The following is a 227,528-nucleotide window of genomic DNA, read 5'->3' as shown; positions in this document are numbered from 1 at the left end:
CTGCTCTCACCCAACGAGGGTTTCTCCGTAGCCGAGCGCGCCGTGCGCGAATTCGAGGTGGGCTCCAACCCACGCCACCTGGCAGATATCGTGCTGGCTGTCCTGCGCAATAACGAGCTGCACCGCGTGGATACCGCGGATGCCTCCGCGTTGAAGCCGGGCGACCGCCTGCTCTACATCAAGCATGAGATGGAGCAACCCATTGAGGTCATGGACGATGATGACGAGGATTAAATGTTCCTCCCGGTAACCCCTCATGGCCAGGTACCGGTTACGGCAGCGGGGGAGCCGGTGCTGGTGGAGAAGGTTCCCGGGGGCGTCGGCAAGCATGCAGTAGTGGACCTAGGTACCCTGCAGGCGTGCGCATATCCGGAGGACGGTGCTAGCGAGCTGGGCCGGCTGGAAAGCGCGACGTTCTTTGCGGACCAGCCGGTGATTTTGCAAGCCATTGCGCTGATCCGCAATCGGCGCGAGCAGCGCTTTGATCCGCGGACCGGCCACAAGTTGGACTACCCAGCACCGGGAATCGTGGGGCGCGATCCTGTGGACGAGCGCCGGATGGTTTTCCCACGCCTGGATCCTGCCGTCATCGGGCTTATTCGCCTCAGCGGAACCGACCGGATTTTGCTGGCGCGCAATCGCCGCCGTACTAGCTTCTTTTCTCTGATCGCCGGCTACGTGGAGCCGGGCGAGACCGCGGAGGCTGCTTTTGCACGCGAGGCCTTAGAAGAAACCGGGCGCAGGGTGGACGATATTCGCTATTGGGGCTCGCAGGCGTGGCCGCCGAGTGGCTCCCTTATGCTGGGCTTTTGTGCGCGCACGGCTGATGTCCACCCCACCTGCCATACTGATGGGGAATTGGAAGAAATCCGGTGGGTGGAGCGCGCCGAGCTGCCTGAGCTGACGCTTCCTCGTCCGGGTTCAATTGCACACACGATGATTATGGAGTGGTATCACGGTGACTAAGCCGGATTTGTCCCTGCTGGATGAAGATCAGCTGCGCGCGGCCACGGCGCCGCGCGGGCCCGTGTGCATCTTGGCCGGCGCGGGTACGGGCAAGACCCGCACTATTACCTATCGCATTGCCAACTTGGTCGACCAAGGTTTTGTCAGCCCGCAGCGCGTGCTTGCGGTGACCTTTACGGCGCGAGCGGCCGGAGAAATGCGCGATCGCCTGCGCACCATGGGCGTGGCCGGAGTGCAGGCGCAGACCTTCCACGCGGCGGCGCGCCGCCAGTTGAAGTATTTCTGGCCGCAGGTAGCAGGAGACCTTCCGTGGCAGCTGTTGGATAATAAATTCCCGTTGGTTGCCCGCGCGGTGCGCTCGGTGGGGCTGGATAATTCCAAGGACATGATTCGAGATGTCCTAGCGGAGATCGAGTGGGCTAAGTCCGCGCTGGTCAGCGCCGAGGATTATGAGTCCGTGATCGCCAATACGGACCGCAGTGCGCCGGCAGATCCGGCCAAGGTGGCAGAGGCCTTCCGCCGCTATGAGCAGTCCAAGGCCACGCCGGACATGATGCACTTGGATTTCGATGACCTGCTCATGCACATCGCAGGTGCCATCGAGAATGTGCCGGCGATTGCGGAGACCTTCCGCGAGCAGTACCGCACCTTTGTCGTCGATGAGTACCAAGACGTTACCCCGCTGCAGCAGCGGGTGCTCAACGCCTGGTTGGGCGAGCGCGATGACCTTACCGTGGTGGGCGATGCTAACCAGACCATCTATTCCTTCAACGGCGCTTCCCCGGACTACCTGCTTAATTTCTCCCGCACGTACCCGGACGGCACTGTGGTCAAGCTGCAGCGCGACTACCGCTCTACGCCGCAGGTAACGGACCTGGCCAACCGGGTCATTGGCAAGGCCACCGGCCGCGCGGCGGGCACGCGCCTGGAGCTGCAGGGCATGCGCGAGCCCGGCCCAGAGCCCACCTTCAAGGCCTATGAGTCCGAAGAAATTGAGGCCCAAGAGGTGGCCGGCCAGGTCCTTACCCTGCTGGATCAGGGCGTGCCGGCCTCCGAGATTGCCATCCTTTACCGCATCAATGCCCAGTCGGAGCAGTTTGAGCAGGCGCTTGCCGACGCCGGAGTGGTCTACCAAGTCCGCGGCGGCGAGGGCTTTTTCCGCCGCCCGGAAATCCTGGAGGCTATCCGCGTGCTTATCGCCGCGACCCGCCGCGAGGACCTGCCGGATGACCCAGTGGCGATTGCCCGGGCTGCGTTTGTCGAGCTGGGCTTGAGCTCCACCGAGCCGCAGGGTGCCCAGGCCCGCGAGCGCTGGCAGTCCCTTAATGCACTGGTTGGGCTCATTGAAAAGATTGTGGAATCAACTCCTGGCATCGATCTCAACGGGGTGCTGGGGGAGTTGCGCCGGCGCTCTACCGATAAGCAGGCCCCAGCCATGGAAGGCGTGACGCTGGCTACCGTGCACGCCGCCAAGGGCTTGGAATGGGATGCGGTATTCCTCGTGGGGCTGACGGAAAAGCTCATGCCCATCAACCACGCCATCAAGGCCGGCGACGAGCAGGTAGAAGAGGAGCGCCGCCTTTTCTACGTCGGTATTACCCGCGCCCGTGAGCACCTCGCGCTGTCGTGGGCGTTGGCGAAGACTACCGGCTCGCGGGCTTCGCGCGAGCGCACCCGCTTCCTCGATGGCATCGTCCCGGCGGCCGAAGATGCCTCCGGCAGTGGATCTCGCTCGCGCCGCCCGAAGCGGTGCCGTGTGTGCTCTGGCCCGTTGGGAACACCGGCGGAAAAGGTCATTGGCCGCCATGAAGATTGTGAAGGCGGCGGCGATGAAGAGGTCTTTGCCGCCTTGCGTTCGTGGCGGTCCCAGATTGCGCGCCAGGAAAAGGTTCCGGCTTATGTCATCTTTTCCGATGCCACCCTGCAAGCGATTTCGGAGGAATTGCCCTCCGATGAGGCAGAGATGTTGTCCATTTCTGGCGTAGGCCCTAGCAAGCTGGAGCGCTACGGTGCCCAGGTGCTAGAGGTTATTCGTACGGTTCGTAGCTAGCCAGGTTGGTCTTGCCGCCGAAGCACACGGGGCAGCGTGGATGCGCTATGACAGTGCGCTGCTGGTGGTGTCCGTAGACATCGACTTCCCATTGCTGCCCGGGGCGCGGCTTAGCGGTTGGCGCGCCCGGCGGCAGCGGCCGCCCCATCAGCCGCCGGATAATCACTTGCGTATGCGCCGCAACCGCATCGAGCACCACGGCTTCTGGGGTGCGGCGCACGCGGGTGAGCTGGGTGCTGATGATATTCCACAGCGGGTCCATATCCACGCGCGCCAAGTGCGCACACAATGGGCATGGGCCTTGACCGCGGATACGTACCGGCCCGATGACGCCACGATTGTCCAGCAAAGACACCGGAATCCACGTGGTTGCTGTGCCCGCAAGAGCATTCGCGCAATCCAGCGGGCAGTGCAGCTGGTCCACGGCGAGGACCGGATACATGCCGTCGAGGTCGTGGATATAGGAAAAGGCATTGTCCTCCTCCAGCGGGATGCGCACCTGGAAGCCATCCTCCTCAAGGCGCGCGCGAAGGCTGTGTGCCAAGGTGGTTTCTCCCATGAGGACAATGGTGTCCGTCTTTTCGGCGGCATCCCTGTGCGGCCAGAGGATGCCATAGTCCAGTGCGTCTTCAATGAGGCTCAGCGCCGCCGCTTCCTCAAGCCCTGCGGCACGCAGCCGGTCAGACAGTTCTTCTGGGGACACTGGTTCGCGAGCGGTGTTGAAAGCCGTCGCGACGGCGAGCGCGCTTCCTGTTTCCGCAACCCCGACGCGGGTGGCATCCATGCCAAATTGGATTACCGTTTCCTCGCGGCAAAACACTGCGCTGCCGGGTGCTAAGACCACCTGGGTGGCAGAAATCCCCACGCTTTAACCCCTTCCCCCGAAGTATGTGGTCTCCATTGCACCACAGGTACAATCACCTGTCATGTCGAGCACGCAACCTACCGCACCGCAGTCCCCAGAGGTCAAAGTCATTCGCTCTGCCAAGCGGAAGAAAACCGTGCAGGCGCGCATGGTATCCGGGGTGCTCGAGGTGCGCATTCCCGCGTGGATGTCCGCGCGCGATGAGCGCGATGCAGTCGCGGACATGTTGGCGCGGGTGGAAAAGAAACAGGGCAGCGGGCGCCGCACGGACGCCCAGCTCGAGGAACGTGCGCGGCGGCTCAACGCGGCGTATTTAGATGGCCGCGCGACCATCGGTTCTATTCGGTGGGTGAGCAATCAAAATACGCGGTGGGGTAGCTGTACTACCTCCACCGCGGATATTCGGCTGAGCGACCGGCTGCAACACGTGCCGGACTATGTGCTGGATTCAGTAATCATTCACGAGCTCACCCACACCTTCATCCCACGCCACGGGCGGGATTTTTGGCAGTGGGCGGACAGGGCACCCCACGCTGAGCGGGCGAAGGGCTATCTTGAGGCCTATCAGCGCTGGGGCTGCTAGTTCTCCTCGTCCTCGTTGCCCTTCTCCTTCTTGTCGTCTTGGTCTTCCGGCTTCTCGGACTCCTTGGACTCGTCGCCCTGCGCCGCAGAAGTATCCTCGCCGTTCTTCAGCATTTCCTCCAGCTTGGCAAACTCTTCTTCAAAGCCCTCATCCGGGCCTTCGTCCAGCAGGGAGTCGATAAAGGCGGCCGGGTTATCAAGGTGCTCCGCAGTGGGCAGGAAGTCTGGGTGATCCCAGGCCTTATCGCGCTTTTCCGCGCCCACGGCGACGGTGGCGCGGCGCCATAGCTCAGCGGCCTCAGAGACCTTCGGGGCATTAAGCTCGATGCCGACCACCTTGCTAAAAGCGTTCTCGGCGGAACCGCCGGTGCTGCGGCGGTGAGCCCATGCCTGGGTCAGCTTCGAGGTCGACGGGATGCGCTCGCCCAGTGCCTCAGTAACGACGTGCTCGGCCCAGCCTTCCACCAGTGCCAGCAGGGTCTCGAGGCGGGATGCGGCCGCAGTGTTCTTGGAGGTAATGCGCGGGGAGAGGTCCATGCCCTGCAACTTGCTCATTGCATCCTGGATTGCCTGTGGATCGCCGGACTCGAGGTTGAGCTCGCGGGTGACTTCCTCCAGATGGGAGGTATCAATAACCAGGCCGATGGCATATTCCTCCACGGAGGAGACGATGCGCTCTACCAGCCAGGGCACGTGCTTGAACAGGCGCTGGCGGGCAGCCTCGCGGGCGGCAATATAAACCAGCACCTCCTGGCCAGGAACATTTAGCTCGCGGGCGACCTTCTGGATGGTCTGTGGCAACAGTGCCACGGTATTGGCTGGGGCGATGGGCAGGCCGAAGTCGGAGCCGGTCAGCGCCTGGGAGGCCAAATCGCCCAAGGCGTGGCCGAGCTGCATGCCAAAGTTCATGCCAGACATCTGGTTCATCATCTTGGTCATGGGGCCCATCATCTCGCGGGCCTCTTCCGGCATGGATTCCAGCTGAGCATCATTCATGTGCTCTGCCACCGGGGTGACCATGCGCTGCCACGCCGGCATGGTCTCCTCCAACCACTGCTTGGAATCCCAAGCCTTGGCCGTGCCGGAGGCGGTGGGCAAATAGGTGGCGTCATCAAGCCAGAGCTCCGCCAAGCGGACGGATTCCTCTACGGCCTTGGTATCGTCCGCGCTTACCGCCTTGGACTGTGAGATCTGCTGCAGGGCGATGCGCTTGGCCATGTCGTAATTGACTGGGCCGGAGTTTTCCGGCGAGTTCATGGAAGAGCCCATGCCGGACAGCATCTGACCGAACTGGTTCAGCATGTCACCCAGGCCGCCACCATTAGCGCCGCCGAATGCGCCGAACGGGTTCTGGTCACGACGTCCGTCATTATCGTCGTCATCGTTATTGGGGAAAGAAAAACCGAATCCGTTGCTCATGCGTACTAATCTACCGGCACCATCCGGCTACTTTCCATGATCCCCGCTACGCTGACAGCGAACACTACGGCAAAGGTTGTAGGGTATTGATCCGTGAATTCTCCTGCTAGCCGTCGCGTCCGCACCATCGCATGGGGTGCCATCCCCGTCGTCCTCACCGGTGCGTTGGTATCGCTTGACCATATCCCCGGCACCGATGTGTCTTTGACCGTGCCTTATGCCGCTGAGGGCCCAGGACCCACGGTGGACACATTGGGGGAGGTCGACGGAACCCAGGTCGTCGATGTTCAGGCGCCGCACACCTATGACACCGACGGCCACCTCAACATGACCACGGTCTCCGTGCGCACCAATATGACCCTCGCGCAGGCGCTGGGCCGCTGGATAATGACCGATGACACCATCGTGCCCATCGATACCGTCATTCCGCAGAACATGAGCGATAAAGAGGTAGAAGAGTCCAATAAGCAGGCCTTTACCCAGTCCGAGTCTGCAGCCACCGTGGCGGCCATGGATTACCTGCACCTGCCGGTAAAGATCACCATCGCGGAAGTCATGGATGAGGGCGCGGCGCAGGGCACGCTGAAGAAGGACGATGTCATTACCGCAGTAGACGGCAAGGAGGTCTCGGAGCCGGGCGAGGTCCAAGACGTCATCAAGCAGAAAAGCCCTGGCGATAAGGTCACGCTGACAGTCAAGCGGGGCGGCAAGGAGCAAGAAGAAGAAATAGAGCTAGGGGAGAACCCTCACAAAAAGGGACAGGCAATGCTGGGCATCGCCATGCTCTCGGTCCCGCAAGACGATATAAAGGTCAAATACAACCTGCAGGATATTGGCGGTCCCTCCGCCGGCATGATGTTCACCCTGGCGGTCATCGATAAGCTCAACGAGGAAGATCTCACCGGCGGCAAGTTCGTGGCCGGTACGGGCACAATTCAGGAAGATGGCAAAGTAGGCCCCATTGGCGGCATCCAACATAAAATCGCTGCGGCGCACGAGGCCGGAGCGGAGCTCTTCCTCGCGCCGAAGGATAATTGCTCCGAGGCCGCCGCGAGCGACCACGGCGATATGCCCATCGCGGAAGTTTCCACCTTGGATGAGGCAGTGTCCACGATGAAGGACTTCGCGGACGGCAAGGATATTAAAACCTGCCAGTAGTCGGCCTACTTAGCTAGGCCCAGCTCCTTGATCTTCTCTTCTGGGTCTTCCTGGTCGGAGGAGATCATCTGCTGCATAACCATGCCTTCTTTATTGTCCACTACGGTGATGACCGCGGTGGTTCCCAAGGTGGACCAGCCTACGACGCGGTCGCCGTCATCTTCGATGACCTGCGAGCTGCGCAGCTCGGTGAGCACTTGCGTGGTTTGCTTGGCCTTGGAGTGCGAGCGGAAGAACTGGAACTGGCCTACCTCCGGCCCAGAGCAGTTATAGGAATCGTCCCCGCCCGTGGAATCGCAGCGGTCGAAGTGCGCGAAGAGCTCCTTGGGCGCTACCGGAGCAAAGATGTCATAGGCCTTGGCCACCGACTTTTCCAATTTTTCGTTGCCGGGCTCCTTGCTTGCCGACGCCCCCTCAGACACCCCCGAGCTTTCCGCCGCGCTCGATTCAGCGCTGGACGCAACGGTGGAAGAGGAGCTAGAGGCGGTGCTGGTTTCCTCAGCGGTATCCGCCGCAGGGGCGGTGGACTCGGCGCCGGCAGGGGCGGTCTCCACGGGGGCGTCGGCAGGCGCGGCATCGTCCGAGGAACAAGCGGCAGTGCTCACGCCTACACCCAGCAGAAGCGCTGCTGCGGTGGCGCGGGTGGCGGTCAGGCGAGTGAGAGTAATGCGTCGCACGGTAGGAAAATGCTCCTTAGTCGCAGGCGAGAATTGTCACTTCAGTCTAATCTAGCTCATCCGGGTCTTGGTTCAGCCCATAGCGCAAGGCCGCAATGACCCCCGGAGCTACCTGGGGGCCGCCGCGCAGCTGGATGTCATCTTCCGCGAACGGTCCGGCTGCTTCCAACTCCTCCTCGGTGGGGCGCAGCTGCAGCAACGTGGTTTCGATGCCTTCCTCGCGCAGCGCACCGGAATAAAGGCGCGCCGGGCGAGGGGAGGGGTCCTCGCTGGAGGTATCGCGGAACTTAATCTCTTGGGCCAAGATGACGCCGGCAACCTCTCGCGGCCAGGCCAGGCGGGAGACATAATCGGCCAGCTGCTCTGAACCGGGCTCGATGTTTTCGGGCACATTATCTTGCACGATGAGGGTAAGCGGTGCGGCGTCCTCTTCATCGAGTGCGGCAAGCTGATCGGCTACCAAGTGGGTGGGAACCAGCGCGAAGATGGTGGGGCGGGCGTCCCAGCCTTCGGCGTGGACGAATTCCACGGCTTCGGTCATCGCGCGGTTTAAAGCTGGCTGTGATAATTCGGGGGAACTCATGAACATCCTTATTCGTTATCTGTGTATTGCTTCCTTAAGCTGGAAGAAGTCTACAGGTTTTAAATTCGCACTAGTTGATTGGAGCTGGCGTTGTCCTTAGGGTCATCCACACCAGCCGCCCCGTTGAAGCGGCCCCCGCGGGTCGCGACAATCATTGCGGCCATCATTGCCGTCCTCTTGTTCTTCGGCCCCATGCTCGTGGGCATGTACACGGATTGGAGGTGGTTTGGTGCGATTGAATACCGGAACGTCTTCACCACCGCGATTATTGCGCGGATAGTCCTCTTTATCATCTTCGGTCTTGTGGCCGCTGCAGTGGTGTGGGCCGCCGGCTATTTTGCCTGGCGCGGGCGCCCGGATTCGCTCGACTTGGGAGACCTGAACTCGCCGGTGTATCAGTACCGCAAGTCCATTGAGAAGTCCATGGGTGTCTTCTTCAAGGTCATCCCCGCCATCGTGGGCATCATCGCCGGTTTCATCGGCCAGTCCAATTGGCGCACGGTACTGCTCTTCCTCAACGGCCAGGAATTCGGCGAACAAGACGCCCAGTTCCACCACGACCTAGGTTTTTATGCCTTCACGTTGCCGGTACTAAAGATGGTGGTCAGCACCCTGTCCATCTTGTTGATCCTGGCCTTCCTCATCGCACTTTTCGGCCACTACGTGCTGGGCGGCATCCGCATTGGCAATAAAGCCGCCGGTGTGCGCGGCTCTATCTCCCGCCCAGCTCGCCTGCAGCTGGCGATTACCGCCGGCCTGTGGATGGTAGTCCAGGTCATCGGCTACTGGTTGGAGCGCTATGAGCTGCTTAATACCCAGCACGACCTCTTTACCGGTGGTTCTTATACCGATATTCACGCCTACCTGCCGGCGAAGATCATCTTGATGATCATTGGCGTCTTTGTGGCAGTGGCCCTGTTTATGGCCGTTGTCATCAAGGACCTGCGCATCCCCGGCCTGGCCGTGGTGCTGATGCTGCTGTCCTCGCTGGTCATTGGCCAGGCATGGCCGCTGCTGATGGAACGCTTTTCCGTACAGCCTAACCGCCAGGCGAAGGAAGAAGAATCCATCGCCCGCAATATCGAGGCCACGCGCTATGCCTATGGGCTCACGGATGATCACGTCACCTATGAAGACAACTGGGGCGGGGAGGAAGTCTCCGATGACAAGGTGGCCTCTGATAACGCCACCATCAATAACCTCCGCCTGCTGGATCCGGAGATCCTTTCTCCTACCTTTACCCAGATGCAGCAGCTGAAGAACTTCTATGGCTTCCCAGAGACGCTGTCGATGGACCGCTACGAGATCGACGGCAAGAAGCGTGACTTCGTCGTCGCCGCCCGAGAGCTGGATCCGAACGAACTGCGAGAGAATCAGTCGGACTGGATTAACCGCCACACCGTCTACACCCACGGCAATGGCTTCGTGGCAGCGCAGGCCAATAAGGTCGATGAGGTGGCCCGCGATGCAGGTTCTGCCCGCGGTGGCTTCCCCATCTTTACCGTGTCTGACCTGCAGACCCAGGCCGGCGAGTCCGAGGGCGAAGGCGAGACCCAGGATGCAGAGAAGTCCCTTGGCATTAAGGTTGATCAGCCGCGCATCTACTACGGCCCGGTCATTGCCGACGCGGCCGACGGCATGGATTATGCGATTACCGGCAAGACTGGAGATAACCCGGTCGAGTACGACACCGATAGCTCCACCTACACCTATGACGGCAAGGGCGGCGTTGGCATTGGCAACATCTTTGACCGCACCATGTACGCCGCCAAGTATCGCGAGCTGAACTTCCTGCTCTCGGATCGCGTCGGCAGCGAATCGAAGCTGCTATATGACCGCGATCCGCGCGAGCGCGTGGAGAAGGTTGCTCCGTGGCTGACCACCGATTCCGCTACCTACCCAGCCGTGGTTGATGGCCGCCTGAAGTGGATTGTGGATGGCTATACCACCTTGGAGTCCCTGCCTTATTCCCAGCGTGCCTCGCTTTCCGACGCCACCCAGGACACCCTCAATCCCGATGGCACCACCCAGCGCTTGGTCAATGACAAGGTCGGCTATATCCGCAACTCGGTCAAGGCCACCGTCGATGCCTATGACGGCACTGTGGACCTCTACGAGTTCGACAAGAATGACCCGGTGCTCAAGGCCTGGCAGGGCGTCTTCCCGGACGTCGTCAAGCCTGAGGCAGAGATCTCCGATGAGCTGCGCGAGCACTTCCGCTATCCGGAGGATATGTTCAAGGTGCAGCGTGACCTGTTGGCTCGCTACCACGTGGATGATCCGAATGTATTCTTCAATAACGATGCCTTCTGGTCCGTGCCGAATGACCCCACCGCGGAGGAATCCCGCCAGCTCAATCAGCCGCCGTACTACGTGATGGCCGCTGACCCGGAGACCGGCAAGCCGACCTTCCAGCTGACCACCTCTTACCGTGGTCTTAACCGCGAGTTCCTGTCTGCGCACATGGCCGTATCCTCCGAACCGGAAAACTACGGCGATATCACCGTGCGCGTACTGCCCACCAATACGCAGACCCAGGGCCCGAAGCAGGCACAGGATGCGATGATGTCCTCCGACCAGGTCGCCCGCGACCGGACCCTGTGGGAGGGCACCAACGACCTGCACAACGGCAACCTGCTAGCCCTGCCGGTAGGCGGCGGCGAAATCCTGTACCTCGAGCCGATCTACTCGCAGCGCAAGGACCAGGCTTCTGCCTTCCCGAAGCTGTTGCGCGTGCTCGTGTCCTATAAAGGCCGCGTGGGCTACGCCCCGACCATCGGCGATGCCCTCGAGCAGGTGGGAATCGACGCCAAGTCTGCCCAGAACATCGAGGAAGTTGACGGCGATTCCGAGGACAAGGATGGCGCCAAGGATGAGGAGAAGAAGGACGAGTCCAAGGATGATAAGCCTTCGGCTCCAGCTTCCGCTCCGTCTTCTTCCGACGAGGCGGGCGCCATCGATGACATCAATAAGGCCCTGAAGGGGCTTGAAGATGCGCGCGATGGCTCCTTCGAAGAATACGGACGCGCCCTAGATAAGCTCGATAAGGCTGTGGAGTCTTATCAGAAGGCGGACAAGTAGTTTCGGCTTATAATCGCGATGGATTAGGCACCTGCCCAGCGGATTTGGGTAGGTGCCTTTCCCTATGTATAGTTACATGAGTCGCCAGGACAGAGCGAATACACTTTGTGTTAACGCACTGTTCAAGCGCAGATGATGGAAGTCATCTCGACGCGGGGTGGAGCAGCTCGGTAGCTCGCTGGGCTCATAACCCAGAGGTCGTAGGTTCGAATCCTGCCCCCGCTACCAACTTCCAAGCCCCTACCAGTGGAAACGCCGGTAGGGGCTTTAGTTATTTCTCTTAAGGCGCACGTCTTGGGACTCAAATTGGGACTTTAGCGATGGCATTTTGTCACTTAAGTCGGTGTGGAAGTGATGCCGCCCGACACGCCCCTAAGCGTTACCCTTCGCGCGGTTGTGGGACATAAAAGGCACTGCTACCCTCAGCCTAGGTATACAAATTCTGGAGCTTTCACTGTAGACGGTGATCCGATTTAATATGTTGGGCGAAACTCTTCTTTTTACAACTTACTTCCTCGCTCGAGAGTCTGACCTTGAACAATTCCATAAACAGTATTTAAAAAGGGTGGATAAGGCTCGAGAGATCACACAGATACTCTATGTAACTGACGAAATTACACATGGGGGAGACGAAGTAATTCGCGAAGTCATGATGCAAGATTTCCGTAGGGATATGCGAGACTTCGGCACTTACCCATTTGATGAATCTGAATGGGGTTTGTATAGCCTTTCATGTGTAGCTAAAGACGTTGACGAACCCGCCAGTGAAGGGTCTAACATGTCTAGGCTATGGTATGACCTAGCTTTGGGCGAAGAGACAGTCCCTAGGGAATTTACCAGTCAAGTAGAAGCCGTTAATCTGTCGAGCGATGGCAGAGGGCTCCCTCTGGGATCTATTTCTGCTTGATTGTGATCCAGAAATTCAACGGAATATTTATACGATAAGTGCCGTCACCTCTTGATTCAGGCGTCAGCGTGTAGTCTCGGCGATTAGGCTAATCACTGGTGCACATATCCGGTGGCTTCATTTCTGGTACTAAATCGCTTCGGTGCTGTTGCAAAGTTGGGCGGAGAGCCGAGACGACCCAGTTTCTCATTTCCTGATGGCCGCTGCGTGTCGGCGTTCTCAGGCCGTCTCGAAGACCCGGTTGACGATCACCGCGTCCGGATTGGGGTGCCCATAAGCAAACATCGTGCCCTGACCTTTCCGCAATGAATGCATCGCTTCCATCCCTTTCAACGTCCGGTAGGCGGAAATTCGGTTTTTGAACGCCCCCTTCGGTCCCAGGATTCGTTTCAACCGGCCATGATCTCCCTCGAAAACGTTGTTCAGGTATTTCACCTGACGGTGCTCCACCGTCTGAGGGCAGATTCCCTCCGCCTTCAGCTCGGAGATCGCCTTGGCCAGGGAGGGTGCCTTATCTGTATTAATTACCCGCGGGGACCCGGCTGTCGTATTCGATCGCAGCGCCTTGGCCAGGAAACGCTTGGCCGCCGCGACATTGCGCTTCGGAGAGAGATAAAAGTCCAGGGTCTGCCCACCGGCGGTAATAGCCCGGTAGAGATAGCACCACGTGCCGCCGACCCGAATATAGGTCTCATCCACCCGCCAGGACCGGGCCTGCCAGTCGGGTACCAGCCGGTACCACCGAGTGTGCTTATCCAACTCAGGGGCGTATTTCTGCACCCAGCGGTAGATCGTGGTGTGATCGACTGGCACACCCCGCTCGGTCATCATCTCTTCGAGATCGCGGTAGCTCACCCCGTAGCGGCAATACCACCTACTGCCCACAGGATGATGTCACGGGGGAAATGACAACCGGAGAAGACACCCATGGCTGTGTCTATTTCACGTCGCCCTTCCTACTGCCCCAACTTTGCAACAGCACCAGAGAGAGCATAAAAGAAACGTAGCGGTTAACCGCTACGCTGTGTTGTGGGGCTTTTTACTTTTTACGGTGCACTAGTGGTTCGTTTCTTTCCTCGGGTGATTGCGACGATATTCCTCGACCAAGTGAGCAATACCCGGCGCAGCCTGGGACAGCATCCAGGTCATAAGCGCTATAAGAACCCCTATGACGATAAGTGTTAACGCCAACCAGCCCAGTGTTGGGCCGATGCCGTTGGCCTCCTGGACGTGACCCCACAAGGCAGACACGCCGTCGGGTATGCCGAGCATACTTAGCAGCCCCTTCCCCAAGGCTCCGACAGCAACGAGTGCGATAGCAACGAAGAGAACACTGGCTGCAATCCACGAGGCAGACTGGCAAGCCTTAATAAAGTTCGTGTTCGACTTTTCCATATCGTCGTTATACTGCTTGCGTTCTGCGCGTATCTCCTCCAGCAGTTTTTCGTTGGACTCCTTCTCATGGAGCAAGGCACTGCGAGCCTTCTTAGATGCTTCTGCTGCCTCGTGCAGGCTCTTAGACTCTTTCGACATTGCCTCAGATACAGCTACTTCTACCAGCGGTTCCAGGCTAGAAGTCAGGCTGGAAGTCATCTGAGCGTTCAGGCTCTGGGCTACTGCTTGGCTGGAATCCTTGTCGAGATGGATGGGGCTTTCGGCTGCTTTGAGTACCAGCTGTTGCATCCTTGTCAGACGCGACATCTGCTCGCTTATCTCGATTAGGTACCCTTTTACCCCCTCCAGGCCGTTGGGCAGATCCTCGATGTTCTTTATCAGACCCAGGATCATCTGCTGCACGTCCACCATCGCTATCTGGAAGTGACTGCTGCTCACGTAGTTCTTGTTTGCGGCGAGATTGCCTTTTACGTTCCTTAATTCGCTTTCCGCTTGCGTCAACCTCGTCGAGAAGTCGCTGGGCAGAGAACTGAGAATATCCCCTGTATTCTCCGGCAGACTCTTCAGTTTCTCCTGCAGCGTCTTGATAGACTTCTCCGCCTTGTTCAGGCGCGGGCTGAGAACCTTCAAGACGTTTTCCATCTTGCCTTTCGCCGCTGCTTGGGCTAGCTCCGTCATCTCGGTCACTGAGACCATGATTTAATACCTCCTGGGTGTAATAGTTTTCTTCCTCCTCGTCATCGAGAAGGCTGGAGCCGTATTTCGCCTCCAGGTCGTCATCATCGGTTGCATTAGCTTGAAGTGCTGCAAGCTGCCGCGCAATATGGGCTGATTGAGCCTCGTTAACGCGCTCGGTCACGCCCTCTAGCGAGTAGCTGCGGCCCAATTTTGAGCCAGCTTTAGCTGCCTTACGCTTTCGAGTACGCCCGGCCTTCGTGGTGTTCGTGAAGTAGGCATCCTCTCCGTCATCGTCGACCAGGGCCACGGTTAGCGACTCACCCTCGGTTTTTGACTTGGGCTGCACTTTTAGAGACAGGTTGTATTCGCCAGCAACCTCTACTGCCTTCACCAGTGGGTCGTCAGCATCGGCCACCCGTTCATCCGCGCACAGCTCATCCATGCGCTTGCGGGCGAAATCCGCCCACGTGGCTGCGGTCAGCTCATCCACGCCCAGGCCCGTCGAGTCTGTGGACTTGCCCTCCTTGCGTGCCCTGCGCTCAGCAGGAAGCAGCGATATTTCCGGCTCCCGCTCCAAGACACGCATCCCCAAATCGCGCATCAGCTCATCGTTGATATTGCGCAGCTTGTACCAGTTGCGCATATCCCGAGGCGCAGCCTTCTTCGTCTGCGTATCGTGGTTGGCAAAGACGATATGGTTATGGACACAGCCGCTTTTACTGTCGGTGTGCGTAGCTACGGTAAACGGAACTCCCGTGCCCTGCGTCAGCCGCATCGCCAGCTCTGAGCCAGTCGCATTAGCCCGAGCTACATCAGCCGGGTCATCCTTATCCAGCTCGTCTTTAGCCCACGATTGGATATAAATAATTGCTTCGTCAGTGCGCTGAGCCGGAGCATAACGCTCCATTTCTTCCACACTGGCTTCCATGAAGTCCACACCCGACCAACGGCCAGCTGTAGCCTGTGGCGAAAAAGATTCAGCGTTAGGTTGAACCGTGCATAAAGCATCAGCTCGCACCTCACCCTTGCGGGCATTGTCTGCCGTTCCATAGACGGCATAGACCGTTGCCGCGCGGATGTCCTGGCTGTAGTTAATCTTGATTGTGGACAAAGTCCTTCACCTCTTTACGAAGAGAAGAAACCTCGGAGCCAATCGTCTCTACAGCCTCAGACACGGGGGCCACGCCGTCGATATTCGCGCGGCGAGCCAACTGGTTTAGATTGACGCCAATCCGCCGCAGTTGGTCGTTCATCTCGTCAAGGCGGCGCAGCGTGTCCGGGGCCAAGCGCTTTTGCGTCAGCACACTCTCCTCCTCTGCGAGGACATAGAGAGCTTCCCGGAACACGACGGCCTTTTGCACCCCTACGACCCGTGCGACCTCCTCGACAAATCGGTCTAAATCCTTATCGAGGCGCACGGTGGTGCGCGAATATGTCGAGAACTTGTCTCGCATATCCACCTCCTACTTATCAGGCTTACTGTGGCAGGGTGGCCCCAACTGCTTGTCGCAGCCGGGGCCACAGCCTGTTTGTAAGGGTCACGCTTCTCCGGTGTCGGCCCCCTGAATCTGCTGCGCAGATTCAGGCGTACTCGCCACCGTCAAAGACGGCCCTCACAAACAGGCGGCCAGCAAGCCACTCGGGCACCTCCGGTGCCTCGTGGCGCTGGCGAGGGAGATTCTCTCCCTCGACCCTCTGGCCCTACGCTTGCGGGCCATTCTGGCCCGCGTGCTCCGGGCCTGCGGCGGGATTCTGCTGACTCTGTGGAGTCCTCGGAATCGACTGCGGAGCCTTTATCGGCTCCTGCGTTCCGCCGCGAGGTGCGCCCTCGTGTCCCTCGGACGCTTCACGGGAGGGGGCCTCCCGTATACCGATTTCTGCGAACAGTTCCCTTACGGAACCGCCGCGAAATTTGGACCACTTGCTTGAAGGCTCATAAGCGCAGGCGTAGAGAACTTCGCCTAATTGACGCTTAAACTCCTCAACCTTCTTGGCTTCTTCGGCTTCTTTTTGCTCCCGCTCCTGGCGGAGAGCTTCAATCTTTTTTACCGACGAAGCGGTCTGAGACTTCGTAATCATAGTTCTGGTTCCCATCCTTTACTGGTGTCTTTTTCTTCTGGTTCATTCTGGAAAAGTGGGGTGAATCGCGGGTTTTTGACCCGAGGGACACGAGGCTTCTTTTCCCGCGGCGGCTGCGGTGGGTAGCCACCTTGATTCTGCTTTTTCCGCCGCGACTGAGCGCGCTCATCGAGGGTTTGCTCTAGCTGATCAAGCTCAGCGTCAACCTTTTCTCCCTCCGCTTTAAGCTGCTCCAAAGACACTTCTTCTTTTGGGGCGTGCTGGGCAAAATCGTCCAGAATCTCCTGGACTCGGTTGGAACGACGGATAATATCGGCGCGGTCTAGACCAACCAAACCGGCGATAAGCCCCTTCGCAGACTCCTCCGCTGCGTACCTGCTCTCCTCCATTTCCGCGCCTGTTTTAGCTCCACTGCGCGGCGCTCGTGGGGCGCTCGGCATCCGTGGTGCTCGGGGCGATTGTGGCTCCATATGTTCCTCCTTATCTTGGGTTGCGGTGTATTGGTGCCATCGGGAACTCGGTCTAAGCACCCGATGGTTCAAGACTTAGCTGGGGTGCTGTTGCTTGCATGGTTAGCGTCTCTGTGACGATAAAAGTGCCTATAGGAGGGCCGCGAGAAAGCTTCATACCAAACCGACCAGGGGGAGGGGTGCTAGACATAGCCATCACCGCGATTCAGCTCATCGGCAAAGGCACGAACAGCATCCATATCGGCATCGCGTAGCACCGTCGAACGCCGATCCTTCTTGCTCATGTGATCCCACTGCGCTCGGGTAAACTCACCCATCCCCAGAGAGGACAACCAATCCACCTTCTGAGCCACGGAAACACGAACAGCCAAACGGTCAACGACGACGAGACCGGCCTTATGCGCGGCAACGAGTTCAGTGAGTAGGGCACCGTCAGCAGTACGGATACGACGACCCCGAGCAGACTCAAATCGCCTAAACCATGTATCCCAATCGCGACCCGTGCGCAGACATCCGGTAGGCCGGTCATCACCGGTTGTCCCATACCGAACCAACTGCATGTGACCAGCAATCCCACGAGCACGCTTGTAGTCATCAATCGAATCCCAGGCACGAGTTTCAAACCCAGCCATCTCGTTACCGTCAATGATGTCCACCCGAAGCGAGTCCCGTAACGGTTCCCGCTTGAGGTCGAAGTCCAAGGCGGACACCGCAGGCGTGAGGTCCACGGGGTGGAAGTCCACCCGATTCACAGACCTCGACAATTCACGGAAGGGAGGGAAAGACGTGTACGGGTTCGGTATTTTGCCCTCGCGCGTCAGAGCCACGTCACGGAACCAACGACGCTCATCGATAGTCCCTCGTTCAATCCCCTCTGGCACCTTCAACCCGGCCTTAGCTAAAACTCCGTGGTCATGTAGGGAGACATTGCCGCGCGTAGAAAGATTCACGAGGTCATCTTGGTGGTGCTTGATTTCCCAGACAGTCGGATCACCGACAAGAGCCTGGCGCGCGTCCCGAAACACGTCGGCGATGCCAAAGCAATCGAAGTGCTCGATCTCCTCAACCGAGGTGATGAAGCCGTCGGTCGTGACCGACAAGATCGGAATCGTGTTGGCCATCGCCAGAAGAAGCGCGCGGACAAGCGATGTCGTCATAGACGCGTGATAGGGAGAAGTCACAGATGACCCACCGATGGACTCCATCTGCTCGGCCCATGCGTCCCAGCCGTTGCGCTCCGAGACGTCCTGAGCCAACTTTCCGTACACGGAATTCGTGGCAACCTTCACCATCAACTCCTCAGGAGACCCTTTGCCGAACGCCTTCTTCGCAGTCGCACGATCAGCAACCATCTGCTTAAGGGCGAAGCGCAGTGACATCGACGGAGAACCGTCAGCATTATTGAGCAACCTCATGCGATAACCGATTTGCACTCGCACCGCCGCCCCCAACATCAATGCGAGATACAGCTCAGGCCCAGCACACCAAGCACCGTGAAAGCCCGCGTACTCACCAACATCGTCACCCTGCGCGGCACCTGCACCGTGCGATGTACGTGGATACAACACGCAATCACCCTCAACCGTTGGCAGACAAGGGACTTTCACATCGGGTGGAAAGTCCCAACTGACATAGGCGACGACAGGTGTAATAGGCCCAAGGGGGAAATCATCGAGCGTGAGTTCCCGGTCTTTCAAGACCTCCTCGATGCAGCCGGTCTCGTAATCAACATCGATCACCGATGCCATTGCGGACGGGTACGCAGACTGGATGTCATGGTCGAACGTTGGATATGGGTGATAACCCGGTGACAAGCAGCTGTTCCAACCGCCGTGGAACGACATCTTGAACGCAGTGTGAGACTGGTTGGCATCTCCATCGACAGGCACAAGCTCGCGACTGGCGTAGTACGACAGGTCGTCATGCTCCTCGGATGCACTCGGATCAGTCTTAGCCACCAATCCACGGAACTGTATGAGGAAGTCTCTCTTAGAGGAAGCACCCATGTACTGCATGATGCCGTCACGAACAGCGCTCGCACCGGCACCAGACAGAGTGACAGGAGGCACAACGTTAAGACCCCACAACATTGCCAGATACTCGACCACGATGACAGCGTCGTTTACCCCATATTCGAGGAACGTCAGCAGATCGTCACCGCGCATAGCGGTCATGTCCTCGATGGCAACGCCCACATCGAGCTTCGGCACACCACATACGTCACCGAGGACTTCAAGACTCTTCTGCCCCGGAGCCGACTGACACATCGTGTCACGCACCAGCAACGAAAACGGCAGCCAACGGTAGCTATTAGAACCCTTACCAGATTTGCGCATGAACCGGGCAGGCTGCAAAGAAACCAAACCGCCCGAAGCCGATGTCACACGGTGCAGCACGTCGTTGTACTTCCCACCACCACTACGTTGAACCGGGGGCCTGCGAAATGCGGTCAAATCGGCGTTCGCAAAATGGCACGCCAACACCAGAGGGATCGACCTCTTGAACACTGCATCGCGGGTGGCGATATAATCAAACCGGTCATCAGCGTCATCACAACGCACATCACGAACTAGAACGCCGCGAGGATCAATCTGCGGACCCTTGCCACGCGCCAACACATGTAGACCCGCAGCAAGGGTAACCACATACAGCGCATCCTCCAAATAGATGCGATCACCTGCCAGCGGCAACACGACAACCTCCACAAGAACGTCATCGTTGAGTGGATCGGTGCACGCGAACTGGTAACTATCGATGGTGCGCTTAGTGACGTCGCCTTCGGCGTAGGTGAACTCGGTATCAAAGCCGACCACATGCGCCATGCGACCAGTACCCATAGACCGCACCGTCGGAAGCGCTCCAAACTCCACAGGACCGTCACCGGCACGAGACGGGTCAGCGACACACTCTGAGTCGCCATCATTAACCCCTGCAACCGCATCGGCATCCACCGCTGCTGCGGAGCCACGACGACCGGGCGCTCCGGCCCGGCCATTCTGTCTCTCCCCTAGGGGATTTTGGCCTGAAACGACTTTAGGGTCTTGACCAGCAGGAACGTCCGTAGAACTGCCTGAAATCGTGGCCAAGGTCTCCGAGACCTTAGCCACAGATCGAGGTTCACGACGTACCAAAACGGTGAAGTACGACGGGTCAGAACGCCCAGGAACGTCGACGGCAGTGTCGACGAGGCGTGATTGCCACTCGGTGCCATTCACGTCAAGCTCGATGAGTTCATGCTCATGACGCACCGTGTCGGGCGCGTCCTTGGGGGAGATCTCTATGCTCCACGACTCGTTCGCTGTCGTCATGGCCTCTCACCACCGACAACACGCCCATCTAGCCACGCCTCAATATCGGCGATTCTGTAGACGACGAGGTTGGCACCCACGCTGGCGTATCTGGGCCCTTTGCCCTGAACACGCCAGTTGTTGAGAGTTTGAGGGGCAATCCCGATCAGGGATGCCGCTACCGAACTTTTAACCGCAATAGGCTCGGCATGATCGACCAGTTTTAAATTAGAAACACCTTTCAAGGTTTGCTCCAGACATGCTGAAAGGGCCCCGGCCTAGCGGTTATCCGCTTTGGGGGCCTGCATATCCGAGTTGCAAACCTTGGGCTTTTATTCTGCCCGGTGCCTCGGTGGCCAACCGTCTCAAGTACGGCTGATTACATTTTACCCTACTTGTGAGGACAAATCAAAGATCGGCGGAAACATCGTAGCCACGACACTGTCCGGTACAGGGTCGATAAGATCCATCGTCAGTCCTTCACCTGCGGCGAAGCGTCGTCCGGTGCTAGGCCGGTAAAAGGTGAACGGCAACGTTTGATCGGCTTCGTTCTCCAGGAGCTCGAGTCGTGCCAGGAGGTGTTTGCGCGCATCGTGCAGACGCGGGTGTCGCTTCTGACGGCCTTTCGTATCGTTCTTCACAATGGCGTCCAGATACCTTAGTTCACGAGCTACGGCGCGGATTTCACCGTAAGTTTCAAGGGCGGTAAGCAAGAGCTGTGTCACCTCCTCGCGGGAAAGTGGGGGAGTGAACAAATCGAGAGCGTCAACATAAAGCGTGTGGTTATCGTCAACCAACGTGCGTAGCACTTCCTGGCGTCTACGCGCGACGTCGTCGGTAGACCATTTTGCAGGACGTTCTGAAGGATCCATACCAGCAATGATAACAAATTCGTACCTATTACAAAAGTGGGTCTATAGTGGTGTGTATGTCCAAGCAAATACGTGCCGCCAGAACGAAACTAAGCCCTGGGGAAGATTCCATCGATCGCGTCGTTGATGCTTTGCCGCCGCGTGGTCCATACGAAGCGAAAATCACCGTCCGACTATGGGACGGAACGACTTACCGCCCGACAATCCGGGCAAGGACAAAGGGGGAATTCCGGCGAATTGCCGGCGAGAAGCGGGACAGCAAGCTCAACTCGACGTCGACCAATTGGGATAAGAGTAAGAACTTCTCGGCGTTCATTACCGACGTTTCTAAGCCGGCCATCCAGGCGGCACGGCTGCGGCCGAACACGCGCGCCCGGTATGAGCTCGCATTGAAACAGGCCGAAGCACAGCTTGGAAAACATGCCATTGGCGAGGCTGTGAAATTCCGAACTCTCGAACGCGCATTGCAGGCCATCGCCACCGCAAACGGGTCGGAATCCGCACGGCAGGCCCGTACTGTCGTGAGCAAGTATATTCTGGATCAACTCATCCGCGAGGGCGTTATCGACCACAACCCGTTACGCGGAATCAGTATCGACCTCGGCGAGGTCAAGAAGGGCAATAAACCGCAAGGTGGTCACGCCCTGACGAACGCACAATACGACGCCGTTGTAGACCATCTCATTGCACGCGATACGGCCAGACCGTTACCACCGGGTACGGACAGACGAGCAAGCTCCATCGCAAAACATGGCAACGTGGTTGCGCTGGCACTACTACAAGCGGGGACGGGACTTCGCATCTCAGAGGCGCTGGCGGCGACGAGACAATCTGTAAAAGTCGCTAATGGGCAAATCGCGATCAGCATTACATCTGATCAATCCAAAACGCACAGAGGCCGTTCTATCCCGTTCCTGGACAAGCGTGTCGAAAAGTTTTGGTTAAACCGGCTCGACGGACTAGGAACGACCGACCCACTGATCCCTTCGCCAGGAGACAAGCAGGCGCACTGGCGCACCGACAACGCCGTGAAAGCGTCAGCGGCTCTGTTTAAAGATGTCGGCGCGCAGGTCCAGGACGACCACATCGCTTTAATGAGATCCCATGACTGGCGCACGGTGCTCAATAACCGGGCCATCGCGCGAGGGGTGCCCGCCCAGGTGCGTGCAGCCTACTTCGGGCATGACGTCGACGTGAACACGCGCAACTACACGGATTGGACTGATGTCGACGCTATGCGGGGAGCCTTGAATCTCGGTGAAGAAAGTGGGACTCAAAACGGGACTTAAGAGTCGGTAATCTGCGGTAAGGCGCAGTAAGGCCCAGTATGCTTATACCTCTCTAATCAGCAGGTAAAAGGGTAATAACTGCAGGTGGCTCGAACTTGAGGGTGAGAACCCAGAGGTCGTAGGTTCGAATCCTGCCCCCGCTACCAACTTCCAGGCCCTCATCGGTTCGCCGGTGAGGGCCATTTTTTCGTTTTCATCCTCCCGTCTTCAGTCGGCGTGGCCGCACTTATGCACAACAAGCACGTTTCTCTCTTTTGGTTCCCAGAAATTGGCAGAACGTGGCTGTAATGCATTTTTTATTAAGTCGCATTGGGGGTGTGGCCCAGTAAAAAATCCGTGCACGCTCCCGAACTTTCTGGAACCCTAGAGGGGAGAAGATAAATCTATTTAAAGGAGTACGAAGCAATGGCGAATAACCTAGGCCACGAAGTCGACCTGGACCGCAACAAATACAAGTACCTGGCATCTGAAGACTCCGTGTCTTCGGCAGCTAAGTCTGGCGCCTCCGCTCAGTCCGGTGCGGCTGCAGCGGGTGCAGGCGTTGCAGCGGCAGGCGCCGCGGGCGCTGCCGGCCTATCCACGCCGGTAGGCAAGCAGGCTGCAGATAATGCAGAGTCGACCGCCAGCAAGTACGAGCCGCAGAATCACGTCGTCGCTGGCGCCGACGAAGAGCATGTAGGCTCTGCCTCCGAGCAGCCGGACCTGCAGGAGAAGCTAGACGAGGATAACTCTGACTACGCGCCAAGCCAGCACATCGTGGGTGGCGCGAAGGAAGAACACATTGGTTCCGCCCCGCAGCAGCCAGATTTGCAGGAGAAGCTGGACGAGGATAACTCTGACTACGCACCGAGCCAGCACATCGTGGGTGGCGCGAAGGAAGAGCACATTGGTTCCGCCCCGCAGCAGCCAGATCTGCAAGAAAAGCTGGACGAGGATAACTCTGACTACGCACCGAGCCAGCACATCGTGGGCGAAGCAAACGAAGAGCGTGTTGCTACTGCGCCGAACCAGGATAACGTCAATGGGCAGCAGTCCTCTGAGCGCCTGGATCAGCTAAAGGGCAAGGCATCCGAGGCTGGTAGCGCCGTCGGGGATGCTTTCCAGCGCGCTAAGGGCTTCGTGGAGGACAAGGCACACGAGTACCAAGAGGAGTCCACGAAGAAGGGTGGCTTCTTTGACCGCGTCAAGGGCGCTGTGCGCGATGCACGCGAGTCCATCGAGGACAAGCGCAAGAACTAACCAGCGCTGAGTCTAAGCCGCTTTCCCGGGGTCGGGGAGGCGGCTTTTGTCGTATATACAATCCTGCTAATCGTCCAAGGCGTGAAGGTAGAGCCGGCTAATCAGTAGGCGCCTTGGCACGTCCACGAGGGGGCGCAGGAAGGGGAGGAAGGGCTCGGAGGCGGCGTCGATAAGCAGCAGGGTGCGGCCATCGCGCAGGCGCTCAAGGGTGAAGGTTTCTTCGCCGCGCTCGAGGTGTCCGGGGAGGGTGCCGTAAGTGAACCCGCAGCGGCCGTCTTCGTGGAAGACATCGACTACGCGACAGCGAAAATCCCATGGGCCGAGGCCCATGGTGACCTCCGCGCCGAGCTCTACCACCTCATGGGTGGGGCGAACGCGGAAAAGGCCGCTGCGTTGGATTGACCAGCGGAATAGCCGGTGTGTGGCGGTATCAAAATCAGCGTCGATTACTCGTGACATGTGCAGCTGCGGGAAGCCAGAAGTATCGGAATAAGACAGCGGTGTGACCATGCGCCCAATGATAGGGGAGGGGTGATTACCCCCGAATTCTGGAAGAAATATAACGGCTTGGACACAGTCACAGGAGTTTGCTGATTCCACAATTTTTTCGTGCCAGTATCGAGCTTGCACGATGTTGACAACTGAAAGTAGGTACCTTGATGTTTCGCATTCCGCACCTTAAGAAAGTCCTGGTGGGCTCGGCTTTCGCTGGTGCGTTTTTCCTGGGATCCCCGGCCGCAGGCGCCCAGGAATTGCCCCAACCGGATTTCGATTCCGCAGGGATTATTGACCAAGTCCGAGATGGCCTGGCTGGGGTAGGCATCCAAACCCCGCAGGTGGATAAGAACGTCACCGACGCCGTGGATTCCTCTGTGCGCAACGCGCAGCAAGCCGTGCAGCACACGGTGCAGGAGGCGCAGTACGCGGAGCCGATGACCAACCCGAATCCCATCGGCCTAGCGGAGCAGGCCACCCAGCCGGAGTTTAAACCGCAGGGAACCAATCCAAACTATAAGTGGAAAAATGATGGATTTTCCAAGGTAGCTGCGGGCAAGCCACAGGCTGACTACGTGCTGCACCGCGTGCCGGGCTCGTTCTTTGATGCCCCACGCATTCCAGAAGAATCTGTTGCGGCTATGAATGAGGGCGAGTCGCTTTATGGCCCCGGCACCCCGGTTTATGTCGATGAGAAGATGATGTGCACCCTGACTGTGGCGGGCAACGATAATGCTGGCCGCAAGGTTGGGCTTACCGCTGCGCACTGCGGCAACGTGGGGGATTCGGTCACCTCCGCCGATTCGGAGCAGATTGGCCCGACAGGCACCGTGGTGTCCAAGAATGAGGACCTGGATTACGCCGTCATTGAGTTCGGCTCTAAGGCCAAGGTCTCCCGCTCCTACAATGGCGTAACCGTCAATGAGTTGGGCGGCGGCGTTAAGCCGGGCCAGCAGGTGTGCAAGCAGGGCGTTGCCACCGGAAAGACCTGCGGTGTGACCTATCAGCAGGCGAAGAAGATTCAGGTTAACCAGGTATGCGCCATGATGGGCGATTCCGGTGCACCGCTGTTGGCCAACGGCCGCCTCATTGGCTCGATTACCGGCGGTTTCCTGCCGGTGAATTTCCCGTGCCGCACCCCGCTGCAGGGGCCGGTTCATAACCCAACCGCCGCAAACACCATGGATGCAGTCTTGGCGGATATGAACCGTCGCGGTGGCGTAGGTGCTGGCTTTACATTGCCTGAGGACTAGCCTCGCCAAACCTTTGCCCGCTTTCCCAGCCTGGGGGGAGCGGGCTTTGTGCATCTTTGGCTGGTGCTAAAACCACAGCCAATCGGGTATAGCGTGAACTACTTGCGAGCCATCACCAGAAGCTACTTAGGCGTGGTTATTGACACCGGCAGGAGCCGGTCAGAGATGCAGCCGTCCTTATTGGCACGCACCCGCCGCCGACCCGGATGCGAAAAATCCGAGTGCATGCGTACAGATCGGCCGCAGGGTGGCGGGTGCGTGTTACTTCAGCTGCGCAGAAATTCCTAGCCCTGTAGTGCGGCTAGGGCGTGCTTGTGGAGCAGGCCGTTGGAGGCGACGCCGGATCCGCCGTGGGGGCCAGGGTTTCCGTCCAGATCCGTGAATGTGCCGCCGGCCTCGGTCACGATGAGGGAGGGCGCGGCGAGGTCCCACAAGGACACCTCGGGTTCGGCGGCGATGTCTACCGCACCTTCGGCCACGAGGCAGTAGGACCAGAAATCGCCATAGCCGCGCAGGCGCCAGGTCTTGTCCGTGAGTGCGAGGAACTGATCGCGCAGGCCGCGTTCGGCCCATCCGGTCAGCGAGCTCATGGCCAGCGAAGAATCGGCGAGCTTTTCCACGTGGGATACGCTCAAGCGCTTCGGCTCGCCGCCGAAAACGCGGAAGGCACCAGCGCCCTTGGCTGCGTACCAACGGCGGCGCAGGGCGGGTGCGGAAACCACCGAAACTACCGGTTCGCCATCTTCCAAAAGGGAGATGAGCGTGGCCCATACGGGGACGCCACGCACGAAGTTCTTGGTGCCGTCGATGGGATCGATGACCCACTGGCGGCCCTTATAGCAGGCCTCGCCGCCGTATTCCTCACCCAGCACTTCATCGCGCGGGCGGGAGCGCTTAAGGGATTCGCGGATATGCTTCTCACAGGTGAGATCCGCATCCGATACGGGAGACATATCCGGCTTTTCCTTGACGGAAAGATCCGAGGCCTCGAAACGATGCATGGTCACTACATCGGCATGGCCCGCCAGCTCGAGCGCGAGGCCCAAGTCTTCTTTGAACTTACCCACGGAGCCAATCCTCCATCTGATCCACTACCTGTTTATTGCCGGCCAAGCACCATTCGACGCCGCCGGCCTCTACCTTGCGGGCAGCACCGCCGGCCGCCTCCACGAGGGCTTTGCCGGGGAACCAATCCCAATCCGCCACCGAATGCTGCATCCATGCGCCCCATGTGCCATCGGCCACGGAGGACAGATCAACAGAACCGGCACCGAGCATACGGACTGTAGCAAAGTTTTCCGCCACGCGCTGCCATGCCCCGCGGATATCCGCATCCACCAGCGAGGTTGGGTGCAGATACGTGGATAGCGAAATCTGCTCGGCCGGCTTTTCCTCCAGACGTGCCACTTCTTTCCCGTCGAGGGAAGTGGGGTAGTCCCGGCCGCCGAACCAGGTATAGCCCATGGCGGGGCGGTGGACGGCGCCGAGGGTGATCCCGGTGGCGTCGGTAAGCGCGAGCGCAGAGCACCAATAATCGGAGCCAGAAGAAAAGTTGTAGGTGCCATCGACCGGGTCAATGACCCAGGTCCGGCCGGACTCGGACTCGCGTGCCGCACCCTCTTCGCCGAGGATGCCGTCTTCCGGACGCACGGCCTCGAGCACGCCCGCAACGAAGCGCTCGGCCGCCCTGTCCGCATCCGTAACAACATCCGAGATAGAAGTCTTTTGCTCTACGTCGACGCCCATCTCGCGCAAGCGCCAGGCCAGGCGGCCGGCGTTATAGACAAGGGCCTGCGCAAGGTGCGCATCCCCGTCATCCGCGTGCGCGACAATGAAGGTCTTGATGACCGCGTCGATCATCTCCTGCAAGCTCGGCTTTTGATCCATGCCCACCATTGTCACCCTAAACGCGGCCGATGGCTAATTATGCCGGCCGGGTGGGTAGGATTGGGGCCTATGCGTCCCGAAGTAACAGCACGGCTCAAGCAATTGGAAACCACCCTGACCACCATCGAGAAGGTCATGGACCCGGAGGCTTTGGCTGCCCGCATTCGGGAACTAGAGGCCCAAGCCGGCGACCCATCCCTGTGGGATGACCCCGCCCACGCGCAACAGATCACCTCCGAGCTTTCCGCAGCGCAGGCCAAGGTCCGCAAGTTGGAATCGCTGCGCGGGCGCTTAGAGGACATGCCCGTGATGTACGAACTCGCGGAAGAAGAGGGCGATACCTCCCTGGCGGATGATGAGCTTGATTCCCTGGAATCTGCCATCGAATCGCTGGAGGTCACCACCATGCTTTCCGGTGAGTATGACCCGCGTGAGGCGGTTATCAATATCCGCTCCGGCGCCGGCGGTGTGGACGCGGCCGACTGGGCCGAAATGCTCATGCGCATGTACACGCGCTGGGCGGAAAAGCACGGCCACAAGGTTGATGTCTATGACATCTCCTATGCGGAGGAGGCCGGTATCAAGTCCGCCACCTTCGTCGTCCACGGTGAATACATGTACGGCCAGCTCTCCGTGGAGCAGGGTGCGCACCGCCTGGTGCGCATCTCGCCCTTTGATAACCAAGGGCGGCGCCAGACCTCCTTCGCAGAGGTAGAGGTGCTTCCGGTGGTGGAGCAGACTGACTCGATTGAGGTGCCAGATTCAGAGGTGCGCGTCGATGTCTATCGTTCTTCTGGTCCGGGCGGCCAGTCTGTCAATACCACCGACTCCGCGGTGCGCTTGACCCACATTCCCACCGGCATTGTGGTGACCTGCCAGAACGAAAAGTCGCAGATTCAAAATAAGGCCTCGGCCATGCGCGTGCTGCAGGCAAAGCTGCTGGAGCGCAAGCGCCAAGAGGAACAAGCTGAGCTCGATGCGTTGGGCGCCGGTGGCAACGCCTCTTGGGGCAATCAGATGCGCTCCTACGTGCTGCACCCGTATCAGATGGTCAAAGACTTACGCACCAATTTTGAGGTGGGCGATCCCTCCAAGGTGCTCGATGGCGATATCGATGGCTTCCTTGAATCCGGTATCCGCTGGCGCATGCAGCAACAAGAAGATCAAGCTTAGGTCCATACTGATCGGGCTGAATTGAACGTGAAAAGGCCGAACTGAGGGGAGAAAATCCTCAGTTCGGCCTGATCTCTATGGACTTAACCCGCGTAGTCCATCGGCGCGCCCGGTCCCAGCGGGATGCCGATGAGGTACCAGATGACGAAGAAGGCGAACCAACCCACGATCATGCAGAGGGAATAGGGCAGCGCCAGCGACATCAAAGTACCCACACCCGCGTGCTTGTAGTAGCGCTGCAGGAAGGTCAACGCCAGCGCGAAGTAGGGCGACATTGGGGTGATGATATTCGTCGGAGAGTCACCGATACGGAAGAGCACCTGGGAAACCTCAGGCGAGACGCCCACATACATCATCATCGGCACGATGACCGGGGCCATCAGCGCCCACTGGGCGGAACCGGAGGTGATGAAGAGGTTAAGCAGTGCGACCATGGCCACCAGTGCGGCGAACATGACCAGCGGCGGCAGGGACCAGTGCTGGAGCAGCTCGGAGCCCTTGATGGCGGTCCATACGCCGAGGTTGGACCACTCGAACCAGGCGAGGAACTGAGCGACGGCGAAGAAGAGGACCAGCATGGGAACGAGGGTCTCGATGCCCTTGGCCATAAACTCCGGTACATCAGCAAAAGACTTCACGGTGCCTGCTGCCAGGCCGTAGACGATGCCGCATACCAAAAATGCCAAGGCGATCGGCACCGCGATGGCGCTAATGAGTGGCGACTCCATGAAGCTATCCCCTTGGCTTGCCAGCGGGGAGCCGGGGATAAAGAGCAAGGCAAAGAAGGCGGCAAGGAAGAGCACGAGCGCGATGCCGGAAGCAATCAGACCGCGCTGCTCGTTGGGCTTGATGCGCATCGCCTCTTCATCATCGGTGAAGTCGTACTCCTCATCCTCCTCTGAATTTGCGCCGGCCCCACCGGCGGCCTTGGAGAAGGACACCTCTTCGTAATTAATGTGGTCGTGGTCCACGAGCTCGCGGGCTTTTTTGACCATGAGGCATTCCGTGACCGCGGTAATGATGAGGGAGAGCACCACGGCAGAAGGGATGACAAAGAAGATATTGGCCAGTGGGCTGACCTCATATTCTGGGGCCACAAACTGCGCGGCCGGGGTGGAAATACCCGCGAGCAGGAGGTCGGTGATATTGAGAATCAGCGAGGCATTAAAGCCGGCAGACGATGCCGCAAAGGCCACCATCGCGCCCACGATGGGGGAACGGCCCACGGCGTGGAAGGCCATTGCGCCCAGCGGGATCAGGATGACGTAAATGGCATCAGAGGCCACGGAGCCGGTCACGCCGGCCAGTGCCACCACGAAGGTCAGCATCTTGGCGCTGACCTTGGTCACCATCGCGCGCACCAACGCGGAAAGCAGGCCAGACTGCTCCGCCACGGCCACGCCGAGCATCACGGCAAGGATGACGCCGAGCGGCGGGAAGCTGGTGAAGTTCTCCACTGCATCAGTAACCATGCGTGAGATATTCTCGGTGGTCAGCAGGGATTCTACTTCGATGGTTTCGCCGGTCTTGGGGTCCTCGGCGGTCATGCCAACTAGGTGTCCAAGCCAAGAGGTCACAGCGACTATGGCTGCGAGGATGACGAAGAGCCAGAATGGATCCGGCAGTTTATTGCCAATCTTTTCTACAGTGCCCAGGAAGCCGCTTGCAGAACGTGGTTTTTCTTTAGTTTCGGTTTCGGCCATTGTATCGGCACTTTCTGTCGATTGGGTCGGAACAAATTAGTGTCTTAGACCACATTACTTAAATACAGTTCACAGCGTGGTGTCAACTTTAGTTGCTACAGTGATTCGCGTGATTAGATTCGACAACGTGACTAAGGCCTACTCCGCCGAGTCTCGCCCAGCGCTCGATGGGGTGTCTTTCGAGATCGCGGATGGTGAATTCGCCTTTCTCATCGGCCCGTCCGGCTCCGGTAAGTCCACTTTCCTGGAGCTCATGGTGCGCTATAGCAATGTGACCAAGGGCGATATTTATTTTGATGACTTCCACGTCAACAAGCTTTCCGGCAAGCAGATTAACGTGCTGCGCCAGTCCATTGGCTATGTTTTCCAGGACTTCCGCCTGCTGCCCAAGCTGACGGTGTACCAAAACGTGGCCTTTGCGTTGGAGGTTATTGGCAAGAGCAAGTACCGCATCTCCACCTCGGTCCCGCAGGTCTTGGATCTGGTTGGCCTAGAGGATCGCCGCGATGCGTATCCGCACGAGCTTTCCGGTGGCGAGCAGCAGCGCGTGGCCATTGCCCGCGCGGTGGTCAATCGGCCGAAGCTTTTGCTTGCCGACGAACCCACGGGCAACCTCGATCCCTCCACCGCCGACGAGATCATGGACTTGCTGCTGGGCATCAACCGCCGTGGCACCACAGTGGTGATGTCCACCCACAATGCCCGCGCCGTCAATGGGGCACGCAAGCGCGTGCTGGAGCTGCGCAATGGAGTCCTCGTGCGCGATGAGCACGAGGCGACGTACGAGGGGGAAGCATGAAGCTAGGTTTTATTTTCCGCGAGGCCACCAAGGGCCTTGGCCGCAACCTGACCATGACCATCGCCATGATCATCACCACCGCTATTGCGGTAGGCCTCGTTGTTGCCGGCATCATGGTGACCAACCTGACCAAGGACACCAAGGAGATCTACCTCGACCGCGTTGAGGTTATGGTCCAGCTTAACGAGGATATTTCCGCTGGTGACCAGGATTGCGTGACCCCGGCCTGCGCGGATCTCCAGGGACAGCTCGACGCGGATGATTCCGTCGAGTCCGTGGAATACCGCAACCGCGCGGAATCCTATGAGCGATTCAAGGAACTCTTCCAAGACACCGACCCCGTCATGGTGGAACAAACCTCGCCCGATGCGCTGCCGGCAGCGTTCCACGTGCGCCTGAAGGATCCAGAAGACGCTTCTGCGATCGATGCGATTAGGGATAACCCGGCGGTAGAGGATGTCGTCGACCAGCAGCAAGAAGTGCGCGATGCCGCAAGCAACCTGGACTCTATCCGCAATGCCACCTTTGTGCTGGCTATTGTGATGTCCGTGGCGGCCATCTTCTTGGTGGCCAATATGGTGCAGATCGCCGCGTTCCACCGCACCCGCGAAACGGAAATCATGCGCATGGTGGGCGCGAGCCGGTGGATGACGCAGGCGCCGTTCGTACTGGAAGCAGTGCTGGCCTCGCTCATCGGCGTGGTCTTGGGTGGCGCCGGGATTTTTCTGGGCAAATCCCAAGTGGTGGACCCATCCCTGCAAGGGCTGTATGAATCCCAGCTGCTCGCCCCCATGAAGTCTGGCGACCTCTGGATTGCCCTGCCTCTCGTGGGCTTGCTGGCGCTGGTGGTCACCGCCGTCACAGCACATATGGCCCTGCGGTCCTATGTGCGCAAATAGCCCGTTTGCTGGGCCGGCTAAAAGGGCACTACACTGCCATAATTATGGCTAAGAAGGGCAAGAAGAATAAGAAGGCGGCGTCCGGCGAAGCAACGCTCGCTACTAACCGCCGGGCCCGGCATGACTACAAGATCCTCGAGGAATACGAGTGCGGCATCGTCCTGCTCGGCACCGAGATCAAATCCCTGCGGGAGGGAAAAATCTCGCTTAATGATGCCTTCGCTACCATCGATGATGGCGAGGTGTACCTGCGCAACCTGCACATCCCGGAATATTCCATGGGCTCGTGGACGAACCACAGCCCGCGGCGCACTCGCAAGCTTTTGCTGCACCGCCGCGAGATCGACAAGCTTTACGGGCAGGTGCGCAACGGTAATAAGACCTTGGTCCCGCTCAAGGTCTACCTCAAGAATGGCTACGCGAAGCTTTCGCTCGCGCTGGCTCAAGGTAAGCAGGACTATGACAAGCGAGAGGATATTAAGCGTCGCGACCAAGACCGCGAAATTTCCCGCGAGCTCGGCCGCCGCGTGAAGGGCATCAATGTTTAAGACGGCGAAGGTTCACGATGTAGTCAAGGGCGAGGACACTATCGAAGGCACTGGGGTGCTGGTGGATCGGATGTGGCCCCGGGGCGTCGCCAAGAGCGACCTGGTCTACGACGAGTGGTTCAAGGACGTCGCGCCGAGCCCCGAGCTGCGCAAGTGGTGGAACCACGACGAGGATCGCTTCGACGAGTTTGCCCGCCGTTACAAGGCCGAGCTCGATGACAATGACTCCGAGGAGCTCGCCCAATTGCGTGCGCTTGCCGACGCCACCCTCCTCTTCGCCGCCGCCAACCGCACGGTCAACCATGCGGTAGTCCTCAAGGAATGGTTAGAGGAGCACTTGAGGAAATAAAAGCGGGTGGGGTAGTGTTGAACGAACCGTAGGGAAGATGCACTATCCCGTCCCTACAGCATGGGGTTGATTTGGTTTCGACTTCGTGCACTGCGCCAGGGGAAGCGTGCCGGTGCAGGCTAACGACCACCGTATAAGCGTCGTAGCAACCAATAAACGCAGAGAAGAACTCTCAGCGTGACTACGCCCTCGCTGCCTAAATACAGCGACGCGTGTCTGTCAGCCTAGGTTTCGTTCCTGACCTAGATCCTGGCATCGACTAAGGAACTAGCCGGCTGGCCGGGTCATCAGGACCAGTCGGGACTCTTACTGGTGACTGGGCCCATCATCCGGACGTGTTCGCCCGATCCGGAGGGCCGAGCAGAGATTCTGTGCGGACTGCGCACGGAGAAGCCCTGGCAAGGTGACGAAGGACCCGGGTTCAATTCCCGGCAGCTCCACCGATAGGCCCCCGAGAAATCGGGGGCCTTTTTCCATGCAATGGCTTTTAGATCTGCGAACCCTCTCCTGCGGCATTGGAGGAAGGCAATCTCGCAGTGGACTTGGGGCCTTCTATATGGCTTAGGCCGCTCACCGAATCCTGCCTTCTGGCGCGGAGTTGCTCTGGCATGTGGTGCGGGAAATCCAGACTGTGCTGGGGATTTGTCATTGTTGGAGGGGTTGGACTACATTTATCCAAGTCGCCGCGAGGTAGCCGGGAGGTTACTTTTGAGCGAATTTCGTGCGGACTTGGTTCAAGGATTTGACAGGGTTCATTGAGTTGAGTAAGTTTGTACGAGCCGCCAACGAGAGGTTAACGGTAGGTTAATTTTTGTGGTGTGCGGATGATGTTTGAGAACTCAATAGTGTGCCAATGTACTTTTTATTTTTTGTGTGCATGGTTGTGTGTTGATTGGTTTGTCTGCCAATAGGCCTAGTGGTTTGTTGGTTGGTGTGTGCCGGTTGGGTATGTGGAACGCGTACTTATTTGAATGCTGTTTGGTGTTTCGGCTGCATTGAGATGGATTGGTTGGCATGTGATTGTGTTCAACTTTTTTGGTTTCCTTATTTTTGACCCCGTCGGGTTGAGGGAACTTATTTTTTCTTTGTAGTAATTTTTGGACGCCAGCACAGGCTTTTGTGGTTTGTGGTGGTTTGTTCTTTTGTTGGGTTTCGGGCTTTTCACGGCCTGTTTCGGATGTTGTTCTGAAATTTTTTTGTGGAGAGTTTGATCCTGGCTCAGGACGAACGCTGGCGGCGTGCTTAACACATGCAAGTCGAACGGAAAGGCCCTGCTTGCAGGGTACTCGAGTGGCGAACGGGTGAGTAACACGTGGGTGATCTGCCCTGCACTTCGGGATAAGCCTGGGAAACTGGGTCTAATACCGGATAGGAGCCATTTTTAGTGTGATGGTTGGAAAGTTTTTTCGGTGTAGGATGAGCTCGCGGCCTATCAGCTTGTTGGTGGGGTAATGGCCTACCAAGGCGGCGACGGGTAGCCGGCCTGAGAGGGTGGACGGCCACATTGGGACTGAGATACGGCCCAGACTCCTACGGGAGGCAGCAGTGGGGAATATTGCACAATGGGCGCAAGCCTGATGCAGCGACGCCGCGTGGGGGATGACGGCCTTCGGGTTGTAAACTCCTTTCGCTAGGGACGAAGCTTTTTGTGACGGTACCTAGATAAGAAGCACCGGCTAACTACGTGCCAGCAGCCGCGGTAATACGTAGGGTGCGAGCGTTGTCCGGAATTACTGGGCGTAAAGGGCTCGTAGGTGGTTTGTCGCGTCGTCTGTGAAATTCCGGGGCTTAACTCCGGGCGTGCAGGCGATACGGGCATAACTTGAGTACTGTAGGGGTAACTGGAATTCCTGGTGTAGCGGTGAAATGCGCAGATATCAGGAGGAACACCGATGGCGAAGGCAGGTTACTGGGCAGTTACTGACGCTGAGGAGCGAAAGCATGGGTAGCGAACAGGATTAGATACCCTGGTAGTCCATGCCGTAAACGGTGGGCGCTAGGTGTGAGGGTCTTTTCACGACTTTCGTGCCGTAGCTAACGCATTAAGCGCCCCGCCTGGGGAGTACGGCCGCAAGGCTAAAACTCAAAGGAATTGACGGGGGCCCGCACAAGCGGCGGAGCATGTGGATTAATTCGATGCAACGCGAAGAACCTTACCTGGGCTTGACATACACCGGATTGGGCTAGAGATAGTCTTTCCCTTTGTGGCTGGTGTACAGGTGGTGCATGGTTGTCGTCAGCTCGTGTCGTGAGATGTTGGGTTAAGTCCCGCAACGAGCGCAACCCTTGTCTTATGTTGCCAGCATTTGGTTGGGGACTCATGAGAGACTGCCGGGGTCAACTCGGAGGAAGGTGGGGATGACGTCAAATCATCATGCCCCTTATGTCCAGGGCTTCACACATGCTACAATGGTCGGTACAACGCGCAGCGACACTGTGAGGTGGAGCGAATCGCTGAAAGCCGGCCTTAGTTCGGATTGGGGTCTGCAACTCGACCCCATGAAGTCGGAGTCGCTAGTAATCGCAGATCAGCAATGCTGCGGTGAATACGTTCCCGGGCCTTGTACACACCGCCCGTCACGTCATGAAAGTTGGTAACACCCGAAGCCGGTGGCCCAAACTTGTTAGGGAGCCGTCGAAGGTGGGATCGGCGATTGGGACGAAGTCGTAACAAGGTACCCGTACCGGAAGGTGCGGGTGGATCACCTCCTTTCTAAGGAGCTTTTATTATTCGGGTGCAGTTGCACCCTGTGGTTGGTTGAGTATGCGAGTGTCATGCTGCCAGCGTTTATTATTGAAAAATTGTCCGGGTGAAACACACACCTGATGAGGCAAGACCAAGTGTTTGAATGGCGCTTTGTGACACACGTTGTCCGTGCACAGTGAAAAATAATGTTGTTTGTATGTTGGTGCATTGTTGGGTGTCTGGGGCATTATCCCCCTTTTTTGTGCCTGACCATAAGGCTTGCTGACACTGTGTGTGTTGGTGAGGTGTGGTTGGGGTGTTGTGTGAGAACTGTATAGTGGACGCGAGCATTAAACACGCACGGATGGATTGCTTTTGTGGTTTGTTTGTGTGTGTTTGTGTGATTTCTTTTTTCTTTAATCAATTTTTTGTCAAGTTCACTTGTGTGGCCATCTGCGCTTTTTGGTGTGGGTGGTTTGTGTGTTCGTTATTAAGGGCGCATGGTGGATGCCTTGGCATGCTGAGCCGATGAAGGACGTGAAAGGCTGCGTTAAGCCTCGGGGAGTTGTCAATTAAGCGTTGATCCGAGGATGTCCGAATGGGGAAACCTGGCCCTGGTTATGTGGGGTTACCCTTCAGTGAATTCATAGCTGTTGTGGGGGTTTACGCGGGGAAGTGAAACATCTCAGTACCCGTAGGAGGAGAAAATAATAATGATTCTGCTAGTAGTGGCGAACGAACGTGGATGAGGCTAAACCGTGTGCATGTGATACCTGGTAGGGGTTGTGTGTGCGGTGTTGTGGGCCCCAATGGGCGGTGACTACCATCATCGTGCTCGTGTGTTGTTGTTAGGTGAAGTGGTTTGGAATGGCCTGCCGGAGAAGGTGAGAGTCCTGTAGTTGAAGACAATGGCATGTGGGTTGTTGGGTTGCCCGAGTAGCAGCGGGCTCGTGGAATCTGTTGTGAATCTGCCGGGACCACCCGGTAAGCCTAAATACTCAGTGTGACCGATAGTGTATGAGTACCATGAGGGAATGGTGAAAAGTACCCCGGGAGGGGAGTGAAATAGTTCCTGAAACCATGTGCTTACAATCCGTCAGAGCACCGTTTGTGTGTGATGGCGTGCCTTTTGAAGAATGAGCCTGCGAGTCAGCGGCATGTCGCGAGGTTAACCCGTGTGGGGTAGCCGTAGGGAAACCGAATCCTAATGGGGTGTAAAGTGGCATGTCCTGGACCCGAAGCGGGGTGATCTACCCATGGCCAGTGTGAAGCAGCTGTAAGAGGTTGTGGAGGCGCGAACCCACGTAGGTTGAAAACTGCGGGGATGAGCTGTGGGTAGGGGTGAAAGGCCAATCAAACTCCGTGATAGCTGGTTCTCCCCGAAATGCATTTAGGTGCAGCGTCGTATTATAGCTTGGTGGAGGTAGAGCGACTGGTTGGTTGAGCGGGACTACAATCTTAGCAATGTCAGCCAAACTCCGAATGCCACTAATTGTGTTGTACGGCAGTGAGACTGTGGGGGATAAGCTTCATAGTCGAGAGGGAAACAGCCCAGATCGCCGGTTAAGGCCCCTAAGGGTGTACTAAGTGGAAAAGGATGTGGGATCGCGAAGACAGCCAGGAGGTTGGCTTAGAAGCAGCCATCCTTGAAAGAGTGCGTAATAGCTCACTGGTCGAGTGGTTCTGCGCCGACAATTCAGTGGGGCTCAAGTACACCGCCGAAGCCGCGGCAAACATTTTTTGTTTGGGTAGGGGAGCGTCGTGCATGGGTTGAAGCGTTACCGTAAGGAGGCGTGGACTGTGTGCGAGTGAGAATGCAGGCATGAGTAACGAATTGATAGGTGAGAATCCTATCCGCCGGATGACTAAGGGTTCCTGGGTCAAGTTCGTCTTCCCAGGGTGAGTCGGGACCTAAGGCGAGGCCGACAGGCGTAGTCGATGGATAACCAGTTGATATTCTGGTACCCGTACATGCGCGCCCATGATAAAGCACTGATACTAACCACCGCGGATGCACTGCTAGTCTTCTTTGAAGATTGGTGGTGTTGATGTCGTGGGGCCTGATGTGTGGTTCAAGTGATGGGGTGACGCAGTGAGGTAGCCACGCCACTTATTGGATTGGTGGTGTAAGCGTGCAGATCGTGTGGTAGGCAAATCCGCCACACATTTGGTTGAGACGTGATGCGTAGACCCAATGGGGTTGATGGTGGTGATCCTGTACTGTCGAGAAAAGCCTCTAGCGATGTGTGTGTATGGCCCGTACCCTAAACCGACACAGGTAGTCAGGTTGAAAATACTAAGGCGTTCGGGTGAACTGTGGTTAAGGAATTCGGCAAAATGCCCCCGTAACTTCGGGAGAAGGGGGGCCCCACGGTGTGAAGGCCCAAGCGGCTGGAAGCGTTGTGGGGTCGCAGAGAATAGAGGGAAGCGACTGTTTATCAAAAACACAGGTCCATGCGAAGACGTTAAGTTGATGTATATGGACTGACGCCTGCCCGGTGCTGGAAGGTTAAGAGGACCGGTTAGTAGTCTTTGACTGCGAAGCTGAGAATTTAAGCCCCAGTAAACGGCGGTGGTAACTATAACCATCCTAAGGTAGCGAAATTCCTTGTCGGGTAAGTTCCGACCTGCACGAATGGCGTAACGACTTCTCTGCTGTCTCAACCACAGGCCCGGTGAAATTGCACTACGAGTAAAGATGCTCGTTACGCGCGGCAGGACGAAAAGACCCCGGGACCTTCACTATAGCTTGGTATTGGTGTTTGGTTCGGTTTGTGTAGGATAGGTGGGAGACAAAGAAGCTATCACGCTAGTGGTGGTGGAGTCGTTGTTGAAATACCACTCTGATCGGATTGAGCATCTAACCTTGGCCCATGATCTGGGTTGGGGACAGTGCCTGGTGGGTAGTTTAACTGGGGCGGTTGCCTCCCAAAATGTAACGGAGGCGCCCAAAGGTTCCCTCAGCCTGGTTGGCAATCAGGTGGTGAGTGTAAGTGCACAAGGGAGCTTGACTGTGAGACAGACATGTCGAGCAGGGACGAAAGTCGGGACTAGTGATCCGGCACCTACTTGTGGATGTGGTGTCGCTCAACGGATAAAAGGTACCCCGGGGATAACAGGCTGATCTTCCCCAAGAGTCCATATCGACGGGATGGTTTGGCACCTCGATGTCGGCTCGTCGCATCCTGGGGCTGGAGTAGGTCCCAAGGGTTGGGCTGTTCGCCCATTAAAGCGGCACGCGAGCTGGGTTCAGAACGTCGTGAGACAGTTCGGTCTCTATCCGCCGCGCGCGTTGAAACTTGAAGAAAGCTGTCCCTAGTACGAGAGGACCGGGACGGACGTACCTCTAGTGTGCCAGTTATCCCGCCAGGGGTATCGCTGGTTGGCTACGTACGGAAGGGATAACCGCTGAAAGCATCTAAGCGGGAAGCCTGTTTTAAGATGAGGTTTCGTTAAGGTCCCCTAAAGACGATAGGGTAGATAGGCCAGACCTGGAAGCACTGTAAGGTGTGAAGGCTACTGGTACTAATTGACCACAACAAACACCAACACACTCCGTGTATTGGCAAAACAAGAGAAGAAGAAACAGTCACTGTCGTGACCGCGTCCACTATGCAGTATCTGACACAACACCCGAAAGCACACCTAAGGGCCTGAATGCTTCGTATGTTTGTCGGTGGTCAATAGCTGCAGGGAAACGCCCGGTCCCATTCCGAACCCGGAAGCTAAGCCTGCACACGCTGATGGTACTGCAACCGGGAGGTTGTGGGAGAGTAAGTCACCGCCGACACCAAACAACAAAAACACAACAAAATACAGAAACAATAAGAAGGAGACGGCAAACCACCGTCTCCTTCTTTTTATGTTTTGCTATTCTCCTCACCATGGACCAAAAGCAAATTTCTTATGTGGCGGACCAGGTCGAGCAAGGAATTCTTGGCCTCGAAGGCGTCGATAAGCTGCTGGCTTACTTGGACAGCCTGCATCCGGATGATTTGGCCGGCGTGGATTTCCTGGTTGACCGCATGTTTGAGGAGGAGCGTAACCAAATATGGGAGCTCACGGAAACGCTGAAGGAGTTTCTCGCGGATCTAAAGGAATGCCAGAAGTAGTGCAGACGCTTGACGAAGCAACCAACACCCTTGTAAACCCCTCCGGTTTGAATCTGACTGACCCCGACGATTCACGGGCGTACGCCGACCAGGTGTGGCAGGCGGGTGTGCTTTTGAATGTGGCAATTGATGAGCCTCAACACCTGACCATCCAAGGCGTCAAGTCAATAGAGCCTTACGATATCTTCCCGGTTGCACAACGGGCGCTAGAAGAGGTTCTGCTACAGTTGCCGCTGGTTAATGATCCAGTTAGGTCCGTGATCTGGTGCGCGGGGCGCTTGGCCCAGGAACTACCTCAGGCCGCCCAATTGGCCCAGGTTGACGGTCTGCGCTTGGCCGAGTGGCTTTTGGGCGTTCTCGAGTCGCCGTATGCGGAGCAGGTTTATATCGACCCCGTACAGTACGCGCAGGCTTTAGGGTCTGAAGGCTTCAAAGAGCTGCGCGAGCGTGCGCAGGGTGAGTATGTCGGTCGTCGGTTAGCGGTGCTTTCCGGTTCTGTCGAGGAGGTATTTCGTACCCACACGGACGGATATGAGCAGCTCATTAGCGGGCTTTCGGAGATCGGCCGGTTCGACCTTGCTTACACGTACTCGGAAGAAGCGATGCGAATCCTTCCCGCTAAGGAAACGTTCAACATTGCTGGTGGTTGGGCCGCGATTACCGACGTCCATTTTCCTCACCGCAGCTCTTACGTCAATGAGCGAGTTTTCGACGCGTTTCCACGGCTTTCGACAGCGAAAGGTCTTTTTGCGGCGGTGGGGGATAGCGCAGTGGAGCACATCGAGGCTCGGCTGCGCGATAAGCCCTGGGATCTTGCAATGTTTCAGTATCAGTGCCTACGCGATCCGCAACGAGCATGGGCGACAGCCGAGCGTGTCAAGTTGTTTGTGTGTGGGGCTGGGTTTATAGGTATTTGTCGAAGCGGTCGGGGTAGGCCACGGCCATTTGGTTGATGGCTTGTTTCCAGCCGGATACTCGGGCTCCTTCCATGAGTCTGCCGGCTGTTCTTGAGACTCGTTTACCTTGCTTTGCTCTCTTGGCGGCTCGCTTGTCTTCAATATTGCAGATCATCAACCACAGCGTCTTTAGGGCTGATTCATCGTTGGTGAACTGCACCCTGTTGCGAGTAGCTTTACGCAGCTCATTGTTAAAAGATTCAATGGAGTTCGTCGTATAGATCACCTTCCTAGCTGCTGGTGGGAACTGCAGAAACGGGACAAACCGCGCCCACGCGTCCTGCCAGACCTTGACTGAGCGGGGATACTTCTCACCCAGCTCGGAAGCCTCGAATTCGGCTAAAGCAGCCCTAGCTGTGGACTCGTCTGTGGCGGTGTAGACCTTCTTCAACGCGGCTGATACAGCCCGGCGATCCCCGTAGGCTACCCACCGGTTCGCGGCACGTATCAGGTGCACGATACAGGTTTGCACCATAGAGTTCGGCCAGGTTGCCTCGACTGCTTCTGGTAGGCCTTTCAGCCCGTCACAGCAGACGATAAAGACGTCTTTGACACCACGGTTAGAAAGATTGGCGCATACCTGCGCCCAAAATGAAGCGCCTTCTTCTTTGGCAATCCACAATCCTAAAATGTGTTTGATGCCGTCAAGGTCCACACCGATTGCCATGTACGCACTCTTGTTGACTACCCGGCCGCCATCGCGGACTTTAATGCGCAGCGCGTCCAGGAAAATGACCGGGTAGAACTCATCTAGCTGGCGGTTTTGCCAGACCATAACCTCATCCAAGACGGCGTCAGTAACCGCTGAAATCGTCTCATGGGAGATATCAACCCGCATCGCCGTTGCCATGTGGTGCTGGATATCCCTGATTGTCATCCCACCGGCGTACAAGCTGACAATCATGTCATCGACATCAGTTAAACGTCTCGAGCCTTTAGGGACCATAGTTGGGATAAACGTCCCAGTCCTGTCTCTGGGGATATCCACGGTGACCGGCCCGTAGTTAGAATCCACGGTCTTTGTGTACGACCCGTTGCGGTGATTGTCTGTCCCAGCTGCAGCTTTGCCGCTCCTATCACCAGACTCGTAGCCGAGGTGGGCATCCATCTCGGCATTCAAACCCCTAGTAATCGAGGCTTGCAGCATGCCGCGAACCAGGTCATTGGCATCCGTTGTGGACGTGCCTAGGTCGTCAATCAGTTTCGCGATTTCAGGGTTAGCAAGAAGCTTCTTTTCAATCGCATCAATCTTGGCCTTATCGGCCGGATCTCGTCTCGCCACAGTAGTCATTCTGGCTTATCTCCTTATGCGGGATCGGTTCCCACACACAAACCATCAGACACTCTCCGACAGCCTCGGACGCCGGGCTCCAACGCAATGTGGCAGAACTACTTCTTCCGCACCTGCCGGACCAGACCGTTCCCGTTCTCATGCACCTCATTGAGGACAAGCTGGAAACACAAGATGCCTATGGTCGCGACCAAGCGTATGGGTTGCTCGGGAAAGTTCAGAAGGCAGCTGACCCGGCTTCATTTGAGGACCTCTTAGGTCGCCTACAGCGAAAGTTTGCTGACTGCCCTGAAATTCGCAACCAGCTTGCCGACGCCGCCCAACCCTAAACCTTTGCTTTTACCCCCGTTGCTGGTCGTGGCGCGACTCTGGGGTTCCCTGCGGATTTAGGACACCTTATTCGAACATAAACACCCCCACAAAAGGCACATGTCCACCAGTCGGGATACTATAAAGGCACTCGTTAGAAAATACATACGAACCCTGTTCTTCTCTGCTGGAGTGTCCTGCTTATGACTGCCACACTTGCCCCGCCCGAACCAGATACCACCCTCGACTACCCAGACACCCTCCTCATCGGCGACCACCCCGACACCGATCCCCTAGACGATGGTGATGTACCGGAAGCGTTCTACACCACCAACGCACCCGGCAACCACATCGGCAAAGCCGGCACCTACACACGCAAAACCACCTGGTTCCTCTACCGCGCCATCCTCCCCCAACTAGACGACGACGTCGACCAGAGCCTCACCAGCCTCGCCAAAGACCTCGGCATCTCCTACCACAAACTCCTAGGCTTCCTGCGCGCCCACTTCCGCATGCGCCAACTACCCCTCGTCACCGAAGTCCAAGGACAGCACTGGATACTCGACCTGACCAAACTGCGCATCATCGACCGCGAACTCACCCGCCTAGACAAAAACCCAGACCACCTCGAAGCCATCGACGCCGCACTCGCAGACTTCCTCACCCCCACCACACCCAACCAAACCGTCCCCACCGATGGGGTTGCCCGCAAATTGTGGACACGTAGTGGAGCTACCTAGTGGTTAGGCGGCTATTTCTTTTCTGCTGGTGGTTAGACCGATGCGGTTCTCGAAGTCGGCGGGGCTTATCATCCCGAGTGCGGAGTGCCGACGTCGGCGGTTGTAGACGACTTCAATCCAGTAGGCAACGGCCTTGCGTGCAGCATCACGGGTCGCCCAGCGCTTACGGTCGTAGAATTCGGTTTTAAGCGTCGACCAGAATGACTCGGCCATCGCGTTATCGAAGCACACGCCGGTACGCCCTACGGACTGAGCAATGCCCAGGTTGCGGCAAACTTCCCAAAGCTTCTCGCTGGTAAATTGGGTTCCGCGGTCAGCGTGAAACACTAGCCCGTCAGGCACGTCACCGCGTAGTGTATGCGCCATCCGCAGGGCCCGTTCGACCAGGTATGTATCTTGAACGCTATCCATAGCCCAGCCCAGTACCCTGCGGGAATGACCATCGCGGACTGCGCACAAGTACAACCAGCCTTCACCGGTGCGCAGGTAGGTAATATCCGACATCCATACTCGGTTGAGCTCACCAGTATCAAACATGCGCTTGACCAAGTCAGGAAGCGTGGACTTACGCTTGGCTTGAATCGTTGTCACTGGGACAAAGGCCCGCGGGGAAATCCCTTCAATGCCCATCATGCGCATCCGTTTAGCCACAGTCTTACGATTAAGCGAAATGTGGTACCGCTCGATAAGTTCTGCGGTGATCCGCGGAGCACCATAAACCTCGTCGGAGTCCGACCAAATCTGATGAATCTTACGGTCAACGTCATCGTAAAAAGCTGCACGATTATCTTCGCCGGATAGCCGCTTCTGCTGCGTATGAGACCATTTGTAGTATCCAGACCGAGACACTTTTAATAGCCGTGCCATACGTTTGATGCTGTAGTTCGCCTTCTCTCGCTGCATTAATTCGAACTTTTCTGTTCGCGTTGCTTGGCGGCGAAGAAGGCTGTCGCTTTTGACAAAAACTCGTTATCCATCTTGGCTTCCGCCAGCTCACGGCGCAGACGAGCATTCTCAGCACGAAGATCCGCCTCGCTTAGCCCGTCGGATGCTCCTCGGCGCTCACGCTCGAGTTTGACCCACCTGCCTAAAATTGTGGCTGATACGCCAATTTCCTTAGCCACATGAGCGATTGGGCGCTGCGACTCGATTACCAGGTTTGCGGCTTCACGCCGGTACTCCGGCGTGTACTTCTTGCGCTGTTGATTCAGAGCGTGTCAAGTTGTTTGTGTGTGGGGCTAGGTTTATAGGTATTTGTCGAAGCGGTCGGGGTAGGCCACGGCCATTTGGTTAATGGCTTGTTTCCAGCCGGAAACTCGGGCTCCTTCCATGAGTCTGCCGGCTGTTCTTGAGACTCGTTTGCCCTGCTTCGCCCTCTTGGCGGCTCGCTTGTCTTCAATATTGCAGATCATCAACCACAGCGTCTTCAGCGCTGATTCATCGTTGGTGAACTGCACCCTGTTACGGGTAGCTTTACGCAGTTCATTGTTGAATGATTCAATGGAGTTCGTCGTATAGATCACCTTCCTAGCTGCTGGTGGGAACTGCAAAAACGGTACGAAACGCTGCCATGCACCTCGCCAGACCTTGACTGAGCGTGGATACTTTTCTCCCAATTCAGAGGCTTCAAATTCGTCTAAGGCCGCCTTAGCTGTGGACTCGTCCGTGGCGGTGTAAATCTTTTTCAACGCGGCCGATACACCCCGGCGATCCCCATAGGCTACCCACCGGTTCGCTGCGCGAATCAGGTGCACGATACAGGTTTGCACCATAGAGTTCGGCCAGGTTGCCTCAACTGCTTCTGGTAGGCCTTTCAGCCCGTCACAGCAGACGATAAAGACGTCCTTGACACCACGGTTAGAAAGATTCGCGCATACCTGCGCCCAAAATGAAGCGCCTTCTTCTTTGGCAATCCACAATCCTAAAATGTGCTTGATACCGTCGAGATCCACGCCGATTGCCATGTACGCGGACTTGTTGACTACTCGGCCACCGTCGCGGACTTTAATGCGCAGCGCGTCCAGGAAAATGACCGGGTAGAACTCATCTAGCTGGCGGTTTTGCCAGACCATAACCTCATCCAAGACGGCGTCAGTAACCGCAGAAATCGTCTCATGGGAAACGTCAACACGCATCGCAGTTGCCATATGATGCTGGATATCCCTAATTGTCATCCCACCGGCATACAAGCTGACGATCATGTCATCGACATCAGTCAAGCGCCTAGAACCTTTAGGGACCATAGTCGGCAAGAATGTGCCAGCCCGATCCCTCGGGACATCAACGGTAACTGGCCCGTAGTTAGAATCCACGGTCTTTGGATACGACCCGTTGCGGTGATTGTCTGTCCCAGCAGCAGCTTTAGCGCTCCTGTCGCCAGACTCGTAGCCCAAATGGGCATCCATTTCAGCGTTGAGTCCCCTGGTAATCGAGGCCTGCAACATACCGCGAACCAGGTCATTGGCATCCGTTGTGGACGTGCCTAGGTCATCAATCAGTTTCGCGATTTCAGGGTTAGCAAGCAGCTTCTTTTCAATCGCATCAATCTTGGCTTTATCAGCCGGATCTCGTCGTGCCACAGTAGTCATTCTGGTCCATCTCCTCATGCAGGTTGGGAACCCACACACAAACCATCAGACACTCTCTTGATTCACAATGAACATCCTCTCCTACGGACACAAGATCCGTACAAATAGGGTGTCCACTACTTGAGGGTAACCTCACCGACGCGGACCTACGCCGCTTCATCCGCACCTTCATCGACACCCACCTGCGCCCCGAAGACAAAGAACAACAACCCGAACCACGCCTGCGCATCAACTACAACCCCGATAACACCACCACACTAACGCTAACCTGCGATAGCGCCACCGCCACCATCATCGCCCGCCACATCGACGCCTACACCAACCAGGCCACCACCACCGCCGCACAAGCACTCATCGACCTCATACTCGAAGACACCCACACCAGCGTTGCCATCAACACGTTTACCACCAACCCCGAGACCAACCTGGTCTTCCACCCCGGAGCCGGATGGATAAACCTCAACCACGCCCCCACAGACAACACCTTCATCCGCCGACTCAACGCCGACGAGACAGACTCTTATACCCCTACCACCGACATCCGCGCCTACACCCAAGGCAGAGACGCTACCTGCCGCTGGCCCGGCTGCACCGTCCCCGCCACCCGGTGCCAACTTGACCACCGCATCGAATACCACCTTGGCGGGCCAACCAGCCCAGATAATTTAGTAAACCTCTGCCAACACCACCACAACATCAAAACCGACCGCAGAGTCCATTACATCCTCGACCCCATTACCGGAACCATCGCCTGGCTACACCGCGATGGCACCTACCAACTAGACCACCCCACGGGACCATTAGCCACACACCAAACCCACTGGAACCACACCTGGGCCCAATACCTCACACACCAACAACAACGAACAAAAAGTAATGAAGGTGAAGTGTCCCAGGTTTTGTTCCGTTTGAGTAGATGGGAAAATCTGGAATATGCCAAGAAAATTTGACCAGGATGCGAAGGATCGTGTGGTCCGTCTTGTAGAGGACCGCATCTTGGCGGAAAATATGTCGATGCAAGCCGCGTGCCAGGCAGTAGCCCCAAAGCTGGGGGTGTCATGGCACACAGCCCGTCAATGGACCCAACAGGCCCGCCGTGCGGGAAACATCCCAGAACCCGTGCCTGAAGATCTGGCCGCCGAAAACGCGAGGCTTCGCCGTGAAAATCAAGAGCTACGCGACACCAATGAACTTTTAAAGGCTGCCTCAGCTTTTTTCGCGTCGGAACTCGACCCAAAACGTCGGAAATGATCCGGTTCATCGATGAATACCGGAATCGTTTCTCTGTCGAGTTCATCTGTAAGACGTTGAAGAAAAACCGCGCTGGTGGGTTCATCACCTCGCGTGGGTATCGTCAGTCCAAGGCCCGTGGGGTAAGTGCTCGCCGCCTTCGTGATGCTGTGCTGGTTGAACGCATTAGTGCTATCCATCGGGATAATTACGGCATCTACGGTGTGCGGAAAATGTGGCATGCTCTTCATCGTGACGGAATCGATATCGGTCGTGAACAAACCGCGCGGCTGATGCGTCTAGCCGGTGTATCAGGCAAAGGCAAAGGCCGCTCGCCTATGACCACTCGCACACCTCAAAGGCCGGATTTACGCCCGGACTTGGTGGAGCGAGAATTCAAAGCCGAAGGCCCGAACAAGCTGTGGGTGGCTGATATTACCTACGTGCGCACGAAGAAAGGCTTTGTGTATGCCGCGTTTGTCACCGATGTTTACTCCCGACGGATCGTTGGGTGGGCGTTATCAGATTCCATGCGCACCGAAGCGTTGCCGCTGCAAGCTCTCAACCAGGCGATCGCGTCTGCTGAGGAAACAACAGGTCTCATTCATCATTCGGATCACGGCTCGCAGTATGTCAGCGTTGTCTACAACGAGCGTCTTGCCCAGCACGGGATTGCCGCTTCCACCGGAACTGTCGGGGATTCCTATGACAATGCTCTGGCGGAAAACGTTAATGGTTCCTACAAAAACGAGCTGATCCATACTCGCAGGTGGGATGAGGTTGTCGAGGTGGAAATCGCGACGTTTGAGTGGGTGTCATGGTGGAACGAGACGAGGCTTCACCAAAGCTTGGGATACCGAACCCCGGTCGAAGTGGAAACCGAATTTTGGGACCAGCACCCGCCGCAAGCAATAATAGAAATCAAGGCAAATGCCTAGGAACAAAACCCGGGGCACTTCAAGGGAAAAGATAGAACCCCAAGCTCCGCGGTTTGATCGCCCAGGCATGGCTGCATGTTCAGTGCTTTACTCGTGAGGTTACCCTCAAGTAGTGGACACCCTATTTGTACGGATCTTGTGTCCGTAGGAGAGGATGTTCATTGTGAATCAACAGCGCAAGAAGTACACGCCGGAGTACCGGCGTGAAGCCGCAAACCTGGTAATCGAGTCGCAGCGCCCAATCGCTCATGTGGCTAATGAGGTTACCCTCAAGTAGTGGACACCCTATTTGTACGGATCTTGTGTCCGTAGGAGAGGATGTTCATTGTGAATCAACAGCGCAAGAAGTACACGCCGGAGTACCGGCGTGAAGCCGCAAACCTGGTAATCGAGTCGCAGCGCCCAATCGCTCATGTGGCTAAGGAAATTGGCGTATCAGCCACAATTTTAGGCAGGTGGGTCAAACTCGAGCGTGAGCGCCGAGGAGCATCCGACGGGCTAAGCGAGGCGGATCTTCGTGCTGAGAATGCTCGTCTGCGCCGTGAGCTGGCGGAAGCCAAGATGGATAACGAGTTTTTGTCAAAAGCGACAGCCTTCTTCGCCGCCAAGCAACGCGAACAGAAAAGTTCGAATTAATGCAGCGAGAGAAGGCGAACTACAGCATCAAACGTATGGCACGGCTATTAAAAGTGTCTCGGTCTGGATACTACAAATGGTCTCATACGCAGCAGAAGCGGCTATCCGGCGAAGATAATCGTGCAGCTTTTTACGATGACGTTGACCGTAAGATTCATCAGATTTGGTCGGACTCCGACGAGGTTTATGGTGCTCCGCGGATCACCGCAGAACTTATCGAGCGGTACCACATTTCGCTTAATCGTAAGACTGTGGCTAAACGGATGCGCATGATGGGCATTGAAGGGATTTCCCCGCGGGCCTTTGTCCCAGTGACAACGATTCAAGCCAAGCGTAAGTCCACGCTTCCTGACTTGGTCAAGCGCATGTTTGATACTGGTGAGCTCAACCGAGTATGGATGTCGGATATTACCTACCTGCGCACCGGTGAAGGCTGGTTGTACTTGTGCGCAGTCCGCGATGGTCATTCCCGCAGGGTACTGGGCTGGGCTATGGATAGCGTTCAAGATACATACCTGGTCGAACGGGCCCTGCGGATGGCGCATACACTACGCGGTGACGTGCCTGACGGGCTAGTGTTTCACGCTGACCGCGGAACCCAATTTACCAGCGAGAAGCTTTGGGAAGTTTGCCGCAACCTGGGCATTGCTCAGTCCGTAGGGCGTACCGGCGTGTGCTTCGATAACGCGATGGCCGAGTCATTCTGGTCGACGCTTAAAACCGAATTCTACGACCGTAAGCGCTGGGCGACCCGTGATGCTGCACGCAAGGCCGTTGCCTACTGGATTGAAGTCGTCTACAACCGCCGACGTCGGCACTCCGCACTCGGGATGATAAGCCCCGCCGACTTCGAGAACCGCATCGGTCTAACCACCAGCAGAAAAGAAATAGCCGCCTAACCACTAGGTAGCTCCACTACGTGTCCACAATTTGCGGGCAACCCCACTCGGTTCCTTTTCGAGGGCGACCGAGCTGCAAAGCATGCCCTAAACCGAGTATCCGAGTGCATTGCGCGTTCGCGCTGTCCTTGGCAGGAGATGGGGTATTCGATTCGGGCTGATGAGCACGTGGCCGTGAACCAAGAAAATGCTTATGGGGCTTTAAAGAACGAGGAGGTCGAACTTCGTGGCCTTCACGTCCGAAAGGCGCTTGCGGGCGCGCTCGAGGCGCTGCCATTCTTCCTGGGGGATGGACTTTCGGGCGATGGTGACGGTTTCGGCGTCGGGGGTGCCCCAAGCAATGGGCATAGGGGTGATTTGCTGCCAGTGGTTGTTGTCCGCGCGGCCGGACACAGCGGCGACGGGGACCTTGGTGCCTACGGTGCGCTGAGTGCCGGGAATGGCGGTTACGGTGCGCAGGCAAGCGGCCCAGCGGGGAGGCAGGGAAGGATCCACGTTGGTGTTGACCAGGGCGAGCAGGACCATGTCGCGTTCGTTGACCTCAGCGATGACGGCCGGGGCGAGGGGGTAGGAGTCATAGAGCTGCTGGGCGGTGCCGACTTTACGGGCGGCGGCGAAGCCGACGATGGCCACCATGATTCCGAAAAGGATCATGCCGAGACCGATGGTAATGCCCCAGGAAAATCCCCACCAGATGGCCGCGCCGCCGATGATGAGCAGGATGCCCAGCACGAGGCCGGAGATACGAAGGCGGTTGGAATCGCGCAAGAGCTCGTTGTTCGCCTTGGCAAAGGACTCGTCTACGTCGAACTTGAAGATTTTCATTGTTCCAAGTCTAGTGCGTCGATAAGCCGGTAGGCATATCCCTGCTCGGCGAGGAAACGCTGGCGGTGCACGGCGTAGTCCGCATCGAGGCTATCGCGGGTGACCAGCGAATAGAAAAGAGCTTCCTCTTCCTTGGGGCGCAGCAGCCGACCGAGGCGTTGGGCCTCTTCTTGGCGGGAGCCAAAGGTACCGGAGACCTGGATAGCTAGGGCCGCCTCGGGAAGGTCGATGGAGAAATTGGCCACCTTGGACACCACGAGAACAGGAAGTGTGCCGTCGCGGAATTGTTGGAAGAGGCGCTCGCGCTTGGCGGTGGAGGTGGAGCCGTCGATAACGGGGGCGTCGAGATGCGCGCCGAGCTCTTTGAGCTGGTCGACATAACCGCCGATGATGAGCGCCTGCTGTGGGTGCCGGGCCAGGATCTTGTCCACCGCACGGAGTTTGGCGGCGGCTTGGGCGGCGATGCGGTAGCGGTCGCGAGGTTGGACGGTGGCGTACAGCATGCGTTCCTCGGCGTCCATATCCACGCGGACCTCGATGCATTCGGCGGTGGCGATATAGCCGGCCATCTCGAGCTCTTTCCACGGGGCGTCGTAGCGCTTGGGGCCGATGAGGGAGAAGACGTCGCCCTCGCGGCCGTCCTCGCGCACGAGGGTAGCGGTAAGCCCTAGCCGACGTCGCGATTGAAGGTCCGACGTCATCCGGAATACCGGGGCGGGAAGGAGGTGCACCTCGTCGTAGATAATGAGGCCCCAGTCGCGGGAATCGAAGAGCTCGAGGGCGCGGTATTCGCCCTTAGTTTTGCGCGTGACCACCTGGTAGGTGGCGATGGTGATGGGTTTGATTTCCTTCTTTTCGCCGGAGTATTCGCCGATTTCGTTTTCGGTCAGGGTGGTGCGGCGCAGGAGCTCGTCGCGCCATTGGCGGCCGGCGACGGTATTGGTAACCAGGATGAGTGTGGTGGATTCCGCCTTGGCCATCGCAGCCGCGCCGACGATCGTTTTGCCAGCGCCGCACGGCAGCACGACGACGCCGGAGCCGCCGGACCAGAAGGCTTCGGTGGCGTACTGCTGGTAGTCACGCAGCTGCCAGCCGTCGTGATTGAGGGCGATGGGATGGGATTCACCATCGACGTAGCCGGCGAGATCCTCGGCCGGCCAGCCTGCCTTGAGAAGGGCCTGCTTGAGGCGGCCGCGCTCGGAGGGCGGGACGGCGATGGAGTTCTCGTCGATGCGCGCGCCGAGGAGTTTTCCGGTAGCGCCGCGGGTAAGTTCTTCCAGGATGGGCGGCTCATCGGACTCGAGGATGAGGCCGTGGGCCGGGTGGGCGTGGAGGCGGACGCGGCCGTAGCGGGACATGGTTTCGGCGACGTCGACAAGCAGGGCTTGGGGGACTGGAAAGCGGGAGTAGTTTTCCAGGACGTCGACGACCTGCTCGGCGTCGTGCCCGGCCGCGCGGGCATTCCACAACGCGAGCGGGGTGATGCGGTAGGTGTGCACGTGCTCGGGGGCTCGCTCGAGCTCCGCAAAGGGAGCGAGCGCGGCGCGGGCCTCGGCGGCCTGGGCGTGATCCACCTCGAGCAGGACGGTCTTATCCGACTGCACAATCAATGGTCCATTCATGGCTCCAGCGTAACGGAGGTGATCCGGTGCAAGGGAAACCGGATGGTAGAGCCATCGGCCGCACGAGCGTCGATCTGCCCGCCCGCCACGGTCAGCGGGGTGACGGTGCGTTTCTTTTCGTTGCCGTTCTTATCCGCATAGCCGATGGTGATTGGCCGGGCAGTGCGCGCGGCTGCGTGGACTATATCGAGGCTGGGAGTAGTAGGGGCGGTGTCATCGCGCAGGTTGCGCATGGCCTTCGCAATATCCGGCAAAGCGGTGGCCCGTCGCGCGGTGGGGGTCGGCAGGGTGGCCGGTTCGGGCGCGACTGTAAGGCTGGCGCCGCTTTCGTCCTCTGCGGCAGGGGAAAGTCCGTGATCGCGCAGGCGCTCTAGCAAGTCGTGCACCGGCAATTGGGACACCGCGACGGTGGGCGCGAGCAGGCGCAGGGGCGCCGCCTTGAGCGCAATCTGGAGGAGAGCCGGGTCCTCGCTGCGCAGGTAGGACAGTGCCGGGCCGGAGCGCAGGGTGCCATGGCGCTTGGCGACGTCCCCGATGTGGAACTCCAGCGTCTGCGGCACCTCCCCGTGGGCGGCGAAGAATGCCTGGATTTCCTCCCCAGTCATGCCGCGATCCAGGCCGCGGCGCAGGGAAGCGTCCGAGATGCGGTAGACGCTAGCCAGGCCGGGGGACTCGAGGTCGGCGACTGCTTCGAGCCGCTGGTGGGTCTCCGGATCGAGCGGGCCGGGAACCAGGACGGTCATATCCGCTTGGATGAGGAAGTAATCGACCGTGTCGGGGGTGAGGCGGGCGGCGGCGTCGGGGGCGTCGACAAGCACGCTGGTGGGGCGCTCAAGGGCAATGGCACCGATCCACTCGGCTTCCGCGCGGAGTTCGGCGATGGTCTCGTCCGAGGTATGCGTGGCAAAGAGCGGAAAGTGGAAACGCAGGGACTCCTCGAAGGTAGGTTTCGCGCCGCGCAGGTAGACCTGCAGGACCTTTTGCCTAAATTCCGGCAGCCGGTCATTAGTGTGCGCTAGCGTGCGGCCTTCCTTGGTCCATGGGGAGGCAGTCCAGGCCTCGAGCAGAAGCTGCCATTTTTCCGCGAGGCCCGCATCGAGCCAAGCCTGGGCGAGCTCCGTCGGTGCGAGGAAATTGCCCTCGAGGTTTTTCGGTTCGCCGCGGCTGAGCAGGCGGGCGCTCATGCCGAGCTCAATGAGGCGACGCAGCTCTCCTTCATCGATGGTGAGGGTTTTGCTCAGGTTGGTGAGCTGGCGAACGCCGACGGTCTTGTCCTTGAGCAGTTCTATCGGCCGCGCGCCTAGGGCGTCAATGACGCGCTGCATGCCACGCACGGTGGAAAGCCCGGCCGCGGTACCGGCATCGTCGGCCTTGGAATCCGGGGCAGGGGATTCGGTGATTCCCTCTACTGGGATTGGGGCGGTGGGCTTGCCGTTGAGCGCAAGGTGCACGGCGCGCGGCAGGCGGACGGTGGTGGCGTCCACGCGCTGGAGCAGCTGCTTGGCGATGAGCCGCGGAATCGGCCGGGCTGGGTCCGCATCGATGGCTGCATCCCGCGTGGTGCCGAGGCCATTGGAACGCGACAGGGTCAGGAGAACCTTCCGTTCTTCATCCGGCAGCTCGGCGATGTCCTCCGGGCTGACCTGGACCTGGTCGAGGAGGGACCAGCCTGTGGGAAGGGCGGGCATGACCTCGGGAGGGATCAGGACGTTGCCGTAGGCCAGGCCGCGCTCCTTGAGCTGGCGGGTGATATCCGGATTAAGGTCTTCTACCTCCTCGAGCTCTCCGCCGCGGCGCGCGATGTCTTCGATCTCCGCAAGCTGCCGTGCAGTGCAGTTCATGAGCGCCCGCGCGATAGAAGTGCGCAGTAGCAGGCGGGTAGCCAACGCTGCGATGCTCGGGGGTAGCGGATTGAGCACATCCGACCGGTTGCGGAGGATGGTGGCGAGCTTTTCTTCCTCAAGGGAGGCGAGCCACGTGCGGAAATGCGGAAGGTGGGAAGACTGAGTCATGATGTCACCCCAGTTTAGTTATCGTTTGAGTTACGTTTTTGCGCAAGGTTTGAAATAATAAGGGCTATGTCGAATCAGAAGAAGGGTCACGTTTCCCCGGCTTGGCCGAAGAACGAAAATCGCGAGCACGCAATCACGGAAATCTCTGCGCCTTTTGCTGGTGCGTCCAGCCCCTACGGCGATGATCTGATCTTGCCGATGTCGGCAGAGAAGCTGAACTACGTTCACCCTTATACTCGCATCAATCGCTAGAGTATGTCCCCGCCTTGGTGCGGGGATTTTTCTTTCATACAAAAAGGGCCCATTGCTATTGCAATGGGCCCTTTATCGCTATGTCTTAGCGAGTGATGTTCTCAATCATCTGCGCAATCGGGTCGATGACGTTGCGGTTGGCAGAGTAGAAGTTGTTGAAGTCGTGGCGGTTAGCCTTGTACAGCTCGGTGAACTGTGCGGGCAGTGCCAGGCCGTAGGAGGCAGCGGCGTTCTTGATGGTGTTGTACAGAGCATCAACAGCCAGCTCATCGGACTTCTGAGCGGCAGCCTGCTTGACCGGAGCCGGTGCCTGGGCCGGAGCCTTAGGGGCAGCGGACGGAGCGGTGCGCTGGGTTGGAGCGGAGTTCAGGCCGAGGGAAGCGGAGCAAGCCGGCCATGCGCCCCAGCCCTGGGAAGCAAGCACGCGCTCAGCGACGACAATCTGCTGCTCGCGGGTAGCCTGGTCAGCGGTAGCAGCGAACTGGCCGCCACCATTGGCCTGCCAGGTCTGCGGGTTGAACTGCAGGCCGCCGTGGTAGCCGTTGCCGGTGTTGATGTGCCAGTTGCCGCCGGCCTCGCACTGTGCCAGACGGTCCCAGTCGGAATCCGGGGCAGCGGAAGCGGTCGGTGCCATGATGGCAGCGGCGGCGCCGAAGGCGACGGTGCCGGCGGTGAACTTAGCGGCCATACGGTTCTTAGCGGAGTGGCGTCCCATGTAGTTAGTCCTCTCTGTGTGCCCGCATTAAGTGCAAAGAATATGTACCAAAAAGAAAGGGCGGGCGAGGGCAACTTTCTTAACGGCTCTTAAGTGTCTGGGGGACAGCGTAGCGGTTTATAACGAAAGTGTCACGTTATGGGCACTAAATGGGAAAGAAATGGGGCGAATGTGGTGAGTGCGAGAACGTTTCTGCAGGTGAGTGGCAAAATGTGATCTGTACCATATAGCGAGGGCGTGTCGCGCTAGTGCGCGTAACTTCTGTTGTTTTGACCAGGCGGCTAAAATAAAGATTTTCCCCTAGAGAAGAGGTGGGTACCTATGCCTATTGGCAAAGTGAAGTGGTATGACGCCGAGAAAGGTTTCGGTTTCGTCAGCAACCCGGGCGATGAAGACGTCTATGTTGGCCGCAACGTGCTGCCCAAGGGAGTAGAGGAACTGTTCCCCGGCCAGCGCATCGACTTCGATTTCGCGGCCGGGCGCCGCGGTCCGCAGGCGCTGCGGGTCAAGGTATTGGATAAGCCGCGTCGCCGCACGCCGGCCCGCAAGCCGGAAGAGCTCGGCAGCATGGTCTCTGACGTGATGACCTTGCTGGAGTCGCAGATTCAGCCGGTGCTCAATTCCGGCCGCTACCCGGAGCGCAAGACTGGGCGCCAGGTAGCAGAAATCCTCCGCGCAATCGCGAAGGATTTGGATAGCTAATTAGAAGCCTTCGTGGATTCCTCCGCGGAGGCTTCTCGTTCTTTATCGGTCATCGTGGTCAGCGACCACACGGTGGCCAAGGGGGTTTCGTCGCCGTTGTCATCGGTGCCGATCATCATGGAGGAAATCTCCACCACCTTGAGGCGGGGGCGCTTGCCGGTAGAGGCCTTGATGGGGTCTACCGAGCCGGGGATCGATACCTCGGTGGTCTCGTTTGCGCCGTGCGCGGTTTCATCGTTGGCGGCGGGGTCATCGTAGATGGAAAGAATCTTCCACTCGTGATCGGAGATTTCTTCGGGGATATCCAGCTTGAGAGTGTCATCATCGCCCACGGTGAGGTTCGGGACCTCGCCTTCCGGGCACTCGCTGCCGGGCTCGCATGCAATGTACGGGGCGACGTCGATGGACTTATCGCCCACAGAGGCGGTGACCGTGATGTCGCGGGGATCGGGACCCGGGCGCTGGTTCCACCAGTTCTGGAAGATCACTACGGCGGCGACGATGACCGCCACGACCACGATGAGGGCCAAGATCTGCAGCAGCGACTTTTTCCTTGCTTCCTTACGGGTTGCCATGGGCCTTTACCTTACTCGAACGTGGAAGAGTTCTTCCCACCGCTTGCCGGTAAACCAGAACTCATCGTCTTTAATGTGTGCGATGCCGTTGAGGACATCATCGGGGTCGGTATAGCGGGACTTATCAATCGCGTCGGTAGCGATGACGGCGGTTACGCGGCCGGTGGACGGATCGATGCGGTAGATGTTGTCATCCATCCACACATTGGCGTAGACGTCATCGCCCACGCACTCGAGTTCATTGATGTCTTCGAGGGGCTTTCCCTCTAAGGTGACGTCGGTAGTGGATCGCTCCGCGATGGTCTCTGGGTCCATGTGCCGCAGGGTCGCGGAGCCATCGGACAGGAGGAGATCCTCGCCGGTATTGCACAGGCCCCAGCCCTCGCCCGAGTAGGTGGCGGTATCTACCTGGCGCAGGTCGTGGTCATATTTCAGGGCTTGGCCGGACTTCCAGGTCAGCTGCCAGATGGAATCGCCGGCTTGGGTGATGCCCTCGCCAAAGTAGCGGTTATCCAGGCGCGTTTCGGCCAAGGTCTCGCCGGTTTCGGGGGAGAAGCGCTCCAAGCGGGATTCTCCCCATTGGCCGGTGCCCAGGAGCAGGTTGCCGTCCGGATCGGTTTCGAGGCCCTGCGTAAAAGAATTGGGCGGCAGGGAAGCGGTGCCGAGAACCTCGACGGAGAGGTGCTCTACTTCGGGTTCTGCTGGTGTAGAGGAACAGGCGACGAGCGTGCAGGGGAGGAGAATGCAGGCGGCTCGGGAAAGAAACGACATGCACCATATGTACCACCGCGTGCGCTCCATAATGAATAATGAGGGGCGTGAGTAAGCGAAAAGCAAATCCGTTGATCGATTCCCGCGCCGTGCGCATCGCGCGCGAGGCGTTGGATGAGGTGGGGGAAGGGGGCGTCGGCAAGCATATCGGCGTCGCCGGGATGGGCCGAAACGTTGCTACCCACCGATTTGAAGCAGAAATGCCTGGCTACCCTGGCTGGGAATGGCAGGCGGTGCTCGCCTGCGCAGAGGGATCGCGCTACGTCACCGTCAATGAGGTGGCGCTGGTGCCGGGAGGGGAGGCCCTGCAGCCGCCGGAATGGGTGCCCTATGAGGACCGTGTGCGCCCCGGTGACCTTGGCCCCGGAGACCTGATGCCACCGGCCGTGGATGATTCCCGCCTGGACGGGGAAACTTTGTCTAAATCCGGCCTGGAAGATGCCAAGAAGCGCTGGCGCACCGAGTTCGGCCCGAATACGGATATGGCGGCCAAGGCGCGCCTGCAATGCCGCACCTGTGCGTTTTATGTGCAGCTGTTGGACAACTATGGCGTCTGCGCCAATGAGTACTCGGCGGACGGCCGGGTGGTGCACTCGCGCTATGGCTGCGGTGCGCATTCGCAGACGCGCGTGCGGGAAGAAAAGAACCCGGAAGTGGCCTTCGATGATGAAAAGCCCATCTTCCAGGATTTTGAAATCGAGGATTAAGGCAGCACACTTATGGCGTAAGACTCGCTGTACGTGAAAGGCGCAGGCGTTGAAAGCCACTCTCGATCGCTATTTCCATATCTCTGAACGTGGTTCCTCCATCGGAACCGAGCTACGCGCGGGAACGGTCTCGTTCTTCGCCATGGCCTATATCATCCTCTTGAACCCGCTCATCCTCGGTACTACCGAGGACGCGGAAGGCTACGCGCTGGGCGTGCCGCAGGTCGCTGCCGCCACCGCCCTGGTCGCCGGCGTCATGTCCATCCTCTTCGGCGCCATTGCCAAGTATCCCTTCGCCATGGCCGCCGGCTTGGGCATGAATACCTTCGTGGGCGTGAGCATGGTCGCCACCAGTGGGCTGACCTGGCAGGAATCCATGGGCCTAGTGGTCATCGAGGGCATCATCATCGTCCTGCTGGCCATCTCTGGTTTCCGCACCGCCGTCTTTGACGCCATCCCGCAGTCCATGAAGGCGGCGATGGGCGTGGGCATCGGCATGTTCATCGCCATGATCGGCCTCGTAGATGGTGGCTTTGTTACCCGCGTGCCGGACGCCGCGCACACCACCGTGCCGGTGGGCCTGGGCGTCAATGGTTCGATTTCTACCTGGCCGGCGCTGGTCTTTGTCATCGGCCTCATTATCTGTTCCTTCATGGTCATCCGGAACGTGCCGGGCGGGCTTTTTATCGCCATCGTGCTTACCACCATCATCGCGTTTATTATCCAGGCGTTTACCGGCTCCGAGGACTGGGGCATGGCCGCGCCCGTGAAGCCGGAGGCGCTCGGCGGCATTCCGGATCTGTCCATCGTGGGCGATGTGAACCTGGTGGGCGCCTTTACCAAGATCGGCGTGGTCTCCACCATCCTGCTGATTTTTACCCTGTTGCTCACCAACTTCTTTGATGCGATGGGCACCATGACCGGTTTGGGCAAGCAGGGCAAGCTTGTCGACGCCGACGGAAACCTCCCCGATATGAAAAAGGTCCTCGTCGTCGAGGGCTTCGGCGCCGTGGCCGGCGGCCTGGGCTCTGCTTCTTCCAATACCGTCTTTGCGGATTCCTCCGCCGGCATTGCCGATGGCGCCCGCACCGGCCTGGCCAACCTCATGACCGGCGTGCTGTTCCTCGCCGCGATGTTCTTGACGCCGCTGTATGAAATCGTGCCCATCGAGGCCGCCTCTCCGGTTTTGGTCATCGTCGGCGTAATGATGGCCGCGCAGCTGACCGAGATCCGCTGGACCAAGATGGAGATCGCCATCCCCGCCTTCCTGACCATTGTGACCATGCCGTTTACCTATTCCATTGCCAACGGCATCGGCGTGGGCTTCATCTCCTTCGCGCTCATGTCCACTTTCGCCGGCAAGGCCAAGGACGTGCACTGGATCATGTGGCTCTTGGCAGGCCTCTTCGTGATTTTCTTTGGCATGGATCCGATTTCCAATGCCATCGGCTAGCCTAAGGGCATGCTGATTACTGACCCCGCAGACCCTCGCCTGGACGATATTCGGAACCTCAACAAATCCGATAGGTCCGGCGAGGGTCTCGTCATTGCTGAGGGCCCGCTGGTGGTCTCCCGGCTGGCCGAATCCCGGTTCCCCATGCGCTGCCTCGTGGGTTTTCCCAAGAAAGTGGAGGCCTATATTTCTGAGTATGGCGAGCCGGAATGCCCCATCTACGAGGTCTCTCGCGAGACCCTAGCGGAGGTGGCCGGTTTCGATATGCACCGCGGGCTGGTCGCCGCTGCGGACCGCGCCCCTGAGCCGGAGGTGAGCGAGATCGTGGACTCCGCCCAGACCATCGCCGTGCTCGAGGGCGTGGGCGATCATGAAAATATCGGCGCAATTTTCCGCCATGCCGCCGGCATGGGGGTAGACGCGGTGTTGCTCGGCTCCGGTGCGGCGGATCCGCTCTACCGGCGCTCGGTGCGCGTGTCCATGGGGCACGTGCTGCGCTTGCCCTTTGCCCATTTAGAAGGCGGGTTTACTACCTGGCAGCGTTCCTTGCAGGCGCTTGCCGACGCCTCCTTTACCCTCATTTCCCTAACCCCCAACCCCGAAGCGGTGCACTTGGCCGAGGCCATGCATGGCCTGGATAAGGTGGCGATGCTCGTCGGCGCGGAGGGCCCCGGGCTTACCGAACACGCAATGAAGGCCACCGATATACGCGCACGCATACCGATGGCCCCTGGCACCGATTCTCTTAATGTGGCGACCGCCGCCGCCATTTCCTTTTATGAGCGCCAGCGCTCCTTGAGCGACTTAAACGTCTGAGCGCTCCAATTGCCAATGAGCGAGCCCAAGTGCTTGGCGGTGGAGATGATTTCCTCGCCGGTGGATTCCGGCTCGGCGCTGTGGTCCTCGTAGTCGTCATAGTCGTTCAGGCCCAGCTTATTGGCCGACTGCGCGGCTAGTTCCCCCACGGTGCGCTTGGGCTTCGGCGGGTCGATCTTTGGCTCTGGGCGGCCGTCGACCGCGTAGCCCACAACGTCTAGGTCCGGGCCATCGTGACCGACCTCGATGTCGAGCCAGTACTCCTGGGCTGCTTCCATGATGCCCTGCGGCTCGAAAGGCAGGGAGATTCCGCCCAGCGGCTCATACTTTTCGCCTGCCCAGTAGGGCGCCTCGAAGGGCTCGGGCAGGCCGGTGTCCTCGTAGAGGTGCTCGCGGGTAGCGCACAGGCAACGCTTGAGATCGCCGCCCTCCCACAGGGCAAAGCCGGCGTAGCCTTCTTTCTCGTTGCTCGCCAGCGCAATGACGCGCTGGGCGGGCACCGCATTAAGGAGCGTGTCCGGCAGCTGGGACAGAAGAACAGAATCCCCCTCGCAGACCGTTTGCACCACGGTGATGCCGGGGTAGCCGCCGATGTAGTACTCGTTCGGGTCCGTTTGTGCGGAGCGGTTGAGCGGGAATTGCCCAATCGGCGTGACCGGGAAGGTCGGATCCAGCTGGGCGAGGAATTTCCGCCCAAAGCCGCGATCCGCCTTGGGCTCGGTCTTCAACACCTCTTCCGCATTGGGCTGAGAGATGTACCAGAGAGTAAGTACTGCGTGAGAGATGTCCACGATTAGTCCCTAGGGCGCTTGGTATTGGAGCGAACGCCGAGCAGCACGTCCTCCCAATGTGGGGTGACGGCCTTGCGGCGGCGCTTGGTGGGCTTTTCTTCTGGCGAGGGGTTTTGCAAGAACTCCTCTTCCTCCGGCTCTTCCGGAGGGGTGGTCGGCGCGGTGAGGTCCGTGACGTTGCTGGGCTGGTCGCCATCGATAGCTTCGTCATAGCGGCCGCTGCCCAGCGAGGTCAGCGAGCGCACCGGCTGCACGAAATCCGGGTCCGTCAGGTCCGCGGCCACTGAGTTACGCGCCTCCACCGTGGCAGGCGAGGACATGGACTGCTTGAAGTACCACTCGGCCTCGTTCTCGGACAGGCCGGCCTTCCACGTGACGCGCACGATCCAGGACTCGCCCTGGTGGCGGTAGGCGTCCCAGGTGGACTCGGAGAGCGAGTGTCCACGGGCGGCAAAGGCGGTGGCCAGAACCTCCCACAAGGTGAGCTTTGCCGGCCCGTCCTCGCGGACAGGGTGGGCCTGCTTGGCAATCTCCGCGATGCGGTTGCGCTCTAGCATGACCGGGTAGGCGAAGGGCTCGATGCGAGATTCGGTCACGCCCATTTCTTCCGCCAGCTCCGCCGCAGAGGCGCCGGCGCGGATGCGGTTTTGGATCTCCGCCGGGCGGACCTTTATCTCTTCCACCGGTTCCGGTTTGGTGGGCTTGGCCAGGCTGATGGCCGGAGCCGCCGGTTCCTCTTCCGGGGTTTCCTCCTGCTCGCCCTGCAGGGCCTCACGCAGCTCATCGGTGATGGAGAGGAAAAACTCTTCGCCGTCTTCGGTGCGCAGCACCAAAGAGGTTTCGGTCGACTCGCTGTCAACTGGGAACAGCTCGCGCATAATAGGGCGCTCCTTTTGCCTATCGACGGCGGACATATCTGTGATGCATTCAACTATAACGTGAAAATGCCCCGCGGCCTGCGAGGCGGCGGGGCATGTTGGGTGAGATGCGTTATTTCGCATCCAAGACGTAGTCGATGCATTGGGTCAGCTTGGCGATATCGGCCGGATCGATGGCCGGGAACATGCCGATGCGCAGTTGGTTGCGACCCAGCTTGCGGTACGGCTCCACGTCCAGGATGCCGTTGGCGCGCAGGGTAGCGGCGAGCGCTGCGGCATCGACGGACTCTGCGAAGTCGATGGTGCCTACCACGAGCGAGCGGGACGCAGGCTCCGCGACGAAGGGAGTGGCCTCCGGGCGGGATTCGGCCCAGCGATACAGCGTGGTGGAGGATTCGGTAGTGCGCTCAACCATGCCGTCCAGGCCGCCGTTGGCATTCATCCACTGGACCTGGTTATTCAGCATGAGCAGGGTAGCGATTGCCGGGGTGTTATAAGTCTGGTTCTTGCGCGAGTTCTCTACCGCGGTCTGCAGGTTGAGGAAGTTGGGGATATAGCGCTCGGAGGCGTTGATTTTCTCAATCCGCTCCAGCGCGGCGGGGGACATGGCGGCGAGCCACAGGCCGCCGTCGGAAGCAAAGCACTTTTGCGGCGAGAAGTAATAGACGTCCGTATCGGATATGTGCACGGGCAGGCCGCCCGCGCCGGAGGTGGCGTCCACGACCACCAGCTGCTGATCATTGCGGGGGTGCGGGCGGGTGACTTCTGCCATCGCGCTGGTGGAGGTTTCATTGTGTGCCCAAGCGACGACGTCCGCCTCTGCAGAAAGTTCGCGTGGGTCGGGCGCGGTGCCCGCGGGGGACTCCACGATGGAGGGGGCATCGAGCCAGGGTGCACCCGCAGCGGCCTTGGCAAATTTAGTGGAAAACTCACCAAAGGTGAGGTGGGCGGAGTGGCGCTCGATGAGTCCGAAGGTGGCAGCATCCCAGAAGGCGGTGGCGCCGCCTAGGGAAAGGATAATCTCGTAGCCCTCTGGTAGGGAGAAGAGATCGCTTAAGCCTTCCCGCACCGAACCTACGAGGTTCTTTACTGCCGGCTGGCGGTGAGAGGTGCCCATGATCGCGGGGTCAATGGCCGCAAGCTGGGCGGGGCGAACCTTGGAGGGGCCGCAGCCAAAGCGGCCGTCGGCAGGCAGGAGGTCGGCAGGCAGCGTAAGTTCGGGTGTACTCATGCAAGTCAGTGTAGAACAGTTCCGGTCGAACGGCAGTTATTTTAGTCGGCCAAATCCTGTTGGCGGCGTCACAAAGTTTGCTAAAGTGTGAAGAGGTATCAAGCTAGCTTCCTTAAGTTAGTGCTTAATAGTGACTCTTCACATAGAGAAAGGAACTTCCGTGGCTTCTGAAGACAACAAGGTAGTGCTCCAGTACCCAGGCGGCGAGTACGAGATGGACATCAAGCAGTCCACCGAGGGCGACTCCGGCTTTGACATTTCCAAGCTCCGTAACGAGACCGGGCTCGTTACCTTCGACCCTGGTTATACCTCCACCGGTTCCACCGAGTCCAAGATCACCTTCATTAACGGTGAAGAGGGCATCCTGCGCCACCGCGGTTACGATATCGCGGACCTGGCGGAAAACGCTTCCTTTAACGAGGTTTCCTATCTGCTGATCAAGGGTCATCTGCCAAACGAGGAAGAGCTCAGCCACTTTAACCGCGAAATCCGCCACCACACCCTGTTGGATGAGGACTTCAAGGCCGCGTTCAATATCTTCCCGCGCAACGCGCACCCAATGGCCGTGCTGGCTTCCTCCCTTAACATTCTTTCCGCGTACTACCAGGACCAGCTCAACCCGCTGGACCCGGAGCAGCTGGATAAGGCCACCGTCCGCCTGCTGGCTAAGGTTCCAATGCTGGCTGCGTATGCTTACCGCGCGTCTCAGGGCAAGCCTTATATGTACCCGGACAATAGCCTGAACGCCCGCGAGAACTTCCTGCGCATGATGTTCGGTTACCCCACCGAGGAGTACGAGGTGGACCCGGTTGTAGCTAAGGCGCTGGATAAGCTGCTCATTCTGCACGCTGACCACGAGCAGAACTGCTCCACCTCCACCGTGCGCATGATTGGTTCCGCTCAGGCCAATATGTTCGTCTCCATCGCCGGCGGCATTAACGCCCTGTCCGGTCCGCTGCACGGCGGCGCAAACCAGGCAGTTCTGGAGATGCTGGAAGATATCCAGAACAACCACGATGGTGACGCTACCGACTTCATGAACCGCGTGAAGAATAAGGAAAAGGGCGTTCGCCTCATGGGCTTTGGTCACCGCGTGTACAAGAACTACGACCCACGCGCGGCCATCGTTAAGGAGACCGCGCACGAGATCATTGAGCACCTGGGCGGCGACCCAATGCTGGATCTGGCCATGAAGCTGGAAGATATTGCGCTGAATGACGACTACTTCGTCTCCCGCAAGCTCTACCCGAACGTGGACTTCTACACCGGCCTGATCTACCGCGCCATGGGCTTCCCGACGGACTTCTTTACCGTCCTCTTCGCCATCGGCCGCCTGCCGGGCTGGATTGCACAGTACCGCGAGCAGCTGGAGATCAACACCAAGATCAACCGTCCGCGCCAGATTTACACCGGCGAGTCCCTGCGTAAGGTCACCCCGCGTAGCGAGCGTTAAAGCGCTCCGCGGTCAGCCTAATTAAGCCGAATCGGGTGGTAGCACCTATAATAGGTGCAGCTCGGTTCGGTTTTTAATGCGACCGCACGAACAAACTAGATTTCCCAAGGAGAATAATCCCCATGGATAAGCCTGTTATTGAAGCCCAGTCTGGCCCAGCGCCGACCGACCTTGTTGTAGAAGACATCGTCGTCGGCGACGGTGCTGAGGCGCAGCCTGGTGCCGTAGTGGAGGTCCACTACGTCGGCGCTGAATACGAGACCAACCAAGAATTCGATTCCTCGTGGGACCGTGGCCAGTCCATCGAGTTCCCGCTGACCGGTCTCATCGCCGGCTGGCAAGAGGGCATTCCGGGAATGAAGGTGGGCGGTCGCCGCAAGCTCATCATTCCGCCGGAAAAGGCCTACGGCCCCGCCGGTGGCGCGCACCCGCTGTCCGGCCGCACCTTGGTCTTTATTATTGACCTCATCCGCGCCGACTAAAAGCGCTTAGCTCCAGGGTTCGCCCTGGGGTTTCGTCGTTTTCGGCGCGGTCAGAAAAACTGCGGCACAATGGAGGGCATGACTGTGCCAACCGTAACTTTCAATGATGACCGCGAAATGCCCCAGCTGGGCTTGGGTACGTACAAGCTATATGACGAGGAATGCATCCGCGTCATCCGCGAGGCCATCGATTTGGGCTACCGCCACTTCGATACCGCCACGCTCTACAAGAATGAAGAGGCGGTAGGCACCGCCCTGAAGCAGGCAATGGATGCCGGCGACGTCACCCGCGATGAGCTCTTTATTACCTCCAAGGTGTGGCACTCCCACCAGGGTGAGCACAAGGTGGAAGAGGCATTCCAGCAGTCGCTTAAGGATCTGCAGCTGGACTACCTCGACCTGTATCTTATCCACTGGCCGTGGCCGCAGGGTGGCCTGTACAACGAGACTTTTGAGGCTATCGCCCGCCTGCAGGGTATGGGTCAGATTGCGTCCATCGGTGTGGCCAATTTCTACGAGGACGTGCTCAAGGACCTGATTTCTACCACCGGCATTTCTCCGGTGCTCAACCAGGTGGAGATCCACCCGGGCTTTACTCAGTCCAGCCTGCGTGCCTTCCATCACGATAATGACATCGTCACCGAGGCATGGGCCCCGCTGGCACGTGGCGTTGTGCTCAATAACCCCGCAATCGAGCAGGCTGCGGCTGACCACGAGGCCACCGAGGGACAGGTAGTACTGTCGTACCTTATGTCTAAGGGCATCTCCGTCATTCCGAAGTCCGCGCGCACCGAGCGGCTGAAGGAAAACTTGGCCGCCACCGAGCTGGAGCTCACGGCAGAGGAAGTATCCGCCATCGACGCCCTTGAGGGCCAGGAGGGCTTTGGCCGCATGTTCAATGACCCGCGCGAATTCCCGGGCAACGAAGAGTAACGTCAACCGCAGTTTAAGCCCCCTCACGGGGGCTTTTTCTTTTGCCAAGCGGTTGTTAACAATCTTTACAAGGGGTTAAAAAATTCTTCCCTCGGGGGTAGTTTGCTAAAGATGTTATTCCAGTTCAGTGAAGCCTATGGGGTTAAAAGGGTGGGGGAGTGGAAGGTTTTCTTGGCAGAGTTTACAACCTTGCAGAAAATGTTCTGTAGCTTACAGATCAACGTGGATAGTGAGAAGTGACACACTATCTCGTGTGACCTAAGTTCCTCTCACCCAAGGAGACGATGCTCTATGAGTGACGTAGCTGCAACTCCTGTCTCGCGCCGTGAACCCACCGGTAGCGAGTTCATCGCGATGCGCGACTCCGCCAAATTCGGCGAGCTGCGCCGCACCTACCGGAGTTTTACCTTCCCTATGACCGTGGCCTTCTTCGTGTGGTACGTGGTCTACGTTCTTGCCGCCGTGTTTGCCCCAGGCTTCATGGCAACCGAGCTCGGCGGCGGCTGGAACATCGGCCTAGTCTTCGGCCTTGCCCAGTTCCTCACCACCTTCATCATCACGTGGATTTACGTGAAGTACGCCAATAAGAATATCGAGCCGAAGTCGGCCGCCATCCGTGAAGAACTGGAGGGCATCTAATGACTACCACCACCCTTGCCGCCGAGTCTTCCGCCGGCAACCCCATCCTGAATATTTCCATCTTCGCCATCTTCCTTATCGTCACCATGGCGGTGGTGCTGCGCGCCGGTAAAACCACCAAGGAAGCCTCGGACTTCTACACCGGCGGCGGCAGCTTCTCCGGACGCCAGAACGGCCTGGCCATCTCCGGTGACTACCTCTCCGCCGCATCCTTCCTCGGCATCGTCGGCGCGGTGGCGCTCAATGGCTACGACGGCTTCTTGTACTCGGTGGGCTTCTTCGTCGCCTGGCTGGTAGCACTCATGCTCGTCGCCGAGCCCATGCGTAACGTCGGCCGCTTTACCATGGCGGACGTCCTATCCTTCCGCCTGAAGCAAAAGCCCGTGCGCGTGGCGGCGTCCATCGCCACCCTCTTCGTCACGCTCTTCTACCTCATCGCGCAGATGGCCGGCGCCGGCTCGCTGGTGGCCGTGCTGTTGGATATCCACGACTTCAAGTGGCAGGCCCTCGTCGTGGGCATCGTGGGTGTGCTCATGATCGTCTACGTCCTGGTCGGCGGCATGAAGGGCACCACCTACGTGCAGATGATTAAGGCCGTGCTTCTGGTCGCCGGCGTGGTCATCATGTGTTTCTTGGTCTTCATTGCCCTGCGCGGCGGATTTAGCACCCTGTTTAATAACGCCATCGACATGCACGCCGCCTCCGAGCAGATTAAGGAGAAGGGCTACGAGGCCAAGGACATCATGGCCCCTGGCCTGAAGTACGGCGCCACCACCGCCACCAAGCTGGACTTTATCTCCCTGGGCATTTCCCTGGTACTCGGCGTGGGCGGCCTGCCGCACGTGCTGATGCGCTTCTACACCGTGCCCACCGCCACTGAGGCGCGCCGGTCCGTTACCTGGGCGATCGTCATCATCGGTGCCTTCTACCTCATGACCCTGGTTCTGGGCTACGGCGCAGCTGCGCTGGTGGGGCCGGACCGTATCCTGGCCGCGCCGGGCGGGGCCAATGCCGCGGTGCCGCTACTCGCAATGGAGATTGGCGGCTCCATCTTCATGGCGATTATTTCTGCCGTGGCCTTCGCTACCGTGCTCGCCGTGGTGGCCGGCCTGGCCATTACCGCCTCGGCGTCCATTGCGCACGATATCTACCACGCGGTCATCCGTAACGGCGAGTCCACCGAGGCCGAGCAGGTCCGCGTCTCCCAGGCCACCGTGGTGGTTCTTGGCATCGTTTCCATCATCTTGGGCATCCTGGCCATGACCCAGAACGTGGCCTTCCTGGTCTCCCTGGCGTTTGCGGTGGCGGCCTCCGCCAACCTGCCGACCATCCTGTACTCCCTGTACTGGCGCCGCTTCAACACCGCGGGCGCGGTGGCTTCCATGTATACCGGCGTGGTGTCCTGCCTGGTGCTTATCTTCTTCTCCCCGGCAGTCTCCGGTTCTGAGAGCTCCATGTTCCCAGGTGCGGACTGGGCCATCTTCCCGCTTTCCTCGCCGGGCTTGGTCTCCATTCCGCTATCCTTCTTCGTCGGCTGGCTGGTCTCCATCATGACCAAACCGGACAACTTTGAGGAGCTTTCCGCAGAGATGGAAGTTCGCTCCCTTACCGGCGTGGGCGTGGAGGCACCCGTGCAGCATTAATTGCTTGAAAAGTGCACACACCCGGTAATGTGGTTGGACGTGCTTAGAACGTCCGTGACCCGCAAGGCGGCATCAGTTAAGGCTGGTGCCGCTTTGGCCGTATGCATGCTCGCCTTGACCACCACCGCGTGCAGCAATAGCGAGCGCGAAAGCGATGCGCTTGCCGACGCCCCCTTAAAAGCAACAGACACCAACCGCGACGTCCCACCGGAAACCAATGAGTTCCTCGAGGGCGATGAGGGACATTCAATTACCTATATCCGCCTGCACGATGGCATGCACATGGGCTCTGCCTCGGAGCACGAAGCCCGCCCGGCGCTAAGCCTCATCAAGCTCTATATCGCCACCTACGTGATGGAAAAGGGCGAGTACGAGGATAAATACGAGGCGCTGGATATGATCGCTAGCTCCTCTGATAAGTCCGCCGAAGACCTCTTTGACAAGTACCCGGATTCCATCGACACGATTGCGGATGAATTCAATCTCGAATCCACCAAGGCCGGCGAGCAGTGGGGCTACTCGCAAACCTCCACGTATGACGTCGCCAGCTTCATCTCGCAGCTCATCGACCGCGATGAAACCCACCCAGTGCTTGTAGCCATGGCGCATGCCGATCCCATCTCTGAGGATGGCTACCGCCAGGATTACGGCACCGCCAAGCTTTCTAACGTGGTAGGCAGCAAGTGGGGCTGGTCCAATGACAAGTCCATCAACTCCTCGGTCTCCTTTGGCGAGAACTTCGTCGCGGCCGCCTCTATCACCGGCTCATCCGATGACCTCACCGACTACGTCAAGGACGAGGTGACGGGTAAGAATCTGGGCAAGGCCACCGAGCGCTTCCTCAAGTACAAAGACGGCGAGGACGTCCCACCGGTTGAGACTTCCACCTCGGAGACTTCTACTACCTCCTCCACTAAGAAGGACAAGGACGAGAAATCCGACAAGGGCGAGAAGGATAAGTCCTCGTCCGAAGAGCCCACCAGCGAATCCACCACGTCCAAGAAGAAGTCCGCAGACAAAAAGAAGGGCTCGGAGAAAACCTCCGAGCCCTCTAAGAAGTAGTACTACCGCGCCTTAGAGACTGTCTCTGCGACGATCTTCGCTAGCTGACGAATCTGTTCGTTGCTCAACGTCTTGCCATTATAGGTCACGCCATTGGCGGTGACCTGCGGAAGTTCTGGTAGCTCTGGGTGCTTGCTCTGTAGTTGCGAGCTGAGCTGATTGACCAAGTCGGACGAGCCATTGCTCGGGGCCTTGGTCTGCGGCTGCGGCTTTGGCTGTGGCTTCTTGGTGGTCGGCTTCTTTGCCGGTGCAGGTGCCGCGGACTCGCCGGGCGTCCACTGGCCCCAGTCTTCGGCGTAGACCTCATTGACGTCAACGATGACGCCGCCAATGGTCTGCTGCTTGCCGTGCGGCAGCTGGTGGATAGTGGTGCGCGGGTGAATCTTGCCGTTGGAACCCCAGTCATGCATCCAGAAGTACTTGCCGATGCCATCCTGGATCGCCCACTCAATAGTGCTGTAGTTGCCGTAGATGCCCGTCTGGTAACCGGCCAGCTCTAGCGTCTTGGAAAACGCCTGCAGGTAGGGGCGGATTTGGCGGGTATACTGCTCCCGGGTGGGGTTATCGTCGATCGCGATGTAAATCGGACGGTTGGTGGGGCCGCCTGCCTTCTTGTGCAACGCAATCGCCTTCGGTGCGTGTATTGCTGCACCAGCTGCGCCCTGCTTCCAATCGGCGGTTTCCGCACGGCCGAATTGGTAGACCGACGCCGTGGGCAGGTCTGCTGCTGCATTGGCCTTAGTTTCTTTGAGGGTTACCGGCTTGCCGGTCATCCACGCAGCGCCGGGGCGCTTGTCGGAGACGTAGCGAATCGCGCCCATGTGGCCGGCATTCTTAATTGCCTGCGGGGAAGGTACGCCGGCGGAGAAATCAATGATGGTGCCGCGCACCGGTCCGAGTGCCGCTGCATTCGGTGCGGCAGCGCCGATAGCACCTGCGGTTAGGGCGAGAGCGCCGATCTTAAAAAGACCGCGACGGGAGAAAGACGGTGACATGTTGAGCTCCTGCAGTAATCACATTTGTCACAATAGTTAACAATTGCACCATAGCAGGAGGTTTTGGGGCATCCCCGGAGCGAAACCGCATGTCGCGCATTTACACCGGGGAACTATTTCGAGTCGTTGCTGAACTTCACCCGCGTGGGATTCTCAACCGTGCGCGATACCGTGCAGTCCTTCTCGTGGGAGATGCGAATCAGGTTGTCCACCAGTTTGCGCGCTTGGTTGCCCTCTTGCGTATCTGGGAACGAAAGGTCGAAGCCCACTCGCACCTCCGACAGACGCGCTGCTCCATCTTCGCTTACGCGGTCACCTTCCACATACACATCAAAAGATTCCGGCTCCGCGCGCCGAGATGTCACCACATCCACGTCCACCGCCGAACACGCCGCGACGGCAGCTAGCAAAAGCTCAACAGGGGAGAGAAGCCCCTCGCCACTGCCAAACTCAATGCTGGCTCCGGCGGAATTGGTAGCTCGGTATACGGCGATATCGAGGCGGGTGAGATATACGGCGTATTGCTTCGTTACTTCAGACATGAGGCCAGTTTAAGGCGAGGGAGCAGGTCGGTTTGAGTGGGCAAGAGACACGCTGATCGAAACTTTCGCGTGTCTAGTAGTGATTCAGCAGGCCCGCGTATTGTGAGATCCATGAAGGTCATTGCTATTTATGCGACGGAAACCATGTCTGATTGGGAGTATGCCTACCTCACAACTCAAGTAGCTGAAGCTGAAGCTCAAGTGCCGGATCGCTTCAAGGTTTTGTTTGTTGGCGAATCTCTAGAAGCCGTCCGCTCCAAGGGTGGAATCGAGGTAGTTCCAGGTCTGACCTTGCAGGACATCCAGAATCGGACTGATATTGCGGCGTTCGTGGTGCCAGGGGCAGATACATACTTTAACGGCCACGAACAGTTGCTGGAAACGATCAGGGTCTTAAATGAGAACGGAGTGCTCTTGGCGGCAATCTGTGGTGGAACTTTGGCCTTTGCTCGTGCCGGGGTGCTTGACCACTGTAAACACACTTCAAACGCGCAAGGTTTTCTTGCCTCAATCAACTACGCCAACATCGACGGCTACAAAGAAGAAGACGCAGTTTCTGATGGCGGAGTGATTACGGCATCTGGATTGGCTCCAGTGTCATTCACCGCGGCGGTATTGCGCGGGGTGGGCGTCTACCCAGATGATGTCGTGGATGCTTGGCTTCAATTGCATGAGCAAAGAACAGAAGCGGCCTTCGTTGAACATATGAACAAGGTTCAGGCGTGGGCCTGTTCAAACTAGCTGGAGTTACCCGGAACTGCTTCAACGATTCGGGTCTTTGCTGAAACAAAGGTGCCTGACATTCAGCGCTTGTATTTCTCGGGGCAGGACTATGAATATTAATCTTCCGGATCTCATAGTCAACCAACTGGTTGATTGCAGTTTCAACCAGCCCTGTGATTCAAAACGATGACGAATGTAGAAGGATAAGTCCTTAGAGTATTTTATTCATCGCTACTCCGGTCGTGACAGCGGTTGGGAAGGAGAATGACCATGAAAGCTTTGTATTGGGCATCTATTTTCTACCTTGTATTGGGCTTGGGCGCTGGCGTGTTCTACCGCGAATTCACGCGTGCCAATGATTTCCCCGAGGGCGAGTTCACCCAGTTGAGCGTGGCGCATACTCACTTGCTAGCGCTCGGTTTCATGATGAGCCTTATCTTCTTGGTATTGGAGAAAGTCTTTGGTCTGTCGCGCAACCGCGGTCAGTTCAATGCGTTCTTCTGGCTCTACAACGTCGGCGTGGTCGTCACTGTTGGAGTCATGATCTGGCACGGATGCCTGACCGTACTGGGGGAGGAGTCCTCTGCAATGGTCTCTGGCATCGCTGGTCTGGGACACATCCTCATCACGGTAGGCCTAATCGCATTCATCGCAGCGCTTGGTAATGCCATTGGTGAGTCCCAAGAAGCTAAGTCCCAGGCAGCAGGTGAATAACAATGAGTGAGACTGTCTCAAAGCGCCACAACGTCGGCTCTGCGAGATGGGAGCTCACCGAAACAAATGACCCCATGGTCCCTAAATAGTATTGTTAAGGGAACTGCTCGGCCACAAGGAAAGTGCTGGTAGTTGAGGCGTAAATGGACTTTCCTGGTCGGCTTGGCGTGTTTGTCATCGCAGATTAGATGAGAATGGATTTTTCATCATCTATAAAGAGGGCTTGCCCATCTCTCAAAAGTAGCAAGTTCCATTCTCGGCCGTAGGTCTCGACAGTCTTACTGATGACCTCTATTGAATAAGGCCCAGTGGTTCCTTGTGCATGAGGAACAATGACATGAGGAGTGAAGTTTAGCCCTGTATATTCGGTGAGCTGCGGTGCCGTTTTGGAATCGTCCATGATTGATGCCGGCTCAATTGATGGGCCGGCAACAACTGCTCCTGCAGAACTTCCAGCGTAAAATTTGCCCTGCTTTACTGCCTCAGTCAGTGCACGGTCGGCACCCGTTTTCTTCAGTACGTCAAGTAGGCGGAACACGTCGCCGCTCGCGACATAAATGCAGTTGGCTGATGCAATTTCATTTTGAATATCGCTTGGGTTTGATTGCGATAGGGTGAGAGGGACTAAGGTCTCTGCTGCCTCTCCAATTGCCTTCAGCTCTGCCTGTGCAAATGGTGCCTTGCGCATCTCTGAAGCGGCATCATCGATATATAGCACTCGCCCCGAAATGTAGTCGCCGATGTCCGGGTGCAGGAATGAAGCGAGAAGAAGTTTCATGGGCCTAGATTACGAAATTCTTGCCACTCCCACCATTCGAAGAGCAAAAGTCTCGAGACACCAAGCGGAACGACGTCTCGAGACTTCACAACGCCCTCGCACGAATCCTCGAACACTCGACCCCAGCACTGTCGACCGCAGCCTAGAACTGCGCTAGAACCTCACGCCGATGGGGCGGCGAACCAATCTCCATGGTCTGCATCGACAACCGCGTAGACGTCAAAATAACCGCCACCGGGGCACAAAGCGCCGCCTACACACTCACCGAAGAAAAGATCTACTACAACAAGAACGACAGCGAACTCAACCCCAGTCGGGGCAACTAAAAACGAAAAATCTCAAGACACCGACCGGAACGATGTCTCGAGACTTCACATGGTGCCCCAGAGTGGATTCGAACCACCGACACCGGCTTTAGGAGAGCCGTGCTCTATCCCCTGAGCTACTGGGGCGGGGTTGCGTGTGCAACTTGGCTAATCATAGCAGTGGGGCAGGAGTGCCCCGAAATGGCTGGGGTGTGGGTTAGCTTTCGGCCAATTCCTTCTGCTTATTGCGCACGGAGGAGGCTGGTGGGTTGGTTTCGTGGGTGCCGTCCGAGTAGAGGACGGTGGGGATGATGCGGTTGCCGTCGTTAACGGATTCGATCCAGGCGTTGATGTCGTCGGTGTTGTCACCCTCGACGTCGACAAGCGCGTACGGGGTTTCGGTGCGGTCCAGGTTCTTGATGAGCTTGGCGCAGAAGGGGCACCAGTCGGCGTAGAAGATGGTGACGTCAGCGGTGGGTTCGGGGGTTTGTACAGTCATTAGGCTGCATCCTTTCGGTCGTAGGTTAAAAAGCGGTACTTGATGGGGAGATCGCTGGCCTCTTGGTCCGGCAGGGCCAGGTGGCCCTTGGCGGAGGTTAGCCAATCGGTGCTGTGGGCGAGGCCGAATTCCTCGGGGATTTCGGGGGCGTAGATGGACTTTTCGCCGTAGGTGCTACCGATATTAACGCCCATGAGCGTGACCTCAATGCGGTCCACCTGGTCCAAGGTGGCGGTGTAGATTTGGCCGCCGCCGAGAACCCAGGCGTCGGAAAGCGAGGGCATTTCGGTGAGCACCTGGGCGCCGGCGGACCACTGGCCGGGGGTGCGGGAGGAGAGCACGTAATTCTCCCGGCCGGGAAGGGGGCGGAACTTAGGGTTGAGGGACTCCCAGGTTTTCCGGCCCATGATGACCGGCGCGCCCATGGTCACGTCCTTAAAGTGCTTGAGATCCTCCGGAACGTGCCAGGGCATTTGTTCGCCATCGCCAATGATTCCATCGAGGGACTGTGCCCAGATTGCGCCCAACATTAGACGGACACCTGCGCCTTGATGGTGGGGTGGGGGTCGTAGCCCTCAATCTCAAAATCGGCGAAGTCATAAGAGAACATGTCTTCCGCCTTGTGCAGGTTGAGCTGCGGGTACGGGCGGGGTTCGCGGGAAAGCTGCTCTTTGACCTGCTCCACGTGGTCGTTATAAATATGGCAATCGCCGCCGGTCCAGATGAGCTCGCCCACCTTGAGGCCGGCCTGCTGGGCAAACATGTGGGTCAGCGCCGCGTAAGAGGCGATATTGAAGGGAACACCTAGGAACATATCGGCCGAGCGCTGGTAGACCTGCATGGACAAGGTGCCATCGGCCACGTAGAGCTGGAAGAGCAAGTGGCAGGGCATCAGCGCCATCTTGTCCAGCTCCGCGACGTTCCATGCGGAGACCAAGTTGCGGCGCGAGTCCGGATTATTCTTCAGAGTATCGAGCGCCTGCTGGATCTGGTCAATGTGCTGGCCATCCGGGGTGGGCCAGGAGCGCCACTGCACGCCGTAGACCGGCCCTAGCTCGCCATTGTCATCCGCCCACTCATTCCAGATGCGGACCTTGTTATCCTGCAGGAACTTGATATTGGACTCGCCTTTGAGGAACCACAAAAGCTCGCCCAATACCGCGTGGAAATAGACCTTCTTGGTGGTCAGTAGCGGGAAAGACTCGGCCAGGTTATAGCGCAGCTGCGCACCAAAAATGGAGCGTGTGCCTGTCCCGGTGCGATCGCCTTTGGGCGTGCCTTTGTCGAGAACGCGACGCAGCAGATCCTCGTACGGAGTGGCAATAGCGGCGCTAGAAACGGTGGACGTATCACTCATGGTGCTCCAGTATAGAGCGTTAGAAAAACATTGGAGTAGTTGGAGCGTTTATTTCCTCTTAGCGCTGGCAGTGGCATTATCGCAGGAGGCTGTTTCGCGTAGCGCTTGTTCTATGGGGGTAGCTTTCCACCGTGCAGTGGCGCCAGTGAGGATGGAGGGGCGCTCCCATAAGTAGGTCATCTCAACCAGCCCACGCAGATCGGTGCTTAAGAGTCCACCGAGCTTGAGCATCCAGGGGCGGATCGTTATCGGGGTGCGGTGGCACCCCGCGCGGTCGGCGAATTCCGCCTGCGTAAGCGCCGGAGCGCACGGTGTTGCGACGATAGGAGCGCTGGTGGGGTCGAGGAGGGCATCGGCAAGAGCGCGGCCGAAATCTGGCAGGTAGGTCACCGAGTGCTTCGCATGTGGGTTGATTAGGGCTAAGGGGAAGTGCTTCCCGATGATCAGCTGGTGGTAGACGCAACCTGGCCCGGAGTCGGGACCAAATAAATCGGCCGCGATGACGGATACGGTGTGGGCGCGAGAGGCGAGACGTGCGTCGATGAGCTGCGCGCGCACGCCGGGCTTTCCATGCCGGGAGTCGGTCAAGGGAGTAGTCGGCGAGACTTCTTCGCGGTTTGGATCAAAGCCATAGGTGGATTCGGGGAACACGATGGGGATGGTGCGTTCCGCAGCGATGTGAAGCGCGGTTTCTTCGGCGGGGATGAGCAGCTTTCGCCATTGCTCGGCGTTATAGGCGGCGTGAATGCAGTGCGCGATGCCGTCGATATTGGCAGGGTAGGACTCTTTACTGGTTGCATCGCCGGTGATGTGCTGGACGCGGGGCCCGAGGTTAATCGTGGTGGCGTGTCGGCTCATGATGAGGCATTCATGGCCCCGGGAGGCGAGTTCACGGGCAACTACGCGGCCGACGGGGCCCGCTCCGGTGATGAGATATTTCATTTCCAAGATTCCTGTTCAATTTAGTGACTGATGCTCTCTCAAGGTATAGGAAGCCTCCTACGAAGACAAGAGCAGTGCTCTCATTTGTGAGTTGCTATAGTTTATTCATGGCACAAACCCCACGAGAGCGCGCCCGCGAAGAGACGATGACCCGCATCATCGAATTGGGGCGGAAGCAGCTCGCAAACGGTGGCGTGGAGGCGCTGAACCTGAGGGCCATAGCCCGCGAGCTAGGGATAGTCTCTTCCGGTATTTATCGCTACGTCCCCGATAGGGCGCAACTGATTACGTTGCTTATCGTCGATGCCTTTGATGGGCTCGATAATGCCGTGGCGCAGCGTGACGACGCACGAGCCCAACCACGCGAGAGATTCGTGGAAGTGGTGACCGCTATGCGGCGGTGGGCCCTGGATTTTCCGCAACGTTGGGGCCTGATTTATGGCACGCCGATCGTGGGCTACCGAGCCCCGGCTGCAGAGACTGTTGTAGCTGGGACGAAAGTGAGCCGCCGGATAGCTGCTCTGCTGGAAGGAGCCTCCAGTGCGCCGCTGAGGCGTCGTTCGCCACAGTTTGCTGCGGATCTGGCAGCCGCCGCGCAGGACATCGGCGCAGAGCTCACCGAGGATGCGATGGAAATGGCGCTGGAGGCTTGGACGAGGATTATTGGGCTGATCAACGCCGAGGTCTTTGGCTATCTCGGCCGGGATACCCTTAGCGATTACGACGAGTTTCACACAAGGGCAGTATCGCGCCTGGCTACCGATTTAGGTCTTTAAAATCCGCCGTGCTCCTCGGCAAAGGCCTGGGCATGCTCCAAGATTTCATCCTTGAGCTCGGGGCGGCAGATGAGGATATCCGGGATGAAGGTGTCCTCATTATTGAAGCGGATTTCGGAGCCATCGAGGCGGCAGCAGTGCAGGCCGGAGGCTCGGGCGACGCCCACCGGGGCGGCCTGATCCCACTCGTACTGGCCGCCGGCGTGGATATAACCGTCAAAATCACCGAGCAGCACGTGCATGGCCTTAGCACCCGCGGAGCCGACGCCTACGGTTTCATAGCCCATCTTTTCCGCAATGTAGCTAGCTACCTTGGGCGGGCGGTTGCGGGAGATCACGAACTTCTTGGACAGCGGGCCGGTGACCGCGCGTACGTCCGAGGATTTGAAGGTTACGCCCTTGTCCGGCAGGCCCACCGCCGCGTGGATGGGAGTGCCATTTTCTACGAGGGCAATGTGCACTGCCCAGTCCTGGCGGCCGGTGGCGAATTCCTTGGTGCCGTCGAGCGGGTCCACGATCCATACGCGGTCCTTCTTCAAGCGGGCAAGGTCATCGGCGGCTTCCTCAGAGAGCATGCCGTCCTGGGGACGGTGCTGCTCGAGGACGCGGGCGATCCATTCTTGGGCGGCCTCATCGCCGGCGTCGCCAAGCGAAAGGCCCCGCAGCAGGCCCCCGTTGCGCACGCCTTTAAGGATCTCACCGCAGCCCTGGGCGAGGGAATTGGTCAGGCGGGAATCAGAAATCTCGACGGTCATGGTGCCCACATTACAACGCGGACTAGAGTGTGGGCATGCCAGAAAACATCCTCGACCGCTTCCGGCCCCAAGTAGCGCAGTGGTTTCGGGATGTATTTGCCGCCCCCACTGCCGTGCAGGCGCAGGCCTGGGAGAAGATTTCCCGCGGCGAGCACGCCCTCGTAGTCGCCCCTACCGGCTCCGGTAAGACGCTCGCCGCGTTCTTGTGGGCGCTGAATAATTTGGTCGAGCGCGAAGGCCAGCTGGCGCTGCCGGTGGGCTCAGGGACTGCTGGATCCGCCGCCGGGGTGAAGGTGCTGTATATCTCGCCGCTCAAGGCGCTGGGCGTGGACGTGGAAAATAACCTGCGCGCCCCGCTGACCGGTATTGCGCGCACCGCGGAGAACCTAGGGCTGGACGTGCCGGATATATCGGTAGGCGTGCGCTCGGGCGATACGCCGTCTGCTGAGCGTGCGCGGCAGGTGCGCAAGCCGCCGGATATCTTGATCACCACCCCGGAGTCGGCCTATCTGATGCTGACCTCCAAGGCGGCGGGGATTTTGAAGACGGTGGATACCGTCATTATCGATGAGATCCACGCCTTGGCCGGCACCAAGCGTGGCGTGCACCTAGCGCTGACCTTGGAGCGCCTGCAGCAGGTGGCGGGGGACTTCCAGCGCATCGGTCTTTCCGCCACCGTGCGGCCGCTGTCTGCGGTATCGAATTTCTTGGGTGGCAACCGGCCGGTAGAGATCGTGGCCCCAGCCGCGGAAAAGAAGTGGCAGCTGGACGTGCACGTGCCCGTGGAGGATATGTCCGATCTCCCCACGCCGGAGCAGGGCTCCACCATTGGGGAGATGACGGTGGATGATGCGATTGGCATCAGCTCTCCTTCCGTGGATGAGTCCGCGCTGCCCACGGCCAAGTCCATCTGGCCGTATATAGAGGATGACCTCTATGCGGAGATCATGGCGCACCGCTCCACGTTGGTATTTGTCAATTCCCGCCGCACCGCCGAGCGGCTGACCAGCCGGCTCAATGAGCTCTATGCGGCCGAACACGATCCGGAATCGCTCTCGCCGGAGACCCGCCGCGACCCGGCCCAGCTGATGAAGCAGGTCGACGTCGCCGGCAAGGCCCCGGCCGTCATCGCCCGCGCCCACCACGGCTCGGTGTCCAAGGACGAGCGCGCGATGACAGAAACGATGCTGAAGGAGGGCACGCTCAAGGCCGTGGTGGCCACGAGCTCGCTGGAGCTGGGCATCGATATGGGAGCCGTGGAGCTGGTGGTGCAGGTGGAATCTCCGCCCTCCGTGGCCTCCGGCCTGCAGCGAGTGGGCCGCGCCGGGCACTTTGTGGGCGCGGTATCGCATGGCTCCTTTTATCCCAAACACCGGGCGGATCTGGTGCAGTCCACGCTGACGGTAGCGCGCATGCGCGCAGGCCTCATTGAGGAGATGCATACCCCGCGCAACCCGCTGGATGTGCTGGCGCAGCAGACGGTGGCGGCGGTGGCCGCGGCCGGGGACGATGGGCTCGATGCCGATGAGTGGTACGAGATGGTCCGCCGGGCCTGGCCTTACCGCGATCTGGCGCGCGAAGTCTATGACTCCGTGCTGGACTTGGTCAGCGGCGTGTACCCGTCCACGGATTTTGCCGAGCTCAAGCCCCGCGTGGTCTATGACCGCGTGACGGGAGTGATGACTGCGCGGCCTGGTGCCCAGCGCGTGGCCGTGACCAGTGGCGGCACGATTCCGGATAGGGGCATGTTTGGCGTATTCCTCTATACCGGCGCCGGTGAGGGCTCCGGGGGCGCCCCGCGCCGGGTAGGCGAGCTGGATGAAGAGATGGTCTACGAGTCCCGGGTGGGCGATGTTTTCACCCTGGGCGCGACCAGTTGGCGCATTGAGGACATCAATCGCGACCAGGTGTTGGTCACGCCCGCGCCGGGGCATACCGGGCGCCTGCCGTTTTGGAATGGTGATGGCGCGGGTCGCCCCTATGAGCTGGGCAAGGCGCTGGGCGAGTACCGCCGCGAGGTCTTTAGCTCGCCGGAAGTTATCGCGGATGCCGATGATAATGCGCGCTCCAATATCGTGGCCTATCTGCAGGAGCAGAACGAGGCCACCGGTGTCATCCCGGATGAAAAGACATTGGTGCTCGAGCGCTTCCGCGATGAGCTGGGGGATTGGCGGGTGGTGCTGCATACCCCGTTTGGCCGGCCGGTCAACTCCGCGTGGGCGCTTGCGGTAGGCGCCCGGGTGGGCGAGCGCACCGGCATGGACCCGCAGGCGGTGGCCGGCGATGACGGCATCGTGCTGCGCCTGCCTGAGGCCGAATCCGAGCCCGATGGATCCATCTTTGACTTCGACGCCGATGAGATCGCCGATATCGTGGCCGAGCAAGTGGGCAATTCCGCGCTCTTTGCCTCCCGCTTCCGCGAATGCGCGGCCCGCGCGTTGCTCTTGCCTCGCCGCAACCCGGGCAAGCGCGCACCGCTGTGGCAGCAGCGCCAGCGCGCCGAGCAGCTTTTGGACGTTGCCCGCAAGTACCCGTCCTTTCCCATCATCTTGGAGACGGTGCGCGAGTGCGTCCAGGACGTCTACGATGTGCCGGCGCTTACGGAGGTCATGCGGGAGCTGGGCCATCGCCGCATCCGCATCGCGGAGGTCACCACCGAGCAACCTTCGCCCTTTGCCTCTTCGCTGCTGTTTAACTACACCGGCGCATTCATGTACGAGGGCGATTCCCCGTTGGCAGAAAAGCGCGCGGCCGCACTGGCCCTAGACCCGGCGCTTTTAGCCAAGCTGCTCGGCACGGTAGAGCTGCGCGAGCTGCTCGATCCAGAGATCATCGCTGAGGTTCACGCCCAGCTCCAACGCACCGATCCCTCGCGCCGGGCTCGTACCACCGAGGGGGTTGCGGACCTGCTGCGCGTGCTGGGGCCGATTCCCGTCGACGAGCTGAGCGAGCACACCGACGTGCCGCTATCCTCCTTGGACCAGCTGGGCACCCGGATTATGCGCGTGCGCATTGGCGGGCGCGAGCACTTAGCCCAGGCCCAGGATGCGCCCCTGCTTCGCGACGCCCTAGGCATCCCCATCCCTCCCGGCATCCCTGCCCAAGTGGCCACCATTTCTGATGCCTTGCCGCAGCTGGTCTCGCGGTGGGCGCGCACCCGCGGTCCGTTTGTGCTGCGCGATCTCACTGCGGCCTTCGGCATATCCGTCTCCGCCGCGCACACTGTCCTCGGCGCGCTCGATGGGGTAGTAGAAGGCCGCTATCGCCAGGGAGTGGAGGAGCAGGAGTATTGCGCCGCCGCGGTGCTCAAGACGATTCGTTCGCGCTCGCTCGCCGCAGCTAGGGCTGCCACCGAGCCGGTCTCGGGCGCTACCTTCGCCCGCTTCTTGCCGGAGTGGCATAGCATCGCACCGGCTGGAAAGCGCCCGGTCCTGCGCGGTGCCGATGGCGTCTTTTCCGTCATCGAGCAGCTCGCCGGGGTGCGTCTGCCCGCCTCTGCGTGGGAATCGCTCATCCTGCCCGCTCGGGTGGGCGATTATTCACCCACCATGCTCGATGAGCTCACCTCCAATGGCGAGGTGCTCATTGTGGGTGCTGGCAAGGCCGGCGCGGCCGACCCCTGGATCATGCTGTTGCCCTCAGACTATGCTGCTCAACTCGCCCCGGAAACGGATGCCGAGGGCGTCAGCATGGTGCAGCGCTCCATCCTCGATGTCCTCGGCCGCGGCGGTGGCTTCCTCTTTGCCGATATTGCCGCCGAGGCCCCCGGTACCACCGAGGAGACCCGCGAGGCCCTCTGGGGGTTAGTGGAGATGGGCCTGGTAAGCCCCGATTCCTTCGCGCCGATCCGCACCCGGCTGTCATCCGGCGGTTCGCGCTCAGGCCGCACCGCGCACCGCTCGAAGCGCCGGCCTACCCGCTCCCGCCTGCGCATGGGGCGCACCTCCTTCGCCCAAGCGCAGAACGCCGCGGGCGCCGGGACCCCGCCCGATGTCATGGGCCGGTGGTCGCTCGCCGTCCCTGCCGCCACCGATGCCACTTCCCGCTCCGTCGCCCACGGCGAGGCCTGGCTCGACCGCTACGGCGTGCTCACCCGCGGCTCCGTCGTGGCCGAGGACGTGCTCGGCGGTTTCGCGCTGGCCTATAAGGTGCTCTCCGGCTTCGAGGAATCCGGCAAGGCCATGCGCGGCTACGTCATCGATGGGCTGGGCGCCGCCCAATTTTCCACGCCCGCCATCATCGACCGCTTGCGTGGGCTGGCCGATTCCCCGGACGTGACCGGCTGGCCCTCTGGCACCACCGAGCCCGAGACCTTCGTTCTCGCCGCCTGCGACCCGGCCAACCCATACGGTGCGGCCCTGCCCTGGCCGCAGCGCGACGACGCCGACGGCAAGGCCACCGGCGGGCCCACCCGTTCGGCCGGTGCGCTGGTGGTGCTTATCGACGGCCTCCCCATCGCCCACCTCACCCGCGGCGGCAAAACCCTCACCACCTTTATCGAATCGCTGCCCGATGGCATCGACCCCGCCGAGGTATATCCCCGCTTGGTTTCCGCGCTCACGGACATGGTGGCAAGGGGAGCGTTGTCCCCGTTGGTCGTCGAAAAGTGCAATGGCAGCCCCATCCATAAAACCGATGCGGCGGCCCACCTGCGCGACGCCGGCGCCGGGATTACACCGAAGGGCGTGCGCATTTCCGCCCGCGCCGCCGCTCCGCGTACCCCGCGGGCAGGCCGCCGGGCGACCGAGGCCATCGAAGAGCTTAGCTTTGATGATCCGCCGCCCGCTCCGCGCAATAATGGTGGTTTCCGCCCGCGCGGCGGGTACCGCCGCTAAAGATCCACAGGAGGTGTTATGCCCGAAGGCGATTCCGTCCTGCAGCTATCCAACCGCCTGCAGTTCATGACCGGCCGCGTAGTCACCGGCTGCTCCGTGCGCGTGCCGCGCTATGCCACCATGCACCTAGACGGCATGGTGTGCGAGCGCGTCTGGCCCTACGGCAAGCACCTCTTTATGCAATTCGACCAGACCATCGTGCACACCCACCTCAAGATGGAAGGCACTTGGGCCATCCACTACGCAGGCGATCGCTGGCGCAAGCCTGGGCATACCGCCCGCATCGTGCTGCAGCTAGCCAACGCCCCGCGCGATATCGAGGTCGTTGGCCACCAGCTGGGCTTCGTGGACATCTATCCCGCCGACCACTACCACCAGCGCATCGTTCACCTCGGTCCGGACATTCTCGACCCCGACTGGGACCGCGAGGAGGCCCTGCGCCGGCTTAACTCCCGGCCGCAGCGAGCCATCGGAGCGGCGCTGCTAGACCAAAAAGTCGTCGCGGGGATCGGCAATGAATACCGCGCCGAGGCCTGTTTCCTTGCGGGGGTGCACCCGGCCACACCGGTGGCCGAGGTCGACACCGCCCGCATACTCGACATCTCTCGGCGCATCATGTGGGCCAACCGCACATCCCCGGTGCGCGTGACCACCGGCGTGCGCCGCGCCGGGGAGACCACCTATGTCTTCGGGCGCAACCGCAAGCGCTGTCGTCGCTGTGGCACGTTCATCACCAAGGGTGCGCTCGGCGGTGTGGACTGCGGAGGTGATGAAGGCGAACTCGAGCGCATCATCTGGTGGTGCCCGCATTGCCAGCCACTTCACCCCGCGCACTAAGACTCCCGCGCTAGTGTGGGGGACATGCGTACCTTTCTTAACATCGTTTGGTTTATTACCGGCGGGTTCCTCCTAGCCCTTGCCTATTTCATCTTTGGCATCATTGCCTGCATCTTCATCGTTACTATCCCCGCGGGCGTGGCGTCGTTCCGCATGGCTAACTTCGCCCTGTGGCCGTTTGGCCGCTCGGTGGTGCAGCCAGTCAAGGGCAGCGGCTCCATGTCCACCTTTTCCAACGTCGTCTGGTTCGTGGTCGCCGGCCTATGGTTGGCGATTGGTCACATAACCACCGCGGCGGCACAGGTAGTGACCATCGTGGGCATCCCAGCCGCGCTGGCCAACTTGAAGATGATCCCAGTGACCTGCTTTCCGTTCGGCCGCCGGATTGTGAACTCGGAGGAAATCCCCTTCGGCTGGGAACCGATGGTCAAGCTCTAAACCGCATTCTACTGACAAACAAGCACGTTCTGCCTAATTTTCCTTTGATTTGGGGCAGAACGTGTTTGTTTTACATAGACGTGGGACAAGCGAGGCCATAAAGCAGCCGCGTTATCCGCCCCGCCGAGTGGGTGGGAGGGGATAACGCGGCTAAAAGTGGGCCTTTAGCGGTTGGAGCGATACCAACCGATGAGCTCATCGGTGGACTGGTCGCCGGAGTCGGCGGCGGCAGCGCCGGAGACGGCTGGGGCCAGATCATTAGCCTGCTGCTTGCCCAGCTCCACGCCCCACTGATCAAAGGAATTGATATCCCAGATAACGCCCTGGGTAAACACGATGTGCTCATAAAGCGCGATGAGCGCGCCGAGGGTCTGCGGGGTGAGCTCCTCAGCCAGGATGGTGGTGGTCGGGCGGTTGCCCGGCATGACCTTATGGGGCACGACGGCCTCGTCTACGCCTTCGGCCGCGATTTCCTCTGCGGTCTTGCCAAAGGCCAACACCTTGGTCTGCGCAAAGAAGTTGCCCATGAGCAGATCATGCATGGACCCGGAGCCATCGGCGGTGGGGAAGTCCTGCTTCGGGCGGGCAAACCCGATGAAGTCCGCCGGGATGAGGCGGGTGCCTTGGTGCATGAGTTGGAAGAAAGCGTGCTGGCCATTGGTGCCCGGCTCGCCCCAGTAGATTTCCCCGGTGGATGGAACGGTGACCGCGGTGCCGTCGCGGCGCACGGACTTGCCATTGGATTCCATGGTCAGCTGCTGCAGGTAGGCCGGGAAGCGGCCGAGGTCCTGGGAATAGGGGAGCACGGCGTGGGTCTGGGCGCCGAAGAAGTTGGTGTACCAGACACCCAAGAGGCCCATGAGTGCCGGGACGTTTTCTTCCAGTGGGGTGGTGCGGAAGTGCTTGTCCATGGCGTGGAAGCCCTCGAGGAAGCGCATGAAGTCCATCGGGCCGATGGTGCACATGAGGGACAGGCCGATGGCGCAATCCACAGAGTAGCGGCCGCCGACCCAATTCCAGAACGGGAACATGTTCTCGGTATCGATGCCGAACTCGGCTACCTTCTCCGCATTGGTGGACACGGCGACGAAGTGCTTGGCCACGGCGGATTCATCACCATCGAATTGCTCGATGAGCCAGCGGCGCGCAGCGTGCGCATTGGTCAGCGTCTCCTGAGTGGTAAACGTCTTGGAGGCGATGATGAATAGGGTGGATTCTGCATCCAGGCCATCGAGCGTGGCGGCCATATCGGCCGGGTCAACGTTGGAGACGAACTCAGCGGAGATGCCAGCGACCTCATAGGAACGCAGTGCCTTGGCCGCCATGGCCGGACCAAGGTCGGAGCCGCCGATGCCGATGTTGACCACCTTTTTGATGGTGTGGCCGGTGTGCCCCAGCCAAGCGCCGGAGCGCAGCGCGGTGGCAAAATCACGCATGCGGCCCAAGACCTCGTGGACATCGGCGGCAACGTCCTGGCCATCGACGCTCAAGTCATCTTCGGCCGGGATGCGCAGCGCGGTATGCAGCACGGCGCGGTCCTCGGTGTTGTTGATGTGCTCGCCGGCGAACATGGCGTCGCGGCGGGCCTCAAGGTCGGCGGCCTTGGCTACCTCCACCAGCTGCTTGACGATGTCCCCGTCGATCAGGTTCTTCGACAGATCGACGTGCAGCCCGGCGGCGTCGAAGGTGAAGTTGCGGGCGCGGTCTGCATCGGCGGCAAAAAGCTCGCGGAGGTTGAGGTCCTTCTTGTCCTCATATACCTTCGCGAGCTCGCTCCACTGGGCAGATGCGGTGATATCCATGGTGGTAGGCCTTTCTGGCAACTAGCGCATTGGCAACATGTACCCCTCCCACCGTAGTCCAGAAAGCGCCACCGCGTCGGGGCCTTTTAGAGGATGAGCGCGCCTGCCCAGCCGGCGATAAGCAGCGGAATATTGAAGTGGATGAAGGTGGGAATGACCGAGTCGCGGATGTGGTCGTGCTGTCCGTCCGCGCCGAGGCCCGCGGTGGGGCCGAGGGTGGAGTCGGAGGCGGGAGAGCCGGCGTCGCCAAGCGCGCCTGCCGTGCCAATAAGCGCCACGGTGGCCGCGGGGCTAAAGCCCAACGACATGCACAGCGGCACATAGATAACGGAAATGATGGGCAGGGTGGAAAAGGACGAGCCGATGCCCATGGTGACCACGAGGCCTACCACCAGCATCGCGCCGGCGGAGAGGACCTTATTGGTGCCAAAGAGGTTGGCGGTGGCATCCACCAGCGGGCCTACCTCATCGGTGGCCGTCATAACCGAGGCAAAACCCTGGGCGGTGATCATGATGAATCCGATAAGAGCCATCATCTTCATGCCATTGGTAAAGACATCGTCCGCGTGCTTCCAATCCACCGCGCCGGTAAGCAGCAAAATTCCCAGGCCGGTCAGCGCGCCGACCATGAGGCCATCGGATTCGAAGTCGAGCGCCTGCATGACAATCTGCACCGCAAAGGTGGCAATGATGGCCACGACGGAAACCCACACCTTATAGGCAGAGGGGGCCTCTTGGTGCTCCTCAGCTGCGATGGGCAGGTTTTCATAGTCGCGCGGTTTGCGGTAGCTAATGAAGATGGCGATGAGTAGGCCGGCGAGCATGCCGAGCGCTGGTACGCCCATAACCTGCATGATATTGATATCGGAGGTATCAAGCCCCGCCTGCTGGATATTAAAGAGCAGGATGTCGTTTAAGTAGATGGAGCCAAAGCCCACCGGAATGAACATGTAGGTGGTGATAAGGCCGAAGGTCAGGCAGGTAGTAATCAGCCGGCGGTCCAGGCGCAGCTTATTCATCACTGTAAGTAGCGGCGGGATGATGAGCGGAATGAAGGCGATGTGGACCGGGATGAGGTTCTGGCTCATCACGGACATAGCGATGAGTCCGAGGATGAGCATCCACTTGGTGGCCAGGGCGGCTTTGGGGTCTGCTTCGCCGCTGCCGCCGAGCTTGCGGATGAGGAAATTAGCCAGGACCTGTGGCAGCCCGGCCGAGGCTACGCCCATGGCAAAAGCGCCCAAGAGGGCATAGCTTAGGGCAATCTTGGCGCCGCCGCCCAAGCCGTCTTGGAAGGCGACCATGGTGGCATCAAGCCCCATGCCCGACAAGAGCCCGCCGACGATAGCTCCTAGGAAGAGCGCTACCACTACATGCACGCGCAGGAGGGCGAGCACGAGCATGACTATGACGGCGACGAGAACTGCATTCATGCTAATTCAGGGTACTGCATAGTATCGGCTGGCCAGTAATTATACGGCTAACCCAGCCGGCCGCGGCCCATCCGTAGCAGCGCCGAAGCGATGGTGGGGCCTTCTTCCCCAAGTTCATCGCGGAACTGATTCAAAATGGCGATCTCGCGGGTGTGGACCAGGCGGGTGCCGCCAGAGCTCATGCGGGTGCGGCCAATGGCCTGAGAGACTTCCGTGCGGCGCTTGGCAGCATCCAAGATGATGCGGTCCATGCGGTTGATTTCTTCGCGATATTGCTGGATCTCCGCATCAGAAAGGGGATCATCCGTACCCGAAGGCGTGCGGATGTCCAGGCCGTTATCGACGATGTCCTTCTTATCTTCTGCGGTCATAAGACCATATTGTGCCACCCGCCCGCGCAAAAGGAAATAGCAGCTCGCACGGCGGATACGGGGCGTGTCCGGTGCGGCTAGTAGGTTGGAAGGCACTATGAACGAAAACTCTCCTTTTAGCCCTTCCCCGTCCACCGGCGGCGCACCCACACCAAGCCCCTTTGGCAGCTTCGGCGCACCGCGCGCAGCAAGCCCGCAATCCGAATCCCCCGATGCCTTGACCGAGGGCCTCAACCCACAGCAGCTTGAGGCCGTTACCCACTCGGGCAGCCCGCTGCTCATCGTGGCCGGCGCTGGTTCCGGCAAGACCGCCGTGCTTACCCGCCGCATTGCCTATCTCATGCGCCATCGCGGGGTAAATCCGTGGGAGATCCTCGCCATTACCTTTACTAATAAGGCCGCCGCGGAAATGAAGGAGCGCGTGGGTGGGCTGGTAGGCCCCGTGGCAGAGCGCATGTGGGTATCTACCTTCCACTCCATCTGCGTGCGCATCCTGCGCCAAAATGCGCAGCTGGTGCCAGGTCTTAATACCAATTTCACTATTTATGATGGCGATGATGCCCGCCGGCTATTGTCCATGATTGCTAAGGACATGCAGCTGGATCTGAAGAAGTACACCCCGCGCGTGCTGGCTAATCAGATTTCTAATCACAAAAATGAGCTCATCGGTCCCGAATCCGCACTGGAAAAGGCGCAGCAGACCAAGAACCCATTTGAAACCACCGTGGCCCAGGTCTATGCCGAATACCAGCGCCGCCTGCGCGCGGCCAATGCCGTGGACTTTGATGATCTCATCGGTGAGGTGGTGCGGATTTTCACCCAGCACCAGCAGGTGGTGGATTTTTATCGCCGGCGCTTCAAGCACGTGCTTATCGACGAGTACCAGGACACCAACCACGCCCAGTACGCGCTGGTTGCTGCGCTCGTGGGCAGGGGAGAGCTCGGTCCGGATGCGCCGGAGCTATGCGTCGTGGGCGATTCCGATCAGTCCATTTATGCCTTCCGCGGGGCCACCATCCGCAATATTCAGGAATTCGAGCGCGACTACCCGCAGGCGCACACCATCTTGCTGGAGCAGAACTACCGCTCCACGCAGACCATTCTCAACGCGGCCAATGCTGTTATTGCCAAGAATGAGAACCGCCGCGAGAAGAACCTGTGGACCGCCCACGGTGAGGGCGAGCAGATCGTAGGCTACGTTGCCGATAATGAGCACGACGAGGCGCGCTTCATCGCCTCTGAAATCGACTCCTTGGCGGATAGGGGCCGCAGCTATTCCGATATCGCGGTCATGTACCGCACCAACAACGCCTCCCGTGCGCTGGAAGATATCTTCATTCGCTCCGGAATTCCGTACAAGGTGGTGGGTGGCACGCGCTTTTATGAGCGGCGCGAAATCCGCGACATGGTGGCCTACCTGCGCATCTTGGATAACCCGGACGATACGGTAAGTCTGCGCCGCATCATCAACGTGCCCAAGCGTGCCATTGGTGACAAGGCGCAGGGGCATATTGCCCTCCATGCGGAAAACCACGGCATTAGCTTTGGCAAGGCGCTTGCCGATGTCCCTCGGGGCGACGTCCCTGGCCTTGGCACCCGGGCCATTAACGCAGTAACCAAATTCAACGACATGATGGAGGGTATCCGCAATCAGATCCCGTCCATGCGCGATGAGGTTACCGGCCAACCGGATTTGGGCGAGCTGCTTTCCGCCATTTTGGATGCCACGGGATACAAGGCGGAATTGGAAAATTCGAATGACCCGCAGGACGGTGCCCGCCTAGATAACTTGAACGAGTTGGTATCGGTGGCTCGCGAATTCACCTCGGAGGCGGCCAACCAGCTTGCCGCCTCCGGTGCGGATGCAGTGGACCCCTCCGAGCTAGTAGAGGAGGGCGAAGCCGCGCCCGGTTCGCTGCAGGCATTCCTGGAAAAGGTATCGCTGGTGGCTGATGCTGACCAGATCCCTGATTCCGAGACTGGTGTGGTCACCATGATGACTTTGCACACCGCAAAGGGTCTTGAGTTCCCCGTGGTCTTTTTGACCGGCTGGGAGGATGGCCAATTCCCGCATATGCGCTCACTGGGTGACCCGAAGGAATTAAGCGAGGAACGCCGCCTCGCCTATGTAGGTATTACCCGCGCTCGCGAGCAGTTGTATCTTACCCGCGCCATTTTGCGCTCGGCGTGGGGCAATCCGGTGACTAATCCCGCCAGCCGCTTCCTCGGCGAGGTCCCAGAAGACCTCATCAACTGGCGGCGCGAAGACTCCGATAGCTCCCTGACCGGAGCGTGGGGCGAGGACGACTACCAATATGGTCGCTCCTACGGCCGCGATTGGTCCGGGTGGGGCAGTGGTGGTTCCAGGTCTGGGGCGCGCGGTGCAGGGCGCGCTGCGTCTTCCCCATCGCAGCGCACCAGCAAGCCGGCGGCGACCTCGATGCCTAAGAACAATAACCTCAACCTAGCCGTGGGTGACCGTGTCAATCACGCTAAATACGGGCTCGGAACTGTCATTGAGACGTCCGGCTCCGGCAAGCGCGCCACGGTCACCGTGGACTTTGGTTCTTCCGGTAAGGTCCGGCTGATGCTCATCGGCGGAGTGCCGATGGAAAAGCTTTAGACCGAAATGCCGCGCTCGTTGAACCAGGAAACTGGGTCAACGGGGGCGCCTCCGCCTGGGTGAATCTCAAAGTGGAGGTGCGGGCCAGTGGAGTGGCCCTCGTTGCCAATGCCGGCGATTTCCTGCCCCGCGGTCACGCGCTCGCCCACATTTACCTTGAGCTGGTCTGCCGGCATGTGGCCGTAGACGGAGATGGTTCCGTCATCGTGCTGGATGCGGATCCAGTTGCCAAAGCCCTGCGCTGGGCCGGAGTTGATGACGGTGCCGTCCATAACCGCGTGAATCGGGGTGCCCACCGGGTTAGCTACGTCGATTCCGTTGTGCATCGTGCCCCAACGCTGGCCAAAGCCAGAAGTAAGTGTGCCGGAGGTAGGAAAGACCACGGTATTGCCCGCGGAGTCCTTGCCGCGCTTCGTGGTGAGTCCGGAGTGATTTCCCTGTGGAGCGAATGCTTCCTTCAATCCCGGTACAGAACCAGGATCCAAGACGATATTTACTCCGCCGGATTCGTTTCCATCTACCTGCGGGGTAGCCTCGCCGTTGAGCAGGCCAACCGAGGTGGTGGCTAGGCCAACAAGGGCGTCGACCACTCCGGCGTTATCTACATTGGTAGCGGTGGGCTCGGAGGAGCCGTCCGATACGTCCACGCTAGCCACTGGCTCTGCAGCAAAAGCGGTGGTGCCGGTAGCAAGTACGGTGCCGAGTGTAACGATGCTCAGCGCCACGTTCTTGCGTGCGCGGTTCATGCGCTTCATATCTTAAGTCCTTTTCATGGCTGTGCATGGTCTCGGGACGCTTGTGCCCTAGTGAGGGCGGCGTCTTGCAACTGCCAACCGCGACACGCCGAAAGCTGAAATGCTTGCGTCCGAAATCGCTTGTGGCAACGAGTTAAAAGTTAGCCCGCCCGAACGGCCCGCGCAATCTTAAAAAACGCTGGTAGAGGTGGAAATAATTCGAAATTATTCGAACATGCCAGCTTGTTGCGCGTGTTACCAATGTGATTGGAGTGGCGTCTGTAAAGTACTGGTTTAGGGTCTGGGGGTGGACCTTGGGGGTGGCGCCCAAGGCTTGGGGCTGCCGTCTCGTGCGGTATCGGCGGCTGCAAGCTAAAAATATCCACTCACCTGCGACAAGTCTGCGCACTGGACTTGCCTGAATGTGCTTCTGGCGCCTTTATGGGGTCGTGGTGAGGGTCTAGCTGGTGCTGTGTTCGCTAGTGGCAGCGGAGTACTCAGGCGGCGCCAAGCGCGGTGTAGTGCGCCCTTGGGGCGGTCTGGAGCGCAGTTGATGCAATCCTATCTTCCGGGCGAGTGCACTAGGTGACGGGAGAGTATCTGTGGGCATGACAAAGCGCTGCAGAGAAGTTCTCTGCAGCGCTCAACAAGAAGGTAGTCGGTGTGCGGCTCTTTAGATATCGATGCCGCGCTCAGCCAGCCAAGGTTGCGGATCGATTGCCTCGCCACCGTTCGGGTGAACTTCGAAGTGGAGGTGGGAGCCGGTGGAAAAGCCCATCGAGCCCATGCCAGCGATCTTCTGGCCGGCGTGGACGTGCTCGCCCACGGCAACGTCAAGGGTCTGCATGTGGCCGTAGACGGTCATGGTGCCGTCATCGTGCATGATGCGGATCCACTGGCCAAAGCCGGAAGCTGGGCCGGAGTCGATGACGGTGCCGTCCATGACGGCAAGGATTGGGGTGCCGGGAGAGTTGGCGATGTCGATGCCCTTGTGGAAGGTGCCCCAGCGCATAGCGAATGGGGATGTGAATGCGCCCTCGGCCGGGCGAGCTACGGACGGTGCGCGAGCCGCTTCGTCGGCAGCGGCGCGCTCTTCAGAAGCCTGGATGGCCTTATTGAGCTGATCGGTTAGATCGGCAACTGGCTTTGCCTCGGCAACGTTGAGGATCTGCGGGGTGGTATCAACAGGATTCGCAGCGGCATCCTCAACTTGGGTGGAGTCAGAGGCGAGCTCGAAGTCAACGGACTGCGTCTTGGTGGTGGCTGCGTCATCGGACTGGATGTTTGCGGCGGCTGCGCCACCAACGCCGGCGGTGGAAACTGCACCTGCCGCAACCGTCATTACGGCAATGCGGCCCTTCGCGGTCTGCGAGGTGACAATCTTGCGATGGCGGCCGGCGCCACGCTGAACTTTGCTTCGCATTAGGTCTTCTTTCGTCATTTTCACAATCTGCGCAGAACGGGTGTTACGTCCCCGCCGAGTTAGTTACGAGATTGTGACCTTCTTGTTACCAACGAGATGTAACAGTAGCGTCTCGAAAAGATAACAGCAACCCAAATTAAGAAACTTTCAGGCCCCTCTCGGGGAAATTGTCCACGAGCAGGCAACATGTGGCCCCAGAATAATTTTAGTGCGATAAAGATCCCACGCGATCTCCGCGTGCGTCATGCAAAACTAGCGGCCTTTGCCTTCAATAGTATTACAGCCAGAGTTAAGGGTGTGAAACCAGGGTAGATTTTAAACTCCTTATATATTTGTGTAGCCCAGGTACAGGGGTTGCCGCCGGTGATTTTGCGAGCGCCTCGTCGCGCCACCCCGATTTCACTTCCGGAAGGTGGCAAAGTGGACGCCGATGAACAAAAACACCAGCCCCCAATCTCGGTCAACGCCCCGCCCGCGTAGCCAGGCGCGGGGCCGTATGGTGCGCGCGCAGCGCACCCCACGCGCGCCTCATCCCAGTGGCTCACGCCAACCCTCTGGATCGGCGCAGCGCGTCGCTCGCAAGGCCGGCTCCAAGGCCAAGGCGCGCCGTACCCCCGCGCCGTTGACCAAAGCCGGGCGCATTCGCCGCATGCTCATTACGGCGGCAGTGCCCAATGTGGTTATTGTCCTTATCATTATGGCCATCGCGCTTGGCGGTCTCATGCTCACCGGCTCTCCCATGGCGTGGTGGTACACCATCGTGGCGGAGACCTGGATGGTCTTTAACCTCGCCCCGGTCTCTGCGGCTGATGTGCATATTTCCTTCTTGCCGGCCTTGCCAGCGCTTATCCTTGCCGCGGTGGTGGCGGTTCGGGTGCGCAGCGCGGTAAAACACAAGGTTAGCGTCAAGGACTTGCTTACTCTTTTGGCCTGCGTGCTTGGCGTGCCGGTGGTATTTACCATCATCGCGTGGCTGATGCTGTGGGATGCGGGCAAGGTCTATGACGTTTCTCCGCCTAATCTGGCGGAGGCGTTGCTGCGCGTTATTGTTCTGCATCTGGCCGCCATGGCGGCCGGCATGGGGTGGCGCTTGTGGCGGGCGTTGGCCAAGCGTTACGGAGTGCCGCGCCCGCTTGTCGACGCCACCCAGATCGCCCTTCGCTATCTCGCATACCTGGCCATTGGCGCAGCCGCAGTCTTCGCGGTGGTATTCCTTGCCAATGTCTCCCGCCAGGGCGAGATGATGAATGACTATCCTACGATCTCCGGCTTAGGCATTGCCGGACTCGTGCTGCTGAGCGTGCTCTACATTCCCAATGCCATCGTGAGCACCGCGGCGGTATTGGTGGGCTCGGAGTTTTCCGTAGGCGAAGGCTCGGTGAGCCTCTTTAGCGCCCACCTCGTGCCGCTGCCGCCGCTGCCGATTACCGGCGGCATTCCAGCATCCTCGCCCAGCTGGGCGGTGGCGCTATTGATCGTCCCCCTCGGCGCCGCAATTTACTCGTTGTACAAGAAGCGCCCGAGCTTTCAGGACGTACTAGTAGCTACGGTGGCTTCCGCAGTAATCATGCTGGTTGCCTGCTACCTCGTCAGCGGTGACCTTGGCTACTACGGCGCGACCGGCCCGCAGCTGTGGACTGCCGCAGGCCTCACCGCCCTGTGGATGGCCGTCGTTGGCTGCGCCGTTGCTGCTGGCTTCGCCTTCGTGGCGTGGCGCGCGGCCCGCACGGCACCAGTTGCTGATCCTGCCGATGATGTCACTACCGAGGCACCCGATGCAGCCGCCGCCGAAACTGACGAAGCTGCCACCGACTCGGAGCGCGAGCCCATCACCGATCCGGAAATCGTTGACGCCGAGGTAGTTGAGGACGAGTCCCAGGATTCCGCACCTGACGCGGCCGCGGAGGAACCGGAAGAAGAGCAGAAAGAAGAGGACACTCCAGCCGACGAAGTAGCGGAGCGGCCGGAAGAGGCTAAGGAGGGCGATGAAAGGGGCGTCGCCAAGCCGCTGAGCCAACAGCTCAAGGACCAAATGGGGGAGAGCGAGCAGGACTCCTCGAGCGCAGATTCCCCCGAGGAGGGGGAGAGGGGCTAGGCTATAGCGCGTGACTTCACCGATGCCTCCGCGCTATACCGCTGACCCTGAACGCCTCCGAGTGGTGGTGCTCGTTTCTGGAACGGGTTCCTTGCTACAAGCCATCGTGGATGCCCAAGCCGGGCACTACCAGGTAGTGAAGGTGGTGGCGGATAAGGAATGCCACGGTATTTCGCGCGCACAGGACCACGGGATTGATACCGAGGTCGTGGCGCTGGGGGCGGATCGCGCCGAATGGAATCAACGTCTGGTTGACGCAGTAGATGCTGCGCAGCCAGACGTTGTTGTTTCTGCGGGCTTTATGAAGATCCTGGGCCAGGAATTCCTGGACCGCTTCGAAGGCCGCACCATCAATACCCACCCGGCTCTACTGCCTGCCTTCAAGGGAGCGCACGCGGTGCGCGACGCCCTAGATTACGGCGTGAAGATCACTGGCTCTACCGTCCACTTTGTGGACGCGGGCGTGGATACCGGCTCCATCATCGCGCAGCGCCCCGTTGCCATCAATGCGGACGATGACGAGTCCACCCTCCACGAGCGTATTAAACAAGTAGAGCGCGACCTCATCGTGGAGGTGCTGCGTGCAGCTAACGTCCACGACGAGAAACTATCTATTCAACTCGCAGACTAAGACTTTTCGAAAGGCTTAATCCTCCTCATGAGCGAAGACCGCAAGCAGGTAAAGCGCGCCCTTATCAGCGTGTACGACAAGACCGGGCTGGAGGATCTAGCCCGCGCCCTTGATAAGGCAGGCGTGGAAATCGTCTCCACCGGCTCCACCGCGAAGAAGATCGCGGACCTAGGCATCGAGGTCACTCCGGTAGAAAAGCTCACCGGCTTCCCGGAGTGCTTGGAAGGCCGCGTTAAGACGCTGCACCCGCGCGTGCACGCCGGCATCCTGGCCGATACCCGCAAGGAAGATCACCTCAACCAGCTCTCCGAGCTCGAGGTAGAGCCTTTCCAGCTCGTCGTGGTCAACCTGTATCCCTTCCGCGAGACCGTGGCTTCGGGCGCGGACTTTGATGGCTGTGTGGAACAGATTGATATCGGCGGCCCATCCATGGTGCGCGCAGCCGCCAAGAACCACCCGTCTGTCGCCGTTGTGGTAGATCCTTCCCGCTACGGTGAAGCCGTGGAGGCCGTCAACAACGGTGGCTTTACCTTGGAGCAGCGCCGCGGCTTGGCGCGCGACGCCTTCCTGCACACCGCGGATTATGATGCGGCCGTCTCCGCCTGGTTCGTAGATCAGCTCAGCGAGGAGGGCCAAACCACCCCGCTGCGCTACGGCGAGAACTCTCACCAGGCGGCGACCGTCACCCGCATCGGTTCCAAGGGCCTTGCCAACGCTACCCAGTTCAATGGCAAGGAGATGAGCTACAACAACTACCAGGATGCGGATGCCGCGTGGCGCGCCGCGTGGGACCACGAGCGCCCCTGCGTTGCGATTATCAAGCACACCAACCCATGCGGCATTGCCGTGTCCGAGGAGTCCATCGCCGCCGCCCACCGCGCCGCCCACGCGTGCGACCCAATGTCCGCTTTTGGCGGCGTGATTGCCGTCAACCGCGAGGTCACCGTAGAGATGGCCGAGCAGGTAAAGGAGATCTTTACCGAGGTCATCGTCGCGCCTTCCTATGAGGATGGTGCCATCGAGGTGCTTAAGGCCAAGAAGAACCTGCGCGTGCTGCAGGCAGAGCACGAAGACCAGCACGAGGAGCGCAAGTACATCTCCGGCGGCGTTCTCACCCAGGAGCCAGACACCTACCAGGCCGAGGGCGATAACCCGGCCAACTGGACCCTGGCTGCGGGCGAGGCCCTCAACGAGTCCGACTTGGCTGAGCTCGAGTTCGCCTGGCGCGCCGTGCGCGCGGTGAAGTCCAATGCCATCTTGCTGGCCAAGGACAATGCCACCGTGGGCGTGGGCATGGGACAGGTTAACCGCGTTGACTCCGCCAAGCTGGCCGTCGAGCGCGCCAACACCTTGGCCGATGGTGCCAACCGCACCGAGGGCTCCTTCGCCGCTTCTGACGCCTTCTTCCCGTTCGCCGATGGTTTGCAGGTGCTTCTCGACGCCGGCGTTAAGGCCGTGGTCCAGCCCGGCGGATCCATCCGCGACGAAGAAGTCATCGCGGCAGCGAAGGAAGCCGGCGTTACTTTGTACCTGACCGGTACCCGCCACTTCGCGCACTAGCCTAAGCTAAATGCCATGACACTCCCTATCCGCCGGGCCTGGGACCCGGCAGCCGCCCTTATCGCCTGCGCGCTCACCCTAAGCGCCTGCGGCGACGAGGACGCGGCGAATAATTCCCCTACCTTTGTCAATACCGAGGCCCGCGGCACGGCCGATCCCCTCTACGGAAAAGAGAGCACGTCCGCAGCGCCCGCGGCCTCATCCGCAGCGCCGGCCGCCTCGTCTGCGCCCGCCTCTTCCTCGGAGCCATCGGCCGCGGCCCCTTCCAGTGACGTCCAAGCCGTGCTTGACCGCATCGTGGCCGAACACGGCGATGTGGGCATCGCCGTATCCGATGGCACGACCACCATTGAAGCGGGGCGCACCGCTCCCGAGGCCGCGTGGTCAACCTCCAAGGTGCCCGTGCTCATTGCAGCGAATCGCACGGGTGCGGCCGATAGCCAGCTAGTGTCCTCTGCAATCACCTACTCCGATAACGAGGCCGCCAAGGCCGCGTGGGCGGGGCTAGGGGAGGGGACCGCTGGCGCGCAGGCCGCGCAAAGCGTCATCGCGGAGGCGGGCGATACCGCCACCCAGGTTCAATCCCAGGTCACCCGGCCGGAATTTACGGCCTTTGGCCAAACCATGTGGAGCGTGGGCAACCAAGCAAAGTTCATGGCCGGGGTGCGTTGCGTTGAGGGAGCCCAGCCGATTATCGACGCCATGGGGGTCGCCGATCCCGCCCAAGCCTACGGCCTGCGCACCTTGCCGGGCGCCTTGATGAAGGGCGGCTGGGGCCCGAGCCCCGCCGGCGCCTACGACGTGCGGCAGATGGGCATTGTGCAGCTGGGCGGGCACGACGTCGCCGTGGCACTAATCGCCTCGTCTCCTGATGGCCAGTACGCCTCCACCCAAACGGTGCTTACCTCCATGGCCGAAGCCCTAGCGCAGGCCGAAACCCAGTGGCCCAGCCCTGCCTGCTAAGCCTGTCAGTAGAAAGGAAAACTCATGACTTCTCGCTTAAGCCTCCGCCCGCTTATCGCCGCAGGCTTCTTCCCGCTCGTGGCCGCCAGCCTCGCGCTGAGCGGTTGCAGCGACTCCTCGGACGAATCCGCCCCGAGCTTCAAAGGTAAGGGCAGCGGAATGACCACGGTCAATAACTCCGACAAAGAAGAGGAGAACGCCGAGGAATCCACGCCCGCGCAAGAGACCGTAACCAAGGAAGAGGAAGCCCCGGAGGAACCGCCGGTAGTCACGGTCACGCAGACGGAAAAGCAGGAGGCCCCGTCTTCCACCGGTGGGGGTCAGAAGTCTGGTGAAGGAAACTATATTTCTGATTTCAATGGGCACGGATGGCTCGATGGTGGCTACGCAAGTTGCAACCGGTTTGAACGCGCCCTGTTTGCCGGTTCTGGTCCCGACGGCAGGGTTATCATTTGCGAGACCGGAGGTGGCTACAAGTTCTATCGCTCGTCGATGTTTGATGGCCAGTTTGAATCGGGTGACGTTACCCAAGACGGCAATAACTACTACGTCAATGCGGATCCGTCGATCATTGTGGTGACGCCGAGTGGCGTAAGCGTGCGCGAGGGCGGCGGATTGGCCGCCACGGGCGAATTCACGGAGTCGTGGCAGCGCTAACGCGGAAAACGAGGGGCTAGCGCGACTTCTTCTTGCGGTCGGCCGCTGCGGCGGCGGCCGCAGAGATGGAGTCGTTGCGATTCTTCAGCAACTCCAAAGTAGTTTCCTCGGCATTGTCGGGGACGGAGGCGCCGAGGACGGCCAAGGCGGCGTCGGCAAGCATGGCAGCAGTCTCCGGAACCGACTGGGAAGCGTCGAACGGCGGGGTGCCGTTATTGGGGCGCATTTCAATAACAGACAGCGCGATGTGGAAGGGCAGCTCCACGCGGGGGTCATCCTCGCCCACAATGGCTGCGGCGGTGGAGCGGAAATGATTCTGCAGGCGGTCGCGCGACTCGTGGTACTCGGAGAACTCTGAAGAATTAGCCACCGGCAGCTGATACAAGCGACCCACGTTCCAGCCACTGGTGAGCAGCAGACGCGACTCTGCGGCGACCAAAGACCACAGGCGCTGTGCCGGGGCCGCGTCGGTGCCCGCCAACTCATCGGCCAACTCCAAGGAAGGCTCGATGGTGGAATTGAGCAGCGTCAGGAAGATTTCCGTCTTGGACGGAAAGTGATAGTACAGCGACGCCTGACGGATGCCTACCGCGTCTGCAATCTGGTGCGTGGACGTGGTAGCAAAACCCTGAGTAGTGAAAAGCTCGGAGGAGGCGTCCAAAATCTCCTCACGGGCGCTATTGCCCCTGCGCCGCGGACTGTGTTTGCGCGGCCTACCGACATTGCCTGCCATGCGGTGGGACGACTCCTTTCACAAAAGAGAATTCACTTTTAATAACCAACTGTACAATCTTATGCCCGACTAGGTACTGCTTCCGAATCCGCACCGTAGAGACTATTTATATTCTTCTGCCCGCCGGGAAATAGACTCAAACGCCGCCGAGACAATGCGGCACGCAGAACCATAAGCGGTGCGGTCCAGCGGCGGAAGATCGCGCAGCGTGGCCGGGCGATCGCTAACGCCCTCGTACCAACGGCGCAACTCTAACGCATAACCGGTGCGCCACGCTAGGTCCAACGACTCTGCGTCTGCGGCGCTGAGGAGATCGCGTTCCACGCCAATCGCCAGCCGATCCACCGTCGGGCGCGGCCCCGGTGCCGCCCAGCGCGCGATAGCTGCAATGGGGGAGAGCAGTGTGGCCTTGATATCCACCGCGGCATCGCGGTCCGGCAGGCCATCGACCATCTTGAGGGCAGGAGGGCGCTGGCCCAAGGCTTCTTCCAGTAGCGCTTGTTCCCCGCCGTTTCCAAGGGGCAGGCCGGCGTCGACGCGCGCGGCGATGGAATCGGCGGCTCCGTGAGCTTGGAGACCGACATCGGCGAAGACCTCTTGGAGGTCGTCATCCTGGCCCATCCACTCCACAGGCATGGACGGCAGCTGGTCGCCGCGGGAGGCAGCGCCGGTAAGGCGGACCGGGGAGTTGACCCCAGGAGAGCGAACAATATCCGTAATCAGCCGGGAATACCAGTGGGCCAATTCAATCTCATTGTCCTGGTGGGCGACCGCATTGCGCAAAATATCTTGGGCCTCTTCGAGCAGTCCGCGGGCCGTAGCGCGGGACTGGCAGTGCGGGGCGAGCTCGGAAAGATCGAGTAGGGATTGGTGCAGGGCCATTGCTCACTGCCTTTCACTAGTGCGGGGCCGATGCCTCCCCGCCGGCTGCGGGGTGCACGAATGCTTTCAATCTAACACTTCGGTTCTGTGATCCGGGCATGTGGGTCGAGTGGAAGGGATGGGAGGGCTAAAACGACTTTCGCCGCCTGCCCTCGAGGAGGGAGGCGGCGAAAGCTTATGGTTCTTTTACCGTGTCACACTTGCCAGCGGCAAAAGTGCGCTGTTGATACCCAGCTACTGTTTAGCGGGTGGTGAACGGCAGGAGAGCCATTTCGCGTGCGTTCTTGACTGCGGTAGCAACCTGACGCTGCTGCTGCGGGGTCAGACCGGTGACGCGACGGGAACGGATCTTGTGACGATCCGAGATGAACAGACGCAGAGTCTTGGTGTCCTTGTAGTCCACCTTCTCGATGCCCTCAGCCTTCAAAGGGTTCTTCTTTGGGCGACGGCTCTGCTCCATACGGAACTTCTTTTGGTTATTGCGCTTATTAGCCATTGTGCAATTACCCCTTTACCAGCTGGACTTACGAACGCCCGGCAGCTCACCACGGTGAGCCATGCCGCGCATACGGACACGGGACAGGCCGAACTTGCGGAGGTAACCGCGTGGGCGGCCATCGGCAGCGTCACGGTTACGTACGCGGGCTGGGGAAGCGTCACGAGGCTGGCGGTTCAGCTCGAACTGAGCCTCTAGACGCTCCTCATCCGGGGTGTTCGGGTTCTTGATGATCTTCTTGAGCTCAGCGCGACGCTCCGCGTAGCGGGCGACGATTTCCTTGCGCTGCTCGTTCTTAGCGATCTTGGACTTCTTAGCCATTGATTATCGCTCCTCGCGGAATTCGACGTGCTTGCGGGCAATCGGATCGAACTTCTTCAAGGTGATGCGATCCGGGTTGTTGCGCTTGTTCTTACGGGTCACGTAGGTGTAACCGGTGCCCGCAGTGGACTTAAGCTTGATGATTGGGCGGATATCGTTACGTGCCATACTTAAATCTTCTCCCCACGTGCGCGAATCTTAGCCACAACGGACTCGATGCCATCGCGGTCGATGATCTTCATGCCCTTGGTGGAAACATTCAGGGTGATGGTACGGCCCTCAGAGGGCAGGTAGTAGCGACGACGCTGCACGTTGGGGTTCCAACGGCGCGAAGTGCGGCGGTGCGAGTGCGAGACCTGCTTGCCGAATTCCGGCTTGCGGCCCGTTACCTGGCAAATAGCCGACATGGGTCTTCTTTCTCCTAGCCGCCCACATCATGGCTATAGACAATGAAGCGCCGACTGCCGTGTGAGGGTGGCAGTGCTCAAAAGTGAGGTGTGAGCGGGTGCGGCGCCATCGTCAAACACCAGTAGACGGGGCGTAAAACGTATATTTTGACAACAGCAAGGGAAAATCTTACAGCCTCGGACGCGAATTACCTAATCGCTGCCTTGCTGCGGCAAGTGGGCCATTTGCCGTGCTGGGGTGGTGTTTGCCTGTGGGGCGACGCTTAGCGTGGCGCAAGAAACGTGAGTGAAATGAGTGGTCGCTGTTGGTCGGGGATTTCGTATATGGGTCAGTTGACTGTAGAATAATTCAGGTTGTTGACCCGTGCCACGCGGCGCGCGGTTAACAGAGTGAAATTTGTACGTCCCAACTCGGGCACGATCCACGCTAGGGGCGTGGAACCGACCCGTAGTCCAACCCTGAGGGAATATATATGAAGAAAGATATTCACCCGGATTACCACCCGGTAGTCTTCCGTGATGCTGGTACCGGTCACTCCTTTTTGACCAAGTCCACCGCTTCCTCCGACCGCACCGTTGAGTGGGAAGACGGCAACGAGTACCCACTGATCGTCGTTGACGTTACCGCTGAGTCCCACCCGTTCTGGACTGGTGCACAGCGCGTTATGGATACCGCCGGCCGCGTCGAGCGCTTCAACCAGCGCTTCGGTGGCATGGCACGCCGCAAGAAGAAGAACGCGTAAGGAGGAGAGTAGAAAATGGCAACTCCTAAGTTTAAGAAGTCCCGTGCGAATACCCACGCACGCCGTTCCCAGTGGAAGGCTGACAACGTAGCCCTCCAGGAAGTCACCATCGACGGCCAGACCGTCCGCATCCCGCGCCGCCTGGTTAAGGCTGCCAAGCTGGGTCTGGTTGACGTAGAGCAGTTCTAAGCTCGCTCTTTAATCTCCCCGTCCGCTCTCGATTAGAGGGCTGGGCGGGGATTTTTAGCTTTAGAAGCGTCCTATAAGCATGTTTTAACCGTATTTGGGGGACTGTGGGGGTAAATATTTCCCTTAACTTCATGAAGTTGACTGCCATAAGTAATAATTAGGACTATGAAAATCCTTGTGGTGGATGATGAACAAGCCGTCCGCGAATCGCTACGCCGTTCCTTACGCTTTAACGGCTACGAAGTGCTGACCGCTAACGACGGCTTGGAGGCCGTGGAGACGGTGCGCGCTGAGAATCCCGAATTGCTTATTTTGGACGTCATGATGCCCAACATGGATGGCCTTGAGGTGTGCCGCACCCTGCGCAGTGAGGGCTGGGACCGTCCGATCCTCGTTCTGACTGCGCGCGATGGTGTTTCGGACCGAGTGGCTGGCCTTGATGCCGGCGCAGATGACTACCTGCCGAAGCCGTTCGCATTGGAGGAGCTCTTGGCCCGCGTGCGCTCCTTGGTGCGCCGCGCCTCCGCAGATTCCATCGCAGCTGAAGCCCCAGTGGAAAGCAAGCTGAGCTTCGAGGACCTTGAACTTGATGCCGATACCCGCGAAGTCAGCCGCGGTGGCCGGGCCATTTCCTTGACGCGTACCGAGTTCGCGCTGCTGCAACTGCTGATGGAAAATCCCCGCAAGGTTCTCTCTCGCAGCAAGATCCTGGAAGAAGTCTGGGGCTACGATTTCCCTACCTCCGGCAATGCTCTCGAGGTCTATATCGGCTACCTGCGTAAGAAGACGGAGGGCGAGGGCGATGCTCGCCTCATCCACACCGTCCGTGGCGTGGGGTATGTCTTGAGGGAGTCTAATCCGTGATTTTAAGGAAGCCCGCTTCCCCTGCGGTGGCTTCCGGGAAAGTACAGTCCACCCCTCTTACCGAGTTCTCTGAGCCTCAGGGGAGTTGGGCTTCACGGGCGCCACTGCGGTGGCGCCTTGCTACTGTTACGGGCCTTGTGGTGGCCGTAGCCGTTGCCTTGATGACGTTGGCAACGTATTGGGTAGTTTCTCTGTCCCTTACTGCCTCCGTCGACGACCGCCTGGAGGCCAAGGCCGATGTCTTGTTGCGGCAAAGCCAGGATCCACGGTTCATGGATAACGTGGACCAGGAGATCGAGGACTTTAAGTCCTATAACCCTGGCACCCGCGTAGCCCTATCACCGCCCTCCATGAGCTTTTCCTACGGCGACACCATTCCTGTGGGCGGGGACTTCCATCGGACGGAGGATTACACGGAAACTTCCGTGCGTACCGTGGGCGGCGAGCGAGTGCTGGCCAAGCGTCATGATCTTGGTTCTACCGTGGTCGTCGCTCAGTCTCTCGCTCCTACGCAAGAGCTCATCGCCATCTTGGGCACGGTGCTACTGATTATCGTTGCCCTTGGCATCGTGCTCGCCATTTTTGCAGGCCTCATCGTGTCCAAAACCGGTATGCAACCCATCGCCCGGCTGAAGCGAGCGGTGGATTACGTGACGCAGACCAACGACCTGCGCCCTATTGAGGTCTCTAATAACGACGAGATGGCGCAGTTGACCACCTCCTTTAACCAGATGCTGGAGGCGCTGCAGGAATCCCGTTCGCAGCAGTCTCAGTTCGTAGCCGATGCCGGGCACGAGCTGAAAACCCCGCTGACCTCTATGCGTACCAATATTGAGCTTTTGATGATGCTCAATCGGGCCGGTGGTGGCTTTGGTATGAGCGATGAAGACCGCAGGGACCTCGAAGATGACGTCATGTCCCAGATGAATGAGCTCTCCACCTTGATTGGAGACCTCGTTGATTTGGCGCGTGAGGACGGCAATGAGCGCGAACCGGAGCCGGTGGACCTGTGTGAAGTCATGATGGCTTCGCTGGAGCGTGCGCGCCGCCGCCGTCCCGATGTGGAGTTCTTGGTGCGCTTTATCCCGTGGGAGCTGGACGGCGACCCCTTCGCATTGGGCCGTGCCACGCTTAATCTTATGGATAATGCGGCTAAGTGGTCGCCGGCTACTGGCACGGTGCGCGTGTCTATGGAGCAGCTATCCACCCACGAGGTGCGCCTGCGCTTTGATGACTCCGGGCCTGGCATTGCACCGGAGGAAAGGGAGAAGGTCTTTGAGCGCTTCTATCGTTCGGCAGAAGCGCGCTCCATGCCGGGCTCGGGCTTGGGCTTGGCCATTGTGAAATCGGTGATTGAACGTCACGATGGCACCATCAAGATCCGCGAGTCTAATGATGGTGGTACCCGCATGGAAATCATCTTGCCGGGCAAGCCTGTGACGGGGGAGATTTTCGTGGACGGTTTGGCAGAGCCGCAAGAGGGGCTGCCGGGTGGTAAGGAAGACTCGATCGACCGCGGTGAAATCTTTGCGCAGCGCTGGTTTAATCAGAGCTAGCGTACAAGCGTTTATACTGGTGAGGTAATACAGCAACCTTTCAGGAATTCCTAGTAGGTTGGCAGATCAGTATCAGTCTTGACCAAGCGAAGTGAGGCATAGTTTTCTCATGAACATGAGGAATGACGATTACCGAGGCTTTGATGGGAACTCCCCGGAGGGAGCGTCCCAGGAAGGCCCGGGTAGGGCCGATCCGGTTCAGGGTGGTCCGAACTTTGGAGAAACCAACCAGCAAGATGCCGTGGCTGGCAACGCTGGCCCCTACAGTGACGGATTTGGTCTTCACAGCGACGCTGGCGCGCAGGCACAAGAGACCGGCTCCTATTCGCAAGGCTGGAATCAACCGCGCGGCGGTGCTGAAGGCAATGACCAGCGAACGCTAGGTTCGCTGGGGCCCTATCCGAATGCCCCACAGGCCCAAAACTTTAGCGGTCAGGGACAGGAAGGCCCGATGGTCACCCCGCTGCCTCCGCAGCCGGAGCAAAAGAAGAAAATTGGCTTGGGCGCCACCACCGCTCTGGCGGCCGTCGCTGCCATCGCCGCAGGCTCGATCGCCGGCGCTGTGGTCGGCATGAGTTCCGGGGGAGGCAATAACGATACCTCCGTGGTCAATGAAGCCCTTAAGGCTGAGCCGGCGAACAATAGCACCGGTAAGGAACCGGAGCAGGGTTCCGTTGAAGAAGTTGCCTCCAAGGTTTTGCCCTCGGTGGTTTCTATCCAGACGATGACTCGTACTGGTGGCGCTGAAGGCTCTGGTTCTGTCATCTCCCCAGACGGCTATGTTTTGACCAACCACCACGTGGTTGCCGGTGCTGAGCACGGTGGCATGATGCAGGTGACCATGAATGACGGCAGTAAGCATGATGCTGAGGTGGTGGCCTCGGATGCGAATACGGACGTGGCCATCGTGAAAATCAAGGACGTCAAAGACCTGCCCTTCTTGCAATTCGGTGACTCCGATTCCGTTGCTGTGGGCCAAGAGGTAGTGGCCGTGGGCTCTCCTTTGGGGCTAAACGCGACCGTGACCTCCGGTATCGTATCGGCAAAGAACCGTCCCGTTCGCGCTTCCCAGGAAGGCGGCGAATCTTCATTGATTGACGCCATTCAGACCGATGCCGCAGTAAACCCTGGCAACTCGGGCGGTCCGTTGGTGGATCGAGACGGCAATATCGTGGGCATGAACTCCATGATTGCTTCGCTGTCTAATAGTTCCTCCGGCGAGGGCGGCTCCATTGGCTTGGGCTTTGCCATTCCATCCAACTTTGCCAAGCGAATGGCAGATGAGCTCATCAATGACGGCAAAGTTTCTCACCCGACCCTTGGCGTGAAGGTGCTAGCGCGCGACGACGGCAATGGTGCCCGCATCGCCGAGGTAGAGTCGGGCGGCCCGGCAGATAAGGCGGGCTTAAAGGATGGCGACATTGTCACCCGCGTCAACGATCGCCTGATTGAAAACGCCGATGCGCTTATTGCGGCGGCGCGATCGCAAGACTTTGGTGCGACGGTGACCTTGGAGGTTACCCGCGAAGACTCGGAAGAAACCCGTCAGGTAGAGGTAACCCTCTCAGGCGAGTAAATTACTGTGCAAGACCTCATTAGGTGCTGAATGCGCCGTACCTCACCCCGCCACAAGGCCGTATTGCCTTAACTTAAGGAGAAAAATGCCAGATTCGCAGCACGATGTGACCGACTCCGCGCAGCCCGACGGCGCGAATAAGCGCGATTCCTTGATGGATCTAGCCGAACCCGATGATGCCTTCTTGTTAGCAAGCGAGCAGGAGGATAGCCTTGCTGCCCCGCGCCGCGGGCTCATCGTTATTGTCACCGATCATCCCGGTGAGCAATCCGATAGCACTTCGCAGCTGGTAAGCGAGCTGCTCGCGGAGGCTAATTTCCGCGTTGATGGCGCCATCGTGGTGCGTTCCAAGAAATCCAAGATCCGCCAGGCCATTGAGACCGCTGTGGTCGGTGGCGTGGATTTGGTCCTCACCGTCGGCGGCACCGGCGTGGGCCCGCGCGATAAGACTCCGGAGGCTACCCGCTCCGTGATCGATAAGATGGTTCCGGGTGTGGCCCAGGCGCTGCGTTCTTCTGGCCAAGCTTGTGGCGCGGTGGATGCCTGCACGTCCCGCGGCCTATCGGGCGTTTCGGGCTCTACCGTCGTGGTCAACCTTGCCTCGTCGCGCGCTGCCGTCCGCGATGGCATGGCTACCTTGGCGCCTCTGGTGCACCACCTCATTGACCAGCTGCAGCAGTCTAGCGTCCAGTAAACGCAGGGTATTTTCTATGACGTCGCGGAGAAATCGCCGGCGAGTATTCCGCCAATCTGCTGCTGTCGATTATGACCGTAGTGCTGATAAGCCCGGCGCACACGCTGCCGATGGTGCCGATGAGGAGAGAATCGTTACCGTTGATGACGCGGATTCGGCGGCGACAGAGGGGGAGTCCGGCCAGCGCGATGAACAGTTCTACCGAGAGAATCAGCCCCCACACTACGGCGGCTAGCGCCTAAAGCAGGATGCAGGTCTGCAGCCACAGAGGTACCTAAAAGCCTGCGGTTTCGCTTCCGAGGAAGTGAAACCGCGGGCTCTGTGCTGTATATGCAGGGTAGGAACCTAGGCCTGGTGGCGACCGCCGCCGGTAGAACCGTGATCGGCGTCGGCAGCGCCGCGGGCGGAACCGTCAATGCCGGTACCCGGGATGTCCTTATCGGAGACATTCTGGGCCTCGAGCAGGTCGCGGATTTCCGCGAGCAATTCCTCGGAGGTTGGGGCAGGGGCCTCAGGGTCTACACCGTGGCGGCGCTTAGCGGCCTCGGTGAGCTTATTGAGTGGCATGACGATGAGGAAGTAAACCACCGCGGCGATGATGAGGAAGTTAATCGCTGCAGTGATTACTGCGCCGAAGTCAACAAACGTGTTCTTGTTGTCGGTGATCTGGAAGCCTAGGCCGTCCACCTCAGCAGAGCCAAGGGAATTGATGATCGGCTGGATGATGGAGTCAGTAACGGCGGTGACGATCGCGGTGAAGGCGGAGCCGATGATGACTGCGGTGGCAAGTTCGATGACGTTGCCGCGCATAATGAAGTCTTTAAAACCCTTGAGCATGGTGATATGCACGAACCTTTCTGGGAATAACTAAGGGTTGGTATAAACCATGGACACCGCGAAACTTTAGTGCAGCTGTTAACCAACCACAACTGTTGTGGCTGAAAGGGTCTAGCGTTGCTGTGGGTGAGCGCGGTCACCCACGATAACTACAGTGAGTGGCTGGCTTAGCGACGCAGCGGCTACATCATTGGCGTGGTCATGGGGCAGCGCGAGCAAAACAGTAGAGGAAGAGGCCTCGCCTTCGGCGCTGGAGGTCGACACCACGCGCCCGCCGGTGGCGATAACGCGCGCGGTGGGCGTTGCGGGAGCCGACCCCTCTGCGGCTGGGGCGGATGCGGCGTCGACGGCGGTTACCACGTCCACGGTATCGCCATGGTGCAGGTGGGGGATGATGTCTGGCTCGGCGAGCTTCACCGGGATCATCCGCGCAGCCGCGGCGTCGGAGCCACCGACCAAGCTGGAGACGAGGTCTTCTCCTAGAAGGCGCGCATCGGTGACCACCTCACCCTTGCCGGCTGCGGCGGTAATAACGCGGCCGGTGAGTTCTTCTGGCTTTGCCGCTACTGCGGAATCGGGGATGGAGGAGGCAGGAAGGCGGGCCAAGTCGACGTCGGCAAGCGCCAGCTCCGCGCCCGCAGGCAGATCGCGGCTAAAGACGGGAACGCGCGGCAGCTCCTTGGCCGCAGATAAGGCCGAAGCCAGCGCGGCAATAAGAAGGGCCACCGCAATGGCGCGGCGCACTACAACGCCGCGGCGGTGGCCAGGAGTGCGAAGGGTGGAAATGAGGCGGGGCATACGCGAAGTGGACATACTTTTTTAGACTGCCCGAAACCGCGCATGGTTCCCGCACCCTAAAACTAGAAGCGTGTGATGCCCTCTGCGGTGACGACGGCATCAACCTTGCGGTCATGGTCCTCGGTAGGCAGCTCGTCTAGGAATTCGGAAGGGTAGACCATGGCGAAAACCGGCGGCTTGCCGTGGGGAAGCGGCTCTAGCGCGCGGTCATAGTAGCCACCGCCCTTGCCCATGCGGTTGCCCTTGGCATCTACCGCCATGGCGGGGGCGAGCACCAGATCGCACTCGGCCAGCACGCTGCTATCAAAGCTTGGGCCCTGAGGCTCATTCAAACCCAATGGGCTAGTGTGCATGGCTTCCTTGCCGCGGTATTCGGCAAAGGTCAACGTGCCATTCTCACCGGAAATCGGCAGGAGGACGCGGGAGACATGCTCCTTGAGCCACGGCACAAAGTCCGCACCACCGGGCTCAGAGCCCAAAGGCCAGTAGGCGGCCACCGTCATGGACTCGGTTAGCTCGGATTCGAGATGCTTGCGCACGGCGGCGGTAAAAGCATCGTGGTCCTCGGAGGAAAGTTCGCGGCGGGCTTGGACCAAGCGGGCGCGCAGCTCGTTTTTGGCGGTGATGGAAGAGGTCATGAATAAATCATAACCCCGCGGCGTAGCGGTGCACGGGAAAATAATGTGGCGTTGTACGCTATTGTGCATGGCTATAGAACGCGAAGATTCCGCCCGCGGAATCACCACGGTTGTAGTTCCAGCGGCAGGTATGGGCACCCGATTTTTGCCCGCCACCAAGACGGTTCCAAAGGAACTGCTGCCCGTTGTTGATACTCCCGGCATCGAACTCATCGCAGAGGAGGCGGCCTCTGTCGGCGCGCGCCGCCTTGCGGTGATTACCGCGCCCGATAAACAAGAAGTCATGCGCCATTTCGAGGCTTTCCCCGAGCTGGTAGAGACCCTTGAATCCCGCGGCAAGGACGAGCAGGTGGCCAAGGTCAAGCGCGCCAACCAGATCATTCACCCCGTCGCGGTGGAGCAGGAAAAGCCGCTGGGCTTGGGCCATGCGGTGGGCCTTGCTGAAGAGGTGCTTGGGGAAGACGAGGACTCCTTCGCCGTCATGCTCCCTGATGACATTGTCTTGCCCGCCACCGTCATGGCGGATATGGCGCGCGTGCGCGCGGCATTGGGCGGCAGCGTGCTGTGCGCCTTCGAGGTCCCGCGCGAGCAGACCTACAACTACGGCGTCTTCGACGTGGAAGATACCGATGCCCCTGGCGTGAAGAAGGTCGTGGGCATGGTGGAAAAGCCGGCAGTAGAGGAAGCCCCTTCTAACCTCGTGGCCACCGGCCGCTACCTTTTGGATCGCAAGATCTTTGATGCCCTGCGCCGCATTAAGCCGGGCAAGGGCGGCGAGCTGCAGCTTACTGACGCCATCGAGCTCCTCATTGAGGAAGGCGAGCCCGTCCACGTGGTAGTTCACCAAGGAAAGCGCCATGATTTGGGCAATCCCGGCGGCTATATCCCCGCCAACGTGGACTTTGGCCTGCGCGATGAAAAGTATGGTCCCACGCTGTATAAAGCGATTAAGAAAATCATGGCCGAGTATGAGGACGAGCACGGCCTAGCCTAGGGATTTTCCCAGTGGCCAAGGACGTGGAAGCGAAGAAAGGGCGGGCATAGACCTTATGCGTTCAGTTGATGACCAGTTGGCGCTGGTAACGGATGCGGCGACGACGCCGGAGCCGGTGCGCATCGGTATTTCCAACGCGCTGGGTTTGATGTGCGCCGAGCAGGTACAGGCTAATCAACCCCTGCCGGGTTTCCCGCAGGCGGCTATCGACGGCTACGCGGTGCGCGCCGTGGATATCGGTGGCGAGCGGGGCCTGCGGGTGCGTCGCCACAAGGACCAGGAAGAACAGTCCGCAGAGGGCGAAGAGGATGCGGATTCCCCGCAGCCGGAGGTAGAGCGTTCCTTGCCCGTGGTGGGGGAGGTTCCGGCCGGCTCCAAGCAGCCGCTGCGCCTGCAACCTAAGCAAGCGGTGCGCGTATATACGGGTGCGCCTTTGCCCACGCTTGCCGACGCCGTCCTGCCCCTCGAGTGGACCGACCGCGGCCGCAAGCGCGTTACCGCCCACCGCCCGGTGCGCTCTGGTGACTTTGTGCGCCGGGTAGGCGACGACATCCAGCCTGGCGATGTCGCCGTATCTTCCGGCACCGTTTTGGGCCCCGCTCAGATTGGCCTTCTAGCCGCGGTAGGCCGCTCAAAGGTGCTGGTGTATCCGCGGCCGCGTATTACCATCATCTCCTTTGGCCGCGAGTTGGTTGACTTGGATCAAGAACCGGCACTGGGCCAGGTTTTTGACGTGAACTCTTATTCCTTGGCTGCCGCGGCCCGTGAAGCCGGGGCGGAGGTGCACCGCGTGGGCATTGCGGAGGGCGAGCCGCGCCGCATCCGCGAAGCATTGGAAAAGCACATTGCCCGCAGCGAGGTGCTGGTCATCTCCGGCGCAGTAGGCGGCGCTGGAGCCGAGGCCATCCGCGAGATCCTCGACGATCTTGGTGATGTCGATACCTCCCGCGTGGCCATGCATCCCGGCTCCGTCCAAGGCTTTGGACTGGTGGGAGAGGAGCGCATTCCTACCTTCTTACTGCCGTCCAATCCGGTGTCCGCGCTAGTGGTCTTTGAGGTATATATCCGCCCGCTCATCCGCTTGGCGCTGGGCAAGCGCAATGCGCACCGCCGCGTGGTGCGTGCGCGCGCGTTGAACCACATCGATTCCCGCCCCGGCCGGCGCGGCTTCATCCGTGCTCGCCTGATGCGCGATGCCGAAACCGCGGATTACTTGGTGGAAGGCCTCGGCGGTGCCGCGGGTGCCCCGGCACACCTCTTGGCCGGCCTCTCCGAGGCCAACGCCATGATTCGCGTGCCGGAAGAGGTCACGGAAATCCGCCCAGGCGATGTGGTTGATGTGTTGTTTTTGACCCAGCGCAGCTAATGCTCGATCCTTTCGGCAACGCGGCGGATAGGTTCCGCCATCCTGCTACCGGCCCCACCGATGACATGCACCCGGGGTGGCCGGAATCTACTCCTATTGTCCAGCTTCCCTCCTCTTCTGTCTTTCCCTCGGGGGCGCGGATGCGTTTGCGCCCCCTGCTGCGTTCCGACGGCCACGAGTGGCGGCGTCAGCGCATCGACGATGAAGGCTTCCTCCGCCCGGTTGAGCCGACCCAAGCCGCACCGTGGGCGGCAGCGCATAGCCAGCAGGCGTGGTGGAATCACCTGATGTACCTGCGCACGGCCGCCCGCGAGGCGCTGGTGGTCCCGCTTGTCATTGAGGTGGAGGGGAAATTCGCAGGGCAGGTAACCCTGGGAAACATTCAGCATGGCAGCATTCGCGATTGCTGGATTGGCTACTGGGTCTATTCTGCGGTTCACGGCGCCGGGGTGGCTACGGCCGCGACCGCCTTGGGCGTGGACCATGCCTTTGGGCGGGTGGGTTTGCACCGCGTGACCGCCACCTATCTGGAGCACAACCCGGCCTCGGGGCGCGTCTTGGCCGCCAACGGATTCCGACATGAGGGGTATTTGCGGCGCAATCTGCATATCGACGGCGCGTGGCAGGACCACCACTACGTGGCGTTGGTGAAAGAAGACTTTGCCTCTACGGCGGTGGAGCGCCTCCGCCAAGCTGGACGGTTGGCGTGAAATAGCGTCCCAATCGCTGGAAACCCGACCTCAATTTTCACATAAGTCACAACATTGTAATTTGTGTGATTTTGGGGTGCTACGGTGCGGTTTCACCGTTTAAGGTGGAGTAATCATCTGTATTCAAGGGGAAGGTCCTTTTCGTGTCGACAGCTGTGCCGATTATCGCGATCATCGTGGTGTGGCTCTTCGTACTCGCACCGTGGCTATTGGGTAGGAATAATCGCCCAATGAGCCATACCGGTGAGGCCTTTGAAGATACCCGTGTCCTCTTTGAAGGAGATTCCGGCAAGGTCGCCGGCCGACGTCGTCCGCGCCTGCGCGCCGACGACGTCCACCGCCGTGACGATGAGGACGAGGCGGACTACGAAGTCGTCGAGGCTGCAGACGCTACCGACAGTGAAACCGATACCGAGGCCACCAAGCCCTCGTCGCGCTCCGTAACTATTGCCGGTGCCGCACGCCGTGCCAAGTCCCAGCCCTTCGGTAGCGGTAGCCGTGCGTTTACTGCCGCGTCCACCTCCACCACTGGCGAAGAATCCACGCAACAGGCAGAAACCATCGACGGCGAATTGGTGGAAGAAGTGATTGCAGATGAAAACGAGTCTGCAGTCGAGCCACAGGCAGCTGCGGTTCCTGCCTCCCAGCAGGCTGATGCGGACAAGGAAGCCAACACCGCAGAGGCGGACGACGTCGACGACGTGCTGCTGGAGGACGAGGACGACGCCGCGGACGAGTCCACTGAGGACAAAGCCTCCGATGTTGCTGCGTCCGAGGCTGAGGTATTTAGCGCCCCAGCTGTCTCTAGCGTGGCGAACGATGCCTATGCCTACGACGAAACCTTTACCTCGCCGGTAGACCTCATGTATCCGGGAGCCGTTGACAAGGCCGAGGTCAATGAGGATGACTCCGTAGATCCTGCCAGCGCGGACGAGGTAGACGAGGCCGAGGGATCCGAGGAGCTCGCGGCGACCGCCGAAGCAGACGAAACCGGCATGGATACCGACCTGTCCGAGGACGAGGTTGAATTCGCCCAGCGTCGTTTGGGCCGCGGTGGCTGGGACCCGGTTGCGGAAAAGGAAAAGTCTGCAACGCGATACCAGCGACGTCAGCGCACCCTGCTGGGGCTTGCCGTGACCGTGGTGCTCACGGTAGCCCTCGGAATCGTGGTCGGTGGTTGGACGTGGTGGTTGGCTGCCGTCGCCGGCGTGCTCACCGTGGCTTACTTGATCGCCCTTCGCTCTCAGGTACGCCAGGAACAGGCACTGATGCGCCGCCGTGTGCGCCACCTGCGCCGCGCCCGTTTGGGCGTGCGCAACGCCGAGGACGAAGAGCTAAAGATTCCGCGCAATCTGCGCCGCCCAGGCGCCGTGGTTGTGGAAATCGACGATGAGAGCCCGGACTTCGTGCACCTTCCGCTGAGCTTTAGCGATGGTGAGGACGGCGACTTTGACGGCCCGCACGCCGGGCCCGATGGTTATGGCCGTCGCGATGACCTAGCGGCCCGCCGCGCTGGATAAGCGCGCGTGGCGGACTAGCTAGCAGCGCCGTGGAGCTCGTCGGTGCCCGCTGTCTGCGAGTTCGCGAGCGCGTTGTACTCCTGCGCTAGGCCATAATTCGGCACGCCGCTCTCCAACCACACCCCGGAGGTACCGCGGCGATGGGAGCCGATAAGGTGGGTGTCAATCATGCCGATGGCCTCCATGAGGGCGAAACAGGTAACCGGTCCAACGAAGCGAAAGCCCTTCTTCTTGAGTTCGCGGGACATGAGCTTGGACTCGTAGCTCTTTTTCGGAATATCTTCCATCACGGTGGGGTAGAGGTTCTCCGGAGGCTGGTAGGCCCAAATGAACTCCGCCAGCCCACCTTCTTCGCGCAGAGCGATGGTCGCCTTGGCGTTATTAATCGCGGCGCGGATTTTGGTTTCGTTGCGGATAATAGAGGCGTCGCCAAGCAAACGCTCCACGTCCGTCTCATCGAATTGGGCGACCTTGTCCGGATCGAAGTTGCAAAAGGCCGCACGGAAGGCCTCGCGCTTCTTGAGCACCACTGCCCAGGACAGGCCGGACTGGAAAGACTCGAGGCTCAAGCGCTCGTAGAGTCCAGCTTCATCGAAAATGGGCAGGCCCCATTCGGTGTCGTAATACTCCTTCAGCATCGGCGAGGACATCGCCCAAGGCGGGCGGCCTAGGCCATCATCGTCATAGACCAAGGTGGTGCGCTCTTCGGACTGCGTGGTTGGTTCGCTCATGGTGTGTTCTCCTTTTATCTTTTGTGCGTGGTTCCCATTGAAACAGCCCGCGCCGCTGTGTTCTTTTCCTTCCCCCGCCAAAGGGCGAATTTCCCAGGAGTATGGGTGTAGTCCATTGCCTTCGCATCGGGTGAGGGGTTCAGGGTAATCTGTTCAGCATGAATAGACCTGCCGTACGCGATGCCGCACTGCTTATTTTTCGAGCGGTCCTCGGATTAATCTTTATCGCACACGGCGTGGACAAGATGTTTATGACCGGCATGGATGAAACCGTGGGGCAATTTTCCGCCCTGGGGGTGCCGCAGCCACAGCTTTCCGGCTATATCGCCGCCATAGGAGAGATGGCCGGCGGTGCATTCCTCGTCGTTGGTCTGCTCACCACTTTTGTCGCTGGGGCGCTGGCTTTGCTTATGGGGTGTGCCCTGTATTTCGTGCATCTGGGCCACGGGCTTTTTGCTGCCGATGGGGGAATCGAATACCCACTGGTATTGCTGTTGTCCCTGCTGATGATCGTAATTTTTGGCTCCGGCAGAGCCAGCATGGACGGGGTGCTCAGCAATGTTGACGCATAGTCAGGTCCAAGCGGCTATCTCCGCGCACATGGATGGAGAGCACTCCGATCTGTCCCAGGACGTCATTGATACTCATCTGGAAAGCTGCGCCGAATGCCGCGCTTTTCGCGACAAGGCGGCCGCGCTATCGCGTTCACTGAGCTTTGTGGAGCCTGCGGATTCCGGAATGGCGCCGCCTACGGATCTTTCTGATGTCATCTTGGCCGGCGTGGAGCCGGAATGGCGGCGTACCGCGAGCGCGCGCCAAGCCAACCTCACGGTCGCGCGTGCCGCCATGGTTCTTATGGGTGCAATCTTTGCAATCTGGGCAGTGGTGCTCATCGTGCACGCCTCCGGGCTCGTACCGTTGGGCGAGGAAGGAAAGATTTTGGATCCCACTGCGGATCCGGAGCGAGCCAACCTGCTGATGGAGGGCGCGGCAGTGCGCTTTGGCATGGCCTGTGGCCTATTCTTCAGCGCCTGGCGCCCCGCAGCGGTCACCGGACTACTTCCGGTATCGGCCACGATGTTTGCCTTCCTCTTCGGCTTTGGCATGCGCGATATAGCGCTGGGTACCGTAACCATTGAGCAGGTGTATTTCCTTATCGCCACCGCGCTGGCGACTCTGAGCCTGGCGTGGGCCTGGGCGGCGGAAAAGGGCTACCTGGTGCGCGCGTGGTGGAAGTCCCTCAACGCGCAGCCGCAATAATCACTCCACTCTGGCCGAATTAGGTCCAGCTCGGCAGCCACATCATGGAGTGGTACCAGGAATCTGGAATCTTGTAGCCATACAAAATGGGGGAGAAATAGAAGAACATCGCCACTACCAGGGCTAGGTAGAACACGGCGGCGATGGTTCCCCAGCGTACGGGGCCGCCGGCCAAGCTCTTTAGCCATCCCCACCGCACAGGCCTGCCATGCCCGATGAGCTGGCCTAAAGCTAACGCAATAAGCACGATGACAAAGGGGATGAAAGCCGTGGCGTAGAAGAAATACATCTGGCGGTCAAAGGCCGCGAGCCAGGGCAAGAAGCCTGCCGCAAAGCCCACCAGGGGGATAAGGAAGGCGCGGTTGCGGCGAATAACGAGCGACCACAGTCCCCACAGCACGGCCGGGATGACCAGCCACCAGATGGCCGGGGTGCCAAAGAGGTAGAGCATCTTGCGGCATTCGTTACTGCCATCACCGCACTGCAGGTCGGTGGAGGAGTAGTACAAGATGGGGCGGGCGGCAACGAGCCAGGCCCAGGGCTTGGAATCCCACGGGTGATGATGACCGCCGGAGGAGGTCAGGCTGGCGTGGAATTCCAGGACAGAGGAGTGGTAGTAGAACCAGCCGGCTAAGGAATCGGGCAGGTTCAGCAGCCACGATCCATCCTCGATGGTGCCATCCACCTTGGCATGGCGGTACACGGCGGTTTCTGACGAGAACCAAGCCCGCCAGGTCCAGGCGTAGAGCAGTACCGGCACGAGCACAAGGGAGGCCAGGGCAGCAGGGGTATCGCGCACCAGGGTGCCGAGGATATAGCGGCGTACCCCATAGCGCTTGCGCAAGGCAAGGTCGCTAAAGACGGACATCAGGCCAAAGAACATGATGAAGTACAGGCCGGACCACTTGACGCCCAGGGAAAGTCCCAGGCAGACACCTGCAAGGAGGCGCCACCAGCGGAATCCAAAGCGCGGTCCGAAGGCGGAAGAGCCCATCCGGTCCTTCACAAACGCGTTGTGGAGGCGCTCGCGCATCTGATTATGATCGCGGGCGAGCGCCCAGGCGGCGGCTACCACGAAGAAGACTTGGAAGATATCCAGCATGCCGAACTTGGAGGAGACCAAGAGCACGCCATCAAATACGGCGATGAGGCCAGCTAGGGTTGCTACCTGCCAGGATGAAGAGACCCGGCGGGCCAGGGACATCGTCAAGAGCACGGTGGCTGCTCCGAAAAGCGCCGTCATAAAACGCCAGCCCAGAGGGGAATAACCAAAGACCCATTCGGCAAGTGCCACGATCTGCTTGCCCAGCGGTGGGTGTACCACCAGCCCATAGCCGGGGTTGGTTTCAATACCGCCGATAAAAAGGTTATCCCAGCTTCGCACCATGTCCCAGGCTTGGGGAACGTAGTGCTTTTCATCAAAGACGGGCGTGCCCTTGGAAACGGGCGCGGTAAGGCCGACAAAGCGGGTAATGAGTGCAAGGACGCCGACGACGCTAGTGCTTATCCAGTCAGCCTTGCCCCACTGATAGGCGCGGGGTGCTGGCGGAGCCACGGTGTCGTGCGTGGTGCGCGATGGGGCAGCGGTAGCAATAGTCACTTGGTTGAGTCTAGGCGACAACGTAGCGCAACCGCGCATTAGAGAGTATGGAATGCTAGAGGCATGTCTGTTTTAGGTCTGGATCCACTACCGCGCGGGGTAATCCTCGCCGCCACTCCGCTGGGAAACGTAGGAGATGCCTCCGCGCGTTTAATGCATGCCTTGCAGTATGCGGACGTCATCGCGGCCGAAGATACGCGGCGCGTGCGCAATCTGGCCCAGGCCTTGGGGATCGAGATTTCTGGACGGGTGGTGTCCAATTTTGATCACAATGAAAAGGACCGGGCCCAGCAGCTTATCGATGCCGCCGCGTCGGGCACCGTCCTCGTCGTTACCGATGCCGGCATGCCGATTATTTCTGATCCGGGCCTGTCCTTGGTGGCCGCGGCGGCCGAGCGCGATATTCCCGTGACCTGTTTTCCCGGCCCCTCCGCAGTGCCGACGGCCCTGGCGCTTTCGGGCCTGGGCGTGGGGCACTTCCTTTTCGACGCCTTTCCTCCTCGCAAGCCCGGTCCCCGCAAGGCGTGGCTGGAGTCACTGCGCAACGAAAAGCGAGCCATCGTCTTCTTCGAATCTCCTCACCGCGTGGCCGAAACCCTGGCCGAGGCAGCGGAAATTCTCGGCGCCGACCGCCCGGCCGCGGTGTGCCGGGAGCTGACCAAGACCTATGAGGAAATCCGCCGCGGCAATTTGGGTGAGCTTGCCGAGTGGGCAGTAGACGGTGCTCGGGGAGAGATCACCGTGGTGATCGAGGGCGGTACAGCCGCTGCCGCTACCGCCGCAGACTTGGTGCCCAAGGCGCTCGAGCTAGCGGAGGCGGGGATGCGGCTGAAGGACGCGTGCAAGCAGGTAGCCAAAGGTACTGAGGTTTCCAACCGCGAGCTTTACGATGCCGCCTTGGATGCACGCAAGTCCTAGCCTCACCGGTTGTTTCGATTACGTCACACCCCGCATCGTTCCTAGACGGTTTCACTAACGGGGTCTTTGTAATTGAATTGTTATAGTGTTCGGGCGTGTGGGCGGCTTAAAGCGGTATTTACATGGGGAAATGAAGCGTAAAAACCTTTCAAATTATCGTGGAAAATCCCTGGGAAACGGCGTTGAGCAGCGAGGTTTCTCTGTGCTTCGTTTGATAATTGAGTAGTTCCGCACCACTGTATAGCTCATGACAAACTCGGAAAATATGGGCACAGGCGTGCCAGAAGAAGGAAAGGAACCGGTCGGCGCACAGGCGCAGCCGGCTTCTGCTTCTTCGAGCGGGCAGCCTATTGAGAATTATCAGACTGTAGACGAACAGCTGGACGCACAATCTGCCACCGGCCAGCTTCAGGATATGATTCACTCCGATGGTTTCCACCCGGAGCGCTATGACGATCCTGAGGTGGAAATCGCGGCCGATCGTGACAATATGCCAATCGATTGGTCCATCGTCGGCATTGCCGGCGTGCTGATTGCCGCGATCGTTGTGTGGGGCCTGGCCGCCCCGGATAACTTTGCCAACTTCTCCTCTTCGGCCCTGACCTGGGTCGTGGACAACTTCGGTTGGGCCTATATCCTCTTCGGCACCGTCTTCGTGGTGTTCGTTGTCTTTATTGCCGCCTCCAAGTTCGGCTCCATCAAGTTGGGCCACATTAATGAGGAGCCGGAATTTTCCACGCCATCGTGGATTGCCATGATGTTCGCCGCCGGTATGGGCATTGGCCTGATGTTCTACGGCGCTTCCGAGCCGCTGGCTAACTACCGTGACGGCACCCCAGGCCAGGGCACTGGCAACGTGGGTTCGTCCATGGCCTATGCCATGTTCCACTGGACGCTGCATCCCTGGGCGGTCTACGCCATCGTTGGCTTGGCCATCGCGTACTCCACCTTCCGCATTGGCCGCAAGCAGCTATTAAGCCAGGCCTTCGTGCCGCTTATCGGCGAGCGTAACGCCAACGGTGCGGTGGGCAAGTTCATCGATGTCCTGTCCATCTTCGCCACCGTCTTCGGTACCGCCTGCTCCCTGGGCCTGGGCGCCCTGCAGATTCAGGCCGGCTTGAAGGCATCCGGAATCATCGATAACCCCACCAATTCCGTGGTTATTGGCATCGTTCTGGTCCTTACCCTCGCATTCCTCCTGTCTGCGATGTCCGGCGTGGGCAAGGGCATTCAGTACATTTCCAATGCGAATATGGTCCTCGCCGCAGTGCTGGCCATCTTCGTGTTCATCTTGGGTCCGACCGTTACCATCCTGAACCAGATTCCTGGCTCCATCGGTAACTACCTCAACTACTTCACCGAGATGATCGGCCGCACGGCCGAGTCCGAAAACGGCGCCGCCGGTGAGTGGCTGTCTGGCTACACCATCTTCTACTGGGCATGGTGGGTTTCTTGGTCCCCATTCGTGGGCATGTTCTTGGCACGCATCTCCCGTGGCCGTTCCGTCCGCGAGTTCTGCCTGGGTGTCCTGCTTATTCCAGCCGGCGTATCCACCCTGTGGTTCGCTATCTTCGGCGGCACCGCTATCCACATGGAGCAAAACGGCGAATCCATTACCGGCGAGTCTGCTGAGGAAGAGCTGTTCAACCTCCTGCAGTCCATGCCGGGCGGCTTCGTTGCCGGTATTGTTGCAGCGGTCCTTCTGGCTACCTTCTTCGTCACCTCTGCGGACTCCGCATCCACGGTGATGGGCTCCATGTCTCAAAACGGTGCTTCTACCGCTAAGCCGTGGCTATCCGCGGCATGGGGCGCACTGACTGCCTTGGTAGGCCTGACCCTGCTTCTGGCTAATGAGGACGCACTGTCTAACCTGCAGAACGTCACCATCGTTGCTGCACTGCCATTCTTGTTCATTGTCGTTGGCCTGATGTTCGCCATCTACAAGGCGCTGAGCGAGGATGTCATTTACCTCGAGTACCGCGAGGCACAGCAGTTCCAGCGCAAGATGGCCCGCGAGCGCCGCTTGCACCGTGAGTACCAGCGCACGCAGGTACTTAAGAAGCGCCGCAACGAGCGCCTCAAGCACCCAATGAAGCGCAAGTAATTCGCACCCTTTGCGGTTGCTTTCATAGCGCCCATCGTTTCCTCAGCAATGGGGAAGCGGTGGGCGCTTTGTTCTGAAAAAGCGGTTCACCTGCGAAGTAAATGTCTGCCCTGATCGTGTGGACAAGAGCCGGCTTCGATACAGTAGAACCCATGACTGAGTCTGTAGTAGTAAATGTTGCCTGGCCCTATGCCAACGGCCCGCGCCACATCGGCCATGTGGCCGGCTTTGGTGTTCCTTCTGACGTCTTTGCACGTTTCCAGCGAATGCGTGGCCGCAACGTACTCATGGTCTCCGGTACGGACGAGCACGGCACTCCGCTATTGGTTCAAGCGGACAAAGAAGGCGTATCCGTTCGCGAGCTCGCAGACCGCTACAACCGCCAGATCGTCACTGACCTAGCCAACCTCGGCCTGTCCTACGATCTCTTTACTCGTACCACCACCCGTAACCACTACTCCGTGGTACAGGAACTCTTCAAGGGTCTGTATGCCAATGGCTACATGCTCAAAGAGACCACCCAGGGCGCTATTTCGCCGTCTACCGGACGCACCCTGCCGGACCGCTATATTGAGGGCACCTGCCCCATCTGCGGTGCGGATGGGGCCCGCGGTGACCAGTGTGATGAGTGTGGCAACCAGCTCGACCCGGTGGACCTGATTAACCCGGTCTCCAAGATCAACGGCGAGACCCCGAAGTTCATTGAAACTGAGCACTTCCTGCTGGATCTGCCCGCCATCAAGGAGGAGCTGCAAAAGTGGCTTTCCACCCGTGAGGACTGGCGCCCAAACGTCCTGAAGTTCTCCCTGAACTTGCTAGAGGATATGCGCCCGCGCACCATGACGCGCGATATTGACTGGGGCATTCCCATCCCCGTTGAGGGCTGGCAGGACAATAACGCCAAGAAACTCTACGTGTGGTTCGATGCGGTCATCGGTTACCTGTCTTCCTCTATCGAGTGGGCATACCGCACTGGTCAGCCTGAAGCCTGGAAGGACTTCTGGCAGAACCCGGAGGCCCGCCACTATTACTTCCAAGGCAAGGACAACATCACCTTCCACTCCCAGATCTGGCCGGCCGAGCTTTTGGGCTATGCCGGCAAGGGCAACAAGGGCGGTGAGCTTCACCAGTACGGCGAGCTGAATTTGCCTACGGAAATTGTCTCCTCTGAGTACTTGACCATGTCTGGTTCTAAGTTCTCCTCCTCCAAGGGCGTTGTCATCTATGTCAAGGATTTCTTGGCGGAGTTTGGCCCAGATGCCCTGCGCTACTTCATCGCCGTGGCCGGTCCGGAAAACAACGACACGGACTTCACCTGGGATGAATTTGTCCGCCGCATCAATAATGAACTCGCCAATGGCTGGGGCAACTTGGTCAACCGCACCGTTTCTATGGCGTTTAAGAACTTCGGTGAGGTTCCGGCACCAGCAGCGCTGGAAGAAAAGGATAAGGAAATCCTGCAGCTGGCGGAAGAGACCTTCGAGACCGCCGGTTCTTTGCTGGAACAGTCCAAGTTCAAGCAGGCGATTACCGCCATCATGCACGTCGTCGGCGAAGCCAACGCTTATATCGCAGACCAAGAGCCATGGAAGTTGGCCAAGGATGAGACCCAGCGCGAGCGTCTAGCCACCGTGCTGTGGACTGCTCTTCAGGTGGTCTCTGACTGCAATGTCATGCTCACGCCGTACCTGCCGTTTACCGCACAGAAGGTTCATGAAACCTTGGGCCGCGAGGGCGTGTGGGCGGTCCAGCCAGAGGTCCATGATGTCAAGGACGATATCCCGGTAGAGCTCGTCGGTGCTGGCTTGCCGCCAGAGGGCCACGAGTATCCGGTCATCATGGGTGACTACACCCAGCAGCAGGCAAAGTGGGAGCGCATCCAGGTAGAGCCGGGCACCGCCTTGGCCAAGCCGAAGCCGCTCATCTCTAAGCTCGACCCGGAGCTGGGCGAGACTGGCCCGGAGTGGGCGCCTGTTACTAAGTAATAGCACCTAAAACGGCCGCGTTATTGCTCTTTTCCAACAAAGAAGAGGGCGTAACGCGGCCGTTTCTATATTCCGGTGTGGAAGGAAGGAGTTCGAAATACCGAATCCTTGCCCGGAAGGGTGGTTTAGCGCTCGAAATCGCGCTGGAGGTGTACCAAGCCGAGGCGGACGCCATCCTTGGTATGGATATTCGGCATGCGGCCGGTCTCGGTAAAGCCGAACTTCTTGTGTAGGGCGATGGAACCCTCGTTGGTATCGACGATATAGGTAATAATCGTCTGTACGTAGGTGTCGTCGGCGGCGACGTCCATGAGGGCGTCGAGAAGCTCGGAGCCCACGCCCTTGCCCTGAGCGGAGGGGGCAATGTAGACGGAGTCTTCCACGGTGCCGTAATAGATGGCGGGGGTTACGAACTGGAAGTAGGCCGCCCAGCCAATGACCTCATCATCGTCCACGGCTACAAAGACCGGGGAGCCGACCTTAAACATTTCCTTGAGCCACTCTTCGCGGTCAGAGACATCTTCTTGCCACGTGACCAGGTTAGCGGCGGGTTTCGCTGCGGAGCCGGCGTTGTAGATGGCGGTGAGCGCGGGGGCGTCGGCAAGCTCGGCAGGACGGATATGCATAGAAATTCCTTTACACCAGAAGTTGTAGGTGGGTGAGGCTCAACCAGTGATCGAACTTGTAGCAAACCTCTTTAAGAGTACCCACGTTTTCAAACCCGAACTTTTCATGCAACTTTAGCGATGCAACATTGGTGGAAACGATGAGCGCGAGCAGGGAATGGACCTTATCATCGGCGCGGGCCGCATCCACCAAGGCGCCAAGCAACGTGGTGCCTACGCCCTGGCCCTGAGCGGCGGGGGAGAGATAGATGGTGGTCTCATAACAGCCCGTCCACACCTGCGGATCGCGGTAAGGATGGTAGAGCGCCCACCCCAGGTAGGCACCAGAATCGGACTCCGCGATGAGGCACGGGCAGCCCTCTTCCCAGATGTGGCACAGGTAGTCCTCGCGCTCTGCGATGCTAGCCGGGGTAGTGCGGAAGATGACGTCGGTGTGCTCGATGGCCCAGTTGAGGGTCTCGGTCATGGCGGGCACATCCGCAAGGCCAGCGGGTCTGATCAACATGGCAGCCAATATTACAATTGCCCGTATGGCTAAAAAGAAGCGACGTCCCACTCCCGTTCCGGCACCGGGCCTAAGCGGCCTCATCGATGCTCACACGCATCTGTTTTCCCACAAGGACACCGATGAGGTGCTGGTCAATCGCGCGCGCACCGCCGGTATTAGCCGTATGGTGACGGTGGGCGATGACCGCCGTGAATCGGCCGCGGCGCTGGCTACTGCACATTCCTTTCCGGATGTCTATGCCGCCTGTGCCATCCACCCGGTGTGCGCCAATGAGTTGGATGCGCCAACCAAGGTGGCGCTGGAGGAGATGGTGGTGGATCCGCGCTGCGTAGCGGTGGGAGAGACTGGCCTCGATGCCTACTGGGTGCAGCACGAGCCGGAGACCACCGCGACTATGGCTCAGCAGGAGGAATCCCTGCGCTGGCATATTGACCTTGCGGTACGCCATGGCAAGACGCTGATGATTCACAACCGCGAGGCGGATGCGGACTTAATGCGCATTCTTGCCGACGCCCCCTCACCCGACACTGTCATGCTGCACTGCTTTTCCTCGCCGCTGAAGGTGGCCGAGGAAGCCTTGGAGCGCGGCTACGTATTGTCCTTTGCTGGCAACGTCACCTTCAAGCGCAACGCCGAGCTGCGGCAGGCGGCGGCGAAGGCACCGGCTGGTCAGCTTCTGGTGGAAACCGATGCGCCATATATGACGCCAGAGCCCTACCGGGGCCAGCGCAATGAACCGGCTCTTATCGGGCACACATATGAATGCATCGCTCGCGTGCGCCATCAGACGGTGCAGGCGTTAGCGGCGGAGGTAAACGACACTTTTGATCGCGTTTACGGCCTGCGCTAACGCCTAGGTGACGGTTTTCACAAAAATAAAACCCGCTGGTCAGGGGTGGCGGGGGTGTTTGGTGTGGCGATTGTGTGTCCAGTGAGGCGTGTGGTGGATTAGTCCTCGACTTTGTGGTGCTGTTATCGTATCGTTATTAATCGTTCGTTTAGGTCTAGGGTCTTGCAGCGCCGCTCTCGGTGCGGCAGCAGCGGATCTGAGCAAGGGAATTGCCTGCGTGGATTTCTTTGCTGACCTAAACTCTTGTAATTGTTGAAACCTGCACTACCGGAGATTCATTCAGCATGTCACCTCATCAGATCAAGCGCCTCAATAACTCCCGCTCGCTGCCACTGCGTCTGGCAACGGGTGGCGTATTGGGCACCCTGGCCGTCGGCGGCGTGGTAGCCGTTGCGGCACAAAAGGACGTCACCGTGGACATCAACGGCGACAAGGTGGAGTTGGCTACCTTTGCCAAGGATGTCGACGGCGCGCTGGAGGCAGCCGGCGTGCAGGTGAGTGAGGAAGACATCGTCTCCCCGGCCCCGTCCGAATCCGTGGGTGATGGCGATGAGATTTCCGTGCGCACCGCCAAGCCGGTGGCCGTGACCATCGACGGTGTGCAGCAGCAGCTGTCCACCACCGACCTCACCGTTTCTGACCTGCTGGGTAGCCTCAACGGCGTGGTCAAGGGTGCTTCTGTGAAGTCTGGCGATGCCGACGTGGACGAGGACGCCCAGCTGGAAGAGGGCATGGACCTTGAGGTTGTGTCCCCGAAGATCGTCAAGATTAATGATGGCGGCAAGGTCACTTACACCAAGATTGCCGCTAAGACCGTCGAGGATGTTCTCAAGGCCCGCAATATCGACGTTGATGACGATGACCGCGTCTTCCCGTCCAAGGAGACCAAGGTTACCGAAGGCATGTCCATCAAGGTGGACCAGGTTTCTACCACCGTCTATGACTCGGAAGAAGAGTTTGACGCCGAGCCCAACTTTGTCGATGACCCGGAGCTGGAAGAGGGCACCGAAGAGGTCCGCGAGGAAGGCGTTAAGGGCAAGCGCGTTATTACCCACAAGCTGGTAATGAAGGACGGCGCTAAGGAATCCAATGACGTCATCAAGGAAAAGGTGACCGTCGAGCCTAAGGCTGCCACCATTGCCCGCGGCACCAAGAAGGCCGAGGAGAAAAAGCCGGAGGAGGGCGGCAACTCCGGTGCTGCTGCTCCGGCGGTGGCCGATGGTTCCGTCTGGGATTCCATCGCGCAGTGCGAGGCCACCGGTAACTGGTCTATTAATACCGGCAACGGCTTCTCCGGTGGCCTGCAGTTCACCCCATCCACCTGGGCGGCATTCGGCGGCACCGAGTACGCGCCGGAGGCATGGCAGGCTTCCCGCGAGCAGCAGATTGCCGTGGCAGAAAAGGTGCAGGCAGCGCAGGGTTGGGGCGCATGGCCGGCATGTACTTCCAAGCTGGGCCTGCGCTAAACCGCAGCGCTTCTTGGCCGCACACCCACTGTGGTGTGCGGCTTTTTTGTCTCTTCTACTAAGTTAGAAGGCATGACTGATTCCACCGGCGCCGCGCTTTTGGGTCCCGTAGAGATCCGCGCCCTCGCGGAGAAGCTCGACATCGTGCCCACCAAGAAGCTGGGGCAGAACTTTCTGCATGACCCGAATACCATCCGGCGCATCGTCGCCGCGGCGGAGCTGGACCCCACAGACCGCGTCCTCGAGGTAGGCCCCGGATTGGGATCGCTGACCCTTGGCTTGGTTGAGGCCGTGGGGGATGTGACCGCGGTAGAGATCGATTCCCGCCTGGCGGCGCAGCTGCCCGATACCGTGGCCGAGCGTGCCCCTGAGTATGCGCCGCGCCTGCGCGTAGTGGAAAAGGACGCGTTGCGCGTGACAGATTCTGACGTCACGGAGCCGACTGCCCTCGTGGCCAACCTGCCGTATAACGTCGCAGTGCCGGTTCTACTGCATTTGTTGGAGACTTTTTCCTCCATTCGCCGCGTGCTGGTGATGGTTCAGCTGGAGGTGGCGGACCGTCTCGCTGCCCAGCCCGGCAGCAAGGTTTATGGGGTGCCCTCGGTCAAGGCGGGCTTCTATGGCAAGGTCTCCAAGGCTGGCACGATTGGCAAGAACGTCTTTTGGCCCGCGCCCAATATTGAATCCGGGCTGGTGCGCATAGACGTCTTTGCAGACGCCCCCTGGCCGGTCACCGATGAGTCGCGGGCTAAGGTGTGGCCGGTTATCGACGCCGCCTTTGCCCAACGCCGCAAGACCCTGCGCGCGGCATTATCTGGACACTTTGGCTCGGGTGCCGCCGCCGAGGAAGCTTTGCGCGCAGCGGATATCGATCCGAAGCAGCGCGGCGAGAAGCTCGCCGTAGAAGACTTCGTACGATTGGCGGGAATCTAAATGAGTGCACCGCTAGATAACGAACCGTTCGTCTATACCGCGCGCGCTCACTCCAAGGTCAATATTCACCTCGGTGTGGAGGAACCGCGCGAGGATGGGTTCCATGAGCTTGCCAGCGTCTTTCAGTCTTTGGAATTGCATGACACCGTGACGCTCACGGACTTGGGTAATCCCGAGGTGGATAAGCCGCGCATTCAAGGCTTAAAGGTCACGGGCCCTCATGCACAGGGCGTGCCAGAGGACTATACAAACTTGGCGTGGACCGCGGTTAACCGCATCATGCAGTACCTATACACCACCCATGGGCCGAAGGCGCTGCCGGAGGTAGCGCTGGAAATCCACAAAGCCATCCCTACCGCCGGTGGCATGGCGGGCGGCTCTGCTGATGCGGCCGCCGCGTTGCGCTTAGCCGAGCGCTGCTATGGCGGCTACTACAACATCGACTCGGTGGGCGAGCCGATTCTGGACGCGCTAGGCGCGGCGCTAGGCTCGGATGTTCCCTTTACCCTGTTGGGCGGCACCGCGCTCGGTACGGGGCGCGGCGAGCAGCTTACCCCGATGATGGCGCGCGGTACCTACCATTGGGCGCTTATCGCCTCGGACCGCGGGCTATCTACCCCGCAGGTCTTTCACAAGCTGGATGAGATGCGAGAAAAGGGTCGCGGCGGCGCGCCGCACATGGATACTGCGGCAGTATCGCAGGCGCTTATCTCGGGCGACCCGCACCGGGTGGCAGAGCACTTGCATAATGACCTGCAGCCGGCGGCGCTTTCCCTGCGCCCGGACCTGCGCAAGACGCTGGAGGCGGGTGTGGCCGCCGGAGCCCTCGCGGGCATCGTCTCCGGCAGCGGTCCGACCTGCGCCTTCCTCTGCGCTGGGGCAGAGGAGGCTAGGGAAGTGGTCTCCCAAGTGACGGTGGAGATTCCCGGAACCAAGGGTGTGGCTACCCATGGACCCGCTAGCGGCGCCGTGGTGCTGTAGCTAGAGCACCGTCATCTCGGTGGGCTCGATGTCGAGGTCGAAGCGGTTGACTTCCTTTTCTTGGAGGAGGTCGATGACCACGAGCTGCTTCTTTTGGGCGTCGGTAATAAAGGCGTAGCCATCGGCAGCTTGCAGGATTGGCCCCGGCTGCTGCCATTCCTTATTTTCCTTCCACTTGGAGATGGCATCGATCTGCGAGGTGATTTCGCCGGAATCTGGGTCGATGATGTTGAGTTTGCCGTCGGTAGTGAGCACCAGTGCCTCGCCTAGCGGGCCGCGGGCCAGGGAACGGAACCAATAGGAAGCATCGAGGTCAACCTTCTTCGCGGAAAAGTCCTTGGTATTCACCAGGGTTACGGAGGTGGGGCGTTCGAGCTCTGCAACCTTGTCGATCTTATTATCGGCCAAGATGACATCGGATTCCTCCGAACCGGCAGCATTGCCCGAGCGCTGGTAGCCGCCTGCACCGGCATAGGCGGAGGCATCTACCTTGTGGAACTTGGTGCCGTCGAAGACTACAGGGCCGTCCTCGCAGCCGAAGAAGATATTGCCGTTACCAGCGGCGGCCTCGCCGTGTACGCCAGGGCACTCGGTGGTTTCAGTAAGGACCTTGCCCTCCTTGTCCAGGTGCTGGATGGTGTGGCGCTCGTCCTCGGTTCCCTTGGTGATAACTACCGAGCCATCCTTCAGCGGTACGGCCACGCCGTGGTGTGCAGCCCCCGTCTCTACGGTATTGACCGGCTGGGCATCGTCTTTGCCCATGTCTTCGGTCTTGTAAATTTTCGCTACGCCATCGCCATCAGAAAACAGTGCGGTAAAGCCGTCGTGGTGGACCACATGGCCGGCGTGCGGGGCCTTGATAGGGGCGTCGCCAAGCGAAGGCTCAGCGGTGTAGTAGTGGTTGTGATCGCCGTGGCCCTTGGTGATGCGCCCGGTGTCGTAGGTAAGGAAGCTATCGCCTTTGGTGACCACGACGTGGCGGTCATCGCCGGCATCGCTCAAGCGCAGGAAGGCATTCATTTTGTCCTCGCCGATTACCTTGCCGGTCTTGGCGTCATAAGTACGCAGTCCGTCCGCGTGGGAAATGACAATGCGGGTGGGCAGCTGGGCTACCTCGGTCTCGCCCTCCTCGGCTTCGAAACCTTCGTGCGAGTGCCCGGCGTGGTCATGGCCGTGCTCATGCTCATGCTCATGGGCGTGCTCGTGAGCGTGGTCCTCCTCGCTGTGCGCGTGGTCGTGGGAGTGCAGGGAATCCTTTTCCTCTTCGGTGGGGGCGGAACAGGAGGCAATGGCTACTGCCGCGGCAGAGAGCACCGCGCAGAGGGAAAGTGTGTAATGCTTCATACATAGGCACACTATTGGACGTGAAAATCAATAGCAATAGTTTGGAGAAATGCGGGGGTATGTGCAGGGAGGTATTAAGATGGACACTCGTTATGGCAAACCTGATTAACCTCGAGCAAGTCAGCAAAACTTATGGATTAAAAACCCTCCTAGACGGGGTATCCCTAGGTGTGCAAAGCGGCGATCGCATCGGCATCGTCGGCGTTAATGGCGGTGGCAAAACCACCCTGCTGGAGGTGCTCACCGGCATCGAGCCACCCGACGCCGGCCGTGTATCCCATACCTCTGATTTGCGCATGGCTGTGGTTACGCAGCGCTTTGACCTGCCCGATGAGCTGACCATCGCGCAAGTGATCATCGAGCCGCTGGAATTGGAGACCTATGAGTGGGCCTCCAATGCCAAGGTGCGCGATGTCTTGGGCGGACTGGGCATCGTAGATCTTGGGCTCGATACTCCGGTGGGTTCGCTCTCCGGTGGCGAGCGCCGCCGCGTGAACCTGGCCGCCGCGCTGGTGCAAGATTTGGACCTCGTGGTGCTCGATGAGCCAACCAACCACCTCGACGTGGAAGGCGTGCAGTGGCTCGCAGACCACCTGCTCAAGCGCAACCTGGCCGTGGTCGTGGTTACTCACGATCGCTGGTTCCTCGATACCGTGGCTACGTGGACCTGGGAGGTGCACGATGGCGTAGTCGATACCTACGAGGGCGGCTACAACGATTGGACCTTTGCCCGCGCCGAGCGTGCCCGCCAGGCCGATGCCATGGAACAGCGCCGCAAGAACCTCGCCCGCAAGGAGCTGGCCTGGCTGCGCCGCGGCGCTCCGGCGCGTACCTCTAAGCCGCGCTACCGCATCGAGGCTGCCGAGGCGCTGATCTCTGACGTCCCGGAGCCGCGCAATAAGGTCGAGCTCATGGCCTTTTCTAAGCAGCGCCAAGGCCGCGTGGTCATCGAACTTGAGGATGCCACCGTGAAGTCCCCAGACGGCCGCACCTTGGTGGATCACCTCACCTGGCGCCTAGCCCCCGGCGAGCGCATTGGTTTAGTAGGTGTTAATGGTTCCGGCAAAACTACGCTCCTGCGCACCCTAGCCGGCGAATACGAGCTGGCGGCCGGCAAGCGCATCGAGGGTCAAACCGTGCGCCTTGGCTGGTTGCGCCAAGAGCTCGATGATTTGGATCCGCAGCGTCGGCTTATCGACGCCGTTGAGGATGTCGCCACCTACGTTCAGCTCGGCAAAAAGGAGCTTTCCGCCTCCCAGCTGGCCGAACGCCTAGGATTTTCCGCCAAGCGTCAGCGCACCCCGGTAGGCGACCTTTCCGGCGGCGAGCGCCGCCGCTTGCAGCTCACCCGCGTACTGATGGCCGAGCCCAATGTGTTGCTGCTGGACGAGCCCACCAACGATCTCGACATCGACACCCTGCAGGAGCTGGAGTCCCTCCTGGACTCTTGGCCGGGCACCCTAGTGGTCATTTCCCACGATCGCTACCTCATTGAGCGAATCGCGGATAACACTTACGCGCTCTTTGGCGATGGCAAGCTCACCAACCTTCCTGGCGGCATCGACGAGTACCTGCGCAAGCGCGCCGCACTTGAGGCCCAGCAGAGCTCCGGTGTGCTCAACCTGGGAGAAAAGAAGGCAGATAGCGCTGCACCGAAGCCAGAAAAGAAGCTCTCGTCCCAGCAAGAGCGCGAAATCACCAAGAGGATGAACGCGCTCGAGCGCAAGATGCAGAAGCTGGAAAAGGCGGCCGCGCAGATCAATGAGAAGATGGCCACCGCTGCGGAAAAGGTTGATACCCAGGCCTTGACCGAATTGGATGGAGAGCTAAAGGAAAACCGCAGCGCCTACGAGGAATTGGAGATGGAATGGCTGGAGTTGGGGGAGAAGCTCGAAGGGTAGAAGCCCGCATCGCCGATATTGTCAGCCACCTTGACCTGTGGGGCATTATCGGCGCCGCAGCGCTTTTTACCCTGGGGCTTACCCCATCCATTCTGCCGCGCGATTGGCTCTACCAAGGGCTCGTCTCCGGCATCGCCGCTGGGCTTGGCTATACGCTGGGCATCGCCCTCAAGCTCGTGTGGTACCGGCTGGTGGTGCGCTATGTGGCGCCCCGGCATGCCTGGCTCGATGCCACCACGTGGCCAGCTCGGCGCTACCGCCTCGTCTCCCGCATCGCCACCGCCGCTTTTGTGGTGTGGATGATAGGTTTTGCGGTCTTTGCCGTGCGGTGGCAACGCCAACTCGCAGATGCCCTGTCCGCACCGGCGCCCACCATTGCCAGCTATGTGCTGGTGGTTCCGTTGGCACTTGCGGTATTTACCGCCTTCCTTTTCATCCTGCGCGTGCTGCGCTTTTGCGTGCGCTGGCTTTCCAGCCACTTCCCCCAGCGCTTCCGCGCCGCCTACCGCGTTGTGGGTGCGGTACTCATCGTGGCCTTGGTGGGCACGTATACCGTGGAAAACCTCATCCCCGGCGCCATTGTGGGCGTGGGCGAGAGGATCTTTACCGCCCAAAACGCCGAACCCGATCCCGCAACGCAGCGTCCCACGTCTGCTGAGCGCAGTGGCTCCCCAGACTCCCGCGTGGACTGGAATGGGGTGGGACTGCAAGGCTCGCGTTTCCTCTCCTCCGGTGCGCACCGCGCGGAATTGGAAGAGGTTACCGGAAAGCCCGCTAAAGAACCCATTCGCGCCTATGCCGGCCTGGGCAATCGCGCCTCCAATGAGGAGCGAGCGCAGCTGCTTATCGACGAACTCGAGCGCACCCACGCCCAAGACCGCAAGGCCCTGCTTCTCATTATGACTACCGGAACGGGATGGGTGTCGTCCTATTCCGCCCAGGCCTTCGAGCTGCTCTACGGCGGCGACACCGCCATCGCGGCCGCCCAATACTCCGCCATGCCCTCGGCCCTGCATTTCCTGTCCGGCGGTGGTCAGGTAGAACGCGCCGGGCAGGAGTTCATCAACCCCATCGTGGACTGGTGGAACGGCCTGCCGGAGGACAAGCGCCCGAAGCTCTACCTGTACGGCGAATCCTTAGGCACCACGGGCATTGAAGCGGCCTTTTCCGGGGTGCGCGATATCGCCAATTCCGTCGACGGCATCCTATTGACTGGGCCGCCGCACTTTAATCGCTTGCGCACTCAGTTTGTGGAGCGCCGCGACCCTGGCTCTTCTGAAATTTCCCCTGAATACGCCGGCGGCCTCGTCGTGCGCTTTGCCAACGATGACGCGCAGGTGCGCCAATGGGGCACGGTGCCAGAAGAGGAGTGGGGGCGCACCCGCATGCTTTATATCCAACACCCCTCGGACCCGGTGGCCTGGTGGTCGCCACAGATGGCTTTTAAGGAGCCGGATTGGATGCGCGAGCGGACCCCGTACTCTGCCGAGCGCGTGATGCAGTGGATGCCCATCATCTCGTCCCTCCAAGTAGCCGCCGATCTGCCCGGCGCAAAGGACGTACCCGATGGTCGCGGTCATAACTACGGGGCATCTGTGCTCGACGGCTTTGCCGCCATCGCTGGTCCGGACGTGGCGGGAGCCATTGACCCCGATGAGCTGCAGCGCGAATTTGCCGCGCTCGACGTCGGCATCTACTAGGTGTTTAGCCAAATAAGGCAGCGATGACCAGCATCGCAGGCAGCGACAGGAAGGTAGTGAGAAAGACCGTATCTCGGGCCACGGTTTCTCCTACCTCATAGGTGGCGGTATAGTTATACACATTCTGCGCCGTGGGCAACGCCGCCAAAATCAACGCCGCGTATAGCTCCGCGCCGTCGAGGCCCAGCGCTGCGCCCACGGCCAGCGCAAAAGCGGGCATGCCCACCAACTTCAACACCGTCGCGGTAATGGTGGCCAGACGGTCTTCTTCCAATAGCCCGTCGCCCTTTAACGAGGCACCAAAGCTCATCAGGATCATAGGAATAGAGGCGCCACCCAAAATCTCCAGCGGCTTCATCACCACATCCGGTACTTGCCACTGCGCCGCGGAGACAATAAATCCGGCCACCGCAGCCAACACCACCGGCGCGGTAACCCCCGAGACCACGGAACTCCAAATCGATCGCAGGCTCGTCCCCTGCGCATTAAGCCCCGCAATGATAAACGGGGAGAGCACCGCCATCTGGAGAACCAATGCCGGGATGACGTAGGTGGCATCACCAATGACATAGGTGGCAATGGGCAGGCCAATATTGACCGAGTTGTAATAGCTCGCCGCCGCGGCACCCGCCATGGTTTCGGCGCCGCTGCGTGGAAAGAGTAGCCGGCTGCACAGCCAATACAACAGCATGGTGGCGACGGACGCAGCGGCGATCACGGCCACCACTGGGGACGCAAACGCGGAGGTATCGGATGTAGCCACGCTGGAGAAGATAAGTGCCGGCGTGGCCGCCCAGAAGGCCGTGCGATTGAATTGCAAGCGCGCCTCGCCCTTGCCAATAACACCCCTGTGGGCTAGCACAAACCCGACGCCGATGACTACGAAAATAATCGCAAACCCGGTCAATACGTCCAGCAACAGTCAACAACCTTTCGCAGTACTCCAAAAATGCGCGGTGAGGATATTGTCCCACCATCCGTATTTGCTCAAGAACACAGGGACCATAACAAAGTTGTATCGAATTGCCTGCGCAGCCCGGAAACTCCTTCCGAACTGCCGGCCACTTATGGCACGGTGGAGGGCATGAAGCTTTCTCACCGTGCAACCGTAGCCGCCCTGTCCACTGCTCTTGTTATTACTGGTACTTCCACCGTGGCCTCTGCTCAGCCGGCCTTGCCTCCGCAGATTCAGCAGGCTTCTTCTCAGGCTCAGCAGCTTTCTTCTGATCCTTTCGCCGCTGTGCAGGATTTCCGCCTCACCTTGCCACCGCAGGCCTATGAGCTGGCCGAGAAGTACAATATCTCGCTGCCAGAATTCCTGGCCAAGCCGGCGGGCCACGCGCCCAAGGTCGCTGGCGAGTTGGGGGCCGCCACCACCGCCCACCTCGAGAAGGCTGGGCACCGCAAGGACGCCCACGCCACCGCCATCGCCCAGGAATGGGCCAACCAGGGGGCCGCCGGCAAGCTCGACTACAAGGGCGGGGTAGCCCACGGCCTGAATCACAAGGACGAAGGACAAGGTTCTGTTCACCGCCTCACCGAGCAGCAGGCACAAGACCGCCTGAACTGGTTCAACCGCGATGTTCCAGTCAATGCTGGTTCCCCATACGGCTTTGGCGTAGCAACTGCTTATGACGGAACCTACATCTACGTTGCGGAGTTCTTCCTCAACTAAACCGCATTCCACTAGCCCCGATTTCACTGCATTCGTGGCCTTCATCTGCAACGATGATGAAGCCGCACGGTGCCGGTAGAATCGGGGCATGATTTTGATCAACGTACAGTTCCACGTCAAGCCCGAATACGCAGAGACCTTCCTCGATGAAATCAATTGGTACACCGAGGCCTGCAATGCAGAACCGGGCTGCATCGACTTCAAGTGGTTCCGCGATCCAGAAGACCGCCAGCGCTTCCTGCTGCTGGAGTCTTACGCAGACGGCAAGGACGTAGAGCACGTCCAGAGCGAGCACTTCCAGCGCTCCTGCGAGGAATTCCCGAAGTACCTCGTAGAAACCCCGGACATCATTAACGTTCACATCGAAGGCCGCACCGGCTGGGACAAGATGGGCGAATTCTCCGTCGACTAATCCCAGCGAATAAAGCTCGCCCTCTACCGCAATGTAGAAGGCGAGCTTTTTCTATGCCTAAGCGCACCAGCATCCTTCGCGCTCACCGGAAAGTTTGCTCCGCTAGTAGCAGCATCCGCAGTGAGCGCGAAGGGCGGGGAGGAAGCTAGGCGCTTTCCGACGCCCCTCCTCGCGCCTTCCATTGCTTTACTGCGGCACGCACTGAGAGGACACGGTCTTATCGCCATTCGAGTACTGCTTTAGAGCGTCGTAGAAGGCATCCGAGTACTCGCCGGTGCGTTCCGGCATCGGGTGAACACCATCGGAATAGAGGATTGCGGGGTCGCTCTGTGCGTGTCCGCACCAGTCTGCGACATATACGTTGTCGTATTCCTTGGCTGCGTCGAGGACATCCTGTTGGGATTGGGCCATCCATTCGCGGTCACCATAGGGAACAGCCATGACAATAGTGTGGTCTTCGCCGATGATGTCTAGCGCTTCCTTGATCTGGTCCGGGAAGGCAGGGCCGTTAGTACCAAACCCGAGGAAGACGGTGTCGCGCAGCTGGCCGGAATCCTTGAGCTGCTGCAGAATCTGGATACCCGCGGTGTAGTGGCGGGATACGTCTGCATCGACGTAAATCTGCGGGAAGCGCTGCTTGAGGGCGCCACTAGAAGCCAGCATCACCGAGTCGCCGACAGCGGTGATGTCTTTGCCCTGCGGCATCGGGCGGGTCTTCTTATCCTTCGCGGCAGCCTTATCGTCGTTGTCCTCAGCAGGCGGCTGTGGCGCAGCATCATTCGGCTGCGCCGGGGCATTGTTGCTGCTCTGGTTCTGCTGCTGAAGCTGCTCCAGTTGCTGCTCCAGCTCGGTCTTATCGCTGGAATTAATAACGCCGTAGACTACGCCGGCTACAGAGGCAATGACTAGGAATGGGACTACCGGCCACATGGTCTTGCCAAAGCCATCGCGCAATTCGCTAAATCCTGGGCGGGAGGACCAGTAGGTCTTCCATGTCTTCTTATAGCCGCCGCGGCGGAACGGATTCTCAATGAACTGATAGGAAATCTCGGACAGAAGCAGCGAAATCGGCACGGCTACAAGGCCTAGGATCCACGATTTATCGGAGTTTTGGTTGCCCTCGAAAAGCGCCTTGAGCATCATGATGACCGGCCAGTGCCAGAGATATAGCGAGAAGGAACGCTGGCCAAACCAGCGCATGACCTTGGTCCGAAAGAGCGGGGTCATCGGGCCGTATTCGCGAACCACGCCCCACACCATTAGGACACCAAGCACGCTAGTGAGGAAGAGTCCACCCCGGTAGGTGATCTCTGCATCATCCGGCATGAGGAATAGCTGGGCACCGTAGCCGATGAGCGCCACAGTGCCGATGATTCCGGCGATGCGCGATTCGGCTTTGCCTGTCGCTGCCCACGAATCCGCCTGTGGGTCGGACTTGGTAGAGGTCATCAGCAAAGACAGCACGGCGCCAGTGAGCAGGCCGAAAGCATGGGTATCAGTGCCGTAATAAACGCGCGTTGGGTCTTCGCCCGGCACGTAAAGGAGCGCCATGGCCACGGCGGAACCTATAGCTAAGACTGCGGCTACGAGGATGGGAAGCCGGCGCGGCTTGCGGCGAGAAATCAGGAAAACGCCGGTGATAAGAAGCGGCCAGATGACATAGAACTGCTCCTCTACGGCCAACGACCAATAGTGAGCAAAGACCTGAATCTCATTGTCCGCAAAGTAGGACTGGGAGGTGGCGATCTGGGTCCAGTTATTGACAAAGAATAGAGTTCCCAAGAACTGCTGGCGCAAGCCGACCGCGAGGTCCCCGCCTATCCATGCCACCAAAGCCGTACACATGACCAGGACGGATACTGCGGCCGGGAGGATGCGTCGGAATCGGCGCACCCAGAAGTCCTTCAAGCTGATGGTACCGGAGGTACGGAATTCGCGCACCAGCAACGATGTGATGAGGAATCCAGAGAGGACGAAGAAGAGGTCAACGCCCAAGTAACCACCGGGAAGCAGAGAAGGGAAGAAGTGGTACAGCACCACGGCAATAACTGCGAGGCCGCGCAGTCCATCCAGTCCCTTGACTTGGCGCAGACGGGCGTGGCGCTTCTTCTTAACTACTTTGCTCTCCGGCGGCGTAGCCAGCGCTTCAGGATCCTCGGCCTGCTTTTGTAGCGGATACTTAGACTTAGTATCTACCTGCGTGCTCGAGGCTTTCGGTGAGGCTGGCTTCTGCGCAGCTTGTTGTGGCTGGCGCGGTGCCGCCTTTGCTTGTGGCTTTTTAGGAGCTGGCTGTTGCGCCTTCGACGGTTGTGCCTTTTTCCGTTTCTTTTCAGCAGCGGCGGCGGCCGCACCTGCACCAGCTACAGCGCCCGCTACAGCGGACTTGCCTGCCTTTGCAGGCTTCATCTTCGGAGTGGCTTGAGGCTCGGCCTTCTTCGGCTGGGACGGAGCAGGCTGTTGCTTTGCCTTAGGCTTCTGGGCAGCTCGCGACGGCTTTTGCTGAGCCGGGGTAGGAGTGCCCACCTGCTGCGATTTGCGAGCCAATCCGCGACTGATATCGGAAGGCTTAACCTGCGGGCGTCGCTTGCTTACTTTTTTGGCCTCGTTCTGAGGCGTCGCCTCCTTTGCCTTCGGCTGCGGCTGTTGTTTCTTCGCCTCTTGCCTGGGCAGGTTGCCCTTAGAGGGTGCGCCTTGCTGCGATTTCGGCTGGACTACCTTGTCTCCATTGTCGGCAGTCTTGTTCTGCACCGCCCCAGCTTTCTGCTGGGATGCATCGGCTGCAGTCTTTGGCGCAGCTACCTTCGGCTTGGGGGCAGTGGTGCCTTTCTTTGGCGCTGGAGTGCTAGGGGCTGAGGCCTGTGGGGTAGCCTTTTGCTTTGCAGTGCCGGGAGTACGCGCTGGTCCTTGGCCCTTGGACGGTCGCGAGGGCTTCGACGGCTGCGCATTCTTCTTTGGCGTTGGTTGCGGCTGTGGTTGCTGCTTTGCCGAGTTTGCCGGCATGCGCTTGGGGGAGCGTGGCTTTTGCGCTTGCTGCTGGGCGGTGGCCGGCTTGGCATTAGCGGGCTGGGATTTCTGCGGCTTTGCCGGTTGTGGGGAAGCCTTCTTCGCGCTGGAAGAAGAGGATGGCTTGGGTGCCTGCTTCGGCTTCTGGGTAGAGGGTTGAGCCTGAGGTGCGGGTTTTACCGCGCCTTTTTGGGAGGGTTGGGTGACAGGCTTCGCGGCCAGCTTCGGGGAATTACTGCGGGCAGAAGGAGTCTTTGGGGAGTTCTTAGACGGGGTGGTGCTAAAGCTTGCGCCGCGGCGTGGTCGCTGAACCGGTTCGTGCGCTTTGCGCTGTGGCTTCTTGTCTTGAGCGGGGGAGTTTTGTTGCTTTTTAACAGCTGCTTTGGGGGAGGATTCTGCCTTGTTTTGTTGTGCGGCGGATGGCTTGGCGGCAAAACCTTGGGCTGCAGGCTTGGCCTTTGGCGCCTTGGCTGCAGGAGATGGCGAGGTGGACTTAGCCTGCTGCTGTTTTGCGGAAGTGGTCTTGCTTGCCTGGGATTTTTCGGTGCTGGGCCGAGTAGTGCCTTTAGCTGCGGGCTTGGCGGCAGGCTTTGCATCCTTCGGCTTCGCAGCAGCAGGCTTGGATTTGGAAGCCTGTGCAGGCTTCGTCGGAGTGGGCTTGCGCGCGGGTGCCTGCTTAGCCTGGTTCTTGGACTCGCCGTCCTTAGCGGGACGGTCCTGGGGCTTGCCCTTCGGCTCGGTGGATTGTGCACCCGTGGTGGATTCGGTGTTGGCCGATTTCTGGGGCGCAGAATCCTTTTTAGTAGGGGTTTGGGGCGCACTGGTAGAGCCAGCTTTGGGCTGTACTGGCTGATAGACCGGTGTGCGTGGTTCGTTCGAACGCCCAGGTTTCTTCTTCCCCAGCAGTGAGCGCAAAATTTGCTTCACAAAAACTCCCAAAGCACTACGTATATTTTCTAAGCGGACTATTTTAGCCTGCGCACCAGCACTTCTCCCCATGCGGGGGAGTAACGGTGCGGCGCGCGGGGCGGAGGCGAAAATTCGAGTCTAAGACTCTTCGCTGTCAAAAAGCTGACGCAGAACTGTCATGACACCATATTCGGTATTGGGTGGGGCAATGCGATCGGCGATTTCCTTCAACTTTGGGTGTGCATTGTCCATTGCGATCGCGGTGCCTGCCTCGCGGAGGAGCTCGTAGTCATTGAGGAAATCACCAAAAGCGGCGGTGCGGGACATGGGAACCGAGAGAAGCTCGGCCATGGTCTGTAGCGCTACGCCCTTATTGACGCCAGCGGCCATGACATCGAGCCATACGGCGCCAGAGATGGCGATATTGTGTTCCGGTACGGCCGCAAGGAGGGGCTGGTGTAGGTGCTTTTCGCTGCCGTCGGCGCAGTAAGCGGCGATTTTGATGATGTCCGCATCCAGTAGCGCATCGAGGCCATCTACCCATTCCACTGACCTGTAGTACTTGGCAATCTCAGCGCGGGACTGCTCGTCGGCGCCTTTGTGTACATAGGCGGTATCCGGCGTGCACAGCACTACGGTATGCGGGGTTTCGACAGACTGGAGCGCGGCCACGGCGGCGCGCACGGCTGTGCCGGGCAGGGTAGTGGCGCTGATGACGCGATTATCATGGACGACCACGGAGCCATTTTCTGCGATGAAGGTGTCCTCGTGCGGAAACATCTCTTGCAGGGTGGCGAGCTGGCGGCCTGAGGCGGGTACTAGGGTGACGCCGAGCTGATGGGCACGGGTGCTGATCGCGGCGAAATCTGGTGGAAGCTGGCCGTTGCCGTCCAGTAGGGTGCCGTCCATATCCAGGGCGATGAGCTGTGGGAGCAAAATTCCGAACCTAACTGTGAATTAGCTGATGGTGGATAGGTGCATGCGTTTTGTGTCACACTAGGGGTTATGACAAATACTGCACCTATCATTTCCTCAATCCGTAACCATACCGGAGTCATTGAGCTCAACCGCCCCAAGGCTCTCAATTCCCTCACCCCGGAAATGATAGACCTCATTGCGGAGTCGCTGGCGCAGTGGCGCGACACTGATGAGGTGGAACAGGTGCTGTTTACCTCGACTAGTCCCAAGGCATATTGCGCCGGCGGCGATGTCCGCTACGCCCGCGAAGGGGTCAAGGAGGGCAAGGCGGATGAGGTCGATGCCTTCTTCGCCACCGAATACACGTTAAACGGTGATATTGCGGAGTATCCCAAGCCCATCGTGGCGCTCATCGATGGGATTGCTATGGGCGGCGGTCTGGGCATTTCCGCCCACGGGTCCCACCGCGTGGTTACGGAGAAAACCTTTGCCTCCATGCCAGAGATGAATATTGGCTATGTCACCGACGTAGGCATGGCCTATGCCGCCCAGCGGGCGGTGGGAACGCGCGGGAAGGCCTCGGCCGAGTTGGCGAAGTTCTGGGGGATCACCGGCTACCGCATGTATGCCGCAGACCTTGTATGGAGCGGGCTGGCCACCCACTATGTGGCGGACGGCGAAGCCTTTGCAAGTGCGGTGATCGAGCATGGACTAGACACGGCGCTAGCCCAACACGCCACCGCACCTAGCGGCGAGGCCCCCTTGGCCGAGCTTATCGACGCCATCGAGGACGCCTTTTCCCACGACACCTGGCAAGAAATCACCGCGGCCCTGGAAAAATACCCAGAGCTTAAACAACAGGTAGACAAGCTGACCGCGCAAGCGTGCCCGACCTCCATCGTGGCGGCCATGGAGCTCTTCCGCGCCGAGCAGGAGTGCAGCAGTATCCGCGAAGCGCTAGATATGGAGACCAACCTGGGCGCTTATATGTACCGACGTGGGGACTTTGCCGAGGGCGTGCGAGCGGTCTTGGTGGATAAAACCAACGATGCGGCATTTGAGCCTGCCGCGCTTGCCGACGTCGACGTGGACGCCCTCCGCAGCGCCCTACACCTCCACCCCGCGAAATGATCCATAGGCGGCGCGGGCGCGATCGGCGTTGATCCATGAGGGAGGGGCCACCGCCAGCGTCGCTTCGGTGGCGGCTGGCGTCGGCTCCGGGAGGTGCAGCTGTAGGGCGTCGAGCAGGACGAGGCCCACGCGGGCGTCGGCAAGCGTAGTGCCCGCCAGCGTCCAGATCCCCAAAATGGGCAAGGCTAGGTGCGGCAGCTGGTGCCCGCGCGCCAGCTCAAGCGGAAGGTGCGGGCGTACCAATTCAGGCACGGCCTCGTCGATACCAAAGCGCGCTAGGTTTCCTGCCAACCGCGCCGCCGCGGTGTCCTTGAGCTGCGGATCCGCCCAGGCCCACGTGAATTCCTCGTCCGAAATGGTCGCGATAAGCACCGCATTGGCCGTCATCTGCCCGCCGCTGTAGGACACCGTGGCAGTGGCTTTTTCCACATCGAGTTCTACCGTGGCATCTGGGAAGTTGCCTTGGAAAAACATCTGGCTTTCGGTGCTTAAGTAAAAGGCGTCCTCCAAGACGCGAGCGGCCGCCAAGCCCGGGGTGATGCCGGAAATCTTGTGTACCTCGGGGCTTGGCTGTTCAAAACGCACCGTGGTGCCATCAGAAAAATGCAGGTAGGGCTCTTCCTCGGTGGACTCCATGTCTAGGTAGCGGGCAAGTGCGAGGGCCGGTCCCTTCTCGTCCGCTTCCGTGCTGCTGTGCTGGAGACCACGCAGCAAGGTCTGGCGAAAGTCCAGGTAGGGGTGGAAATCTACCGCAACAATGGCCACGTGCTCGCCCTGCTGGGCGCGCAGCACCGGCATGTTGCCCACGATAAGGGAGGCATAAGCAACCATTCGGTCGACGTCTGTGCTGGCCGTACCTGACTGCGGAAGGTCAGCACAATGCTCGGTCGCAGCGGTAGTCCAGTGCCAGGTGCCTGCGGCGATGACGGCCAGGCGCACGCCACGAAAATCCGCCACGTGTTGCGCGGAGCTTACCCGTACCTCCACGAGCTGGTCGGTGGCATAGCTTCCTTCGCTATCGCCAGCCGAGGGCCCGAGGAAATTGAATTCCACGTCGGTCGCCTTCCCGATGCGTTCGCGAAAGGCAGCGTTAATTCCGGCACGGATAAAGCGGGCATCGGCCGCGGTGCGTTCAATGGAGTGGTAAGCATTCATGGTTGCTCATGATGATACGGGTGCCGGCAGGCGTACTCATAGGCGGCTACCAAAGCCTTGGTCGATTCCCGCCAGGAGTAGCGCTCCGCTTCTTCGCGCGCGGCGCGCCCCATGCGTTGGCGCGCCTGCGGATCCTCCAACAATGAGCACAGAGCGCTAGCCCACTGCTCATCCGTGGCGTCCTCATCTACCAGCAGCCCGGTCTTTTCATGCTCGATAACAAAGGGGATGCCGCCGGCATTGGTGCCGACCACCGGCACCCCGGAAGCAAAGGACTCTAGAGCAACCAAACCCAGCGTTTCCGTGGCGGAGGGGAAGGCGAATACATCGCCTGCTGCGAAGGCTGCCTGCAGCTCGGCTCCAGAAAGATAGCCGGTAAACACGGTGGTGGCGGAATCAAACTGGGCGCGCAACTCCTCTAGTGCGGGACCGGCGCCGATAAGGGCGAGGCGCGCGGCCGGCACACGCGTGCGCACCTGGCGCATGACCTCGTTGAGCCGCGCCAGGTCCTTTTCGTGCGAAATTCGGCCGATATAGGTAATCAACGGCGCCTCTGGGTGCCCTCCAGTCAACCGCGATCGCATCTGGGGGTCATAATTGTCGGGACGATAGGCCTGCGTATCAACGGCCTTAGGCCACAGTCGTACGGTATGAATGCCCATGTCGTGTGCCTTTTCCACCATGGGGCCAGAGGTGCAGAGATTGATCGCAGCCCGATTATGGAGGAATGTAATGGCCTTCTGCGTAATCGGCCGCAGCCAACCAATGCCCAGGGCCTCGGTATATTCCGGCACATTGGTGTGGAAGCTAGCAACTAGCGGTACAGCATCGCGCTCGGCGGCAAAGACGCCAAGAGCCGCGGTCCAAATGGGATTGACGGCATGAATGACATCCGGATCAAAGTCGCGGATGGCGCGGAAGAACCGGAGGCTAGGTAATCCAAAGTGAATTTCCGGATAGACCCACAGTGAGCGGCTGGGGATGCGGGTAACCGGAAAGCCCGCATAGGTTTCTGGTGGAGTGCCGGTGGCAAAAATGTGCACCTCATGGCCGAGCTCCGCGAGCTGGTCCAGCGTATTTGTCAGGCGGGTGACCACCCCATCAATCTTGGGCAAGAAAACTTCGGTGACAATAGCAATGCGCATGGTAGGAAAGTCGCTGCTTATTTCTGCTGCGCGGTGTGTGGAACGCCCGCTGCCTGCTGTGCGGTCCACAAAGACTGGGCCGGAATCTTGCTGCGGTCAACGCGGTCCGCGTATTTCTTAGCAACCTCTTCGACCTCGTGGAGTAGGCCTTCAGAAAGCGTGGTGGGGTTAAGGCCGAGCCCCAGGAAGGTGTCATTGGATACGTGCAACTCGTTCTCAGCCGACTCTTTGCGCGGATTAGGAACATAAGCCACCTCGGCGCCAGAGATGTCAGCGATGAGTTCTGCTAAGTCTCGCACGCGGTGGGTTTGCGTCATTTGGTTAAGGATTTTTACGCGGTCACCGCGCGATGGTGGATTTTCCAGAGCGAGCTCGATGCAGCGCACCATGTCTTGAATGTGGATGAAGGCGCGGGTTTGGCCACCGGTTCCATGTACCGTCAGCGGATAGCCGATGCCGGCCTGCACGAGGAAGCGGTTCAATACCGTTCCGTAGTCGCCGTCATAATCAAAGCGGTTAATTAGGCGTTCATCCTTCTGGGTCTGGGCGGTGTGGGTGCCCCAGACAATGCCCTGGTGCAGGTCGGTAATGCGCAGCTCATCATTCTTGGCGTAGTAGGCAAAAAGATGCTGATCCAGGACCTTCGTCATATGGTAAATCGAACCCGGATTGGAAGGGTAGAGGATAGATTTTTCCACCTCACCCTGTTCCGGTACGGCCACCTTGATATCCAGGTAGCCCTCAGGGATCTGCATACCGGCGGTGCCGTAACCGTAGACTCCCATGGTTCCGAGGTGAACGACGTGAATATCGAGGCCGGTTTCTACAACTGCGGCTAAAAGGTTATGGGTGGCATTGATGTTGTTATCCACCGTGTAGCGCTTGGTGGTGGGATTTTTCATGGAGTAAGGCGCGGCGCGCTGCTCCGCGAAATGCACGACGGCATCCGGAGCGAAGGAACGGAGGAACTCCACGAACCCGGCGTAATCCTTGGCGATATCGATGTTGGCGAAGGAAATATCTTTCCCACTGACCTCTTTCCACGCCGCCAAGCGTTCCTCAATGGAAGCGATGGGCGTGAGGGATTCGGCGCCTAGTTCCGCATCGATGGCGCGCCGGGAGAGGTTATCAACGATAGCGACCTCGTGGCCTTGATCCGAAAGGAATAGGGAAGCGGGCCATCCACAAAAGCCATCGCCACCAAGAATCGCTATCTTCACTGTGTCATTCTCCAGAGCTAGTTGTCGTGCTGAGGCTAAGGGAAAATTTTACCCTGCATAGCCCGTATATTTGGGCCATGCAGGGTTAACAGTGAATGAACCTATGGTGTAGCGCGCTAGCGACTAGTCGAGGGTGCGCAGGACGGAAAAAGTGTCCTTTACCAGCTTCTTCTTATCAGCCAGGCTGATACTTTCTCCCGCCGCTTGGCGCCGGTCCAGCTCCTGCCGGAATGCAACGCTGCCGCCGGCGCACGCATTGAGGACGACGCCTAGCTCATAGTCCGTGTAATCAGTTCCGCGCTGCTGGAAGGCGGAAATGATGGTGTCAGATACGCGCTCGAAGCGCTTCCTCTCTTCGGAGGTGTGGCTGAGGTTATCCAGGGCCTCACCAATGCGGTAGAGCGTATGGAGGGACCGCAGCTCCTTTTCTTCGTCTTCCAAGGACTCGAGCAGCGCTGCCTCTAAGACGGCGGTAACGCTTTTACCAGGGCACACGGAGGGGATATCCGCGGCGAAGGATTCCAACACGTCTGCCGTGAAGTACAGCAGGGCATCGGCCACCGAGGAGAAGTAGTTGTGAAAGGTGCGCGAGGAGACCCCGACGGCCGCGGTGATGCCGGAGATCGTGGCGGCTTCGGCGCCGCCGTCGAGGACGAGGCGCGCTGCCGCATCGGCCATGGCCTGACGCGTAGCTCGCTTCTTTTCTTCGCGCAGACTAGTCACGGTGTGCTTCGCCTACCTTCTCTCGTTGGGTGCGCAGGAGTTCCTCGCGGTCGGAGTGCAAGGCCTCGCCTTCGATATCCATGTTTGGCGTGATCTTATCCAACCAGCGCGGGAACCACCATGCCTTCTTATCCAGCACAAACATGGTAGCGGGGATGATCATCATGCGGACCACGAAGGCGTCAATAAGCACGCCCGCAGCCAGGGCAAAGCCCATGGTCTTAATGAACGGCTCGTCCATCAAGATGAAGGCGGCAAAGACGGAAACCATAATGAGGGCTGCGGCCGTGACCACGCGGGCGCCGTGCTTGAAGCCATTCGAGGTAGCGTTGCCAGCCGTCTTGCCATTGACAAATCCCTCACGCATGCGGGTAACCAAGAAGACTTGGTAGTCCATGGCCAGGCCGAAGGTAAGGCCGATGAGCATGATGGGCAGGAAGGAAAGCAGCGGCTGTGGGTCGTCGACGATGCCGAACATGCCTTCTTGCCAAATGGCCACGGTGATGCCGAAGGTCGCGGCCATCGACAAAGCGAAGCCGGCTGCGGCGATGAGCGGTACCCAGATGGAGCGGAAGACCAGCATCAAGACGATGAAGGCCAGGCCCAGCACGATGGCTACGTATGGGATGAGCACGTTATTGAGGCGCTCAGAAATGTCATCGAAGATCGGGGTGATACCGGTAATGCCGTAGGAACCGCCGGTCTTTTCAAACTCACCCTGGTAATCGCGCAGGTGGTTAAGGGTTTCGGTGGTTTCCTCATCGGTTGCACCGGTGGTAGGCGTGATCATGATCTGCGCAGCATCACCGTTGTCCGTGGTCTGCACGATCTGGGCGTTTTCTACGCCGTCGTTGCCATTGATCTCCTGCAGGAGGTCCTGGAAGGCCGGCATGCGGTCCTGCTCAGGGACATCGGCCACATCAACGAACGCGATCATCGGGGCATTGCGGCCAGGGCCAAAGGCGTCTGCCGTGATCTCATAGGCCTCGCGCTGCGGGGTGCCGGGCTTTGCGGTGCCATCGGTAGGCATGGCCAGGCGCAGCTGGGCAAATGGTACGGCCAGGGTGCCCAGCAAAACGACGGCCGCGACAAGGTGCAGCCACGGGTGGGCACGCACGCGGCGTACCCAGCGCAGGCCCATGGTGGGCTTTTCGTCCTCTGGGTCTGGAACCTTGGGGCCAGGTACGCGGCCGGCGAAGATCTTGGTGCCCAAGAGTCCCAGCAGGGCGGGGATGAAGGTATTGGCAACCAATACGGCGATGATGACCGTAGCTGCGGCGGCGATGGCCATGGTGCCCAGGAACGGGATGCCGATAATGGTCAGCGCGGCCAAGGCGATGACCACGGTGGTGCCGGCGAAGACAACGGAACCGCCCGCGGTGCCCAGCGCCATGCCCATGGCGTGGGCACGGGTGGCCTTATCCATCTTCTTGAGCTCTTGGGCCAGTTCCTTTGGCGAAAGATCGTTGAGGCCAGAGGAGGTGATGAGCTCGTTGCGGAAGCGGTTGACAATAAACAGCGCGTAATCGATGCCGACGGCCAGGCCAATCATGGAGGCCAACGTCGGGGTCATATCGGAGATGGTATCCGTAAAGACCGTGGATACCTGCACGCCGAGGATGCCAATGCCCACACCGATGATGGCGGAGATTAGCGGCATGCCAGCGGCCACGAAGGAACCGAAGGTAATCAGCAGCACGATCGCGGCGACGATGAGGCCGATAATCTCGGCGCTGCCACCCATCTCTTGGCCAGCGGAGCTAAAGGCATTGCCCTGGTACTTCACGGTGAGGTCGCCCTCGTCGTACTTATTGAGTACGTCCGTGACCTTGGTCATGTCCTCTTCTGGGATGTCCATGACGGTTTCCGCATCAAAGGTGATGGTGACGGTGCCGGTGGACTTATCCTCGCTCAGGGGGGAGAGCTGCTGCAGGTTCTTTTGAATCTGCTCGTCTGGCATGTGCTGGGCCTTCATCTTTTCGCCCATTTGCTTTTCCATGCCGGCTGCAGCCATCACCGGGCTGACCAGCTTGTCCTGGCCCTTGAGCGCGCCAGTGTCCTTGAGCTCGCCAAGGAGATCATCTACCTCGCCGGCTACCTGCTTATCGGTGAGGTTCTTCCCCTCTGGAGCTTGGATGACCACGCTGCCTTCGGGTGCACTCATGGCATCGGTATCTTGGCCGAAGCGCTCCATCATCTTGTCTTGGGTGGTGGTGGAGTCCATCTCCGGCATGGAGAAATTAGGGTTGGGGGCCTTGGCAAAGCCGGCGGTAAGTCCCGCCATGGCCACCAAGACGATGAGCCAAAAGGCTAGGAAGGGCCACACCTTGCGGTAGGACCAGCTACCTAGCCGGTAGAGGAATTTAGACATAAATATGCTTTCTTGTGCAGTATGCGCGCAATTCTGCGCGCGCGAAGATGTATAAGGAATCCGTGGGGAAGAGGAATGTGCACCCCACGCGAAACATTGCATAGTGTACGCAAAATTGCGGAATGTGCGCAAAGAACTGTGTGGTGGACCATAGGAAGCTGCTCGTGAGATATAGGTCTTGTGCCCTCAGGCGTATCGGCGATGGCGGCATGGGGCGGTAGACTGACCGGCATGCTCCACGCCGTTAGTTTTGCCCTCCTGGATTCCGTCAATGCCTTACTCATCGGAATCCTCGTGGCCATTGGCATCATCTTGCCCCGCGGCAAGTACCGGCGCATTGCCTCCTTAGTGGTGATAGGAGACTGGATGGGAGTCCTCGCCGCGGCGGCCGTGGTGATGTTTGTGCTGCTGGGAGTAAAAGACCAGATCGAGGCCATTTTGAGCTCGCCCGTTGCCGGCTGGGTACTTGTCGCAGTCGGCATCGCGGTGGGGTTTGGCTCGTGGCGCTCTCAAGGCCAGCCCAATGCCTTGGTAAATCGGCTGCTCGAGCCGTTGCGTACTCCATCGCTGCTTACCGCGATTATCGGTTTCATTATGGGCGTGGTGCAATCGCTGACCTCGGTGCCGTTTTATTACGGGCTCATGCACCTGGCTACCGAAGACATCGCTCCGGCCGCTCAGTACGGCGGCTTGGTGTGGTACGCCAGCCTGGCTTTGTCCCTGCCCACTATCTGTGGCCTTTTTATTGCGGTGGTGCGCGCCCATCCGGAATCGGCCGCCGGCCGTCTTTTTGCCGCGGCGCGCGCCAATAGCACCCAGGTGGCGCTCTTCGGCGGCTACCTCGTGGCGGTCTTCCTCATCCTCATGGGCGTGCTTTCCCTTTAATCAAAGGTGACCTCCTCCAGACTCAAAGCCACATCGGATTGGCTGCGCGCGCAGTCCACGTAGCGGGCAGCATGCGCAATGAAGGCCTGTGACTCTTCCTGGCTGAGCTCGCGGCGCACCTTGGCCGGCACGCCGGCGGCAAGGCTCCGCGGCGCAATGGTGGTTCCTTCCAGTACCACGGCGCCTGCCGCGATGAGCGAGCCGGTGCCAATAGTGCAGCGCGAGAGCAGCGAAGAGGACATACCCACCAGGGAACCGGCCTCCACATGCGCGGCATGAACCATCGCCATGTGTCCCACCGTGACATCATCTTCTAGTACGCACGGCGTGTCCTCTTCTACGTGGAAGACGCAATTGTCCTGAATATTGCACCTAGAGCCAATGTGAATTGCGCCCACGTCGCCGCGCAGTACGGCGCCATAAAAGACGGAGGAATCCGGGCCGATTTCTACATCACCAATGATGGTGGCATTGGGCGCAATCCACGCACTGCGGTGGATGCGCGGCTTCTTCCCAGCACAAGGCAAAAGCAGCATGTCAGTCCTTTCTAGGAAACTATTCCACCACCACGGCGACGGCGGGGGAAAGTTCATAGTCGCCGGGGTAGGGGAGGTGGTCTACGAGGGCGTCGGCAAGCGCGGGCGTAAGCGGAATGACCCAGCCGCGCCGGGGATCTTTGATGGGAAGGGCTTCCTTGTTTGTGGCGGCAAAATGAACCGTGGCAGCGGGAGAGACCAAGGTAGCGGATTCACGGGCGCGGGCTAACTCGCAGAGCACTTCCGCGCCGGGCTGATTAGTGACCACAATGATAAGCGGGCCAGCGGTGTGGATTTCCAGTTTTTCTACCCGTGCGGTGGGGGCGGTGAAATCGGGGTGAGCTAAGCGCGGGGGCTGCGCGCCGGTAAGTCGGGCGAGGGCGTCTTTTAATCCCATAAGCCCTTAGTCTAACCTGACTTAGGTCATGGGCAGGTGAGTAACGTCACTCTTGACACTGTTACCTGGTGGTTTTGTTTGCGGGTGGGATTTTTCCGCACTAAGTGGGTAGTTCCGGGGTGTTCAGTAGTCTGATTTTGGTGAGTCCTTATATTCGCACCGTCAAGACCGACTCAGGAGCGATAGCGGTGCACGTGGTGTTCTCTGAACGCAAAAGTGCGAAAAGAATGAAGCATATCGGCTCAGCGCATTCAGAGTCTGAGCTTGCGCTTTTGCGGGCTGAGGCTCAACGCATCGTCGATGGTGACCAACTCGCAATGGACTTCGGCGAGGTTACACACCCCACCGGCAACAGGCAGCGTTTCCAACCCGCTGCCGGTAGCCGGTCAGCGGGCTGGATACTTGCTGGACTGTATTGATGCGTGTTTCAACGAGTTAGGCCTTGCTGCAGCAAGCGGCGATGATCCGGTGCTTCGTGTTCTGGTGCGTGCCCGGATCATCCATCCCAGCTTAAAGCTGGATTTCATCGAGACTCTTGCTGAGGTTGGCATCACCAGCGCAAGCTACCGCACCATCCAGAGGCGTCTTTCCTCCTTCGCCACCGAATCGTTCGGGGAGATACAAACCCAAGCGTTGGCCCATCATGCAGGTATTGGGCCAGGCGCATTTAACTTGTACGACGTGACCATCTTGTACTTTGAAGCCGATACTCCTGATGAGCTTCGCAACTCCCTAGTTTCCAAAGAACGCCGTGTGGAGCCACAAAACCTTGTCGGGCTGCTTACTGATGCCACCGGGTTTCCACTGCATGTGGGCGCGTTTGCTGGCAACTCGGTATAAACCCACACGATGCTACCGATGATCACACGGTTCTAAGATGCCTACCAGCTCGACGAGGTTACCGTCGTTGCTGATGCGGGCATGGTTTCAGCGGCGAACAAGCAAGCACTCATCGATGCAGGTCTGCACTACATTTTGTCGGTGAAACCTCCACCGTGCCTGAGGTGATTGAAACCTGGCGGCGGGAAAACCCCGGTGAAGACTACGCCCACGGCCAGATCTGGACACAAGCCTCGGCTGGGACAACGGCGCCCATGATTGGCGGCCAGCCTCCGTTGGCGCGGCGAGCCTGGCTGAGGCCGTAACGGATCTCGTGGCTGCCGGTGCTAGCCTGCTGGGTGGGTGCTGCCGCGTGGGGCCACTGAGATACGCCAGCTGCGCGCTTCCATCCTTCGCGCAACAAGCGGGTCCTCTGGACAATAGCGAAGGAATACCAGGACAACTCCAATGCACGGGGATACAATATTGCTATGAAAAAGTCTTCTTTCCTCGCAGCATGCGCTGCGTTCCTCGTCGCCTCTCTGTCCGTACCCGCCGCCAACGCCGAGTTGACCCAGACTGAGCGGGACCAATTCCGTACCGACCCCGTTGGCGCGATTGCCTGGCAGGCCATCAAGGGCTCTTCCGAGTATGTGCGTGCCGATGGTGACACCATGATGGCCGCGTCCTTCTTCTCCATGACTTCGCCGGGCGACGACATCGGCCTGCCGGCCCTGCAGAACTGCGCCGAGCGGGTCGGCTCCTCTGCTCCGGAGGGTGGCGTGCGCTACGTGGCGGCCGCCCTGTGCGCGACCTTTGACCCGACCACACGTGGCGAGGTGCAGCGCGCGAACCTCATGTACGCGCCGCTGGGTTAAACCGCGCTTTATCGAGCCGCACGGTGGTTGCGTCATGTTGCGTTGAATCGCGCTGCGTCAGGCAGTGCGCAGCGCGTTCGATTTGGTGGAATGCTGCAAGGAGGGATGATGCGCAAGCACGTGGTGATCAAGGGAGTCTCGAGCTGCGGTAAGTCCACGGTCGGGGAGTTGCTGGCGCAGCGCACCGGCCTGCCTTTTCGGGATGGGGACGATATGCATCCGGCGGCGAACATCTAGCAGATGGCCTCGGGGCAGGCCCTTGACGACGCCGACCGCAAGCCCTGGCTCGAGTCCTTAGGCCGCTTTCTTGCGGACCAGGACGCCGGTGCCATTGTGGGCTGCTCCGCGCTCAAGCGCTCCCACCGCGACATCATCGATACGATCTTTGTAGGCCTGCACGGCTCTTATGAGCTGCTCAAGGAGCGCATGAGTCAGCGCTCTGGGCAACTTCATGCCGGTCGTCCTTCTGGACTCGCAATTCGAGACACTCGAGGAACTGCAGCCGGGGGAAGCGGGCATCGTGCTGGATTTCAGCGAGGTCCCAGAGGAACTTGCCGCCGCGGCGGCCGAATACTTACGGGGTTAGCTGGCGCTTCCCGACTTAGGTCATGTGTGGGTGAGAAACGTTTCTCTCGACACTGCTACCTGGTGGTATTTGGCGGTGGGGTGGGATTGTTCCGCACTAAAGTGGCCTAAGTCAGGTGGAATCGGGGCGCGCTAAGCGCGGGGACTGCGTGCCGGTTAGCCGGGCAAGTGCATCTTTTGATCCCATGGGAGCCCAGTCTAGTGAGCGCTCACAGTGATGGTGCGGCAGCGCTCCAGGTCGAAATAGGCACGTTGGCCGGTGGCGGCAACGCGTGCGCGGGCCACGGACTCATCGTGGGTTACGGCCGTAGCGAGGAAGACGAGCGGACCATCCGGCTGGCGCCATGTGCCGAGATACCGCGCGCCGTGTTCCTTGGCTAAGGCCAAGGCCTTGCTCACCGCGGCTGGGGTAGGCTCCGTCACCCGCAGCAGCGCTTTCCCGGTGGGGTTATAGGCAAACCCGGTGCGGGGCTGCTGGCCGGTTTCGATATCGAAGGTGCCTTCTTCGTCCGCGAGTAATTGCCGGAAAATACGCTTCATTGGGCCCAGCGTAGTATGGGGCACCATGATTGACGCCAGCAACACCGCACTCGTTATTGAAGGCGGCGGCATGCGCAATTCCTATACGGCCGCCTGCATGGTCAAGCTCATCGAAGAGGGCGTGGACTTTGGCTGGGTAGGCGGCGTCTCCGCCGGGGCATCGCATACCGTTAATTACTTGTCGCGCGATGCCCGGCGCGCAGAAGAGTCTTTTACGGACTTTGCTCAAAGCCCCAGCTTCGGCGGAGTGGGTTCGCTGGTGCGGGGTACCGGGTATTTCAATGCCGAGTACATCTATGAGCGCGCCGCGGACAAGGATCTGCCCTTTGATTGGCAGGCTTACCGCGAGCATCCTGCCGATATGGTGCTCGCTGCAGCGCGCGCCGATACCGGCGAGTCTGTTTATTGGACGCGCGAGGACATCCACACCCCGGAAGATCTCTTCGTGCGCGTGCGCGCTTCCTCCACGCTGCCGCTGATAATGCCGATGCGATTTATCGACGGCGCGCCGTACGTGGACGGCGCTTTGGGCTCTTCCGGTGGCATTACCATTGCGCAAGCAGAAGAGGCTGGATACGAGAAGTTCCTGTTTATCGGGACTAAGCCGCGCGGGTACGTGCGCCCTGCGGTTGCGCGCCCAGCCTTTGTCCGCCGCGTCTTCCGCAGGTACCCCGCTATTGCCGACGCCCTCATAGCCCGCCCCGCCCTCTATAACGCGGCCAAAGACCGGCTTTTGGAGTTGGAGCGCCAAGGCAAAGCGCAATTATTTTTTCCGGAAGATATGCAGGTGGCCTCTACCGAACGCAACGTACACAAGCTGCGGGCAAACTATCAGGCGGGTAAAGCCCAGACCTATACGGAGTGGCCACGGTGGAAGGAATTCCTCCTCGATTAGTTCACTATGGGCGTTTCCTGTGAGATGTACCGCCGCTGGGGGTGGGGTCTCGGCTGGGAAAGTGGTGTGCCCAGTGTAAATGCCAGAAGGCCAGGGCTTGGAAAAGCCTTTCACGTGGCGCTTTCTTGAGAAATGCCTAAACTATTCCAGCGTGTTAGCAATTTTTGATGGAAATATATGGCTGAGCATCTTTTTCATAGTGCTGCTCGGCACGCTATTTGGCATGATCCCCTTCGGTCCGCTGCGCTTTGGCGCGGCGGGCACGCTGTTTATGGGCTTGGCCTTCGGCTCGTCTATTGATCTGGATAAAGACATCTTAAGCTCCCTGCAAGAGCTGGGATTGGGACTCTTTATTTATATGCAGGGCCTGTCCGCCGGTGAGCGCTTCTTCAAGGGCTTTTCCAAGCAGATGAAGCACATGCTCACGGCGGCCATTGCGATTGTGGTGGCCGCGGGCGCAGCCCTCCTCTTTGGCGGCATGCTGGGGCTGGATACCCTGGCTTCCGTTGGTGTATTCGCCGGCGCCACGACCTCGACGCCGTCGCTGGCAGTTGCCCAACAGCAAACCGGTGAAGAGCTACCGGCTGTGGGCTACTCGCTGGGCTATCCCGTGGGTGTGGCGGTGGCCATTTTGGTCGTGGCATTCCTGCTTAAGCAGAATTGGCCCGCCAAGCACGATAAGGACAATTCGGCCTCCAAGATCTTCCGCTCCCGCACCATTCGCGTTACCAAAGACGTGAACTACGACGACTTGGAAGAACAGTTCAAGGATCACTTTGTTATCGCTACCATTCGCCGCGGTAATAAGGTCCGGGTTGCCGGCGATCGCCCCGAATTGCACAAGGGCGATATCCTGCGCGTTATGGTCACCAAGGCTAAGGCCCGTGAACTGACCCAAATGCTGGGCAAGCGTCAGCCGCAAACTCCGTTCGTGGATAAACGCCTGGTCATCGAAAACGTGGCTATTTCTAACCAAGATATCGCCGGCCGCACCGTTGAGGAGCTCAACCTGTTCTCCCGCTATGGTGGTCGCATCGTGCGCGTGCAGCGCGGCGATGAGGAATTCTTGGCCAATAATGAAACCCACTTGGCTTCTGGCGATATGCTGGAGCTCATCGTGAAGTTTGACCGCTTGGGCGACATCAAGGATTACTTCGGTGACTCAATTAAGTCCTACTCCGAGCTGAACTGGGTGGCCTTGGGTGGTGGCCTGTTCCTGGGTTACCTGCTGGGCCAGGTCGTGGTACCGATGCCGGGTGGCGCTTCTTTCGAGCTGGGCTTCGCGCTCGGCCCGCTGATTACCGGCCTTATCCTCGGTGCGCTGCACCGGACCCGCCGCATTCCGTGGCAGGTGCCGGCCTCCATTAATACTGCCTTCCAGCAGTGGGGCCTCGTCATCTTCTTGGCCTCTGTGGGCCTCTCGTCCGGCGAGGCATTCCTGTCCACCGCCTTCTCCTGGATGGGCCTGAAGTGCATGATCCTCGCCGCCATTGTTACCGTGGTGGTTGCGGTCCTATTCGCTGTAGCGAATCGCTTCATGGGTCAGTCCGAAACTCGTACCGCCGGCGGACACTCTGGCATCTTTGCTCAGCCGGCCGTGGTCAATTACGCCACGGGGCTGAGCTCCGACTCGCGCATCATGACCGGTTATGCGGCCACCATTGTGGTGGCGCAGGTGGTCAAAATTGCCGTTGTCCCTGTGATGTTGATGGTTTAACACGCAACTGAAAAGGCCGCTTCCCGTTCTGGGAAGCGGCCTTTTTCTCTGCCGTGTGAAGCTGTGTGGTTTCTAATCCGCCACGAGGGTTTCCATGGTGAGCTCTGGGTGTTCCTTCTCAATGAAGGCGAGCTTCCACTTATCACCAAAGAGCGCGATGAGCTCGCCATCTTGGCGGGTAAAGATTTCCACGCCGCGCTGACGGCCGAGCTCTGGGGCGGATTCGGCATCGGTGCGGCGAGCCACGGAATAGGGGATAGGCTCGGTGACGGTTTCCACGTTGTATTCGAACTCCATGCGGGCCTGCATGACCTCGAACTGCATGGGGCCCACCGCCGCCATGACCGGGGAGGCATCGCCACGCGCCTCGTTCTTGAGAATCTGGACCACGCCCTCGGCCGCCAGCTGCTCCAGACCCTTGCGGAAGGCCTTGTACTTGCCCAGCGACTTCGCGCGCAGAATGCGGAAGGCTTCCGGTGCGAACTGTGGCATGGGCTTAAATTGCACCTTCTTACCGGAATAGATGGTGTCACCAGGGGCAAGCGAGCCAGCGTTGACCAAACCCACAATATCGCCCGGATAGGCGGTGTCCACGGTATCGCGCGTGCGGCCAAAGACAGTCAGGGCGTACTTGGTGGAAAAGCTGCGGCCAGATTGGGCGTGGTTGACCTGCATGCCGCGCTCGAATTCACCGGAGACCACGCGCATAAAGGCCAGGTTATCGCGGTGCTTTTGGTCCATGCCTGCCTGGACCTTGAAGACGACTCCCGAGAAGTCATCGCTAACCTCGCGGACCTCATCAATGGCGCTGGTGGCTGCCTCAACTGCCTTGGGATCGGATTCGCGCGAGTGCGGAGCCGGGGCAATGGCGCACAGGGTGTCCAAAATCTGGTGCACACCAAAGTTCAGCATGGCGGAAGCGAAGATGAGTGGGGAGGTCACGCACTGCTCAAAGAGCTCCTGGTCATGCAGGGCACCATCGGCGGCAAGCAACTCGGCTTCCTCGACAGCGGTCTCCCACACGTCTTCTTCCTTCTCACCGGCGGCATCCGGATCGAAGTGTTCTTCCGGGGCGATAGTGGAACCACCAGCGGTGCGGATGAAGTGAATGTACTCATCGGCCTCGCCATCATCGTTGATATGTGCCAGGCCGCGGAAGTCACCGGCAATGCCTACCGGCCAGTACAGGGGCGTGGGCTGCAGCTGAATTTCGTTGACGATTTCATCGACAAGCTCCAAGGGCTCGCGGCCCACGCGGTCCCATTTATTGATGACGGTAACGATAGGCAGGCCGCGGGCCTTGCACACGCGGAAGAGCTTGAGGGTCTGGGGCTCGAGGCCCTTGGCGGCGTCGATAAGCATGACTGCCGCATCCACCGCGGTGAGCACGCGGTAGGTATCCTCTGAGAAGTCCGCGTGGCCCGGGGTATCGACCAGGTTAATCATGTAGGGTTCGCCCTCGTGGCCCTCCGGCGCATACTCGAACTGCAGCGCCGAGGAAGCCACGGAAATGCCGCGGTCCTTTTCCATATCCATCCAGTCAGACACGGTGGACTTGCGGTTGCCCTTGCCGTGGACCGCGCCGGCCTCATTAATAACGTGTGCGTGCAGCGCCAGCGCCTCCGTCAGCGTGGACTTACCAGCATCCGGATGGGCGATAACGGCAAACGTGCGGCGGCGCGAGGCCTCAGAAACGACAGAACTCATGCGCCATAGTCTAGTGGTTTCGCGCTACCACTCCACATTGAGGCGGCGCCCCAAATCATCAAAGACGCGGCGAGCCACCGACAGCTTCTTCGCAATGGGGCGCTGCAGGCCAGGTTTGCGCTTGTCGTTGTAGTATTCGCCGGATTCAAAGTGGATTCCCTCGGTGCCCGTCAAAAAGTAGGCGAGGTTATCGCCGCCGTCGGCAGGCTTGCCAAAGGTCTTGCCAATCAGCCCGGAATACATCTTGGACATTAGGCCAGTAGAAGACTTGGAAAAATCCGTGGCAAGCACGCCAGGGTGGAAGGACACCGCGTTAATCCCGTGGGCATCAAAATAACGGGTGAGCAGGATATCGCCCAGCTTGGCGTTGCCGTAGGCGCGCTCGGGGCTGAAGTGCTCCAGCGTAGTGGGATCACTGAGGTCGAACTTAGACATAAGGAAATTAGCTAGGGAAGCCGTTTGCACCACGTTCGCGTTATCCGCGCGCAGCTTGTCGCGTAGCAGCGAGGTCAACAGGAAAGGCGCGACCACGTTGACCTGCCAGGTGCGCTCAAATCCATCGGCGGTGGTGGACGGGCCGTCAAAAATGCCGCCGGCATTATTGCCCAGGGCGTGGATGTGCTCTAAGCCTTCCAAATCCTGTGCCAAGCGGCGTACCTGGCCCAGGGATTCGAAGTCCGCTAGGAAGTACTGGCCTTCGACTTCCTCGGCCACCGCGCGGGTCTTTTCCGGATTGCGGCCGATGATAACCAGGTTGTCTTGTGGCCGGGTGCGGTGCAACTGACGAGCAGCCGCGGCGCCCAACCCGCCGGATGCGCCGGTAATCACAATGGTCTTGGCAGTGGTATTTGGCGGAGTCATAGCACCAATCCTAACCTCCCATGGAGGGGTGGCGCCGGCCAGCAGTTTCCTTGCGCTGAAAACAGGTCTATACTTCCGCTGGTGAAACACCTGCTTTCCATACGGCAGTGGGGCCCGGCGCGATTGACCGCGGCTGGCTTCCTCGTGCTGATTCTGGTGGGAACGGTTTTGCTCATGCTGCCGTTTGCCGAGGCCGGCACCGCCCGCGCTTCCTTCCTGTCTGCCCTGTTTACCGCTACGTCCGCGGTCTCGCTCACTGGGCTTATCGTGGTGGATACCGGCAGCTTTTGGAGCCCGGCCGGCCAGGTCATCATCCTGGCGCTGATCCAACTAGGCGGCCTGGGCATCATGTCGCTCGCTTCGCTATCCGGCCTGCTATTTACCGGCCGGATTAGCTTCAAGGCGCGCAAAACCGGTGCCTATGAGGGGCGCCCCATTGCCCTTGGTGGTATCCGCAAGACGCTGATTTTTACCTTCGCATTTACCGCGGTGGCTGAGACCATCATCGCTGTCATTGTGGCCGCACGCTTGATGATTGGCTATGGGCACTCCTTTCCGCGCGCGGTGTGGGAGGGCATTTTCCATGCGGTATCTGCGTTTAACAATGCCGGCTTTAGCACCAATAGCGATAACCTGGTGCCCTTTGTTTCTGATGCCTGGATTTTGCTGCCCTCGGCCGCCGCGCTGATCGGTGGCGGATTGGGCTTTCCGGTGTGGGCGGAGTTGGTGCGCTTGGTACGCCGCGATCGTCACGTGGTTCATCGCATTTCCATTACCGCGCGCATGACGCTGGCGGCCACAATCGTGCTCTTGCTCGCCGGTGGCGTCTTTTTCGCGTGCATGGAGTGGACTGGGCTTTTATCCTCCATGTCGCTGGGGGATAAGCTGCTCAACTCTTTCTTTGCCAGCGCGTCCCCGCGCACGGCGGGCTTTAACGCCATTGATTATGGCCAGGCCCATCCCATTACACTGATGGGCACCGACATTTTGATGTTTATCGGTGGTGGCTCGGCCGGTACGGCCGGCGGTATTAAAGTCACCACCGCCTGCGTGCTCTTGGCTGCCATGGCCGCGGAGTTTTCGGGCCGGGAAACCACCACCATTGGCCACCGCAGCCTTCCGCGTTCGGTGACCCGCCAGGCCCTAGCCCTGAGCTTTGCCGGGGTCATGGTGGTCACGCTGGGCGTTGCGGCCCTGCGCTTTTTCGATACGGAATTCAGCGGTGACCAAGTTTCTTTCGAAGTGCTCTCCGCATTCGCTACGGTGGGCTTGTCCACCGGAATTACCGCGAGCCTGTCTGCGCCCTCGCAAATAGTGCTGTGCCTCATTATGTACCTGGGTCGTGTTGGCCCAACCACCTTGGTAGCGGCGCTGGCTGCAAAAACCGTCAGCCGGCGTTTTAGCTATCCCGAAGAAAGGCCGTTCCTTGGCTAATATTCTCAAGGCGCTGGGCCGCACCCGCGCCGGCATCGATATTCCTCCCGTTGTTGTCATCGGTCTGGGGCGCTTTGGCTCCTCGCTTGCCCATGAATTGATGGCCAATGGCGTTGAGGTCCTTGGCATTGATTCCAGCGAAAAGCGCGTGCGCGAAGAAGCTCCGTACCTTACCGAGTCTATTGCGGCAGATACCACCGACCCAGAGGCTTTGCGCCAGCTGGGCGTGGAGGAGGTCGAGCGCGTCATCGTCGCCATCGGCTCCCATTTGGAAGATTCCATCCTCACCGCGTCCAATCTGGTGGAGTTGGGGGTCAAAGACATCTGGGCCAAGGCGGACTCGGAGGCACACGCGCGTATTCTCAGCCAGATTGGTACCCACCATGTCATCCGGCCAGAGCGTGATACCGGCCGCCGCGTGGCTTACCTTTTGGGCGGGCGTTTCCGTGATTTTGCAGAGATTGCCACCGATTATGGCGTGACCCAAATGGCCGTTCCTAGTTCATTGGTGGGCCGGCCGCTCGACCTTTCTGCCATCTGGCGCACGCACCGCGTGCAATTGGTTTCCGTGCGCCGCGCGGAAGGGGAGTGGGCCCCGCTTGCCGACGCCACCGAGCTCAACCCCACCGATTTCATCGTCGCCGCCGGCAGCCCCAAGGCCCTAGAAAAATTCTCCCAGTGCTAGCGAGAGTGGATCTGGTTCTGGGCCTTGCCTAGCCCGTCCGCCACGATGAGGCGGGCGGCCTCGGCCGCGGTGGCGATGGCGTCATCAAAGCCAGCGCCCGCATCCACGGGGCCCAATACGTAATCCGGAATGGACGAACCCTTGGGCGGCCGGGCAATACCAATGCGCACGCGCAGATAGTCGCGGGTGCCCAAGCGCTCGGTGAGCGACTTGAGGCCGTTATGCCCATTTTCATTTCCGCCCTGCTTGATCCGGATCCTATTGGCCGGAAGGTCCAGCTCATCGTGGAGAACAATGACGTGATCCGCGGCGATGCCAAGTTGTTGTGCCAGCGGCGCTACTGGATCGCCAGAAAGGTTCATAAACGTGCCCGAACGCACGGCAAGTACTTTCTGTCCCGCCCAGCTAAGCGGTGCCACCTGCACATCCATCCCGCGTACCGGCTCGAGTACGTCTCCCCCTGCGGCTAACAGATCATCGATGGCCATATAGCCCACATTGTGGCGGGTAGCGGCATACTTCGCGCCGGGATTGCCCAAGCCCACAATAAGCCACTCCGCCTCTAGCTCGTCCGGATTGAGGCCTGGTGTGGGTTTATTCTTCGAGCCAAAGAACCGCGCGAAAAAATCTCCTAAAGGTGCCACTGCACTAGCTTCCTCTCTCGGTAGGGTGGGGTGCTATGAGTCAGGTTATAAGCTCCCTTTCCCGTAGCGTAATCCCCGCGCCCATGGCCGGCGGTCCCACGACCCCGGAACTAGTGCGTGCCGCTCATGCCGCCGGTTCTTTTGGCACCTTAGGTGTGGGCTCTGCCAGCCTAGACGCTGCCCGCACACAGATTGACCAGTGTGCCGGCATTCCGTTTGGAGTAAACCTCTTTTGCCCACAACAGCCGCTTTCCGGGGCGCAACATGCCGCCGCACGCGAGCTGGCGCAGGCAGAAAACCGGCCACTGCCTGAGCCCGATTACTCTTTTGGTTTCGAAGAGAAGCTGGATTTAGCACTGCGCGGCGGTGCCCGCGTGGTGTGGTCCATGTTTGGAACCTTCACACCCGAACAGATAGAGCGAATCCACGCCGCGGGCGCAGAGGCCTGGACCACCGTCACCACCCCTGCGGAGGGAACCGTGGCCGCACGTCGGGGCGTCGACGTGCTTTGCGTCCAAGGCCCGGCCGCCGGCGGCCATCGTGGAACCTGGGACTTAGCCGCGACTCCCGATTCCCGGGATCTGGAAGAGCTAGTGTCCGACGTGCATACCGCAGCCCCTGATCTGCCTCTGATCGCTGCTGGCGGCCTGCGCACTGCAGAAGATATAGCCACCGCTATGTCCTGGGATGGCGTCGCCGCATGTTCCTGCGGTTCCGCATTTTTGCTCACCGAAGAGGCGGGAACGAGTGACTACAACCGGCAGCTACTGCGCCGTGGTGGGCAGACCGTGTCTACCCGTGCTTTCTCGGGCCGCTTTGCCCGTGGACTAGAAACTCAGTACACCCGCAGCCACCCCAACCTTCCACCGGTTTATCCGCTCTTGAACCCTGTACTTAAGGAACGCCGTGCGCAGCACGATGATGCCGTAGCCTACTGCCTCGTAGGAACCGAAGTGGAGAAAATAAACGGGGGTACTGTGGCCAACATCCTGAACCAACTATGCCAAAACCCACAGTAGTAGGCGCTAATATTTATGGTTGAAGATTTAATGCCACCCCCGTGACAGAAAAGGAATGAATTACGTGACTGCGAACGCACATGTTGGCCATGATGATTGGAACGAGCGCCTCGAGCTGGCGCAGCAGATGATTCCGCTCATCCACCAGCTGCACCGCAACAATAACGTTGTCACCACCATCTTCGGCCGCCCACTGGTGGGCCAGACCGATATCGACATCATCAAGTCTCACCGCTATGGCCGCCGCATCGCGCAGCGCCACCTGTCCACGGCGGAGACCCTGCCTATCCTGGTGGAATTGGCAGACATGAACCTGGGCGCCGCAAGCGTCGACCTCGGCCGCTTGGTCCTCGGGTGGGAGGAATCCAACGAGGAAAACCTCCGCATGTACTTGGAAGGCGAGCTGTGCGAGATCGTCGGTGCTGGCGTTGACCTAGAGACCACCGACGTCGTCCTCTACGGCTTCGGCCGCATCGGCCGCCTGTTGGCCCGCCTGCTCGTCGCCCGCGAGGCAGCTTACGGTGGCGTTCGCCTGCGTGGCATTGTCCTGCGCAAGAAGGGCGACGGTGACATCCTCAAGCGCGCTTCCTTGCTGCGCCGCGATTCCGTCCACGGTGCTTTCAACGGCACCATCTCTGTAGATGAGGAAAACGAGGTTATCTGGGCTAACGGCACCAAGATCCAGATGATCTACGCCAACGATCCCGCCGAGATTGACTACACCTCTTATGGCATCAATAACGCCATCTTGGTGGACAACACCGGCGCATGGCGCGACCGCGAGGGCCTGTCTCAGCACCTCAAGGCCAAGGGCATCTCCCGCGTGCTGCTGACCGCACCGGGCAAGGGCGATATCAAGAACATCGTCTACGGCATCAACAACGACAACATCAGCGATGAGGATCAGATTCTCTCCGCTGCATCCTGCACCACCAACGGCATTACCCCGGTTCTTAAGGTCATCAATGACCGCTACGGTGTAACCCACGGCCACGTGGAGACCGCGCACTCCTTCACCAATGACCAGAACCTCATCGATAACTACCACAAGGGCGATCGCCGCGGCCGCGCCGCAGGCCTGAACATGGTGCTTACCGCCACCGGCGCAGCCAAGGCTGTTGCTAAGGCTCTGCCGGAATTTGAGGGCAAGCTCACCGGCAACGCCATCCGCGTTCCTACCCCGGACGTGTCCATGGCTGTGCTCAACCTCGAGCTGTCCAAGGAAGTAGAGCGCGATGAGGTCAACGACTTCCTGCGCAATGTCTCTTTGCACTCCGACCTGCGCCAGCAGATTTCCTACATTGCCTCCCCAGAGGTTGTTTCCTCTGACTTCATCGGCAATACCCACGCCGGCATTGTCGACGGCGTTGCTACCATCGCCTCCGGCAAGCACCTGGTGCTGTACGTGTGGTACGACAACGAGTATGGCTACTCCAACCAGGTAGTACGCATCGTAGAAGAGCTCGCACACACCCGCCCGGTTGTTCTGCCGAAGCGCGTATCTCCTTCTGAGCTTTAAGCTCACCTAGCTCTAGCCCGCGGTTTCCGCGGGCTTTTGCCGTTTTCTCCCGGCTCCAACCACCCCACCCCGAAAAGCAGCCACGCTATCGGCCTGGAAGCACGCCAATGGACTTGAAACGTGTCTGCATTATGCGGTTAATCCATTGGCTGCAGTGCTTTTGTCTGCAGCAGCCGTTTCGCGGTCCATGAACCAACGGCGGCGATGAGCAATGTTAAGAATGCCGCGACAGCGTAGCGTGCAGGAGTGTTGGCATTTATCGGCCACGCCGAAAAGGCAATTAGCCACAGGTAAGTCTTGGCGAGGACATCACCGCCGAGAGTTGCAGAAACAATGGTGCCCATGATGGTGAGGGCGAGTGCACTAATAATCCCGAAGCGCACCACGATGCACAGGGAAATCACCGCAATACTGAAACCTACACCTACGGCCAGCGGCAGTCGTCCCAATACAGCAGGAGCAGAAGTACCGGCGCAGATTGAAGCGAGCGAAGCAGCCGTGCACACGAATACTATTGCCCCAAAGATCCAGATGAGAAGGGCGTTAGGGCTATGACGTGATTCGCTGTAGCTCAGCGGCCACGCCGCCTCTAGCAGTGGCCACACTATGCAAGGGAGGACTCCCGCGCCCACAGGCAGGAGCGCAAAGACGAAGAAGCCGTGGACATAATCGGCAGGGTAGGTGAGGGCAATGACGGCTAAAGCCACGATGCTCAGCACTAGACACCCGATAAGCAAGGGACTGAACGCCGCACGGTGCAGCCCGATCAGCGCGCCAGATAGCTTGGACCGAGCGGAAGCTCTCGGAGTAGCAGTAGGGGTCCACTCCCCACCAGTGGTGATTGCGCCAGCATCTTTATGAGTATCGCCCTGGGGCAGGCGCAATCTAAGAGGTTGTTTGCGGCGAGGAGTAAAGATTGCCGCGCACGTACCTACAGCCGCAAGAACTAGGCATAGCAGTGCGGCGGGCAGTGGACCTTCTTGCAGTAGCGGATCATCTGGATCGAGAGGAACAGAGTTCTGATGAATCCGCAGGGCAGAAAGCAATAATCTCATCGGCCACACAGGTGGGAATGCCCGCCACGCGTTGCCCTCGACAGTGCTCGGTAGAATTCCAATTCCTTGCCAGACAATGCTTCCAGCCAACGCGGCGACGAGGCCGCAGCGGCGCGCGCACCCTGCAGCGAGCCCGGCGATCCCGATAGCCCCTAGGAAGGAAAAGAGCCCAGCCACTACTAATAGCTGATGGTTGGCACGGCCCTGAAGAGCCACGATTGCCCAAGAAAGACCGAAATTGAGGACATGGAAGATCGCCAGGCTAGAAAGTATGACAAGAAAGCGCGAGGTCTGTTCATAGTGGGCGTTGAACCGGCGCCAGAGCGTACCGCCGCCGCGAGTACGGACTTCTCGGCGCTCGGGAATGGCGGCAAAAAGCGCAATGAGAGGTGCATACATCCCCGTGATGAACATGGACTGCCACCCCAAAACGCCGGTGGCGTCCTGCGTGGGAGAAGCCAGCGCGGAAAACAACGCTGTCATTACCACTAATGGTACGGCCAGTAGAGGGAGCCATTGCAGCGCGCTCCCGCGGCTGCGAAGGACCTCGGCGGAAAGGTAGCGATTAAACATGAGCCTCACCATCCGGGGAGGTCAGGCGGAAAAATTCGGCTGCCAGCTGACCACTGGGAGCCAAATTCTTAAGCGAACCAGAATAGCGGATGGTGCCCTCGGCAAGGATGGTGATGTCCTGGGCTAAGTGGACAATCTCACCGAGCTGGTGGGAGCTGACGATGACGGTATGACCGGCGCCAGCCAGGTTCTGCAGAAGTTCACGAAGCTCTACGATGCCCTGCGGATCAAGGCCATTTTGGGGTTCATCGAGAACGAGGATTTCGGGATCGCCAAGCAGTGCTTGGCCTAGGGCGAGCCGTGCCTTCATGCCAGTAGAAAATGACTTAGCCTTTTTCTTCCCAGCCCCGTTGAGGCCCACGATGGCAAGCACTCGCTCTATCTCGGATTCTGGTAGACCAAGCAACCGCGTATGGACGCGAAGATTGGCTGCTGCAGAAAGGTGCCCATAAAAAGCTGGACCGTTAACGGAAGCCCCCACGTGGTCGAGAACCTCGCGTGACCAGGGCGCACCGGCCACGCGAATAGTCCCGGAATCGGCGGCAAGAAGGCCTAGAAAGATGGAAAAGAGCGTAGATTTGCCGGCGCCGTTACGCCCTAAAAGAGCATGGACGCGACCAGGGGTGATGCTAAATTCTACATCCCTCAAAACTGTGTGGGAGCCAAAAGACTTTGAGACCTGCTCAAAGGAGATTTCATAATTCATACTGCGAAGTCTCGCGTGCTGGGGCGCGAAAATCTTCCGCCCGCAAGACGGACTTCGCAGTGAATGTCTCCTACTGCAGTAGGAGACTAGGCAATTCCAGCGCGCTGGGCCACCAGGACCATCGCCACGCGGTCGCGCGCCGCGAGCTTAGACATGAGCGAAGAGACGTGCGTCTTCACCGTCGTTTCCGCAATGACCATCTCGGCGGCGATCTCGGAATTTGTGGCACCGCGCGCAATGAGCGAAAGAACCTCCATCTCGCGCCGGGTCACCAGGCTGAGCCCTTGGCGCTCCTGCGCGCTCAACTCGCCTCGCGTAAGGGCGGTGCGATAGGCCTCCAGAACCGGTCCGGTCACCTGAGAGGCCAGTACCGATTCGCCCTTGGCGACGTCCCGGACTGCCCCCACTAACACCTCCGGATCCGCATCTTTGAGGAGGAACCCATGCGCGCCGGCGGCGATAGATTGAGCCACCAATTCTTCTTCATTAAACGTGGTGAGCATGATGATTCGGCATTCGGGGACGCAGGAAAGAATTGCTTGGGCCGCAGCGATGCCATCCATGCCGGGCATTCGGATATCCAGGATGGCTACGTCAGTGCGGTGGCTCAATGCCGCGGTGACGGCCTCTGAGCCGGTATTTGCGGTGGCCACGACCTCAATATCATCTTGTGCGTTAAGGATGGTAGACAATGCGGCAATAAGCATTGCTTGGTCATCGGCGAGTAGGACACGAATCTTAGGCACGGTTTTCCTTCTGCATCGGTAGTTCGGCACGCAGTATGAACTTTGTTGCATCACCCGAGCTCTCTAGTTTTCCACCTAACGTGTGAGCACGCTCTTCGACGCCAATGAGGCCGACTCCGCTGCCAGTAACTTCGCTGGGAGTAGGGGAGGGATTGGTAGAGGTAAGGGTGATCTGAGCGGCGTCGGCAAGCGCGAGCTCTACTTCTACGTGCGTGCCAGGGCCCTGGTGACGCAGCGCATTGGTCAGGCCTTCAGAAATGATGCGTACCAAGGCCAATTGCGTAAGTGCAGGCGCCTCATAGGTCTCTGGTAAGTCCGCTGCAATTTCTAAGCCCGCCGCGCGGAAACCGTCGATGATGCCCTCGATGTGCTCAAGCTGCTCTGTCGGCTTGAGAGCGGAAGGACCGGTGCTCCGCAGTGCCGTGACAATGCCGCGGACCTCTTCCAACGCAGAATCCGCGCCCTCACGAATAGTGGCAAGAGCATCCTGGGCAGCGTCACTATTTACACGCCCGGCAATGATCCCGGCATTCGCCTGAACCTTGATCAAAGTTAGGGAATGCGCGAGTACATCGTGCAATTCCCTAGCAATGAGCAGGCGCTCTTCTTCTTGGGCTTGGTGGAAACGCTCCTGGGCTAGCCGCTCGCGCTGGCGTGCCAGGTCGAAGTAGCGTGCGGCGATGAAGTAGGTGCTGCCCAAAACCGCCCAATGCACCACCACCATGGCCAAATAACGGAGGTCTAACTGGTAGTGCAGCAGGAATGACTCCGGATCTATGCGCCACATGAAGGGCGAGATGAAGGAGCCAAGAATCGTCAGCGCCAGCACCGTGCGGGGAATGGCACGGCGCGTGACATAGCGGGAGGTGGCATACACCGCCATGGGTGCAGTCAGGGCCCAAGGGGTAAGCCCTAGATTGGTGGGCAGCTGGCTCATCCAAGCCACGGCCCATGCCGCGAGCAGCACAATAAAGCCCGTGGCGCTGAGCACGGGACGGCTCCGCCAGATCCACATAAATGGCAGGAATAGCAACGATAGACCTGCCTGAATAATCTCAATTATGCTGGGATTCTTCGCAGCAGAAATCACATAAAACAGCGCAATGAGCACCGCCACCGCGGTGAGGATTTTATCTCCCAAACGCGCTCGCGCGGCGGTGTCAGTGCTCATAAAGGAAGATAATAATACAGCCCTGAGTGCTACTTCTTCTTATCCTTCTTCTTGCCCTTCTTGGACGTCTTCTTCGCTGTCTTTTGCTCGGACTTGCGCTCAAGCTTGGCGGCGACGTCCGGCACGTAGCGGAACTCTTCGCGGGCAGGGCGTTCATAGGTTTCGCCATCGGAATCTGGGCGCTGCGGGATCTCCGGCATCTCGCGCTCGAGCTTCTCGTACGGAATGGTGCTCAGAAGGTGCGAAATGACATTGATGCGCGAGCGCTTCTTGTCTTCTGATTCCACGGTGTACCACGGCGCGGTTGGGGTATCGGTGTGGATGAACATCGCATCCTTGGCACGGGAGTAGTCCTCCCAGCGGGTAATGGACTGCAGATCCATAGGGGAGAGTTTCCAACGGCGCAGCGGATCGTTGCGGCGGGATTCAAAGCGCTTAATCTGCTCTTCATCAGAAACAGAGAACCAGTACTTGCGCAGCATGATGCCGTCTTCGACCAACATCTGCTCAAAGGTGGGTGCTTGGTGCAGGAAGCGGACGTATTCCTGATCGGTACAAAAGCCCATGACGCGCTCGACACCGGCGCGGTTGTACCAGGAGCGGTCAAAGATGACGATTTCGCCCTTGGTGGGCAGCTTTTCCACGTAGCGCTGGAAGTACCACTGGCCCTGTTCGCGAGAGTTCGGTGCGGGCAGTGCCTCGATGCGGCAGGTGCGCGGGTTGAGGTACTGGGTGATGCGCTTGATCGCGGAGCCCTTGCCGGCGGCGTCGCGGCCCTCCATGATGATGACTACGCGGGCGCCGGTTTCAACGACCCATTGCTGCATGTCCACGAGCTCCGCCTGGAGGCGTTCGAGCTCCTTTTCGTAGGCCTTCTTGTTGAGTTTCTTAGGGGCTTTACTGCTTTTTGTGCTCATTAGTCCAGCTTAACCGGCACTAGCGGCTGGGATGAAAACGGGACCGCCCACTTTGGAGTGAGAACCTGGGCACAGCCTAGGAGCAGGTACAGCTGGGGCCGCAGCCGGGCTCGCCATAGCGGGTGGTATTGGAAATATGCCCCAAGCCTTCGATGGCGATGGTGACGTTTTGGCCGTCCTCGATAAATTGCTGCGGGGTGCGGGCAAAACCCACGCCCTCCGGTGTGCCGGTAATGATGACGTCGCCCGGATTGAGTGGATAGAGCTGTGAGCAGAACTCAATGAGCTCAGCTACGGAAAAGTTGAGGTCATCGGTATTATCGCGCTGCCTTTCCTCACCGTCTACGGTAGTGGTGAGGACAGCTCCGGACCCCGGTGACCACTCATCCGCGGTGGTAAGCCAAGGACCGAAGCCGGCGGTGCGATAAAAGGATTTACCGGCATGGAACTGGCTAGTTTGGCGCTGGAAGTCACGCAGCGTGTAGTCATTCATGATGGCGTAGCCGGCCACATAATCTAGGGCCTCGTCGCGGCTGACACGGTGGGCGCGCTCGCCGATGATGACCGCCAATTCTCCCTCATAATCCAGCTTCTGTGTGCCATATTCGGGAATGAAGACATCATCATAAGGGCCGGTGAGGGCGTCGGCGAACTTGATGAACAAGGTGGGATGTTCGGGGAAATCGCGTCCCATTTCGCGGATGTGCTTGGCGTAATTGAGCCCCACGCAGATGACCTTCCCGGGAGTTGGTACGACGGCTTCCAAATCAGCGTGGTCAAAGACCACGGGCTCGCCGGAAAGCTGGGCGGCCTTGCGCCAATCCTCGCTGCGCAGCAGCTGGCCCACGTCCTCATAATCCAACTCAACACCCACGTTATCGCCGTCGATTCGGATAGCGGAAGTGCCAAAGCCAGTGCGTAGGGTAGCCAATTTCATGGCGACTATCCTACGCGCAAGATTTCCTCGACCGCGTCGGCGCAAAGGATGGGGATTTCTGCCTTTTCTTGCTTTGCCCAAGGCTTGAGCACAAACGACGCCGGATCCATGCGCCCCGGTGGGCGCCCGATTCCTACCGAAAGGCGCTGATAGTCTTTGGTGCCCAGGGACTTTGTGGTTGAACGCAACCCATTGTGGCCATGGTCGCCGCCGCCTGTGCGGAGCTTTATAGTGCCGAAATCGAGTTCTAGCTCATCGTGAACAACGATGATGTCGGCGGCGGAGAGATGAAAGTATTGGGCCAAAGCTTTGATCGGCCCGCCGGAAAGGTTCATAAAGGACCGTGGCTTTGCGCAGATAATCTTGCGGCCGCCAGCCATACCCTCGGCGATTTCGGTGTTGGTCTTTTTGTGTACCGAAAAGCTGCTCATGAGCTCTCCTGCGAGTTCATCTGCCACATCGAAGCCGATATTGTGCCGAGTGCCTGCGTACTTGGGGCCGGGGTTGCCAAGGCCTACAACGAGAAGTGGAGTCACGCGCTCAATTGTCTCATAGACAGAGAGAAAAACGGCAAGGCCGCCGCGAGAAGTGATTCTCACGGCGGCCTTTGCGTGTAAAGGGGAGGGGATTACTCCTCGGAGTCGGAGGACTCTTCGCCCTCGTCGACGGACTCGGCACCAGCGTCAGCGCCGCCTTCCTCAGCAGCCTCGGCTGCTTCCTCGAGCTCCTCATCAACCTCAGGCAGGGAGATGGAGACGATAACGGTGTCTTCCTCTGCCACCAGGGTGGTGTCTTCCGGCATGGTGACGTCGCCAGCGGTGATAACTGCGCCGTCCTCGAGGCCTTCGATGGAAACCTCGATCTCTTCCGGAATGTTCAGTACGTCTGCCTCAACCAGCAGTACGTCAGCATCCTGGATGTGCATGGTGCCTGGGGCCGGCTCGCCGGTCAGGGTAACCGGAACCTCAACCTCAACCTTCTCGCCGCGCTTAATAGCCAGCAGGTCAACGTGGTCGATGTCGAAGGTCAGAACGTTCTGGTCAACGTGCTTAACCATGGTCAGGTACTGCTCGCCGTCGATCTCCAGCTCCAGAACGGCGTTGACGCCGTTGTTGCGGACGAGGGACTGGATGTCCAGCAGCGGAACTGCGAAGTGGACCGGCTCCTGGTGGGAACCGTAGATGACGCCTGGAACCTTCCACTCGCGGCGCAGGCGGCGTGCGACACCCTTGCCGAATTCGGTACGTGCTTCAGCCTTGATTACTGGGCGCTGTGCCATGCTTCATTCTCCTTAGTTAAAGTAGTGCGGCGCGGCCAACGCGATAAAAACGACGAAAGCCTGCCGATGGACGTCTTGGACGAGTCATCGCAGGCGTATATAAAAGCAACATGCTCTAACTTCAATCGCGTCGATAACGGCTTCCTCATCCTGAGGTCGCCCTCGCCGAGACTGAGTTAGATTAGCACGCGCACCAGAAGCAAATCAAAAGCCGCCGAGGTAAGTCTCGGCGGCCCTGCGCTTAGGCGCGATCGAAGAGGGTGGTTACGGAACCATTCTCAAAAATTTCGTGGATGGTCTGTGCCAACAGCGGAGCGATGGACAGCACCGTGAGGTTGGACCAGCCCTCGGTGGACTGCGGCAGGGTATCGGTGGTGATAACTTCCTCCGCGCCGCACTCGGAGAGGCGCTCGCGGGCTGGATCAGAGAAGACGCCGTGGGTGCAGGCAATGATGACCTTCTTCGCACCGGCGTCCTTCAGAACGCGCACGGCGCCGGCGATGGTGCCACCGGTGTCAATCATGTCGTCGAGAAGCACGCAGTCCTTGCCGTCAACATCGCCTACCACGCGGTTGGACACCGTCTTATTGGCCTCGGTATTGGAGCGGGTCTTGTGTACGAAGGCCAGTGGGGCATCGCCCAAGTCGTGGGCCCACTTTTCCGCAACCTTCACGCGGCCGGCGTCCGGGGAAACCACGGTGATGTTATCGGTGGCGTACTTGGACTTGATGTAATCGGTCAGGATGGGCTGAGCGTGCATGTGATCGACCGGGCCGTCGAAGAAGCCCTGGATCTGATCGGTGTGCAGGTCCACGGACACGATGCGGTCCGCACCAGCAGCCTGCAGAAGGTCTGCTACCAGGCGGGCAGAAATCGGCTCGCGGCCCAGGTGCTTCTTATCCTGGCGTGCATATGGGTAGAAGGGCAGGATGGCGGTGATGCGCTTAGCGGAGCCGCGCTTCAAAGCATCGATCATGATGAGCTGCTCTACCAGCCACTTATTGAGCGGCTGGGTATGAGACTGCATTACGAAGCAGTCGGCACCACGCACGGACTCTTCAAAGCGGATGAAGATTTCGCCGTTGGCGAAGTCGCGGGCGGTGGTAGGAACCAGATCGGTCTTGAGCTCCTTAGCCACAGCCTCTGCCAACTCTGGGTGTGCACGCCCAGAGAAGAGCTTCATGTTCTTGCTGCTACCAGTTACCTTGCCAGTCATGGGAGAATATGCCCCTTACTTTTCGTTGTCCTGCGCACGGGCTGCGGCCTCAGCCGCGGGAGTACCCGGACGCTTCTTTTGAACCCAGCCCTCGATGTTGCGCTGTTTGCCACCGGAGACTGCGAGTGCTCCCGCAGGAACATCGTCTTTAATTACTGTACCCGCACCGGAGTATGCGCCATCACCGACATTGACCGGAGCGATAAACATTGTGTCAGAACCGGTGCGCACGTGGCTGCCGATGGTGGTGTGGTGCTTGTTCACGCCGTCGTAATTCACGAAGACGGAGGAGGCGCCGATGTTGGACTGCTCGCCCACGGTGGCATCGCCGATATAGGTCAGGTGCGGAACCTTGGAGCCGCGGCCAATCTGGGCGTTCTTTGCCTCTACGAAGCCGCCGAGCTTTCCGTCCTCGCCCACCACGGTCTTCGGGCGGATATAGGTAAACGGGCCGACCTTAGCGTTGGTACCAATGACGGAATCGCTGCCATGGGTGCGCACGACGGAAGCGCCCTCGCCCACCTGCATATTGGTCAAGGTGGTGTCGGGGCCAATCTCGGCGTTATCGGCGATGCTGGTAGCGCCCCACAGCTGGGTGCCCGGGTGAATAATGACATCGGAGCCCACGGTGACGTTGACGCCAATCCAGGTGGTCTCCGGATCCACGATGGTGGCGCCGCCGCGCATCGCCTTTTCTACCATGCGGCGGTTGAGCTCACGGCCGGCAGCGGCGAGCTGCACGCGGTCATTGACGCCTGCGAGTTCGGCCGGATCCGCTGCTACGTGCGCGCCGACGCCGTGTCCTGCGGTGCGGGCAATCTCGAGCACATCAGTGATATACAGCTCGCCTTGGGCGTTATTGGAGTCGAGCTTCTGGAGGGCGTCGGCAAGCACGCGCCCATCAAAGGCAAAGACGCCGGAGTTGACCTCATCGACCTGGCGCTGCTCTTCGGTGGCATCCTTTTGCTCAACGATGGCAGACACGCTGCCGTCCTCAGCGCGAATGATGCGGCCGTAACCGGTCGGGTCATCGAGGCGCATCGAGAGCACGGTGACCGCGTTGCCCTGCTCGGTGTGGGTGGCGCGCAGGCCCTCGATGGTCTCTGGGGTCAGCAGAGGGACATCGCCGTTGGTGACAATGACGGTGCCCTCGAAGTCCGGAAGCGGCTCCAAGCCGCAGGCCACGGCATGTCCGGTGCCCAGCTGCTCTTCCTGTACCGCCTGCAGTACCTCGCAGTCCAGCTCCTGGGCGATGGCATCCACGGCGGGGGAGACCTGATCGCGCTGGTGGCCCACCACCGTCACGATGCGCTCCGGGTTGATCCCGGCCGCAGCATGCAGAGCGTGGCCGAGCAAAGTGCGCCCGCCAATCTCATGCAAGGTCTTCTGCTTGGTGGACTTCATGCGGGTGCCGGCGCCAGCCGCAAGGACGACGACAGCACACGAGGTTGTTGCTACCACGGGTTATTGAACTCCTGGGGTCGAGTCTGATTCTTATCCGGACTACATCCTATAGCCCGAGTGCGATTTATGTGTGAGAAACCTCTTTCAGGCCGCGGGCGCGCCACACACCGAGGAAACCAATGAGGGCAAGGAAGAGCAGCGCCGCCTCAGGTCCGGCCAGTGCCACCACGGAGGAGATGCCACCGACGATAAGCAAGATAATGCCCATCATCGTATTGGCCGCACCTACGTACTGGGTGCGCTTATCGCCGCCGGCCATATCCACCACGTAAGTCTTACGCGCCACGCGAATGGCCGTGTGCGCCAGGTTCACGGCGAAGAAGCCAATCGGCATGACCCAGGCATTGACCGCATCCGGTGCCCAGTGCGAGCTGGCGACCAAAAGCACCAGCACGACGGAGGCCACGGCCGCGCCCACGGCCATGGTGTTCTTAGAGGACTTATCCGAATACACACCGGAGATGCGCCCGCCCACCAGAGAGGCTAGGCCGGAAGCTAGCACGAATCCGTAGAGCCCAGAAAGGTTGCTGCTGAGCAGCACAATAAAAGAGGTCGATAGCGCCGAAACGAGCAGGAGCGCGCGGACGATGACGAAGTTACGAAATTGGCCGTCGCTGGTAAAAAGCTGCCAGGTATCTTGCCACCAGCGCTTATCGATGCCCCCTTCGGCTTCCTCTGGCACCGGCTCATCCACGTGCGAAAAGACCCACGCGGCAATGGCCCAGGTGGACGCACCAATGGCGAGGACCGTGCCCATCATGGGAATGCTGAGCTCGCCCAAAAAGTAGAGGATAATGCCGGTCAGCAAAGTAGCACCGCCACCGAGGGCTGCCGCGCTACCGGTCACCCGGCCGCGTGCGCCCTTAGAAATCGTGCGCGCCTGCACGTCCTTGCCCGCAATCGAGCACAGCGCGCGGAAGAGGGAAAGTGACGCCAAGGCCACCAGCACCACCACGCCCAATACAGCCCCGCGGGTAAAAAATGCCGCGAGCGCGATGACCGCGGCGGATACCGCTTGGCCCAAAGAGCCGATAATCCACAAGCGCTTGCGGGCCCTATAGGTAGTCACCCACGGAGTCAGCGCCGCCTGCGGCAACATCGAACCGGACTCGCGGATAGGGGTGAGTAGGCCGGTAAAGAACGCAGGCACTCCGGCCGCACTAAAGAGCGCGGGCAGCACCGTCTTGGCGGCAACAATCTGATCGCCCAAATTTTGCAGGCCGTTGGACCAGATGAAATACCGGGCATTGGATTTAGACATGAGAAATGCGATCTTTCAGAGAAACGAGTTGGTTAAATAAGAGCCATGCTGACACGCCGGAGAGTAAAACACGGCCGCAGTCACGCCGAAATTCTACCCGCGCGGCAGGAGGCCTAAGAATCATGCACGATGTCGATCCCCTCATCAATTCGCTGTACCAAGCCTTCGATCTTCTCGGCGTGGTTTTGAACGGCATCATTGGCGGCGCCCTTGCCCGCCGCCGTGAATTCGACATCGTGGGCTTCGTGTTCCTCGCCCTCTTTTCTGGGCTGGCCGGTGGCATGATCCGTGACATGCTCATCGGGGATGGAGCAGCGGCAGCGATCTCAGACCCGTGGTACCTCGGCCTTGCTTGCTGTGGTGCGCTTATTGCGTTTCTTATCGATCTCAAGGGCAAGGAGTGGGAGCTTTTCCGCGAACACGGCGATGCCATCATTCTCGGCGTGTGGTCCACCACCGGCTGCGTTAAAGCGCTCACCCACGGCATGCCACTTATTCCCTGTGTCTTTCTGGGCGTGCTTACCGCGGTGGGCGGAGGAATGGTCCGCGATATAGCTTCGGGGGAAATCCCGTCCATCTTTGGCGGCAGCCCCCTGTATGCCGTGCCCTCTATCCTCACCGGCATCGTCATGGTTACCTTTGCCGATTATGGACAGTTTGCACTCGGCATGGTGGTCGCGCCGATCGTCGGCAGTGGCATGGCCATCGTGTCCTATTGGCGCGGCTGGGTCCTGCCCCGCGCCGGTGTCGCCCCCGTTAACTACACCGCTGCCCAAGTGGCGGCGATTGCGAAGAAAGCCGAGCTCAAAGGCTTTCGCCGCGGCAGGAAGAAAAACTAAAAAAGCTTCCCCACCAGGACTCGAACCTAGAATGACGGTACCAAAAACCGTAGTGTTGCCGATTACACCATGGGGAAACACAGCAAAAGCTGTAGGCATAGCGTACCTGACGCCCCCGGGTAAATCACAAATTGCGGGGCAAAGGATAGGGTAGAGGGCATGGCTCGACAAAGGATGACCGGCCGGGAACGCCGCGAACAACTCATTTCCATCGGACGCGCCGCATTCGCGGAACTAGGCTTTGAAGGAACCAGCGTCGAAGAGATCGCGGCACGCGCCGGGGTATCCAAACCCGTTGTCTATGAGCACTTCGGGGGCAAGGAAGGCCTTTATGCGGTGGTTGTTGACCGCGAGATGCTGGCCCTGGAAAAGGTCATTACTGATTCCTTGAAGACCGGCAGCTGGCGCGAGCGCATCGAGCAGGCCGTCATGGCCATTTTGACCTATGTTGAGGAAGAAACTGATGGCTTTCTCATCCTGGTGCGCGATGCCAAGCCCGGTGACGAGCGCAGCTTCTCCACGTTGTTGAATTCCGCGGTGGGCCAGGTTTCCTATATTTTGAGCGAAGCATTTGAGCACCGTGGCATCGACCCGGATTTGGCGGATATTTACGGTCAAGCGCTGGTGGGAATGGTATCGACCACTGCGCAATGGTGGCTGGATGAGCGCAACCCGGACAAGGAAGTCGTCGCCACGCATATTGTCAATCTATGCTGGAATGGTTTGTCCGGTATGGAAGTAAAGCCCAAGCTAGGAGGCAAATAGATGGCGACCCCAATGCTGGCCGGCCTGCTCAAGGTAGCGGCCTCGGATCCCAAGCTCAAGGGCATGATTTCTCATGTGGGCGAAGACCTCCACATCACAGGCTTGGATCAGTCCCGGCCGTGGGCCTTGGGCACCTTGGCTCATCATGCCCCAGTGCTCGTGGTAACCGCTACGAGCCGCGAGGCCGAGGACCTCACGGCGGAGCTTACGGCGATGCTGGGGCAGAAGGTGGCCATGTTCCCCGCCTGGGAGACCTTGCCGCATGAGCGACTGAGCCCCGGCGTAGACATCATCGGCCGCCGCGCTGAAGTTCTGCACAATCTCGATAGCCTGCAGGTCATCGTGACGGCTGCCCGCGGCCTGTCCCAGCCCATCCTGCAGGAGGTGGAGGGCCGTGCTCCCGTCCACCTTGAAGAGGATCATGAATATGACTTTGATGAGGTAGTCCGCGAGCTCGAGTTCCGCGCCTATAAGCACGTAGACATGGTGGCTAAGCGCGGCGAGTATGCTACGCGCGGCGGCATCATCGATATTTTCCCCACCACGCTGGATTATCCGGTCCGCGTGGAGTTTTGGGGCGATGAGATTACCGATATCCGCCAATTTTCCGTAGCTGACCAGCGCACCATCCCTGAAATCGAGGTGGGCCGCGTAGACATTTTCCCGGCCCGCGAGCTGCCTATTACGGACGCCATTGCCAAGCGTGCGGCCGATCTCGCCGTTAAGCACCCCGGCAATCCCGCCTTGGTGGAGCTTTTGACCAAGGTAAGCGAGCACATTCCGGCCGAAGGTATGGAAGCGCTCCTGCCCGCGCTTTCCGACGCCCCCATGATCACCCTCCCCGAATTCCTGCGCCCCACCACCCACGTGGTGATGGTCGGCCCGGAAAAGATTCGCCGCCGCGTGGCGGATCTAGAAAAGACCGATGCGGAATTCCTCGCTGCCGGTTGGGAAGCCGCGGCCATGGGTGCCGATGGCCCGCTGGCAACCGAAGGGCTCGATACCGAGGCATCCAGCTACCGCTCCTATGAATCCCTCGAGGTCTCCATAAGCGAGGCCGGCCTGCCCCTGTGGACTTTCTCCCCACCGGGAATGCTCGCCGCCCCGGAAGAGGAGACCCTCCCGCTCGAATTCGAACCAGGGCCCACCCCGCGCGGCAATATCGAAGAAATCGATGCCATGATGGCCCAACTCCTCGCGCACACCAACGCCGGCGGCCGGGCAGCCTTCATCGCGCCGGCGCAAGGTGCCATCAAGCGTATGGTGGATCGCTTTGCAGAAAAGGGCATCCGCACCAAGGTGGCTACCCCTGGCTGGGAACCCACCGCCGGTGAAGTCACCCTCTACCAAGCACTAAGCCACGCCGGCCTGGTATTTCCCAAGGTGAAAAAGCCCAAGGACGCCGAGGCCCTCCCACTGGTCGTTGTCACCGAGACGGATCTGACCGGTAACCGCGTAGGCGATATCGCCGAAGCAAAGCGCCGGCCCGCCAAACGCCGCAATAAGGTTGACCCGCTGGCCCTCAAGCAGGGCGATTTTGTGGTGCACGAGACCCACGGCATCGGCAAGTTCCTCAAGATGGCCGAGCGCACCATCCAGTCCGGCGATGAAACCAGCCGCCGCGAATACATCGTGCTCGAGTACGCGCCCTCCAAGCGTGGTCAACCCGCCGATCAGCTCTGGGTTCCCATGGACTCGCTGGATCTGCTCAGCAAGTACACCGGTGGCGAATCGCCTCACCTGTCCAAGATGGGCGGTTCCGACTGGAAGAACACCAAGAAGAAGGCGCGCGCGGCCGTGCGCGAAATCGCCGGCGAGCTGGTTGAGCTCTACGCCAAGCGCCAGGCCGCGCCGGGGCACCAATTCTCCCCGGATAATCCGTGGCAGGCGGAGATGGAGGATAATTTCCCCTTCGTCGAAACCGAAGACCAGATGCTGGCTATCGACGCCGTCAAGCACGATATGGAGTCCACGGTGCCGATGGATCGCGTCGTCGTCGGCGATGTGGGTTACGGCAAGACCGAGGTGGCCATCCGGGCCGCCTTCAAGGCCGTGCAGGACGGCATGCAGGTGGCCGTCCTCGTGCCCACCACGCTGCTGGCGCAGCAGCATTTTGATACCTTCAGCGAGCGTATGACCGGCTTCCCCGTCAAGATTGAGGTGCTTTCGCGCTTTACCTCAAAGAAGGAAGCGAAGGACATCTTCAAGGGCCTGGCCGATGGCAGCGTCGATATCGTCGTCGGCACCCACCGCCTCCTCCAGACCGGTGTGCACTGGAAGAACCTCGGCCTCATCGTCGTGGACGAGGAGCAGCGCTTCGGCGTGGAGCACAAGGAACACATTAAGGCGCTCAAGGCCAGCGTGGATGTGCTTACCATGTCCGCAACACCTATTCCGCGCACCTTGGAGATGTCCATGGCTGGCATCCGCGAGATGTCCACCATCCTGACCCCGCCGGAAGACCGCCACCCGGTGCTGACCTATGTCGGCGCTTACGAAGACAAGCAGGTAGCCGCGGCCATCCGCCGCGAGCTGCTGCGCGATGGTCAGACCTTTTTCATCCACAACAAAGTCTCTGATATCGAAAAGAAGGCCCGCGAGCTGCGCGACCTGGTACCGGAGGCCCGCGTCGTCGTCGCGCATGGCCAGATGAACGAGGAGGTGCTCGAGCAGACCGTCCAGGGTTTCTGGGACCGCGAGTACGACGTCTTGGTGTGTACCACCATCGTGGAAACCGGCCTGGATATCGCCAATGCGAATACCCTCATTGTGGAAAACGCCCACCATATGGGCCTGTCCCAGCTGCACCAGCTGCGCGGGCGCGTGGGCCGCTCCCGCGAGCGCGGCTATGCCTACTTCCTGTACCCCAAGGGAGCTACGCTCACGGAAACTTCCTATGACCGCCTGGCAACTATCGCGCAAAACAATGACCTTGGTGCTGGCATGGCCGTAGCCATGAAGGACTTGGAGATGCGCGGTGCCGGCAACGTCCTTGGCGCCCAACAGTCCGGCCACATTGCCGGTGTGGGCTTCGATCTTTACGTGCGCCTCGTTGGCGAGGCGGTCGAGACCTTCAAATCGCTCGCCCGCGGCGAGGCCCCCACCGTTACTGATGAGGGCCCGAAGGAAATCCGCATCGATCTCCCCGTGGACGCGCATATTCCGGAAGGATATATCGACTCCGAGCGCCTGCGCCTAGAGGTCTATCGCAAGCTTGCGGCCTCGCAGAATGACGATGATCTCAAGGCCGTCATCGAGGAAATGAAAGACCGCTTCGGCCCGCTGCCGCAGGAGGTCCTGCGCCTGCTTTCCGTTGCTCGCCTGCGCCACCAGGCGCGCCGCGCCGGCATCTCCGATATCACCGTGCAAGGCACCCGCGTCAAGTTCCATCCAGTGGAGCTGCCGGATTCCAAGCAGGTACGCCTCAAGCGCCTATATCCGGGCTCCAGCTTCCGCGCGGCCGCGAAGGCAATCAACGTGCCATTCCCCAAGGCGGGGCGCAATGTCACCTCCCCGAAGCTGCGCGATACCGAGCTCATTCAGTGGGCGGCGGACTTCCTAAGCGCGCTTTTCGACGTCGACGCCATCAACGTCAGCGGCGCCCAGCCGACCTCGAACGTGGTCAGCGTAGGGGAGTAGCTAGAGGGTGAGCCAGCCGGTGCTCAAGCCCCAGATGGCGGTGGCGGCACCGGCCAAGACAATGGCCACCACGCACCACTCGAAGGTGTTGAAGATGCGTTCCTTCTTCCACAACCGGGTGCCGACATACGGGATAAGTCCCGGTACCACGGCCAATGCGCCGAGCAGGACGTAGACGAGGTCGGCCGCATAAATCAGCCACAGGGAATAGATAAACGCGAGCAAAGAAATGACCAAATGCTTGCGGTTATCCTTGCGGCTGACCTCTGGTCCGGAAAGATCGAACTTGATACCCGCCTGCGGGTGAGACAGCCCCTTGCCCCGCAGCGCCAAGAGCAATAGGTACAGCGAAGAAAAGATATAGGGCAGCAAGTACATGATGGTTGCCAGCTGCACCATGGCGTTATAAGACGCCTCGTTGAGGTAGAAGACGATGATGAACAACTGGATGGCCATCGTGGAAATCAGCTGCGCTACCCACGGCGCACCCGCCACGTTAATGGTGCCAATGCGGCGGGGAATGAGGCCGTCGATGGCCATCATTACGATGGGCTCGGCGCACAACATCTGCCAGGAGACATAGGCGCCCAGAACCGACAAGCACAGTCCAATAGATACCAGTGCGCCGCCCCAGGGGCCGATGACCTCGGTGAGCACAGATGCCATGGAATTATCTGGCAGCGCGGCTAATTCTTCTTTGCTCATCACGCCAAAGCTCAAGGTAGACACGGAAACCAGCAGCGCCAGCACGGAGAAGAAGCCGATGACGGTCGCGCGGCCGACGTCGGTGCGCTTAGAAGCCTGCTTGGAATAAACGGATGCGCCCTCCACACCAATGAAGACCCACACGGTAAAGAGCATGATTCCCTGGACCTGCTCAAAGACGCTGGCCTCAGACGCGCGTCCCCAGAAATCCAAGGTGAATTTATCCCAGCTGAACCCGAGGAATGCAATGAGCACCACAAAGGCCAGGATGGGCACAATCTTGGTAATTGTGGTGATGAGGTTCATGAACGCTGCTTGCTTGATGCCGCGAGCAAGGACCGCAAAAATGCCCCAAGATAGGAGGGAGACGGCGATGGCGGAGGTCCAGTAATGGTCGGCGTCGAAAAGCGGCAGGTAATGGCCCAAGGTATTGAAAAAGAGGGTGGCATAACCCACCTGCGCCATAACGGAGCCCAGCCAGTAGCCCCAGCCGGAGGTAAAACCAATAAAATCGCCGAGGCCGGCACGCACGTAGGAATAAACGCCAGAATCAAGGTGCGGCTTGCGGCGGGCCAGAATCTGAAAAACAAACGCCACAGAGAGCATGCCGATGCCCGCTACCAGCCAGCCAATGAGCATCGCGCCTGGGCCGGCAACGGAAGCAATGTTTTGGGGCAGCGAGAAAATGCCCGCGCCCACGGTGGAACCGATAATCAGCGCGACGAGGGTCCACAACGTCACGGAGTGGGATTTATTCTGGCTGGAGGTCATTGGCCTAAAATACCTTGAATAGCCCCATAATGGGAACTCGGGCTAGACTTTGTGCACATGACTGTGCTGTTGCTCGATGAACGCTGGCCCACCATGATCCCCATGCAGGCACACGGGAAGCTGCGTGGCCCCGTCCACTTCACGGGTGAGGTACCCGTGTCCGTACGGTGGAATTTTTCCGATCTGCTGGTAGGCGAGGACGCCACCGGCACCTTGGTAAGCACCGACGAACACGATCCGGAAACTCGCGCCCGCCTCGCTAGCGGCGAGTCCGTCATTCGCGCCGAATCCCTTGCGGATCCCATCATGCAGGCGCGCCAGACCATGGCCACGGCGCGGCGCATTGGGGAGTGGGAGCGCGAGCAAACCCATACCTCACTCTTGCCTTATCTTGAGGAGGAATCTGCCGAATTCGCCGCGGCCGTGCGCAATCGCGAACCGGAAAGCGAGATGCTCAAGGAATTGGGGGATGTCTTCCTCCAGGTGCTCTTCCATGCGGAAATCTCCACCTTTTCGCTTGACGACGTCGCCCAGAGCTTCCTCACCAAAATGCGCGCCCGCGCCCCATACCTATTTGATGGCACCACGGAGATTGTCGACGTTGACACGCAAGAGAGGCTGTGGCGCGAAGGCAAGGGAATGTAGGATGGCTTCTCATGAAGAGGCTCCTGCAGATATTCGGGGGCTGCGGGGTGGCCGTAGCCGTGATCATCGCGTTGGTGGCATGGCTGTTGACGGGGCACGGCACTTCCCAGGAGCCCGTACCGGAGAACATTCCGCCCGTTGAAGGCAAAGAGGTCGCGCATATTGACGTCAACGCCCCCGGCCGCACCGCGGACAAGCTTACCTACTGGGCCTCTGACCTAGCTGAGCAGACTGGTATCCCACCGGCCGCTCTGCGCGCTTATGGCAACGCCGAACTCATCGCTCAGCAAAAATGGCCGAATTGTCATCTGCGCTGGAATACCCTTGCCGGGCTGGGCTACGTGGAGACCCGCCATGGCACCTACAACGGCAATTGGTTTAAGCCCTCCAAGCTTGACGACGCCGGCTACCCCCAACCACCCATCAACGGCATCGCCCTCGATGGCCTGAACAATACGGCGCACACCCCAGATACCGATAATGGCGACATCGATGGGGACTCCGAATATGACCGCGCCGTCGGCCCGATGCAATTTATCCCGACCACGTGGGAGTCGGTGGGCGCTGATGCCAACGGCGATGGGAAGGCGGACCCCAACCAAATCGACGACGCCGCAGTTGGCGCCGCCGGACTTTTATGTTTTGGTGATAGAGATCTCTCTAACCCAGAACAGTGGGAGGAAGCAGTCCTAAATTACAATCAGTCCAGCGAGTATTTGCATAAAGTTGCACACGCCGCCAATGCTTACTCGGTTCCGCAAAGTGCCAAGTAGCGTCACACAGTAAAGTTTTCTGCAACAATTGACAACGTAGCTGGGCCGGCTGGTCCAGAGCGAACTTTTTTATGAGGAGTGAAAAACAGCATGGCTGATATCATCCACACTTTCGCCCGCGAAATTCTTGATTCCCGTGGCAACCCAACCATTGAGGCCGAGGTCTTCCTTGATGACGGCGCCCGCGGTGTTGCCGGCGTTCCTTCCGGTGCTTCTACCGGTGTGCACGAGGCTCACGAGCTGCGCGACGGTGGCGAGCGCTACCAGGGTAAGGGTGTTCTGAAGGCTGTTGAGAACATCAACGAGAAGATTGCCGATGAGATTGCCGGCTTCGAAGCTGACGACCAGCGCCTCATTGACCAGGCACTGATTAAGCTGGACGGTACCGATAACAAGTCCGAGCTCGGCGCAAACGCCATCCTGGGCGTTTCCATCGCCGCAGCCAAGGCCGCTGCAGAGTCCGCTGCACTGCCGCTGTACCGCTACATCGGCGGCCCAAACGCTCACGTGCTGCCAGTGCCAATGATGAACATCCTCAACGGCGGCGCACACGCTGACTCCGGCGTTGACGTTCAGGAATTCATGATCGCTCCGATTGGTGCGGAGTCCTTCGCCGAGGCTCTGCGCATGGGCGCCGAGGTCTACCACGCACTGAAAGCAGTGCTGAAGGACAAGGGTCTGTCCACTGGCCTGGGCGACGAGGGTGGCTTCGCTCCGTCCGTTGACTCCACCAAGGCTGCTCTCGACGTCATCGTGGACGCCATCAAGAAGGCCGGCTTCGAGCCCGGCAAGGACGTAGCCCTGGCACTCGACGTTGCTTCCTCCGAGTTCTTCAAGGACGGCAAGTACCACTTCGAGGGTGGCGAGCACACCGCTGAAGAAATGTCCAAGGTCTACGAGGACCTCATCGACCAGTACCCGATCGTCTCCATCGAGGATCCGCTGCAGGAAGATGACTGGGATGGCTACACCACCCTGACCGCCGCAATTGGCGAGAAGGTACAGATCGTCGGCGATGACTTCTTCGTCACCAACCCTGCCCGCCTGCAGGAGGGTATTGAGAAGAAGGCTGCTAACGCCCTGCTGGTTAAGGTCAACCAGATTGGTACCCTGACCGAGACCTTCGACGCTGTCGAGCTGGCTCACCGAAATGGTTACCGCACCATGATGTCCCACCGCTCCGGTGAGACCGAGGACACCACCATCGCAGACTTGGCTGTTGCTCTGAACTGTGGCCAGATCAAGACCGGTGCACCGGCTCGTTCCGAGCGCGTAGCTAAGTACAACCAGCTGCTGCGTATTGAGCAGGAGCTTGGCGACGGCGCAGTTTACGCCGGCCGCTCCGCATTCCCGCGCTTTAAGGCTTAATCGCCTCCTTTCGTAGCGCCCTCGCATTGCCGCGGGGGCGCTTTCGCATGTCTAGGTATTGTTGCCAGGTTTGCTTCCAATTCATGGTCCGCGGTGCTAAAGGCCCTTGGGCACGGTCAATTTCGAAGGTGCCGTCCGAAAAGAGCCAGGCAACGTCCCCAGTGATGGGATCCATTATGTAGCGTGCCCTACCATCGGTCTTTACGTTGTGGTGGTGTTGACAGAGAGTGACAAGATTATCGACGCTCGTCGGTCCGCCGTCGGCATACTCCACTCGATGATCAAGCTGGCAGTAATGCGCCGGCATGGAGCACCCCGGCCAACGGCACGTGGCATCGCGACCGTGAACCCATGTCCTGATTTGTTCGGTGGGAACGTAGGAGGATGTTTCTTCTGGGCACAGCTCGCGAGTCATCGAGTAATTGCTTAAATGTTCTGTAAGAACGCACCATCCCGCCGAAGGTATGTATACGCGAGAAGCATCGTCACCCGCTGCGTAGGTATTGATTACTACTTTTGTCTGGGTGCGATTAAAGATCAGCGTCTCCAAAGCCTCTGACTTAGTGATGTTCTTCTTTCGCGCTGCTTTATCGATGTGCCGTGAAATAGCACTGGCGGTTGCTTTATCCGTCTTCAGAGTGATGGTGGCTTGGCCTTTGGAATAAGAAATGGAAACGGAGCGCTCGATTTCCTTCTCAATATCTGGTTTGAGAATGCCGTCGATGTAGTCGCGCAAGAATCTACGGATTTCAGATTCCGTGGGCACATGCTGAGCAGGTTCCTTCGGGGTGAGGAAGTCTGCAAGGGCGGCATCGATTAGTTGGATGCCCTCGGCGTCGTCGCCAAGCGGGGCAAGCTCGGCATCAATGACGTGCAGCCGCGGGAGGTCGAGAATCCAATGTTCGGTCTGTACCGCCGTGGTTAACGGCAATTCTCGCATGCGCAGGTGAGAACGCAGTGCGGATAAGACACGCCAGTAGCTCAAGCCCACCCGATTAGCTAAAGCGGCGGTAGTACATTCGACATCGTCTTCTAATCGCGGAAGCACGGATTGGTATAGCTGCCAGGATTGAATGCGTTGGAGCATGCCCAAAACGCAAACCGTATCGTCGAGGTTATTGGTAGAAAAATAGGCTTTCTTTGGTGGTGCGTCGCTGGCTGTCACGGAAAGTTCCCCCTCTGGAATAAATCGCACACCCAATCGAATTTCTGCCCCTAGTATAAGCTGCCTTTCCCGCGTGCGCAAGGGGTAAAACGAAAGAGTGTGCGAAATTCCGGGGGTTAGTAACTGAAAACGTTGTCAGCTACTGCTTCGAGTTCCTTATCGTCATATTTGTCACCGCAGGTGGCTAGGGAACCCACGCCAGCCATGTACATGGTAAAAAGCTTGTCTAGGACGGGAGAAGCCGCTGATATTTCAAGCTTTTCGTAGATGGGAGCGTATTTCCTATCGAACTCCTCAAGGCTAGGGACGAGTTCTTCAAATGCGCTGTCGCCATGGGTTAGCAAATATTTGGCGTCGTCCAGGATCTGCTCATTCTCGCAGGCAACAGATCCAGCCTTCTTCAGTGTCGTGGCATTGACCTCGTAGCTTGTAGGTCCGTCTTCCTCTTCGGAAGCCCCAGCGCCGAACACATCCAAGTAAAAGTCCGGGATAGTGCCGTGTTCTTTTATATGGTAAATGAAGCCGCTTTTGGTATTGAGGTCGTGTTTTCTGCTTGTGGTGGTGGGGGTTTCGCTGCTGGTAGGGCTTTCGCTAGTGGGGGATTCAGCTTCGGTGGCTGCTTCTTCTTTGTGGTCGGTCGAGCTGCACCCGGTAAGTAGGGTGCCTACGGCGGCTAGGAGGAGGAGACGCTTGAGGGGCATAGCTATTCCTTAAGTAGGGAATCTGGTTCGAGGTTTTAGCTGGAATGGATGGCCTCAGCGACCTCTTCCAGTTCCTCATCGCTGAATTCATCGCCGCAAGCCATCACGGCACCGAGTGAGGTCATCGCTGCAGCCATGATCTTGTCATTGTCTGGTGCGTCATCGGGGATGTTCAGTGCCTCAAAAACATCACTGTATTTATCATCAGAGCCGCTGACTGATGACATAACAGCTTCCCCAAATTTGTCGGTGTTTCCTCGGAAATATTCCTTTGAAATGTCGAGCAACTCGTCATTCTTGCAGGTAGCTTCGCCGGCCTTCTTGACGGAATCCGCGTTGGTTTCAAAGGTCTCGGGCTGATCGTCGCCCTCGAGCTGGTCAGCATCGTGGTTGATGTAATCATCCGGCAGGGTTTTGTACTCCTTGAGATAGTCGGCCATGCCGTCTTTGGTGTTCAGGTCGTAGCCGTCTCCGTAGACGGGGTATTCGCCGTCTTGGGCGGAAGGGCTGCAGCTGGCAAGGAATAGGGTTGCGGTGAGAACGGGGAGGAGGCGCTTGAGGGACATGAAACTTCCTTCCTGGGAGGGAGAATTTCTTTTAGTGTATCCAAATTGCGCGTGCCACGTCCCTGTTACAGGAGTGACAGCGCTAGGATTAAAGGCCTATGGCACGCGAAAAGAAGAGGCAGCGAAACCGGAGCCGCACTAAGGTTCCGGTGGCCTCGCGTGCTGCGGATATCCGCAAAGCTCAGCGTGCACAGCTGAAGCAGAAACAGAAGCCGGACCGGATGAGTATTGCCGGAGTAGGCGTAATCGTAGCTATCGTGCTCGTGGTTTTGTTTGCTATCGCCATTCCGCTGCGCAATTACTACCACGGCCGGTCCGAAATTGCCCGCCTCAATGAGTCAATCGCTGCCAAGCAGGATGAGAAAGCTGCTTTGCTGGAGAAGGTTGATAAATATAAGTCCGATGAGTACATCAAGCAGGAGGCGCGGCGCCGATTCGGGGTCGTCGATGAGGGCGAGACCGCCTACCGCATCATTGACCCGCAGATTAAGCCGGATGACCAGCTCACCACAGATGGTCAGAAGGAAGAAGATTCCCGCGAATGGTACGAAGTTTTGTGGGATTCTGTAGCCGAGCCGCCTGAGGAAGAAGCTCCGTCCGAGCAGGTAAATCATCTTCCGATTGAGCCGGCGCCGGAAGAGAATCCAGATGTGCGATAATTGTCCGCATGACCGTCACTGATGCAGATATCGCTGTAGTAACTGAGCAATTGGGCCGCACTCCACGCGGGGTCCTAGAGGTTTCTTATCGCACGCCGGATGGGCAGCCCGCGGTAATTAAGACGGCGCCCAAGCTTGCCGACGGCACCCCATTCCCCACCCTCTACTACCTCACCGACCCACGGCTTACGGCCGAAGCCTCACGCTTGGAGGTTGCCCACGTTATGAAGTGGATGGAAGCCCGCTTGGGTAAGGACAAGGAATTGGCTGCCGACTATCAGCGCGCCCACGAATACTTTTTGGCCAAGCGCAATGACATCGAAGACCTTGGCACTGATTTCTCCGGTGGCGGGATGCCCGATCGGGTCAAATGTCTGCATGTGCTCATCGCGTATGCGCTTGCTGAAGGCCCACAGCATTTCCGGTTGGGAACTGAAGCGGTTGCCATGGCCGCTGACCATGGCAAGCTTCGAGGCTCTGCCATCCCGCAAGATTGGCCCAGCGTAGAGGATCTGGGGATTGACCTGGCCCAGTTCGATTTCTCTAACGCGGAATAGGAGGGCTGCTATGACTCGCGTTGCTGCGATTGATTGCGGTACCAATTCGATTCGCTTGCTCATCTCTGAAATTCAGGATGACGGCAAAGTTCGCGATATTACCCGCACCATGGAAATCATCCGCTTGGGAGAGGGAGTCGATGCCACTGGAGAAATCGCCCCTGCAGCCCTAGACCGCGCCCGCGTGGCCTTGGAAGGCTACGTACGTCAGATGAAGTTTGAGAAGGTCACCCGCGTGCGGATGGTCGCTACCTCCGCTACTCGCGATGCCAAGAACCAGCAGGAATTCTTCGACATGACCGCTGAGTTGCTAGGCCAAATTCAGCCTGGCGCACAGGCTGAGGTCGTCTCGGGTGAGGAAGAGGCTCTGCTGTCCTTTAATGGTGCCGTGGCCGATGTGGAGCCAGACCGCGGGCCATTCTGCGTCATCGACCTGGGTGGCGGTTCGACCGAGTTCGTCGTAGGCACGGCCGATGGCGATATCTTGGGCACCCACTCTGCCCGCATGGGGTGCGTCAGGCTAACCGAGCGCATTATGCGTACCGATCCGCCTACCGAGTCGGAGATTGAGATCGCTTCCGAGTACGTCGGCGAGCGCACGGCAGAAGTGGAAAAGATAGTACCTATTTCTAAGGCCCGTACCATCGTCGGATGCGCAGGCACTTTTACCACTCTTTCTGCATTGGCTCAGGGCCTTGAGCGCTACGACGCCGATGCCATTCACGGGTCTGAGCTCCGCTTCGATGCCCTTCGCGTGCTTTTGCAGCAGCTTATTAGCCTGCCTTCCGACGTCCGCGTCCTCAACCCCGTCATTCACCCTGGCCGTGCCGATGTCATCGGCGGTGGGGCCGTAGCCGTCGAAGGCATCATGCAGCTTATCGAGCGCAATTGCGATGCGCGCAGCTTTTTCATCAGTGAAAAGGACATTCTCGATGGCATTATCGCTGGTCTGGCTGCGGAGGGTACCCCTCGTTAACTCCCGCGGGGTGAGGTGGCCTAAAATATTCCTTGGCCTTGCCCCCATAGCCCAATCGGCAGAGGCAGTCGACTTAAAATCGATTCAGTGTGGGTTCGAGTCCCACTGGGGGCACCATGTGAAGTCTCGAGACGTCTTTCTTGGAAGCGTCGTCAGCATGTCTCCACAGCATTTATGCGGAAGCTTCACACAAAACTTCTAGCTAAATGGTAAGAATGTGGAACTTTATGGGGTGGTGTTTCGTTGAATGAGGTGAGATAGCTAATTTGCACCTCTCTTAGAAAGGACAACCGTGCGTTCAAGCAATCCGGTAATGAGTTCTCTGACCGAAAATAGTAGCCGCCAAAATCCTGGTTATGCGGACGCATCTACTCGTCCCATGACCGTGGATGATGTAGTGACCAAGACGGGCATTACCCTCGGCGTCATCATTGTCGCCGCAGCCATCAACTTCGCCTTGGGAATGCTAGTGAGCCCAGGTATCGCCATGGCCTTGACTCTGGTCGGTGGTATCGGTGGCTTCATTACCGTGCTCGTTGCCTCTTTTGGTAAGAAGTGGGGTTCTGCTGCAGTCACCCTGATTTATGCCGTATTTGAAGGCCTATTTGTCGGCGGCTTCTCCTTGATGTTCGCCAATGTCAACTTCCAGGGCGAGGGCGGCATGGCCATCATTGGTCAAGCGATTGTCGGCACCATCGGTGTCTTTATCGGCATGCTGATTGTGTATAAGACTGGCGCAGTGAAGGTGACCCCGAAGTTCACCAAGATCCTTTTCGGCTTGATCGCTGGCGTTGCTGTCATGGCGCTTGTTAACTTCTTGGGCGCGATTTTCTTTGATTTCAATCCGTTGCGCGATGGTGGTCCGATTGCCATCATCTTCTCGCTGGTCTGCATCGTTCTTGGTGCCCTGTCCTTCCTGACCGACTTTGATCAGGCTGACCGCATGATCCGCGCTGGTGCTCCCGCTAAGAACGCGTGGGGTGTTGCTCTGGGCCTCGCTGTGACCTTGGTCTGGCTCTACACTGAAATTCTCCGTCTGCTGAGCTACTTCCAGCGAGACTAACTGACTCTTTTGTATTGGCCCGCACTTCGGTGTGGGCCTTTTTGTTGCCGAAAATTCGCTTACAAACGTGTAATTTCTGGGGTAGTGCTGGGGGATAAAGTGAGGGTTTAACCTTCATTTGGTCTACCAAACCACTCCAAGAGATGATACAGCTCATGAGCAGGAAATTTCGCCCTTTAGACGTGATGGGTGTGACATATGGGACAAATAATTTTGTTAAATTGCCGTTAACCTTTGCGGTTGCGTAGAAAAATCTGGGTGCCTCATGCATGCTGTGTACCGGAACGGGAAATATGAAGTGAAAAGTTCTCTGTTTCACTTTTCCTGTTCCTCTCGTCAGGAAGTGAGTGCGCGAAGGATTGTTGTGAAGCGTCAGGTCACCGTAGCAACGTTGATGGTCGGCAGCACCGTTATGCTGAGCAGCTGCGTTGCGGACATCGGTACGAGGAGCGCGTCAGAGGAGACCACCAAGGTGGACGAGGCTGGCGGCATTAGTTCGACCGACGGTGCAGGGGGAACCAACGGGGACGCGGGGGATGATGTGCACGACAATCAGGGGGAAACGGCACACACCAATGGCGGGGAGAATGCGGGCGGCGCCGGCCAACCGGGGGAGGCCGGCGCCACGGGGTCGGAAGACACTTCCGGCGTCCTACCGCCACTGGGGGAATTCGATCCGGCAGACCCGAGCTTCGAGCTTTTTGATCCGTGTACGGAGATTCCGAGTAACAAAATAGAAGGTATTGGGTTGAAGCCAAGGCCACTTGATTATCGTAGGGATTCGGGGAGCACTTTCTGCAACTTTGAATCGAGTGGGTCAAACTTTTCGGCGGGTGTTCTTGTCTCGATGGCCAGTGATTCGGATTCAATAGATGCGTTGAATTTGAATGAGGAACTGCAGCAAAAAAGTCATGGGGTGGAAGGGAAACAAATACAGATCTATAGATCGGAAATTTTCGGAGGAACCCAGTGTGACGGATACGTGTTAACTGAACGGGGAACCGTAATCGTCAGCGTAAATGATATTGGTAGCCAGTCAACCACTGAAGAGCGGTGCAATCTTACAGACTCATTAATAAATCAGCTTAGCTAAAATTGGGGGAGTAATGCGCGTAAGCATTTCAAACATTCGCAGAACTACGAGCAGCATCGGGGATCTTTTTCGTAGATCACAGGAGTTAAGGAGCAATGTCAATAGCCCGTTAGATGCAAGTTTTTCATCGGTACCAGGAATTGATCACGTAGGAGATGTCCATGAACGTGTGTTGGACAGTGACCCAGGATCAGCCAAGCAATCGCTATTGAATTTCGCGGCACAGGTCGAGTGGCTGTCTGATTCTTTGGGGCGGGAGGCCCGAGGGTTTCAGTCGCAGGAGGACGCGAATAGTCGGGGAATGGAGATCGCGGATGCGGGTGGAGATATCGGCATTGAGTCGATGCCGATTATGAACCAGCCGGAGCCGGGGTACAGCCCATTTGGGTTTTCCATGCCGGTGGTGAATGTTGGTACGGACATTGTGAAGCTTGCTACCGACCTGATGTCGACGCAGATTTGGAATGTGTCGGAGGCGAATGCGCGGTGGAGCTCGTTGGCGTCGGAAGTCGACGATATCGTTAGCGGGTTGCAGGAAGCAGCTGGGTCTTTGGAAAGCGAGAACGACAGCGAAGCCACGTCGAGAGCGGCGGCCAAGATTAGGGAAGTGGCGGCGTCGGGAAGCCACTTTGTAGCAAATGCCAAGGTCATGGGGGAGAAACTGACCGGATTCCACGCCAAGCTGATGGGCATGCAGCCGACTGCGATGGCCATGGCGATGGAAGTGATGGCCATTCCAGAACCGGTCGAGCGCGAAATTGCGGAAAAGGCCGCATTGGCCGCATTGCAACCTGACCTGCAGCGCTTCGCGGTAGAAGCAATGCCGTACCAGCACGCTCTGATGGAACAATCGCCGGCGTCGGGAGGCGGCGGTGTCGACGCCGGCCTCGCCGGAGTTGATGGTGATGGGCAGCGCTACACCACCGATGCCGTGGTGTGGCCAAAGAAGATTGCGGAAGCGATTGCGCGAGGTGAGTTGGGGCCGGGGAACTTCGACGTCGTCAATGGCAATGTGGACGGGCTGGAAGCGGTGGGGATGAGCCCACAGGAAATTAATGATTTTCACCAGCAGATGCATACTAGCGGCAGGAATGCGCTGGAAAGGCTTGGTCTGGGAGACCAAGTAGCCATCGGTGGGAATGAGGTGTCCACCCAAGGGGCGTCCGTGCCGAGTGTCGCTTCGGCTAACGGGGCGATGGGGCAGGTTCCTGGTGGTACAGCGCATCCGGTTGCCGCAGGAGCACATGCAGGCGCACTTAATAGCAGCGGTGCGATGGCACCGGTAGCTACAGCGCAATCCGCCAATTCTGGGATGGCGCCGATGATGGCAGCCGGACGGCCTGCGGACGCGGGCCGCGGCGTACTCGGCGGTCAGTCGCTACGAGGCGGAATTGGATCCGCTGCAGGAAATGTAGGTGGCGGCGCCGATGTGGTGCGCGCCGGAAGAGGAGCGCAGTCGGGCCTGCACCTTGGACGCGGAGCCGGGGCGCCCTACGCCGGTGTCGGTTCAGGCGTGCGCGCTGGCCATGGCAATGCACTCGGCGGCGGTTCTAGCATGCGTGCTGGTCTTGGCAGCGGTGCAGGAAACGGGGCTGGTGCGGGCATGCGGCCCGGCGTAGGTGGCAGCCTTGGTCATGGAACAGGCGGCGGTGAAAGTGCCGCGGCAGCGCGCGGTGGCAATGCAGGCCGCTCCACCGGAGGGGCGCGAGCCTATGGTCCAATGATGGGGATGCGCGGAGGTAAAGACAGTGAGAAAAAGCGCGTAAAGTCCGTCACCACGCAGGTCGAAAGGGACCCGAATAAGCGCGACCTCTTGGGGGAGCCGCCCGCTGTCGTACCCGGTGTCATCGGGGATTGGGTGCGGGAAGTGGACCCAGAAAAATAGCATGAAAAAGGGCCGAGGATATCCCTCGGCCCTTCAAGCATTATTACTGCTGTGGCAGTTCGGTGGCGGTACCGTTAACGTGCGGCTGCGCTGGCTCTTCTGGAACACCGGACTCGACTACAGGTGCTTCCTCTTCAATAACGGTCTCGGGTGCGGAAGAGCTGGTCTCAGCGTCCTTCTGCATCGGGGCCTCACCGGTGAAGGTGGAGGCATTTTCTACCTTGGAATCAGAATCCTGCTGGTTCGGTGGGTGGCAAGCAGCGAGGGAGAGGCCAGCAGTGAAGACCAGGCCAGCGGCGGCGAAACGGGAGAACTTCTTCATGGGGATGTGCTCTTTCTCCAGAGTGGTAAGTGGTTAAAAGTTTAGGACTCGCGTGGTGCAGCGGCCTTAGCAGAATCATACGGCGCTGCGGACTCGATGGTGACCGAAATGGTCTTGCCATTCGGAGCGGTGTACTCGCGGGTCTCGCCCTCTTGTGCGCCAAGGATGGCAGCGCCCAGCGGGGACTGCTCGGAATAGGTTTCTAGGTCCTTGTTATCGGAAGCAGCGGCGCGGGTACCGATGAGGAAGGTCTCCTTATCGTCCTTGTCACCGTTGTAGTAAACGTGAACTACGGAACCGGTGTGGGCAACGCCCTCCTGAACAGCACCGCGCTCGGTGGTGGCATTCGCAAGAACCTCAGAAATCTGCTTAATGCGGGCCTCTTCCTGGTCCTGCATCTCACGTGCGGCGTCGTAACCGGCGTTCTCTTTGAGGTCGCCTTCCTCACGGCGCTCGTTGATTTCAGCCGCGACTACTGGGCGGTGGTCGATGAGCTCTTGCAGCTCGGCCTCGAGCTTCGCCTTGGTCTCTGGGGTGATGTACTGCTTTTGCTGCTCAGCCATTCTGCAACCTTCTGTAGATAGGAATTGTGGTCAAAGCCCCTGCTAATCCCTGGGGCTATAGGTAAAAGTGGAACTGGGCATATATCCAGTTCTAGGCGCTACAAATCCTAGCACACGCGGCTAGCGGCTTTCCGCGTAGTCAGGGTTATCCATATCCAAGTATTCGGGGATATTGCCGGAACAACCATAGGCCCCGCCAGCTACGGCACGAGCGTTGGTTGGGACGTCGACAGCGATGCGCTGGGTTTCGTTTCCGCCCGCGGGAACAGGGAATTCACGGCGGCCTACTTCGGCCTTGGAATAGTCATAGGCTTGGACAATGCAGTAGGCATCTTCATCGGTGTGATTGCGGGTGACATCGACCCAAACGCGGGTGGAATCATCGCTCAAAACCTCCTGGGTCACGATGGACACCTGTGCGTTCACCCGCTCCTTTTCCTGGAAATACCGGAATCCGAAGAAAATAAGTGCAATAAAAATGGCGACAAAGATAAGCACCAGCGCCTTATTAGTCCAGCTACCAGAGTTCTTTTCAGAGGAGCCGCGGGAGCCGTAGCGGGCGGCTGGGCGAGATTTTCCGGCGGAAGTCATGGCTTCCACTCTAGTCGAGGACCATGGTTTTCCAATTATCTACTAGGATAATCATCTGTTCAAAGAACCTAGATTAATAAGGGGATGGATTTTCAGTGAGCGATTTTCGCCTACTAGCTATCCACGCGCACCCAGACGATGAATCATCTAAGGGTGCTGCAACCACCGCGCGCTATGCCGCAGAAGGCAATGAGGTTTTGGTGCTGACTTGTACCGGCGGCGAGCGCGGCGATGTGATTAACCCCGCCATGGATCGCCCGGGAATCAAGGAAAAGATGGGCGAGGTGCGCCGGGAAGAGATGGCTAACGCTGCGCGGGCGCTGGGCGTACAACATCGCTGGCTGGGCCACGTTGATTCCGGATTGCCGGATCCGGTTGAAGGCAAGACTATGGAGGAATTGCTGCCGGAGGGCTGTTTTGCGTTGCTGGGGGATGACACCGTTGCGCAGGAATACGTCCAGGTTATCCGAGAATTTCGTCCACACGTCATTGTTACCTATGACGAAAATGGTGGCTACCCGCACCCAGACCACCTTATGGTGCACCGGGCTTCAATGATCGCGTGGGAGAAGGCGGGCGATGCCGAGTATCACCCAGAGCTGGGTAAGCCGTGGGAGCCGCTGAAGCTCTACTACTCGCACGGCTTCGTCTACCAGCGCATGAAGATGTTCCATGATTTGCTATTAGAAGAGGGGAATACCAGCCCCTATGGGCCGATGCTGGCGCGCTGGGACACCACTTTTGGCGATATCATGGCGCGTGTAACCACCCAGGTGGAATGCGCGGATTACTTCAGCAATCGCGAGGAGGCCTTGCGGGCGCACGCTACGCAGATCGATCCGGCGGGTGCCTTCTTGGCGACGTCGGTGGAGGTACAGCAGCGCCTTTGGCCCACCGAGGAGTTCGAGCTGGCGAAGACTCGCGTTTCTACCTCCCTGCCAGAAAATGACCTCTTCGCCGGCATCGAAGAGAAAGAGGAGGCCTAAGACATGAGCATGTATGGCTCTTTCGTGCTTGCCGCACATGACGTATTTGTACTCGCCCAGGGAACCGAAGGCGCCGAAGGAGGCCCAATGGGCCCTGAATTTGGCAAAGCTTCGCCCATCGGTCTACTGATCTTGGCGCTTATGGGAGTTGCGGTGCTGTTTGCAGGCTGGAATTTCCATCGCCGTTACTCACGCTTTCGTCGTCGCATGATGTTTGCGGAGGATCACGGAATCGATCCGTTCGATGAGGAAGCCGTGGATGAGGCGATGAAGGAAGCCGGCATTTACGATAACCGCAAGAAGTCCATTTTCTAGGCGGATAGACTGATGAGCGTGAGTTCTCTCAAGCAGCTGGCTTACCCAGCTTATGAAGCGCGGCTGGCGCGCCTGATCAAGGGCAAGCCGCAGCCTAAGCACATCGCCATCATGGCCGATGGCAATCGTCGGTGGGCGCGTGAGGCTGGTTTCACCGATATCAGCCATGGTCACCGCCAAGGTGCGAAGAAAATCGGAGAGATGATTTCGTGGTGCCGCGATACCGATATCGAAGTGGTCACCATTTATTTGCTGTCCACGGAGAATCTGAAGCGCAGCGAGCAGGAAGTAGAGCTGCTCTTTGACATCATCTCGGATGTGGTCACGCACCTATCCCATAGCGACGTCGGCTGTCAGGTGCGCTTGGTCGGCCACCTCGATCTACTCCCGGATGATATTCGCCAGCGCATGGTGACGGCGGCAGCGGAAACCAAGGACAATACGGGTGTCATCGTCAATGTGGCGGTGGGCTATGGCGGGCGCCAAGAAATTGTGGACGCCGTGCAGAACTTGGTGCGCGCGGAAGCAGAGAAGGGAACTACCGCAGCTGAGATGGCGGACCGCGTCACCGCAGAATCCATTGGGGAGCACCTGTACACCAAGGGTCTTCCGGACCCAGATTTGGTTATCCGCACCTCTGGTGAACAACGCCTGTCGGGCTTCCTCCTGTGGCAGGCCGCGTACTCCGAAATCTGGTTCACGGATACTTACTGGCCAGCATTCCGCAAGGTGGACTTTCTTCGCGCCTTGCGGGATTACTCCCAACGTTCGCGCCGCTTTGGTAAGTAGGCGCTAGAGCTTGCGCATCCGCACCTGTTCTACCAGGTGATGCGAGCCCTTTTTCAGCACGAGGGAGGCTCGCACACGGGTGGGTAGGATATTTTCCACCAAGTTCGGCAGGTTAATGGACTGCCAAATTTCGCGGGCTTGGGCGCGGGCTTCCTCATCGTTCATGTCTGCGAAGGAAGAGAAGTGGGCGTTGGGCTCGCGGAAAGCGGTGTGGCGCAGAGTAAGGAAGCGGTCGATATACCACTGCTCGATATCGTCGGTGCGGGCATCAACGTAGACCGAGAAATCAAAGAGGTCCGCCACGGTCAACGTGGGGCTCGTTTGTAGCACGTTGAGCCCTTCCAGGATGAGGATGTCGGGCTGGTGAACTTCTTGGTATTCCCCGTCCACAATGTCATAGGTGATGTGGGAATAAAGCGGTGCCTTGACAAATGGCTTTCCTGATTTTACGTCCGTGACAAAGCGGAGGAGTGCGCGCCGGTCATAGGATTCCGGAAAACCCTTGCGCTGCATGAGGCCGCGTTCCTTGAGAGTCTTGGTGGGGAAGAGGAAGCCGTCGGTTGTCACGAGCGCCACCTTGGGGTGGGACTCCCAGCGTTGCAGGAGCACCTGGAGGAGGCGGGCGGTGGTGGATTTTCCCACTGCCACGGAGCCGGCCACACCGATGACAAAGGGAACGTGCGTCGGAGGATTGCCTAAGAAGGATTCGGTAGCCGTGGTGAGCTGCTGGCGTGCCATGACCTGCATATGGATGAGGCGAGAGAGGGGAAGGTAGACATCAGCTACCTCGTCTAGGTCGATGCGGTCTCCTAGGCCGCGAAGCTTTTCCACCTCGGTTTCCGTGAGCACCTGAGGCATGGATTTACGCAGTTCACGCCAGGTCTCGCGGTCAAAATCTAGGTAAGGACTCGAATCCAATGTGCGCGCCATGGCTCTATTGTCGCACTTGCATAATCCGTGGGTAAAAGTATGCCCCCTAAGGGTGCATGGCACGATAAGATATGCAGCATCCCATACCGCTTGATTTTGAGAAGGGGACCACACCTTTATGGCTTCTTTTACCTCTGACCTCCGCGACCTCGCTCCGGACGTATTCGGCGCAATTCAGGGAGAGATTTCCCGCCAGCGCGAAACCCTGGAAATGATCGCTTCTGAGAACTTTGTGCCTCGCGCCGTGCTCCAGGCACAGGGCTCCGTGCTCACTAACAAGTACGCCGAGGGCTACCCGGGTCGCCGTTACTACGGTGGCTGCGAGCATGTCGACGTCGTGGAGGACCTAGCCCGCAACCGCGCTAAGGAACTCTTTGGTGCGGAATTCGCCAACGTTCAGCCGCACTCCGGTGCGCAGGCGAACGCAGCGGTGCTTTCCACCATCGCTGAGCCGGGCGACAAGATTTTGGGCCTGTCCCTGGCTCACGGCGGCCACCTTACCCACGGCATGAAGTTGAACTTCTCTGGCAAGCTTTATGATGTCGCTGCCTATGAGGTGGATCCAGAGACCATGCGTGTGGACATGGATAAGCTGCGCGAGCAGGCGCTGAAGGAAAAGCCGAAGGTGATTATCGGCGGCTGGTCTGCTTACCCGCGCACCATGGATTTCGCGGCCTTCCGTGAAATCGCTGATGAGGTCGGCGCTTACCTGTGGGTAGATATGGCCCACTTTGCGGGTCTTGTGGCGGCGGGCCTGCACCCGAGCCCAGTGCCTCACGCGGATATCGTGTCCACCACCGTGCACAAGACCCTGGGCGGCCCGCGCTCCGGCATGATTTTGGCCAAGCAGGATTATGCCAAGAAGATCAATTCCAACGTCTTCCCGGGCCAGCAGGGCGGACCGCTGATGCACGTGGTCGCTGCCAAGGCCATTGCTATGAAGATTGCTGCTACCGAGGAATTCAAGGAGCGCCAGGAGCGCACCTTGGAGGGTGCTCGCATTCTGGCAGAGCGCCTTACTGCAGAAGATGCCAAGGCGGCTGGCGTGGACGTGCTGACCGGCGGCACCGATGTGCACTTGGTCTTGGCGGACCTGCGCAATTCCGAATTGGATGGACAGCAGGCAGAGGATCTGCTGCACGAGGTAGGCATTACCGTTAACCGCAATGCCGTGCCGAATGACCCGCGTCCACCGATGGTCACCTCCGGCCTGCGCATTGGTACCTCTGCGCTGGCAACCCGCGGCCTCGACGCCGAGGCCTTCACCGAGGTTGCAGATATTATCGGCACCGCCCTGGTCCAGGGCAAGAATGCCGATGTGGAGGCCCTGCGTGCTCGCGTGGACAAGATTGCCCAGCACTACCCGCTGTATGAGGGCCTCGAGGACTGGAAGCTGGTTTAGTCCTTCACCTCATGGCCACGGGCCTGCGCCATGGTAGCGCGGGCCTGCTGGAGCCATTCCGGCTGCTCTTGGAGGAGCTGATTGATTTCCGCTGTGGTCAGCGGCTTATCCATATCGTTCTTCTTGAGCGCGGTAACAGAGATACCCAGCTTATGGGCAACCTCGGGGCGGGGGTGGGGCCCTTCGCGGCGCAAAGTTTGCAGCCACTCGGGTGGGTTATGCTGCAGTTCGCGCAGCTCTTCGTGGCTAATGGCACTATTTTGGAACTCGTCCGGCGCGGCGGGCAGGTAGATACCTAGCTTCTTCGCCGCGGTTTGGGCACGCATGGCGGTGCCGGATGGTTGCTTTTGTTCTTCAGTCACGCTTTTACCGTAGCACTTTCAGTAGACTGTCCTCTATGCTGCGCTTAGCTTTTGCCACCGGCACAGAGCCTGGAAAGTGGTTCCGCCGATTCGAGGAAAATACTGCTCATGGTGGCTTGTACACCGTTGATGCGGACGATGCGCTTGCCCCGCTGGTAGCCGGCGAGGTGGACCTAGCTCTTGCGCGCTTGCCGGATGCGCGGGTGGATGACACCTTTCATGTGGTGCGACTTTATAAAGAGGCCCCTGGCATTGCCGTTCCCAAAGACTCGGTCTATGCGGAGGTGGGCGAGGAGCTTGCGCTTGCCGACGTCGCCGATGAACACCTCAACTACCGCCTCGCCGATTCCGGGCTTGTCGATGTCCCCGCCGTCCGCGACGCCTTGCAGGTAGTGGCGGCCAATGTGGGTATCGCGATTGCGCCGCGGCCCCTGCTGAAGGTCCTGAGTAAAAAGCAGGTGGTGCCGTTGGGCCTTAAGGACGAGTCCGTGCCGGTGACGGAGATTGCATTGGTGTGGCGCAAGGACGATGACGGGGAAGCAATTCAGGACTTCGTGGGCGTCGCTAAGGGCCGCACGGCCCGTTCCTCCCGCCAAGAGAAGCCGAAACGCAGCGCCAGGGAAAAGGCGAAGGCGAAGCAAGCGCGGAGAAACGTTAACAATTCGTTACAAAAGAAAAAGAAGGCCCCTAAGCAGCGCAAACGTAGGTAGGCCTTTACTGTTTGCTGTCTACTTCCTGTCTGAGCGGGTGGCGCCAGCTGGGAGTCGTCGTTACGGTGGGCTTTGTTCGTCATAAAGGACGATTTAACAATAAATTTAGGATTAACTTACTTTCTCGATGAAAGGATGATGCAGTAATGCAGAAGATGACCCGTCGTATCGCAGGTGGCTTTGCAGCCGCAACCCTGTCCGTAGCTCTCGTAGCATGCTCCGATGCTGAGGATGCAGCTAACGACGCTAAGGATTCCGCCGGCTCCGTAGCAGCAGACGCTACCGACGCTGCTGGCTCCGCTGCTGCTGAGGCTACTTCCAATGATGACGCTGATGACGCGGACGATTCTGAGGATGCAGAAGCATCTGACTCTGAAGATGCCGACGACAAGGATGACGCTGACGACAAGGGCGGCGCTACCAAGTCCATCGCTACCGCTAACGGTGACGTAGATGTTCCGGCTGATTTCGCTTCCGCTATTGAAGAGAAGAAGGCTGAGTGGGGCGACGTAAAGAGCATCGAGCAGGGTGACGACGATGAGTTCCTCGCTAACTTCGATAACGGCAACCTGCTGACCTTCGGCGACGATGAGGGCGCTCAGCCTATCGTCGGCAAGATTGCTGAAACCTGGAAGGAGCAGGGCGGCTTGGACTCTGAGGTAGGCCTGCCTAAGGCTGCTGAGGAAAAGGCTGCTCAGGGCAAGGGCTGGACCCAGCAGTTCGACGATGGCGTTATCTCCTGGATCCAGGACGAGAGCGGCAAGTTCACCTCTTCCGTAGAGAAGTAAAAAGCTACTTTAGAGCTTTTCCCTCTGCAGCATGTGCTGCGGAGGGATTTTTCGTTTTCTTAATGTTCATCTTGCACCCATGTAATTTCAACCTTCGGTGCCTACTTTGGGTGGCAACCCCGGGGATTCGGGGTGATTCGGAAGAAGTCTGATCTACCGCACACTAAGGGAGAACCCTGCCATCATGTCTCGTCCCTCTGTACTTTCTACTCCGCTAGCCACTACTGATAACACCGCCGCTACCAAGACCTATGTAGTGGATACCTCGGTCTTGCTGTCTGACCCTTGGGCCCTGCGCAAATTTGCAGAACACGATGTGGTCCTTCCCGTTGTAGTTATTTCTGAACTGGAAGGAAAACGTCATCACCCAGAGCTTGGCTGGTTCGCCCGCCAAGCTCTTCGCTTTTTGGAGGAGCTGCGCGCTACCTATGAGGCCTTAGACCAGCCGGTTCCCGTCAACGTCGATGGCGGCACCCTGCGCGTGGAATTGAACCATCAAGACCAATCCTTGCTGCCTACCGCATTCCGCGGGCCAGAAGGCGACCACCGCATCTTGGCGTGCGCTCTTAACCTTGCACACGAGGGGAAGGACACCGTGCTGGTCACGAAGGACGTTCCCCTGCGCGTAAAGGCCGGCGCGGTTGGCGTGCAGGCGGATGAATATCACGCCCAGGACGTAGTCTTGACCGGTTATACCGGAATGGCGACGGTACAAACCAGCTCTGATGTCATCGATGCCCTCTATCGTGATGGGGAAGTCATGCTAGACGGCGTCGAAACGGAAAAGGGTACCGCCGTGGAGGAGCTGCCAGTGCACTGCGGCTTGACCTTGGCGGCAGGTGCGCAATCCGCGCTGGGGCGCATGAGTGCTGATGGCGTGGTCGAGCTCGTACGTGGTGATATCAATGCCTTTGGCCTCCAGGGACGCTCCGCGGAGCAGCGTATTGCTTTGGACCTGCTGATGGACCCAAACGTAGGAATTGTCTCCATCGGTGGCCGCGCCGGCACCGGCAAGTCGGCACTTGCGCTGTGCGCCGGTTTGGAGGCGGTGCTCGAGCGCGGCGAGCACCGGCGCATTGTGGTCTTCCGCCCAATGTATGCGGTTGGCGGGCAGTCGCTGGGATACCTACCGGGCACGGAATCGGACAAGATGAACCCGTGGGCGCAGGCGGTCTATGACACCTTGGAGGGCTTGGTGTCTGACAACGTCATGGAAGAGGTGCACGAACGCGGCCTCATCGAGGTCTTGCCGCTAACGCATATTCGCGGTCGCTCGCTGCATGATGCTTTTGTCATCGTGGATGAGGCGCAGTCCTTGGAGCGAAACGTCTTGCTTACTGTGCTTTCCCGGTTGGGGAAGGGCTCGCGAGTAGTTCTTACTCACGATGTGGCGCAGCGCGATAACCTTCGCGTGGGCCGGCACGACGGAGTCCAAGCAGTGATTGAAAAGCTCAAGGGGCACGAGCTTTTTGCACATATTACTCTGCAACGTTCTGAGCGCTCGGCCATTGCGGAGCTCGTTACTGACCTATTGGAAGGCGGCAACTAGGCCAAGTTCGTTCGCGTTGGGTGATCTTTATGTGTACAGCGTGGCGAAGCTGGGCATGTCCCAGTAATAATGTTGTATATGAGCGAGAACGCCAAGCAGACGTCTTCGGACGACAAGAAGAAAGATTTCCGCATCCGCCCCTTCACCGCGGCGGATTACCCGCAGATGCGAGAGATCTATGAACAGGGGCTCAATACTGGGCACGCTACCTATGAGACCCGATCCCTGACCTTTGAAGAATTCAAAGCCGGCAAGATCATGCCTTCGGTGTATGTGGCCGTTGAAGCAGATGATGATTCAAAGGTCCTGGGGTGGGTTTCTGCGGCCCCTGTATCTACCCGCACCGTCTTCCACGGAGTAGTGGAGGATTCCATCTACCTAGGCACCGAGGCGCAGGGCCGCGGTATCGGCGGCGCACTTTTGGACCGCCTGATTGAGGTGTGTCAAGACCTGCACAAGTGGGCCATCCACTCATGGATTTTCCCTGAAAATGCAGGTTCTGCGGGGCTGCATAAGTCGCGCGGCTTCGTGAAAGTGGGTACCTACTCGCACATGGCAAAGATGACCTACGGCGAGCTTGCGGGCCAGTGGCGCGACACCGACGTATATGAGCTGCTTTTGCCCAAGCCGGAGGAAAAGAAGCGGTAGCTTCCCCGGCGCATACTAGCCCCTGCTCGTACCACACTCGTGGTAACGATGGCAGGGGCTTTTTGTTTAGGCCTTAGAACCAGGGGAGCGGCAATAAAAATGCCCCGCCTAGGGCGGGGCATATCGGCCCACCGTGCGCGCGGGCTTGCGCCACACCTCGATGGGGCCGGCCTGGATTTGCAACGCCGCTTGGAGGGCGCCGGGGCATATCCAAGGGCGGATTCTATGGGGGCGTCGGCAAGCGGGAATGCATCGCGCAGGGCATGCAGCTCCCGGCTAGTGGCCTGTATTTCTGCAGGTGAAGGTGATATTAGTCAATCGTTTCCTTCAGTCGCTCCTCGCGCAGTGGCAGGAGGAGGATGAGGGCGACGATAACCAGCGGAACCATGAGGGCGATGACCGGGGTCAGTCCGTCATTGTAGGAGTTGAGGATGGCTTCCTCGATGGGCTTGGGGAAGGATGCAACCAAATCCGGGGTGAGGCTATTGGCACCGCCATTGGCATCGCCAAACTTCTCCGCGTAGGCAGCACCCTCCGGTCCCATCTTCTGGAAAGCCTCAGGCATGCGGGTGGCCATCTCATCCTGCATATTGTGGATGAACATGGAGCCGACCAGGGAAGCGCCGAGGGCGGAGCCGATCTGGCGGAAGAAGTTATTCGCCGCGGTAGCCGTACCCACCTGGGACAGCGGGAAGGAGTTCTGGACGATGAGCACGAGGACCTGGATAACCATGCCCAGACCGATGCCGAAGACCAGGAACTCGCAGCCCAACTGCTTCAGGGAAGTCTCCACGGAGAGGTGGGACATCCAGAACAGGGCGCCGGCGGTAATCGCCAGGCCGATGATGGGGTAGACCTTGTAGTGGCCGGTGCGGGCGATAATGAAGCCTACGCCGGTGGAGGTGCCGATAAGGCCCACCATCATTGGGATCATCATGAGACCCGCCTTGGTTGGGGTCAGGGTGTGCACCATCTGCAGGTAGGTAGGCATGTAGCCCAGAACACCGAACATTGCCAGGCCAAGTACCACGCCGGAGAGGGTGGTCAGGGCCATGTTGCGGTTCTTGAACAGGCGAACCGGGATGAGCGGTTCCTTAGCGCGCAACTCCACAAAGACGGTGATGATGGCGCCGATGATGGTGATGGCACCCAAGGTGAGGATCATGGAAGAGCCCCACTCGTACTCGGTGCCGCCCCAGGTGGTCATGAGGATAAGGGAAGCGGTGGTGATGGCGATGAAGGTGGCGCCAAGCCAGTCAAAGCGCTTCATATCGGCATCACCCACGCGCAGGTGCAGCACTAGGGTGCACACGATAATGGCGAGGATGCCCAGCGGGATATTCATCCACATGCCCCAGCGCCAGCCTGGGCCGTCGGTGAACCAGCCGCCGAGGACGGGGCCGAGAACCGAGGACAGGCCGAAGACGCCGCCCATGATGCCCATGAACTTGCCGCGTTCACGGGAGGAGGTGACCTCGGCGATGATGGACTGGGAGGAAATCATCATAAAACCTGCGCCAAAGCCCTGCACGGCGCGGGCGATGATCAGCAGCGTCATGGAGTTAGCAAAGCCGCCGAGGGTAGAGCCCACGACGAAGGTGGCGATACCACCGATGTAGAGCCACTTGCGGCCTAGCATGTCACCCAGCTTGCCGGAAATAGGCATGGCGATGGTCATGGTGACAAGGAAGGCGGAGATGACCCAGCTCATGTGGTCGACGCCGCCAAGCTCACCAACGATGGTTGGAAGAGCAGAAGAGAAGATCATTTGGCCCAAAGAGCTCATCAGCATGGTGAGCATCAAAGCCGAGAAGATAAGCCCGAGGTTATCGGCTCGGGATTGGCCCTGCGAGGGGGCTTTAGTAGCCGTATCTACCATCGCATTCCTTTCATAAAATCTGTTATTAGCGTGAGGGAAGTATCGAGTCGCGCGTGGAGGTCCTTGCTGCAATCCGCGTCGGGGGATGCCATCGCAAGCCAAAGTGCTTCGCGGACGAGGCCGGCGATGAGCATCGCCTCGGTGCTCGAGGAGCAGTTATCGAGGACGCGAAGCTCCGGTTCTGTGGTGAGGCGTTCTTCAATGAGATCGATAAGCTCAATGGATTTTGCCCGCTTCCGGCTTATTGCCGCCGCGGCCGCATCAGGATCATTAGAGATGCGCTTGCGGCGGTCCCGGATGGTCGGGTTGATGTGGTGGCCTTCCATATGCTGCCTGACCAACTGGAGGACGAGTCCTACCATGCTGGTCGTTGGCTCAGTGAGGAAGAATTCCCGCATCTCTTCCGTAAACTCGGTGCTTGGAGCACCTAGTACGGCGGATTCCTTAGAGTCGAAGTAATTGAAGAAGGTGCGCCGAGAAATACCGGCTACTTCGCAGATCCTCTCAATCGTGACCGCGCTAAAGGATTGTTCATCCACCAGCTTCGTGGCGGCATCCTCAATGCGCAGGCGCGTCTCGAGGCGCTTCTGCTCGCGTAGTGATAATTCTTCTTGCACGCCATGCAACTTTACACTCGGTGCAAACTTGCACCAAGTGCAAAAGTGGTGATTTTAGAGGTGCGTTTCCTCTAATGTGTGCTATGCCATAGCGCTTGCCGACGCCCCCTTACCCCAGGCATGCGAAACCCCGCCCGAGTCCTGCCCGGGCGGGGGTGGCGGTGCGGCGAGTACTTAGAAGTTATCGCGGTCGCGGTTAGTCATGCTCAGCACGTTGAGGCGCTTATCCAGCTCTTCCTCGGTGAGGTTTTCGCCGTCGACGAAGCCCAAGTCAATAACGGCCTGACGGACGGTGATCTTCTCGTGCAGGGCGTGCTTTGCTGCCTTAGCTGCGTTCTCGTAGCCGATGGCAGAGTTGAGCGGGGTCACGATGGAGGTGGACGACTCCGCAAAGTGCTTCATGCGCTCCTCGTTGGCCTCGATGTGATCGATGCACTTATCGGCGAAGACGCGGGAAGCATTAGCCAGCAGGCGAGCGGACTCGAGTACGTTGCGCGCCATCATCGGGATGAAGACGTTGAGCTCGAAGTGGCCCTGGGCGCCGCCGAAGGCTACGGCTGCGTCGTTGCCCACCACCTGGCCCGCCACCATGGTGACGGCCTCAGGGATAACCGGGTTGACCTTACCCGGCATGATGGAGGAACCCGGCTGCAGGTCCTTCAGGTGAATCTCGGCCAGACCAGTCAGCGGGCCGGAGCCCATCATGCGCAGGTCATTGGCAATCTTATTGAGGGATACAGCAATCGAGCGCATGGCGCCGGAGAACTCCACCAAGCCATCGCGGGCTGCCTGGGCCTCGAAGTGATTTTCTGCTTCCTTCAGTTCCTTCACGCCGGTGAGCTTCTTCAGCTCTTCGGTGACCTTGGCACCAAAGTCTGCGGAGGTGTTCAGGCCGGTACCGGTGGCGGTGCCGCCGATGGCCAGCTCGCCCAAGCGTGGCAGGGTGGCCTCAATGCGTTCAATGCCCAGCTCGATCTGGCGGGCGTAGCCGCCGAATTCCTGGCCCAGGGTAACCGGGGTGGCATCCATCAGGTGGGTGCGGCCGGCCTTGACCACATCGGCGAATTCCTTGGCCTTCTTGGTCAAGGATTCGTGGAGGACCTTCAGACCCGGGATGAGGTCATTAACGGCAGCTTCCGTAGCAGCCACGTGCGTAGCGGTGGGGAAGGTGTCATTAGAGGACTGGCCCATGTTCACGTGGTCATTCGGGTGAATTTCCACGCCATTGTTATGTGCCAAGGAGGCGATAACCTCATTGGTATTCATATTGGACGAGGTGCCGGAACCGGTCTGGAATACGTCGATTGGGAAGGCGTCGTTATGCTTGCCCTCGGCGATTTCAGTGGCGGCAGCAATGATGGCATCGGCCTTATCCGCATCCAGCTTGCCGGAAGCCTTATTTGCCTGAGCGCAGGCTGCCTTGAGCAGGCCAAGGGCGCGAATCTGTGCATTTTCCAGGCCACGGCCGGAAATCGGGAAGTTGTCCACTGCGCGCTGGGTTTGTGCACGCCACAGGGCATCTGCAGGAACCTTAACTTCGCCCATGGTGTCATGTTCAATGCGGTATTCAGTCATGTGAAGATCACCTCAGTTAATTGGGTAGTGTGTGCTTTCCAGTATGGCGGAGATCTAAAAGAAGGGCCGCCTTCGGGGGTGAACCCTACTTCTTGGTTGGCGTGTTGTAGTCCACGACGGAATACTCCTGCAGCTTGGACAGCTTGTGGATGGAGTCGATGTAGCGGATGGTGCCGGACTTGGAGCGCATAACCAGCGAGCGGGTCGTAGCACCGGAATTACGGTAGGAAACACCACGCAACATGTCACCATTGGTCACGCCGGTGGCGGCGAAGTAGCAGTTCTCAGAGGAGACCAGATCAGTAGTGGTGAGAACGCGGTCCAAATCGTGGCCGGCGGCGCGGGCCTTTTCTGCTTCCTCTTCATCCTTCGGCCACAGCTTGCCTTGGATTTCGCCGCCCATGCAGCGCATAGCGCAGGCGGTGATGATGCCCTCTGGGGTGCCGCCGATGCCCATCATCATGTCGATGGAGTTCGAATCCTGGCAGGTGGCGATGGCGCCAGCCACGTCACCATCCATGATGAGGCGCACCTTGGCGCCTGCGGCGCGAATTTCAGAGATGAGCTGTTCGTGACGAGGACGGTCAAGGACCACCACCGTCAGATCGGAGGGGCGAATATTCTTCGCCTTTGCCACGGACTGGATATTCCATTCCACGGACTCGTTGATATCGATAGCGCCAACTGCCTCGGGGCCAACGGCAATCTTTTCCATGTAGAAGACTGCGGAAGGGTCATACATGGTCCCGCGTTCGGCAGCCGCAATGACAGAAATGGCGTTGGGGCGGCCTTCCGCCATCAAGCGGGTACCGTCGACCGGGTCTACGGCGATATCCATGGCGGCACCCTCGCCGGTGCCTACCTCTTCGCCGTTAAAGAGCATGGGGGCCTCATCCTTTTCGCCCTCACCAATGACAACGACGCCGTTCATCGCTACGGAATTGATGAGCTTGCGCATGGCGTCGACCGCCGCGCCATCGCCCTCATTCTTCTGGCCGCGGCCTACCCAACGGCCGGAAGCGAGTGCTGCTGCCTCGGTGACACGAACCAGTTCCATTGCCAGGTTGCGGTCAGGAAGATAAGACGTATTTTCGGACATGTGTAGTGGTTGCCTTCCATAGTTTTCTCATCGAGGGGTGTTCCCCTTGATGCTCTACCTTTCCATTCTCGCACTTTTTTGCTCTAATGGGTTCGATTTTGCGCCCCATTTGTGGGGGATTGACAGATCTTTCGGAGCAAAAGGGGCCGTGTGGCTTTTTGAAAGCAGGCCGTGCGATACTAAGGCGCGTGGCTGCAGAAGAAAGACCAAAGATTTTTGAAGGCGCGAAGGATATTTCCCTGTCCCTCGCCGTCGTGGTGATTATGATGCTGCTCGCCGTGGGAGCGACCGGCCTGTGCTCAATTAACTCCGAAACCCAGCAGGGAGCGGTGCAGGAAGTGGATGAACAAACCTTCCTAGACACCCAGGCTCGCGCAGGGGTCGGTGCTATTCGCAATCCCGAAATGCCGGAGGGCTGGGAGGCCAATGCTGCCCGCCGCGTAGATATGGGCGGCGAGAATGCCACCGTGGTCAGCTGGGTGACCGCTGACCAAGGGTTTGTGGAGTCTACACAAACGCAGGTCGCGGCCGATAAGGCAGGCGAGGCGTACGATGCCAACTACCGCGGCATTGAATCCGCCCGCGAGGTCAAGGGCCACCAAGTGCGGGTGCTAGAAAGCGACGATGATTCCGTGCGCCGCCTGTGGGTTACGGATTTGGGCGATGCCCGTCTCATCATCTCCGGCGCCGCGGACGACAGTGACTTTGAGGCTGCTACCGCTGCGTTTATCGACGCCGCACCTATAGCCGAAAAATAACCTCGCCCAAGCCTTCTTCCGCGGCGGTGGCGCTAAGACCGTCGCCGGCTTGGGCGATAACTTCAGCTAGGGCCTGCGAATCTAGGCCGCTGAGGCGTGTTTTTCCTGCAAAGACATCGATGCGCTCGCGCTGCGAGCGCTGCGGATAAATGGCAATCTCGCGTACTTTGTCGTCCGTAAAGCGCAGCACCACAGATTGGGAGAAGTAGCTCACCTCATTATCGTCGCGGGTGTGCGCAGGGCCGAAGAATTCTTCTACGAATTCTCGGGAGTCTCCCGCCATGATGGAACCGGCGGCCGCGGATTTCGATACAAAGTCCACGCGCTCGCCTGGATACCCATAAATCTGCACTACTCGTCTCCTTCAGCGTCTGCGTCCTCGGCCCGATCGAGCGCGTCTTCCACACGCTTCGCCGCGCCGTCGAGGTGCGCCTCGCACGCACGGGCAAGCGCCTCCCCGCGCTCCCAGTATTTCAGCGACTCATCCAAGCCCATTTGTCCGAGCTCGAGAATCTTGACGGTTTCAATGAGTTCATCGCGAGCTTGCTCATAGCTCAATTCTTCTACTGGGGTAAAAGCATCCTGGCCTGGCTGGCCGGTACCAATGGTGTCCTCGGACATGATTTTCTCCTCGTCTGGTGATTAATCGGCGGCCTGGGAGGCCATAGAAACTGCGGTAATAGATCCATCGCCTACGCGAATGCGCAACTGTGCGCCGGGTGGGGATTGCTTATAAGAGGTGACGACCTCGGGCCCGGAGCCGTCCTTGGGCACTACCTGGACGATGGAGTACCCGCGGGCGAGAGTCGCCGACGGACCCAAGGCCGAAACGCGGGCGCGCAGCGATTCCACGTGGCGGGTTTCTCGCTCCACCATGACTTCAATTTCTCGCCGCATGGTGGCGCGGGTGCGCTCTACCTCTTCGCGGCGCGCACGGATAGGGGTCATTGGGTCCGCCATGACAGGCCGGGAACGAATATTGTCGAGGCCGCGCCGTTCCCTTTCCACCCAGCCGCGCAGCGCGGCCGCCATGCGAGAGCGAGCCTCTGCGACGATGGCGCGCTCCTCTGTCACAGAGGGCACGACGCGCTTGGCGGCGTCGGTAGGCGTCGCAGCGCGCAGGTCGGCGACGTTATCGAGCACCGGGCTGTCCGGCTCATGGCCAATGGCAGAGACTACCGGGGTGCCGGCCGCAGCCACTGCGCGTTGCAGTGCTTCTTCCGAGAAAGGCAGCAGATCTTCCACGGAGCCGCCGCCACGGGCGATGATGATGACGTCGACTTCAGGATCCGCATCAAGCTGCTGGAGCGCATCAATAACCTCAGGCACGGTATTCGCACCCTGGACCGCGGTATTGAGGACGCGGAACTGCACCGCTGGCCAGCGGTCATGGGCTACCGCCATCACATCCCGCTCTGCAGCCGAGCCGCGGCCGGTAATCAGCCCAATTTTGTGTGGCAGGTAGGGGAGGGGCCGCTTGCGTGCGGGATCGAAAAGGCCTTCAGTAGCCAGCTGTTGGCGCAGCTTTTCAATGCGAGCAAGCAGATCGCCAATGCCTACATGACGAATTTCGGTGGTCCACAGCGAAAAGGAACCGCGTCCCGCGTAAAAGGCTGGCTTGCCATGGACAATGACGCGGTCGCCGTCTTTTAGTGGCGCCGATAATGACTGCAGCATCGATGATGGGCAGGTTAACTGCACGGACTTTTCCTGCTGTACGTCACGCAGCGTGAGGTAGGACAGCTTCCAGGTGGGCTTGAAGTTAATTTGGGTCAACTGACCCTCTACCCACAGGTAACCCAGGCGCTCGATCCAGCCCTTGACTTGGTCATTGACCTTGCCAACGGGCCAGGGAGTATCCGGTGTATTTGCCGGTTGATTCACACAGCCTCCCTTTCTTCAGTCTGCCGTGTTCTTCCGTCTAGTTTAGGGGCCAGCGCAGTTGATTGTCCCGCTCGGGGTAGCCAGAAAGGTGACGTTAGGCCCCACTATTGTTTTGCGTAGTGTTTCGATACTCTGGGAGCCATGACTGATGGTAAAAATGTTCTCCTCGCGGCCCCGCGCGGATACTGCGCAGGCGTGGACCGCGCGGTCGAGACCGTAGAAAAGGCGCTGGAAAAGTACGGCGCGCCCATTTATGTACGCAAACAAATCGTGCACAACCGTTACGTCGTAGAATCTCTGGCAGACCGCGGCGTCATCTTCGTCGACGAGGCCTCTGAGGCACCAGAAGGCGCCCACCTAGTCTTCTCCGCCCACGGTATTTCCCCTGCCGTGCGCGCAGAGGCAACGCAGCGCAAGCAGCTTACTTTGGATGCCACCTGCCCATTGGTAACCAAGGTGCATAAGGAAGCCCAGCGCTTCCAGCGCGATGGCTACCACATCCTCTTGGTTGGCCACGAAGGCCACGAAGAAGTAGAAGGCACTGCCGGCGAAGCACCTGAGGTCACCCACCTCGTGGACGGTGTCGAGGGCGTCGCCAAGTTGCCAGATTTCTTGCAGGATGAGAAGCTTATTTGGCTGTCCCAGACCACGCTATCGGTGGATGAGACCATCACCATTGTCAATAAGCTGCGCGAGCGCTTCCCACACCTGGAGAACCCGCCTTCAGACGATATTTGCTACGCCACCCAAAACCGCCAAGAATCCGTCAAGGCCATTGCGCCACAGTGCGACCTGATGATTGTGGTGGGCTCTAAGAACTCCTCCAACTCGGTGCGCTTGGTTGAGGTGGCGCTGGAGGCAGGCGCCAAGGCTTCCCACCTCGTGGATTTTGCCAAGGAAATCGACGAAGCCTGGCTGGAAGGCGTCCAGACCGTCGGCGTAACCTGCGGTGCTTCGGTACCTGAGTTGCTGGTACGCGAAGTACTGGAGTTCCTAGACGAGCGCGGTTATAGCGACGTAGAGCAGGTAACTACCTCTACCGAGACGATTACCTTCGCCCTGCCGCGCGACCTGCGCCCAGCACGCACCTAAGTAGCGTTCGCCTATACGGCGGTGAAAACGAAAGAAAGGCCCGGAAACGGGCCTTTCTTTTTGCTTTAATCCTCGTCGTAGAGGTTATCGTCCCAGCCTTGCTTAGGCTGTTCCTTCTCCTGCTGAGACGCCGGGACGGAATCGCCAGCGCGCCGGGCTGGATCCGGGCGCAGCGGATTGTCGCGTTCCTCTTGTTGCATTCGGCGGCGCTCTTCACGGTCGCGCCCACGCAGGCGATCCTTGGGCGCGGGGCGTGACTTCTTTAACGTGTGCGAGGCGCGGGCGCGCTGCGGTGCGGCTTGAGACTGCTTGGAGTTCTTTGCCGGCTTATCGCGCGCCATCAAGTCTGCAACCGATAGGCGTTCCTCGCGGTTGCGTCGGTCTTGTTCGGCGTCGGCACGGCGGGAAGCGGTTTCCATTTCGGCGGTGCGCTTGGCCGTCTTGCGATAGCGTGCCCAGCGCAGCCAGGCGATGATTGCCGCACCCACGAAGGCAATGAGGAGCCACAGGAACCTCTGGACAAGGGGGAACGCCGCGGTGACGATCGCCGTCTTGGAAAACGCCGATGCGCCGTCTGGCAAGTTGGCCTTGGTGATAAAGAAACCGGCCACGCCCACCGTTATGGCATACACAATGGGGATAGAAGCCACGGTGAGGAAGAGGCCGCGTTCTTCTACGATGAGCGCCACCAGCAGCGAGCCGATGACAAGGAACGCGAGGTAAGCCCACCCGATGGAACCCATCAGGATGGAAATCAACGCGCCCGTGAGCAAGAGTGCCGCGAGCAGCCCAAGGCCCTTGCCCAGTGTGATGCTGGGGAGACCGGAGCTTTGGGCGGCGGAGGACTTTCTTTGCTTGGCTTGTGACACGTCGGAAGATCCTACCGGTTGCCGCCGGCCCATGGCTATTTCCACGCACGAAAGCGGCGGATTTATAGTGCCGAATTCCCGCGCGGCCAGGTATCAATAGGCAAGGGCTCCCGCGGGGTGCGATCCGTGCGGCCGGGGATATCCATCTCATGCAATTTGCGGGCGGTCACGCCCACGCGGGAATCAAGCGAAGAAAGCGTGGCATTATAAGCCTCGACTGCTTTCTCCAGGTTATGGCCCACCTTGCTGTAGTGATCAGAAAGCGTATTCAGGCGCGTATACAGTTCGCGCCCTAAGCGCTGGACCTCCTTAGCCTTGGCGGAGATATCTTCTTGGTGCCAGCCCATGGCCACCGTGCGCAAGAGGGCAAAAAGCGAGCTGGGGGTGGCAATGACTACATTGCGTTCAAAGGCGTACTCGATAAGTTCTGGATCCACCGATAGCGCGGCATCAAGGAAGGGGTCTGCGGGAACGAAGGGGATGACGAACTCGGGCGTTGGTTGAAACGCCTCAATGTAGTCCTTCTGCGATAGTGCTTGGACGTGGCCGCGCATTAAATGCGCGTGGCGGCGGAGGAAGCCGGCGTGCTCTTCTGGGTCATCGGTTTCTAGGGCGTCAAGGTAAGAGGTAAAAGGAACCTTGGCATCGACGATGATGTGGCGGCCACCGGCCAAATTGATGAGCATGTCAGGGCGGACGATGCGCCCGCCTAATGGGGCGGAGACCTGGCAATCAAAGTCCACGTGTTTGGTCATACCGCCTAGCTCCACCACGCGCTCTAATTGCACCTCGCCCCAACGGCCACGCACATTGGGTGAGCGCAAAGCGGTTACTAGTTTGTCGGTGCGTTCGGTCAGGCGGGAGGAGGTGCGGGTCACCGCCTGCACCTGGCTGGAGAGGGAGGCGAGCAGCGCGGTGCGGTCTTCCTCAATTTCTTGGAGCTGAAATCCCAAGCGGTCCATGGCCTTTTCTAGCGGTTGGAGTTCGGCTTGGCGGCGCTGCGAGTCTTGTAGCGCGCGGTGCTCGGCGCTCGGCGCGGAGCGCGTAGCGGAGTAAGAATGGGCCAGCCAGCCCATTACCGCGCCGAGGATGAGGCCGATAAAAAGTAGCAGCACGGGCAAAGTGGAAGTCATGACTTCCAGCATGGCACGCGCGGCCGACACGACCCATTATTTTTTCGAATCTCCGTTCAAAAGGCCTTCGAAGGCGTCGCGGGCGCGGCGCAGGTTTGCGCGCATGCCGGGCTTGTCATGCTCCTTGGGGGTGGATTCCACATTGAGGGCGGCGTCGAGGGAATTGGAATCGCCGTCCGCGGAGACGTCGGCAAACGCGCCTTCTGGGGCTGCATAGTCCGGCATCTTGAGCCATGCCTCGCGCTTATAGCGCCCTTGGTCTTCGGTGTAGCGGCCGATGAGATAACCAGCTACGGTAGAAAAGTCCAGATCCGCGGCGGTCTTTTCGCCCGACTGTAGCTTCATCATGTCTTGTCCGTAGCGGTAGGCCACCGCAAACATGGCGGCCGTCGGAACCGCGAGGAAACCACCTATCAGGCCAAAGAGAGCTGAGCCGACCGTGACGGAAACCAAGACGATGACCGGGTGCAGGTCCATGGCCTTGGACTGCAGCCAGGGCGAGAGGACATTGCCCTCCAACTGCTGGACCAGCAACACCAAGCCGAGGACGAGAAGAGCCTTGGTTACGCCAAGGGAGACCAACGCGATGGTGACGGAGAGGGCGCCGGCCACGATCGCGCCGACGAAGGGGATGAAGCCCGCGATAAAGGTGATGATCGCCAAAGCCATGGCCAGCGGAACACCGATAAGGGCGAGGCCGACGCCGATAAAGACGGCGTCGACAAGCGAAACCACTGCCTGCGCGCGAATGAAGCCGCCCAGCGTATTCCAGGCGCGAGTAAGCAGCTCCGTCAGATGCCAGCCGGCGCGCTTGCCCGTGGCATCGCGCAGCCAGGGAAGGAACTTAGCGCCGTCCTTCAGGAAGAAGAAGGTCAGCACCAACACGATGAAGAGCGTGACCAAGATGGAGGTGGCGGTGCCGATGCCGGTAAAGACCGAGCCCGCGATGGCGCCGGCACGTTGCTGCAGCCAGGACGCCGCCTCGTCGATGTAGCTACTCATGTCATCGCTATCAAGGTTGAGCGGTGGACCCTGGGCCCAGAGCTGCAGGCTTTGGATGCCGGAGACCGTCTGCAGATACAGCGACCGGGATTGCCGCATGAAATCTGGGGCAACAAAAGCAATGAGGCCGCCAACAGCCGTGAAAGAAACCAAAATGGTTACGGCGGCCGCCAACGCGGCGGGAAGGCCAATATTGCGCAGCTTTTTAGCCACCGGTGCCAGAACGGTGCAGATAATAAGGGCCAAAAGAACTGGCAAAAGCCCCTGCCAGAAGTTACCCAGCAAACGGTAGAGGGCGTAGAGGAATACGCAGATGATGAGCAGGCGAACGGCCCATAGGGAAGCGGCCTTAACCACCTCGCCGGCGATGACGGAGCGGTCTACCTGATCGCCTGGTGGATGTGGGGATACATCCTCCAGCTTGCTGGTGTCGAAGCTTTCATCAAACTTATCGCCCAGGCCCGCTTGGGGGTCATCGGGCAGCGGTTGGTTATCAGAATTCACCCCACCATCTTGCCTTAAAAGAAGGCGGGTGCGTTAGGATTGGCCCCGTGAGTCTTACACTAGGAATCGTCGGCCTGCCCAATGTGGGCAAGTCCACTTTGTTTAATGCCCTGACCCGTTCCGAGATCCTGGCGGCGAACTACCCGTTTGCCACCATCGAGCCCAACGTGGGCTTGGTGGAGCTGCCGGATTCCCGCCTGACCCAGCTGGCGGAGATGTTTAACTCTGAGCGCATCCTGCCTGCCACCGTGTCCTTCGTGGACATCGCCGGCATCGTCTCCGGCGCTTCGCAGGGTGAAGGTATGGGCAACGCGTTCCTAGCCAATATCCGCGAGGCAGACGCCATTTGCCAGGTAGTACGCGCCTTCTCTGATGACAATGTCATTCACGTCGATGGCAAGGTGGACCCGCGCAACGATATCTCCGTTATTAATACCGAGCTCATTCTTGCGGACCTCCAGACCATCGAAAAGGCCCTGCCTCGCCTGGAAAAGGATGCGCGCAAGAATAAGGACTTGGCCGCCGAGGTAGAAGCAACCAAGAAGGCCCAGGAGATTCTGGAAGATGATCGCACCCTCTTCGCCGCCGCGAAGGAGGGCGAGATTGACCTCGCCCTCGTGCGCGATCTGCACCTGATGACGGCTAAGCCTTTCCTCTATGTCTTTAACTCGGACGAAGCAGTGCTTACCGACGACGCTAAGAAGGAAGAACTCCGCCAGCTCGTCGCCCCGGCCGAGGCCGTATTCCTCGATGCGCAGACGGAAACCGAGCTGCTTGAGCTGGAAGAAGACGAAGCCCGCGAGTTGCTCGAGGCCGTAGGCCAAGATGAGCCGGGCCTAGCTACCCTGGCTAAGGCAGGTTTTGCCACCCTGGGCCTGCAGACCTACCTCACCGCCGGCGAGAAGGAGGCCCGTGCGTGGACCATTAAGCAGGGTTCTGCCGCACCGCAGGCCGCTGGAGTCATCCACACCGACTTTGAAAAGAAGTTCATTAAGGCCGAGATCGTTTCCTTCGATGACCTTGTAGCCGCCGGCTCCATGGCCGAGGCTCGTGCGCATGGCAAGGTCCGCCAAGAGGGCAAGGACTACATCATGCAGGACGGCGATGTGTGCGACTTTAAGATCGGCGGCTAATCCCACCCCTTTGAACTGGCCCTTTGCCAGAGGGAGAAGGCGCCGCCCACTCGCGCGCAAGAGAAGGTAGCGAAGGCAAACCTTCCGCGTTACTGTGGGCGGCGTACCCGAACAAAGGAGGCCGCAACATGGCTGAACTAGATAACAAGACCATTGCCATCATCGCTACCGATGGCTTCGAAGACTCTGAGCTGACCTCCCCGCTGGAGGCCGTGAAGAACGCTGGCGCTACCGTGCGTGTCCTCGCCCCAAAGGCCGGCACCATCACCGGCAAGAAGGGTACGGAGATTTCCGTGGACGCCGCTACCGCTGACTCCACCGGCGAGTCTTTCGACGGCATTATTCTGCCTGGCGGTACCGACAACGCCGACCTCATCCGCTTGGACAAGGCCGCAGTGGAAATCGTGCGCAACCACATGAGCAAGGATCTGCCGCTCGGCGCTATCTGCCACGGTGCTTGGATTCTGGCTGATGCTGAGGCCCTCAAGGGACGTACCCTGACTTCCTTCCCCTCCCTGCAGACCGACCTGCGCAATGCAGGCGCTATCTGGGTAGATGAGGAAGTCCACTGCGACCAGGGCTTGGTTTCTTCCCGTACTCCAGATGACCTGCCAGCCTTTAACGCCAAGCTGGTAGAAGAGTTTGCAGAGGGACAGCACTAAAGTTCCGCGAATGTAAGCCACGGTAGTTTCCCGTGGCTTTTTTCGATCTTGCGCCGGTGTCGCATGCCCGATAGAGTTAGGTTTTCCTGAAGGGGAGTAGTTCCCTCGGTTAGCTCCGAGATGACTGGTCGACATACTGGCGTGTAGCCCGGCCAGCCAGCGCCCGCAGTGCCCCGCGGCCGTGAACGAGACCTTCGGTCCGCAACCGAACCGAAGGGAGAAGTGACTATGTCCTCTATTGGCTCAGAGCAGCGCATTCTTGAGCGCTTCATGCAGCTGTCCATCGCCGCCGCTGTGGTCACCATTATCCTCAAGGCATTGGCAGCGTGGTTTACCGGCTCGGTGGGTTTCCTGTCCGATGCCCTCGAATCCATCGTAAACCTCGCCGCGGCCGTCGCCGGCTTTAATGCCCTCCGTATCGCCGCTAAGCCGGCCGACGATAACCACCAGTTTGGCCACGGCAAAGCCGAGTACGTCTCCGCCTTGGTAGAGGGCGCCATGATTTTTATTGCGGCCGGCATGATCATTTATACGGCGATCCAACGCTTCTTTGTTCCGCAGCCTATTGAAGAGCCGGGCTGGGGCTTGGCGTTGTCAACGCTTTCGTCCGTGCTCAACGGCGCGGTGGGCATCGCGCTCATCCGTGCAGGTAAGCGCTATCGTTCCGCCACCTTGGACGCGGATGGGCACCATTTGCTTACCGACGTCTGGACTTCCGTCGGCGTCCTTATAGGCATCGCCGCCGTATTCCTTACTGGTTGGTGGTGGCTGGATCCTGTAGTGGCGCTCGCAGTGGGCATCAATATTTTGTGGACGGGCTATAGCCTTCTGCGCGACTCGGTGAGTAGCCTTCTTTCTGAGGCGCTTCCCGACGACGAGCGTCAGAATATTAGGCAATTGCTAGCCCGGCTGGAGCAGGAACACTCGGTAACGTTCACGGATCGTCGCACCGTGGCCTCTGGCCGCCAGCGGTTGGTGTACCTGACCATGGAGGTGCCAGGGGAGTGGAGCGTCATGCACTCCCACGAGGTTGCAGACGCAGTGGAAATTGCCCTCGACGAGCTCTACCCAGGCTGCAGTGCGTTCATTCATGTGGAACCAGCCGGCCTGGAAAATCGGCGTCCGTACCTATTCCGCTAAGGCTTAATCTTCTCAGCTTTCTGCCGACCACTGTGGTGTATGCGCACTAGACCAATATGTGTGTAGGCCTGTTCGGGGGCACGGGCTTGTATGTTGCCTGTAAATTGGCGGGGTAAAACTACACCCTCTTTAAAGAATCCTGTGGTACCGCTGTCACCGCATTTCGGGGGTGTGGTGAACAATGGACGATTTGGAGATCGTGAGGGGTCGCGGCTAGGGCGCTGCGGGCGAGAGACTCGACATCCGCCTCCCGCGGTTTGGGTACTTATGGTGCAGTTTTCCCAATGTTATAGAACTGTTACCAACCGTCCTGAGCTGCATGAAGCTCGGCTTTGGTGAACAAAATCGAGGAAATTTCCCGCTAGCGGTCGAAAAAATTTGAATTCTCCGTATGGTGGTTGTCACAGCAATCAATTGGAGATTTTCACCCCCACACTCCACGTGGCGGGGTTAGAAAATGTCCTTTTGTTTGATTGAAGATAGCTATACCAATAGCAGAAAGGATTTACTGACAATGGGTAAGAACATTAAGGACCTCTTTAACGCAACCGCATACGACAAGGACGGCGAGAAGCTGGGCGACGTTAACGAGGTATTCGTTGATGACCAGTCCGGCCAGCCTACCTTCGTTGAGGTTAACCACGGCCTGTTCGGCATGAACTCCAGCCTAGTTCCGCTGCGTGGACACGACTTCTCCGGCGACGACCTGAAGCTGGGCTTCTCCAAGGACCGCATCAAGGATGCTCCGGACTTCGACTCCGATAAGCCGCTGACCCCTGAGGCACAGTCCGATATCTTCAAGCACTACGGTCTGGAAAACGCACACGACGTTACCGACTACAAGGATTCCAACCTTGACTCCAAGCGCGACGTTCAGGCTGGCGCTGACAAGGACCACAACCTGACCGCAGGTGCTGGCGCTGCTGGTGCTGGCGCAGGTGTTGCAGGTGCAGGCGTTGCTGGTGCACACGCTGACGAGAAGAAGGCAGCCACCCACACCACCGACGACGCTGCTACCGAGCGCAAGGCTGGCGTAGCTGATGACGCTGCAGCTGCACGCACCAACAACGATGGCGAGCTCATCCGTTCCGAGGAGCAGCTCAACGTCAACAAGGAGCGCGTGGCTACCGGTGAGGCTCGCCTGCGCAAGTACGTTGTGACCGACACTGAGAGCGTTGAGGTCCCGGTTGAGCGCGAAGAGGTTCGCGTCGAGCGCACCCCGATCAACGCTGAGGATGCCAAGAACTACAACGGCTCCATCTCCGGTGACTCCGAGGAAGCTTCCGTCACCCTGCACGAGGAGCGCGTGAACGTGAACAAGGAAACCGTTCCGGTTGAGAAGATCAACCTGAAGAAGGACACCGTTCGCGACACCGAGACTCACACCGAGGAGCTGCGCAAGGAGCAGATCGACACCGATGGTGTTGACGGCCTCAAGAAGTAAAAGCGCATAGCTAAACGCCCGCAAGGATTACCTTGCGGGCGTTTCTTTTTGCCTATTTAGGAGACTGGTTTAAGCCTTGACGCCGATGGCCTCAGCCGAGTCAGAATCCATAATGTCCTTGACGCCGTTCTCGGCAGCATCCCAGGTTGCCTTGTCCTGGATGCCGGCGCGCTTAGCCACGATGGTGGCGCACAGCACCTGTCCGGTGACGTTGAGTGCGGTACGGCCCATGTCAATAATCGGCTCGATAGCAAGCAGGAGACCAACGCCGGCCAGTGGCAGGCCGAGCGTGGAAAGCGTCAGGGTGAGCATCACCGTTGCGCCGGTGGTGCCTGCAGTAGCAGCGGAACCAATAACGGACACGAAGATGATGAGCAGGTACTGGGTGAAGTCAAGGTCGATGCCGTAGAACTGGGAGACGAAGATGGCAGCGATGGCTGGGTATACGGAAGCGCAGCCATCCATCTTGGTAGTTGCGCCCAGCGGAATGGCAAAGGAAGCGTACTCGGACGGAACTCCCATAGCCTTTTCACTGAAGCGCTCGGTAGCTGGCATGACGCCCATCGAAGAACGGGTGACAAAGCCCAGGGAGGTCACGGGCCACACGCGCTTGAAGAAGCCGATGACCGGGATCTTGTTGAACTTCAGTACTGCCGGGTAGATCACGGCAAATACCAGGCCCATGCCTACGTACATGGCCAAGACGAACTTGCCCAGCGAGCCCAATGCATCCCAGCCGTAGGTAGCTACGGCCTTACCAATAAGGGCCGCGGTGCCAATCGGGGCAAGGCGGATAATCCACCACAGGATGACCTGAATGACCTTCAGGAAGGACTCGGTAAAGCGCAGGAAAGGCTCAGCAGACTTACCAGTCTTGACGGCGGCGATACCAATGGCTAGCGAGATGACGAGGAGCTGGAGGGCACCAAAGCTGAGGGATACTTCGCCGTCGGAAAGCGAGGCAGAAAGGCCCACGAAGTTCTGGGGGAGAAGTTGCTCAAAGAACGCGGTCCATGAACCGACGTGGGAAGGGTCCTGCGCGGTAGAAGCATCGATGCTTGTGCCGATGCCCGGCTTCATCACGACGGCGACGATGATGCCCGTCAAGACGGAGAAGAATGCGGTGATGGCAAACCATACCAGTGTGGAGATTGCCAGGGACGCGGCGTTGGCCACCTTGCGCAGATTAGCGACGGAGGTGACAACAGCGGCGAAGATCAGTGGCGGGATCATCACCTTGAGTAGCTGGACGTAGGCGCCGCCGACGCCCGTGAGTAGGGTGGTCAACCAGCCGGGGTTGTCTGGGTCGGTATCCATGCCGGAGGCAATGAAGCCTAGGATGAGGCCGATAATAAGGCCCGCGATGACCTGGGCACCGAATCCCGTGGCCCAGCCTGGAAGCTTGGAGCGCGAAGATTCTTGTTGAGACATTAAGATTCCTTTGAAAATAAAAATGGACAGATCGGACTATTTTCCAGATACTGTTCTGTTCAACTTCAACATCGCTCAGCTTATTCCTTCAACCTCTTTGGGTACAAGGTGCGGGATATTTGCTGTGGCCACAACCTCACCCTTCGCGCTCACGGAGAGGTGGTTTTGCGCTTGCTTTTCGACGCCGGTGAGCGCGAAGGGAGGGGAGCTTGAACTACCACGTGTGTCCCATTGCTAACTTTAAGTAGCTACTCTCTCTATCTTTCTCAGGAGGAACATTCATGGGCTGGGTTAAACCTCTCGTTGGCATTTTCGCAGTTGGCGCAGTGGCGTCCGTTGCCTTAGGCGGCGGCGATGAAGATGCAGTGGTGGTCAATCGAGTGATCGATGGCGACACCATTGACGTCGACATAGACGGCGAAAATACCCGCGTCCGGCTACTTAATATTGATACGCCGGAAATCGGCCATAACGGCGAACCGAGTGAGTGCCTCGCGGAGGAAGCGAAGCAGTACTTGGAAGGACGGCTGCCAAAGGGGACGGAGGTTCGGTTGGAATATGACTCCGAGCGGACCGACAAGTACGGCCGCACCCTTGCCGGTGTCTTTATCGACGATGACTTCATTAACGCGGATGTCGCGGCCGAAGGGCTGGCCACTGCAGTCGTATTTGGTGGAAACGACAAGTTTTATGACGAAGTGCACAACGCCGAACGCCGCCCTAAAGATGCTGGCGAAGGGATCTTTGGGGTCTCGGACGAGTGCAAGGTCTCCAGCGATGAGGACATGGCCGAAGCGCTTAGCGGCGCTGAAGCTGCGGCGGCAGCATTTGCAGCTTCCGGGGAAGCTGATATTGCAGGGTACGAGGATGTATTGGACAAGTCAGCAGCTGCGAAGGCCGGATTAGCGGTTCTGACTCGCCACAAAGATGCTCGAAGCACCTTCCAGAAAGCAGCGTATCCGGATGCTCCCAAGGAGATTGCCGCGAAGAAGGAACGCGAGCTTGAGGGAAAGGAGAAACAAGCCCGCGAAGAGATCGAGAAATTGGAGGAAGAGAAGCGCGAGAAGGAGCGCCAGGAAGAAGAACGCCGCCGTGCAGAGGAGCGGAAAGAAGAGATTCGTCAGCAGGAGCACGATGCGCCGGAAGTAGAGGTAGCGGAGCAACAAACGCACGACGAGGTGGCTGAATACCAAGCGCCCGAGCAGCAGCCCGCACCTCGGCCGGCACCGGTGGTCGATAACTACACCGGGTGCCGAGCTTATGGCGGAAACTATGCCATGACGTCTGTAGATAAGAATGGACGTTCATACGCGAAGATCGACTGCACTACGAAGCAGCAGATCGGTTAGGCACCCCGCCCTTCGCGCTCACGGGCAGGGCCCTGAGTGCTTGGAGTATGGCTCCCGGTGAGCGCGAGGGGAGCGGGGATTAGGGCCTACGCCCTTGCCGCTCACCGGGACCAAGGGGAAGTGCCATCCAAGCGCTGCCGGTGAGCGCGAAGGGTGGGAGGGCCCGGGATCTGGAATACTGGCAGCATGAAAATCCTCGTAACCGCATTTGACGCGTTCGGCGGAGAGAGCATCAACCCCACGGAACGAGCGCTTCAACAACTGCCGGATCGCATTGGAGACGCGGAGCTCATCAAGCTGGTGATCCCGACGAAGTTCGGGGAATCGCTGCGTCGGGCGATCGAGGCCGCGGAGGGCTCGGCGGTCGATGCAATTGTATGTTTGGGCCAGGCCGGTGGGCGGGCGCATATCACTCCAGAGCGGGTCGCGATTAACGTTATGGATGCCGATATTCCTGATAATGTGGGTTATCAGCCGGTGGATGTACCGGTTGTGGAAGGCGGCCCGGCGGCATACTTCTCTACGTTGCCGGTAAAGGAAATGGTTGCGGCAATGGAGGATAGTCCGGCGCGGTTGTCGAATACGGCCGGGACCTTTGTATGCAATCAGCTGCTCTATGGTCTCCTGCACCACTTTGCAGCGACGAGGGTGCGTGCAGGATTTGTCCACGTCCCGTTCATTACAGAGCAGGAGAAAACGGATAAGCCCATGATGGAGCTGGCGGAGATCGTCGAGGGGATTAAGCGGGCACTCTGGGCGGTGCAAGCTAGTTAGGGTAGCCTTTGTGGCTTTTTTAACCGGCGAAATATAGATTAAAGGACATGTCTCGCTTTAGCCCTCTCAACTGGCCGGTTGTGCGCCAGCTGCGCAGTGGCGATCCCTTCGGAAGGGACGTCAATACGCAGTCTCAAAAGAGTAAAGATAAGCATGGGCGCACCGTGGAAGCGGACCGCGTGGTGCAGTCGGTGTGCCCGTACTGCGCGGTTGGTTGCTCGCAGCGCGTATATGTCAAAGATGAACGCGTCATCCAGGTGGAGGGCGATCCGGATTCGCCTATTTCTCGTGGGCGCCTGTGCCCGAAGGGATCCGCGTCGGAGCAGTTGATCAACTCCGCTACGCGCCTTACCAAGATTAAGTATCGTGCGCCGCACTCTACGGAGTGGCAGGATCTTGATGAAGATACCGCGATGGAAATGATTGCGGATCGTTTCTTGGAAGCCCGCCGCAATGGCTGGCAGGATGTGGACGATGAAGGCCGTCCGCTCAATCGCACGATGGGCATCGCCGGTTTGGGCGGTGCGACCTTGGATAATGAGGAAAATTACCTTATCAAGAAGCTGTTTACCGCCGCTGGCGCGATTCAGCTCGAGAACCAGGCGCGTATATGACACTCCGCCACCGTTCCTAGTCTAGGAACTTCGTTTGGCCGCGGCGGCGCAACCCAACCGCTGCAGGATATGGCGAATGCGGACTGCATCGTCATTGAGGGTTCTAATATGGCCGAGTGCCACCCAGTGGGATTCCAGTGGGTGGTGGAAGCCAAGAAGCGTGGTGCACGCATCATTCACGTGGATCCGCGTTATACGCGCACGTCAGCCTTTGCGAATCGCCACATCGGCATTCGCGGCGGCACGGACGTGGTGCTTTTGGGCGCAGTCATTAACTACCTGCTGGAAAACGAGCTGTACTTCCATGACTACGTGGTGGCGTATACCAATGCGCCGATGATCATCTCGGAGGACTACCAAGACACCGAGGATTTAGACGGCCTGTTCTCTGGTTATGACCCGGAGACCGGTAAGTACGTCACGGATTCGTGGCAGTACGTACAGAAGCCGGAGGGTGCGTCGTGGAATGTGGAACGCGATGAGACGCTAGAGCATCCGAATTCAGTCTTCCAGATTCTCAAGCGGCACTACGCGCGCTATACGCCTGAAGTAGTGGAGGAGACCTGCGGTATTGCGCAGGAGGACTTCTATTACCTAGCGGAGTCGATCGCGCGGAATTCCACGCCGGATCGCACCACCTGCTTTGCCTATGCGTTGGGCTTTACCCAGCACACCCTGGGTGCGCAGTTCATTCGTACCGCCGCCATCTTGCAGCTGCTCACCGGCAATGTGGGTCGCCCAGGTTCGGGAATTATGGCGTTGCGCGGTCACGCCTCGATTCAAGGCTCTACCGATATCCCGACGTTGTTCCACTCGTTGCCGGGGTATTTGCCCATGCCGAGCGTCGATAAGCAAAGCTGGCCAGAGTTCGTTGATGGAATCCGTAATGAGTCGCAGAAGGGCTTTTGGCAGATCGGTGAGAACTACGTGGTCTCGCTGATGAAGTCCTACTGGGGCGATGCGGCAACCAAGGACAACGGATGGGGATATGACCTCATGCCGCGCATTTCTGGTGCGCATTCGACCTATGAAACGCTCATGGCCATGCTGGATGAGCAGGTGGAAGGCTACTTTGTCTTTGGCCAGAACCCGGCCGTCGCGCAGTCCAATGGCGGTATGCAACGCCGTGGCTTGGCGGCGCTGAAGTGGCTGGTCGTACGCGATTTCCAGGAGATTGAGACCGCCTCCTTCTGGAAGGATTCGCCGGAGATTAAAAACGGCGAGCTTAAGACCGAGGACATCGGCACCGAGGTCTTCTTGATGCCGGCGGCCACCCACGTGGAAAAGGCGGGAACCTTTACCCAGACGCAGCGCATGCTGCAATGGCGCTTCCAGGCAGCCCCGCCACCAGGGGATGCCAAGAGTGACCTGTGGTTCTTCTACCAGCTGGGCAAGAAGATCAAGGAGCGCCTGCGCGATTCCACCGATCCGCGAGATATTCCTCTGCAGAAGGTCACCTGGGACTATGTGGAAACCGAGGAAGGCGAGCCGAATTCTGAGGACGTCCTCAAGGAGATCAACGGCTACTACCTAGAGGGCCCGAAGAAGGGCGAGCTTTTGCCTGCCTTCGTGGAGATGAAGAATGACGGCAGCACCTCGGGCGGTTGCTGGATCTATACCGGCGTGTTTAAGGACGGCATTAATCAGTCCGCGCGCAAGGTACCGGGTTCGGAGCAAAACGAGGTAGCTCCCGAGTGGGGTTGGGTATGGCCGGCCAACCGCCGTCTGCTCTACAACCGTGCTTCGGCGAAGCCTGACGGCACGCCGTGGTCCGAGCGCAAGAAGTATGTGTGGTGGGACGCTGACCAGGGTCAATGGGTTGGCGATGACGTGCCGGACTTCCCGGCTACCAAGGCCCCGGACTACAAGGCTCCGGTCGACGCCGTGGGCCCGGACGCCCTCGACGGCACCGATGCCTTCATCATGCAGGCTGATGGCCGCGGTTGGCTCTTTGCACCGACCGGGCTTTCCGACGGCCCATTGCCCACCCACTATGAGCCGCACGAGTCCCCGGTGCACAACGTGCTGTACAAACAGCAGCAATCGCCGACGCGCCTGACCATTAAGCGCCCAGACAACCTGTCGCGCCCAGAGCCTGGTGAGCCGGGCTCGGAGGTGTTCCCGTTTGTCTTTTCCACCTATCGCCTCACCGAGATGTATACCTCGGGTGCGATGTCGCGCCGCCTGCCGTACCTAGCGGAGTTGCAGCCGGGCCTTTTCTGCGAGGTCGATAAGGCCTTGGCAGAAAAGCGTGGCTTGGAAAACGGCAAGTGGGCCACGATCATCTCGCCGCGCGGCGTCATTGAGGCACAGGTCTTGGTCACTGACCGCATGCAGATGATGAAGATCAATGGTGAGGAGTTCCACCAGATCGGCCTGCCGTATCACTATGGCGAGTCCGATTCCACAGCCGTTGCAGGCGATGGCGCCAATGATCTGCTGGGCCTTACGTTGGAGCCGAACGTATTCATCCAGAATTCCAAGATCGGCGCTTGCGATATCCAGCCGGGGCGTCGCCCGCGCGGTGAGGCCCGTATGGAGATGCTCAAGGAGTATCAGAAGCGCGCGCACCTGAACCTGGATTCCGGCAATGATCTGCTCACCGTGAATGATTCCTTCACCTATAACCCAGAGCCGCCACAGACCGCGGATGCGGATGAGCACGGCGAGAAGGGCGAGGAAAGCGAAGAAGGTAAGTAAATGACAAATCTTCTGACCGAAAACGCGAGCCGGCATGGCTATGACAAGTACCGCCGCATGGCCTTTTTCACCGATACTTCCGTGTGCATCGGGTGTAAGGCCTGCGAGGTGGCGTGCAAGGAGTGGAACCGCAACCCGGTAGAAGGCTATGACGTCACGGGTGATTCCTATGACAACACCGGCGCACTGGGTGCAAATACCTGGCGGCACGTGGCCTTTGTGGAGCAAAACAATGACCGCATCGAGCATGCCCGCGAGGAGGGAAAGAATCTCATTTCCCTGGGTATGCCCTCGGTAGGGGTGCAGGCCCCAGAGGTTGATACCACCCCGCCGGATACGGATACGTTCCGGTGGCTCATGTCCTCGGACGTGTGTAAGCACTGCACGCATGCGGGCTGCTTGGACGTGTGTCCTACCGGCGCGTTGTTCCGCACCGAGTTTGGCACCGTTGTGGTCCAGGATGATGTGTGCAATGGCTGCGGCACCTGCGTGGCCGGTTGCCCGTTTGGCGTCATCGAGCGCCGCGATGACGGCGGTGTGGCGCTGAAGTATGACAAGACGGCCACGGTGGATTACGTGGATAATTCCCATGCCGGCGTGAACGTGCTGAAAAAGCTCAAGCAGCTTGCCCCGCAGGGCCCTGACCACACACCTGGCGAGTCGATGCCGATTAAGAATTTGGGCGTGGCCCAAAAGTGCACCATGTGCTACGACCGCCTGAAGCAGGGAGAACAGCCAGCATGTTCTAAGACCTGTCCTACTGATTCCATCCAGTTCGGCCCGTATGAAGAGATGGTGGCCGCAGCCAAGGAACGCGTGCGTGTATTGCACGAGCAAGGGCTTACCGAGGCCCGCCTTTACGGCGCCAACCAGGACGATGGCGTGGGCGGAACCGGCTCCATCTTCCTGCTTCTGGATTCACCTGAGGTCTACGGTTTGCCGCCGGACCCGCGCGTGCCGACGGCCGATTTACCGCAGATGTATAAGACCGCAGCCAAGGCTATCGGCGGCATGGCGCTGGCCGTGGCCGGTTCGTTCCTGATTGGGGGACGCAAATGAGCAACTTTGATGAGTATCGCCCACCGCAGCCGGAGCGACGCAATCGCTACCGGAAATTCGACGGTACAAAGCCGAAGAAGAAGCGGAAGCGGCCGGGCGCCGGCGCGCAGGACGGCTCCAAAGAGGAGCGCATGGCGCAGGACTTCGAGTTCTCGTCTTACTATGGCCGACCTGTGGTGAAGGCTCCGCCGTGGGAATGGCCTATCGGCGCCTACCTCTTTCTGGGCGGTGTGAGCGGTGGCTCGGGACTCTTGGCCGCTGGTGCACAGGCCGCGGGCAATGCACCGCTGCGGCGCACCACCCGTATCTCTGCCTTTGGCGCGGCGGCCGTGGGATCGGTCTTTTTGATTCTGGACTTGGGCCGCCCGGAACGCGCCCTGAACATGTTCCGCGTCTTCAAGGTGACCTCGCCAATGTCCATGGGCTCGTGGATTTTGTCGGGATTTGCCAGCGCGGCCGCGCTGCCGGCCGCCGCGGAAGTGGATGCGGCGACCGGCCACAAGCTGCCGTTGCCGAAGTTTGTGCGTACGGCGCTGAAGAAGTCGGCCGGGCCGGCGGGCGCGGTCGCGGGCGTACTCGGTGGTCCGCTCGCGGGCTATACCGCGGTATTGCTGTCTAATACCTCGAACCCGGTGTGGAATGACATGAAAAAGCACCTGCCGTATGTCTTCGTCTCCTCGGCGGGCGCGGCGTCGTCAGGCCTGGCTATGGTGACCACTCCGGTCGAGCACGCGGGACCGGCCCGCGCGTTGGGTATGGCCGCGGCGGCCAGCGATCTGGTGGCGACCAAGGTTCTTGAAGAAGGCATGGAGCCGGAGCCGCGCGAGGCGCTGCACGAGGGCAGGCCGGGCGCGTTGATGAAGGCCTCGGAATGCTTCATCGCGGCCGGCGGTGTCGGTAGTGCAGTGGCTGCGGTGACGAAGTCGCGGGCCGTCTCGGTAGCCGCGGGGCTCTCGCTCTTGGCAGGCTCGGCGTGCACGCGCTTTGGCGTGCTCAACGCTGGGCTGGAAGCGGTGAAGAATCCGGAGACCACCATCGGGCCGCAGAAGCGCCGGGCGGAAAAGCGCCGGCGCGAGCAGGGCCTCGACCACGATGTGGTGAGCCCGGACTAGTCCAGGTCCTGCAGGACGGGGGCGAGCTCCGAGCCGATGTCTTCCATGCGTTGTTGCTCGGCTGCGGAATCGCGGCCATCACGGTGGAGGTAGTAGTTCAGCGCCACATCGCCCACGGTGGTCACGCAGGTGGTAGACACTGACTCTTCGACCGGCCAGGCAGAACAATAAAAGCGCCTGTCAGCGGCGGTGAACTCGAAGGGGGAGTACTCATTGGCGGGGCGCTGCTGGGCGGCGTTTTGGGCATCGAGGTCGTCGTGCAGCAGCTCTAAGTAACGCTGTGCCGCCTCATCGGGATCCTCGGGGCACACGGGTGCGCCCTCGGCCTCATACTTCGTCCCCAGCAGGCTGACCTGCTCCTTATCCTGTGCACGGTAGAGCACTGAGAAGGAGTGTTCATCCTCGTCGGTGGAGTGCGGGTCGAGCTTCGCCTTAGCGAGCGAATCCGGCAGGGCCTCGCGCACCGCGGCAATATCAACAGGGGAGCATCCGCTTGGCGATGCCCCCTCGGACGAGCACCCCACCATCCCCGCTGCGGCAAGGGCGGTGGAGGCGAGGGCCAGGAAAGCGGGGAGGCGTCGGCGCATCTTAAGCCTTAATGAACGCATCGCCGGTGCGCTCGGTGGTATGGCCGATGACGGGGTAGCCGGGAACCTCGCCGATGAGGAGGAGGCCGCCGGAAGTTTGGGCGTCGGCAAGCAGCACTAGCTCTTCCTCGCTCAAAGAGGAATCGAGATGTGGGCGCACCCAGTCCAGGTTGCGGCGGGAACCGCCGGGGATGAAGCCCTCTGCCAGT

At 59.3% G+C, this 227,528-nt stretch carries 212 protein-coding genes, 3 tRNA genes, 3 rRNA genes, 1 other RNA gene and 4 pseudogenes (2 of these 223 running past the window's edge); 118 read left to right on the top strand and 105 right to left on the bottom strand.

The features are described 5' to 3' along the window. The 3 genes in view from I6J28_RS10915 to I6J28_RS10905 are tightly spaced (each overlapping or abutting the next) and all read left to right on the top strand, a layout consistent with a single transcriptional unit that may run on beyond the window. Positions 1-234 carry the final stretch of a potassium channel family protein gene (locus I6J28_RS10915; RefSeq protein WP_430516381.1) on the top strand. It extends 885 nt beyond the left edge of the window, so the window shows 234 of its 1,119 coding nt (coding positions 886-1,119); the start codon falls outside the window, past its left edge; it ends in the stop codon at positions 232-234. Continuing rightward, complete coding sequence (locus tag I6J28_RS10910; protein WP_204609882.1) at positions 235-966, top strand: NAD(+) diphosphatase; 732 nt, start codon at positions 235-237, stop codon at positions 964-966. Next, positions 959-3,016 carry an ATP-dependent DNA helicase UvrD2 gene (locus I6J28_RS10905; protein WP_204609881.1) on the top strand — a complete coding sequence of 686 codons (2,058 nt, stop codon included), beginning with the start codon at positions 959-961 and terminating at the stop codon, positions 3,014-3,016. Before I6J28_RS10910 ends, I6J28_RS10905 begins: the two co-directional genes overlap by 8 nt. On the opposite strand, the gene I6J28_RS10900 is transcribed toward I6J28_RS10905, so the two are convergent. Continuing rightward, positions 2,994-3,881, bottom strand: a complete 888-nt coding sequence (locus I6J28_RS10900) for a hypothetical protein (protein ID WP_204609880.1) — start codon at positions 3,879-3,881, stop codon at positions 2,994-2,996. The two genes, I6J28_RS10905 and I6J28_RS10900, sit on opposite strands and share 23 nt — an antisense overlap. A 61-nt stretch (positions 3,882-3,942) precedes the next feature. On the opposite strand from I6J28_RS10900, the gene I6J28_RS10895 reads away from it, so the two are divergent. Further along, the gene (locus tag I6J28_RS10895; protein ID WP_204609879.1) at positions 3,943-4,464 is read left to right on the top strand and encodes a M48 metallopeptidase family protein; all 522 of its coding nucleotides are present in this window, start codon (positions 3,943-3,945) and stop codon (positions 4,462-4,464) included. On the opposite strand, the gene I6J28_RS10890 is transcribed toward I6J28_RS10895, so the two are convergent. Next, entirely contained in the window at positions 4,461-5,882 is a 1,422-nt protein-coding gene (locus I6J28_RS10890) for a zinc-dependent metalloprotease (RefSeq protein WP_204609878.1), read from the bottom strand. The two genes, I6J28_RS10895 and I6J28_RS10890, sit on opposite strands and share 4 nt — an antisense overlap. A 93-nt stretch (positions 5,883-5,975) precedes the next feature. Here I6J28_RS10890 and I6J28_RS10885 point away from each other — a divergent pair, with 93 nt between their 5' ends. Beyond that, a complete protein-coding gene (locus tag I6J28_RS10885; RefSeq protein WP_204609877.1) occupies positions 5,976-7,040 on the top strand; it encodes a YlbL family protein in 1,065 nt (354 codons plus the stop codon). Between the two features lie 5 nt (positions 7,041-7,045). Here I6J28_RS10885 and I6J28_RS10880 read toward each other — a convergent pair whose 3' ends face one another. Further along, on the bottom strand, positions 7,046-7,717 hold the full coding sequence (locus tag I6J28_RS10880; RefSeq protein WP_204609876.1) for a beta-N-acetylglucosaminidase: 672 nt from the start codon (positions 7,715-7,717) through the stop codon (positions 7,046-7,048). A gap of 46 nt (positions 7,718-7,763) precedes the next feature. Continuing rightward, positions 7,764-8,300, bottom strand: coding sequence for a PPA1309 family protein (locus tag I6J28_RS10875; RefSeq protein ID WP_005322346.1), 537 nt, complete (start codon positions 8,298-8,300; stop codon positions 7,764-7,766). A gap of 123 nt (positions 8,301-8,423) precedes the next feature. On the opposite strand from I6J28_RS10875, the gene I6J28_RS10870 reads away from it, so the two are divergent. After that, positions 8,424-11,381, top strand: coding sequence for a UPF0182 family protein (locus tag I6J28_RS10870; protein WP_204609875.1), 2,958 nt, complete (start codon positions 8,424-8,426; stop codon positions 11,379-11,381). A gap of 151 nt (positions 11,382-11,532) precedes the next feature. Beyond that, positions 11,533-11,609 (top strand) — tRNA-Met (locus I6J28_RS10865). A gap of 898 nt (positions 11,610-12,507) precedes the next feature. On the opposite strand, the pseudogene I6J28_RS10860 reads toward I6J28_RS10865, so the two are convergent. The 8 genes and pseudogenes from I6J28_RS10860 to I6J28_RS10820 form a co-directional block, all read right to left on the bottom strand. Continuing rightward, positions 12,508-13,217, bottom strand: a pseudogene (locus I6J28_RS10860) (IS6 family transposase). A 127-nt stretch (positions 13,218-13,344) separates the two neighbouring features. Further along, positions 13,345-13,881 carry a hypothetical protein gene (locus tag I6J28_RS10855; RefSeq protein WP_239454603.1) on the bottom strand — a complete coding sequence of 179 codons (537 nt, stop codon included), beginning with the start codon at positions 13,879-13,881 and terminating at the stop codon, positions 13,345-13,347. After that, positions 13,859-15,472, bottom strand: coding sequence for a relaxase/mobilization nuclease domain-containing protein (locus tag I6J28_RS10850; protein ID WP_204609873.1), 1,614 nt, complete (start codon positions 15,470-15,472; stop codon positions 13,859-13,861). The genes I6J28_RS10855 and I6J28_RS10850 overlap by 23 nt, the downstream gene beginning before the upstream one ends. Beyond that, positions 15,453-15,815 carry a MobC family plasmid mobilization relaxosome protein gene (locus I6J28_RS10845; RefSeq protein WP_204609871.1) on the bottom strand — a complete coding sequence of 121 codons (363 nt, stop codon included), beginning with the start codon at positions 15,813-15,815 and terminating at the stop codon, positions 15,453-15,455. Before I6J28_RS10845 ends, I6J28_RS10850 begins: the two co-directional genes overlap by 20 nt. A gap of 247 nt (positions 15,816-16,062) precedes the next feature. After that, positions 16,063-16,440: a hypothetical protein gene (locus I6J28_RS10840; protein ID WP_204609870.1), complete on the bottom strand. Its 378-nt coding sequence runs from the start codon at positions 16,438-16,440 to the stop codon at positions 16,063-16,065. Continuing rightward, entirely contained in the window at positions 16,437-16,829 is a 393-nt protein-coding gene (locus I6J28_RS10835; RefSeq protein WP_005322336.1) for a hypothetical protein, read from the bottom strand. Before I6J28_RS10835 ends, I6J28_RS10840 begins: the two co-directional genes overlap by 4 nt. Before the next feature lie 263 nt (positions 16,830-17,092). After that, complete coding sequence (locus I6J28_RS11815) at positions 17,093-20,218, bottom strand: hypothetical protein (protein WP_239282747.1); 3,126 nt, start codon at positions 20,216-20,218, stop codon at positions 17,093-17,095. Between the two features lie 365 nt (positions 20,219-20,583). Next, complete coding sequence (locus tag I6J28_RS10820; RefSeq protein ID WP_144403109.1) at positions 20,584-21,069, bottom strand: hypothetical protein; 486 nt, start codon at positions 21,067-21,069, stop codon at positions 20,584-20,586. A gap of 56 nt (positions 21,070-21,125) precedes the next feature. On the opposite strand from I6J28_RS10820, the gene I6J28_RS11810 reads away from it, so the two are divergent. Together I6J28_RS11810 and I6J28_RS10810 are read left to right on the top strand one after the other, a co-directional pair. Then, positions 21,126-22,358 (top strand): site-specific integrase, encoded by a 1,233-nt coding sequence (locus I6J28_RS11810; RefSeq protein WP_239454602.1) that lies wholly within the window; start codon positions 21,126-21,128, stop codon positions 22,356-22,358. A gap of 405 nt (positions 22,359-22,763) precedes the next feature. After that, on the top strand, positions 22,764-23,597 hold the full coding sequence (locus I6J28_RS10810; protein ID WP_204609869.1) for a kinesin: 834 nt from the start codon (positions 22,764-22,766) through the stop codon (positions 23,595-23,597). Positions 23,598-23,663: 66 nt separating this feature from the next. On the opposite strand, the gene I6J28_RS10805 is transcribed toward I6J28_RS10810, so the two are convergent. Next, entirely contained in the window at positions 23,664-24,107 is a 444-nt protein-coding gene (locus tag I6J28_RS10805; protein ID WP_204609868.1) for a DUF1990 family protein, read from the bottom strand. A gap of 149 nt (positions 24,108-24,256) precedes the next feature. Between I6J28_RS10805 and I6J28_RS10800 the strand changes: the two genes are divergently transcribed. Beyond that, positions 24,257-25,345, top strand: a complete 1,089-nt coding sequence (locus I6J28_RS10800) for a S1 family peptidase (protein ID WP_204609867.1) — start codon at positions 24,257-24,259, stop codon at positions 25,343-25,345. A 284-nt stretch (positions 25,346-25,629) separates the two neighbouring features. Here I6J28_RS10800 and hisN read toward each other — a convergent pair whose 3' ends face one another. Both hisN and I6J28_RS10790 read right to left on the bottom strand, forming a co-directional pair. Then, positions 25,630-26,412 carry a histidinol-phosphatase gene (gene hisN / locus I6J28_RS10795; protein ID WP_150850962.1) on the bottom strand — a complete coding sequence of 261 codons (783 nt, stop codon included), beginning with the start codon at positions 26,410-26,412 and terminating at the stop codon, positions 25,630-25,632. After that, on the bottom strand, positions 26,405-27,241 hold the full coding sequence (locus I6J28_RS10790) for an inositol monophosphatase family protein (RefSeq protein WP_204609866.1): 837 nt from the start codon (positions 27,239-27,241) through the stop codon (positions 26,405-26,407). The genes hisN and I6J28_RS10790 overlap by 8 nt, the downstream gene beginning before the upstream one ends. A gap of 60 nt (positions 27,242-27,301) precedes the next feature. On the opposite strand from I6J28_RS10790, the gene prfB reads away from it, so the two are divergent. Continuing rightward, complete coding sequence (gene prfB, locus I6J28_RS10785) at positions 27,302-28,405, top strand: peptide chain release factor 2 (RefSeq protein ID WP_204609865.1); 1,104 nt, start codon at positions 27,302-27,304, stop codon at positions 28,403-28,405. Positions 28,406-28,488: 83 nt separating this feature from the next. Here the strand turns inward: prfB and I6J28_RS10780 are convergent, their stop codons facing one another. After that, a complete protein-coding gene (locus tag I6J28_RS10780; RefSeq protein ID WP_204609864.1) occupies positions 28,489-30,108 on the bottom strand; it encodes an AbgT family transporter in 1,620 nt (539 codons plus the stop codon). A gap of 109 nt (positions 30,109-30,217) precedes the next feature. On the opposite strand from I6J28_RS10780, the gene ftsE reads away from it, so the two are divergent. From ftsE to I6J28_RS10730, 10 genes are all read left to right on the top strand, one after another. Next, positions 30,218-30,907 (top strand): cell division ATP-binding protein FtsE, encoded by a 690-nt coding sequence (gene ftsE, locus I6J28_RS10775; RefSeq protein ID WP_204609863.1) that lies wholly within the window; start codon positions 30,218-30,220, stop codon positions 30,905-30,907. Further along, positions 30,904-31,806: a permease-like cell division protein FtsX gene (gene ftsX / locus I6J28_RS10770; protein WP_204609862.1), complete on the top strand. Its 903-nt coding sequence runs from the start codon at positions 30,904-30,906 to the stop codon at positions 31,804-31,806. Before ftsE ends, ftsX begins: the two co-directional genes overlap by 4 nt. A gap of 44 nt (positions 31,807-31,850) precedes the next feature. Further along, a complete protein-coding gene (gene smpB, locus I6J28_RS10765) occupies positions 31,851-32,354 on the top strand; it encodes an SsrA-binding protein SmpB (RefSeq protein WP_005322310.1) in 504 nt (167 codons plus the stop codon). After that, entirely contained in the window at positions 32,347-32,703 is a 357-nt protein-coding gene (locus tag I6J28_RS10760) for a DUF488 domain-containing protein (protein ID WP_204609861.1), read from the top strand. The genes smpB and I6J28_RS10760 overlap by 8 nt, the downstream gene beginning before the upstream one ends. Positions 32,704-32,765: 62 nt before the next feature. Next, positions 32,766-33,146, top strand: a transfer-messenger RNA (tmRNA) gene (gene ssrA / locus I6J28_RS10755). A 752-nt stretch (positions 33,147-33,898) separates the two neighbouring features. Further along, positions 33,899-35,416: ribosomal RNA gene (locus I6J28_RS10750) — 16S ribosomal RNA — on the top strand. A 453-nt stretch (positions 35,417-35,869) separates the two neighbouring features. After that, positions 35,870-38,937: ribosomal RNA gene (locus I6J28_RS10745) — 23S ribosomal RNA — on the top strand. A gap of 124 nt (positions 38,938-39,061) precedes the next feature. Next, positions 39,062-39,179 (top strand): 5S ribosomal RNA (gene rrf / locus I6J28_RS10740). Together the 16S, 23S and 5S rRNA genes form the textbook arrangement of a ribosomal RNA operon. A 94-nt stretch (positions 39,180-39,273) precedes the next feature. Next, positions 39,274-39,501: a tRNA 2-thiouridine-synthesizing protein gene (locus I6J28_RS10735; RefSeq protein ID WP_150851690.1), complete on the top strand. Its 228-nt coding sequence runs from the start codon at positions 39,274-39,276 to the stop codon at positions 39,499-39,501. Beyond that, the gene (locus tag I6J28_RS10730) at positions 39,501-40,454 is read left to right on the top strand and encodes a hypothetical protein (protein ID WP_239454601.1); all 954 of its coding nucleotides are present in this window, start codon (positions 39,501-39,503) and stop codon (positions 40,452-40,454) included. The genes I6J28_RS10735 and I6J28_RS10730 overlap by 1 nt, the downstream gene beginning before the upstream one ends. Here the strand turns inward: I6J28_RS10730 and I6J28_RS10725 are convergent. Continuing rightward, positions 40,405-41,748, bottom strand: a complete 1,344-nt coding sequence (locus I6J28_RS10725; protein WP_204608743.1) for an IS256 family transposase — start codon at positions 41,746-41,748, stop codon at positions 40,405-40,407. The two genes, I6J28_RS10730 and I6J28_RS10725, sit on opposite strands and share 50 nt — an antisense overlap. Before the next feature lie 89 nt (positions 41,749-41,837). Between I6J28_RS10725 and I6J28_RS10720 the strand changes: the two genes are divergently transcribed. Together I6J28_RS10720 and I6J28_RS10715 are read left to right on the top strand one after the other, a co-directional pair. Beyond that, positions 41,838-42,077: a hypothetical protein gene (locus I6J28_RS10720; RefSeq protein ID WP_239454600.1), complete on the top strand. Its 240-nt coding sequence runs from the start codon at positions 41,838-41,840 to the stop codon at positions 42,075-42,077. Between the two features lie 183 nt (positions 42,078-42,260). Further along, complete coding sequence (locus I6J28_RS10715) at positions 42,261-42,797, top strand: hypothetical protein (RefSeq protein ID WP_239454599.1); 537 nt, start codon at positions 42,261-42,263, stop codon at positions 42,795-42,797. A 3-nt stretch (positions 42,798-42,800) separates the two neighbouring features. Here I6J28_RS10715 and I6J28_RS10710 read toward each other — a convergent pair. The 3 genes from I6J28_RS10710 to I6J28_RS11805 form a co-directional block, all read right to left on the bottom strand. Then, positions 42,801-44,008, bottom strand: a protein-coding gene (locus tag I6J28_RS10710) for an IS3 family transposase (RefSeq protein WP_204611458.1) whose coding sequence is annotated in 2 segments (ribosomal slippage) — positions 42,801-43,756 and positions 43,756-44,008 — 1,209 coding nt in all. Because the reading frame shifts where the segments join, the coding sequence is not laid out codon by codon here. A gap of 33 nt (positions 44,009-44,041) precedes the next feature. Beyond that, positions 44,042-45,385 (bottom strand): IS256 family transposase, encoded by a 1,344-nt coding sequence (locus tag I6J28_RS10705; RefSeq protein ID WP_204609860.1) that lies wholly within the window; start codon positions 45,383-45,385, stop codon positions 44,042-44,044. 263 nt (positions 45,386-45,648) lie between these two features. Beyond that, the gene (locus tag I6J28_RS11805; protein ID WP_239454598.1) at positions 45,649-45,852 is read right to left on the bottom strand and encodes a hypothetical protein; all 204 of its coding nucleotides are present in this window, start codon (positions 45,850-45,852) and stop codon (positions 45,649-45,651) included. On the opposite strand from I6J28_RS11805, the gene I6J28_RS11800 reads away from it, so the two are divergent. From I6J28_RS11800 to I6J28_RS10690, 4 genes are all read left to right on the top strand, one after another. Further along, the gene (locus tag I6J28_RS11800) at positions 45,778-46,335 is read left to right on the top strand and encodes an HNH endonuclease signature motif containing protein (protein WP_343287604.1); all 558 of its coding nucleotides are present in this window, start codon (positions 45,778-45,780) and stop codon (positions 46,333-46,335) included. The genes I6J28_RS11805 and I6J28_RS11800 overlap by 75 nt on opposite strands. Next, positions 46,319-47,553 (top strand): IS3 family transposase gene (locus I6J28_RS10695; RefSeq protein WP_172953431.1). Its coding sequence is split into 2 segments (ribosomal slippage): positions 46,319-46,607 and positions 46,607-47,553, totalling 1,236 coding nucleotides; the frame shifts between segments, so codons are not numbered across the junction. The genes I6J28_RS11800 and I6J28_RS10695 overlap by 17 nt, the downstream gene beginning before the upstream one ends. A gap of 154 nt (positions 47,554-47,707) precedes the next feature. Then, positions 47,708-47,830 carry a hypothetical protein gene (locus tag I6J28_RS11915; protein WP_275431214.1) on the top strand — a complete coding sequence of 41 codons (123 nt, stop codon included), beginning with the start codon at positions 47,708-47,710 and terminating at the stop codon, positions 47,828-47,830. Positions 47,831-47,871: 41 nt separating this feature from the next. Continuing rightward, positions 47,872-49,088, top strand: a protein-coding gene (locus I6J28_RS10690; RefSeq protein WP_204609859.1) for an IS3 family transposase whose coding sequence is annotated in 2 segments (ribosomal slippage) — positions 47,872-48,133 and positions 48,133-49,088 — 1,218 coding nt in all. Because the reading frame shifts where the segments join, the coding sequence is not laid out codon by codon here. A 201-nt stretch (positions 49,089-49,289) separates the two neighbouring features. Here I6J28_RS10690 and I6J28_RS10685 read toward each other — a convergent pair. Genes I6J28_RS10685 through I6J28_RS10675 form a run of 3 tightly spaced genes read right to left on the bottom strand, consistent with a single transcriptional unit; the run spans position 49,290 to position 53,547 of the window. Further along, entirely contained in the window at positions 49,290-49,913 is a 624-nt protein-coding gene (locus I6J28_RS10685) for a DUF3239 domain-containing protein (RefSeq protein WP_150851107.1), read from the bottom strand. Next, entirely contained in the window at positions 49,910-51,535 is a 1,626-nt protein-coding gene (locus tag I6J28_RS10680) for a DNA repair helicase XPB (protein WP_204609858.1), read from the bottom strand. Before I6J28_RS10680 ends, I6J28_RS10685 begins: the two co-directional genes overlap by 4 nt. After that, positions 51,532-53,547, bottom strand: coding sequence for a helicase-associated domain-containing protein (locus I6J28_RS10675; RefSeq protein ID WP_204609857.1), 2,016 nt, complete (start codon positions 53,545-53,547; stop codon positions 51,532-51,534). The genes I6J28_RS10680 and I6J28_RS10675 overlap by 4 nt, the downstream gene beginning before the upstream one ends. Positions 53,548-53,613: 66 nt before the next feature. Here I6J28_RS10675 and I6J28_RS10670 point away from each other — a divergent pair, with 66 nt between their 5' ends. Continuing rightward, entirely contained in the window at positions 53,614-53,799 is a 186-nt protein-coding gene (locus I6J28_RS10670; RefSeq protein ID WP_204609856.1) for a hypothetical protein, read from the top strand. 85 nt (positions 53,800-53,884) lie between these two features. Here I6J28_RS10670 and I6J28_RS10665 read toward each other — a convergent pair whose 3' ends face one another. After that, on the bottom strand, positions 53,885-54,514 hold the full coding sequence (locus tag I6J28_RS10665; protein ID WP_204609855.1) for a resuscitation-promoting factor Rpf1 domain-containing protein: 630 nt from the start codon (positions 54,512-54,514) through the stop codon (positions 53,885-53,887). A gap of 321 nt (positions 54,515-54,835) precedes the next feature. On the opposite strand from I6J28_RS10665, the gene I6J28_RS10660 reads away from it, so the two are divergent. After that, the gene (locus I6J28_RS10660; protein ID WP_005323875.1) at positions 54,836-55,216 is read left to right on the top strand and encodes a cold-shock protein; all 381 of its coding nucleotides are present in this window, start codon (positions 54,836-54,838) and stop codon (positions 55,214-55,216) included. Here the strand turns inward: I6J28_RS10660 and I6J28_RS10655 are convergent. Next, positions 55,213-55,791, bottom strand: a complete 579-nt coding sequence (locus I6J28_RS10655; protein WP_204609853.1) for a DUF2771 domain-containing protein — start codon at positions 55,789-55,791, stop codon at positions 55,213-55,215. The genes I6J28_RS10660 and I6J28_RS10655 overlap by 4 nt on opposite strands. A gap of 6 nt (positions 55,792-55,797) precedes the next feature. Next, on the bottom strand, positions 55,798-56,562 hold the full coding sequence (locus I6J28_RS10650) for a glutaminyl-peptide cyclotransferase (protein WP_204609851.1): 765 nt from the start codon (positions 56,560-56,562) through the stop codon (positions 55,798-55,800). Positions 56,563-56,600: 38 nt separating this feature from the next. Between I6J28_RS10650 and I6J28_RS10645 the strand changes: the two genes are divergently transcribed. From I6J28_RS10645 to I6J28_RS10635, 3 genes are read left to right on the top strand one after another with little or no spacing between them, the layout of a single operon-like run. Further along, the gene (locus I6J28_RS10645; protein ID WP_204609848.1) at positions 56,601-57,269 is read left to right on the top strand and encodes a DUF3027 domain-containing protein; all 669 of its coding nucleotides are present in this window, start codon (positions 56,601-56,603) and stop codon (positions 57,267-57,269) included. A gap of 49 nt (positions 57,270-57,318) precedes the next feature. Further along, positions 57,319-58,722 carry an NCS2 family permease gene (locus I6J28_RS10640; protein WP_204609846.1) on the top strand — a complete coding sequence of 468 codons (1,404 nt, stop codon included), beginning with the start codon at positions 57,319-57,321 and terminating at the stop codon, positions 58,720-58,722. Between the two features lie 9 nt (positions 58,723-58,731). Continuing rightward, positions 58,732-59,538 (top strand): TrmH family RNA methyltransferase, encoded by an 807-nt coding sequence (locus I6J28_RS10635; RefSeq protein ID WP_204609844.1) that lies wholly within the window; start codon positions 58,732-58,734, stop codon positions 59,536-59,538. On the opposite strand, the gene I6J28_RS10630 is transcribed toward I6J28_RS10635, so the two are convergent. From I6J28_RS10630 to serC, 3 genes are all read right to left on the bottom strand, one after another. Further along, a complete protein-coding gene (locus I6J28_RS10630) occupies positions 59,499-60,329 on the bottom strand; it encodes a DUF6928 family protein (RefSeq protein ID WP_179386196.1) in 831 nt (276 codons plus the stop codon). The two genes, I6J28_RS10635 and I6J28_RS10630, sit on opposite strands and share 40 nt — an antisense overlap. 2 nt (positions 60,330-60,331) lie before the next feature. Then, on the bottom strand, positions 60,332-61,207 hold the full coding sequence (sepH, locus tag I6J28_RS10625) for a septation protein SepH (protein WP_204609842.1): 876 nt from the start codon (positions 61,205-61,207) through the stop codon (positions 60,332-60,334). Between the two features lie 112 nt (positions 61,208-61,319). After that, positions 61,320-62,438 carry a phosphoserine transaminase gene (serC, locus tag I6J28_RS10620; protein WP_204609840.1) on the bottom strand — a complete coding sequence of 373 codons (1,119 nt, stop codon included), beginning with the start codon at positions 62,436-62,438 and terminating at the stop codon, positions 61,320-61,322. A 160-nt stretch (positions 62,439-62,598) separates the two neighbouring features. Here serC and I6J28_RS10615 point away from each other — a divergent pair, with 160 nt between their 5' ends. From I6J28_RS10615 to I6J28_RS10590, 6 genes are all read left to right on the top strand, one after another. After that, the gene (locus tag I6J28_RS10615; protein WP_204609838.1) at positions 62,599-63,891 is read left to right on the top strand and encodes a citrate synthase; all 1,293 of its coding nucleotides are present in this window, start codon (positions 62,599-62,601) and stop codon (positions 63,889-63,891) included. Positions 63,892-64,013: 122 nt separating this feature from the next. Continuing rightward, entirely contained in the window at positions 64,014-64,373 is a 360-nt protein-coding gene (locus tag I6J28_RS10610; RefSeq protein ID WP_005323855.1) for an FKBP-type peptidyl-prolyl cis-trans isomerase, read from the top strand. 69 nt (positions 64,374-64,442) lie between these two features. Then, complete coding sequence (locus I6J28_RS10605) at positions 64,443-65,306, top strand: aldo/keto reductase (RefSeq protein ID WP_204609836.1); 864 nt, start codon at positions 64,443-64,445, stop codon at positions 65,304-65,306. Between the two features lie 291 nt (positions 65,307-65,597). After that, the gene (locus tag I6J28_RS10600; RefSeq protein WP_005328356.1) at positions 65,598-65,945 is read left to right on the top strand and encodes a DUF485 domain-containing protein; all 348 of its coding nucleotides are present in this window, start codon (positions 65,598-65,600) and stop codon (positions 65,943-65,945) included. Further along, entirely contained in the window at positions 65,945-67,588 is a 1,644-nt protein-coding gene (locus I6J28_RS10595; protein WP_204609834.1) for a solute symporter family protein, read from the top strand. Before I6J28_RS10600 ends, I6J28_RS10595 begins: the two co-directional genes overlap by 1 nt. A gap of 27 nt (positions 67,589-67,615) precedes the next feature. Beyond that, positions 67,616-68,650, top strand: coding sequence for a hypothetical protein (locus I6J28_RS10590; RefSeq protein WP_204609832.1), 1,035 nt, complete (start codon positions 67,616-67,618; stop codon positions 68,648-68,650). A gap of 2 nt (positions 68,651-68,652) precedes the next feature. Here the strand turns inward: I6J28_RS10590 and I6J28_RS10585 are convergent, their stop codons facing one another. Together I6J28_RS10585 and I6J28_RS10580 are read right to left on the bottom strand one after the other, a co-directional pair. Further along, positions 68,653-69,645: a DUF1906 domain-containing protein gene (locus tag I6J28_RS10585; protein WP_204609830.1), complete on the bottom strand. Its 993-nt coding sequence runs from the start codon at positions 69,643-69,645 to the stop codon at positions 68,653-68,655. 113 nt (positions 69,646-69,758) lie between these two features. Continuing rightward, complete coding sequence (locus I6J28_RS10580) at positions 69,759-70,187, bottom strand: OsmC family protein (protein WP_204609828.1); 429 nt, start codon at positions 70,185-70,187, stop codon at positions 69,759-69,761. Positions 70,188-70,298: 111 nt separating this feature from the next. Between I6J28_RS10580 and I6J28_RS10575 the strand changes: the two genes are divergently transcribed. Then, positions 70,299-70,928 (top strand): DJ-1/PfpI family protein, encoded by a 630-nt coding sequence (locus I6J28_RS10575; protein WP_005323840.1) that lies wholly within the window; start codon positions 70,299-70,301, stop codon positions 70,926-70,928. A 252-nt stretch (positions 70,929-71,180) separates the two neighbouring features. Beyond that, positions 71,181-71,624, top strand: a complete 444-nt coding sequence (locus I6J28_RS10570; RefSeq protein WP_040425093.1) for a DUF2871 domain-containing protein — start codon at positions 71,181-71,183, stop codon at positions 71,622-71,624. Positions 71,625-71,808: 184 nt separating this feature from the next. Here the strand turns inward: I6J28_RS10570 and I6J28_RS10565 are convergent, their stop codons facing one another. After that, positions 71,809-72,402, bottom strand: a complete 594-nt coding sequence (locus I6J28_RS10565; protein WP_005323835.1) for a Type 1 glutamine amidotransferase-like domain-containing protein — start codon at positions 72,400-72,402, stop codon at positions 71,809-71,811. A gap of 164 nt (positions 72,403-72,566) precedes the next feature. Between I6J28_RS10565 and I6J28_RS11795 the strand changes: the two are divergent. Then, positions 72,567-72,728 (top strand): annotated as a pseudogene (locus I6J28_RS11795) (IS481 family transposase); the annotation flags it as partial. Positions 72,729-72,778: 50 nt separating this feature from the next. Here the strand turns inward: I6J28_RS11795 and I6J28_RS10560 are convergent. From I6J28_RS10560 to I6J28_RS10540, 5 genes are all read right to left on the bottom strand, one after another. Next, positions 72,779-72,854 (bottom strand) — tRNA-Arg (locus I6J28_RS10560). 70 nt (positions 72,855-72,924) lie between these two features. Beyond that, complete coding sequence (locus I6J28_RS10555; protein ID WP_005323831.1) at positions 72,925-73,206, bottom strand: glutaredoxin domain-containing protein; 282 nt, start codon at positions 73,204-73,206, stop codon at positions 72,925-72,927. Further along, positions 73,206-73,736: a dihydrofolate reductase gene (locus I6J28_RS10550; protein ID WP_204609826.1), complete on the bottom strand. Its 531-nt coding sequence runs from the start codon at positions 73,734-73,736 to the stop codon at positions 73,206-73,208. The genes I6J28_RS10555 and I6J28_RS10550 overlap by 1 nt, the downstream gene beginning before the upstream one ends. Further along, positions 73,736-74,563, bottom strand: coding sequence for a thymidylate synthase (locus tag I6J28_RS10545; RefSeq protein ID WP_005323827.1), 828 nt, complete (start codon positions 74,561-74,563; stop codon positions 73,736-73,738). Before I6J28_RS10545 ends, I6J28_RS10550 begins: the two co-directional genes overlap by 1 nt. A 48-nt stretch (positions 74,564-74,611) precedes the next feature. Beyond that, on the bottom strand, positions 74,612-75,505 hold the full coding sequence (locus I6J28_RS10540) for an NAD-dependent epimerase/dehydratase family protein (RefSeq protein WP_204609824.1): 894 nt from the start codon (positions 75,503-75,505) through the stop codon (positions 74,612-74,614). A gap of 107 nt (positions 75,506-75,612) precedes the next feature. Here I6J28_RS10540 and I6J28_RS10535 point away from each other — a divergent pair, with 107 nt between their 5' ends. Beyond that, positions 75,613-76,281 (top strand): TetR/AcrR family transcriptional regulator, encoded by a 669-nt coding sequence (locus tag I6J28_RS10535; RefSeq protein ID WP_005323820.1) that lies wholly within the window; start codon positions 75,613-75,615, stop codon positions 76,279-76,281. Here the strand turns inward: I6J28_RS10535 and I6J28_RS10530 are convergent. Then, the gene (locus I6J28_RS10530) at positions 76,278-77,036 is read right to left on the bottom strand and encodes a 3'(2'),5'-bisphosphate nucleotidase CysQ (protein WP_204609822.1); all 759 of its coding nucleotides are present in this window, start codon (positions 77,034-77,036) and stop codon (positions 76,278-76,280) included. The two genes, I6J28_RS10535 and I6J28_RS10530, sit on opposite strands and share 4 nt — an antisense overlap. A 35-nt stretch (positions 77,037-77,071) precedes the next feature. Here I6J28_RS10530 and I6J28_RS10525 point away from each other — a divergent pair, with 35 nt between their 5' ends. Genes I6J28_RS10525 through I6J28_RS10515 form a run of 3 tightly spaced genes read left to right on the top strand, consistent with a single transcriptional unit; the run spans position 77,072 to position 83,146 of the window. Next, positions 77,072-81,871 (top strand): ATP-dependent helicase, encoded by a 4,800-nt coding sequence (locus tag I6J28_RS10525; RefSeq protein ID WP_204609819.1) that lies wholly within the window; start codon positions 77,072-77,074, stop codon positions 81,869-81,871. Positions 81,872-81,889: 18 nt separating this feature from the next. Beyond that, the gene (locus tag I6J28_RS10520; RefSeq protein WP_204609817.1) at positions 81,890-82,708 is read left to right on the top strand and encodes an Fpg/Nei family DNA glycosylase; all 819 of its coding nucleotides are present in this window, start codon (positions 81,890-81,892) and stop codon (positions 82,706-82,708) included. 24 nt (positions 82,709-82,732) lie between these two features. Then, positions 82,733-83,146 (top strand): YccF domain-containing protein, encoded by a 414-nt coding sequence (locus I6J28_RS10515; protein WP_204609815.1) that lies wholly within the window; start codon positions 82,733-82,735, stop codon positions 83,144-83,146. Between the two features lie 164 nt (positions 83,147-83,310). Here I6J28_RS10515 and pgi read toward each other — a convergent pair whose 3' ends face one another. The 3 genes from pgi to I6J28_RS10500 all read right to left on the bottom strand — a co-directional run bounded on the left by pgi (position 83,311) and on the right by I6J28_RS10500 (position 86,752). Beyond that, positions 83,311-84,948 carry a glucose-6-phosphate isomerase gene (pgi, locus tag I6J28_RS10510; protein WP_204609813.1) on the bottom strand — a complete coding sequence of 546 codons (1,638 nt, stop codon included), beginning with the start codon at positions 84,946-84,948 and terminating at the stop codon, positions 83,311-83,313. An 86-nt stretch (positions 84,949-85,034) separates the two neighbouring features. After that, positions 85,035-86,381 (bottom strand): Na+/H+ antiporter family protein, encoded by a 1,347-nt coding sequence (locus I6J28_RS10505; protein WP_204609811.1) that lies wholly within the window; start codon positions 86,379-86,381, stop codon positions 85,035-85,037. A 47-nt stretch (positions 86,382-86,428) separates the two neighbouring features. Then, the gene (locus I6J28_RS10500) at positions 86,429-86,752 is read right to left on the bottom strand and encodes a chorismate mutase (RefSeq protein WP_204609809.1); all 324 of its coding nucleotides are present in this window, start codon (positions 86,750-86,752) and stop codon (positions 86,429-86,431) included. A gap of 97 nt (positions 86,753-86,849) precedes the next feature. Here I6J28_RS10500 and pcrA point away from each other — a divergent pair, with 97 nt between their 5' ends. After that, positions 86,850-89,375 (top strand): DNA helicase PcrA, encoded by a 2,526-nt coding sequence (pcrA, locus tag I6J28_RS10495; RefSeq protein WP_204609807.1) that lies wholly within the window; start codon positions 86,850-86,852, stop codon positions 89,373-89,375. On the opposite strand, the gene I6J28_RS10490 is transcribed toward pcrA, so the two are convergent. Together I6J28_RS10490 and I6J28_RS10485 are read right to left on the bottom strand one after the other, a co-directional pair. Next, positions 89,372-90,130: a M23 family metallopeptidase gene (locus I6J28_RS10490; RefSeq protein ID WP_204609805.1), complete on the bottom strand. Its 759-nt coding sequence runs from the start codon at positions 90,128-90,130 to the stop codon at positions 89,372-89,374. The two genes, pcrA and I6J28_RS10490, sit on opposite strands and share 4 nt — an antisense overlap. Before the next feature lie 652 nt (positions 90,131-90,782). Then, positions 90,783-91,532, bottom strand: coding sequence for a M23 family metallopeptidase (locus I6J28_RS10485; protein ID WP_204609803.1), 750 nt, complete (start codon positions 91,530-91,532; stop codon positions 90,783-90,785). 496 nt (positions 91,533-92,028) lie between these two features. On the opposite strand from I6J28_RS10485, the gene I6J28_RS10480 reads away from it, so the two are divergent. From I6J28_RS10480 to I6J28_RS10460, 5 genes are read left to right on the top strand one after another with little or no spacing between them, the layout of a single operon-like run. Beyond that, positions 92,029-93,627: a cell division protein PerM gene (locus I6J28_RS10480; protein WP_239454596.1), complete on the top strand. Its 1,599-nt coding sequence runs from the start codon at positions 92,029-92,031 to the stop codon at positions 93,625-93,627. A gap of 22 nt (positions 93,628-93,649) precedes the next feature. Beyond that, positions 93,650-94,258, top strand: a complete 609-nt coding sequence (gene purN, locus I6J28_RS10475) for a phosphoribosylglycinamide formyltransferase (RefSeq protein ID WP_204611456.1) — start codon at positions 93,650-93,652, stop codon at positions 94,256-94,258. A 27-nt stretch (positions 94,259-94,285) separates the two neighbouring features. Next, positions 94,286-95,818: a bifunctional phosphoribosylaminoimidazolecarboxamide formyltransferase/IMP cyclohydrolase gene (gene purH / locus I6J28_RS10470; RefSeq protein ID WP_204609801.1), complete on the top strand. Its 1,533-nt coding sequence runs from the start codon at positions 94,286-94,288 to the stop codon at positions 95,816-95,818. A 15-nt stretch (positions 95,819-95,833) separates the two neighbouring features. Next, the gene (locus I6J28_RS10465) at positions 95,834-96,781 is read left to right on the top strand and encodes a hypothetical protein (protein WP_204609799.1); all 948 of its coding nucleotides are present in this window, start codon (positions 95,834-95,836) and stop codon (positions 96,779-96,781) included. A gap of 24 nt (positions 96,782-96,805) precedes the next feature. Then, complete coding sequence (locus I6J28_RS10460) at positions 96,806-97,438, top strand: hypothetical protein (RefSeq protein ID WP_204609797.1); 633 nt, start codon at positions 96,806-96,808, stop codon at positions 97,436-97,438. Between the two features lie 16 nt (positions 97,439-97,454). Here I6J28_RS10460 and I6J28_RS10455 read toward each other — a convergent pair whose 3' ends face one another. The 6 genes from I6J28_RS10455 to rpmB form a co-directional block, all read right to left on the bottom strand. Beyond that, positions 97,455-98,171: a TetR/AcrR family transcriptional regulator gene (locus tag I6J28_RS10455; protein WP_204609795.1), complete on the bottom strand. Its 717-nt coding sequence runs from the start codon at positions 98,169-98,171 to the stop codon at positions 97,455-97,457. A 102-nt stretch (positions 98,172-98,273) separates the two neighbouring features. Then, positions 98,274-99,053 carry a putative nucleotidyltransferase substrate binding domain-containing protein gene (locus I6J28_RS10450; RefSeq protein ID WP_204609793.1) on the bottom strand — a complete coding sequence of 260 codons (780 nt, stop codon included), beginning with the start codon at positions 99,051-99,053 and terminating at the stop codon, positions 98,274-98,276. Between the two features lie 241 nt (positions 99,054-99,294). Beyond that, entirely contained in the window at positions 99,295-99,549 is a 255-nt protein-coding gene (gene rpsR / locus I6J28_RS10445) for a 30S ribosomal protein S18 (RefSeq protein ID WP_005279904.1), read from the bottom strand. A 15-nt stretch (positions 99,550-99,564) separates the two neighbouring features. Further along, positions 99,565-99,870 carry a 30S ribosomal protein S14 gene (rpsN, locus tag I6J28_RS10440; RefSeq protein ID WP_005279906.1) on the bottom strand — a complete coding sequence of 102 codons (306 nt, stop codon included), beginning with the start codon at positions 99,868-99,870 and terminating at the stop codon, positions 99,565-99,567. Positions 99,871-99,873: 3 nt separating this feature from the next. Further along, positions 99,874-100,038, bottom strand: coding sequence for a 50S ribosomal protein L33 (gene rpmG / locus I6J28_RS10435; protein WP_005279910.1), 165 nt, complete (start codon positions 100,036-100,038; stop codon positions 99,874-99,876). Between the two features lie 2 nt (positions 100,039-100,040). Then, entirely contained in the window at positions 100,041-100,277 is a 237-nt protein-coding gene (gene rpmB, locus I6J28_RS10430; RefSeq protein ID WP_005279911.1) for a 50S ribosomal protein L28, read from the bottom strand. A gap of 473 nt (positions 100,278-100,750) precedes the next feature. Between rpmB and I6J28_RS10425 the strand changes: the two genes are divergently transcribed. The 7 genes from I6J28_RS10425 (at position 100,751) to I6J28_RS10395 (ending at position 106,134) form a co-directional block, all read left to right on the top strand. Continuing rightward, complete coding sequence (locus I6J28_RS10425) at positions 100,751-101,020, top strand: type B 50S ribosomal protein L31 (protein WP_005323793.1); 270 nt, start codon at positions 100,751-100,753, stop codon at positions 101,018-101,020. Between the two features lie 15 nt (positions 101,021-101,035). Then, positions 101,036-101,209 carry a 50S ribosomal protein L32 gene (rpmF, locus tag I6J28_RS10420; protein WP_005279913.1) on the top strand — a complete coding sequence of 58 codons (174 nt, stop codon included), beginning with the start codon at positions 101,036-101,038 and terminating at the stop codon, positions 101,207-101,209. A gap of 165 nt (positions 101,210-101,374) precedes the next feature. Continuing rightward, positions 101,375-102,073 carry a response regulator transcription factor gene (locus I6J28_RS10415; protein WP_005323792.1) on the top strand — a complete coding sequence of 233 codons (699 nt, stop codon included), beginning with the start codon at positions 101,375-101,377 and terminating at the stop codon, positions 102,071-102,073. Beyond that, positions 102,070-103,629, top strand: a complete 1,560-nt coding sequence (locus tag I6J28_RS10410) for a HAMP domain-containing sensor histidine kinase (protein ID WP_204609791.1) — start codon at positions 102,070-102,072, stop codon at positions 103,627-103,629. The genes I6J28_RS10415 and I6J28_RS10410 overlap by 4 nt, the downstream gene beginning before the upstream one ends. A gap of 109 nt (positions 103,630-103,738) precedes the next feature. Continuing rightward, a complete protein-coding gene (locus I6J28_RS10405) occupies positions 103,739-105,205 on the top strand; it encodes a S1C family serine protease (RefSeq protein WP_204609789.1) in 1,467 nt (488 codons plus the stop codon). Between the two features lie 85 nt (positions 105,206-105,290). Then, positions 105,291-105,899, top strand: a complete 609-nt coding sequence (locus tag I6J28_RS10400) for a MogA/MoaB family molybdenum cofactor biosynthesis protein (protein ID WP_204609787.1) — start codon at positions 105,291-105,293, stop codon at positions 105,897-105,899. Between the two features lie 16 nt (positions 105,900-105,915). Further along, the gene (locus I6J28_RS10395; RefSeq protein ID WP_204609786.1) at positions 105,916-106,134 is read left to right on the top strand and encodes a hypothetical protein; all 219 of its coding nucleotides are present in this window, start codon (positions 105,916-105,918) and stop codon (positions 106,132-106,134) included. Positions 106,135-106,244: 110 nt separating this feature from the next. Here the strand turns inward: I6J28_RS10395 and mscL are convergent, their stop codons facing one another. The 3 genes from mscL to I6J28_RS10380 all read right to left on the bottom strand — a co-directional run bounded on the left by mscL (position 106,245) and on the right by I6J28_RS10380 (position 108,172). Next, entirely contained in the window at positions 106,245-106,736 is a 492-nt protein-coding gene (gene mscL, locus I6J28_RS10390) for a large conductance mechanosensitive channel protein MscL (RefSeq protein WP_239228107.1), read from the bottom strand. A 111-nt stretch (positions 106,737-106,847) separates the two neighbouring features. Then, positions 106,848-107,534 carry an SAF domain-containing protein gene (locus tag I6J28_RS10385; RefSeq protein WP_204611455.1) on the bottom strand — a complete coding sequence of 229 codons (687 nt, stop codon included), beginning with the start codon at positions 107,532-107,534 and terminating at the stop codon, positions 106,848-106,850. 62 nt (positions 107,535-107,596) lie between these two features. Next, positions 107,597-108,172, bottom strand: coding sequence for a 5-formyltetrahydrofolate cyclo-ligase (locus I6J28_RS10380; protein WP_204609784.1), 576 nt, complete (start codon positions 108,170-108,172; stop codon positions 107,597-107,599). A gap of 67 nt (positions 108,173-108,239) precedes the next feature. On the opposite strand from I6J28_RS10380, the gene I6J28_RS10375 reads away from it, so the two are divergent. The 4 genes from I6J28_RS10375 (at position 108,240) to sepX (ending at position 112,762) form a co-directional block, all read left to right on the top strand. After that, positions 108,240-109,166, top strand: a complete 927-nt coding sequence (locus I6J28_RS10375) for a UTP--glucose-1-phosphate uridylyltransferase (RefSeq protein WP_204609782.1) — start codon at positions 108,240-108,242, stop codon at positions 109,164-109,166. A 55-nt stretch (positions 109,167-109,221) separates the two neighbouring features. Next, entirely contained in the window at positions 109,222-110,532 is a 1,311-nt protein-coding gene (gene glp / locus I6J28_RS10370) for a molybdotransferase-like divisome protein Glp (RefSeq protein WP_005329134.1), read from the top strand. After that, a complete protein-coding gene (locus tag I6J28_RS10365) occupies positions 110,532-111,242 on the top strand; it encodes a GNAT family N-acetyltransferase (protein WP_204609780.1) in 711 nt (236 codons plus the stop codon). The genes glp and I6J28_RS10365 overlap by 1 nt, the downstream gene beginning before the upstream one ends. A 143-nt stretch (positions 111,243-111,385) precedes the next feature. Next, complete coding sequence (sepX, locus tag I6J28_RS10360) at positions 111,386-112,762, top strand: divisome protein SepX/GlpR (protein ID WP_204609778.1); 1,377 nt, start codon at positions 111,386-111,388, stop codon at positions 112,760-112,762. A gap of 14 nt (positions 112,763-112,776) precedes the next feature. Here sepX and I6J28_RS10355 read toward each other — a convergent pair whose 3' ends face one another. Beyond that, a complete protein-coding gene (locus tag I6J28_RS10355) occupies positions 112,777-113,493 on the bottom strand; it encodes a DNA-3-methyladenine glycosylase I (protein ID WP_204609775.1) in 717 nt (238 codons plus the stop codon). Positions 113,494-113,651: 158 nt separating this feature from the next. Between I6J28_RS10355 and I6J28_RS10350 the strand changes: the two genes are divergently transcribed. Then, on the top strand, positions 113,652-114,065 hold the full coding sequence (locus tag I6J28_RS10350) for a DoxX family protein (RefSeq protein ID WP_049379053.1): 414 nt from the start codon (positions 113,652-113,654) through the stop codon (positions 114,063-114,065). Beyond that, positions 114,052-114,753, top strand: coding sequence for a zf-HC2 domain-containing protein (locus I6J28_RS10345; protein WP_204609773.1), 702 nt, complete (start codon positions 114,052-114,054; stop codon positions 114,751-114,753). Before I6J28_RS10350 ends, I6J28_RS10345 begins: the two co-directional genes overlap by 14 nt. Positions 114,754-114,772: 19 nt before the next feature. On the opposite strand, the gene I6J28_RS10340 is transcribed toward I6J28_RS10345, so the two are convergent. Then, a complete protein-coding gene (locus I6J28_RS10340) occupies positions 114,773-116,392 on the bottom strand; it encodes a dolichyl-phosphate-mannose--protein mannosyltransferase (protein WP_204609771.1) in 1,620 nt (539 codons plus the stop codon). Positions 116,393-116,416: 24 nt separating this feature from the next. Between I6J28_RS10340 and rsmI the strand changes: the two genes are divergently transcribed. The 3 genes from rsmI to metG all read left to right on the top strand — a co-directional run bounded on the left by rsmI (position 116,417) and on the right by metG (position 121,360). After that, complete coding sequence (gene rsmI / locus I6J28_RS10335) at positions 116,417-117,271, top strand: 16S rRNA (cytidine(1402)-2'-O)-methyltransferase (protein WP_204609763.1); 855 nt, start codon at positions 116,417-116,419, stop codon at positions 117,269-117,271. Positions 117,272-117,518: 247 nt separating this feature from the next. Further along, entirely contained in the window at positions 117,519-119,375 is a 1,857-nt protein-coding gene (locus tag I6J28_RS10330; RefSeq protein WP_034668575.1) for a BCCT family transporter, read from the top strand. A 152-nt stretch (positions 119,376-119,527) separates the two neighbouring features. Beyond that, entirely contained in the window at positions 119,528-121,360 is a 1,833-nt protein-coding gene (metG, locus tag I6J28_RS10325; protein ID WP_204609761.1) for a methionine--tRNA ligase, read from the top strand. Positions 121,361-121,485: 125 nt separating this feature from the next. On the opposite strand, the gene I6J28_RS10320 is transcribed toward metG, so the two are convergent. Both I6J28_RS10320 and I6J28_RS10315 read right to left on the bottom strand, forming a co-directional pair. Then, positions 121,486-121,986: a GNAT family N-acetyltransferase gene (locus tag I6J28_RS10320; RefSeq protein WP_204609759.1), complete on the bottom strand. Its 501-nt coding sequence runs from the start codon at positions 121,984-121,986 to the stop codon at positions 121,486-121,488. Positions 121,987-121,996: 10 nt separating this feature from the next. After that, a complete protein-coding gene (locus I6J28_RS10315) occupies positions 121,997-122,491 on the bottom strand; it encodes a GNAT family N-acetyltransferase (protein WP_204609757.1) in 495 nt (164 codons plus the stop codon). Here I6J28_RS10315 and I6J28_RS10310 point away from each other — a divergent pair. The 4 genes from I6J28_RS10310 (at position 122,490) to I6J28_RS10295 (ending at position 126,724) form a co-directional block, all read left to right on the top strand. Then, a complete protein-coding gene (locus I6J28_RS10310) occupies positions 122,490-123,344 on the top strand; it encodes a TatD family hydrolase (RefSeq protein WP_204609755.1) in 855 nt (284 codons plus the stop codon). The two genes, I6J28_RS10315 and I6J28_RS10310, sit on opposite strands and share 2 nt — an antisense overlap. 284 nt (positions 123,345-123,628) lie before the next feature. Next, on the top strand, positions 123,629-124,810 hold the full coding sequence (locus tag I6J28_RS10305) for a resuscitation-promoting factor (protein WP_204609753.1): 1,182 nt from the start codon (positions 123,629-123,631) through the stop codon (positions 124,808-124,810). A 72-nt stretch (positions 124,811-124,882) separates the two neighbouring features. Next, on the top strand, positions 124,883-125,743 hold the full coding sequence (gene rsmA / locus I6J28_RS10300; protein ID WP_204609751.1) for a 16S rRNA (adenine(1518)-N(6)/adenine(1519)-N(6))-dimethyltransferase RsmA: 861 nt from the start codon (positions 124,883-124,885) through the stop codon (positions 125,741-125,743). Then, entirely contained in the window at positions 125,744-126,724 is a 981-nt protein-coding gene (locus I6J28_RS10295; protein ID WP_204609749.1) for a 4-(cytidine 5'-diphospho)-2-C-methyl-D-erythritol kinase, read from the top strand. Here I6J28_RS10295 and I6J28_RS10290 read toward each other — a convergent pair whose 3' ends face one another. After that, a complete protein-coding gene (locus tag I6J28_RS10290) occupies positions 126,725-128,068 on the bottom strand; it encodes a hypothetical protein (RefSeq protein WP_204609747.1) in 1,344 nt (447 codons plus the stop codon). It abuts the gene before it with no gap. 92 nt (positions 128,069-128,160) lie between these two features. On the opposite strand from I6J28_RS10290, the gene I6J28_RS10285 reads away from it, so the two are divergent. Then, positions 128,161-129,969 (top strand): ABC-F family ATP-binding cassette domain-containing protein, encoded by a 1,809-nt coding sequence (locus tag I6J28_RS10285; RefSeq protein ID WP_204609746.1) that lies wholly within the window; start codon positions 128,161-128,163, stop codon positions 129,967-129,969. Beyond that, on the top strand, positions 129,936-131,669 hold the full coding sequence (locus I6J28_RS10280) for an alpha/beta-hydrolase family protein (protein ID WP_204609743.1): 1,734 nt from the start codon (positions 129,936-129,938) through the stop codon (positions 131,667-131,669). Before I6J28_RS10285 ends, I6J28_RS10280 begins: the two co-directional genes overlap by 34 nt. 4 nt (positions 131,670-131,673) lie before the next feature. On the opposite strand, the gene I6J28_RS10275 is transcribed toward I6J28_RS10280, so the two are convergent. Then, a complete protein-coding gene (locus tag I6J28_RS10275) occupies positions 131,674-132,588 on the bottom strand; it encodes an AEC family transporter (RefSeq protein WP_204609741.1) in 915 nt (304 codons plus the stop codon). A gap of 165 nt (positions 132,589-132,753) precedes the next feature. Between I6J28_RS10275 and I6J28_RS10270 the strand changes: the two genes are divergently transcribed. Together I6J28_RS10270 and I6J28_RS10265 are read left to right on the top strand one after the other, a co-directional pair. Continuing rightward, positions 132,754-133,344 carry a hypothetical protein gene (locus I6J28_RS10270; RefSeq protein ID WP_204609739.1) on the top strand — a complete coding sequence of 197 codons (591 nt, stop codon included), beginning with the start codon at positions 132,754-132,756 and terminating at the stop codon, positions 133,342-133,344. Between the two features lie 88 nt (positions 133,345-133,432). Further along, positions 133,433-133,756, top strand: a complete 324-nt coding sequence (locus I6J28_RS10265; RefSeq protein WP_005323747.1) for a putative quinol monooxygenase — start codon at positions 133,433-133,435, stop codon at positions 133,754-133,756. Between the two features lie 186 nt (positions 133,757-133,942). Here the strand turns inward: I6J28_RS10265 and I6J28_RS10260 are convergent, their stop codons facing one another. Both I6J28_RS10260 and I6J28_RS10255 read right to left on the bottom strand, forming a co-directional pair. Beyond that, positions 133,943-137,686, bottom strand: coding sequence for an acyltransferase family protein (locus I6J28_RS10260; protein WP_239454595.1), 3,744 nt, complete (start codon positions 137,684-137,686; stop codon positions 133,943-133,945). 120 nt (positions 137,687-137,806) lie between these two features. Further along, positions 137,807-138,604 carry an HAD family hydrolase gene (locus I6J28_RS10255; protein WP_204609735.1) on the bottom strand — a complete coding sequence of 266 codons (798 nt, stop codon included), beginning with the start codon at positions 138,602-138,604 and terminating at the stop codon, positions 137,807-137,809. Between the two features lie 69 nt (positions 138,605-138,673). Here I6J28_RS10255 and I6J28_RS10250 point away from each other — a divergent pair, with 69 nt between their 5' ends. After that, a complete protein-coding gene (locus I6J28_RS10250; RefSeq protein ID WP_204609733.1) occupies positions 138,674-139,717 on the top strand; it encodes an enoyl-CoA hydratase/isomerase family protein in 1,044 nt (347 codons plus the stop codon). Here the strand turns inward: I6J28_RS10250 and I6J28_RS10245 are convergent. From I6J28_RS10245 to I6J28_RS10225, 5 genes are all read right to left on the bottom strand, one after another. Beyond that, positions 139,694-140,872: a DUF6882 domain-containing protein gene (locus tag I6J28_RS10245; protein WP_204609732.1), complete on the bottom strand. Its 1,179-nt coding sequence runs from the start codon at positions 140,870-140,872 to the stop codon at positions 139,694-139,696. The genes I6J28_RS10250 and I6J28_RS10245 overlap by 24 nt on opposite strands. Continuing rightward, a complete protein-coding gene (locus I6J28_RS10240) occupies positions 140,869-142,017 on the bottom strand; it encodes a glycosyltransferase family 4 protein (protein WP_204609730.1) in 1,149 nt (382 codons plus the stop codon). The genes I6J28_RS10245 and I6J28_RS10240 overlap by 4 nt, the downstream gene beginning before the upstream one ends. A gap of 17 nt (positions 142,018-142,034) precedes the next feature. Beyond that, a complete protein-coding gene (locus I6J28_RS10235) occupies positions 142,035-143,237 on the bottom strand; it encodes an NAD-dependent epimerase/dehydratase family protein (RefSeq protein WP_204609728.1) in 1,203 nt (400 codons plus the stop codon). A 123-nt stretch (positions 143,238-143,360) separates the two neighbouring features. Further along, complete coding sequence (locus I6J28_RS10230) at positions 143,361-143,960, bottom strand: TetR/AcrR family transcriptional regulator (RefSeq protein ID WP_204609726.1); 600 nt, start codon at positions 143,958-143,960, stop codon at positions 143,361-143,363. After that, positions 143,953-146,331 carry an MMPL family transporter gene (locus tag I6J28_RS10225; RefSeq protein ID WP_204609724.1) on the bottom strand — a complete coding sequence of 793 codons (2,379 nt, stop codon included), beginning with the start codon at positions 146,329-146,331 and terminating at the stop codon, positions 143,953-143,955. Before I6J28_RS10225 ends, I6J28_RS10230 begins: the two co-directional genes overlap by 8 nt. A 231-nt stretch (positions 146,332-146,562) precedes the next feature. Here I6J28_RS10225 and I6J28_RS10220 point away from each other — a divergent pair, with 231 nt between their 5' ends. Beyond that, entirely contained in the window at positions 146,563-147,216 is a 654-nt protein-coding gene (locus I6J28_RS10220; RefSeq protein WP_204609722.1) for a hypothetical protein, read from the top strand. Here I6J28_RS10220 and I6J28_RS10215 read toward each other — a convergent pair. After that, positions 147,213-147,752, bottom strand: a complete 540-nt coding sequence (locus I6J28_RS10215; RefSeq protein WP_204609720.1) for a gamma carbonic anhydrase family protein — start codon at positions 147,750-147,752, stop codon at positions 147,213-147,215. The genes I6J28_RS10220 and I6J28_RS10215 overlap by 4 nt on opposite strands. 19 nt (positions 147,753-147,771) lie before the next feature. After that, positions 147,772-148,149, bottom strand: coding sequence for a hypothetical protein (locus I6J28_RS10210; protein ID WP_204609718.1), 378 nt, complete (start codon positions 148,147-148,149; stop codon positions 147,772-147,774). Between the two features lie 140 nt (positions 148,150-148,289). Between I6J28_RS10210 and I6J28_RS12025 the strand changes: the two are divergent. Next, positions 148,290-149,228: pseudogene (locus I6J28_RS12025) on the top strand (IS1634 family transposase); the annotation flags it as partial. On the opposite strand, the gene I6J28_RS10200 reads toward I6J28_RS12025, so the two are convergent. Beyond that, positions 149,192-149,392: a hypothetical protein gene (locus tag I6J28_RS10200; RefSeq protein ID WP_204611470.1), complete on the bottom strand. Its 201-nt coding sequence runs from the start codon at positions 149,390-149,392 to the stop codon at positions 149,192-149,194. The pseudogene I6J28_RS12025 and the gene I6J28_RS10200 overlap by 37 nt on opposite strands. A gap of 67 nt (positions 149,393-149,459) precedes the next feature. Here I6J28_RS10200 and I6J28_RS10195 point away from each other — a divergent pair, with 67 nt between their 5' ends. Together I6J28_RS10195 and I6J28_RS10190 are read left to right on the top strand one after the other, a co-directional pair. After that, positions 149,460-149,846, top strand: coding sequence for a hypothetical protein (locus tag I6J28_RS10195; RefSeq protein ID WP_204609716.1), 387 nt, complete (start codon positions 149,460-149,462; stop codon positions 149,844-149,846). Between the two features lie 108 nt (positions 149,847-149,954). After that, positions 149,955-150,432: pseudogene (locus I6J28_RS10190) on the top strand (gluconokinase). Between the two features lie 197 nt (positions 150,433-150,629). Here I6J28_RS10190 and I6J28_RS10185 read toward each other — a convergent pair. Further along, positions 150,630-150,971, bottom strand: coding sequence for a hypothetical protein (locus I6J28_RS10185; protein WP_239280176.1), 342 nt, complete (start codon positions 150,969-150,971; stop codon positions 150,630-150,632). Between the two features lie 25 nt (positions 150,972-150,996). Between I6J28_RS10185 and I6J28_RS10180 the strand changes: the two genes are divergently transcribed. Then, entirely contained in the window at positions 150,997-151,866 is an 870-nt protein-coding gene (locus I6J28_RS10180) for a patatin-like phospholipase family protein (protein WP_204609712.1), read from the top strand. Between the two features lie 151 nt (positions 151,867-152,017). After that, positions 152,018-153,583: a TrkA C-terminal domain-containing protein gene (locus I6J28_RS10175; protein ID WP_204609710.1), complete on the top strand. Its 1,566-nt coding sequence runs from the start codon at positions 152,018-152,020 to the stop codon at positions 153,581-153,583. Between the two features lie 72 nt (positions 153,584-153,655). Here I6J28_RS10175 and I6J28_RS10170 read toward each other — a convergent pair whose 3' ends face one another. After that, positions 153,656-155,290, bottom strand: coding sequence for a peptide chain release factor 3 (locus I6J28_RS10170; protein WP_179386259.1), 1,635 nt, complete (start codon positions 155,288-155,290; stop codon positions 153,656-153,658). Positions 155,291-155,314: 24 nt separating this feature from the next. Next, entirely contained in the window at positions 155,315-156,151 is an 837-nt protein-coding gene (locus I6J28_RS10165; RefSeq protein WP_204609708.1) for an SDR family NAD(P)-dependent oxidoreductase, read from the bottom strand. 81 nt (positions 156,152-156,232) lie between these two features. On the opposite strand from I6J28_RS10165, the gene I6J28_RS10160 reads away from it, so the two are divergent. After that, positions 156,233-157,585, top strand: a complete 1,353-nt coding sequence (locus I6J28_RS10160) for a TrkH family potassium uptake protein (RefSeq protein WP_204609706.1) — start codon at positions 156,233-156,235, stop codon at positions 157,583-157,585. Then, positions 157,578-158,270 carry a potassium channel family protein gene (locus tag I6J28_RS10155; RefSeq protein WP_204609704.1) on the top strand — a complete coding sequence of 231 codons (693 nt, stop codon included), beginning with the start codon at positions 157,578-157,580 and terminating at the stop codon, positions 158,268-158,270. The genes I6J28_RS10160 and I6J28_RS10155 overlap by 8 nt, the downstream gene beginning before the upstream one ends. Here I6J28_RS10155 and pth (I6J28_RS10150) read toward each other — a convergent pair. Further along, the gene (gene pth / locus I6J28_RS10150; RefSeq protein ID WP_204609702.1) at positions 158,267-158,914 is read right to left on the bottom strand and encodes an aminoacyl-tRNA hydrolase; all 648 of its coding nucleotides are present in this window, start codon (positions 158,912-158,914) and stop codon (positions 158,267-158,269) included. The genes I6J28_RS10155 and pth (I6J28_RS10150) overlap by 4 nt on opposite strands. A 35-nt stretch (positions 158,915-158,949) precedes the next feature. On the opposite strand from pth (I6J28_RS10150), the gene I6J28_RS10145 reads away from it, so the two are divergent. Together I6J28_RS10145 and I6J28_RS10140 are read left to right on the top strand one after the other, a co-directional pair. After that, positions 158,950-159,933 carry a nitronate monooxygenase gene (locus I6J28_RS10145; protein WP_204609700.1) on the top strand — a complete coding sequence of 328 codons (984 nt, stop codon included), beginning with the start codon at positions 158,950-158,952 and terminating at the stop codon, positions 159,931-159,933. Positions 159,934-159,997: 64 nt separating this feature from the next. Then, positions 159,998-161,452: a glyceraldehyde-3-phosphate dehydrogenase gene (locus tag I6J28_RS10140; protein ID WP_370658400.1), complete on the top strand. Its 1,455-nt coding sequence runs from the start codon at positions 159,998-160,000 to the stop codon at positions 161,450-161,452. Between the two features lie 137 nt (positions 161,453-161,589). Here I6J28_RS10140 and I6J28_RS10135 read toward each other — a convergent pair whose 3' ends face one another. From I6J28_RS10135 to I6J28_RS10085, 11 genes are all read right to left on the bottom strand, one after another. Continuing rightward, the gene (locus I6J28_RS10135; protein ID WP_204609696.1) at positions 161,590-163,080 is read right to left on the bottom strand and encodes a hypothetical protein; all 1,491 of its coding nucleotides are present in this window, start codon (positions 163,078-163,080) and stop codon (positions 161,590-161,592) included. After that, positions 163,073-163,786: an ATP-binding cassette domain-containing protein gene (locus I6J28_RS10130; RefSeq protein ID WP_204609694.1), complete on the bottom strand. Its 714-nt coding sequence runs from the start codon at positions 163,784-163,786 to the stop codon at positions 163,073-163,075. Before I6J28_RS10130 ends, I6J28_RS10135 begins: the two co-directional genes overlap by 8 nt. 86 nt (positions 163,787-163,872) lie before the next feature. Continuing rightward, positions 163,873-164,532, bottom strand: a complete 660-nt coding sequence (locus I6J28_RS10125) for a response regulator (RefSeq protein ID WP_204609692.1) — start codon at positions 164,530-164,532, stop codon at positions 163,873-163,875. Continuing rightward, on the bottom strand, positions 164,525-165,703 hold the full coding sequence (locus I6J28_RS10120) for a sensor histidine kinase (RefSeq protein WP_204609690.1): 1,179 nt from the start codon (positions 165,701-165,703) through the stop codon (positions 164,525-164,527). The genes I6J28_RS10125 and I6J28_RS10120 overlap by 8 nt, the downstream gene beginning before the upstream one ends. Positions 165,704-165,732: 29 nt before the next feature. Continuing rightward, on the bottom strand, positions 165,733-166,620 hold the full coding sequence (gene ppk2 / locus I6J28_RS10115) for a polyphosphate kinase 2 (protein WP_204609688.1): 888 nt from the start codon (positions 166,618-166,620) through the stop codon (positions 165,733-165,735). Positions 166,621-166,696: 76 nt separating this feature from the next. Beyond that, positions 166,697-167,557: a fumarylacetoacetate hydrolase family protein gene (locus I6J28_RS10110; protein ID WP_204609686.1), complete on the bottom strand. Its 861-nt coding sequence runs from the start codon at positions 167,555-167,557 to the stop codon at positions 166,697-166,699. A gap of 5 nt (positions 167,558-167,562) precedes the next feature. Further along, positions 167,563-168,093: an aminoacyl-tRNA hydrolase gene (gene pth, locus I6J28_RS10105; protein WP_204609684.1), complete on the bottom strand. Its 531-nt coding sequence runs from the start codon at positions 168,091-168,093 to the stop codon at positions 167,563-167,565. A 92-nt stretch (positions 168,094-168,185) separates the two neighbouring features. Further along, positions 168,186-168,836, bottom strand: a complete 651-nt coding sequence (locus I6J28_RS10100) for a 50S ribosomal protein L25/general stress protein Ctc (protein WP_204609683.1) — start codon at positions 168,834-168,836, stop codon at positions 168,186-168,188. Between the two features lie 241 nt (positions 168,837-169,077). Continuing rightward, complete coding sequence (locus tag I6J28_RS10095; RefSeq protein WP_204609681.1) at positions 169,078-170,052, bottom strand: ribose-phosphate diphosphokinase; 975 nt, start codon at positions 170,050-170,052, stop codon at positions 169,078-169,080. Positions 170,053-170,067: 15 nt separating this feature from the next. Then, on the bottom strand, positions 170,068-171,513 hold the full coding sequence (glmU, locus tag I6J28_RS10090; protein WP_204609679.1) for a bifunctional UDP-N-acetylglucosamine diphosphorylase/glucosamine-1-phosphate N-acetyltransferase GlmU: 1,446 nt from the start codon (positions 171,511-171,513) through the stop codon (positions 170,068-170,070). Between the two features lie 67 nt (positions 171,514-171,580). Continuing rightward, positions 171,581-172,777: an MFS transporter gene (locus tag I6J28_RS10085; protein ID WP_204609677.1), complete on the bottom strand. Its 1,197-nt coding sequence runs from the start codon at positions 172,775-172,777 to the stop codon at positions 171,581-171,583. Positions 172,778-172,899: 122 nt separating this feature from the next. On the opposite strand from I6J28_RS10085, the gene I6J28_RS10080 reads away from it, so the two are divergent. From I6J28_RS10080 to mfd, 3 genes are all read left to right on the top strand, one after another. Continuing rightward, positions 172,900-173,616, top strand: coding sequence for a trimeric intracellular cation channel family protein (locus I6J28_RS10080; protein WP_204609675.1), 717 nt, complete (start codon positions 172,900-172,902; stop codon positions 173,614-173,616). Between the two features lie 159 nt (positions 173,617-173,775). Next, positions 173,776-174,381, top strand: coding sequence for a TetR/AcrR family transcriptional regulator (locus I6J28_RS10075; RefSeq protein ID WP_005329018.1), 606 nt, complete (start codon positions 173,776-173,778; stop codon positions 174,379-174,381). Next, the gene (gene mfd, locus I6J28_RS10070) at positions 174,382-178,020 is read left to right on the top strand and encodes a transcription-repair coupling factor (protein ID WP_204609672.1); all 3,639 of its coding nucleotides are present in this window, start codon (positions 174,382-174,384) and stop codon (positions 178,018-178,020) included. It abuts the gene before it with no gap. Here mfd and I6J28_RS10065 read toward each other — a convergent pair whose 3' ends face one another. After that, the gene (locus I6J28_RS10065; protein ID WP_204609670.1) at positions 178,021-179,496 is read right to left on the bottom strand and encodes an amino acid permease; all 1,476 of its coding nucleotides are present in this window, start codon (positions 179,494-179,496) and stop codon (positions 178,021-178,023) included. A gap of 57 nt (positions 179,497-179,553) precedes the next feature. Between I6J28_RS10065 and I6J28_RS10060 the strand changes: the two genes are divergently transcribed. The 3 genes from I6J28_RS10060 (at position 179,554) to eno (ending at position 182,282) form a co-directional block, all read left to right on the top strand. Next, the gene (locus I6J28_RS10060) at positions 179,554-180,141 is read left to right on the top strand and encodes a MazG nucleotide pyrophosphohydrolase domain-containing protein (protein ID WP_204609668.1); all 588 of its coding nucleotides are present in this window, start codon (positions 179,554-179,556) and stop codon (positions 180,139-180,141) included. 11 nt (positions 180,142-180,152) lie between these two features. Further along, positions 180,153-180,914, top strand: coding sequence for a lytic transglycosylase domain-containing protein (locus I6J28_RS10055; protein WP_049379128.1), 762 nt, complete (start codon positions 180,153-180,155; stop codon positions 180,912-180,914). A 90-nt stretch (positions 180,915-181,004) separates the two neighbouring features. Next, a complete protein-coding gene (eno, locus tag I6J28_RS10050; protein ID WP_204609666.1) occupies positions 181,005-182,282 on the top strand; it encodes a phosphopyruvate hydratase in 1,278 nt (425 codons plus the stop codon). Here eno and I6J28_RS10045 read toward each other — a convergent pair. The 3 genes from I6J28_RS10045 to I6J28_RS10035 all read right to left on the bottom strand — a co-directional run bounded on the left by I6J28_RS10045 (position 182,272) and on the right by I6J28_RS10035 (position 184,714). Further along, positions 182,272-183,447 (bottom strand): HNH endonuclease signature motif containing protein, encoded by a 1,176-nt coding sequence (locus tag I6J28_RS10045; RefSeq protein WP_204609664.1) that lies wholly within the window; start codon positions 183,445-183,447, stop codon positions 182,272-182,274. The two genes, eno and I6J28_RS10045, sit on opposite strands and share 11 nt — an antisense overlap. A 116-nt stretch (positions 183,448-183,563) precedes the next feature. Then, a complete protein-coding gene (locus tag I6J28_RS10040) occupies positions 183,564-184,148 on the bottom strand; it encodes a hypothetical protein (protein WP_204609662.1) in 585 nt (194 codons plus the stop codon). 35 nt (positions 184,149-184,183) lie between these two features. Further along, positions 184,184-184,714 (bottom strand): ribonuclease, encoded by a 531-nt coding sequence (locus I6J28_RS10035; protein ID WP_204609660.1) that lies wholly within the window; start codon positions 184,712-184,714, stop codon positions 184,184-184,186. Positions 184,715-184,812: 98 nt separating this feature from the next. Here I6J28_RS10035 and I6J28_RS10030 point away from each other — a divergent pair, with 98 nt between their 5' ends. From I6J28_RS10030 to I6J28_RS10000, 7 genes are all read left to right on the top strand, one after another. Further along, positions 184,813-185,373, top strand: coding sequence for a septum formation initiator family protein (locus I6J28_RS10030; RefSeq protein WP_204609658.1), 561 nt, complete (start codon positions 184,813-184,815; stop codon positions 185,371-185,373). A gap of 8 nt (positions 185,374-185,381) precedes the next feature. Then, the gene (locus I6J28_RS10025) at positions 185,382-185,930 is read left to right on the top strand and encodes a DUF501 domain-containing protein (RefSeq protein ID WP_204609656.1); all 549 of its coding nucleotides are present in this window, start codon (positions 185,382-185,384) and stop codon (positions 185,928-185,930) included. Between the two features lie 10 nt (positions 185,931-185,940). Next, complete coding sequence (locus tag I6J28_RS10020; protein WP_204609654.1) at positions 185,941-186,906, top strand: Ppx/GppA phosphatase family protein; 966 nt, start codon at positions 185,941-185,943, stop codon at positions 186,904-186,906. Positions 186,907-186,946: 40 nt separating this feature from the next. Next, positions 186,947-187,023 (top strand) — tRNA-Leu (locus I6J28_RS10015). Between the two features lie 175 nt (positions 187,024-187,198). After that, positions 187,199-187,969 carry a Bax inhibitor-1/YccA family protein gene (locus I6J28_RS10010; RefSeq protein ID WP_204609652.1) on the top strand — a complete coding sequence of 257 codons (771 nt, stop codon included), beginning with the start codon at positions 187,199-187,201 and terminating at the stop codon, positions 187,967-187,969. Between the two features lie 364 nt (positions 187,970-188,333). Continuing rightward, a complete protein-coding gene (locus I6J28_RS10005) occupies positions 188,334-189,062 on the top strand; it encodes a DUF3558 family protein (RefSeq protein ID WP_204609650.1) in 729 nt (242 codons plus the stop codon). A gap of 394 nt (positions 189,063-189,456) precedes the next feature. Beyond that, the gene (locus I6J28_RS10000) at positions 189,457-190,947 is read left to right on the top strand and encodes a hypothetical protein (protein ID WP_239454594.1); all 1,491 of its coding nucleotides are present in this window, start codon (positions 189,457-189,459) and stop codon (positions 190,945-190,947) included. 43 nt (positions 190,948-190,990) lie between these two features. Here I6J28_RS10000 and I6J28_RS09995 read toward each other — a convergent pair whose 3' ends face one another. The 3 genes from I6J28_RS09995 to I6J28_RS09985 all read right to left on the bottom strand — a co-directional run bounded on the left by I6J28_RS09995 (position 190,991) and on the right by I6J28_RS09985 (position 192,423). After that, positions 190,991-191,269: a thiamine biosynthesis protein X gene (locus I6J28_RS09995; protein WP_204609648.1), complete on the bottom strand. Its 279-nt coding sequence runs from the start codon at positions 191,267-191,269 to the stop codon at positions 190,991-190,993. A gap of 41 nt (positions 191,270-191,310) precedes the next feature. Beyond that, on the bottom strand, positions 191,311-191,832 hold the full coding sequence (gene greA / locus I6J28_RS09990) for a transcription elongation factor GreA (RefSeq protein WP_005323614.1): 522 nt from the start codon (positions 191,830-191,832) through the stop codon (positions 191,311-191,313). A 120-nt stretch (positions 191,833-191,952) separates the two neighbouring features. Further along, positions 191,953-192,423, bottom strand: a complete 471-nt coding sequence (locus I6J28_RS09985) for a DUF4307 domain-containing protein (protein WP_204609646.1) — start codon at positions 192,421-192,423, stop codon at positions 191,953-191,955. A 95-nt stretch (positions 192,424-192,518) separates the two neighbouring features. Here I6J28_RS09985 and mca point away from each other — a divergent pair, with 95 nt between their 5' ends. From mca to I6J28_RS09970, 3 genes are read left to right on the top strand one after another with little or no spacing between them, the layout of a single operon-like run. Then, entirely contained in the window at positions 192,519-193,409 is an 891-nt protein-coding gene (mca, locus tag I6J28_RS09980; RefSeq protein ID WP_204609644.1) for a mycothiol conjugate amidase Mca, read from the top strand. A 3-nt stretch (positions 193,410-193,412) separates the two neighbouring features. Beyond that, on the top strand, positions 193,413-193,724 hold the full coding sequence (locus tag I6J28_RS09975; protein WP_204609642.1) for a hypothetical protein: 312 nt from the start codon (positions 193,413-193,415) through the stop codon (positions 193,722-193,724). 12 nt (positions 193,725-193,736) lie between these two features. After that, positions 193,737-194,513, top strand: coding sequence for an isoprenyl transferase (locus I6J28_RS09970; RefSeq protein WP_150850761.1), 777 nt, complete (start codon positions 193,737-193,739; stop codon positions 194,511-194,513). 3 nt (positions 194,514-194,516) lie between these two features. Here I6J28_RS09970 and coaA read toward each other — a convergent pair whose 3' ends face one another. Then, positions 194,517-195,443, bottom strand: coding sequence for a type I pantothenate kinase (coaA, locus tag I6J28_RS09965; RefSeq protein ID WP_204609640.1), 927 nt, complete (start codon positions 195,441-195,443; stop codon positions 194,517-194,519). Positions 195,444-195,561: 118 nt separating this feature from the next. On the opposite strand from coaA, the gene glyA reads away from it, so the two are divergent. After that, on the top strand, positions 195,562-196,845 hold the full coding sequence (gene glyA / locus I6J28_RS09960; protein ID WP_204609638.1) for a serine hydroxymethyltransferase: 1,284 nt from the start codon (positions 195,562-195,564) through the stop codon (positions 196,843-196,845). Here the strand turns inward: glyA and I6J28_RS09955 are convergent. Continuing rightward, positions 196,842-197,171 carry a DUF5997 family protein gene (locus I6J28_RS09955; RefSeq protein WP_023021891.1) on the bottom strand — a complete coding sequence of 110 codons (330 nt, stop codon included), beginning with the start codon at positions 197,169-197,171 and terminating at the stop codon, positions 196,842-196,844. The genes glyA and I6J28_RS09955 overlap by 4 nt on opposite strands. A 71-nt stretch (positions 197,172-197,242) precedes the next feature. On the opposite strand from I6J28_RS09955, the gene I6J28_RS09950 reads away from it, so the two are divergent. From I6J28_RS09950 to I6J28_RS09935, 4 genes are all read left to right on the top strand, one after another. Then, positions 197,243-197,917: a LysR family transcriptional regulator substrate-binding protein gene (locus I6J28_RS09950; protein ID WP_204609636.1), complete on the top strand. Its 675-nt coding sequence runs from the start codon at positions 197,243-197,245 to the stop codon at positions 197,915-197,917. Positions 197,918-198,063: 146 nt separating this feature from the next. After that, entirely contained in the window at positions 198,064-198,705 is a 642-nt protein-coding gene (locus I6J28_RS09945; RefSeq protein WP_204609634.1) for an LGFP repeat-containing protein, read from the top strand. A gap of 184 nt (positions 198,706-198,889) precedes the next feature. Continuing rightward, positions 198,890-200,254: a PhoH family protein gene (locus I6J28_RS09940; protein ID WP_204609632.1), complete on the top strand. Its 1,365-nt coding sequence runs from the start codon at positions 198,890-198,892 to the stop codon at positions 200,252-200,254. Positions 200,255-200,332: 78 nt separating this feature from the next. Continuing rightward, the gene (locus I6J28_RS09935) at positions 200,333-200,902 is read left to right on the top strand and encodes a GNAT family N-acetyltransferase (protein ID WP_239228015.1); all 570 of its coding nucleotides are present in this window, start codon (positions 200,333-200,335) and stop codon (positions 200,900-200,902) included. A gap of 310 nt (positions 200,903-201,212) precedes the next feature. Here the strand turns inward: I6J28_RS09935 and I6J28_RS09930 are convergent, their stop codons facing one another. The 4 genes from I6J28_RS09930 to glpX all read right to left on the bottom strand — a co-directional run bounded on the left by I6J28_RS09930 (position 201,213) and on the right by glpX (position 206,072). Further along, positions 201,213-202,781 (bottom strand): MDR family MFS transporter, encoded by a 1,569-nt coding sequence (locus tag I6J28_RS09930; protein ID WP_204609628.1) that lies wholly within the window; start codon positions 202,779-202,781, stop codon positions 201,213-201,215. Beyond that, positions 202,775-203,398: a TetR/AcrR family transcriptional regulator gene (locus I6J28_RS09925; RefSeq protein WP_204609626.1), complete on the bottom strand. Its 624-nt coding sequence runs from the start codon at positions 203,396-203,398 to the stop codon at positions 202,775-202,777. The genes I6J28_RS09930 and I6J28_RS09925 overlap by 7 nt, the downstream gene beginning before the upstream one ends. A 174-nt stretch (positions 203,399-203,572) precedes the next feature. Continuing rightward, positions 203,573-204,973, bottom strand: coding sequence for a class II fumarate hydratase (locus tag I6J28_RS09920; RefSeq protein ID WP_204609624.1), 1,401 nt, complete (start codon positions 204,971-204,973; stop codon positions 203,573-203,575). A gap of 85 nt (positions 204,974-205,058) precedes the next feature. Beyond that, the gene (glpX, locus tag I6J28_RS09915) at positions 205,059-206,072 is read right to left on the bottom strand and encodes a class II fructose-bisphosphatase (protein WP_204609622.1); all 1,014 of its coding nucleotides are present in this window, start codon (positions 206,070-206,072) and stop codon (positions 205,059-205,061) included. 188 nt (positions 206,073-206,260) lie between these two features. On the opposite strand from glpX, the gene I6J28_RS09910 reads away from it, so the two are divergent. Further along, positions 206,261-206,830 carry a DUF4245 domain-containing protein gene (locus I6J28_RS09910; RefSeq protein WP_200435108.1) on the top strand — a complete coding sequence of 190 codons (570 nt, stop codon included), beginning with the start codon at positions 206,261-206,263 and terminating at the stop codon, positions 206,828-206,830. Here the strand turns inward: I6J28_RS09910 and I6J28_RS09905 are convergent. From I6J28_RS09905 to xseA, 3 genes are read right to left on the bottom strand one after another with little or no spacing between them, the layout of a single operon-like run. Then, positions 206,814-207,182, bottom strand: coding sequence for a hypothetical protein (locus I6J28_RS09905; protein ID WP_204609621.1), 369 nt, complete (start codon positions 207,180-207,182; stop codon positions 206,814-206,816). The two genes, I6J28_RS09910 and I6J28_RS09905, sit on opposite strands and share 17 nt — an antisense overlap. Next, positions 207,182-207,451 carry an exodeoxyribonuclease VII small subunit gene (locus tag I6J28_RS09900; RefSeq protein WP_204609618.1) on the bottom strand — a complete coding sequence of 90 codons (270 nt, stop codon included), beginning with the start codon at positions 207,449-207,451 and terminating at the stop codon, positions 207,182-207,184. The genes I6J28_RS09905 and I6J28_RS09900 overlap by 1 nt, the downstream gene beginning before the upstream one ends. A 21-nt stretch (positions 207,452-207,472) precedes the next feature. Further along, positions 207,473-208,714 carry an exodeoxyribonuclease VII large subunit gene (gene xseA, locus I6J28_RS09895; protein ID WP_204609616.1) on the bottom strand — a complete coding sequence of 414 codons (1,242 nt, stop codon included), beginning with the start codon at positions 208,712-208,714 and terminating at the stop codon, positions 207,473-207,475. A 141-nt stretch (positions 208,715-208,855) separates the two neighbouring features. On the opposite strand from xseA, the gene I6J28_RS09890 reads away from it, so the two are divergent. After that, a complete protein-coding gene (locus tag I6J28_RS09890) occupies positions 208,856-209,806 on the top strand; it encodes a 4-hydroxy-3-methylbut-2-enyl diphosphate reductase (RefSeq protein WP_204609614.1) in 951 nt (316 codons plus the stop codon). A 65-nt stretch (positions 209,807-209,871) separates the two neighbouring features. Here I6J28_RS09890 and I6J28_RS09885 read toward each other — a convergent pair whose 3' ends face one another. The 3 genes from I6J28_RS09885 to I6J28_RS09875 form a co-directional block, all read right to left on the bottom strand. Then, positions 209,872-210,675, bottom strand: coding sequence for a DUF6542 domain-containing protein (locus I6J28_RS09885; protein WP_239228023.1), 804 nt, complete (start codon positions 210,673-210,675; stop codon positions 209,872-209,874). Positions 210,676-210,737: 62 nt separating this feature from the next. Then, positions 210,738-211,808 carry a DNA recombination protein RmuC gene (locus I6J28_RS09880; protein ID WP_204609610.1) on the bottom strand — a complete coding sequence of 357 codons (1,071 nt, stop codon included), beginning with the start codon at positions 211,806-211,808 and terminating at the stop codon, positions 210,738-210,740. Between the two features lie 36 nt (positions 211,809-211,844). Beyond that, entirely contained in the window at positions 211,845-213,314 is a 1,470-nt protein-coding gene (locus I6J28_RS09875; RefSeq protein WP_204609608.1) for an AI-2E family transporter, read from the bottom strand. Between the two features lie 47 nt (positions 213,315-213,361). Between I6J28_RS09875 and ychF the strand changes: the two genes are divergently transcribed. The 4 genes from ychF (at position 213,362) to I6J28_RS09855 (ending at position 217,693) form a co-directional block, all read left to right on the top strand. Beyond that, the gene (ychF, locus tag I6J28_RS09870) at positions 213,362-214,447 is read left to right on the top strand and encodes a redox-regulated ATPase YchF (RefSeq protein ID WP_179386300.1); all 1,086 of its coding nucleotides are present in this window, start codon (positions 213,362-213,364) and stop codon (positions 214,445-214,447) included. A gap of 128 nt (positions 214,448-214,575) precedes the next feature. Then, a complete protein-coding gene (locus tag I6J28_RS09865; RefSeq protein ID WP_204609606.1) occupies positions 214,576-215,109 on the top strand; it encodes a type 1 glutamine amidotransferase domain-containing protein in 534 nt (177 codons plus the stop codon). 228 nt (positions 215,110-215,337) lie between these two features. Then, positions 215,338-216,249, top strand: a complete 912-nt coding sequence (locus I6J28_RS09860; protein ID WP_204609604.1) for a cation diffusion facilitator family transporter — start codon at positions 215,338-215,340, stop codon at positions 216,247-216,249. A 514-nt stretch (positions 216,250-216,763) separates the two neighbouring features. Next, positions 216,764-217,693: a PRC and DUF2382 domain-containing protein gene (locus I6J28_RS09855; RefSeq protein ID WP_204609602.1), complete on the top strand. Its 930-nt coding sequence runs from the start codon at positions 216,764-216,766 to the stop codon at positions 217,691-217,693. A 69-nt stretch (positions 217,694-217,762) separates the two neighbouring features. On the opposite strand, the gene I6J28_RS09850 is transcribed toward I6J28_RS09855, so the two are convergent. Further along, positions 217,763-219,124: a dicarboxylate/amino acid:cation symporter gene (locus I6J28_RS09850; RefSeq protein WP_204609600.1), complete on the bottom strand. Its 1,362-nt coding sequence runs from the start codon at positions 219,122-219,124 to the stop codon at positions 217,763-217,765. A 281-nt stretch (positions 219,125-219,405) separates the two neighbouring features. On the opposite strand from I6J28_RS09850, the gene I6J28_RS09845 reads away from it, so the two are divergent. The 5 genes from I6J28_RS09845 to nrfD all read left to right on the top strand — a co-directional run bounded on the left by I6J28_RS09845 (position 219,406) and on the right by nrfD (position 226,732). Then, a complete protein-coding gene (locus I6J28_RS09845; RefSeq protein WP_204609598.1) occupies positions 219,406-220,473 on the top strand; it encodes a thermonuclease family protein in 1,068 nt (355 codons plus the stop codon). A gap of 186 nt (positions 220,474-220,659) precedes the next feature. Further along, on the top strand, positions 220,660-221,247 hold the full coding sequence (gene pcp, locus I6J28_RS09840) for a pyroglutamyl-peptidase I (protein WP_204609596.1): 588 nt from the start codon (positions 220,660-220,662) through the stop codon (positions 221,245-221,247). Positions 221,248-221,294: 47 nt separating this feature from the next. Further along, positions 221,295-224,561: a formate dehydrogenase-N subunit alpha gene (gene fdnG / locus I6J28_RS09830; protein WP_239454593.1), complete on the top strand. Its 3,267-nt coding sequence runs from the start codon at positions 221,295-221,297 to the stop codon at positions 224,559-224,561. Further along, positions 224,562-225,620, top strand: coding sequence for a 4Fe-4S dicluster domain-containing protein (locus I6J28_RS09825; RefSeq protein ID WP_204609591.1), 1,059 nt, complete (start codon positions 224,562-224,564; stop codon positions 225,618-225,620). Beyond that, entirely contained in the window at positions 225,617-226,732 is a 1,116-nt protein-coding gene (nrfD, locus tag I6J28_RS09820) for an NrfD/PsrC family molybdoenzyme membrane anchor subunit (RefSeq protein WP_204609589.1), read from the top strand. The genes I6J28_RS09825 and nrfD overlap by 4 nt, the downstream gene beginning before the upstream one ends. Here the strand turns inward: nrfD and I6J28_RS09815 are convergent. Beyond that, the gene (locus I6J28_RS09815) at positions 226,729-227,319 is read right to left on the bottom strand and encodes a hypothetical protein (RefSeq protein WP_204609587.1); all 591 of its coding nucleotides are present in this window, start codon (positions 227,317-227,319) and stop codon (positions 226,729-226,731) included. The two genes, nrfD and I6J28_RS09815, sit on opposite strands and share 4 nt — an antisense overlap. 1 nt (position 227,320) lies before the next feature. Beyond that, positions 227,321-227,528, bottom strand: partial view of a selenide, water dikinase SelD gene (selD, locus tag I6J28_RS09810; protein ID WP_204609585.1) — the final stretch only. Its footprint extends 776 nt past the window's final position; only the last 208 of its 984 coding nucleotides appear in the window; the start codon falls outside the window, past its right edge; the stop codon is at positions 227,321-227,323.

The sequence above is a fragment of the Corynebacterium tuberculostearicum genome (genome assembly GCF_016894265.1).
Classification (GTDB): Bacteria; Actinomycetota; Actinomycetes; order Mycobacteriales; family Mycobacteriaceae; genus Corynebacterium; species Corynebacterium tuberculostearicum_D.
The sequence above is the reverse complement of the archived record's forward strand: the minus strand, read 5'-3'. Positions and strand labels throughout refer to the sequence as shown.

What these genes read in the sequence shown, in the direction of transcription:
- I6J28_RS10060 (WP_204609668.1), top strand. Translation starts at nt 179,554, where the DNA reads ATGACTGTGCTGTTGCTCGATGAACGCTGGCCCACCATGATCCCCATG.
- I6J28_RS09855 (WP_204609602.1), top strand. Translation starts at nt 216,764, where the DNA reads ATGGGTAAGAACATTAAGGACCTCTTTAACGCAACCGCATACGACAAG.
- I6J28_RS10250 (WP_204609733.1), top strand. Translation starts at nt 138,674, where the DNA reads ATGACAAATACTGCACCTATCATTTCCTCAATCCGTAACCATACCGGA.
- I6J28_RS09850 (WP_204609600.1), bottom strand. Translation starts at nt 219,124, where the DNA reads ATGTCTCAACAAGAATCTTCGCGCTCCAAGCTTCCAGGCTGGGCCACG.
- I6J28_RS10555 (WP_005323831.1), bottom strand. Translation starts at nt 73,206, where the DNA reads ATGACTGTACAAACCCCCGAACCCACCGCTGACGTCACCATCTTCTAC.
- I6J28_RS10215 (WP_204609720.1), bottom strand. Translation starts at nt 147,752, where the DNA reads ATGCTGCTTTTGCCTTGTGCTGGGAAGAAGCCGCGCATCCACCGCAGT.
- I6J28_RS10685 (WP_150851107.1), bottom strand. Translation starts at nt 49,913, where the DNA reads ATGAAAATCTTCAAGTTCGACGTAGACGAGTCCTTTGCCAAGGCGAAC.
- I6J28_RS10415 (WP_005323792.1), top strand. Translation starts at nt 101,375, where the DNA reads ATGAAAATCCTTGTGGTGGATGATGAACAAGCCGTCCGCGAATCGCTA.
- mscL (WP_239228107.1), bottom strand. Translation starts at nt 106,736, where the DNA reads ATGCTCAAGGGTTTTAAAGACTTCATTATGCGCGGCAACGTCATCGAA.
- I6J28_RS10075 (WP_005329018.1), top strand. Translation starts at nt 173,776, where the DNA reads ATGGCTCGACAAAGGATGACCGGCCGGGAACGCCGCGAACAACTCATT.
- I6J28_RS10540 (WP_204609824.1), bottom strand. Translation starts at nt 75,505, where the DNA reads ATGAAATATCTCATCACCGGAGCGGGCCCCGTCGGCCGCGTAGTTGCC.
- I6J28_RS10800 (WP_204609867.1), top strand. Translation starts at nt 24,257, where the DNA reads ATGTTTCGCATTCCGCACCTTAAGAAAGTCCTGGTGGGCTCGGCTTTC.
- I6J28_RS10480 (WP_239454596.1), top strand. Translation starts at nt 92,029, where the DNA reads ATGGTGCGCGCGCAGCGCACCCCACGCGCGCCTCATCCCAGTGGCTCA.
- purH (WP_204609801.1), top strand. Translation starts at nt 94,286, where the DNA reads ATGAGCGAAGACCGCAAGCAGGTAAAGCGCGCCCTTATCAGCGTGTAC.
- mfd (WP_204609672.1), top strand. Translation starts at nt 174,382, where the DNA reads ATGGCGACCCCAATGCTGGCCGGCCTGCTCAAGGTAGCGGCCTCGGAT.
- rsmA (WP_204609751.1), top strand. Translation starts at nt 124,883, where the DNA reads ATGACTGATTCCACCGGCGCCGCGCTTTTGGGTCCCGTAGAGATCCGC.
- I6J28_RS09865 (WP_204609606.1), top strand. Translation starts at nt 214,576, where the DNA reads ATGGCTGAACTAGATAACAAGACCATTGCCATCATCGCTACCGATGGC.
- I6J28_RS09900 (WP_204609618.1), bottom strand. Translation starts at nt 207,451, where the DNA reads ATGTCCGAGGACACCATTGGTACCGGCCAGCCAGGCCAGGATGCTTTT.
- I6J28_RS10030 (WP_204609658.1), top strand. Translation starts at nt 184,813, where the DNA reads ATGGCACGCGAAAAGAAGAGGCAGCGAAACCGGAGCCGCACTAAGGTT.
- I6J28_RS10295 (WP_204609749.1), top strand. Translation starts at nt 125,744, where the DNA reads ATGAGTGCACCGCTAGATAACGAACCGTTCGTCTATACCGCGCGCGCT.
- I6J28_RS10760 (WP_204609861.1), top strand. Translation starts at nt 32,347, where the DNA reads ATGTTTAAGACGGCGAAGGTTCACGATGTAGTCAAGGGCGAGGACACT.
- I6J28_RS10780 (WP_204609864.1), bottom strand. Translation starts at nt 30,108, where the DNA reads ATGGCCGAAACCGAAACTAAAGAAAAACCACGTTCTGCAAGCGGCTTC.
- I6J28_RS10610 (WP_005323855.1), top strand. Translation starts at nt 64,014, where the DNA reads ATGGATAAGCCTGTTATTGAAGCCCAGTCTGGCCCAGCGCCGACCGAC.
- I6J28_RS09845 (WP_204609598.1), top strand. Translation starts at nt 219,406, where the DNA reads ATGGGCTGGGTTAAACCTCTCGTTGGCATTTTCGCAGTTGGCGCAGTG.
- rpmB (WP_005279911.1), bottom strand. Translation starts at nt 100,277, where the DNA reads ATGTCGGCTATTTGCCAGGTAACGGGCCGCAAGCCGGAATTCGGCAAG.
- I6J28_RS10670 (WP_204609856.1), top strand. Translation starts at nt 53,614, where the DNA reads ATGTCGAATCAGAAGAAGGGTCACGTTTCCCCGGCTTGGCCGAAGAAC.
- I6J28_RS09995 (WP_204609648.1), bottom strand. Translation starts at nt 191,269, where the DNA reads ATGAAGAAGTTCTCCCGTTTCGCCGCCGCTGGCCTGGTCTTCACTGCT.
- I6J28_RS10725 (WP_204608743.1), bottom strand. Translation starts at nt 41,748, where the DNA reads ATGACTACTGTGGCGAGACGAGATCCGGCCGATAAGGCCAAGATTGAT.
- nrfD (WP_204609589.1), top strand. Translation starts at nt 225,617, where the DNA reads ATGAGCAACTTTGATGAGTATCGCCCACCGCAGCCGGAGCGACGCAAT.
- I6J28_RS10570 (WP_040425093.1), top strand. Translation starts at nt 71,181, where the DNA reads ATGAAAGCTTTGTATTGGGCATCTATTTTCTACCTTGTATTGGGCTTG.
- I6J28_RS10715 (WP_239454599.1), top strand. Translation starts at nt 42,261, where the DNA reads ATGACTGCCACACTTGCCCCGCCCGAACCAGATACCACCCTCGACTAC.
- I6J28_RS10595 (WP_204609834.1), top strand. Translation starts at nt 65,945, where the DNA reads ATGACTACCACCACCCTTGCCGCCGAGTCTTCCGCCGGCAACCCCATC.
- I6J28_RS10065 (WP_204609670.1), bottom strand. Translation starts at nt 179,496, where the DNA reads ATGACCTCCAGCCAGAATAAATCCCACTCCGTGACGTTGTGGACCCTC.
- I6J28_RS10505 (WP_204609811.1), bottom strand. Translation starts at nt 86,381, where the DNA reads ATGAATGCAGTTCTCGTCGCCGTCATAGTCATGCTCGTGCTCGCCCTC.
- I6J28_RS09890 (WP_204609614.1), top strand. Translation starts at nt 208,856, where the DNA reads ATGACTGATGGTAAAAATGTTCTCCTCGCGGCCCCGCGCGGATACTGC.
- I6J28_RS10675 (WP_204609857.1), bottom strand. Translation starts at nt 53,547, where the DNA reads ATGACTCAGTCTTCCCACCTTCCGCATTTCCGCACGTGGCTCGCCTCC.
- I6J28_RS10350 (WP_049379053.1), top strand. Translation starts at nt 113,652, where the DNA reads ATGAATAGACCTGCCGTACGCGATGCCGCACTGCTTATTTTTCGAGCG.
- I6J28_RS10305 (WP_204609753.1), top strand. Translation starts at nt 123,629, where the DNA reads ATGTCACCTCATCAGATCAAGCGCCTCAATAACTCCCGCTCGCTGCCA.
- I6J28_RS10270 (WP_204609739.1), top strand. Translation starts at nt 132,754, where the DNA reads ATGAAGCTTTCTCACCGTGCAACCGTAGCCGCCCTGTCCACTGCTCTT.
- rpmF (WP_005279913.1), top strand. Translation starts at nt 101,036, where the DNA reads ATGGCAACTCCTAAGTTTAAGAAGTCCCGTGCGAATACCCACGCACGC.
- I6J28_RS10020 (WP_204609654.1), top strand. Translation starts at nt 185,941, where the DNA reads ATGACTCGCGTTGCTGCGATTGATTGCGGTACCAATTCGATTCGCTTG.
- I6J28_RS10210 (WP_204609718.1), bottom strand. Translation starts at nt 148,149, where the DNA reads ATGGGATTAAAAGACGCCCTCGCCCGACTTACCGGCGCGCAGCCCCCG.
- pgi (WP_204609813.1), bottom strand. Translation starts at nt 84,948, where the DNA reads ATGGATATCACCGCATCTGCCCAGTGGAGCGAGCTCGCGAAGGTATAT.
- I6J28_RS10835 (WP_005322336.1), bottom strand. Translation starts at nt 16,829, where the DNA reads ATGGAGGAGAGCAGGTACGCAGCGGAGGAGTCTGCGAAGGGGCTTATC.
- I6J28_RS11810 (WP_239454602.1), top strand. Translation starts at nt 21,126, where the DNA reads ATGTCCAAGCAAATACGTGCCGCCAGAACGAAACTAAGCCCTGGGGAA.
- I6J28_RS10705 (WP_204609860.1), bottom strand. Translation starts at nt 45,385, where the DNA reads ATGACTACTGTGGCACGACGAGATCCGGCTGATAAAGCCAAGATTGAT.
- I6J28_RS10130 (WP_204609694.1), bottom strand. Translation starts at nt 163,786, where the DNA reads ATGAATTATGAAATCTCCTTTGAGCAGGTCTCAAAGTCTTTTGGCTCC.
- I6J28_RS09975 (WP_204609642.1), top strand. Translation starts at nt 193,413, where the DNA reads ATGAGCATGTATGGCTCTTTCGTGCTTGCCGCACATGACGTATTTGTA.
- I6J28_RS10660 (WP_005323875.1), top strand. Translation starts at nt 54,836, where the DNA reads ATGCCTATTGGCAAAGTGAAGTGGTATGACGCCGAGAAAGGTTTCGGT.
- I6J28_RS10055 (WP_049379128.1), top strand. Translation starts at nt 180,153, where the DNA reads ATGAAGAGGCTCCTGCAGATATTCGGGGGCTGCGGGGTGGCCGTAGCC.
- coaA (WP_204609640.1), bottom strand. Translation starts at nt 195,443, where the DNA reads ATGGCGCGCACATTGGATTCGAGTCCTTACCTAGATTTTGACCGCGAG.
- I6J28_RS10110 (WP_204609686.1), bottom strand. Translation starts at nt 167,557, where the DNA reads ATGAAATTGGCTACCCTACGCACTGGCTTTGGCACTTCCGCTATCCGA.
- I6J28_RS10515 (WP_204609815.1), top strand. Translation starts at nt 82,733, where the DNA reads ATGCGTACCTTTCTTAACATCGTTTGGTTTATTACCGGCGGGTTCCTC.
- I6J28_RS10605 (WP_204609836.1), top strand. Translation starts at nt 64,443, where the DNA reads ATGGAGGGCATGACTGTGCCAACCGTAACTTTCAATGATGACCGCGAA.
- I6J28_RS10180 (WP_204609712.1), top strand. Translation starts at nt 150,997, where the DNA reads ATGATTGACGCCAGCAACACCGCACTCGTTATTGAAGGCGGCGGCATG.
- I6J28_RS10890 (WP_204609878.1), bottom strand. Translation starts at nt 5,882, where the DNA reads ATGAGCAACGGATTCGGTTTTTCTTTCCCCAATAACGATGACGACGAT.
- I6J28_RS10145 (WP_204609700.1), top strand. Translation starts at nt 158,950, where the DNA reads ATGAGTCAGGTTATAAGCTCCCTTTCCCGTAGCGTAATCCCCGCGCCC.
- I6J28_RS09955 (WP_023021891.1), bottom strand. Translation starts at nt 197,171, where the DNA reads ATGCGTGCCCAAACCGCGGCGAAGAAGCTAGGTATCTACCTGCCCGCC.
- I6J28_RS10025 (WP_204609656.1), top strand. Translation starts at nt 185,382, where the DNA reads ATGACCGTCACTGATGCAGATATCGCTGTAGTAACTGAGCAATTGGGC.
- I6J28_RS10575 (WP_005323840.1), top strand. Translation starts at nt 70,299, where the DNA reads ATGAAGGTCATTGCTATTTATGCGACGGAAACCATGTCTGATTGGGAG.
- I6J28_RS10645 (WP_204609848.1), top strand. Translation starts at nt 56,601, where the DNA reads ATGAGGGGCGTGAGTAAGCGAAAAGCAAATCCGTTGATCGATTCCCGC.
- ftsX (WP_204609862.1), top strand. Translation starts at nt 30,904, where the DNA reads ATGAAGCTAGGTTTTATTTTCCGCGAGGCCACCAAGGGCCTTGGCCGC.
- I6J28_RS09935 (WP_239228015.1), top strand. Translation starts at nt 200,333, where the DNA reads ATGAGCGAGAACGCCAAGCAGACGTCTTCGGACGACAAGAAGAAAGAT.
- I6J28_RS10855 (WP_239454603.1), bottom strand. Translation starts at nt 13,881, where the DNA reads ATGACTTCCAGCCTGACTTCTAGCCTGGAACCGCTGGTAGAAGTAGCT.
- I6J28_RS10365 (WP_204609780.1), top strand. Translation starts at nt 110,532, where the DNA reads ATGCTCGATCCTTTCGGCAACGCGGCGGATAGGTTCCGCCATCCTGCT.
- I6J28_RS10330 (WP_034668575.1), top strand. Translation starts at nt 117,519, where the DNA reads ATGACAAACTCGGAAAATATGGGCACAGGCGTGCCAGAAGAAGGAAAG.
- I6J28_RS10820 (WP_144403109.1), bottom strand. Translation starts at nt 21,069, where the DNA reads ATGGATCCTTCAGAACGTCCTGCAAAATGGTCTACCGACGACGTCGCG.
- I6J28_RS10845 (WP_204609871.1), bottom strand. Translation starts at nt 15,815, where the DNA reads ATGCGAGACAAGTTCTCGACATATTCGCGCACCACCGTGCGCCTCGAT.
- I6J28_RS10290 (WP_204609747.1), bottom strand. Translation starts at nt 128,068, where the DNA reads ATGAAGCATTACACACTTTCCCTCTGCGCGGTGCTCTCTGCCGCGGCA.
- I6J28_RS10310 (WP_204609755.1), top strand. Translation starts at nt 122,490, where the DNA reads ATGGCAGCCAATATTACAATTGCCCGTATGGCTAAAAAGAAGCGACGT.
- smpB (WP_005322310.1), top strand. Translation starts at nt 31,851, where the DNA reads ATGGCTAAGAAGGGCAAGAAGAATAAGAAGGCGGCGTCCGGCGAAGCA.
- I6J28_RS10545 (WP_005323827.1), bottom strand. Translation starts at nt 74,563, where the DNA reads ATGAGTGATACGTCCACCGTTTCTAGCGCCGCTATTGCCACTCCGTAC.
- pcrA (WP_204609807.1), top strand. Translation starts at nt 86,850, where the DNA reads ATGAACGAAAACTCTCCTTTTAGCCCTTCCCCGTCCACCGGCGGCGCA.
- I6J28_RS10525 (WP_204609819.1), top strand. Translation starts at nt 77,072, where the DNA reads ATGCCAGAAAACATCCTCGACCGCTTCCGGCCCCAAGTAGCGCAGTGG.
- I6J28_RS10535 (WP_005323820.1), top strand. Translation starts at nt 75,613, where the DNA reads ATGGCACAAACCCCACGAGAGCGCGCCCGCGAAGAGACGATGACCCGC.
- I6J28_RS10100 (WP_204609683.1), bottom strand. Translation starts at nt 168,836, where the DNA reads ATGGCACAGCGCCCAGTAATCAAGGCTGAAGCACGTACCGAATTCGGC.
- I6J28_RS10665 (WP_204609855.1), bottom strand. Translation starts at nt 54,514, where the DNA reads ATGGGACGCCACTCCGCTAAGAACCGTATGGCCGCTAAGTTCACCGCC.
- I6J28_RS10600 (WP_005328356.1), top strand. Translation starts at nt 65,598, where the DNA reads ATGAGTGACGTAGCTGCAACTCCTGTCTCGCGCCGTGAACCCACCGGT.
- I6J28_RS10340 (WP_204609771.1), bottom strand. Translation starts at nt 116,392, where the DNA reads ATGCGCGGTTGCGCTACGTTGTCGCCTAGACTCAACCAAGTGACTATT.
- I6J28_RS10280 (WP_204609743.1), top strand. Translation starts at nt 129,936, where the DNA reads ATGGCTGGAGTTGGGGGAGAAGCTCGAAGGGTAGAAGCCCGCATCGCC.
- I6J28_RS10080 (WP_204609675.1), top strand. Translation starts at nt 172,900, where the DNA reads ATGCACGATGTCGATCCCCTCATCAATTCGCTGTACCAAGCCTTCGAT.
- I6J28_RS10895 (WP_204609879.1), top strand. Translation starts at nt 3,943, where the DNA reads ATGTCGAGCACGCAACCTACCGCACCGCAGTCCCCAGAGGTCAAAGTC.
- I6J28_RS11815 (WP_239282747.1), bottom strand. Translation starts at nt 20,218, where the DNA reads ATGACGACAGCGAACGAGTCGTGGAGCATAGAGATCTCCCCCAAGGAC.
- I6J28_RS10590 (WP_204609832.1), top strand. Translation starts at nt 67,616, where the DNA reads ATGTGGTTGGACGTGCTTAGAACGTCCGTGACCCGCAAGGCGGCATCA.
- sepH (WP_204609842.1), bottom strand. Translation starts at nt 61,207, where the DNA reads ATGCGCGAGCTGTTCCCAGTTGACAGCGAGTCGACCGAAACCTCTTTG.
- I6J28_RS09950 (WP_204609636.1), top strand. Translation starts at nt 197,243, where the DNA reads ATGCTGCGCTTAGCTTTTGCCACCGGCACAGAGCCTGGAAAGTGGTTC.
- I6J28_RS10135 (WP_204609696.1), bottom strand. Translation starts at nt 163,080, where the DNA reads ATGTTTAATCGCTACCTTTCCGCCGAGGTCCTTCGCAGCCGCGGGAGC.
- I6J28_RS10805 (WP_204609868.1), bottom strand. Translation starts at nt 24,107, where the DNA reads ATGGTCACACCGCTGTCTTATTCCGATACTTCTGGCTTCCCGCAGCTG.
- I6J28_RS09985 (WP_204609646.1), bottom strand. Translation starts at nt 192,423, where the DNA reads ATGACTTCCGCCGGAAAATCTCGCCCAGCCGCCCGCTACGGCTCCCGC.
- I6J28_RS10170 (WP_179386259.1), bottom strand. Translation starts at nt 155,290, where the DNA reads ATGAGTTCTGTCGTTTCTGAGGCCTCGCGCCGCCGCACGTTTGCCGTT.
- I6J28_RS10910 (WP_204609882.1), top strand. Translation starts at nt 235, where the DNA reads ATGTTCCTCCCGGTAACCCCTCATGGCCAGGTACCGGTTACGGCAGCG.
- metG (WP_204609761.1), top strand. Translation starts at nt 119,528, where the DNA reads ATGACTGAGTCTGTAGTAGTAAATGTTGCCTGGCCCTATGCCAACGGC.
- I6J28_RS10165 (WP_204609708.1), bottom strand. Translation starts at nt 156,151, where the DNA reads ATGACTCCGCCAAATACCACTGCCAAGACCATTGTGATTACCGGCGCA.
- I6J28_RS10580 (WP_204609828.1), bottom strand. Translation starts at nt 70,187, where the DNA reads ATGTCTGAAGTAACGAAGCAATACGCCGTATATCTCACCCGCCTCGAT.
- I6J28_RS10385 (WP_204611455.1), bottom strand. Translation starts at nt 107,534, where the DNA reads ATGCCCCGCCTCATTTCCACCCTTCGCACTCCTGGCCACCGCCGCGGC.
- I6J28_RS10085 (WP_204609677.1), bottom strand. Translation starts at nt 172,777, where the DNA reads ATGTCTAAATCCAATGCCCGGTATTTCATCTGGTCCAACGGCCTGCAA.
- I6J28_RS10320 (WP_204609759.1), bottom strand. Translation starts at nt 121,986, where the DNA reads ATGCATATCCGTCCTGCCGAGCTTGCCGACGCCCCCGCGCTCACCGCC.
- eno (WP_204609666.1), top strand. Translation starts at nt 181,005, where the DNA reads ATGGCTGATATCATCCACACTTTCGCCCGCGAAATTCTTGATTCCCGT.
- I6J28_RS10460 (WP_204609797.1), top strand. Translation starts at nt 96,806, where the DNA reads ATGACTTCTCGCTTAAGCCTCCGCCCGCTTATCGCCGCAGGCTTCTTC.
- I6J28_RS10380 (WP_204609784.1), bottom strand. Translation starts at nt 108,172, where the DNA reads ATGACCTCTTCCATCACCGCCAAAAACGAGCTGCGCGCCCGCTTGGTC.
- I6J28_RS10355 (WP_204609775.1), bottom strand. Translation starts at nt 113,493, where the DNA reads ATGAGCGAACCAACCACGCAGTCCGAAGAGCGCACCACCTTGGTCTAT.
- I6J28_RS10450 (WP_204609793.1), bottom strand. Translation starts at nt 99,053, where the DNA reads ATGGCCCTGCACCAATCCCTACTCGATCTTTCCGAGCTCGCCCCGCAC.
- I6J28_RS10000 (WP_239454594.1), top strand. Translation starts at nt 189,457, where the DNA reads ATGCCGGTGGTGAATGTTGGTACGGACATTGTGAAGCTTGCTACCGAC.
- I6J28_RS10455 (WP_204609795.1), bottom strand. Translation starts at nt 98,171, where the DNA reads ATGGCAGGCAATGTCGGTAGGCCGCGCAAACACAGTCCGCGGCGCAGG.
- I6J28_RS10395 (WP_204609786.1), top strand. Translation starts at nt 105,916, where the DNA reads ATGACGTCGCGGAGAAATCGCCGGCGAGTATTCCGCCAATCTGCTGCT.
- I6J28_RS10465 (WP_204609799.1), top strand. Translation starts at nt 95,834, where the DNA reads ATGACACTCCCTATCCGCCGGGCCTGGGACCCGGCAGCCGCCCTTATC.
- I6J28_RS10240 (WP_204609730.1), bottom strand. Translation starts at nt 142,017, where the DNA reads ATGCGCATTGCTATTGTCACCGAAGTTTTCTTGCCCAAGATTGATGGG.
- I6J28_RS10520 (WP_204609817.1), top strand. Translation starts at nt 81,890, where the DNA reads ATGCCCGAAGGCGATTCCGTCCTGCAGCTATCCAACCGCCTGCAGTTC.
- I6J28_RS10220 (WP_204609722.1), top strand. Translation starts at nt 146,563, where the DNA reads ATGCTCCACGCCGTTAGTTTTGCCCTCCTGGATTCCGTCAATGCCTTA.
- I6J28_RS09860 (WP_204609604.1), top strand. Translation starts at nt 215,338, where the DNA reads ATGTCCTCTATTGGCTCAGAGCAGCGCATTCTTGAGCGCTTCATGCAG.
- glyA (WP_204609638.1), top strand. Translation starts at nt 195,562, where the DNA reads ATGGCTTCTTTTACCTCTGACCTCCGCGACCTCGCTCCGGACGTATTC.
- I6J28_RS10375 (WP_204609782.1), top strand. Translation starts at nt 108,240, where the DNA reads ATGGCTATAGAACGCGAAGATTCCGCCCGCGGAATCACCACGGTTGTA.
- I6J28_RS10265 (WP_005323747.1), top strand. Translation starts at nt 133,433, where the DNA reads ATGATTTTGATCAACGTACAGTTCCACGTCAAGCCCGAATACGCAGAG.
- I6J28_RS10245 (WP_204609732.1), bottom strand. Translation starts at nt 140,872, where the DNA reads ATGAATGCTTACCACTCCATTGAACGCACCGCGGCCGATGCCCGCTTT.
- I6J28_RS10790 (WP_204609866.1), bottom strand. Translation starts at nt 27,241, where the DNA reads ATGGTGGGCATGGATCAAAAGCCGAGCTTGCAGGAGATGATCGACGCG.
- I6J28_RS10530 (WP_204609822.1), bottom strand. Translation starts at nt 77,036, where the DNA reads ATGACCGTCGAGATTTCTGATTCCCGCCTGACCAATTCCCTCGCCCAG.
- I6J28_RS10650 (WP_204609851.1), bottom strand. Translation starts at nt 56,562, where the DNA reads ATGTCGTTTCTTTCCCGAGCCGCCTGCATTCTCCTCCCCTGCACGCTC.
- rsmI (WP_204609763.1), top strand. Translation starts at nt 116,417, where the DNA reads ATGTCTGTTTTAGGTCTGGATCCACTACCGCGCGGGGTAATCCTCGCC.
- rpsN (WP_005279906.1), bottom strand. Translation starts at nt 99,870, where the DNA reads ATGGCTAAGAAGTCCAAGATCGCTAAGAACGAGCAGCGCAAGGAAATC.
- I6J28_RS10500 (WP_204609809.1), bottom strand. Translation starts at nt 86,752, where the DNA reads ATGACCGCAGAAGATAAGAAGGACATCGTCGATAACGGCCTGGACATC.
- I6J28_RS10040 (WP_204609662.1), bottom strand. Translation starts at nt 184,148, where the DNA reads ATGCCCCTCAAGCGTCTCCTCCTCCTAGCCGCCGTAGGCACCCTACTT.
- I6J28_RS10680 (WP_204609858.1), bottom strand. Translation starts at nt 51,535, where the DNA reads ATGAATGGACCATTGATTGTGCAGTCGGATAAGACCGTCCTGCTCGAG.
- I6J28_RS11915 (WP_275431214.1), top strand. Translation starts at nt 47,708, where the DNA reads ATGTTCATTGTGAATCAACAGCGCAAGAAGTACACGCCGGAGTACCGG.
- I6J28_RS10425 (WP_005323793.1), top strand. Translation starts at nt 100,751, where the DNA reads ATGAAGAAAGATATTCACCCGGATTACCACCCGGTAGTCTTCCGTGAT.
- ppk2 (WP_204609688.1), bottom strand. Translation starts at nt 166,620, where the DNA reads ATGAGCACAAAAAGCAGTAAAGCCCCTAAGAAACTCAACAAGAAGGCC.
- I6J28_RS10405 (WP_204609789.1), top strand. Translation starts at nt 103,739, where the DNA reads ATGAACATGAGGAATGACGATTACCGAGGCTTTGATGGGAACTCCCCG.
- prfB (WP_204609865.1), top strand. Translation starts at nt 27,302, where the DNA reads ATGCGTCCCGAAGTAACAGCACGGCTCAAGCAATTGGAAACCACCCTG.
- I6J28_RS10095 (WP_204609681.1), bottom strand. Translation starts at nt 170,052, where the DNA reads ATGACTGGCAAGGTAACTGGTAGCAGCAAGAACATGAAGCTCTTCTCT.
- glp (WP_005329134.1), top strand. Translation starts at nt 109,222, where the DNA reads ATGCGTTCAGTTGATGACCAGTTGGCGCTGGTAACGGATGCGGCGACG.
- I6J28_RS09970 (WP_150850761.1), top strand. Translation starts at nt 193,737, where the DNA reads ATGAGCGTGAGTTCTCTCAAGCAGCTGGCTTACCCAGCTTATGAAGCG.
- rpsR (WP_005279904.1), bottom strand. Translation starts at nt 99,549, where the DNA reads ATGGCTAATAAGCGCAATAACCAAAAGAAGTTCCGTATGGAGCAGAGC.
- I6J28_RS09920 (WP_204609624.1), bottom strand. Translation starts at nt 204,973, where the DNA reads ATGACTGAATACCGCATTGAACATGACACCATGGGCGAAGTTAAGGTT.
- I6J28_RS10810 (WP_204609869.1), top strand. Translation starts at nt 22,764, where the DNA reads ATGGCGAATAACCTAGGCCACGAAGTCGACCTGGACCGCAACAAATAC.
- pcp (WP_204609596.1), top strand. Translation starts at nt 220,660, where the DNA reads ATGAAAATCCTCGTAACCGCATTTGACGCGTTCGGCGGAGAGAGCATC.
- I6J28_RS09940 (WP_204609632.1), top strand. Translation starts at nt 198,890, where the DNA reads ATGTCTCGTCCCTCTGTACTTTCTACTCCGCTAGCCACTACTGATAAC.
- I6J28_RS10565 (WP_005323835.1), bottom strand. Translation starts at nt 72,402, where the DNA reads ATGAAACTTCTTCTCGCTTCATTCCTGCACCCGGACATCGGCGACTAC.
- I6J28_RS10120 (WP_204609690.1), bottom strand. Translation starts at nt 165,703, where the DNA reads ATGAGCACTGACACCGCCGCGCGAGCGCGTTTGGGAGATAAAATCCTC.
- greA (WP_005323614.1), bottom strand. Translation starts at nt 191,832, where the DNA reads ATGGCTGAGCAGCAAAAGCAGTACATCACCCCAGAGACCAAGGCGAAG.
- I6J28_RS09930 (WP_204609628.1), bottom strand. Translation starts at nt 202,781, where the DNA reads ATGGTAGATACGGCTACTAAAGCCCCCTCGCAGGGCCAATCCCGAGCC.
- I6J28_RS10585 (WP_204609830.1), bottom strand. Translation starts at nt 69,645, where the DNA reads ATGTCACCGTCTTTCTCCCGTCGCGGTCTTTTTAAGATCGGCGCTCTC.
- I6J28_RS10635 (WP_204609844.1), top strand. Translation starts at nt 58,732, where the DNA reads ATGCTGATTACTGACCCCGCAGACCCTCGCCTGGACGATATTCGGAAC.
- I6J28_RS10655 (WP_204609853.1), bottom strand. Translation starts at nt 55,791, where the DNA reads ATGGCAACCCGTAAGGAAGCAAGGAAAAAGTCGCTGCTGCAGATCTTG.
- rpmG (WP_005279910.1), bottom strand. Translation starts at nt 100,038, where the DNA reads ATGGCACGTAACGATATCCGCCCAATCATCAAGCTTAAGTCCACTGCG.
- purN (WP_204611456.1), top strand. Translation starts at nt 93,650, where the DNA reads ATGCCTCCGCGCTATACCGCTGACCCTGAACGCCTCCGAGTGGTGGTG.
- I6J28_RS10875 (WP_005322346.1), bottom strand. Translation starts at nt 8,300, where the DNA reads ATGAGTTCCCCCGAATTATCACAGCCAGCTTTAAACCGCGCGATGACC.
- I6J28_RS10315 (WP_204609757.1), bottom strand. Translation starts at nt 122,491, where the DNA reads ATGTTGATCAGACCCGCTGGCCTTGCGGATGTGCCCGCCATGACCGAG.
- I6J28_RS10035 (WP_204609660.1), bottom strand. Translation starts at nt 184,714, where the DNA reads ATGTCCCTCAAGCGCCTCCTCCCCGTTCTCACCGCAACCCTATTCCTT.
- I6J28_RS10550 (WP_204609826.1), bottom strand. Translation starts at nt 73,736, where the DNA reads ATGTTGGGCGCAATCTGGGCACAGTCCCTCGATGGAATCATTGGCGAT.
- I6J28_RS09825 (WP_204609591.1), top strand. Translation starts at nt 224,562, where the DNA reads ATGACAAATCTTCTGACCGAAAACGCGAGCCGGCATGGCTATGACAAG.
- glpX (WP_204609622.1), bottom strand. Translation starts at nt 206,072, where the DNA reads ATGTCCGAAAATACGTCTTATCTTCCTGACCGCAACCTGGCAATGGAA.
- I6J28_RS10185 (WP_239280176.1), bottom strand. Translation starts at nt 150,971, where the DNA reads ATGAAGCGTATTTTCCGGCAATTACTCGCGGACGAAGAAGGCACCTTC.
- I6J28_RS10400 (WP_204609787.1), top strand. Translation starts at nt 105,291, where the DNA reads ATGCCAGATTCGCAGCACGATGTGACCGACTCCGCGCAGCCCGACGGC.
- I6J28_RS10485 (WP_204609803.1), bottom strand. Translation starts at nt 91,532, where the DNA reads ATGCGAAGCAAAGTTCAGCGTGGCGCCGGCCGCCATCGCAAGATTGTC.
- I6J28_RS09945 (WP_204609634.1), top strand. Translation starts at nt 198,064, where the DNA reads ATGCAGAAGATGACCCGTCGTATCGCAGGTGGCTTTGCAGCCGCAACC.
- I6J28_RS09880 (WP_204609610.1), bottom strand. Translation starts at nt 211,808, where the DNA reads ATGACTTCCACTTTGCCCGTGCTGCTACTTTTTATCGGCCTCATCCTC.
- I6J28_RS09815 (WP_204609587.1), bottom strand. Translation starts at nt 227,319, where the DNA reads ATGCGCCGACGCCTCCCCGCTTTCCTGGCCCTCGCCTCCACCGCCCTT.
- I6J28_RS10345 (WP_204609773.1), top strand. Translation starts at nt 114,052, where the DNA reads ATGTTGACGCATAGTCAGGTCCAAGCGGCTATCTCCGCGCACATGGAT.
- I6J28_RS10840 (WP_204609870.1), bottom strand. Translation starts at nt 16,440, where the DNA reads ATGATTACGAAGTCTCAGACCGCTTCGTCGGTAAAAAAGATTGAAGCT.
- I6J28_RS10735 (WP_150851690.1), top strand. Translation starts at nt 39,274, where the DNA reads ATGGACCAAAAGCAAATTTCTTATGTGGCGGACCAGGTCGAGCAAGGA.
- I6J28_RS10225 (WP_204609724.1), bottom strand. Translation starts at nt 146,331, where the DNA reads ATGTCTAAATTCCTCTACCGGCTAGGTAGCTGGTCCTACCGCAAGGTG.
- I6J28_RS10490 (WP_204609805.1), bottom strand. Translation starts at nt 90,130, where the DNA reads ATGAAGCGCATGAACCGCGCACGCAAGAACGTGGCGCTGAGCATCGTT.
- I6J28_RS10195 (WP_204609716.1), top strand. Translation starts at nt 149,460, where the DNA reads ATGAAAAAGTCTTCTTTCCTCGCAGCATGCGCTGCGTTCCTCGTCGCC.
- serC (WP_204609840.1), bottom strand. Translation starts at nt 62,438, where the DNA reads ATGAGTACACCCGAACTTACGCTGCCTGCCGACCTCCTGCCTGCCGAC.
- I6J28_RS10285 (WP_204609746.1), top strand. Translation starts at nt 128,161, where the DNA reads ATGGCAAACCTGATTAACCTCGAGCAAGTCAGCAAAACTTATGGATTA.